Below are 230,686 nucleotides of genomic sequence, written 5' to 3'. Positions count from 1 at the left end.
GCCTACCTGCCCATCGTCGAGCGCCGCAGGGACACGCCCTATGGCGAGCGCGAGCGGGAGTTCCAGCTCTATCGCCGTGGCCGCTACGTGGAGTTCAACCTGGTGTACGACCGCGGCACGCTGTTCGGCCTGCAATCGGGCGGGCGCACCGAGTCGATTCTGATGAGCCTGCCGCCGCGCGTGCGTTTCGAATATGCGTACCAGCCGGAGGCGGGCTCGGCCGAAGCGCGGCTTGCCGATTACCTCAAGCCGCGCGAATGGGTGTGATCGTGATCCGTCATCTCGGCTTGTGCCGGGGTGACGGATAAGTAGCGGCTACCCGTTATTCCGTCGGCACATCCCCGCTGAACTTCACCGGCGTGGCGCCCTTGACCGGGCCGATCTGCGCCGTGTCGCTCACCTGCAGTACCACCTCGCGGCGGAACTCCAGCGTGCCCTGCACCACCGCGTGCGGCCCGATCACCACATGCGGCAGGCGGCTGTTGCTGCTCCAGTTGAACCAGCCGCCCGGCTTGTCGACCAGGATGCCGCCTTCCACGCGGGAGTTGGGCCCCACGGTGATGTCACCGCTCACCGTGTGGATGCCGCCGCCCACGTGCGCGTTGTCCAGATTGATCGAACCGTTGACGCTGCCGACCTTGCCGGCCACATCGGCCTGGTTGCCCAGGCGGATGCCGCCGTTGGTGACATCGACGCCACCGGTGACGTGGCCGCCGGCGCCCAGGGTGACGCTGCCATTGACGGTGTCGATGGCGCTGGCCTGGGCGTGATCGCCCAGTTCCACCGAACCGTTCACGGTGCTGGCCTTCTGCACGACGGCGTTGTCGCCAATGTGTACGGCGCCATTGACGGTGCTCACGTTGCCGGCATGCTGGCCGGCCTCGACGCGCACGGCGCCGTTGACCTTGTCGATGTCGTTGTCCGCCGCCAGCGCGGTCAGGGGCAGGGCCAGGGCGAAGGCGAGGACTAGCAAGTTACGGTGCATGACGAAACTCCGTGTAGGTATTGACCCGCTTAGGATGCTCCCGTGCGGCATGGGGTTTAGCATGACCTTCGACAGGGGCACGGCCCGATTTGACGTGCCCGGGGCCGGGCCTCAACATTTCAGGTTTCCCGCCGCGAATCCCTGCCATGCACAAGCTCGTCCTCATCCGTCACGGCCAGTCCCAGTGGAACCTCGACAACCGCTTCAGCGGCTGGGCCGACGTGGATCTCACCGAACAGGGCCGGGCCGAGGCCGCCGAGGCGGGCCGCCTGCTCAAGGCCGAGGGTTATACCTTCGACGTGGCCCATACCTCCGTGCTCAAGCGTGCCGTGCGCACGCTGTGGGGCGTGCTCGACGCGATGGACCTGATGTGGCTGCCGGTGATCACCGATTGGCGCCTCAACGAACGCCACTACGGCGCGCTCACCGGCCTCAACAAAGCCGAGACGGCGGCCAAGTACGGCGAGGACCAGGTCAAGATCTGGCGCCGCAGCTACGACATCCCGCCGCCGGCGCTCGACCGCGCCGCCAACGAGTCGGTGAACGACCCGCGCTACGCCGGGCTCGACGGCTCGATGATTCCCGACACCGAATGCCTGAAGGACACCGTGGACCGCGTGGTGCCCTACTGGCACGACGTGCTGGCGCCGGCCGTGCAGTCGGGCCAGCGCGTCGTGGTGGCCGCGCATGGCAACTCGCTGCGTGCGCTGGTGAAGTACCTGGACAACATCGCCGACGACGAGATCGTCGAGCTCAACATCCCCAATGGCGTGCCGCTGGTGTACGAGTTCGACGCCAACCTCAAGCCGATCCGTCATTACTACCTGGGCGACGCCGAGGCCATCGCCGCCAAGATGGCCGCCGTGGCCAACCAGGGCAAGGCCAAGTAGGCGCCTGGTCGTCGCGGGTGACGGATGTCACCCATCATGGCGGTATCGCGTCAGTCGTCAGCGCTCCGGCGGGTCGCTAAGCTGTCCCAGGCTTCCTTCACGAGTGACGAGCATGGCTCCGCATATGACGCTGGCGATCATCATCCCGGTAATGGCGTTCGCGGTCTGGCGCCGCGTGCGTCGCAGCTTTGGGCGACAGCCGATCCGGCGCAAGCAGATGATCGCCCGCATCGCCATCTTCAGCGTGATCGGCGTGGCGCTCGCCAGCAGCGGCCTGGCCAACCTGCGCTTGCTGGAAGGTCTGCTGGGCGGGGCCGTGGGCGGCGTTGCGCTGGGACTGCTCGGTTTGCGCCTGACCCGTTTCGAGCGCGATGCGAGCGGGGCCGATGCCTACTATCCCAACGCGTGGATTGGCGGCCTGCTGACCGTATTGCTGGTCGCCCGCCTGGCCTGGCGCTTCCTGGTGGCGATGCCGCAGTTGCAGGATCCGGCCACGGCTTATGCCGGGCCGGCCATGGGCAACAGCCCGCTGACGCTCGTCGTATTCGGGTTGATGATCGGCTACTACATCGCCTACTACGCCGGCCTGCTGGTACATCACCGTCGTTTCGAGCGCGCCCAGGCAGCCGCTACGCCCACAGCGTAGGCGCGCTCAGAGCGCGTCGTTGTCCAGCTCGCCGGTGCGGATGCGGATGACCTGCTCCAGCGAGCTGACGAAGATCTTGCCGTCGCCGATCTTGCCGGTGCGGGCCGACTGCTGGATGGCCTCCACCACGCGATCGAGCTGATCGTCGGCCACGGCCACTTCCAGCTTGATCTTGGGCAGGAAATCGACCACGTACTCGGCGCCGCGGTATAGCTCGGTATGGCCCTTCTGTCGGCCAAAGCCCTTCACCTCGGTCACGGTGATGCCTTGCACGCCCACTTCCGCCAGCGCCTCGCGCACATCATCCAGTTTGAACGGCTTGATGACCGCAACCACCAGCTTCATGGGTATTCCTCATATTCGGGGTGTTCCGGCACCAGGTGCCGCCAAGGTGACCATTTTGCCTGTCCGGCGGGCGAACTGTCGCGTGCTTCCTGAGCGTGTAGGACAATGCCTACAACTTGTAACGGAACCAGCTGATGGTGGCATTTATGGACATGAACCTACACTTCTCCACGACGAGCTCGGGGTGCTGTCCATGATGGATAGGCAGGATATCGATCAACTTGCCCAGCGTCTTGTTTCGTTGGTTCCATCAGGATTGGCTCAGGCGCATCAGGATTTGCGCACCAACTTCAGCGATGTCCTGGCGCAAGGATTGCGCCGCCTCGACCTGGTCACCCGCGAAGAGTTTGAAGTCCAGAGCCAGCTTCTGGCGCGCACCCGCGCCAAGGTGGATGCCCTGGAGAAACGAATCGCAGATCTTGAGGCCGGTGCTGCCACCTGACAGGGCGTAGCGCGGGTCCACGTCCCGGGAGCCGCCCCCGATCTGTCACCCTCACCCCGAGAAACGATCGGGGGCGGCTGTTTTTACCGTAGGCCGCTTGAGGGAGTCGCTCCGTGTTTCAACCTGGCAGCCGCTCCCTGGCCCATCGCTTCGCGTTGGCTCCATGAGTCTTGCGGTTACGCTCAGCCGTGCCCAGGAAGGTGTGGCGGCGCCCCAGGTGATGGTTGAAGTCCATCTTTCCGGCGGCCTGCCGGGCACCAATATCGTGGGGCTGCCGGAGGCTGCGGTGCGTGAAGCCCGCGACCGTGTACGGGTGGCCATCCAGAACACCTCGTTCGAGTACCCCAACCGCAAGGTGACGGTAAACCTTGCACCGGCCGAACTGCCCAAGGATGGCGGGCGCTTCGACCTGGCCATCGCGCTGGGCATTCTCGCCGCTGGCGGGCAAGTGCCGCGAGAAAAACTGGACGACTGCGAATTTCTCGGCGAGCTGGCGCTTTCCGGGGCGTTGCGCGGCGTTTCCGGCGTACTGCCGGCACTGCTGCGTGCCCGTGCGCGGGGCCGCCGCGTGGTGGTGCCGCGGGCCAATGCCGCCGAGGCTGCCCTGGTTTCCGATGCCGACGTACTGGTGGCCGACACGCTGGCCGAGGTGTGTGGCTGGTTGCGTGGGGCGCAGGACCTGGCCCTGCCCACCGAAGCCCCGGGTACCAGCGCGGAACCGGGAGGCCCTGATCTGGCCGATGTGCGTGGCCAGTTGCAGGCCCGGCGTGCGCTGGAAATCGCCGCCACCGGCGGCCACCACCTGTTGTTGACGGGGCCCCCGGGCACCGGCAAGACCATGCTGGCCGAGCGCTTGCCCGGCATCCTGCCGCCCATGACCGAGTCGGAGGCGCTGGAAACCTGTGCCGTGCTGTCGGTAGCGGGGCAGGCGGTGGACCTGGCGCACTGGCGTCGACGCCCGTTCCGCGCGCCGCATCACACCAGTTCGGCCATCGCACTGGTCGGCGGTGGTTCGGTGCCCCGTCCGGGCGAGATTTCGCTGGCCCACAACGGCGTGCTGTTCCTGGACGAGCTGCCCGAATTCGGCCGGCACGTGCTCGATGTGCTGCGCGAGCCGATGGAGTCCGGGCATATCGTGATCTCCCGGGCGGCACGCCAGTCCACCTTTCCCGCCCAATTCCAGTTGGTGGCGGCGATGAACCCCTGCCCTTGCGGTTATGCCGGCGATCCCCGCCAGCGTTGCCAGTGCACGCCGGATCGGATCCAGCGCTACCGCTCGCGTATTTCCGGGCCGCTGCTGGATCGTATCGACCTTGGCGTGGAAGTGCCCCGCATGCCGCTGGGCGAGCTGGGTGCGCCGCGCGGCAGCCATGACGAGGATTCGGCCACGGTCCGTGCCCGCGTGGTCAGGGCGCGCCACCACGCCCTGATGCGGGCCGGCCGGCCCAACGCGGAGATCAGCACCCGCGAGCTGGAGCGCGATTGCGCGCTGGGGCCGGCCGAGCGGCGCTGGTTCGACGCGGCGCTGGAGCGGCTGGGCCTGTCGGCCCGTGCCTATCACCGTACCTTGCGCGTGGCGCGCACCATCGCCGACCTCGACGGTGGCGCCGCCCTGCTGGACCGGGTCCACCTGGCCGAGGCGCTGACGTATCGGCGCTTTTAAGGCGAGCCCGGGAACGGCAATTTTTGAACCGACGGGTATTGACTTGTCCAGGCCGCGGCGTATTATCTGTACCCGCTAGTTCTCTAATGAACTCAGCCCGCCACCCCGGTATCGGTACTCCCTCCCCCTCCCCCCGTCCGATACCGGGGCTTGGCCTCTCTCCTCTTCGGTTTCTGTGCCGATTCACCGGGGCGGTAGACGTCGCGGCTGCGTGCGTGCTCCGATAGCGAAGTCGCGGACGCTCGAAGGATCGTGCATGTCGCTTGATCTCGGAATGCTGCTGGTGCTCGTGCTGGGCATCGGTTTCCTTGCCCAGTGGCTGGCATGGCGGGTGAAGTTGCCCGCGATCCTGTTCCTGTTGCTGGCAGGCATCCTGCTGGGTCCGGTCGCAGGCGTGGTGCAGCCGGACAAGCTGCTGGGCCCGCTGCTGTTTCCGATGGTTTCGCTGGCGGTGGCGCTGATCCTGTTCGAGGGCAGCCTGACCCTGCGTTTCAGCGAGCTGCCGGGCATCGGTGGCGTGGTGCGCGGGCTGGTCACTTATGGGGCGGTGGTCGCCGTGCTGCTATTGGCGGTGGCGGCCCACTACCTGGGTGGATTGAGCTGGGAAGTGTCCCTGCTGTTCGGCGCCCTCACCTGCGTGACCGGGCCCACCGTGATCGCGCCCATCTTGCGCACGGTGCGGCCCAATGCCCGCATCGCCAACACGCTGCGCTGGGAAGGCATCGTGATCGATCCGCTCGGCGCGCTGTTCGCCGTGCTGGTGTACGAGGCGATCGTCTCGCACCAGGAGGGCCACACGATCGGGGTGTTTCTCACCGTGATCGCGTGCGGCACGATCATCGGCCTGCTCGCCGCGTGGTTGCTGGCAATGTTCTTGCGCCGCCAATTGATTCCCGAGTACCTGCAGAATTTCGGCGCGCTGGTGGCGGTGTTGCTCGCGTTTTCGCTGTCCAACGCGCTCAGCCATGAATCGGGCCTGCTCGCGGTGACGGTGATGGGCATCGCGCTGGGCAATATGCGCGATGTGCATATCGACGACATTCTCGACTTCAAGGAAAACCTCACCACCTTGCTGGTGTCGGTGCTGTTCATCCTGCTGGCGGCGCGCCTGCAGTGGCCGCTGCCTCCTGGCGTGCTGTGGGCGGGCGTGGCGATCTTCATCGCCGCGCAGCTGGTGGTGCGGCCGGTCACGGTGATCATCGCCAGCGCGGGCAGCACGCTGAGCTGGCGCGAGCGGGCACTGATCGCCTGGGTGGCGCCGCGTGGCATCGTAGCGGCCGCCGTCTCCGCATTGTTCGCATTGCGACTGGATGCGCTGGGCACGCCGGGTGCCGAGGAACTGGTGCCGCTGGTCTTCATCCTCATCATCGGCACGGTGGTTCTGCAGAGTGCGACGGCCCGGCCGTTGGCGCGCTGGCTGAAGGTGGCCGAGCCGGATCCCAATGGCGTATTGATTTATGGCTCCGACCAGGTGGCGCGCCTGTTGGCGCGTGCGTTGGCGGATGCGGGTTTCCGCGTGATCGTGGCCGACGAACACTGGGAGGGCATCCGCCTGGCGCGGATGGATGGCCTGACCACGTTCTTCGGTCACCCCGCCACGGCTTATGCGGAACGCCATCTGGATCTCACCGGCATCGGTCGCCTGCTGGCGATGTCGCCCAATCGGGAGCGCAACGCGCTCGCCTGCGTGTACTACCGCCAGGAGTTCGGGCGCGCACGCATCTACCGGCTGAAGAACGAGGCACCGCAGGATGCCAGTGATCGCGGGCAGCTCGGTGGCCACCTGCTGGCGCCGGCGCTGTTTGGCGAAGACCTGACCCATGAACGCTTTGCCGAGCGGCTGGCCGAGGGCTGGCGCATCAAGTCGACGCGACTCACGCAGGCATTCGACTGGCCTCATTTCATCGAACAATACGGCTCGCCTACCGTGCTGTTGTTCGGTGTGGAGGAAAAGGGGGCGTTGCGCGTGGCCTCGGTGAAGCGCGAACTGGAACCGCGCCCGGGCTGGCTGGTGATTGCCCTGGTGCCACCGGAAGCGGCCGCGCCGGCGCAGGCATGAAGCAATAGTCCCTGCGTGGCGTGCGCGAAGAGGCAGGACAGGGCCGCCCTCTCCGCGCACGCGCCGGCGTCCTTGCCGGCTCACGCACGTCTAGTGTGCGTCAGGCCGCGCTAGCCTGGCGTGAGGCATGGAACTGCGCCTCTTCGGTGGAACCCTTCAGCGCGGTGGTGGACGACTGGCCCTGCTGGATGGCCTGCGTCACCGCATCGAAGTAGCCGGTACCCACTTCGCGCTGATGCTTCACCGCGGTGAAGCCACGCTCGGCGGCGGCGAATTCCTTTTCCTGCAACTCCACGAACGCGCTCATCTGGCGACGGGCGTAGCCGTAGGCGAGATCGAACATGCCGTAGTTGAGGCTGTGGAAACCGGCCAGCGTGATGAACTGGAACTTGTAGCCCATCGCGCCCAGTTCCTTCTGGAATTTTGCGATGGTGGCGTCGTCGAGGTTCTTCTTCCAGTTGAAGCTGGGCGAACAGTTGTAGGCCAGCAGCTTGCCCGGATACTTCGCGTGGATCGCCTCGGCGAACTTGCGCGCCTCTTCCAGGTTCGGCTTGCTGGTTTCGCACCACACCAGGTCGGCATACGGCGCATAGGCGAGGCCGCGGCTGATCGCCTGCTCCAGGCCGGGACGCACGCGGAAGAAGCCTTCCACGGTGCGTTCGCCGGTGATGAAGGGCTGGTCGTTGGCGTCGATGTCGGAGGTCAGCAGGTCGGCGGCGTCTGCATCGGTGCGGGCCACGATCAGCGTGGGCACGCCCAGCACATCGGCAGCGAGGCGCGCGGCGTTGAGCTTGTCCACCGCCTCGCGCGTCGGCACCAGCACCTTGCCGCCCATGTGGCCGCATTTCTTCACCGAGGCGAGCTGGTCTTCGAAATGCACGCCGGCGGCGCCGGCCTCGATCATCGCCTTCATCAGCTCGAACGCGTTGAGCACGCCGCCGAAGCCGGCTTCCGCATCGGCCACGATCGGCACCATCCAGTCGATGTCGTTCTGGCCTTCGGCGTGATGCAGCTGGTCGGCGCGCAGCAGGGTGTTGTTGATGCGCTTGACCACCTGCGGCACCGAATTGGCCGGGTACAGCGACTGGTCGGGATACATCTCGCCGGCGAGGTTGGCGTCGGCCGCCACCTGCCAGCCGCTGAGGTAGATGGCCTGCAGGCCGGCCTTCACCTGCTGCATGGCCTGGTTGCCGGTGAGGGCGCCCAGGGCGTTGACGAACTCTTCCTTGTGCAGCGACTTCCACAGGCGCTCGGCGCCGCGGCGGGCGAGCGAGTGTTCCACCGCCACGGTGCCGCGCAGGCGCGCTACGTCTTCGGCGCTGTAGTTGCGCTGGATACCGTTCCAGCGGGGGTTGTTGGTCCAATCGAGAGCGATCTGTTCGGCGCTGGGCAGCGTGTTCTTCATGAGGTTTTCTCCTGCGTATCCGTGATGCGTTGATGCAACGAGTGAAGGTCTACAGCTGCGCGTAGGCGGCCAGGGTGAGGAAGTCGCCGAGCTGGTCGGCGTGGGTGAGTCGGCTGAGCAGCGCCGCCGCTTCGTCGGCGCGCGCGGCATAGGGCGCGTTGCTGGCGCGCAGGCGATGCGTGTGCGTCGCCAGGGCGTGATCGAACAGGGCGAAGTCGATCGGCGCGTGGTCGGTGAATTCGAGCGGGCCGTGATGCAGCCACTGCCACAGCTGCGCGCGAGCGATCTCGGCGGTGGCGGCGTCCTCCATCAGATGATGGATCGGCACGCAGCCCTGGCCATCGAGCCACGAGGCGGTGTAGCGCAGCGCCACCTCGACGTTGTTGTCGAAGCCGGCTCGGCTGATCGAACCGCTGCACGGTGCGATCAGGTCATTGCGGGTGACCTGGACGTCCGCACGCACCACGCTGAGCTGGTTGGGCGAGGGCATGTACTTGTCGAACACTTCCTGCGCCACCGGCACCAGCGCCGGATGGGCCACCCAGGTGCCGTCGTGGCCGGCCTGCACCTCGCGCAGCTTGTCGGCGCGCACCTTGGCCAGCGCGGCCTCGTTGGCGGCTTCGTCGCCCTTGATCGGAATCTGCGCCGCCATGCCGCCCATGGCGAAGGCGCCGCGGCGATGGCAGGTCTGGATCAGCAGCTCCGAATAGGCCTTCAGGAACGGCACCGTCATCAGCACCTGGCTGCGATCGGGCAGCAGGCGGTCGCCATGGGCGCGGAAGGTCTTGAGGTAGGAAAAGATGTAATCCCAGCGGCCGCAGTTGAGGCCGACCACGCGGCCACGCAGCGCATGCAGGATCTCGTGCATCTGGAACGCCGCCGGCAGCGTCTCGATCAGCACGGTGGCCTTCATGCAGTCCGGCGGCAGGTCCAGCTCGGTTTCGGCGAAGGACATCACCTCGTTCCACAGCGCTGCTTCTTCCATCGCCTCCAGCTTGGGCAGGTAGAAGTACGGGCCGCGGTCGCGCGCCTGCAGCGCGCGGGCGTTGTGGAACACGAACAGGCCGAAGTCGACCAGCGCGCCGGCGATCGGCTCGCCATCCACCGTGAGGTGGCGCTCGGGCAGGTGCCAGCCGCGCGGGCGCACCACCAGCACGGCGGGATTGGCGTTGACGCGGTAGTGCTTGCCTTCGGGCGAGGTGTACTCGATCGAGCCGTTCACCGCGTCGCGCAGGTTGATCTGGCCATCGATCTGGTTGGCGAAGGTGGGGGCCGAGGAGTCCTCGAAGTCGGCCATGAACACCTTCGCGCCGGAATTGAGCGCGTTGATGATCATCTTGCGTTCGACCGGGCCGGTAATTTCCACGCGGCGGTCGCGCAAGGCGGCCGGAATCGGGGCGACGGTCCAGTTGCCCTCGCGGATGGAGACCGTATCGGCACGGAAATCGGGCAGTTCGCGGGCGTCGTAGCGCGCCTGGCGGTCCTTGCGGGCCGCCAGCAGTTCCAGGCGGCGCGCGTCGAAGCGGCGATGCAGGTCAGCCAGGAACGTCAGGGCGTCTGGGGTGAGTATGGCGTCATGCTCCGGGCCGGTGGCGCCGTGAACCTGGGCAGGGGAGGCGAGGACGCGTTCCTTGGGGACAGCCATGGGAATCTCCGTGATGACGATGGGATGACACTAGGTCACGGAGAATTGCTTTGACAAAGCAAATGTTTCAATTTTTGGTATTGTTAATCTCAATGTTGTGCGTAACTACTTGAGTGATATGCCATGAAAATCGCTGGCAAGGCGCCGAAAAAACCCAAAAAAGCGCGTCGCGTGCCCGCCCGGCGGCGGAAAGGCGATGAAAGCGCGGCCAGTGAATCGGGACGGTTCTATTACAAGGGCAACCGCCAGAAGCAGATGCGGGCCTTCGTGTACACCGTGAAGCTCGGCACGCTGACCCGTGCGGCCGAGGCCCTGTTCCTGTCTCAGCCAACGGTGAGCCTGCAGTTGCAGGCGCTGGAACGGGAGCTGGGGGTCAGCCTGCTTGAGCGGCGGCGCCGGCGTATCAACCTCACCGACGCGGGCGAGGCACTCTACGAGCTGGCGCGTCCTCTGGTGGAGGGCTGGGAAAACCTGGACCGCGACTTCCAGTCCAAGGTGAAGGGCATGCAGGGTGGCCGCCTGACCATTGCGGCGGGCAGCTCCACCATCCAGTACTTGCTGCCGGATCTGGTGCGCCGCTATCGCGAGCGCTTTCCCTCCGTGCAGCTGCAGCTCGCCAACGTGACCGGCAAGGACGGGCTGGCGCTGTTGCGGGCGGATGAGGCGGACTTCGCGGTGGGCTCCATGCTCGACGTGCCCAACGACATCGCCTGGGCGCCGGTGCATCACTACGACCCGATGCTGATCACCCCGCTGGATCATCCGCTGGCTTCAAAAGCCAGCGTGGCGCTGGAGGACCTGTCGCCCTACGGCCTGATCCTGCCGCCCCAGCGCCTGTCGACCTACCGGCTGGTGGACCTGGTGTTCCAGCAGCGCCAGGTGCCCTATAGCGTCGCCATCGAAGTCGGTGGCTGGGACGTGATCAAGGAGTACGTGGCGATGGGGCTGGGCATCTCCATCGTCACCGGCATCTGCATCACCGAGGCCGACCGTTCGCGTCTGGCCGTCCGCAACATGAAGCAGTATTTCCCGCAACGCAGCTACGGCGTGGTGATGCGCAAGGGCAAGTTTCTCAGTGCCGAAGCGCGCGCGTTCGTGGACCTGGTGCGGCCGGGGTTGCTGACACATCGAGACTACGACGAGTCCGGTCATTCGGAACGTTGAGTCGCGTTGCCTACTCATGACTGGGGAAAACGTGCCGACCGGCGCGCGCGAAAAAACTCACCATTCCGTGTGCGGCAACCAAGTTCCACTTGATGGCGAATGATTCCAACCGTGGGGTAGGCATCAGCCAAATGAAAAGAATTTCCCGGGTTGGCGCTTGGAAATAAATTCGAGGACTAGTCGGGCTTCTGCTGAAAATAAGCCAGGCCTTGAAGATCCCGGAGCCAGATGTTGCGATAAATCCGATGCAGGCCCCACCAGATGCTCATGGGAAGTAGCAGTGAGACGCCAGCGAGAAACAGTGCTGTAACCAAAAGCAATTCAAGTGACCAGCCGTCAATGACCGATATCGCCACGATATAAGCCGCATAGCCAAGCCATGCTGCGCATGTCAGTAGAAACAACGGTCGCCGATGCAGGCGCGGGAAGGTTTCATTTTTCTTTATCGATGCAATGCCATCAGCGACGGTAAACAGTGAAAGAAGGGAAAGTGGTACGGGCACAAGGACACTGGCCAGGCGAGATTGGCCGAGTAGGTCCGGAGACCATTTCAATAAAAGGAAGAGCGAGAGGGCAATGATGAATAAGAAAAGCTGCCCTTCCCGGTTCACGCTATCTATCTTGAGCAGCCCAAGTTCAGCAGCCACCTCGACGACAACCTGATTGGTCGCGCGCATGGCGGGTTTAGGGTCGAGCAGCAATTTGCCGCGACCAGCTCGTTGCCGGAATATCGGCACGCCATCAAGCAGGATCTCATTGTCGTGCAGATCGATTTGCTGATGCTTGGCATCGATTCCGCGAGCTTGGAGCGAATTCAACAAAAGCTCCCAGGTTCCGTTGTCCAGTGGTGCTCGTGAAAAAACAATCGGCGCCATGAGAAGCCCTGCCCGGAATGTGGATTGACCGGGCGCATTCTGTGATCGGGTACATGACGGAAATATAGGAGCAATCCGAAAGATGAGCATCGCGTCGTGAGGTCGCCCCGATGAGACCGCTAACTTGGTATGTCGGCATGACCATGCATCACTGCCACGCAGCTTAAGTTGCTGGGGACCGTGAACGCGGAATTCTCAAAACTAGCTTCGTCGTTGACAGTGGATGCTCAGTGCTGACGTTGCAAGGCTAGCTTGATGCCAAAGCCAAGCAGTACCGTGCCGCATACGCGATCCATCCACTGTCCCAGGCGCGGACGCGTCATCAATAGCTGGTGGATGTGGCCACCCGTCAGCGCCAGCACCATCGACCAGGTGGTGCCCGTGCCGATAAAACTCAGGCCCAGCACCAGCAGGCCAAGTTGCGGGTGTACTGCCTGCATCGAGACGAACTGCGGCAGGAAGGCGAGAAAGAACAATGCCACCTTGGGGTTCAGCACATTGGTCAGCATGCCCTGGCGGAATGCTGCCGCCAGCCCCTTGCCGCGCGTCACCGTGGGCTGGCGTGTGCTGCCGCGCGTGAGCAGCATGCGCAGGCCGATCCACACCAAATACGCCGCGCCGAGATACTTCAGCACGCTGAAAGCGATGGCCGACGTCATCAGGATGGCCGAGATGCCCAGCACCGCCGCCAGCGTGTGCACGATGCAGCCCGCATTGATGCCCAGTGCCGCCGCCACGCCCACGGCGCGTCCTTCGCGGCCGCTGCGGGTGAGGATGTAGAACGTGTCCAGGCCCGGCGTCATGTTCAACGCGATGCAGGCGAGCAGGAAGGCGTCGAAATGCTGGATGCCGAGCGAGGCCATGCGTGCTTATCCGTTGGCGTTGCGGTGCTTGCCGCGATAGGGCGTGAACAGCTCGCGGATCCTGACCATGTCCGCCTCATGGTCGTCGGTGGCGTGCACTACCGGGCCGAGCGTGAAGGTCTTGGTGGGATAGTCCAGGAAAATGGTCTGGATAGGCACGTCGGCTTCGTGCGCGATGCGCAGGAAACCGGACTTCCAATGCGTCACCTTCTTGCGCGTGCCTTCGGGCGTGATGCCCAGCCACATGCGCGGGCGCTCGTTGAAGCGCTGCACCATCTGGCCCACCACGTTGAGGGCCGCGCTGCGGTTGATGGCGATCATGCCGATCGGGCGCAGGATGATGCCCAACGGGCCCTCCAGCACTTCGCGCTTGATCATGATGTTGATGTCCACGCCCAGGCCGATCTTCATCAGCAGGCCGTAGTAGCCGTCCCAATAGGACGAGTGCGGCGCGCCGATCAGGATCAGCTTGGGCACGTTCGGCAGCTCGCCGATCAGCTTCCAGCCGGAAAGGCGCAGCAACACGCGGGCCAGCCAGGGCCAGAAGCGGCTGTTGAGTTTGGGGGCTTCGGATGGTGCGGGGGGGAGCATCGGAATGCTCATTCACGACTCCAGTCACGCGAACGCGTTTGCTTGATCTTGCCCCGCTGCTGCTTGCCGGCGAGGCGGCGCTCTTTCGAGCCGCGGGTGGGTTGGGTGGCGACGCGCGCCTTGGGCACGACCAGTGCGCCGCGGATGACTTCCACCAGCCGCTCGCGCGCGTCCTCGCGGTTGCGGGACTGGTCGCGGAAGCGACGCGCCTGGATCACCAGCACGCCGTCGTCGGTGAGGCGGCGGTCGCGGCGGGCCAGCAGGCGTTCGCGCACCGGATCGGGCAGCGACGGTGAATGCGTCACGTCGAAGCGCAGTTCCACCGCGCTTTCGGTGCGATTGACGTGCTGGCCACCGGGACCGTCGGCACGCAGGAAGCGCTCGGTCAGCTCGGTCTCGGGCAGGACGATGGATCGGCTGATGGTCAGCATGGGCTACTCGGAATGACGGGGAATTCTAGCAACCCATGATGGAAGTAAGGCCGCCAAGCGATTTTCCGGCGTAAATGCTACGGGCACCCTGCGGCGTGGCGCCTCAGTCGGTCGCTGGCCCGTGCTGCGTTGCGTCATCGCCACGGGCTGGGCTCGGCGGTACGGGAAAAGCCCGCAGGCGTTGCCGATGGTTGGAGCCTATCTGAGGTTTTGCGCCACGTATTGGGCCACGGCAAGGCGGCGTTGGCGCCACCGCGCCAGTGCTTTCGTCAGGGTCGCGGCATGGACCAGCAACAGCAGCAGCGAAAGCATGCCCAGCGCCCATGGCCCGAAGATGGCGAACATCGTGGGCGGCTCGGGGCGGGCCTGGATAGACATCAGCGGCGTACCACGCGAGCTTTTGTCGATCGACGACAGCTCACCTTCGATCCGGAAGGGGGTATTGAGCAGCGCGGTGGTGGCCTCCAGCAATGGGTCCGAGGGATCAGTCGCCGATGCCATGCCGTCGGCGGCATTCGGAGCTGCGGGTTGCCGCGCCGTTACCAGGCCATCCTGGTCGTAGACCGATAGCTCAAGCGGTGCGCGGTACGCCTGGCGCGCCTGCGTCAGGGCCGTCTTGAGCGCTTGCTCGCGGGTGGCCAGCAAGGCCTTGTGGAGGAGGTCGCTCAAGGTGTCGGCATAGTCGCTATTGAGTTTGCAGGTGTCCTCCAGCGTGCCGGCCTTGGCAGCCGCCAGGGTGGCATCCCAGTCCTCGTCATGCCTAGTCAGTACGGCGAAAGCGGTGCGCAATCGGACACAATCGGTGTCCTCGCGTTGCTCGCACAGGCGACTTGCCTGAAGCACGCGCGTGTTGACCTGTTGCAGTGGGTAGTCGCCGCGTGCCTCCCGGATGAGCGTCAGGCGCGAGTCCGGGTAGGCATAGCCATTGGCCATAGCCCGGGATAGGGATTCCCGCCCCAGCTCAAGGGTGAGAGCGCCCAGCGCCAGCGCATCCGCGGAAGGTTCAGGAGCCGCCAGCGGCACCGGCCGCGCGTTCCAGCCCAGCACGTTGCAGTCCGGGATAAGGTCCATTTTGATCGAGTCGAAAGCCATGTCTTGGCCGGCCTCGTTGTCTTGACTCTGCAGGCACTGGGCCGAGCCATCGAGCGTCAACCAGTCGCCGGGCCGGGGCTGTTGTTCCAGCAGTTCGGCCGGCGAACGGGCGGTGAGATGGCGCGTGCCTTGGATCGCGTTCGATGCCCTGGCCATGGCCTGCTCCAGTGGCCAGGCGACTGCCAGCGAGATGATCAAGGCGACTCCGGCGCCGACCAGCATGGCCATGTGCCATCCCCAGCGAACGACGGGGTAGCGGCCAAGTTCTTCGTAAAGCGACAGCCGTTCGTGGCGAACCACGCGGTGTTTCAGGTCCACGTCGATGTCGCGGACGCCGCTGCCGGCCCTGACGACAGCGGCCAGCCAGTGTGGCGGATAGTGAATCGTCAGGTCGCCCATGCGCGTCCGCACCAGTGGAACAACGATGTTGCCGTGGACATCGACGGCCTCGTTGAAGGCGAGTGTGCCGCGCAGGCTGCAGATCGACCCGGGAACCCGCCTGGGCCGCTCGCCCAGGCTGCGCCGGAGGCAAAAACCGGCGGCCGCGATGAGGATGAGCGCAACCGAGCCCAGCACCCATTGACTGTTTCGGTTCAGCGCAGTGGCCAACACCAGCAGCGACAGGCCGGCGCACACCCCTAGTGCCCAGCCGCTGCCGCGTGCGGCGGTGACGGCGCGCAAGGAGGCTTCGGCGGCCGTCTCCTTGCGGCTGGCGCGCAACACCAGTGGCGTGTCTGGCGAGGCTGCCCCGATGGTCTTTTGGACCGATGCCTCGATGGCGCCCTGGCGTAACTGTTCTTCCACGCTGGCGGCACGTGCCTGCTGCGCCAGGGCCTCGCCCAGGGATACTCCATTGAAGCGCACCGGCAAGGCTATGTCCTTGGGGCCCCGCAGCACTTCGGCCGATGCGGCGTCGGCCAGCAGCGTGTCCCAGCCGGGGAACGGCGCGATCTCGATCTCGCCGATCAGGTAATGCCACGTTGAGTTGCCGTGGGACTCCAGGCCATGGCGCTCGAGCGGCCCATCGATCAGATAGACCGACGGTGATATCGCGCGCTTCCGATAGGCGGCATAGGCCTGCTCAAGTTCGACGTCCGAGGCCTGCCGTATCGGGTCCGTTTGCTGGGTGAAATCCCGTAGCGCCTGCTTTGAGTCCGACCGCCGTGCCTGGTAGATGAAAAGACTGATTGCCGACCAGCCCAGTAGAACGACGCATAGGAGCAGGCGAAAACCATCCATGTCGAGCGGAAGTCCATAAGAAAAGGAGTTCGCTCAGGTTGCGTCAGGTTTCCAGTCAAAGCGATCCAGCAAAGCCTGAAATTCCGCATCCAGTGGGGCCTGAATAAGAACCGGGCTCTGGCTTACAGGGTGTAGGAAACGCAGCCGCCATGCGTGCAGCAGCATGCGATGGCAGCTGAAATACTGCTTGTACAGGCGGTTGTGGTCGCCGCGCCCGTGCTGGCAGTCGCCGATGATGGGGTGGTGGATGTGCGCCATGTGCTTGCGGATCTGGCGAAAGCGGCCGGTTTCCGGTTCGGCCAGCACCAGGGCGTAGCGCTGCTGCGGGTAGCGGCCCAGTGCGATGGGTACTTCCACCGTGGCAAGGCGCTGGTAGCGGGTACGCGCATCGCGCCGCGGGCCGGTCTCGCGCGAGCCCGGCAGCGGATAGTCGATCAGCGCCGTTTCCGGCTCCGGCCAGCCGCGTACCACGGCGAGGTACTGCTTGTGCACGTCGCGGCCCATGAACTGCTCGCCCAGTGCCGCGGCAATTTCGGCGGAGCGGGCGACCAGCAGCACGCCGCTGGTGGCGCGATCGAGGCGATGCGCCAGGTAGGTGGTGCCGCCAACCTGTTCGCGCAGCAGGTCGATCAGGAACTCCTCCGCGTTGCCCACCATCTTCGAACGATGCACGGCAAGGCCCGCAGGTTTGTTCACTGCGATGAGGGCGTCGTCCTGGTAGAGGATGTCAAGCATTCGAGGGACTCGCGGATGCGGATTTACCGCACTCTTCAACAGAATCGTCATTCCCGCCTTCGCGGGATGACGTGAGGCTGCGTTTAGCGGCGCGGCCAGCCAACAAAGAAAGCGAGCAGGCCGGCTGCTGTGGCAACGGCGGATGGCCAAGCGCCATGCGCTGATACTTGCGTCCACAGCACCGCGCCGCCTACCAGCAAACTGCTGCCCAGCAGTCCAAACGCCAGCGTGCGCTGGCTGCGCCGCGCCTCATCGCGTTGCTGCGCGAGTTCGCGTGGATCGGCGGTGAACTGGCGCTCGCCCCTGGCCGCCTGCCGCAGCGCATCGCGCACCAGCTCGGGGAACTGCGGTGCGGCATGCAACCATTCGGGCAGGCGCTTGCGTACCTCACGCAGCGTGCGGCGCGGGCTGTAGCGCTCGCGCAGGATGCGTTTCAGCACCGGGTGCGCCACCGCCCAGATATCGATCTGCGGATCGAGCATGCGGCCCACGCCTTCGATATTGAGCAGGGTCTTCTGCAGCAGGATCAGCTGCGGCTGCAGGGTCAGCTCGTAGCGGCGCGCGGTCTGGAACAGCTTGATCACCAGCTCGGCCAGCGAAATCTGCGAGAGCGGCCGGGTGAAATACGGCTCGCACACCGTGCGCACGGCGGCGGTGAGTTCGTCCAGGCGTACCGTGGAGGGCATCCAGCCCGCGTCGACATGCAGTTGCGCGATGCGCGCGTAGTCGCGCTCGAACAGCGCGATGAAGTTCTGCGCCAGCCAGTACTGGTCCTCTTCCGGCAGCGAACCCATGATGCCGAAATCCAGTGCGATGAAGCGCGGCTCGCTGGGCCGCGTCGTATCCACCCAGATGTTGCCGGGGTGCGCATCGGCATGGAAAAAGTTGTCGCGGAACACCTGCTCGTAGAACAGCCGCACGCCCTTCACCGCGAGCGCCTTGCGGTCGACGCCGGCGGCATCGAGGGCGGCGATGTCGTCGCAGCTCACGCCATAGACGCGTTCGAGCGTGAGCACGCGCGCTGAGGTGAGGTCCCAGTGCACGGCGGGCACGTACATGTCCACGCCGCTTTCGAAATTGCGGCGCAACAGGCTGGCGCTGGCGCCTTCGCGCTGCAGGTCCAGCTCGTTTTCCAGCATCTTCTCGACTTCGGCGACCACGTCGAGCGGACGGATCTTGTCGGCGTTGGGATGCCAGCGCTGCGCCAGCTCGCCGAGCGAGCGCAGCAGTTTCACGTCGCGCTCGATCTGCTTGTCGATGCCGGGGCGCAGCACTTTCACCACCACCGCGCTGCCGTCATGCAGGGTGGCGGCATGCACCTGCGCAATCGATGCCGAAGCCAGCGGCGTCTCGTCGAAACCGGCATACAGCTGGCTGACCGGCGCCTTCAATTCCTGCTCGACGATGGCGCGTGCCTCGCCGCCAGGGAAGGGCGGCACCTGGTCCTGCAATTGCGCCAGCTCGTCGGCGATGTCGGCCGGCACCAGGTCGCGGCGCGTGGACAGCACCTGGCCGGCCTTGACGAAGATCGGCCCCAGCTCGGTCAGCGCGAGCCGCAGGCGGGCGCCACGCGACAGGCCGCGTATATCGGTGCGCGGCCGCGCCACGAACGGACGCACCAGCTTGAGCGGGCGGAACAAGTGGGCCGCATCGACCAGTTCGTCGAGCCGATAGGCAAGCAGCACCGAGGCGACACGCATCACGCGCGGCACCACCTTCAAGGGCATCGTCACGCGGCGGGTCCTTTCCTGAGGCGCTGTTCGAGGCGGGCCAGGCGGGCTTCCAGGCGCTCGCTGCGTTCGCGCAGCTGGTCCACGCCATCGAGGAAGCCTTCCACTTCGCTAGGCGCGGCGGCGACACGCACTTCGTCACGCAGCCAGTCGGCGGTGTCGGTGGTGAGATGGCTGGCCGTTTCCTTGGCGTGGGCCAGGCCCCGGCGCACGGCCTTGGCCAGCGGCACGCCGAGCACATCGCCGAAGGTGCGGGCGAACGCTTCCTCGAAATCGGGGGCGAACTTGCTGGCGAGTTTTTCCAGGCGCCGCGCCAGTTCGGCGTCGCCGGCAATCTCCACCTTGCCCGGCGCCACGCCATCGTCGTCGCGCTTGAGCAACATGGCGAGCAGGCTGCCGGGCGTGGCGGCAACGCGCAGATGGTTGTCGTCCTGCGGCGGGCCGACCTTCAAGCGGTCGCCTGCCACCGTCACCGACAGGGCCAATTCCGGGCCACGCAGATGCAACTGCACGCTGCGGCCATCAAGCGCGGCCAGGCGCGTGACCGTTTCCGGATCGAGCGACAGCGTGTGGTTGAGCGCGGTTTCCAACGCGCGCCCCGCGAGGGCGCGAAGCGGACGTGGCAGCAGGGATCGGGAGACGGCATCAGTCATGGGCGGCATTGTAACGGTTGCCCACGGGATGCCGAGCGGCGCGCGTCTCCCTCCCCGTTATGCCGCGCCGGCAAATCCCAACTGCCGCCAGGCCTCGTACACGGCCACGGCGACCGTGTTGGAAAGGTTGAGGCTGCGGCTGTCGGCGCGCATGGGCAGGCGCAGGCGTTGGGCTTCGGGAATCGCATCGAGCACGTCGCCGGGCAGGCCGGCGGTTTCGCAGCCGAACAGCAGGGCGTCGCCGTCGGCGAACTTCGCATCCACATGGGCGACGCGGCCGCGTGTCGAGAAGGCAAACAGGCGTGGCTGGCCGATGAGCTGCAGGCAGCTGGCGAGATCGTCATGCACGGCCAGCTGCGCGTACTCGTGATAGTCCAGGCCGGCGCGTCGCAGGCGCGCGTCGTCGAGTTCGAAACCCAAGGGGCGGATCAGGTGCAGCGTGGCGCCGGTGTTGGCGCACAACCGGATCACATTGCCGGTGTTGGGCGGTATTTCGGGACGGAAGAGGATGACATGCAGCATCCCGTCATTATCGGGTCATCACGCCGACCCGCGAAACGGTGAGCGTCCTTGCTCAACCGTTGGAGCGCGGGCAGACCACGCCGTCGGGCGGCAGCGCGCAGGCCACCGGGGTGGCGATGAGCTGGCCGGCGCTGCCGGCGGCAGCGAGACGAATGGCGTCCGGCGAGGCGTTCACCATGGCGCCCAGCACGAGTCCACAGACCAGCAGGCAGGCAACGAACAGGCCGCGCAGCATCAAGGCTTCGAATTTCATGATCATGTCTCCGATGAATGGTGGGATAGTCCTGCACGGTTTCTATGGCAAGGCCCGTGCCAAACCCGAATTCACACGCAAGTGACTGTCATCGTTGGAAATTCGTGATGCGCGGTGGCGCGTGGAGATTGTCCGCGGACAGCGGCCGGCCGCGGCCGGACAGCCCGGCGGACAGTCCGCCGGGCACTAAACCGCCGTGCCATTGGTCACTACCCAAGCCCCGGAGGCGTGGTTAGCCTCTGGGCGTTCCGCGACTGAAACAAAAGGAGTGTCGTGATGGCAAGAAAGCCCCTCGCCCTGCTCGTTGCAGGGTTGCTCAGCATGTCGGCAGGCATCCCCGCGATCGCGGTGCCCCAGGCGGCGGCCGCCGAGGCCAGCCAGGCCGTGCCGGATATCGCCTTTACCCGCTTCACCCTGCCCAATGGCCTGACCGTGGTGGTGCATGAGGACCACAAGGCGCCGGTGGTGGCGGTGAGCATCTGGTATCACGTGGGTTCGGCCGACGAGCCCAAGGGCAAGACCGGCTTCGCGCACCTGTTCGAGCATTTGATGTTCTCCGGCTCGGAGAACCACAAGGGCACCTACTTCCAGCCGTTCGAGCTGGCCGGCGCTACCGACATGAACGGCACCACCTGGTTCGATCGCACCAATTACTTCGAAACCGTGCCCACCACCGCGCTGGACATGGCGCTGTGGATGGAGTCCGACCGCATGGGCCACCTGCTCGGCGCGATCGGCCAGAAGGAGCTCGATACCCAGCGCGGCGTGGTGCAGAACGAGAAGCGCCAGGGCGAAAACCGCCCCTATGGCCGCGTGGACCAGAACATCCTGTCCAACACCTATCCCGGCAACCATCCCTACCAGCACGACACCATCGGCTCGATGGCCGACCTCAATGCGGCCTCGCTGGGTGACGTGAAGCAGTGGTTCCACGACTACTACGGCGCCGCCAACACCACCCTGGTGCTGGCCGGCGACATCACCGTGGCCGAAGCCAAGGCCAAGGCCGGGAAATACTTCGGCGATATCCCGGCGGGTCCACCGGTGCCGCGGCAGCAGGCGTGGATCACCCCGCTGTCCAAGTCCACCCGTGGCATACAGCACGACCATGTGGCGCAGCCGCGCATCTATCGCACCTGGGTGGTGCCGCAGCTGGGCTCGGACGATGCCATCCAGCTCGATCTCGCCTCCACCGTGCTTGGCGGTGGCAAGACCTCGCGCCTGTACCAGCGGCTGGTCTATCAGGACAAGCTGGTCGACAACGTGTCCGCCAGCATCTCGCCGTTCGCGCTGGCCAGCCAGTTCCAGATCCAGGCCGACGTGAAGGATGGCGTGGACCCGGCCAAGGTCGAGGCGGTGATCGATGAGGAGTTGAAGAAGTTCCTCGCCGACGGCCCCACGCCCGACGAACTGGACCGCGCCAAGATCGGCAACCGCGCCAGCTTCGTGCGTGGCCTGGAAAAGGTCGGCGGCTTTGGCGGCAAGGCGGTGATCCTGGCCGAGGGTCAGGTCTATCGCGGCGATCCGGGCGCCTACAAGAAGGATCTGGCGCGTGCGGACGCGGCTACCCAGGCCAGCGTCAAGGCCGCGTCGGACAAGTGGCTCAGCAAGGGCGACTACCTGCTGACCGTGCTGCCTGCCGGCAACGACTTCAATCCGGATGCCGAGGACGCCAAGGTCGTTGCGCTCGGCCCGGCCGAAGGTCGTCCCGCCGCCAAGCTGCCGGCGGCGCAGGCCTATACCGTGGCCAAGAGCGAAGTGGATCGCAGCAAGGGCGTGCCCCAGGTGGCGCAGTTCCCGGACCTGAGCTTCCCCACGCTCGAACGCGGCAAGCTCAAGAACGGCATCGAAGTGGTGCTGGCCCAGCGCCACACCATTCCGGTGACGCACGTGCAGCTGATGTTCGACGCCGGCTACGCCGCCGACCAGGGCCACAAGCTCGGCACCGCCAGCTTCACCACCACGCTGATGAACGAGAGCACCAAGGATCTGGACTCGGTGGAAGTGGCCAAGCGCAAGCAGCGCCTGGGCGCGATCACCCGCGTCGGTTGCGGGCTGGACGCCTGCTCAGCCTCGCTCAACGCGTTGAACGACCAGTTGCAGCCGTCGCTGGAACTGTTTGCCGACATCGTGCGCAACCCGGCCTTCAAGGCCGAGGACATCGAGCGCGTGCGTGGCCAGTGGCTGGCCGGCATCGCCCAGGAAAAGACCCAGCCCACCGCACTGGCCCTGCGCACGCTGCCGCCGCTGCTCTACGGCGCGCACCATGCCTACGGCATTCCGTTCACCGGCAGCGGTACGGAAGAGGCCATCAAGGCCATGCAGGCGTCGGACCTGACGGCGTTCCAGCGCGACTGGCTGCGTCCGGACAACGTGAAGATCCTGGTGGCTGGCGACACCACGCTGCAGCAGATCATTCCACAGCTCGATGCCGCGTTCGGCGACTGGAAGGCACCGTCCAGCGCCGTGCCGAAGAAGGACATCACCGCGGTGGCGGCGCAGTCCAAGCCGCGCGTGTTCCTGATCGACAAGCCGGATGCACCGCAGTCGCTGATCCTTGCCGGCCTGCTGGCGCCTTCCAGCAAGGCGCCCAACGAGCTGGCCATCGATGTGGGCAACGGCGCCTTCGGCGGCAGCTTCACCTCGCGCCTGAATATGAACCTGCGCGAGGACAAGCGCTGGGCGTACGGGGCCTTCAGCTTCATGCGCGATGCGATCGGCCAGCGTCCGTTCCTGATGTACGCCCCGGTGCAGACCGACAAGACGGCCGAGTCCGCGCACGAGGTGCTCAAGGAAGCCACCGAGGTGGTCGGCACGCGTCCGCTCACGGCGCAGGAAGTGGACAAGATCAAGGACTCCAACATCCGCGGCCTGCCCGGCAGCTTCGAGACCGCCACCGAAGTGCTCAGCGCGATGAGCGAAATCGTGCAGTACGACCGCCCGGACAACTATGTGCAGACGCTCAAGGCACGTACCGAGGCCGTCAGCCAGCCGGATGCGGAGGCCGCCTTGAAGGAGATCATCAAGCCGGGCGCGCTGACCTGGGTGATCGTGGGTGACCTGAAGAAGATCGAGCAGCCGGTGCGCGCGCTCAATCTGGGCGAGGTCGAGGTGATCGACGGCAACGGCCATCCGCTACCGTCGAAGTAAGTTCCCGTGGGGATGTATTCATTTCCCCGGGTTAGGATGGCGGCCGGGCGGGCAACCGCCTGGCCTCTTCATATACATGTTGCGGAGTTACCCATGCGCAAGACCCTGCTGTTGCTCGTTCCCGTTGCGCTGCTTGGCGCCTGCACCTACGGCATCACGCTCGACGATGCCGCGAAGAACGTGCGCACGGCGTGGAGTGGCGATGTGTCGTCATGCCATGAACTGGGCAAGGTCACCGTATCGGTGATGGACCATGTCGGCCCGGTCAATCGCAACGACATCACCGTGCGCGACGAACTGGAAGTGATGGCCCGCAACGAGGCCGCCAAGATGCATGCCGACACCATCAAGCCGCTGGGCGATCCCACCGACGGCTCGCAGCCCTGGGGGGCCTACCAGTGCGGTACCGCGCAACTGGCGCCGGCCGGCGGCCCCGCTGCCAGCCCGGCCCGGCCGTCGTCGGCGCCGGGCGCGGTGGAAACCTTCCCGGTCAAGGGCGGCTGAGCCGCCCGGCACGCTCCCGAAAAAGGCGCCCTCGTGGCGCCTTTTTCACATCGACAGGCTGACGCTCTTGCAGGGACGCCGCGCGAAGCATAAAATTCACATGTATATATTACATATATGTACTATTTAGGCCGTGCGCCATGAGTAGCTTCCTCCCCACCGAACAGCGGCTGGCGATCACCTGCCAGCGTCATCCTGCGTTCCCGCGGGATCCGGCGGTATTGGTGCGGCTGGTCAAGCACATCCACAAGCGCGTCAACGATGACGCCAACGCCATGTTGCGGCCCTACGGCATCAATCATCCGGAATACAACCTGCTGATGATGCTGTACGGCACCGAGGGCTATACGCTGCATCCCACCGAGCTGGCCGATGCCACGGGCGAGAAATCGGCCAACATCACGCGGCTCACCAACGAGCTGTGCGACAAGGGGCTGATCGCGCGTGACGCCAGCGACGAGGATCGCCGCAAGGTGACGCTCACGCTGACCGACAAGGGCGTGGCGATGATCGAGAGCTTCCTGCCGGACGTGTGCGCGCTGCTGGAGCGCCAGGTCGGCGACCTGCAGCCGCGGGAGATGGCCCAGCTCGAACGCCTGCTGAAGAAGTTCCTCGTGCAGCTGGAGCGGGAATAGGCGCATGTCCGCGGCTTCTTCCGACCTGCCGGCAAAGCGTCCATGGCCCTGGCTCGCCGAGTTTTTCAACGGCGAACGTCAGGCCTGGATCTTCGTCTTCAAGTGTCTGCTGGCGTTCTACATCACCGCCTGGCTGGCCATGCTGTTCCAGCTGGAACAACCGTCGACGGCGATGATCACGGTGTCGATCGTGATGCATCCGCACAGCGGCATGGTGCTGGCCAAGAGTTTCTATCGCGCCATCGGCACCTGCGCCGGCAGCCTGTGCGGCCTGCTGCTGATGGCGGCGTTCCCGCAGCAGCGCGAGCTGTTCCTGCTCAGCCTGTCGCTGTGGGTAGGGCTGTGCGCGGGTGGCGCGGTGCTGTACCGCAACTTCATGTCCTATGGCTTTGTGCTGGCGGGCTATACGGCGGCCATCGTGGCGCTGCCGGCGATCAACAATCCCTACACGGTGTTCGATTCGGCGGTGATGCGCGTCAGCGAGGTGATGCTGGGCATCATCGTGGCCGGCCTGGTCAGCGACGTGGTGCTGCCGGAGCGCCTGCGCGACGTGCTACGCCGCAGCGTGCGCGAGCACTATGGCCACTTCATCGAGTTCGCGCGCGGCAGCCTGGGGGGCGCGATTCCGCGCGGACAGATGGAGCAGGCCCATCTGCACTTCGTGCGCGCCGCTGTGCAACTGGAAGACCTGCGTTCCTCGGTGATCTTCGAGGACTCGGAGGCGCGTGCACGCAGCAGTCGGATGCAGCTGCTCAACCTGCGCTACATGGCTGCGGCCACCAGCTTCCAGTCGTTGCATCACCTGATCAACCGCTTGCAGCGCAATAATCACCCGCGCACCGCCGCCGCGTTGATCAAGCTCTATGCGCCGGTGGGCGAAGCCTTGTCGCCACCGCACTCCGAGCATCCGGTGCCACGCTTGCTGGCAAGACGGCTGGAAGCCTGCGAACCGAGGTTGCCGGTACTGGCGGCCGAATTGCGCGAAGAGCTGCGGCAGGATCCCGAGCTGTTGCTCGAATTCGACAGCGGCGCCATGTTGCTGCGCCGCTTCGTCAGCGAGCTGCGCGACTTCACCGCACTGGAAGCGACGTTGCGGGAAACCCAGGGCGTGCCCGGCGGCAATCTCGAGCGCGTCGACTTCAAGCGCGCCAACGACTATGCCGCGCCGGCCATCGCGGTGATCCGCACCTTCCTCACCATGATCACCCTGAGCGTGTTCTGGTTGTGGTCGGCGTGGCCATTCGGTCCCAACGCCATGTTGTTGGCCACCATCTTCAGCGGCCTGCTGGCCACCTCGCCCACGCCGCTGGCGGCCACCGCCAATACCTGGATCGGCTACGCGCTGGGCATGGTCGCCGCGTATGTCGTGGTGTTCTGGCTGATGCCGGGCAGCGATGGCTTCATGATGCTGTTCCTGGTCACCGCGCCGTTGCTGGCGATCGGGCCTTACCTCACCACGCGCAACGCCACGTTGCCGGGCATCGGTGCGGGGTACACGCTGGGTTTCGTGTATATCCTCGCCCTGAAGAATCCGATGGTGTACAGCCCGGAGCACTTCCTCAACGACGCCATCGCCTCGTTGTTCGGCCTGATGATGAGCGGTGCGGCGTTCATGGTGATTCCCACCGTGCTCGGCACGCAGTGGCTGCGCCGGCGCCAGTTGCAGCAATTGCGCCGGCAGGTGGCATTTGCGGCGACGGCACCGCTGGCGGGGCTGGTCTACCAGTTCGAGAGCGCCAACCGCGACCTGTTCCACCAGGTGGTGCAGTTCACCCAGCCCGGCAGTGAAGAGTCGCGTAGCCTGCTGTCCTGGGGCCTGGCCGTGCACGACTGCGGTCGCGCGGTGATCGAGCTGCGCCAGGACATGCAGCACGCGGATCTGCCGCCTGTCGCGCTGGAAGCCATGCAGCAGGCCGTGCAGGCGCTGGCGCAGTTGTACGACGAGCCCAGTTCCGCGCGCTGGCGACAGGCCGACGCGGCGGTGGATCACGCCATCACCCTGACCACGCAGATGCTGCCGCAGGCGCGCGCCAGCTGCCAGCCGGCGCTGGCTCATCTGCTGCAGCTACGCACCGCGCTGCGCGATGACGAATCCGCTCTCGCTCCCTATATCGTCAAGGCTCCGGAGACGTCCCATGCCTCGTGAAATCGCCCTGGCCGACGCGCTGGTGCCCGGTATCCTGCTGGTCTACCTCGGCTGCCTGCTGGTGCTGTGGGTGATCGACACCATCGTCGGTCGCTATGGCCTGTACCGCTATGTCTGGCATCCCTCTTTGTTCCGCGTCGCCGTGTTCTTCTGCCTGTTCGGCGCCGCCGGTCTGCTGTTGTATCCCTGAGCCTTGATATGAAGATTTCGCCCCAGTCCCTGCTCCGCTTCGCCATCACCGCCTTCGTCGTCATCCTGGCGCTGCTGCTCGGCCGCGCCCTGTGGGATCACTACATGTATTCGCCATGGACGCGCGATGGCCGCGTGCGTGCGGAGGTGGTGCGCATCGCGCCGGATGTCTCGGGCCTGGTCACCCGCGTTGCGGTAGTCGACAACCAGGAGGTGAAGAAGGGCGACGTGTTGTTCGAGGTCGATCCCGAGCGCTTCCATATCGCCCTGCAACAGGCCGAGGCCAACCTCGCCGCCGCCAAGGCCAGCGCCCGTGCCGCCGGCGCCAATATCGACGCCGTGCTGGCCAGCGCCGCCGCGCGCAAGGCCGAGTACGACATGCGCCAGGAACAGGCCAAGCGCCGCCAGGAGCTGGCGGACGTGGTGCCGAAGGAAGAGCGCACCGATGCCAAGTCCGTCGCCGATACGGCGATGGCCGCGTGGCAGCAGGCGCAGGCGAGTGGTCACCAGGCCAATGCCGCACGCGAGCAGGCCGAGGCGGCCGTGGTGCAGGCGCAGGTGGTGGTGGATCGCGCCCGGCTCGACCTGGAACGCACCGAAGTGCGCGCGCCGGTCGACGGCTATGTCACCAACCTCGATGTCCGCGTGGGCGACTACGCCGCCACCGGCAGCCCGCGTCTGGCGCTGATCGATCGCCATAGCTACTACATCTACGGCTACTTCGAGGAAACCAAGCTGCCGCAGGTGCGCGTGGGCGACCCGGTGGACATCCGCCTGATGAGCGGCGGCATCCATCTGAAGGGACATATCATCGGCATCGCGCGCGGCATCACCGATCGCGACAACCCCACCGGCAGGGATCTGCTGGCCGACGTGAACCCGACCTTCAACTGGGTGCGTCTGGCGCAGCGCGTGCCGGTGCGTGTCGCCATCGACGAGGCCAGCGTGCCCAAGGATGTGGTGCTGGCTGCGGGCATGACCGCGAGCATCGACGTGCAGCCACGCCGCGTGCTCGACAAAGACAAGCAAGGCGCGCAGCCCTGAGCCGATCGCAGGCTGTTCCCGCGGTAGCCGAGGGGCAGCCTGCGATGTTTTCTGCGCGCCCACATTCGGCTTTCCCCGCCATGCTTGATTACCATGGCGCCCATGAGTCGACCTTTGCCTTCACCGCGCCGTCTTGCCCGCCGTCTGCTGTCGCTGGGCCGCCAGCGTGCGCTGGACCTGTCCGCCTACCCCCGCCTTGCGGTGCCCGCCGCCGCGATCAGCACGCTCGATGGTCCCGCGGCCTTTCGCCAAACCCTGCTGGCGATGATCGGCCAGGCGCGCCGGCGCATCGTGCTGGTGGCGCTTTACCTGCAGGACGATGAGGCCGGTCGCGAAGTGCTCGACGCTCTCTACGCTGCCCACGCGGCGAGACCCGGGCTGGGCATCGAGGTGTATGTCGACTGGCATCGCGCGCGGCGCGGCCTGATCGGCAAGGGCAGCAGCGAAGGCAACGCCGCGATGTACCGCGAGTATGCGCAGCGCCATGGCGATGGCGTGGTGATCCGTGGCGTGCCGGTGCAGAACCGCGAGTTGTTCGGCGTGCTGCACCTGAAGGGCTTCATCATCGACGACAGCGTGCTCTACAGCGGCGCCAGCCTCAACGATGTCTATCTGGCGCGGCACGGGCGCTACCGGCTGGACCGCTATCACCTCATCCGCCACCGGGCGCTGGCCGACAGCATGGCCGGCTACGTTCACGCGCAGTTTCGCGACAGTGACGCGGCGCCGCGCTTCGATCGCCTGCCGTTGCCGCGATCGCGCGAGCTGCAGGAGCCGATCCGGCGCTTGCGCCAGTCGCTGCAGCGGGCGCAGTACGCCGGTGCGCAGGAGGCGCCAGGCGACGGCGAGGTCGCGGTGACTCCGCTGGCAGGCTTTGGCCGCAGCGACAATGCGCTCAACGAGGTGCTGCTGGGGCTGTTGCGCGGCGCGCGGCAGCGGGTGATCGTGCTGACGCCCTACTTCAACCTGCCGCGACCGGTGCGTGTCGTGATCGGCCAGCTGCTACGCCGGGGCTGTCGCCTGGACATCATGGTGGGCGACAAGGTGGCCAACGATTTCTACATACCGCCAGGACAGCCGTTCAACCGCATCGGCCTGCTGCCCTATTTGTACGAGAGCAACCTGCGTCGCTTCGCACGTTCGCACCAGTCGGCCATCGACAGTGGCCAGTTGAACCTGTGGTTGTGGCGCGACGGCGACAACAGCTATCACCTCAAGGGCCTGTTCGTGGACGAGGATGTCGCCGTGCTCACCGGCAATAATCTCAATCCGCGAGCGTGGGCGCTGGACCTGGAAAATGGCCTGGTCTTGCGTGATCCTGCCGGGCTGCTGGTGGCGCAACACGAGGCCGAGTGGCAGACGCTGCGCAAGCACGCCACGCGGCTGGGGCATTACCGCGAGCTGCAGGGTACGCGCAGCTATCCGCCGGAAGTGCGGCGGTTGTTCAAGCGGCTGCGGCGCGTGCGGCTCGATCGCCTGATCGGCCGCCTGCTCTGACTGTATGGGTCAACCGGCGAGTCGTTGCAGCCGGAGCGCCAGCCAACGCGATATATCCGGCCATTCGCTGTCGATCACGCTGAAGCACACGGTGTGGCGCAGGCTGCCGTCGGGGCGACGCTTGTGGTTGCGCAGCACGCCTTCGCGCTGGGCGCCGAGGCGCTCGATGGCGCGTTGCGAGTCGAGGTTGCGATGGTCGGTATGCAGCTCCACCGCCACGCAGCCCAGCGTTTCGAAGGCGTGCTTGAATAGCAGGCGCTTGCAGGCCGTGTTGACGTGACTCTTCTGCCAGCGCTTCGCATACCAGGTGTAGCCGATGGCGACGCGCGGCGGCTCCGATACGAAATCGTAGAAGCGGGTGGTGCCGATGATCTCGCCGGTGCGTTTTTCGCGCACCGCGAACGGCAACATCTGGCCCGCGGCCTGGCCGTCGAGCGCCTTGGCGATATAGGCCGCCGTTTCTCCCGGCGCCGGCGCGCTGGTGAACCACAGTTTCCACAGCTCGCCGTCGGCGGCGGCGCTTTCCAGCGCCGGGGCATGCCCGGGCGACAGCGGTTCGAGCGCGACGTAGTCGTCTTCCAGGCGAAACGGGGCGAGCGAGGGCATGCAGGGCTCCGGCGAACGAGCTGGCGCCTTCAAGGGCAAACGCCCGAGGGCGGCGCAAACCGCGATTTAAGCAGGCCATCGGCGTGGGAACAACGCTTAAGGGGGCGCGCGGCTGATGCTGTTGAAAGGCTCAACTTTCAGAGATGTCTGATAGGGGCGCGCTCGATGCCTTTCTAATCTTCAGCCCGTGACGCGGTGATTGATGGATCGGGCTGATGCCACTGCCAGGACGGCATTCGACCCTAGGGGGCTCAGTCAACCGCGCCACACTTCCTCGCCGGGACAGCAGGTTCCGCCGTCCCGCGCTCTTGGGTTCAGGCATCCAGGTCGGGGATCAGCTTGCTTTCGAGGCGGGCGATATGGTCCTTCAGCAGCAGCTTGCGTTTCTTCAGCCGGGTGAGCTGCAGCTCGTCGCGGCTCATGGACGCGGCCAGGTGCTCGATGGCGACATCGAGATCACGATGCTCGACCCGCAATTCGGCCAGCAGATGGGCGATCTCGGCTTGATCCTGAACCTGCATGAGGGCAATGGGCGGTAGCAAATTGGCCTTCAGTGTACCGCCGCCGGACCTCCGGCGGTCAGGCCGCTACAATGGGGGGCCGACCTGCCCGATCCCGCCCATGTCCGCCCAGCCCGACATCCCCCGCAAGCAGCACTACGAGGCCGCCAAGCTGGCCAAGCGCCTGCGTCACCAGGTGGGCCAGGCGATTGCCGATTTCAACATGATCGAGGACGGCGACAAGGTGATGGTATGCCTGTCCGGCGGCAAGGATTCCTACACGCTGCTGGACATCCTGCTGTCGCTGCAGGCCAAGGCGCCGGTGCGCTTCGAGCTGGTCGCGGTGAACCTGGACCAGAAGCAGCCGGGCTTCCCGGAGCACGTGCTGCCCGAATACCTCACGGCGCGCGGCGTGCCGTTCCACATCATCGAGCAGGACACCTACAGCACCGTCACCCGGGTGATCCCCGAGGGCAAGACCATGTGCAGCCTGTGCTCGCGCCTGCGGCGCGGCGCGCTGTACCAGTGGGCCGCGACCAACGGGGTGACCAAGATCGCACTGGGCCACCACCGCGACGATATCCTCGGCACCTTCTTCCTCAACCTGTTCTACCAAGCGCAGCTCAAGGCCATGCCGCCCAAGCTGCGTTCGGACGACGGTCGCCACGTGGTGATCCGCCCGCTGGCGTACTGCAAGGAAAGCGATATCGCCGAGTATGCTGGGCAGCGGCAGTTCCCCATCATCCCGTGCAATCTGTGCGGCTCGCAGGAAAACCTGCAGCGCAAGGCGGTTCGGCGCATGATGGAGGACTGGGAAAAGCAGTACCCCGGGCGCAGCGAGACTATTTTCCGCGCGCTGGGCAGCGTGCAGCCCTCCCAGCTCACCGATCGCAACCTGTTTGACTTCGCCGCGCTGGGCGCGCGCGAAGGTGTGGCCCGCGCCGATGCGCACCAGTGGCTTGCCGGCAACGCCGGCGAGTCGTGAATCCCCCTAACCCACCAGTCGAGTAACGCCGTGTCTCTCTTTGCATCCGTTGAAATGACCCCGGGCGATCCGATCCTGGGACTCACCGAGGCCTATCTGGCCGATACCCGCCCGGGCAAGGTCAACCTGGGCGTGGGCATCTATTACGACGAGCAGGGCCGCATCCCGCTGCTGCGCGCCGTGCGCGAGGTGGAGCAGGCGCTGGCGCTGGAGGCCAAGCCGCGCGGCTACCTGCCCATCGACGGCCTGCCGACCTACAACATCGCCACCCAGAAACTGGTGTTCGGTGAGGATTCGCCGCTGCTGGCCGCTGGCCGCGTGGCTACCTCGCAGACCATCGGCGGCAGCGGCGCGCTGCGCATCGGCGCCGACCTGCTGAAGAAGGTGCTGCCCAACGCCAAGGTCGCCATCAGCAACCCCAGCTGGGAAAACCACCGCGTGGTGTTCACCGCGGCGGGCTTCGAGGTGGTGGACTACGCCTATTACGACGCCGCCACCCACGGCCTGGATTTCGCCGGCATGCTGGCCGACCTCGGCAAGCTGGAACCGGGCACCGTGGTGCTGCTGCATGCGTGCTGCCACAACCCCACCGGCGTGGACCTCAACGCCGGGCAGTGGCAGCAGGTGGTGGAGCTGGTGAAGGAGCGCAAGCTGATGCCCTTCATCGACATGGCCTACCAGGGCTTCGACGAAGGCATCGATGCCGACGCCCTCGCCGTGCGCCTGTTTGCCGCGTCGGGCCTCGAATCGTTCGTGGTGGCCAACTCGTACTCCAAGTCGTTCTCGCTGTACGGCGAGCGCGTGGGTGCGTTGTCCGTGGTGGGCAAGGATCGCGAGGAAGCGCTGCGCGTGCAGTCGCTGGTCAAGCGCACCATCCGCTCCAACTACTCCAGCCCCGCCACGCACGGCGGCGCGCTGGTGTCGGGCGTGCTCAACAGCGCCGAGCTGAAGGCCATCTGGGAACAGGAATTGGGCGAGATGCGCGAGCGCATCCACGCGATGCGCGCCGGCATGGTCGAGAAGCTGGCCGCGGCGGGTGCGCCGCAGTACGCCTTCATCCAGGAGCAGGCCGGCATGTTCTCCTACTCGGGCCTGAGCAAGGCCCAGGTGGACCGCCTGCGCGAGGAGTACGCCATCTACGCCATCGGCACCGGCCGCATCTGCGTGGCGGCGTTGAACCGCGCCAACCTGGACACCGTGGTGAACGCGGTCGCCGCCGTTAGCCGCTGAGCCGCCTGACCCTCACCGTCATCCCCGCGCAAGCGGGGATCCAGTGCCTTCGGGCGCCAAAAAAGTCGCTGGATCCTGGCTTTCGCCGGGATGACGGCCAAGAAACGAATCCGGATACCGAATGTTTTTCCGCAATCTCACGCTGTTCCGCTTTTCCCCCGCCGTTGCCGAAGACCTGAACCGCCTGGACGAGGCGCTGGCCGAGCATCGCCTGCGCCCCTGCGGCCCGATGGAAATGGGCACCAAGGGTTTCGTGCCGCCGGTGGGCCGGGGCGAGGAAGCGCCGCTCACCCACGTGGTCAACGCCTGCACCATGGTCACCGTGGGCGGTGAGGACAAGCTGCTGCCCGGCGTCGTGGTGAACGACGAACTTCACCGCCGTGTGCAGAAGATCGCCGAAGAAGAAGGCCGCAAGGTCGGCGGTCGCGAGCGCAAGCGCCTCAAGGAGGACGTGCTCAACGAACTGTTGCCGCGCGCCTTCATCCGCAGCTCGCGGCTGAAGGCCTATGTGGACAAGAAGCACGGCTGGCTGGTGCTGGATACCTCCAGTCGCAAGTCCGCCGAGAACGCGCTCACCCAGATGCGCGAGGCCCTGGGCAGCTTCCCCGCGGTGCCGCTGGCGCCGGAGGAAGGTCCCCGCGTGCTGATGACCGACTGGCTGTCCACCGGCAACCTGCCGGCCGGCCTGACCCTGGGCGACGAGGTGGAGCTGCGCGACCCGGCCAGCGCCACCGGCGCCATCGCCAAGTGCCGCCGCCAGGACCTGGACAGCGAGGAGGTGAAGGAGCACCTGCGCAACGGCAAGCAGGTGTTCCAGCTGGGTCTCATTTTCGATGAGCGCATGAGCTTCGTGCTGGGCGAGGACCTGATCGTGCGCAAGCTGAAGTTCCTCGACGTGGTCCTGGACGAGCTGGGCGACAGCCACCCGGACGCCGCCGCCGAGGCCGATGCCAGCTTCGCCCTGTTGACCCTGGAGCTGGAGCGCCTGCTGGGCAAGCTGGAGGAGTGGTTCGGGCTGCCGCGCCCGGCCGAGGGCTGAGGCCTTGACCCCTCCCCAATCCCTCCCCTGCGAGCAGGGGAGGGGCGACAGGCCCCCCGGTCACAGGCTCGTCTTGCGAAGCCTGCATGCTCCCCCCACATAGGCTGAGGGACACTTTCCGGCCTGGACGCCACGCAGTAGCAGGGCGGGGACATGACGCAGCACCTTGAAGGCGATTGGCTGGAACTGGCCACGACAAGCGGCAGCACGATCCGCGTGCTGAAATCCGCGCACCCGCGTGCGCGCCGCCTGCGCCTTACCGTGACGCCCAAGGGTGCGCGGGTGTCCTATCCGCATGGCACGCATCCAGCGCAGGTCAGCGCGTTCCTGCGTCATCACGCCGACTGGCTGGAGCGCAAGCTCGACGAATTGCATCTCATCGTCAAACCGTTGCCGGCGCTGCGCGTGGGCACGCCCACCGAATTTCCCCTGCGTGGCGAAACCGTGCGGCTGGATTGGGCAGAAGGTCCGTATCCGCGCGTGGAGGCGGGCGAGGGCACGTTGACCCTGGTCATTCCCCGTCCGCATACGCGGGCGTTGCCGGTGGCGCGTGGCCTGCTGGCCTCGTTCTTCGAAGCGCAGATGCGCCGCGACGTGTCGCGCTGGCTGGCCGGCTATGTGCCGATGCTGGGGTTGGCGCCCACCGCCTTGCGCGTACGCCCGATGAAGAGCCTGTGGGGCAGCCTCGATACGCGTGATCGCATCAATCTCGACCTCGCGCTGGCGCTCGCGCCGCCAGCGGCGTTGCGCTATGTGCTGGCGCACGAGCTATGTCATCTGAAGGTGCGCAGTCACGCGCCGCGCTTCTGGGCGCAGGTGGAAGGCCTGTTTCCCGACTGGCGCGAGCAGCGCGACTGGCTGCGCCTCAATGGCGCGTGGTTGAAGACCGAGCTGGATCGCCTGATCGCCGACGTGGCGGACTAAAACGTCGGCATCAATGCGATAGCGAGAATGCGGTCAGGATGCGCGCGGTTTCTTCCGGCTTTTCCATGATCGGCATGTGATTGCAGCCGGTCAGCATGCTGGTGCTGATGGCGCTGGCGTTCTTCAGCCCGTTGCGCAGGCTGTCCAGCGCCGAGATGTCGATGATCTTGTCGTCATGGCACCACAGGCCCAGTACCGGCATGGCCAGTTGGTCGAGCCGGTTCTGCACGGACAGGTATTGCGACGGCTCGCGCAGCTCGTTGAAGGTGCGTTCGATAAAGGGACGGTCGACCTGGTTGCGCTTGATCAGCACATCCTGGAAGCGGCCCGGCAACGACAGCGGCTTGGCGAAGGCCCAGGCGGTGGCCTTGGCGAATTGCTCACGGTTGTCGTACTCGAACGGATTGTTGCCGGCCATCACCAGGCGTGAGAAGTCGTTCTCGTTGGCCTTGAGGCCGAACGCATCGAGCAGGGCCAGCTCGGCGACGTGTTCCGGATGCTCGGCCGCGTAGACGCCGGCGATCGCGCCGCCCATCGAGTGGCCGATCAACACGAAGCGCGGCAGGTGCAGCGCTTCGACGAAGCCCTGCAGGCGCGCCACCTGGGTGTCGATGTTGTAGCTGGCGCCGTCCACGCGGGTGGACTCGCCCCAGCCCGGCAGGTCGGGCGCGATGATGTGGAAGTGCGGGGTCAGCAATTCGGCCTGCTTGAGCCACACGTTCTTGTCGGCGGCGAAGCCATGCAGCAGTACCAGCGTGGGGCCTTCGCCACCTTCGTAGTACACCCAGTTGGTGTCGCCGACCTGCACCGAATGCTTGTCCAGGTGGGCGGACATCGCCTCGCGCTTGATCTCGGCCTGCATCAGCCACTGCGGCGCGAATGCATACGAGCCGCCCAGCACCACGGCCAGCAACACCGCCACGAACGCGAGGAACTTGAGTCGGCGCAAGGCCAGTCGCTGCCACAGCGGACGCGTGGAAACGGGGGCCTTGGTCGAAGGGGAGGTGGGCTTCATGGGTGACTCTGCACGTAAAGGGACGCGACCATCGATGGCGGCGCGCTCCTCCCTTTGCAAGGAGGAGCGCGGGCGACTTACTTGCTGTTCTTGTTCGCCTTGGCGAATACGGCTTGCACCGCTTCCTGCGTCATCGGGTGATAACCGGCCTTGGCCTTGGCGTACACCTGCTCGGCATAGGCCAGGCCTTCGGGCGTCTTGGCGAAGGCCTTGTACAGCGGCATGGTCAGGTACAGGCGGCCGATGCGGGTCATGTGCTCCGCCGCGGCGGGCCATACGTCCTTGTCGCCGGCGGCGATGGCGTGGCTGTACCAGCGCATGCCGATCTCGGCGTTGGGCGTGCCGGTGAGGTGCCAGGCGGCATCGATCTGCTTGACCTTGTCCAGCGGGGTCACGTCCGGCAGGCCATCGAGGAAGTACATCCACTCCTGCGTGTTCCAGCCCTTCGCATCGAGCTTGTCGGCGGCCAGCGAGCCGCCGAGGAACGCGGCACGCTGCTTGTCGATCGCGTCGAAGCGCGGCGAGTCGGGCAGCGGCGCATCCTTCGGGATGCCCGGCTGGTACACCCAGGCCTGCACTTCGTCCCAGCTCATCTTGCCCGGGTACTTGTCGATCAGATTGGCCTTGAGATAGTCCAGCATCTGCTCGGTATGGATGCTCTGGAAAGCGAAGTGCGCGAAATAGCCCTTCAGGTAGGTGTCGAAGGTGTCGCGGCCGAAGCGCTGTTCCAGCGTGCGCAGGAACCACGAGCCCTTGTCGTAGGGCACTTCGGAAATCGAATCGTCCGCGCCAATGCCGGGCTTCGGCGCCAGGCGCTGGGCGTTCTCCGGCATGTCCTTGATGGTCTTCTGCAGCCCTCGTGCGGAGATCAGCGCTTCCTCGTCGGCCAGCGTCTTGCCGTAGACCGCCTCGGTGATGCGGCCTTGCACGTAGGTGGTGAAGCCTTCGTTGAGCCAGATGTCGCGCCATGCGGCACTGGTCACCAGGTTGCCCGACCACGAATGGGCCAGCTCGTGCGAAATCACCGAGACCAGGCTCTTGTCGCCCACCAGCAGGGTCGGCGTGGCGAAGGTCATGTTGGGGTTTTCCATGCCGCCGAACGGGAATGACGGCGGCAGCACCAGCAGGTCGTAACGGCCCCATGCGTAGGGGCCGTAGAGCTTCTCGGCGGTCTCGATCAGCTTCTCGGTGTCCTCGAATTCCTTGGCTGCCTTGCCGACCACGCTGGGCTCGGCATAGACGGCCGAACGCGGGCCGGTTTCCTTCGCCGCGATATCGCCCGCGCCGATGGCCAGCAGGTAGGAGGGAATCGGATGCGGCTGGTTGAAGCTGTAATCGCCATTGAGCGGATGCTTGGCGTCGTTGATCGCGCTCATCACCACGCGCACGTCCTTGGGAGCGGTGACGTGGGCGGTGTAGGTGAAGCGAACCGCCGGCGAATCCTGCAGCGGCACCCACGAGCGCGCGTGGATGGATTCGGACTGCGAGAACATGAAGGGCAGTTTCTTGTCCGCCGTCTGTTCCGGGTCAAGCCACTGCAGGCCCGAGGCGGCGGGCACGGTGGTGTAGACGATGCGCACCTGCGCCGGATGCTGCGGCGTGGCGATGGTGAGCTTGCTGCCCAGTTCCTTGTCGCGCGGCGCCAGTACGTACTTCAGCGCGCTGGCCTTGCCGGCCGCGTCGATGCCTTCGATGCTGGCGATCTTCAGGTCGCGCGTGTCGAGCACCAGCGACGGCGCCTTGGCGTCCTTCCAGTCCAGCTGCAGCGTGGCCTGGCCATCGAGCTGCTTGTGCGGGAAGTCGATCTTCAGGTCCAGGTCCAGGTGGGTGACGCGCACCTGGTCGGGCTGGGCGTAGGAATGCGGGTCGGCGGCGAAGGCACTCAGCGGCAGCACCAGGGCGCCGAAGGCGAGGACGTGGAACGGGCGCATCGGGGAAACTCCACAGACAGAAGCGCCGAGTATGCCATCGACGGCCCAGCCGCCGCCGCTACCGAAGGTCATCCCTCAGGGCATGACCTTCGCAAGCACCTCAATGGGTCGAGCTGGCCTCGGCCGGGGCCGGCTTCTGCAGCGAGCGGACATAGTCCGCCACATCCCGCTTGGAGACCACGCCGCGATGGGTCTTGTCGATCTCGTCGAAGTGCGCGCGGATGAAGGGCACGGGGCCTTTCTCTGCTTCTTCCCTGGTCAGCAGGCCGTCGTGGTTCTTGTCGGCGATGTCGAAATTCTTGATGGCATTGTTCGCGGTGTTGGCGATGCTGCCCAGCCCGTTTTGGGCGTGGATTGCGGCGGCGGTGGCCAGCGCGACCAGCGTGGCGAGGATCAGGCGGGTGTGACGCATGGTGGTTTCTCTCCCTGAGCGAAGGCCCTCAGTATGTCACCGGATGTGTGAGGGCTCCGTTCGCTGCTCCCCCTGCCAGGGCAGGGGGAGGGCGTCAGGCGAATACCAAGGCGTTGGTGAGGTCCCCCGGCGGCGGACCACCGGCGGCGACCATGGCCTGCTCGCGCAGGGCCAGCCCCGGCAGTTTCTCCAGGCCAAAGCGGCGCGTGAGAAAACGCGCGATGGAGCCGGTGTCGTAGATGGTGTGATCCACATGGCCCTTCTTGGCGAACGGCGACACGACGATGGCGGGGATGCGCGTGCCCGGTCCCCAGCGGTCGCCCTTGGGCGGGGCCACGTGATCCCACCAGCCGCCGTTCTCGTCGACGGTGATGACCAGCAGCAGGTTTTTCCACAGCGGCGATTTCTGCAGCGCATCGACCACGCGCATGATGTGGCGATCGCCCGCATCCACATCCGAATAGCCGGCATGCATGTTCAAATCGCCCTGCGGCTTGTAGAAGCTCACCGCGGGCAGGCGGCCCGCCTCGATGTCGGCGATGAAGTGGTTGGTCCGTGCCGTATCGTCGATACCTGCGTCGCGCAGGTGTTTCGCACGCGCCTCGGTGCCGGGCGCGAAGCTCTTGAAGTAGTTGAACGGCTGGTGATGGATCTGGAAGTTCGGGCGCTGCGGAAAAGCGTGCTGGTCGCCGTCGCCCTTGCCCTCCAGCGCCAGCTGCCAGCCGCCCGCGTACCAGGCCCAATCCACGCCCGCGGCGGAAAGCACGTCGCCAATGGTCTTGTGCGTTTGTGGCGGCAGTGTGTTGGGGCTGTCCGGATCGGCCAGCGCGGGATTGCTGCCCGACTCGGTGGCACTGGGCGCATAGGGCGGCATCATCGTGTTGACGGCCCAGAAATCCGGCGACAGCGCGGTGCGCGAGGCGAACTTCGGCTTGCCATCCATGGCGCTGGCCGGTGAGTCGTCCGCCATCTTCAGGCGATGGTCGGTGGGCTCGCCGCTTTCGGTCACGGCGATGTTGAAGCGCGCGGGGCTCTGGTCGGCGTGCGGGTAATACGGCGGTTGCGCCGCCACCAGGTACTGGTGGTTGAGGAATGAGCAGCCGAACGCGCCCATGAAGAAGTTGTCGCACAGCGTGTATTGCCGCGCCAGCTGCCACAGCCGCAGGTTCGCGGCGCTGTCGTCGTAGTGGCCCATCACCATCGCGCCGGTATCGCCCCAGGCGACGAAGCCGTCGTTCCTGCCGCCGTTGATCTGCAGCTGGTTGTTGTAGAAGTTGTGCACCAGGTCGCGCGTGACCACGCCATGCGGCAGCGGCTCGCCGTTGCCGGTGCGCAACGCCCATGGCGCATTCGGCAGGCCGAGCAGGTCTTCCTGCTTCACCAGGTAGTTGCGGTGATTGACGGTTTGCGCATGCGGGGCGAGGCCATGCCAGATCGGCGGCAGCGTCTCGAACACCGAGCCATCGCGATCGCGCTGCAGGTAGTCCTCCGGCTTGAGCGCGCTTAGCGGCCGCTCCACGCCGGGGAAGTTGGCGAACAGGTTGTTGAAGCTGCGGTTTTCGCCGTAGATCACCACCACGTGCTGGATGTGCTCGCGTAGCGCCGCATCGATTGCGGTGGCCGTGCGGCCGGCCGGGGCTGGCGGCGTGCCGGCCACGGCCTGGTGGCCACCCACGGCGAGCGCGGCGCCGGTGACGGCGAGGCCGCCCAGCAGGCGGCGGCGCGAGGGATCGATCGGCTCGTCGGTGGAGGTGTCGTCGGGTGGGGAAGGGGGAAGCTGGGTCACGGTGCAGCGTCGTCGTAGTAGCGGGAAAGGTCGGCCTTGGCCTGTTCCAGCGACTGCTGGTCGAGATAGATCATGTGCCCCGAAGGGTAGAAGCCGAACGAGATGTTCTTGCGTTGGGCCGGTTCCAGGCCCAGGTGGGTAAGGTCGTATTCGGTGGCGTAGAACGGCGTGGCCAGGTCGTAGTAGCCGTTGGCGGAAAACACCTTAAGGTGCGGGTTGCGGCGCATGGCGTCGCCAAGGTCGTCACCGACATAGGTGGCCTGCAGCCAGCCGCCGGTCTTCTTGCGCTTCCAGTCCCAGTCCTTGTTGATGACGCCGTAGTTGTTGGGCAGGTAGGGACGGTCGGCGGTGTACTTCAGCTCGTTCGCCACGTACTGGTTGAACATGGCGACATAGGCGCCGGTGACCGCGTCGCTGGCGGTGTCCCCATCGGGCGTTTCGCCGGCGGCATCCGGATCGATGCCTTCGAAACGGCCGTCCAGACGTCCCACCGTCAGGCGCTGGTCGCGCAACAGTTCCTTGCGGAAGCGGCTGGGTCGTACGCGCAGGTTGGCCTCCTTGATGTACTGCGGCGACAGGCCCAGGTAATGGCTCATCTGGTTGGCGATGCGGTCGGCCTCGGCCGGATCGATGGCGTCGCCCTTGGCCAGCGCCAGGGTGTAGTCGCCGGAGGCGAAGCGGCGCACTTCGGCCAGGAAGGCCCTGATGTCGGCGGGTTTGTTGGGCACCTTGTCGTGGTACCAGGCGATGGCCGCCTCGGTCGGCAGGTTGACGATATAGCCGTGGTCGATGCCGGGCGCGGCCACCGAGAAGTCGAGAATCGAGGACATCAGCACCACGCCGTTGAACTCCATGCCCTTGTCCTGCAGCGACTTCACCAGCACGGCCGAGCGCGTGGTGCCGTAGCTTTCGCCGAACAGGAACTTGGGCGAGTTCCAGCGGTTGTTGGCGCTCACGTAGCGGGTGATGAAGCGGGTAAACGCATCGGCGTCCTGGTCCACGCCGTAGACATCCTTGCCCTCGGCCTTGCCCACCAGCTGCGAATAGCCAGTGCCGGGCGCATCGATGAAGACCAGGTCGCTCTTGTCGAGCAGGCTGAACTCGTTGGGTACCGTGTGATACGGCGCGGGCGGAATCGGCTTGTCGCCATCGTTGGCCACGCGCACCGGGCCGAACGAGCCCATGTGCAGCCACATGGACGAGGAACCCGGTCCGCCGTTGTAGAAGAACGTCACCGGGCGCTTGCTGTTCTTGCCGCCATCCGCCGTGTAGGCGACGTAGAAAAAGCTCACCGTGGGCTTGCCCTTGTCGTCGCGGATCAGCAGCGTGCCAGTGGTGGCCTGATAGTTCACCGTGCGTCCGCCGATGCGCACGCTGTGCTTGGTGACCACCGAGCGCTCGGGCGGAATGGGCAGCTCATCGGTGGCGTTCTTGTCGTTCTTGTCCTTGTCGCCTTTGTCGGCCTGCGCCTTGGGCGCGTCCTTGGTGTCGTCGGCGGCGTGCAGCGGCAGGCTGCCCAGCGCCAGCAGGGTGGCGAAGGCGAGCGAAGCGAAGGGCATAGGGCGCATGGGGAAAGCGTCTCCGGTACGGCTCAGGAGTGGGTGGTGTCGTCGTAGTAGCGGGCCAGGTCGCCCTTGAGCTGCTGCAGCGCTTCGGTATTCAGATAAATCATGTGTCCCGAGGGGTAGTACACGAAGTGCACGTGGTCGCGCAGCGATGGCTCGAGGTTCATGTGCGACAGGTCGTACTCGGTGATGAAGAACGGCGTGGCGAAGTCGTAGTAGCCGTTCACCGACAGCACCTGCAGATGGGGATTGGTGCGCATGGCGTGCGCCAGGTCGCCGGCGACATAAGCGGTGGGCAGCGGGCGCTTGATGCCGGCGGCCTGGTGCTTCCAGTCCCAGTCCTTGCCGATGTCGCCAAAGGTCGGGCGATATTCCAGCTCGCTGTGATAGTTCAGCTGGCTGACGACGTAGTCGTTGAACGCGGTGACAAAGGCGCCGCTGATGCCGGTGTCGGAGGCGTCGTAGCCGGGTACTTCGCCGGCCGCGTCTTCATCCACGCCTTCGAAGCGTGCATCGTAACGACCGATGGTGCGGCGCTCGTTGCGCAACAGCTCCTTGCGGAAGCGCGACGGATCGATGCGCAGGTTCGCCTCCTTGATGTAGTCCACCGGCAACCCGGTATAGCCGGCGAGCTGGCGGGCTACCGCATCGGCCTCGGCTGGCGGCACATCCTGGCCCTTGGCCAGTGCGGTGGCATAGGGGCCGCGCGCAAAGGCACGCACCTGGTCCAGGTAGGCCTTGAGGTCGGCGGGCTTGTTGGCCAGCTTGTTGTGATACCAGGCCGCGGCCGCATAGCTGGGCACGTAGCCGATATACATCTCGTCGTAGCCCGGCATGCGCACGCCGTAGTTGAGGATGGAGGACATCAGGATCACGCCGTTGAACGACATGCCCTTGTCCTGCAGCGCATCCACCAGTGCGGCCGAGCGCGTGGTGCCGTAGCTTTCGCCGTAGAGGAACTTGGGCGAGTTCCAGCGATGGTTGAGCGTCACGTAGCGCTGGATGGCGCGGCTGAAGGCGGAGATATCCTGGTCCACGCCCCAGAAGTCCTTGCCCTCGGCCTTGCCTACCGGGCGCGAGTAACCGGTGCCCACCGCGTCGATGAAGACGAGGTCGGTCTTGTCGAGCAGGCTGTCGTTGTTGGGCACCAGCTTGTACGGCGCGGGCGCGGTGGCGGCGGGGCTGGCCGTTTCGATGCGCACCGGCGCGAACGAGCCCATGTGCAGCCACATGCTGGAAGAGCCCGGGCCACCGTTGTAGAGGAAGGTGACCGGCCGCTTCTCCGGCTTGCCGTTGTCCACCGTATAGGCCACGTAGAACACGCTGGCCTGCGGCTGTCCCTTGTCGTCGCGAATGATCAGCGTGCCGGCGGTGGCCGTATAGGCGACCGAGCGGCCGCCGATGCTCACGCTGTGTTTGGTGCGCACGGCTGTTTCGGTGGTGGGGGCCTGGACGTCTTCGTCCTTGCTGGCGGCGGATTTTTCGGCGGGCGCGTCCTTGGCCAGCAGGGTGGCGCCGGGTGACAGCGCAACGCCGGCACCCAGCAGCAAGTACAACAGACGACGCATGCAAACTCCCCGTGTCATTGGATCGATGTCATCAGGGTCGAGTATGCGCATCGCGGCCGGGGGGCGACCGTGACAAAAGTACTGGTTGACCCCCGCCGGACCGTGCGCCGCGGACGGCCATTCGTGTGGGCGCCCGGCTGCGGCAGTCCACCAAACCGTGATGAAGCCCCGGCTAGCCTGAGGGCGTTCAAGTGCTACATTCCGGAGGCGCCTGAAGGCGTCATCACCACACAGAGAGGGGAATGACCATGTCGAAGACACATCTGCGCCGTGCGGCGCTCGCAGGGCTCCTGCTGACGGGTCTGTCGGGTGCAGCCTTGGCTGCCCCGCCGGCTACCGGCCTCGGGCAATCCTGGCCGAATGCCACCGACGTGAGCGCCAGCCCGAACTGGCACGCCTATGTGTTTGTTCTCGGTGGTATCGAGTACGTCCAGGTCAACGACCAGAACGGCAACGTCATCGGCGCCGTCGGCACCGCCAATGGCCAGTTCATCACCTTGCCGATCGGCGCCTTCGCGCAGCTGGTGACCACCCCGCAGCAGCCTGCTGCCGTGACCACGACCGCGCAGCCGGCAGCGGCGCCGACCACGGTGTATCAGGACGCTGCCGTGCAGGTGACCGCCACGCCGAAGACAGATGGCACGGTGCAGCTTATGGCTACGTCGACCTGTGATCCCATCCAGTGCAACAACCGCAACCAGTGAAGATGTGGCGGGATCAACCCTGGCGGCGCTCGACGCTGCCAGGGTATTCCGGGTCATAGAGGATCACGCTGATGCAGCGTCCGCCCGATATCAGATGCTCGCGAGCCCTGCCTTCGAACGTGGCGGCGCGGTCTTCGATGGCTGGCCAGCCGAGTCCCGTCGCGGTGCGCAGCACGCGTGGCAGCAGCTCGTCCCACCGGACTCCGGCCAGGCGCTCGGGCTCAGACCGCAAATTGACACGAACCACGCTCCAGCGGCGATCGCCACGCCGGCCACAGCGAACCTGTACGCGAATATTGCTGATATCCCTGCGCGCGCAACCATCGGCAACGGCCTCGCAGACAAGGCGATAGATAGCCAGATGAATGGTGGACGAGAGCATGCTCACCGGGCCGCGCAAGTCGCACCAGTAGGCCACGCCGGTTTCTTGGAGCACGCGAGCGATAGGTCCCTCGCGCAGCACGCCCGGTAGTCCGCGTTCGCTGGTTACGGGGCACAGGCTGTCTGCCAGGCGATACAGCTGGTCCTGCGCTACCAGGGCCTGCCGGCGGTAAGTGCGGTCATCGAAGACGGGAGCCATGTGCTTCAGGCGCCCAAGCATCACGTTGTAGACCGCATGCACGGTTTCGCGAACCTGCTCCAGCGACTGCGAGGTCATGCGCAGCTGCACTTCGCCATGCTGCATGTTGCGTTGTGCCAAGGCCAACGCCATGCGCATGTCGGTGCGCTCCCGTTGCGCCTGGTGATTCAGTGCACCGATGCGGGCGCCCATGATCAGCATGGTCGAGATGATGAACGCGATGAATACCTGGGCATTCAGCGTATCGGCGTCGAACATCTTCGGCATCAGCACGATCACGGCGAGACTTGCCAGCGTGCCGCCCACGGCCGCACCCTGCCAGCCGTAACGGAGCGTAAGCCATACCACGGGGAGGAACATTGCCAGCTGGGCGAGCTGTCGCGTATGTGCAGTGGAGGATGCACTCAGGCCAAGACCCACCAGGAAGGCCAGCGTGGGCACCAGCAGGAATAGGCATTCCATCGCCAGCCGGCTCTTAAGGAATGTCGTGCCGAGCGCACGCCAGGAAGTCCCCTGAAGCACCTGATGAATCACCAGCACGATTGGAACAATCGTCAGGGCGCCCATGTAATTGCCAAGTGCCCACTGGCTGGCCAGGAACTCATAGTTGATGGAAGGGTAGCCTTCAGGGAGCTTGGTTATCGCCAGCATGCCGAGGCTGTTTGCTGTCCTCAGCATCGCCACCAGTAAGATGCACGCGAGCAGTGGGGCCATGTTGACGGCCGTGCGATTAGGAAGGACACGCCAACGTTCCCGAAAGAAATAGACCACGGGCATGGTGAAAGCGAGCGTTGGCACGGCATTGCACAGCGCCCAGGTCATGCCAAATTGGTCAAGGCACGTGATGCTCAGATAGCTTAGCGACGCCGTCTCGCCCACCAGCAGTGCCGGCCAATAGCGATAAGGCATCAGCAGCAGCACGGAAATATGCAGCCCGCACAGGAGCAGCCAATGCGATATCGACAGTTCGCGGAAGAGCGACACGATAACGGCGTAGCCTACGGCCACGGCTATTTGGCGAAGCCAGAACGACACCCCTGTTCCCTTCTGCATATCCACCCCTTGCTGGACGGAATCCCCTTTTCCTGCCGACCGCCTGGTCTGACCGGGCGGTTCACTGGGGCCCCAAGATGTCTCGCACGCCCCGCACCACCAAGCATGCTAACCCAATCGGATCGCGCTGACCTTCGTAAGCGATTGCGCCTCCGGATCCATGAGGCGCGCCGTTGGTACCCTGCTCATCCCCGCGCATTTTGGCGCTGGGTAAAGCGTGTCACGTGCCGTTGATCTCAGCCGCAACAAATGCATTGCCGACGTTCTGCTCATTCGCAAATATGTGATGCGCATCACATTTGGTGAGAGGGCAACGCCCCTGCGGATCGGGTACCGAAGGCGAGCGCCACGTAGCGTCGCCGATCACACCGTCAAGATGATGTGTAGGACCCCGAAACCGCGCCAGCGGGCCGCCCACCCGGTTCGAAAGAGCTTGCGCAGGTTACTAGTCCTGCATCAGGGCTCGCCCCGCATTCCACATCGTGCGTGTCAGCGGGCGATTCTCGTGCGGTGTCTGCAGCACCACCAGGGTGGTGGTGCTGATGCTGGCGTGGATCTTCAGCAGGCGGTCCAGCACCGCTTCCAGATGCGATATGGACATCGCCACCACGCGCAACAGGGCCGAGTCTTCGCCGGCCAGGCGGCGACAGTCGAGCACCTCGGGAATGTCGGCCACCAGCGAGCCCACGCGGGCGCAGATGCCGCCGTCGCAGCGCAACCGGATCATGGCGTCGATCTCGTAGCCCAGCTTGCGCGGGTTGACCACCGCGCGATAGCCGGCGATCACGCCCGCTTCCTCCAGCCGCTTCACGCGCTCGGCCACGGCCGGGGCGGACAGGCGCACCTTGCGTCCCAGCTCCGCGTAGCCCAGGCGCGCGTCCTGCTGCAGGGCCTCCAGCAGCTGCCAATCCGTAGCGTCCCAAACTGGTTTCGATTCAAAGGTGGCGGCGTTCATTGGACATTTCGATCGTTGGCGAAACATCACCATCGTACGCTGATTCATCATTCAAGCGCACGCCGGCCCGACTTACGATGCGCACGTTTCCCTCCACCCGGAATCCACCCCATGCAGACCCCGGAACGCCTGGACGGGCGTGCCCTCAGCTATATCGGCATCGCCCTGCTTACCTGGTCGTCGGCTTATGCCGCGATCGCCTATGCGCTGGCTTCGTTCACGCCTGGCGAGGTGGCACTGGCGCGCCTGGCCATCGGCTCGCTGTGCTTTGCCGTGTTGCTGGCGGTGAAGCGGGTGCCGTTGCCGGCGCGGCGTGACTGGTTGCCGCTGGCTGCGCTTGGCGTGATTGGCCTCACCACCTATCACCTCTGCCTCAACACTGCCGAAACCCGTGTGGCCAGTGGCACCGCCGCCATCCTCATCTCGCTGGTCCCCGCCGCCACCGCTGCGCTGTCGGCGATCTGGCTGCGTGAGCGCCTGTCGCCCCGCACCCTGACCGGGCTGGCCGTCGCGCTGGTCGGCGTGGTGGTGGTGGTGCTGACCAGCGGCAAGCAGGTGAAAGTGGAGCCGATGGCAGCGCTGGTGCTGGTGAGCGTGCTGTCGTCGGCGATCTTCTTCGTGGGGCAGAAGCCATTCTTCGTGCGCAACAGCATGCTGGGCGTCACCGCGTTCACCTTTTTTGCCGGCACGCTGGGCACCTTGCCGTTCGGGCTGGGTTTGCCGCATGCGCTGGCGGTGGCACCTGCCACGCATATCTACGCGTTGCTATGGCTGGGTATCGCGCCTACCTTCATCGGCTATGTGGCGTGGAACGCCGCGCTGCATCGCGCCTCCGCCTCGCAGGTGAGCAGCTTCATCTACTTCTCGCCACCGATCGCGGTGCTGATCGGCTGGGTATGGCTGGGCGAGCGCCCGACCCTGTTGACCCTGGTCGGCGGCGTCATCACCGTGGGCGGCGTGGTGCTGGCCAATGCAAGGCGCCGCGCGTCTGCGCCGATCGCACCTGCCGCTACCGTGGCGCAAGCCAAATCGCACTGAGGAAGGCTACCCATGCTCTCGCTGTATATCGCCAACAAGAACTACTCCTCGTGGTCGTTGCGCCCGTGGGTGCTGCTCAGCGAGCTGGCCATTCCGTTCGAGGAAAAGATCGTGCCGTTTGGGCAGGGTTCCAATTGGCACACATTTCGCGCCTTCTCGCCCAACGGTCGTGTGCCCTGCCTGCGCGACGGCGCCACGGTGGTGTGGGATTCGCTGGCCATCACCGAGTATCTCGCCGAAAGCCATCCGGCCGTCTGGCCGTCCGATCGTGAAGCGCGGGTTTGGGCGCGCTGTGCCTCGGCGGAAATGCACTCCGGCTTTGCCACGCTGCGCGATCAGTGCGGCATGAACTGCGGCATCCGCGTGCGTCTGCGTGAGATCGGTCCGGCGTTGAAGGCCGACCTCGCGCGCATCAACGAGCTCTGGTGCGAGGGGCTGCAGCGCTTTGGCGGACCGTATCTGGCCGGCAAGGCCTTTACGGCGGTGGATGCGTTCTTCGCGCCGGTGGCCTTCCGCGTGCAGACCTATGGCCTTGAGCTCGATGCCCCGGCGGCCGACTATGCCCAGCGGCTACTGGCGTTGCCGTCCATGCGCCGCTGGTACGCCGCCGCCCTTGCCGAAAGCTGGCGCGACCAGGCACACGAGGAAGAAACCCGTCACTACGGCTCGGTGCTGGAAGACCTGCGCACGGCCTGAATCGGCGCAAAGCGCGCTGCATAGGCCTCGCGGCGCGCCTGCCAATGCCCCAGCGCCACCAGCACGAGCGCGACGGCGATAAAGGCCAGCATGACGAAAACAGCATCCACCAGCACCTGCCCATAACCCAGCGTGCGCACATCGAGGAACGGGTACGGATACCAGCCGTCCACGGCGCCGCGCAGCAGCACGTAGACGAAATAAGCCGCCGGATAACTTTGCCACACCAGCACCTGCGGCCAGCGCAGCCCGCGCTTGGGCACCGCCAGCCACCAGTACAGCAGGTACAGCGGCGGCATGATGTCGTGCGCGATCGCATCGGCCACCAATTGCCAGCCTTCGGGATGCCACAGCTGGCGCAACATCGGGTTGTAGATCAGGCCGACGATGGCAATGCTCATCGCCAGCGCCGTCTGCACGCCGGGACGCAACAGGAAGCGCGTGATCGCCCCTTGCGGCCCCCGCGCCGCGGCAGTCAATGCCATCGCCACGAGCAGGTTGGTGAGAATGGTGTAGAAGGCCAGGAACAACCACACGCCGGCCAGCGCGCCCTGGCCCTGCGCCTCGGTCAGCTGGATCGACAGCCAGAACTGCAGCACCAGCCCGAACCAGCCGAGCAGGGCGCCGAAGGTCGCCAGCGGGCGATAGGGTTGAGTCATGGCAATTGTCGGCCTTGGGGCGGAGGGTCGGGCCACTATGCCACTTGATCCTGCTTTCCGGCGCATCACGTCCGATCGCTCAAGACCAGAGTGGTGGCTTGGCGACCATCAGCCAGAAAATCACCATCACGGCGAGAAATGCCGGCCATCCCAGGGCGAACCACCAGCGCATCAGGCGGGTGCAATCGCCAGGTAGCGACTGGCCGGCGCCCAGGGCGGCAACGGCCATATGGCGCACGCGCATCTGCAAGACCACCACGGGCAGCCAGCAGGCGCCGGTGAACAGGTAGAGCGCGATGGCGGCCTGCAACCATGGACTGCTCCACGCAAAGCCCATGAGTCGAACGAGTGCGATGCCGGTGAGTGGCTGGATGAGTACAGCCGGTGTGGTGAAGCACCAGTCGGCCAGTACGGTGAGCCTTGAGGCAGTGGCAATTGCCTGCAGGTTGCCGCTGCGCCAGGTGAACCACATGAAGAACGCGGTGCCGAGCCCGGTACCGAACAACAGGGTGGACGAGAGGATGTGTAACAGCTTCAGCAGCGCATAGGCAGTCATCGCCTCTCCTCGGTGGCCAACAGGACGGCGACGGCGGCCATCAGGGGCAGGTTCTTCAGCAGGCCGCCCAGCGGATCAAGCCAATGCGCTGGCCAAAGCGTGCCTATGCCGAGCGTATAGCCGACCAGCATCAACAGCATGCCCGTCAGCACCCAGCGTGGTCGCCAGCGCAGCAGGCAGAGCACGCCAAGCAGCAGATCGAGGCTTGCTGTGGCGCGAGCGAGGATGAGCGCTGCGCCTGCAGGCAAAGGCCCGGCTTGCGTCGCCGCCGTCACCACATCGGCCGGCAGCCACCAGCCCATGGCGCCCGAGGCCAGCCACAGCAAGGCCAGACTCGCACGCAGCACCGGTAGCGCGAGATAGAGGCGAGCATGCCAACGATCCTGCACGTGGCTGGGCGTTTCGGCTAATGCGCGTTCCAATGAGCGCGGCGAAAGGTCCAGGCTCGACCGCATCCGTTCCAGCGCGTGTGGCTGGCCCAGGTTGCCGTGCTCAAGCATGCGTTGCATGGTTTCGCCCAATGGACCTTGACCGAGCCACTCACCGAGCCGGCAAGCCCATCGCACCCCGATGGTAGGCACGGCCCAGATCCTCGCGGCGGGCAGCCCAAGCCAGCGGCGCCAGCCTTGCAGATAGTCGGCCAGGCCCATGGCGTGCGGTCCCACCAGTTCAAGCATCTCGGTGCCGCGCCCGGGACGCGCCAGCGCGGCGACCACGGCTTGCGCCACATCTTCGGCGGCGATGGGCTGCACGCAGGGAGCCATCGCGGCGCGAGGTACGGCGATCCAGCCCGGGAGCGCCGCCATGGCTCGCAACAGGGAGGTGCCGCCATAAGAGCCGCGGACGCTATAGACCAGCGACGGGCGAAGGATGGTGGCGTCAAGCGGCAGGGCCATGAGCTTCTCGTCGCCGCGGTGTTTGCTCGCGATGAATTCCCCATCGTCGGCGCGGCCCAGCGCCGAAACCTGTACCACCTGGCGCACACCCGCCGCTACGCAGGCCTGGTACAGTGCGACGGGCGCCTGCACGTGCACGGTGTCGAAGCGGCTGCCGCGTCGTTCACGCAGGATGCCTGCGCAGTTCACCACCGCGTCGACTGCTTGAAGCCGTGGAAGCCAGGCATTGACGGTGACATCGCGCGCCATGTCGCAGGCGATGGCCTGCAGTCCAGGGAAACGCGTATCGACGCGGCCGTCGCGCACGGCACAGACGACTTCATGCCCCGCAGCGACAAGCGCCGCGACGATATGCGAGCCAATGAAGCCGTAGGCCCCGGTGACCAGCACTCGCATGAGGGCTTAGAACTTGTACCCGCGATGGATCGCCACGATGCCGTTGCTCAGGTTGCGCACGTCCACGCGGCCGAAGCCGGCGCGCTCCATCATGCTCTTGAGCGTTTCCTGGTCCGGATGCTTGCGGATCGATTCGGCCAGGTACTGGTAGCTGTCGGCGTCGCCGGCGAACAGCTGGCCCAGCTTGGGCAGCACCTTGAACGAATGGAAGTCGTAGAGCTTGCTGAAGAGTTCGCTCTGCACGCGCGAGAACTCCAGCACCAGCGCGCGACCACCGGGCTTGAGCACGCGGCAGATATCGGCCAGTGCCTTGTCCTTGTCGGTGACGTTGCGCAGGCCGAAGGCCATGGTCACCGCATCGAAGCTATGGTCGGGGAACGGCAGCGCCTCGGCGTTGAGCTGGGCCCAGCGCAAGCCGGAGACCAGGCCGCGATCGGTCATGCGGTCACGGCCCACGCCGAGCATGGCGGCGTTGATGTCGCCCACCACGATCTCGCCCTCGGCGCCTACCACGGGGCGCAGCAACGCGGCGATGTCGCCGGTGCCGCCGGCCAGGTCCAGCACGCGATCGCCCCGGCGCACCCCGCTCACCGCCACGAAATGGCGCTTCCACAGGCGATGGATGCCGAACGACATCAGGTCGTTCATCAGGTCGTAGCTGCGCGCGACGGAGGTGAACACCTGGCCGACCAGCTTCTGCTTGTCGGCGACAGGGACGTCGCGGAAACCGAAATGGGTGGTGTTGGGGTGCTGGTCGCTCATGCGCGTAATGCTACAGGAACGCCCCCGGGACTTCCCCGTAGGAGCGGGGTTAGTCGACGAGGGGCTTGCCGTCCTGCTTGTAGACCACGCCGTCCTTCATCACGAAGCTCACCTTCTGCATCAGGGTGATGTCATCCAATGGGTTGCCCGGCACGGCGATCACGTCGGCGTGGCGGCCCACGGCGATCTGGCCCAGCTCGTCCTGCTTGTGCAGCAGCTCGGCGGCGTGGGTGGTGGCGGCCTGCAGCGCGAACATCGGCGGCATGCCGGCCTGCACCATGTATTGGAATTCCTTGGCGTTCTGGCCGTGCGGGTACACCGCGGCGTCGGTGCCGAAGGCGATCTTCACGCCGGCCTTGTAGGCCTTGCCAGCAGTGGCCTGGATGACCGGGCCTACCTGCAGCGCCTTGGCCGCCACCTGCGGCGGGTAATAGCCCGGCTTGGCGGCCATTTCCTGTACGTACTTGCCGGCGATGATGGTGGGCACGTACCAGGTGCCGTGCTCCTTCATCAGCTTCATGTCTTCGTCGTTCATGAAGGTGCCGTGCTCGATCGAGTCCACGCCGCCGAGCACAGCGCGACGGATCGCCTCGGCGCCGTGCGCATGGGCGGCCACGGTGAAGCCGTAGTCGTGCGCGGCGGCCACCACGGCCTTGATCTCCTCGATGGTCATCTGCGCGTTGTCGGCGCTGCTGCTTTCGTCGAGCACGCCGCCGGAGGGCATGATCTTGATGACGTCCACGCCGTCCTTGTAGTGCTGGCGTATCGCCTTGTACGCGTCCTCGGGGCTGTTGATGATGCCGTCCTTCGCGCTCGGGTCGCCCTGCAAGTCCATGCGGTAGCCGTCGGTGGGGTCGGCGTGGCCGCCGGTGGTGCCGATCGGCTTGCCGGCGGTGAAGATGCGCGGGCCCGGCACGATGCCGGCATTGATCGCGTTGCGCAGGGCGATGGATTCGTTGTCGTTGTCACCCACGTTGCGCACGCTGGTAAAACCGGCCAGCAGGGTACGGCGCGCATACACGGTCGAGCGGATGGCGTAGTCGGCGGTATTCCAGCGGAACTGGTCGGTGTAGCCGGTGGGGCTGGTTTCGGAAGTGAGGTGGGTGTGCGAATCGATCAGGCCGGGCAGGCAGGTGGCATCGGCGAGGTTCACCAGCGCGTAGTGCGCGCCGGCCGCACTGGCGGCATCGCGGTAGGGCTTGTCGTCGGCATGGCCGCTCTTGATCTCCGTGACCCGGCTGCCTTCGATCACCAGCGTGGTTTCGCCCAGCAGCTTGCCTGCGGCGGGGTCGACCAGGCGCGCGCAGTGCAGCACGGTGACATCGTGGTTGGGCGGGGCCGCTTCGGCCACGAGCGCGGTGGGCAGCGAAAGGGCGGCAGCAATGGCGAAGGCGACGCGTGCGGTCATGGTGAGCTCCCCTGGGTACGGGGTCATCATACGGTCACCCCCGCGCCATGGAGCCATGACGAACCGCCTAGGGCCGTCATCCCGGTCCGCGCCGGAATGACGGCTGGGGCTTAGTCCTTGAACAAGTCCTTGGTGCCTTGAGTTTCCGCCACCGGCTTGGTTTCCTCCGGCGCATGCGCGTGATGCTCGGCCGCCACATGGCGCTCGTGCAGCGCTTCGCTGGAGGCATCGGCGGGGATCGGCTTGGCGGGCTCCAGCTGCACCTCGCGATCGCCATCGCCACCCGGGGTGATCTTGAGGATGGAGTGACGCACCTCGCGCGCCAGGATCACGCGCGCGTCGCGCACCATGTCTTCCAGCGCGCGGTCGTAGTCGAGCTTGCCGGCCTCGTCGGTCCACACAATGTGGCTTTCGCGCAGCTTCTGGATGAAGCCGCGGAACAGCGCCTTGTCGAAGAACTCCGGCGCGGACAGCTCGTTGAGCAGGCTCAGGCGCTGGGCGGTGAGCGTGCAGGCGTTTTCCAGCTCGGCGGCGGTCAGCGTATGCGGGCCGTTCTTCACCAGCGCGGCGATGGTGATGTAGTAGCGCTCGAAGGCCTGGATCAGGCTGCGCGCGATGATCTTGAGCTGGTAGGCCGCATCGTCCTGGCCGGGGCCGCGCTCCAGCACGCGGCCGTCGCCGGTGGCCTCGAGCAGGCCGCGGCGCACGAAGAAGTCGATGGTCGCCTGCAACTGTTTGCAGAAGCCGTCCTTGTCCCACGGCAGGAACAGTTCGCCCTGGATGAACGGGTAGATGATGCGGCCCAGGCGCAGCACCGAGGCGCGCGACATGCGACGGTTGTTGAGAAAGCAGCAGGCCACCCACGCGGCGGTGGCCATCAGGTGCAATACGTTGTTGCGGAAGTAGCTGAGCAGCACGGCCTGCTCGTCCTCGGTCACCAGCACGTCACCCAGCGGGTGGCGCACGCGGCGGATCCAGCCCATCTGCTCGCCGTAGGCGATGATGCCGGCCGGGTCCATCGAGGTGAGCGTGACGCGGTCCGAATAGGGCAGCTCTTCCAGCAGCGCCTTCATCAGCTCCAGCTGGGCGAGCAGGTCGTTCTCCGCCATCGCGTGCTTGGGCGTGGCCAGCAAGGCCAGTGCCAGCAGGTTGATGGGGTTCACGTCGGCGGCGCGGTTGATATTGATCTGGATGCGTTCGGCCAGGTCATCCACCACCCGGCCCAGCCATTCGGGCTTGGCGTCCGGATGGGCGGTGGACTGACGCCAGTCGCTGGCGGCCGCGTCGAGCAGCGGGTTCAGCTCGATCGGCTCGCCGAAGCTCAGCGCCACGTGGCCGTAGCGCTGGCGCAGCACCTTGAGGCCGCGCAGCAGGCCGAGCAGGGATTCCTTCTCCTTCGGCTTGCCGGAGAGCTCGCCGATATAACTCTTGCCTTCCATCAGCTTCTCGTAACCGATGTACACCGGCTGGAACAGCACCGGCCGGCGCGGCGCGCGCAGGAACGCGCGCACGGTCATCACCAGCATGCCCGCGCGTGGCGCCAGCAGGCGCCCGGTGCGCGAGCGGCCGCCTTCGATGAAGTACTCCATCGGCACGCCGCGATCGATCAGCTGGGCGACGTACTCGTTGAACACCACCGAATACAACGCGTTGCCCTTGAAGCTGCGGCGCAGGAAGAACGCGCCGCCGCGACGCAGGATCGGGCCGATCACCGGCAGGTTGAGGTTCACGCCCGCGGCGATGTGCGGCACCACCACGCCCGACACGTGCAGCTGATAGGACATCAGCAGGTAGTCGGTGTGGCTGCGGTGGCAAGGCACGTACACCACTTCATGGCCCGGCGCGGCGGCGCGGGCCTTGTCGAAGTGGTGCATGGCGATGCCGTCGTACAGCTTGTTCCAGAAGTTGGACAGCAGGAACGACGCCGAGCGCACCACCGGATGCGAATAGTCGGCGGCGATCTCCATCACCAGGTCGTGCGCCTTGCGCCAGGCCTTGGCCTGGCTGATGTTTTCTTTGGCGGCGGTGGCGTTGATGGCCGCGCGCACCGGCTCGGCATTGAGCACCGCGTCGACCACGGTGCGACGGTGCGACAGGTCGGGGCCGATCACCGCCGCGCGGATGCGGCGGAAATGTGTGCGCAGCACGCGGGCAATCTTGCGCGTGAGGCGTTCCGGGCGGATCTCGCCGGACTCGCTCATCACCGCGCGCAGCGATACCGGGGTGGAGAAGTGCACCACCGTGTCGCGGCCGTTGAGCAACAGCGCCAGCATGCGGCGGAAGCGGCCCACCATCACCCAGTTTTCGGAGAACAGCACGCTGAACCAGCCCGACTCGCGGGTGGGCGCGCGACCGACATAGATGGAGACGGGCACGATCTGGATGTCGCGCTCGGGGTCGCCCTCGAGCGAGCGCACCAGCTGGCCCAGCGGCTCGTTCGGCGAGCGCTTGCGGTTGCGCCCGAACAGCCAGCCATCGCGGCGGGCCAGGGCGAACACCGAGCGCCGGCGGCGCGTGCCCGCCAGCGGCTGCATGGGGCTGGGCAGTCCGGCCTCGCGGCAGGCGCGCTCGAGGATCAGCGCATCGGAGAACCCGTCGCGCTCGATGACGTAGCACACCGGCGCACCGGCCTGCAGCAAGGCAGCCGGTTCGGCGGGGTCGCGGCGGATGCGCACCCAAGGCTCGAGCAGTTGCCCGGCCAGGTTGAACCACCAGGGCGCGCGGCTACGGGCGGGAGTGTCCGTGGTCGTATTCAGCATTGGCGGATTGTAACCGGAGCGTCGAAGAAACCTGTTTCGACGATCAGTGCCTGGATGCGGTGGAGGTCGCGGCGGGTGGCGGCGTCACCACTTCCACCGGCGTGCTGGTGCTCGACGATGCGGGCACCCCGGTGCTGCCGGCGGGCGCGGGCGGGTTGAGCAGGCGGTCATGGGCATCGCGCACGTTCTGCAGCACGTCGGCGCTGTACCAGCGGCCATCCTGCTGCACCAGCTCCGATTCGAGCGACAGCGGCTTGCCGAGCAAGGTGTAGTCGATGCGCACGCGCGCATGCCCATTGCGGTTTTCCAGCGGGGTGACCCTCACCGAATCGAGGGTGTCGTCGATCGACAGGCCATAAATGCCCAGCACCTGCTTGATACCGAGGAAACCCGCGCTGTACTTCTGCATCGCGGTGTCGAAATCCATGGCGCGCATGGCCTCGGGCGTCTTCAGGTCGATCTTGCGGGCCGTGGCCACCGCCACGGCAATGGCCTGCCTGGCCCGCGCCTGGTCGAACCAGGGCGCCTGCTGGGCCCAGGGGGCGAGCACATTGATGACTTCGGTGGCCTGCTGCTTCTGCAGGTTGGTCAGCTGCTTGCTCTGGGCGACCCCGGTGGCGGCGATGGCCTGGGCCACGCCGATCATCACCGGCACCTGGTCGTGGTACTGCTGTTCCAGCTGGGTGAGCTTGGGCTTGGCCAGGGCGTAGAGCTTGGTCTCCGCATCCGGCGCGGTCAGCTGCTGCATGTTCTGGATGAAATCGGTCCGGTCCTCGGGGCTGATGGGCTGCGCTTCCGGGCGCGGGCGCGTCCAGTCGGCGCGCAGGGTGTCGTAGTCCGCCGGCGGCAGCGCGTGCTTCCAGAAGTTGGCGAAATCGCCGGCCTTGAGCAGCGCCACCGACTGCTGCACCGAGGCCTCCGGCGTTTCGCCGCCCGCGACCACGGGCACCGGCCCGGGCTTGTGCGAATGCATGAGCAGGACCGATCCCGCAGCCAGCAGCACCAGCGCGACGAATGCCCCAATGGCGAAATAAATGGATGAGCGACGCATGGAATCTCGAAAGGTAGCGCCCGGCGAACTCATGGGTACGGGGCGGTCGGCGGAGCGTAAGGGGGGCGGCTCCGTACGGACAAGAGCCGGGCGACGGGGCGCCCAAAAAGAAAACCCCGCGGGCGATGGGCCTCACGGGGTAATCCGGCAGAGCCGGAAGGGAAATGGCCTTGCCTGCGGAATTATCAAGGTCAGCAGGTGTTGGCGGGGAAGATCTTACTTCCCCGTTAAACCTAAAGCAATACTTTAGATTTGGTTGCGTAACTTATTGATTTTTATATTTGTACTTTAGTCGAAACGCAACGACTGGATCTTCTGTCGGCGGCGCTCGTCGCGCGGGGCCGTCCAGTCATTATTAAACAATGCGGGCTCCCATGCGCCATAGGTCGGGTTGGGCAGCACGAACCAGCGGGTGCCGATCCAGTCCATATACGGCGCCATGGCCTTCTCGCGCCCCTCGGTGGTGTTGGCCAGCACGCTCACAAAATCGCCGATCTGGTCGCCAAATTGCATTAAAACGCGATATTTGTGGCTGATCAGCTGGCGGCGGCAACCTTTCTCGGTGCCCACTTGCTCGCAGTCCTCGACGAAGGTGCCCAGGCCCAGGAAGGCGTCCGGGCCGGAGACGGGTAGGCCGACCTTGCGCAGATTGGCCAGGGTAACCTGATCCAGATCCTTGGCGCGGTTGGAAATGTAGATCACCGCCACGCCGTGCTTGGCCGCGAACTGGGTGAACTCCACCACGCCAGGCAGCGCGCGGGCGCGCTGCTCGTTGCACCAGGCGGCCCAGTCGGCCTCGTTGTATTCGCCGCCGCTCTTCACCAAGCGGGCCTGGTAGGGCGAGTTGTCCAGCACGGTTTCGTCGATATCGAGCACCACCGCCGGCGGCAGGCCCGTGGCCGGTGCGGCGCGGTCGCCCTTGGGCAGCGCGTCCCATTGCTTGTCGGCCAGCGCCGCCAGCAGGCGGGACTCGGCGTCGCGATAGGTCTGCATATAGATCAGGTCATGCTCGATCGCAGTCTGGCTCCAGGCGACGGCATTGAGGTTGTCGTCGGCCGGCGTGGTGGCCGGCGCCGTGACAGGCGTCGGGGTGGCGACGACGGGGGTCTTGGTAGGTGCGGCGGAACAACCGGCAAGCAGGATCAGGGCGGCAAGGGCCGCCGGCAAACGAACAGACATGAAGGATTCCCGTGGAAACTTGGCTATCAGGATCGGAGAAGTTTACGACACGGCGATGTCTGGCCCGGCTTTCCGTGGCGGATGACAGCAGGGTCCGGCGGATAGCCCAGGCATTCGAAGGGCTGGCGGCCATGCCTGCCTGCTGACAGACTCACCGGGCCCCCCATCGTATGAAGTTGCATGGAACCTGCCCTGTCCGTCCCGCGTTCGCCCTCGTTCGCCATCCGCGTGACCAGCTACGTGCTCGCGGGCGCGGCGTTGCTGCTGGTGCTGGGCTTGCGTCTGCTGCCGGCGCTGTTCGCGGGGCTGCTGGTGTACGAGCTGGTGCAGTCCACCGCGCCATTGCTGGGCAAGCGCGTGCCCAGCGACCGCGCACGGGTGCTGGTGGTGGCCCTGCTGGGCACCATCGTGGTGGGCCTGCTGGTGCTGCTGATCCTCAGCGCGGTGAGTTTCCTGCGCAATGAAATCGGCAATCCCGAGGTGATGTGGCAGCAGCAGCTGATGCCGCTGGTGGAAAAGGCGAGGGAGCAATTGCCGGCGTCCGTGGTGGGTTGGCTGCCGGACAGCGTGGACGACCTGCGGCTGATGGCGATGGAACTGACGCGCAAGCATTCGGTGAGCCTGCAGCTGGTGGGCAAGGAGGCGGCGCGGGTGTTCGTGCACATCCTGATCGGCATGGTGCTGGGCGCCATCGTGGCGCTGAGCCGGGCGCGGCCGGCCCATCAGGTGGGCCCGCTGGCGGCGGCACTCGGCCTGCGTGCGCAGCGACTGGCGGAAGCGTTCCACAACATCGTGTTCGCGCAGATCAAGATCTCGCTGCTCAATACCGTGTTCACCGCGATTTTCCTGCTTGGCGTGCTGCCGCTGCTGGATATCCATGTTCCGCTGGCCAAGACCCTGGTGGTGATCACCTTCATCGTCGGCCTGCTGCCGGTGATCGGCAACCTGATTTCCAACACCGCCATCACCATTGCCGGCCTGTCGATATCGCTGGGCGTGGGCATCGCCGCGCTGGGCTTCCTCATCCTCATCCACAAGCTCGAATACTTCCTCAACGCGCGCATCGTCGGCGGACAGATCCGCGCCCGCGCGTGGGAGTTGCTGGTGGCCATGCTGCTGATGGAAGCGGCCTTCGGCTTGCCCGGCCTGATTGCGGGGCCGATCTACTACGCCTATCTCAAGAGCGAATTGGAAGCCGAGCGGTTGATTTGAGCACCGCCCGCGACGGGCTCAGCTCGATGGCTCGGTGCCGAGCACGGCATCCAGCAGCGGCGCGTTGTCCAGCGGCTCACGCCAGCGATTGCCGTGCAGCAGGCTCTCCAGCGGCAGGCGTGAGCGCCAGCCGGCGGTTTCCAGCTCGGGGCGCGCGAGAAATTCGCTGACATAGCCCAGGCACAGATAGGCCACCGGCACCACGTGGTCGGGCAGGCCCAGCAGGGTGGCCAGCTCGGCGGGGTCGACAATGCTCACCCAGCCCACGCCGATGCCTTCGGCGCGTGCCGCCAGCCACAGGTTCTGCACCGCCAGGCAGGTGCTGAACAGGTCGGCATCCAGCATGGTGTTGCGACCCAGGACATGCGGGCCGCCGCGAGTGCGATCGCAGGTGATGCACAGGTTGATGGGGCTGTCGACGATGCCTTCCAGCTTCAGCCGCCGGTACAACGCCGCGCGTTCGCCCTCGAAACGGCCGGCGGCATCGGCGTTGGCACGTTCGTACAACGCTTTCATGGCCTGCTTGGTGGCCGCGCTGTCGATGACGATGAAATCCCACGGCTGCATGAAGCCCACCGACGGCGCGTGGTGGGCGGCGCGCAGCAGGCGGGCCAGTACGTCGGGAGCGATCGGGTCGGGCCGGAATTGCGAGCGGACGTCGCGCCGTTCGTGAATGGCGCGATAGAGCCCAGCGCGTTGTTCCTCGGGAAAGGCGTGCTCGCTCACCGTGCTCAACCTGCCAGCATCGCGGCGATCTTGGCCATGTGCGACTCGGCCGTTTCGCGCACGACTTCCTTGTCCGCTTCCGGGTCCTTGCCCTGCCAGTGCAGGTCGTCCTGCGGCAGTTCGTGCAGGAAGCGGCTGGGCTGGTTGCTGTGCACTTCACCGTAGCGCTTGGTCTTGGCCGACCACGACAGGGTGAGCATCTCCTTGGCACGGGTGATGCCCACGTACATCAGGCGACGTTCCTCATCGATGCGCCCCTCGTCGATGGCGCCATCGTGCGGCAGCGTGCCTTCCTCGCAACCCACGATGAAGACGAAGCGGAATTCCAGGCCCTTGGCCGCGTGCAGCGTCATCATGCGCACGGCGTTGCCGGGCTCGTCGCGGTCGGCGTGGCTGAGCAGGGCCAGCTGCGCGGCCAGGTCGCCCGCACTGTTGTTGCCGCGCTGCATGGCGCGGAACCAGTCGGCCAGTTCGCGCAGGTTGCCCAGGCGGCGCTCGCGCAATGCGGCGTCGGTGGTGGTGGCGGCGATCTGCGCGGCGTAGCCGGTGCGTTCGAGCACGGTTTCCACCAGGTCGGCCGCGCTCTGGTGCAGCGAGGCGCTGCGCAGTTCGTCCATCAGGGTGGTGAACGAGGCCAGTGCGGCGGCGGGGCGCGGGGTGAGCTGGCGCAGCACGGCGTCGCTGCGCGCGGCGTCGAGCAGGGGCGCGTGGCGGGTCTGCGCGATCTGGCCGAGCTTCTCCAGCGTGGTCGAGCCGATCTCGCGCTTGGGTACGTTGACCACGCGCAGGAAGGCGGCGTCATCGCTGGGGTTGGTCAGCAGGCGCAGGTAGCACAGCACGTCCTTCACTTCGGCGCGATCGAGAAAGCTCAGCGCGCCGGTGAGGTGATACGGCACGCGTGCCAGGCGCAGCGCCTTCTCCAGCGGGCGCGCCTGGAAGTTGCCGCGATAGAGGATGGCGATGTCGTGCCAGCGCGCCTTGTGCTTCTCCGCCAGGGTGACGGCGATGGCCGCGACGCGCTCGGCCTCGTGTTCGTTTTCCTTGCACTCCAGCACGCGGATCTGCGGCCCTTCCGGGTGTTCGCTCCACAGTTTCTTTTCGTGCAGGTGGGGGTTGTTGGCGATCAGCTTGTTGGCCGCGCGCAGGATGCGCTTGCCGCAGCGGTAGTTCTGCTCCAGCTTGATCACGCGCAGGCTCGGCCAGTCCTTGCCGAGCTGGTCGATGTTCTCGGGGTTGGCGCCGCGCCAGGCGTAGATGGACTGGTCGTCGTCGCCCACGCAGGTAAAGCTGCCACGTTCGCCGGCCAGCGCCTTGAGCAGGCGGTACTGCGCGTCGTTGGTGTCCTGGTATTCGTCCACCAGCAGGTAGCGCAGGCGCTCGCGCCAGGCGGCGCGACACTCGTCATCGGCCTCCAGGATGCGCAGCGGCAGGCGGATCAGGTCGTCGAAATCCACCGCGTTGAACGCGGCCAGGCGCTGCTGGTACAGCTGGTAGATCATCGCCGCGTCCAGCTCGCGCGGGCTGCGCGCGGCGGCCGAGGCCTCCTCCGGCGACAGGCCGGCATTCTTGGCGCGGCTGACCAGGTTGCGGATGCCGAACAGCACATCCGGCTTCACGCCCTTGGGCGAAAGCTCCTTGATGATGCCTTCGCTGTCGTCCGCGTCGAGCACCGAGAAACCCTTGCGCAGCCCGGCGCGCGCGTGCTCCATCTGCAGGAACTTCAGGCCCAGCGCGTGGAAGGTGCTGACGGTCAGCGCCGCCGCGTCTTCGGTGCTGATCAGCTTGGCCACGCGCTCGCGCATTTCCTTCGCCGCCTTGTTGGTGAAGGTGATCGCGGCGATCCGGGACGGTGCGAGCTTCTTGCGGGCGATGAGGTACGCGATCTTCTGCGTGATCACGCTGGTCTTGCCCGAGCCGGCGCCCGCCAGCACCAGCAGCGGGCCGTCGCAATGCTCGACGGCGGCCAATTGTTGCGGGTTCAGCATAAGGCGTGGGGGTCTGGAACGCGCTTGGCGTGGCGCGTGATGGTAGCAAATCGGCAGGCGGCGCAGGTGCCGCCATGCCCGCCCGCACGTTACCATGCAGTGTCCCAATCGCCGGCAAGTCCATGGCCAAGCTGTACTTCTATTACTCGGCAATGAATGCCGGCAAGACCACCACGCTGCTGCAGAGCGCCTACAACTATCACGAGCGCGGCATGCGCACGCTGATTCTTACGCCCGCGCTGGACAACCGCTTCGGCGAGGGCGTGGTGGCCTCGCGCATCGGCCTGAAGGCGAATGCGCGGCGCTTCGGTGCCGACGAGAATCTGCTGACCCTGGTGCAGGCCGACCTGGCCGCGCGCGGCGCCCTGCATTGCGTGTTCGTCGACGAGGCGCAGTTCCTCAGCAAGGTCCAGGTATGGCAGCTCAGCGATGTGGTGGACAAGCTGGACGTGCCGGTGCTGGCCTATGGCCTGCGCACCGACTTTCGCGGCGAGTTGTTCGAAGGCAGCCGTTACCTGCTGGCCTGGGCCGACAAGCTGGAAGAAATCAAGACCATCTGCCATACCGGCCGCAAGGCCACCATGGTGGTGCGCGTGGATGAACATGGACGCGCGGTCACCGACGGCCCGCAGGTTGAGATTGGCGGCAATGACCGCTATGTCTCGGTAAGCCGTGCCGAGTTCAAGAACATCACCGAAGGGCATGGCCGGATCGAACTGCAGCAGCCGGTGTTGCCGTTGGGCGAAGGGCATTGAGCCCTGCGCCATCACCCATAAGGAAAGGTATGTCCAAGGTCACCATCCCCGCCTGGCAGCGGCCCCACTGGCAGCCCAGCGACGAAGAAGCCCTGCTGCAGTTCTACGTGTTCGGCAAGTTCGAGCCGGTGCGTGCGCCCACCACCGATTACGGCAGCGAGGGCCTGCCCCAGGGCATGGAGCTGACCAGCCACCACCACAACGCGCTGCGCCAGTGGGAGGGTTATCCGCTCAAGGGCAGCGTCGGCCGCATGTTCAAGGACGATGCTCCTGAAGCTTACAAACTGGCGCTGGATGCACCCGAGGTACTGGTCGTGCGCGGCCGCCTGCCGGACAGCCCGGATACCGGCTATCTGCGCGACACGCTGGGCGTGCTGGCGGCCCTGCTGGACGTGGGCGGCACCGCCATCCTCGATCCGCAGACGCTCAGCCTGTACGACGCCGAGGGCTGGCGCCGGCAATACCTGGTGCGCGACGGCGCGCCCATCCGCCATCACCTGTTGATCCTGCGTGACGCGGAAGAACAGAAGGGCCGCTATTGGATCCACACGCGCGGCATGCGCAAGTTTGGCCGTCCGGATATCAGCCTCCGCAACGTTCCCGAAAGCGAGAGCGATCGCGCGGGTTTGTTGTGCGAGCGACTGGTGGAGTTGGAGGCGCTGGGTGCGCACTTTGCCGATGGGCAGCCGCTGGAGGCAGAGGGGCTGCCGGGGAACCTGGTGGCGCGGTTGGGTGGCGGATTCGAGGATCCGGAGTTCAACAATACGTTTGTTGAGTTTCGTTGGCCGGATTGATTTGGGTTTGGTTCCTTCTTCCCTATGGGGGCTCGCGGGAACGCGGTTTTGATCGTCATCCCCGCGAAAGAGGGGATCCCGTGACTTTCGCTTTTTCTCGGGCGGCATCCTGGCGATGGCGCCCGAAGTCGCAAAAACCCAAGCGAAAGACCTAACGCTGACAGCGCGGACACCAAAACGTCGATCGCTGCCCCAACACCACCTGTCGAATCGGCGTGCCACAAACCCGGCAAGGCTCACCTTCGCGCCCATACACCTGCAACTCGCGAAAGAAATACCCAGGCGCCCCATCCGGGTTGATGAAGTCGCGCAAGGTGGTGCCACCGCGCTCGATCGCCCACGCCAGGATGCGCTTCACTTCTGCCGCCAGCCTTGCATAGCGTGCACGCGACACGGAACCCGCCGGCTTGCGCGGATCGATGCCCGCCGCGAATAGCGCCTCGCTCGCGTAGATATTGCCCACGCCCACCACGATGGCGTTGTCCATCAGGAACAGCTTCACCGCCGCCTTGCGCCTTCGGGAAAGCTGCCACAACAGCTCGCCGTCGAAGTCGTCCGTGAGCGGCTCGGGGCCGAGCGATGCGAGCAATTCATGGATCTCGCCGGGCGCCTGCCACAGCAGGCAGCCGAAGCGGCGGGCGTCGGTGAAGCGAAGAATGCGCGGGCCTTCCGTAGCAGTCGGTTCCAGCGCAATGTCCACATGATCGTGCTTGCCCACCAGCGCGTCGGGCGGCAGCACGCGCAGCACGCCGGTCATGCCCAGGTGCAGCAATGGGCTGCCGGCCTGGGTGTGCAGTAGCAGGTATTTCGCACGCCGCTCGACCGATTCGATGCGCTGGCCAGGCAGCAGTTCGGTGATTTGCGCGGGAATCGGCCAGCGCAAATCCGGGCGACGTAGCGTCACGCCAGTGACGCGTCGACCGATCAGATGAGGGGCGATGCCGCGACGGGTGGTTTCAACTTCGGGCAACTCGGGCATCGACTACGACCAATCCGCGTGGAAGCTGCCTGGCTTGTCGACACGCTCGAACGTGTGTGCGCCAAAGTAATCGCGCTGTGCCTGCAGCAGGTTGGCGGGCAGTTGTTCGGCGCGATAGCCGTCGTAGTAGGCGATGGCCGAGGAGAAACACGGTACCGGTACGCCCGCATTCACCGCAGCGGACACCACCTCGCGCAGCGCACCCTGGTATTGCGCGGCAATGTCGCGGAAATACGGGTCCAGCAGCAGGTTTTTCAGTTGCGCGTCGCGTGCATAGGCATCGGTGATCTTCTGCAGGAAGCGCGCGCGGATGATGCAGCCGGCGCGGAAGATGCGCGCGATGGTGCCGTAGGGCAGGTCCCACTGGTATTCGTCCGACGCGGCACGCAGCTGCGCGAAGCCTTGGGCGTAGGAGACGATCTTGCTGAAGTAGAGCGCGCGCCGCACCGCCTCGATGAAGGCGGCGCGGTCGCCGCCGAACTTGCCGGGAGCCGGGCCGGGAAGGATATGGCTGGCGGCCACGCGCTCGTCCTTCAGCGCCGAAAGCAGTCGCGCGAACACCGATTCGGTGATCAGCGGCAGCGGCACGCCCAGATCCAGCGCACTCTGGCTGGTCCACTTGCCGGTACCCTTCTGCGCGGCGCGGTCGAGGATCACGTCGACCAGCGCCTTGCCTGTCTCCGGGTCTTTCTTGGTGAAGATGTCGGCGGTGATGCTGATCAGGTAGCTGTCCAGCTCGCCCTTGTTCCAGTCCGCGTAGACCGCGGCCAGTTCGTCATTGGACAGGCCGAGCACATGGCGCAACACCGAGTAGCTTTCGGCGATCAACTGCATGTCGCCGTATTCGATGCCGTTGTGCACCATCTTCACGTAGTGGCCGGCGCCGTTCGGACCCATGTAGGCCACGCAGGGCTCGCCATCGGGCGCGCGCGCGGCGATTTCGGTGAGGATGGGCGCGACCAGGTCGTAGGCTTCGCGCGGGCCGCCCGGCATGATCGAGGGGCCATGCAGCGCGCCTTCCTCGCCGCCCGATACGCCGGTGCCGATGAAATGCAGGCCCGCCGCCTGCATCTCGCTTTCGCGGCGGATGGTGTCCTTGAAGAAGGTGTTGCCGCCGTCGATCACGATGTCGCCCTTGTCCAGCAGGGGCTTGAGGTCGGCCAGGGTGGCATCGGTGGGCTCGCCGGCCTTCACCATCAGCAGGATGCGGCGGGGCTTTTCCAGCGAGTCGACGAATTCCTGCAGCGTATAGGTGGGTACCAGCCGCTTGCCCGGGTTCTGGGCGATGACCTCGTCGGTGCGTTCGCGGTGTCGGTTGTAGACGGATACCGCATGGCCGCGGCTTTCGATGTTGAGGGCCAGGTTGCTGCCCATCACCGCCATGCCGACTACGCCGATCGCCTGCTGACTCATGTCATCGCTCCTGCCTGGGGATCACCTTCATATGGGGAGGTGTGGCCGGGGTGCAAGTGGCCTGCGGAAGCTAGCGCGCCTTCAACGCCTCGTTGGTGGCTTGGCGCGGCATATAGCGGATGGAAATCAACGCCACCCGGTCGCCCACGCGCACATAGCGCTGTGGGCCGGTGACCGAGGTTTCCCCGAACTCGATCCGCTGGCCATCCAGGCTGAGCACGGCCAGCGGAGGCGCCAGCCCGATCTTGGCGGGCACGAAGTCGCTCAAGGGGCGCCAGCTGAGCACGGCGGCCGCGGCGGTGTCGGCCAGCTCGCCCAGGCGGCCGTCATCGGCACGGGCCGGCGTGCCATCGATACGCCACCAGTGGCCGTCGCGTCTGGCGTAATGCTCCTCCGGGCCATTGCCGACGGCCAGCGCCACCTCGGTGATGGCCTCGGGGGCGAGTTGGAGCAGGGTACCGGGCGCGGCATCGTGGTCGCGCCGCCACTGCCAGCCGGCCACGGCGGCCAGCACGAGCGCACCGCCGATCAGCCACAAGCGCTGGCGCGTCGCCCGCTTCATGCGCGCCGGCGCCGCCAGGCGATCCAGCCGCCGATGGCCAGCAGCAGCAGCGGCAAGACCACCAGGAAACCCAGGGTGACGGCGCTGAGCTGCGCCTGCGACATCTGCAGCACGCGATCGGGCGCGCCGCGCGGCGGCAGATTTACCAGTGCGTCGTCGCCCAGCAGCCAGTCGAAGATGCGCTCGCCCAGCGCGCGGTTGCCGCCATTGCCCAGGAAGGTGTTGGAGAGGAAGTCGCCGTCGCCGATCACCACCACGCGCTGTTCGGCCTTGTCCGGGCTCGGCGACAGCCGGCTCATGGCGAAGCCGAAGTCGAGCGGGCCCTTCAGCTCACCCGCGTTGGCGTCGTACTGGATGGTGGAGCTCTGCGCGTTGTCGATCGGCTTGAACTCGGTCCAGCTCTGCGCGCTGGAGCGCAGGAACGCGCCGACCTTCCAGTCCGTGCGCGCGGCCAGCGCCAGCGCGGAAACCTGCGGGAACAGCGTGGTCAGCGTGAAGCCCCGGGTGATCGCGTGCGGCGGGTAATCACCCAGTGCGATCATGCGCGGATCCTTCAGGCCCAGCGCCGCGCCTTGTCCGTCGACCAGCACGCCCGGCAGCATGCGGATGCCCAGCGCGTCGGCCAGCGGCTGCAGGTGCAGGTCGTCGTTGGACGGCTCGCTGAGCCACAGCAGATTGCCGCCGTTGGCCACGTAGTCGGTGAGCGCCTTCACCGCACCTTCGGGCAGCGCCATCTCGGGGCTGGCGAGCACCACCAGGTCGGTATGCTGGGGTACCGCGGTCACCTGGGCGAAGTTCAGCGGCACGGCGCGCATGCCGCGGCCTTCCAGCTGCGCCATGAAGGTGCCCAGGTCCGCGTTGCCCTTGTCGTCGGGGCGCCGCTCGCCGTCGCCGGAAACGAAGGCCACGATGCGCTCGCCGCCGCGCGCGAGGCGTTCCAGCGCATTGGTGAGGCTGCGTTCGGACAGTTCGTCCAGGCGCTGCTCGCGGCCCTGGTAGTGGATGATCAGCGCGCCATCGACGGTGATGCCCAGCTCGCGCATCGCTGCCGGGTCCTGCTGCGGGTCGACGAAGCGCAGCGTGAGATCACGCTTCGCCTGCTGGTAGCGCTGCACGAAGCCGGCGATGGTGTGGCGCAGGTCGCCTTGCGGATTGGCGTAGCTGACGATGTCCACCGGACCGTGCAAGGCATCGAGCACGGCGCGGCTCTCGGGGGAAAGGCTGGCGCGGCCGCCATAGGTCCAGTCGGCCACGTGGTCGTAGCGGTTGGTGAGGTAGCCGATGGCGCCCGCGCCCAGCAGCAGCGCCAGCGCAAACAGCCATCCATTCACATGCCGGAACAGGCGCTTCATCAGCCGCGCTCCCGTTCGGCGGCGAGGCGTTGCGTGGCCAGCGCCAGCGCCACCACGATCACCAGCACGAACCAGGCGATGTCCGCCGTGGAGACCAGCCCGCGCAGCAGGGTTTCCAGGTGCCCGCTCAGCGCCAGCCAGTTGAACACGCCGCTGGTGGCGCCGGCTTTCTGCGCGGCGATGTTCACGCCGGCCAGCGCAAGGCCGATGGTGAGCGCGATGCTGGCGGCAATCGACGCGTGCGAGGCATAGGCCGAGCAGGCCACGCCGATGGCGGCGAGCGCGGCCAGGGTCAGCAGCAGCCCCAGCGAGGCGGCGGCCAATTTGCCCCAGTCCAGCGTGACGCCGTGGGCAAGGCTCAACGGCATCGCCAGCGCCAGCGCCAGCCACAGCACCAGCCACAGCATCAGCGCGAGGTACTTGCCCAGCACGATGCGCGAGGCGGGCAGGCCGGCCGCGAACCACAACGGCAGCGTGCCGTTGCTGCGTTCCCCGGCCAGCGTGGACATGGTCAGCAGCGGCACGATCACCAGCGCCAGCTCGGCCACGCCGAACGGCAGGATGCCGCCGGTAAGGATGCTGCTGAGCATCGGCACGCCGACCAGGTCGGTATAACCCGGCCCGCCGGGCAGCGCCGCCAGCTTGATCTGTCCGGCCAGAAAGCCGCCCAGCAGCAGCACGAAACGCCAGGCCAGCTGCGCCAGCGTGAGCGCGGCCAGCACCCAGGCCAGCGGGCGGGCAAACAAACGGCGCAGCTCCAGCCGCGTCACGGCGAGCACGCTCATGCGGCCTGCATCCTGTCGCCCGGGCCATCGCCGCGCATGGCGATATCGAAGAAGGTCTGTTCCAGCATCTTGTGGTCGTCGCCGTGGATCGGGCTGTCGTAGCGCAGCCGGCCTTCGTGCAGGATCGCCACCCGATCACACGCTGCCGTTACCTCGGCCAGCAGATGGGTGGAAAGAATGATGGCCGTGCCGGCCGCGGCCTGTTCGCGGATGACCGACCGCAGCGCCGCCACCTGCACCGGATCGAGCGCATTGGCCGGCTCGTCCAGCACCAGCAGGGACGGACCATGCAGCAACGCGCAGGCCAGCCCGAGGCGCTGGCGCTGGCCCTGCGACAGCACGCCGGCCAGGCGACGCGCCAGCGGCCCCAGTTCCAGCCGTTCGACGATGCGCTGGCGGGCCTGGGCCAGCGCCGTGCCGTGCAGGCCGCGCAGGCGACCGTGGGCGTCCAGGTGTTCGCTGACGGTCAGTTCCGGCCACAGCGGGGCACGTTCCGGCAGCCAGCCGATGGCGCGGCTGGCCAGCTCCGGGTGCTCGATGAAGTCCTTGCCGTTCAGCTGGATGGACCCGCTGTCGGGCACCAGCGCACCGGCAATCATGGCCAGGGTGGTGGACTTGCCCGCTCCGTTGACCCCCAGCAAACCCAGTACCTGACCGGCGTCCAGCCGCAGGCTGAGATCGGCCACCGCAGGGCGTCCGGCCCGATGGCGGGTGATGTGATCCAGTTGCAATACGGCAGTAGGCGCGTTCATTGCATGATTGTCACGGCGCCCCCAACTTCACACAACAGGGTGAGGGCGCTTGTGCGCGGCACAGCACATTAACCTCGTCACGCCAAAGAGGTGCGACAATATTTTGCGCTGTCCATGCTGGCGGGTACGGAAACCCCTCGCTTAGACTGAAAATCCATACCCCTGGGTGTTTCCCCGATGCTCGACGCAGTCCTCAATTTCCTGTCCAACGGCATCACGCATGCCGGTTGGGTCAGCATGCTTGTCTATATGCTGGTCATGACGCAGCTCACCATCTTCACGGTGACGCTGTACCTGCACCGCTGCCAGACCCATCGCGGCGTGGACCTGCACCCGGTGGTGGCGAATTTCTTCCGCTTCTGGGGCTGGCTCACCACGGGCATGGTCACCAAGGAGTGGGTGGCGGTGCATCGCAAGCACCACGCCAAGGTCGAGACCGAGGAAGATCCGCATAGCCCGCAGATCTACGGCATCAAGAAGGTGTTCTGGGACGGCGTGTCGCTGTACCGCGACGCCAGCGAAGTGAAGGAAGATCTCGAGAAGTACGGCCGCGGCACCCCGGACGACTGGATCGAGCGCAGGCTCTACAGCGCGCATCCGTATTGGGGGCCGGCGCTGATGCTGATCATCGACCTCGCCCTGTTCGGCGTGATCGGTGCCGCCCTGTGGGCCGTGCAGATGATCTGGATCCCGTTCTGGGCCGCCGGCTTCGTCAACGGCATCGGCCACTGGTGGGGCTACCGCAACTTTGAGAGCGCCGACACCGCCACCAACCTCATCCCATGGGGTTTCTGGATCGGCGGCGAAGAGCTGCACAACAACCACCACGCTTTCCCGAGCTCGGCCAAGTTCGCCCTGCGCAAGTGGGAGTTCGACATCGGCTGGGCCGCCATCTGCGCCCTGCGCGCGGTCGGCTTGGCCAAGGTGCTGCGTGTGGCGCCCGCGCTCGACGTGCGCCCCAACGTGCACCTGCCGGATGCCGAGACGCTCAAGGGCGTACTCACCCACCGCTTCGCGGCGATGACCGACTACTACCGCAACGTGATCATGCCGACCCTGCGCGACGAAGCGCAGCATGCCGGCGAGAACATCAAGTCGGTACCGCGTCGCCTGCGCCGCGCGCTGGCCGATGGCGGCCGCTGGTTGGACAACGAAGGTCGCGAGCGCATGCAGTCCGTGCTGGCCAAGCGTCCGAACCTCAACACCGTGTGCGATTTCCGCAACCGCCTGGCGGCCCTGATGGAGCAGCGCGGTGCCGACCAGGCCTTGAAGGGCCTGCAGCAGTGGATCGCCGAAGCCGAGCAGAGCGGCATCCGCGCCCTGCAGGAGTTCGCCGCCCGCCTGAAGGGCTACTCGGTGGCCAACGCCTGACCGGTTCGGTCAAGTCACATGAAGAGCCCGCCGCAAGGCGGGCTTTTTTATTGGGCGACTTGGGGTAGTTAGGGCAACAAAAAACCCGCCTTGCGGCGGGCTTTTCGTGAAGGCGGCTGGCTCCCTGCTTTCGCAGGGATGACCAAATGGCTAGCCACGCGCTGCGCGCGTGGGCCATTGGGTCACTTGATCTTGCCTTCCTTGTAGATCACGTGCTTGCGAACGACCGGATCGTACTTCTTGAACTCGAACTTTTCCGGAGTGTTCTTCTTGTTCTTCTGCGTGGTGTAGAAGTGGCCGGTGCCGGCCGAAGAGATCAGGCGGATCTTGTCTTGCTTGCTGTTAGCCATGGCTCAATCCTCAGATCTTTTCGCCGCGGGCGCGCAGGTCGGCGAGCACGGCTTCGATGCCGTTCTTGTCGATCGTGCGCAGGGCGTGGTTGGAAACGCGCAGCTTCACCCAGCGGTTCTCGCTCGGGACCCAGAAACGGCGCTCATGCAGGTTCGGCAACCAGCGGCGACGGGTTTTGTTGTTGGCATGCGAGACGTTGTTACCGGTCTGCACACCCTTTCCGGTGACTTGGCAAATACGGGCCATGATGACCTCCTATAGGGCGCCCTGGGGCGCGTTTGCCACCCGTTAGCCAGGGCGGCATCGGCCCAGCGGCGACTGGCGCCACGCGATGCTGGTGGATGGTGCTTTTGGGGCCGCCGTGAGGTTCGCATCGCGTCGCGAACGTGCCCGATGGGTCGGGTCGGCAGGGTCCAGCCGGTTATTCTCCCAGAAAAACAGGGCGGTGCGCAATCTTTGCCCACGTGTAGGGCATTGCCGCATGGCAGGCCGCAGGGATGTATGGAACAATCCAGCTCTTTGCGTATTCACGCACCGCACACGAACGAGGGTTACCCCAATGGCAGATATCGCCGCCAACGGCCAGGCTGGCCAGCCGCAGCTGGTGCTGCAGAAGATCTACATCAAGGACGTCTCCTACGAGGCGCCCAACGCCCCGCAGATCTTCCAGGAAGTCGGTGAGACCGAGCATCAACCGCAGGTCCAGCTGAACCTGGGCCAGAAGTCCATGGACATGGGCAACGACCTGTATGAAGTGGTGCTGAGCCTTACCCTGACCTGTTCCCTGGGCGAGCGCACCGCTTACCTGGCCGAAGTGCAGCAGGCTGGCGTGTTCGGCATCGCCGGTTTCAGCGAGGAAGACCGGGCCGGCATCCTCAACAGCTACTGCCCGAACCTGCTGTTCCCGTACGCGCGCCAGATGCTCTCCGCGCTCGTGCTGGAAGGTGGCTTCCCGCCGTTCCTGCTGCAGCCGATCAATTTCGATGCCCTGTACGCCGAGCAGCAGCGCCGCGTGCTGACCGGCAGCGCCGCCCCGACGCTCAACAGCTAAGCCAGCCTTATGGTCGAGCGTCCGACCCTGGCCGTCCTGGGTGCCGGTTCCTGGGGCACCGCACTGGCGGCCCTCGCCGCGCGCAACCAGGTACCGACCCGGCTGTGGGGGCGCGATGCCTCCGCGCTGGCGGCGATGGCCGAAACCCATCGCAACCAGCGTTACCTGCCGGATGTCGAGCTGCCCCCCGAACTGGCCTATGAGCCCGACCTGGCCGCCGCCCTGCGCGGCGCCCAGGTGGTGCTGATCGTGGTGCCCAGCCATGCGTTCGCCTCCATGCTGGAGGACATCGAGCCGTGGCTGGAACCCGGTGCCCGCATTGCCTGGGCCACCAAGGGCTTCGAGCCCGGCACCGGCCGTTTCCTGCATGAGCTGGTGGATGAGCGCTTCCCGGGTCGCCCGGCGGCCGTGGTCACCGGGCCGTCATTCGCCAAGGAAGTGGCTGCCGGCATGCCCAGCGCCGTCACCGTGCATTCCGATGACGAAGCCTTTGCGCACGAGCTGGCGCTGCTGCTGCATGCGCCGAATTTCCGCGCGTATTCCGGCAGCGACGTGCTGGGTGCTGAGCTGGGTGGCGCCATGAAGAACGTGCTGGCGGTGGCCACCGGTGTCGCCGACGGCATGGCGCTGGGGCTGAACGCCCGCGCCGGCCTCATTACCCGTGGCATGAACGAGATGCTGCGCCTGGGCGTGGCGCTCGGCGCGCGTCCGGAAACCCTGATGGGCCTGGCGGGCCTGGGCGACCTGGTGCTGACCTGCACCGGCGACCTCTCGCGCAACCGCCGCCTGGGCCTGGCGCTGGGTCGCGGGCAGGCCATCGACGGGGCCGTCCGCGAGATCGGCCAGGTGGTGGAAAGCGTGCTCACCGCCGACGAGGTGGCGCGCCTGGCCACCAAGCACGGCCTGGACCTGCCCATCAGCAGCGGTGTACGCGCCGTGCTGCACGGTGAGGTCACCCCGGTCGAGGGGCTGAAGGCGCTGATGGCGCGCCAGCAGAAGCCCGAGTACCCGAAAGGCCTGTTCGAGCCGGTCTGAACGATGACATCCCGTGTCTTGGCGTCCGGTGTGAAAAACCGGGCGCTGAGACGCGCACGCATGCGACACCCTTGCTAAGCTGAATCTTTTGGTCGCCCTAGCGAACCGAATGCGCATGCAGTCACCGGACGATAAACAGCACGGCGGTCTGACCACGCAACGCAGCGACAGCGGCGACGAGCCCCTGTTGCCCGGTGTCTGGCGCAAGCTGCTGGCGTCGCCTCCGCCAGGGGTCACCCACGAGCGCGGGGTGCTTGGCTTTTTCCTTGAGGTGATGTTGGAGGAAGGGCTGGCCTATGCGCACCTGGACGTGGCGCCGGTGCTGCTGACCGTGGCCGAGCAGGGCCGTTTCGTGCGCCCGGCGCCGCTGGACAGCAAGCATCTTGCGCAGCATCCGCTGGAGCCGCACGAACAACGGCTGGCCGCCACCGTGCTGGGTCTGCCGCAGAGCCTGCGCAAGAGCCGCAGCTACGCGCGGCTGTCCGGCCATGTGGGCGACGCGTTGCTGGCGGAAATCCTCGATACCTCGCCGTGCTTCCTTGGCGGCCTGGCCGGCCTGCGCGTCTCTCGCGGCAAGTCGCACCAGCTCAACTGGCAATGGCTCATGGAACAGGACGGCAGCCAGCGGCTGGTGCCCTCGTTGCCGGCCAACCATCGCCTGCTGCGCATCGATGGCCTGTGGTATCTCGACGCCGAGCGCGCCGAGCTGGGCCATCTGGAGGCGCCGCCGGAAGAAGCGCAGTGGCTGGACCTGCCGCCGCTGAAGCACGAATACAGCCAGCGCCTGCGCGATGCCCTGCCGCACAGCCGCCTGTCGCACCGCCTGCCGTTGCCCCAGGTGCTGGGCGAGCTGCGTCGCGCCGAGCTGGCGCCCAAGCCGGTGCTGACCCTGCACGCGCTCACCCGCCATGCGCGGCTGGCGGCCGGCACGCCGCCGCTGGCATATGCGCGCCTGGCCTTCGACTACGCCGGCGAGCGCCTGCCGGGCCGTGGCGGCGAGCCGCTGGTGCGCCGCGTGCGCAACGGCCACCTGGTGGAAATCACCCGCCGTCGCGCGGAAGAACTCTCCGCGATGGAGCAGCTCGAACGCGCCGGCCTCACCCCGGGCGTGGATACCGAAGGCCTGCCCTGGGATCTGGCCGATACGCTGCCCGACGATGCATGGCTGTTCCCCGGCAAGGGTTACGCCGGTGCACTGGAAGTGAACACGCCCGCGCGCTGGCTGGCGCTGCGTCCCAAGCTGGAGGCGGAAGGCTTCCTGCTCGACTACGCGCCCAGCTTCCCGTTCGAAGTGCTGGAAGGCCCAGTGCGCTGGTACGGCAACGCGGTGGAAGACACCGATGACCATGCCTTCGACCTGGAAATCGGCATCGAGGTGGAAGGCAAGCGCCACAACCTGCTGCCCGCCGTGGCGCAGGCGCTGGCCGAGCATCAGTTGAACCTGAGCCCCGCCCCGAATGAGCCCGAAGACGCCGTGTGGTACGCGCCGGTGGACGAACGCCGCCGCGTGCCGGTGCGCCTGAAGGAATTGCGCGGCCTGCTGGCGCCGCTGGCCGAATACCTCGAACGCCCGCGCAAGAAACTCCACCTGCCGCGCGTGCAGGCCGGCCGCCTGGAAGAACTGGTCGAGGCGCTGCCCAGCGGTGGCGCCCTGGAAGCACCCGACGCATTGCGCGGCTTTACCGCGCGCCTGCGCGACGCGGCCGAGCGCGCCAGCGATGCGGTGCCCGAAGGGCTTACCGTCGAACTGCGCCCGTACCAGCGCGAGGGCCTGCGCTGGCTCAACGCGCTGGCCGAGGCCGGGGTGGGCGGCGTGCTGGCCGATGACATGGGCCTGGGCAAGACCCTGCAGCTGATCACCCACCTGCTGGCGCTGAAGGAGCGCGGCGCGCTGACCCAGCCGGCGTTGGTGGTGGTGCCCACCAGCCTGATTCCGAACTGGCAGGCGGAAGTGGCGCGCTTCGCGCCGGCCTTGCGCGTGCTGGCGCTGCATGGGCCGCAGCGCGGCGGCGACTTCTCGCAGCTGGGCGCGCAGGACATCGTGCTGACCAGCTATGCGCTGCTGCCGCGCGATGTGGTGACGCTGCGCAAGCAGCCGTTCGCGCTGATCGTGCTGGACGAGGCGCAGCAGGTGAAGAACCCGCGCACGCAGGCGCGCCGCGCCGTGCTGAGCCTGCGCGCGCCGCGCTGCATCTGCCTCACCGGCACGCCGCTGGAGAATCACCTGGGCGAGCTATGGTCGCAGGTGGATCTGGCCGTGCCCGGCCTGCTCGGCGACGAGGGCGCGTTCCGTCGCCACTACCGGGTGCCGATCGAGCGTCACCGCGATATCGATTGCCAGGATCGCCTCAATCGCCGCCTCGCGCCGTTCATCCTGCGCCGGACCAAGTCGCAGGTGGCCTCCGAGCTGCCGCCCAAGACCGAGATCACCCGGCGCGTGGTGCTGGAGGGCCGCCAGCGCGAGCTGTACGAAAGCCTGCGCCTGTCGCTGGCGGAAGAGCTGCGCGAGGTGATCGCGCAGCGTGGCATCTCGCACAGCGGCATCGTGGTGCTCGATGCGCTGCTCAAGCTGCGCCAGGTCTGCTGCGATCCGCGGCTGGTGAAGCTGGAAGCGGCGCGCGGCGTGCGCGACTCGGCCAAGTTCGAGCTGCTGATGGACATGCTGCCCGCCTTGCTGGCGGAAGGCCGCAAGGTGCTGCTGTTCTCGCAGTTCACCGAAATGCTCAAGCTGATCGCGCACGAACTGGATCGCCAGCGCATCCGCTATGTCACGCTCACTGGTGAAACGCGCGATCGCGCCGAGCCGGTGCGCCAGTTCCAGGAAGGCGAAGTGCCGCTGTTCCTGCTGTCACTGAAGGCCGGCGGCGTGGGCCTCAACCTCACCGCGGCCGATACGGTGATCCACTACGACCCGTGGTGGAATCCCGCCGCCGAGGCGCAGGCCTCCGATCGCGCGCATCGCATCGGCCAGGACAAGCCGGTGTTCGTGTTCCGCCTGATCACCGGCGGCACGGTGGAGGAGCGCATCGAGGAGTTGAAGGCGCGCAAGGCCGAGCTGGCCGAGGCGGTGCTGGAAGGTGGCGGTACGCGCGAGAAGCTCAGTTTCGACCAGTCCGATCTGGATGCGCTGCTGGCGCCGGGTTGAACGCCCTCCCCTGCTTGCAGGGGAGGGCGCATCAAAGCGCCGGCCGGGTCCGCAACAACGCATCCACCGCCTGCTGCCACTGCGGCGAGCCCATCGGTGACTGCGGCGCCTCTTGCCCCAGCTTGTGCTGCACGGCGCGGTTCCACTCGTCCGAACCTTGGTCGGGCCCGTGGCCGTCGTCGCTGATATGCAGTCGGCCATCGACCCACGCATACCAGCCGGGTGAGCCGAGCACGGCGTTGTCCGGGGTGGCCTGTGGCTTGGGCGGCTTCTGGTCCGGCGGCGGCGCCGCCGGCGAGCATGCGGCGAGCAGTGCGAACGGGAGCATGGCGAGACAGCGGCGCATGGCGTCCTCCGATCAACGAGTCCGTTTCCGAGACTAACGGCAGCGGTGGCTCAGGCGATGAATCGCGCCTGACATCAGCGCCGCGCGGCGACTTCGTCGATGTGCTTGAGCAGGTCGGCGGGGTCTTCATAGACGCGGAAGGCGCCGGCGTCTTCCAGCTCTTCCTCGCCGTAGCCGCCCGAGAGCAGGCCCACGCCCAGGGCACGTGCGCGCTGCGCGGCCAACATGTCCCAGATGCTGTCGCCGACCACCAGGCTGTGGTGGATATCCACGCCCAGTCGTGCGGCGGCGGTGATGAACAGGTCGGGATCGGGCTTGGCGTAGCGCACCTGGTCGCGCGTCACCACCGGCACCTTCGACGGGTCGACGCCGAGCGCTTCGAGATTGTGTGCGGCGGTGGTCATGCGTCCGCTGGTGGCGATGGCCCAGGGAATGCCTTCCTCGGTAAGGAAGGCCAGCAGTTCGCGTGCGCCCGGCAGCGGCCGCACCGCGCCCTGCGTGGCTTGCCGGTTATATGCCTCGGCATGCCAGGTGCGCAGGCGGGCCAGGCGTTCCTCGGTGATTTCCAGCCCGGTTTCGCGCAACAGCATGTTGGCGAACAGGCCGCCGCTCATGCCGATCTTGCGGTGGATGCGCCACACCGACAGCTCCACGCCTTCGCGATCCAGCGCTTCCTTCCATGCCAGCACGTGCTGGTAGACGCTGTCGACCAGCGTGCCGTCGAGGTCGAACAGGAAGGACGTATCAGCGCGGGGCATGGGGTGTCTCCATCACTCACAGATCGCTAGTGTGACCGATCAACGACGGACGGCCAAACCCGTTGCGGTTACTGCCCTGGCACCAGCGGCCTGCCCGCATCCAGCACGGCCAGCGCGGCCGCGCCGAGCAGGCCCGGCTCCGGATGCATCATGGCTACGGTGGGCACCTGTTCCATCGTTTCGCGGAAGCGGCCCTTGGCTTCGAAGCGCTCGCGGAAGCCGCCATGCTTGAGCCAGGGCAGCAGGATCGGCAGCACGCCGCCGGTGAGGTAGACGCCATCCCAGCCGCCCAGGCTCAGCACGACGTCGCCCGCCACGCTGCCGAAGATGCCGGCCAGCGTTTCCACCGTGCGCACGCACAGCGGATCGGAGCCTGCCTCCGCGCGCGCGGTGATGTCCTCGGGCGTGTATTCCTCCGCCGGCTGGCCGGCGATGTCGGCCAGGGCGAGGTAGAGATTCACCAGGCCGTTGCCGCAGATCATGCGCTCGTTGGAGACGCGGCCGAAGCGCTCGTTGAGGCGATGCAGGATTTCCACGTCTTCGGCCGTGTGCGCCGCGAAACCGGCGTGGCCGCCTTCGGTTTCCAGCACGATCCAGTGGCCTTCGCGGCGCAGCAGGCCAGCGACGCCCAGGCCGGTGCCGGGGCCCATCACCACGAAGGTCTGCGGCTCGCGCTGGCCCAGCGTGGGCATTGCCTGCGTGCCGACCGAGGACAACTGTGCGTGCGTGTGCAGCGGCACCGCCATCGCCTGCGCGGCGAAGTCGTTGACCAGGTGCACCGCCTCCATGCCCAGCTCCGCCTGCAACGCATGCGCGGCGACCAGCCACGGATTGTTGGTGACCTTGACCGTTTCGCCTTCGCTGACGCGGCCGGCGGCGGCGATCACGGCGCGCGACGCGGTGTGGCCGGTGTCGGTGAAATACTGGCGGATCGCCTCGGCCAGCGATGCGTAATCCTTCACGCGGTAGCGCTTGACGCTGTCTTCCATCAACGGCGCCGCGCGTCCCGTATCAGCCAGGGCGAATCGCACATTGGTGCCGCCGAGGTCAGCAAGCAAAGTCGGGGCGGCACGGTTTGGCGTTCTCATGGACGATCCTGGCTTGGGGAGACAGTAAGCGTGACGCCCCCGGGCTTTTTCGTCCAGTACTGGGCCGCTTCGCGGGTGCATGGAGAGACACCTTTCCCTCCATACACCCGCGTGTGGAACGGCTCGCCGGCGGTCAGGCCGCGCCGAGATAGAACGAAGGCGTGGCGCCGAAGCCGGCCTTCACCTGGCGCGAGGTGTCGTCGGCCAGCACTTCGAGCTGGCCCTGCGCGATGCCGTCGATGACACGCTGCGCAATATCGTGCGGGTTCGACTTGGGGGCGTCGACATGCGCGGTCATGTCGGTGTCGATGTAGCCGGCATGCACCGCGACCACCTGGGTGCCCTGGCCGCGAAGCTCGTTGCGCAAGCCGTTGGTAAGCGCCCAGGCCGCCGCCTTGGAGACGGAATATGCGCCGCTGTTGTCGAGGCTGGTCCAGCTCAGTGCGGACAGCATGTTGACCAGGGCACCGCCGCCGTTGGCCTTCAGCACGGGAGCGAAGGCGCGGCTCACTGCGTGCACGCCGTGCAGGTTTGTTTCGAGCAGCTCGCGCAAGGACTGGACCCCGCCCTCGGCGTCCAGCAGCGGCGCGCCATGGGCGATACCGGCATTGTTGATGACGATGTCGACGTCGCTCAGCGCCTGGGCCGCCGCCGCGATGTCGTGATCATGGGTGACATCGAGCTTGACCGGGATGACGCCGGGTAGCGTGACCGTGGCCGGATCGCGGGCACCGGCGTAGACCTTGGCAGCACCGGCGGCGAGCAGCGCCTTGGCGAAGGCGAGGCCGAGGCCGCGATTGGCGCCGGTGACGAGAGCGGTGGAACCCTGGATTTTCATGGTTTGGGACGTCCTGATGGCAATGGAGCGGGCTGAAAGAGGTGTCGATCATAATATGATGACAATCATCTTATGTGGCTGGTGCGGGGAAGTTCAATGCCTGTCGAGCGGCGCGGCGTTGACGCCGCCGTCACCAAAAGTCGCTTGCATGACGCTAGTTTCTATTTATATGATGCTCATAATATAAAGATTGACGTGGTCCTTGCCCATGCAGCGCAAGCGTTTTGAAGACATGACGTGCCCGATCGCCCGCAGCCTGGAGCGGGTTGGCGAATGGTGGAGCATGCTCATCCTGCGGGATGCCTTCTATGGCCTGACCCGCTTCGATGAATTCCAGTCCAGCCTGGGCATCGCTCCCAACATGCTCAGCCGGCGCCTGGGCGCGCTGGTCGAGGCCGGCCTGCTCGAACGTCGCCGCTACAGCGAACGTCCCGTGCGCTACGAGTACGTGCTGACGCCGCGCGGGCTGGATTTTCGCCCCGTGCTGCTCTCGTTGATGGCATGGGGCAGCCGCCACTTCGCGCCCGAGGGCATCAGCCTGTTCCTCGAAGACGATCGCACCGGTCGCGCGGCAGAGCCCGTGCTGGTCGACGCCCATACCGGGGCACCGATCACGCGCGAGCGCCACCTCGTTCGCGCCGGCCCGGCCGCGAATGAGCGCATGCGGGCACGCATCGAATCGGCGCACCGCCGACGCGCACCAGACCGACACCAAACCCTTTCTTCTCATTGATTCCGGAGCTATCCCATGAGCAGCATCACCGTCGCCGAGCGCGTGGACGCGCCGCCCGAAGTCGAACCCGTACCCCGCAACCGTCGCAAGCACTTGCTCAGGGCCGCCATTGGCATCGCCCTGGTGGCCGGCGTCATCTATGGCGGACACTGGTGGAGCGTCGGTCGCTTTATCGAAAGCACGGACGACGCCTATGTCGGTGGCGATGTCACCGTCATCGGCCCCAAGGTAGCCGGCTACATCGCCGAGCTGGCGGTGACGGACAACCAGCGCGTGCATGCCGGCGACCTGCTGGTGAAGATCGACGACCGCGATTATCTCGCCGCCCTGGCCAAGGCCGAGGGCGCGGTGGCGGCGCAAGAGGCGTTGCTGGCCAATCTCGATGCCACGGAGCAGTTGCAACTGGCCGTGATCAACCAGGCCAAGGCCGGCGTTGCCGCCGCCGATGCCGAAATGGTGCGTTCGCGCGACGATGAGGCGCGTTATCGCGATCTCTCCAGTCGCTCGGCGGTATCCATCGAAAGCGCGCAGCGCGCCGACGCCACCTTCAAGACCGCGCAGGCCGGTATCGAAAAAGCCCAGGCGTCACTGCTTGCCTCGCAACGCCAGCTGGATGTGATCGCCTCGCAGAAACTGCAGGCGCGCGCCGCGCTGGCGCAGGCCAAGGCCGAGCGCGACATCGCGCGGCTCAATGAGGGCTATACGCAATTGCGCGCACCGATCGACGGCGTGATCGGCAACCGCCGCGCGCAGGTCGGTGCATTCGCCCCCGCGGGTACGCAGCTGCTGTCGGTGGTGCCGGCGCGCGGCCTGTGGGTGGATGCCAATTTCAAGGAAGACCAACTCGCGCGCATGCACGAGGGGCAGGCAGTGTCGATCCGCGCCGACGTGTTGCCCGGCAAGGTATTCCACGGCCATCTGGCCAGCCTGGCGCCGGCCACGGGGGCGCAGTTCAGCGTGTTGCCGCCGGAAAACGCCACCGGCAACTTTACCAAGGTCGTGCAGCGTGTACCCGTGCGCGTGGTGCTGGAGAGCAAGGACGATACGCTGGGCGTGCTGCGCCCGGGCCTGTCGGTGGTCGCCGAGGTGGATACGCGCGATGCCGGCCGCGCAGGCACGCCATGAACGCCGCTGCCAGCACGGCCCGCTTCGCCTCGCCGATCGATCCGGCCGCACTGAGCATGGCGCAGAAGGTGTTCGCGTTCGCCAGCATGTGCGTGGGCATGTTTATCGCATTGCTGGATATCCAGATCGTTTCCGCGTCGCTGCGCGATATCGGCGGCGGCCTTTCCGCCGGCACCGATGAAACGGCCTGGGTGCAGACCAGTTACCTGATCGCCGAGATCGTGGTGATCCCGCTGTCGGGCTGGTTGTCGCGGGTGTTCTCCACGCGCTGGCTGTTCGCCGCCTCGGCGGCGGGGTTCACCATCACCAGCATGCTGTGCGGCGCAGCCTGGGACATCCAGAGCATGATCGTGTTCCGCGCGCTGCAGGGCTTCCTCGGCGGCTCGATGATCCCAATGGTCTTCACCACCGCCTTCGTGTTCTTCGGCGGCAAGCAGCGCGTGGTCGCCGCGGCCACCATCGGCGCGCTGGCGTCACTGGCGCCCACGCTTGGGCCCACCCTGGGCGGCTGGATCACCGACAACGCGTCGTGGCACTGGCTGTTCTTCATCAACCTGGTGCCGGGCGTCTTCGTCACCGTGGCAGTGCCGTTGCTGGTCAACATCGACGCGCCGGACCTGTCGCTGCTGCGTCGCGCCGACTACCTGGGCATGGTCTTGCTGGCGGCCTTTCTCGGCTGCCTGGAATACACGCTGGAAGAGGGGCCCCGCTGGAACTGGTTCAGCGACAGCACCATCCTCACCACGGCGTGGATCTCGGGGCTGGGCGGCGTGGGCTTTGTCGTGCGCAGCCTTACCTACGATCATCCGGTGGTGGATCTGCGCGCGCTGCGCGATCGCAACTTTGCCCTGGGCTGCTTCTTCTCCTTCATTACCGGCATCGGCCTGTTCGCCACCATTTACCTGACCCCGCTGTTTCTCGGCCGCGTGCGCGGCTACAGCGCGCTGGAGATTGGCGAGGCGGTGTTTTCCACCGGCGTGTTCCAGATCCTGAGCATTCCGATCTACGCGATGCTGGCGCAACGCTTCGACCTGCGCTGGATCCTGATGGCGGGCCTGGTGCTGTTTGCCATCTCCATGTGGGAGTTCACGCCCATCACTCACGACTGGGGTGCGCAACAATTGCTGCTGCCGCAGGCGTTGCGCGGCATGGGGCAGCAGCTCGCCATTCCGCCCACGGTGACGCTGACGCTGGGTGGACTCGCCCCGGCGCGGCTGAAGCTGGCCTCCGGCCTGTTCAATCTCATGCGCAACCTGGGCGGTGCGATCGGCATCGCGGTGTGCGCCACCATCCTCAACGATCGCACCAACCTGCATTTCTATCGCATGGCCGAGCGGCTCACTACCAGCAACGAGGCAATGAACCAGTGGCTGGCGCAGGCGGCCCAACATCTTGCCGCGCTGGGGCAGACCGTGGACGAAGCCGCCAGCGGTTCACTGGCCCAGCTATGGCAACTGACCTATCGCGAGGCGCAGACGCTGTCCTACGCCGATGCGTTCCTCGCCATCATGGCCTGCTTCGTGGTCGCCGCCGTGATGGTGCCGCTGATGCGCAAGGTGGTGCCGCCGGCGGCGCCCTCGGCGGACGCGCACTGAGTTCGCCGCCATGTCCTACTCATTTCCCGACTCCCCGCGGAGTACCCCGATGTCTCTTTCCCCGAAACAACTTGGGCGCGCCATCGTTTCGGTGGCGCTGGCGGTATCCCTGTCGGCCTGCATGGCTGGCCCCAACTACACGCGTCCCGACCTGAAGACCGGCGCCGACTACGCACAGCAATCGCAGCTGAGCGAACGTGCCCCGGCCGCACCCGCGCCTGCGCTCGACAGTTGGTGGACCGGCTTCGATGATCCGGAGCTCACCCGCATCATCCAGCGCGTACTGCTGCAGAACCTCGACCTTGCGGCGGCGATGGCGCGCGTGGACCAGGCGCGTGCCGCCGCGCGCGAGGCCGGTGCGCAACTGGCGCCGCAGGGCAGCCTGGATGGCCAGGTGGTACAGGAGCGCCAGTCGGTGAAAAGCCCGCTGGGTGAAATCGGCAGCGCGCTGCCAGGCTATACACGCAACCAGACTCTGGAAGACGTTGGCGTGGGCGCGAGCTGGGAGCTCGATCTGGCCGGTGGTCTGCATCGTGGCGCCGAGGCGGCCGATGCCGAAGCGCAAGCCGCCGAGGCGAGCCAGGATGGCGTGCGCGTCTCGGTAGCCGCCGAGGCCGCCGATGCCTACTTCCAGGTGCGCGGCGCGCAGGAGCGCATCCGCCTCGCCCAGCAGCAGGTCGATACCGAAGCGCAGCTGCTGGAACTGGTGCGCGTGCGCCTGGCCGGTGGCCTGGCCACCGCGCGCGAGTTGGCGCAGGCCCAGGCGCTGGTGCTGCAGGCGCAGGCCACCTTGCCACCCTTGCGTATCACGCTGGCACAGCAATTGAATCGCCTCGATGTGCTGATGGGTGCGGCGCCAGGTACGTACGCCGCCGAGCTGCAGGACAGCACCAAGCCCTTCAGCGTGCCGACCATCGGCACCGAAGGCGGTCCGGCCATGTTGCTGCGGCGACGCCCGGACGTGATTGCCGCCGAGCGCCGGCTCGCCGCCTCGAACGCCCGTATCGGCGTGGCCGTGGCCGAGTACTACCCGAAGGTATCGCTGGGCGGGTTGCTGGGCTTTGAAAGCCTGCATACCGGTTCGCTGTTCTCGGCCGCGGCCTTCCAGCCGCAAGCCGTATTGGGCCTGCATTGGCGATTGTTCGATTTCGGCCGGGTGGATGCCGAGGTGGCGCAGGCCAAGGGCGCCAACGCGGAGGCGCTGGCGCAATATCGCCAGTCGATGCTGCGCGCGACCGAGGACGTGGAGAATGCCATCGTCGAGCTGGCCCAGCTGGAAGTGCAGCATCGCGATCTATTGCAGGAAGTGAGTGCGCATGAACAGGCGCGCAGCGCCGCACAGGATGCCTACAAGGGCGGCGCCATCAGCCTGATCGAAGTGCTGGATGAAGATCGCCAGCTGCTCGCCGCGCGTGACCAGCTTGCTCGCATGCACGCGGACGATGCGCGTGCGGCCGTGGCGACTTTCCGCGCGCTGGGCGGTGGTTGGCCCGGCGCGGTAGCGGAGCCCGCCGTGGCGGAGCGTTGAAGCAAGTCGCCTTGCCTGGAGGCGATGAGTCGCGCCAAATCCCGATCATGAAATAATTTCTCTCTCGCCGCTGCTCGGCGCGGTGTGCGTGCCCCGAGCGATCGAGTCGAGAGCGCCCTTAAATGCTTGCGCGGCGCAAGGATGCAAAGCGTGAAGGCGAAGTGCATGCCCTTGGCGGGTCGGTGAGCGCGGGTACCCGCTTGCAACCTTCACGGTGCGTCGACCCGTGTCGCGGCGACAATCGAAAGGACAAGGTTGCCGTCGGCGCCTCACGGTGATCGATGTTTTCGCGTCGTGGTGAAGGTAATGCGCGAAGGATTCGCATCGTGCCGATATGCCTGCGGGTGCGGGCGACGTAGTGGTTAGTCGTGACAGGGAGCGTGCCATGCGATGGTCCACCGCCATGCCCGGACATCTGCGCCGATGACTGTTGCAGCGCCGCTCCCTTCTCTGCTGCTGCGTGCGGACGCCGCCGCGGCAGCTCGCCTGCATGCGCGATCCGGCTTGATCGCGGCGCGCATCGATGATCGATCCTTCCTTTCCCTGGAGCCCCATCATGGCAGATGAGAAGCGCAAGATCGGCGTCGTTGCGGCGACGTTCCTGGTGGCCGGCAACATGATGGGTTCGGGCGTGTTCCTGCTGCCCGGCAGCCTGGCCAAGATCGGCAGCGTGTCGATGTGGGGGTGGGTGGTCACCACCATCGGTTCGCTGTTGCTGGCATTCGTGTTCGCCAAGCTGGGGCGGCTGGCGCCCAAGGCGGGCGGACCTTATGCGTATGCGCGCGATGCGTTCGGCCCATACATGGGCTTCCAGACCAACACCATCTACTGGTTCGCCAACTGGATCGGCAACGTGGCGTTGCCGGTGGCGGCGGTGGGTTATTTCAGCTATTTCATTCCCGCGCTGGCGCAGCCGATGGTACGCACCATCGTGGTGTTGGTACTGATCTGGCTGTTTACCTTTGCCAACATCCTGGGTGCGCGAGTGGTGACGCGCATCCAGTCGATCACCACCTCGTTTGCGCTGATACCGCTGTTCGGCATCGCCATCTTCGGCTGGTTCTTCTTCAAGTCCGACCTGTTCTCCGCCGCGTACAACGTGTCCGGCAAGGGGGATTTCCAGGCGATCTCGGGCGCGGCCTCGTTGACGCTGTGGGCCTTCATCGGGGTGGAGTCGGCATCGGTGTCGGCGGCGGTGGTGAAGGACCCCGAGAAGAACGTGGCCATCGCCACCATTGCCGGCGTGGCGCTGGCGGCGGTGGTGTACATCTCCAGCTCGGCGGTGATCATGGGCATGATCCCCAACGAGCAACTGCAGGTGGCCGACGCGCCGTTCGCGCTGGCCGCGCAACTGGCGATCGGCCATATCGGCGGTGGCGTGGTGAGCCTTTGCGCGGCCTTGGGCGCCGGTGGCTCGCTGGGTGGCTGGATCCTGCTGACCGCGTTGAGCGCCAAGGCGGCCGGCGACGATGGCCTGTTCCCCCGGATCTTCAGCAAGGCCAACAAGGACGACACGCCGGTGCAGGGCCTGTTGATCGTGGGCGTGCTGATGTCGCTGATCGTGCTGGTCACCGCTGCGTCGCCCACCGCCTCGGAACAGTTCGAAGTGATTACCCAGGCGGCGGTGGTGCTGACCCTGTTGCCGTACATCTATTCCTGCGTGGCTTGCTACTTCGCGGTGGAGGTCAGTCACACCACCGCGCATACCGGGGTGTACTGGGTGCTTACCAGCATCACTGTGGTGTATTGCCTGTGGGCCATCTTCGGCACCAGCGGCGACCTGGTGACCTACGCCTTCCTGTTCATGCTGTTCATCTCGGTGTTCTATCCGTTCTTCAGTGAACAGCGCCGGCGCGAGCGCGAGCTCAAGGCCGCCGCAACGCCGGCCCCGCGCCCCTGAACCTTCTTCCCCCGTCCCCGCGATTGATGGAGCCCGGTCATGTATTTCAATTCCCTCGACTACCCCGTCGTCATCATCGACGAAGACTACGACTCGCCCCGCATCAACGGCATCCTGGTGCGCGCGCTGGCCGACGAGATCCGTGGCTACGGCCACCGCGTGCTGAGCGGCCTCACCATGAGCGATGCCGAGGCGGGCGCGCGCACCTACAACGCGGCCTCGGCCGTGCTGATCTCCATCGACGGCGCGGAAGAGGGGCCGCACCAGTTCGACCGATTGTTCCAGTTCCTCGACACGCAGCTGGCGTATCGCGAGAACCTGCCGGTGTTCCTTTATGGCGAACGCCGCACGGTGGAGCAGGTACCTACCAAGCTGCTGGGCATCACCCATGGCTTCATCTTCCTGTATGAGGACACCAAGAGTTTTATCGCCAAGCAGGTGATGCGCGCGGCCGACGAGTACATGAACAACCTGCTGCCGCCGTTCTTCAGGGCGCTGGTTCACCATGCCGCCGAATCGAACTATTCGTGGCATACGCCCGGCCATGGCGGTGGCGTGGCCTTTACCAAGTCGGCCGCGGGTCGCGCGTTCCACCAGTTCTTCGGCGAGAACACGTTCCGCAGCGACTTGTCGGTATCGGTGCCCGAACTCGGCTCGTTGCTCGATCACACCGGGCCAGTGAAGGCGGCGGAGGTGGAGGCGGCGCGCAATTTCGGTTCCGACTACACCTTCTTCGTCACCAACGGCACCTCCACCGCCAACAAGATCGTGTGGCACGGCACGGTGGCGCGCGGCGATGTGGTGTTCGTGGACCGCAATTGCCACAAGTCGCTGCTGCATGCGCTGGTGATGACGGGCGCGGTGCCGGTGTACTTCACCCCGAGCCGCAACGCGCACGGCATCATTGGCCCGATCAGCCTGGACCAGTTCCAGCCCAAGGCGATGGCCAAGCGCATCGCCGAACATCCGCTGGCCAGCAAGGTGGCCAAGGCCAAGGGCAAGGATTTCAGGCCGAAGATCGCGGTGGTGACCAATTCCACCTACGACGGCCTTTGCTACAACGTGGAGAAGATCGCCAAGGACATCGGCGGCGCGGTGGACTACCTGCATTTCGACGAGGCCTGGTACGCCTACGCGGCGTTCCACGAGATGTACGACAACCACTACGCCATGGCCAAGGGCAAGCCGCGCGATCAGGACCCGATCATCTTCGCCACCCAGTCCACCCACAAGCTGCTGGCGGCGTTTTCGCAGGCGTCGATGATCCACGCGCGCAACAGCCGTACCAGGAAGCTCGACGCGGATCGCTTCAACGAAGCGTTCATGATGCACACGTCCACCTCGCCGCATTACGGCATCATCGCCTCGTGCGACATTTCCTCGCGCATGATGGAAGGCCGCTCCGGCCGCAGCCTGATCGAGCAGATGCACAAGGAGGCCATCGCCTTCCGCCGCGCCGTGCTGCACGTGGGCGACGACCTGAAGAAGGGCGATTGGTGGTTCAGCGTATGGCAGCCCAACGAACTGCGTGACCGGCTCGACGAAGGCGAGCGCGCCGCCCAGCCGGTGAGCACCAAGCAGGCCGACTGGAAGCTGGTGCCCAAGGCGGCGTGGCACGGCTTTGGCGAGCTGGCGCGCGACTATGTGCTGATCGATCCGATCAAGGTCACGCTGGTGACGCCCGGCCTCACCATGGACGGCAAGATCGAGAAACTCGGCATTCCCGCCGCCGTGGTCAGCCGCTTCCTGTGGGGGCGCGGCATCACGGTGGAAAAGACCAACCTGTATTCGTTCCTGATCCTGTTCTCGATGGGCATCACCAAGGGCAAGTGGAGCACGCTCACCACCGAGTTGCTGGCGTTCAAGGAGCTGTACGACGCCAACGCCCCGCTGGACAAGGCGCTGCCCTCGCTCGCTGCCGAGCATCCCGAGGCCTACGCCAACCAGGGCCTGCGCGACCTGTGCGATGCCCTGCACGCGTTCAACACCAGGCACAAGCTGGCGCAGGTGATGCGCGAGATGTACGTCGACCTGCCCGAGCCGGTGATGATTCCGGCCGAAGCCTATGACCGCCTGGTGAAAGGCGAGGTGGAGCGGGTGGATATCGACAAGCTGCATGGGCGCATCGCCGCGACCATGCTGGTGCCGTATCCGCCGGGTATTCCAGTGATCATGCCGGGCGAGAGGTTTGGCGGGCAGGATTCGGCCATTCTCGAATCGCTGCGCATCGCCCGCGAGCAGAACGAACAGTTCCCGGGATTCGAGTCCGACATCCATGGCCTGATCACCGAGCCGGGCCCGAAGGGGCCGCGCTATGTGGTGGAGGTGCTCAAGCGCTAGGACGCCGCAAAGCGATCCATGACGGCGCTCATCCGCAGGGGTGAGCGCCGTTGTCGTATGGGTTGGGCGACACTATGGACATAGGCTCCCTCCCCTGCGAGCAGGGGGCGGCGTAGAGAAGGCAGCATGGACACCACCCGCGAACAACACCAGCTCCGTCTCTCCATCGGCGTGACCTTGCTGGTCGGCGCCGCGTGCGTGGCGGTGGGTCTGGCGATGCGCTCGCAGGCCATCGCCTTCGATGGTTTCTATTCGCTGGTGGACGTGGTACTCACCGGCGGCTCGCTGCTGGTATCGCGCCTGGTGTCCAGCGAAGGCAGTCGCCGGTTCCAGTTCGGCTACTGGCACCTGGAGCCGCTGCTGGTGGTGTTCAACGCCAGCGTGCTTGCCGCCATCTGCAGCTACGCCGCCTTTGCCGCGCTGCATGACCTGCTCACCGGCGGCCATGAGCTGGCCTTCGGCTTCGGCGCGGCCTGGGCCGCGATCATGGGCGTGGCCAGCATGGGCATGGCGGTGCTCATGCGACGCCGGGCGACGGCGCTCGGCTCGGTATTGCTGCAGCTGGACGCACGCGGCTGGCTGATCGGCGGCTGCATCAGCATCGCGGTGCTGGTGGGCTTCGTGCTGGCAGCCGTCATTGAAGGCGGTCCGCTCGATCACTGGACGCGCTATATCGATTCATCGATCCTGCTGGCGCTCACCCTCGCGTTACTGCCCTTGCCGCTGGGCAGCCTGTGGCAGGCCTTGCGCGAGGTGTTGCAACTGGCGCCGGACGAACTCGACCAGCGCGTGCGCACGGTGATGGATGCGCTGGTGCGCGAACACGGCTATCTCGACTTCGCCAGCTACGTGGCCAAGATCGGCCGCATGCGCTTCATCGACATCCATATCCTGCTCGAACCCACTCATTCGCTTGGCACCATGGGCGACGTGGACAAGGTGCGCAGCGAGATCGCGCGCCGGCTGGGCAGCGACATCCGGGTGGAATGGCTCACCATCACCTTCACCGGCAAGCGTGAATGGATGTAGTTGCGCGCGGATCAGGCGCGCTTCTGCAGCCAGTCCCCCAGCTGCTTGAGCACCTGCGTGCGCGACGGCTCCGCCTCGTTGAACAGCTCGTGGTACAGCGAGTCGAAATAGCGCGTGGTCAGGCGCTGCGTGGCCCAGGCGCCGGCCGCGAAATCGCGGCTGCCCGAGGGGTCCACCAGCTTGTCCGCACCGGCCACCAGCAGCAGGGTAGGGACGTTCAGTTGCGCGGCGTCGCGAATGGTGGATTCGCCCGCGCGGAAGATGAAATCGGCCAGGCGGGGCGTCACCCAGCCGTGGCGCAGGCGGTCGCCGCGATAGGCCGGCTCCACTTGCGGATCGTGCGAGAGTTTGTCGAACGGCAAGCCGTTGGGCAGCGGCAGGCTGGGCGTGATGCGGCTGAGTACGGCGGCCAGGCGACGCAGGAAGGCCGACTCCCAGCTGCGTAGCGCCGGCGAGGACAGCACCATGGCCGGCGGCTGGATGCGCCGGTCGAGCACGCAGCGCGCGGCCACCAGGCCGCCCATGCTGTGGCCCAGCAGCAGCGGCGGCTTGGGCCGGCCGGCGGCGTAATCGGTGTACACCGTGGCCAGGTCTTCGAGCAGGTCATCGCCATGGCGCAACCCGCCGCGCATGCCGGGCGTCTGCCCATGGCCGCGCTGGTCGTAGCTGCGCACGGCATAACCGCGCGCATGGAACCATTGCGCCAACCGCTGATAGCGGCCGCTGTGTTCGCCCAGGCCATGCACGATCAGCACGGCGTCGTGGGCGCGCGCATGCGGCCAGTCGCGCACGAACAACGTACGCCCGTCCATCATGGGCATATACCGCGTCGTCTCGCTGTCCTGGTTGCGCGCAAGGGTCACGTCGGGCTCTCTGTCGGAAAACCCCGATTCTGCAACAAACCGTGGTGGTTCGGAGGGCTTGCCGGCGTGGTGGCGCGAGTGGCGCCCGATCGGCCTCGTCCTCCGGGGGCCAAACCCCGCATCCACTGGCAGCGGAGGCGGGGCGGGCCGTTCACGCGGCTTACTTTCGCGGCGCCGAAATGGCGTCGATCAGGTCCGGGCTACCGGGGGCGCGAACCAGGTGCGGATACTTGAGCCCATCGTGGTAGTCGAGGTCGATGGTGTTGAAGTATTCGTTGTTCTGAACCAGCAGCTTGATGGGGGAGTGGGTGTTCTTGGCGGCGGAAATCGCGTCTTTCAGCACTTGGATAGTGAATTGCTGGTCGTTGACGGCCACCAGTTTCAGGCCCGGCACCAAGCCGGCGGCGAATGCCGCGCTGCCCCACCGAACATCGCCGATCCTGCCGCTGCCGCCCACGTTGAAGCCCGCGCCATACATCAGGTCGCCGCCGCCGGCCTTGCCCGCCCAGACCTTGTCCACCTCGGACCGGGTATCGTCGAACACCAGTTTCCAGCCGCCCCGCTCGATGCCGTGCTCGGGCAACTGGTCGCCGGTGTAGTCGAGCCGCTCGCGCAGGAAGCGGGCCCAGTCGTAGGGCTGCACCTGGTTGAGCGTGTCGACCAGGTCGCCGAAACCATACGTGCGCACGGCATAGCTGCCGCTGTCCATGCCGAAGAAGGCGCGGGCGAAATCGTCCAGCGAGCGCTTGCCCTGGCTCAGGTCGCGTATCTGGGTGTCCACATCCAGCCAGAGCAGCGCGCCTTCGGGGTAGTAGTCGCTGCCTCGCTGCCAATTGTCCCACCTGGCACTGACCTGGGCGTACATCGGGGTGGCGTCGGCGGTGTCCTGCAAGGTGCGCCATTGCCTGCCGCTGCGGAAGCTCACGTCAGCCGCGGCGCGCGCAAGCACGTCGCGGTATTGCGACGCGCTCCAGATGCCCGAACGGGCCGCCAGCACCTTGCCGTAGTACTCGGTCAATCCTTCGTAGACCCACAGCAGGTCGTCCTGCATCGGCACGTTCAGATCGGGCGTCCACAGGTCGGCGGGCCGGCGGAATTTTCCGTTCCACGAATGCACGTATTCGTGCGGCAGCAGGTCGCCGAAGATCACCGCGTTGCCCTCGTCCAGGCCGTCGCCGGGCAGATGGTTGTCGCTCGACTGGTGGTGCTCCCGGCCGGAGGCCCCGACGTGCTCGGACAGGGTCAGCAGGAAGTCGTAGTGCGCGTAGTGGTGGGAAGCGAACAACTTTTCGGCCTGGCTTACCAGCGCGCCGTACTGCGCAATCTGCTTGTCGGTGAGGGTCAGCTTGCCCGGTTCGTCGGCCGCCATGTCCAGGTGTACCGGCACCGTTGCGTGGGGAGCCAGGTCCACCTGCTTGAAATACGCGCCGGCGATCAGCGGCGAATCCACCAGGGTGGTGAGGTTGACCGGCTTGAACGCGACGGTATGGCCCGTCCGTTGACTGACTTCGAGCGCACTGGCGAATTGCCAGCCATCCGGCAGGGTGACGCTGGGTTGGATCGGAATCTGCTGCGTGTAGTAGCCGGCGGGATAGAACAGCACCTGGTTGAATTCCAGGTCGGCGAGCTTGGGTGTGGCCGCCATGAAGCCATGGCTGTCCGAGGACACCAGCAACTGGAAGGACAGTTCCAGCGTGCTCACGCCGGCGGGTACGTCCACCCGGATCAGGTACATGTCGCGCAGGTCGCGGTGCCAGGGCACCTGCTTGCCCTGGGCGGTGATGACCAGGCCGGAGAGATCCTGGATCGGATTGCTTGGCATGTGGTTGCCAGGCACCCAGCGCGGGTAATACAGCGCAAGCGTACCCGGCTGGACCGGGATGGTTTCCTTGACCTGGTAGATGTCGAGGGGCGCGCGGCTGAGGTCGACCGTGAGGCTGAGCGCGCCGCCGGGATACGGCACGTCACGCGGCGTCACGTTCTGGGCATGCGCCATGGGGGCGCCCAGCGCCAGCAGCGCCGAAAGCAGGGATAGGCGAAGGGGGGAATTCATGGGTAGGGCCTTGGGCGACCGTGGTACGCCAATTATTGATATGGAAGGTACAGATATTAGGCCTCGTCATGCCCGCCCGCCTTGGCCGGAAGTCACCCTCGTGGCGCCCTTGATAATCGGGAGTCCAGCCACCCGCCCAGGGTCGTCACTGGCCAGGGCAAGGGGCACCCGGATAGATTGGCAAATCCATGGCGCGCCCCCATCTCCTAGGGCACCCTTCCCCTTGCCGGGGCAGATCCAAGTCTATGCCACTGCACGATTTTCATCCCGCCGTCGCGGCCTGGTTCCAGGCGGCCTTTGCTGCGCCCACGGCGCCGCAAAAAGCCGCCTGGCCGTCCATACGGTCGGGCCGGCATACGCTGGTGGCGGCCCCGACCGGCTCGGGCAAGACCCTCACGGCGTTCCTCTCCGCCATCGATGCCCTGGTGCGCGAGGGCGTGGCCAATGGCGGCGTGCTGCCGGACGCCACCACGGTGGTCTACGTCTCGCCACTGAAGGCGCTGTCCAACGACATCCGCATCAACCTGGAAGCACCGCTGGAGGGCATCCGCGCCGAACTGGCTCGCCTGGGCTTGCCCGACGTCGACATCCGCACCGCGGTGCGCACCGGCGATACCCCGCAGGCCGAGCGCATGCTGATGCGCAAGCAGGCGCCGCATATCCTGGTCACCACGCCCGAATCGCTGTACATCTTGCTGGGTTCCGACTCCGGCCGTCGCATGCTGGCCGATACACGTACGGTGATCGTCGATGAGATCCACGCCATCGCTTCCAGCAAGCGTGGCGCGCATCTGGCGCTGTCGCTGGAGCGGCTGGAGTCGCTATGCCAACGGCGCTTGCTGCGCATCGGGCTTTCGGCCACGCAGAAGCCGATCGAGGAGGTGGCCAAATTCCTTGTCGGCACGCCGGCTTTGCTCCCTGGCGAGGGAGGCGAGGAAGACGTCTGCATCATCGACGTGGGCCACACGCGCCCGCGCGACCTCGCCATCGAAGTGCCGCCGGTACCGCTGGAAGCGGTGATGTCCAACGACTGCTGGGAGCTGATCTATAACCGCCTCACCCAGCTCAGCGAAACACATCGCACCACGCTGGTATTCGTCAACACGCGACGCATGGCCGAGCGCGTGGCGCGACACCTGTCCGAGCGGCTGGGCAGGGAAGCGGTGGCCGCGCATCACGGCAGCTTGGCCAAGGAACAGCGGCTCGATGCCGAGCAGCGGCTCAAGCGTGGCGATCTTTCCGTGCTGGTCGCCACCGCTTCGCTGGAACTGGGCATCGACATCGGCGACGTGGACCTGGTGTGCCAGCTGGGCTCGCCGCGCTCCATCGCCGCGTTTCTGCAGCGTGCCGGCCGCTCGGGCCATGCGGTGGATGGCACGCCCAAGGCGCGCCTGTTCCCGACCACGCGCGACGATCTGGTCGAATGCACCGCGTTGCTGGACTGCGTGCGCCGTGGCGAACTCGACACGTTGATCCAGCCGCCGCAACCGCTGGACGTGCTGGCCCAGCAGATCGTGGCCGAAGTGGCCTGCCAGGAGTGGAGCGAAGACGCGCTGTACGAGCTGATGCGTCGCGCCTATCCCTATCGCGACCTCAGCCGCGCACAGTTCGACGCCACCGTGCGCATGCTGGCCGAGGGCTTCACCACCCGGCGTGGCGCTCGCGCCGCCTATATCCATCGCGATGCGGTGCATGGCCAGCTGCGTGCGCGACGTGGCGCGCGCCTCACTGCCGTTACCTCCGGCGGCGCCATCCCCGATACCGCCGACTACCTGGTGGTGCTGGAGCCGCAGGCCACCATCATCGGCACGGTGAACGAGGACTTCGCGGTGGAAAGCCTCGCCGGCGATGTGTTCCAGCTGGGCAACACCAGCTATCGCATCCTGCGCGTGGAGCGCGATCGCCTGCGCGTGGAAGACGCGCAGGGCGTGCCGCCCAGCATTCCGTTCTGGCTTGGCGAGGCGCCGGGCCGCAGCAACGAGCTGTCGCATGGCGTATCGCGCCTGCGCGAAGATATCGCCACGCGCCTGGACGAGGGCGGCGTGCCTGCCGTGTTGCACTGGCTGATGCATACGCTGGGGCTGGGTGAGTCCGCCGCGCAGCAACTGGCCGACTATCTGGCCAAGGCCAAGGCCGCACTCGGCGTATTGCCCACCCAGCACACCCTGGTGTTCGAGCGCTTCTTCGACGAATCGGGCGGCACCCAGCTCATCATCCATACGCCCTGGGGCAGCCGCATCAACCGCGCGTGGGGGCTGGCGCTGCGCAAGCGCTTCTGTCGCCAGTTCAATTTCGAATTGCAGGCGGCGGCCACCGAAGACGCCATCGTGCTGTCGCTCTCCACCAGCCACAGCTTTCCGCTGGAGGAAGTGGCGCGCTACCTGCATTCCAGTTCCGCCGAGCATGTGCTGATACAGGCCTTGCTGGACGCACCGCTGTTCCCCGCGCGCTGGCGCTGGAACGCCACCACCGCGCTGGCGTTGCCGCGCTTCCAGGGCGGGCGCAAGGTGCCGCCGCAGCTACAGCGCATGAAAAGCGAGGACCTGCTCGCCACCGTGTTCCCCGACCAGGTGGCCTGTCTCGAAAACATCGTCGGCGAACGGGAAATTCCCGATCACCCCTTGGTCAACCAGACCCTGCACGACTGCCTGCGCGACGCGATGGATGTCGACGGCCTGCTGCATATCCTGCGCGGCCTGGAAGCGGGCACCATCAATGTGGTCGCCCGCGACCTGGCCGCCCCCAGCCCGCTGGCCGGCGAAGTGCTGACCGCGGCACCGTACGCCTATCTCGACGATGCGCCGCTGGAAGAGCGCCGCACGCAGGCCGTGCAATCGCGCCGTTGGACCGATGCCGACAACGCGGATGATCTGGGCCGTCTCGATCCCGAAGCCATTGCCGCCGTGCGCGAGGAAGCGTGGCCGCAAGTGCGTAGCGCGGACGAGATGCACGAGGCACTCGGCGTGCTGGGTGGCGTGACGCAGCAAGAAGCGGACGACCACCACGGCTGGGCCGATTGGTTGAAGGCCCTGGCCAAAAACCATCGTGCGACTCGCCTTTCCCCCTCTGCCCAATCCATCTGGGTGACCGCCGAAAAGCTTCCCGCATGGCAAGCCGTTCACCCGGACGCCACCCTGCACCCGCCCATCGCCGCTCCCGCCGAATTCGCCAGTCCATCCTGGAATCGCGAAGACGCCCTGCTCGAACTCGTCCGTGGCCGCCTCACCGGTCTGGGGCCCGTGACGGTGACGCAACTTGCTAGGGCACTGCAGGTGGCGTCGAGCGACATCGACCTCGTACTGCTGCGCCTTCAATCCGAAGGCTATGTGATGCAAGGCCGCTTCACCCCGAATGCCAGCGAAACCGAATGGTGCGAACGCCACCTGCTCGCACGCATTCATCGCTACACCATCGGCCGCCTGCGCCGCGAAATCGAGCCGGTAAGCCGGCGCGACCTGATGCGCTTCCTGTTTGAATGGCAACATGCTGCACCCGGCGCGCGTCTCAGCGGCCCCGATGCCTTGCCCGCCGTGCTCACCCAACTGGAAGGCTTCGAGGCCGCCGCCGGCGCCTGGGAGACCGAACTGCTGCCCGCGCGCATCGACGACTATGCCATCAGCTGGCTGGACGACCTGTGCCGTGCCGGCCGCGTGAGCTGGAGCCGCCTGCGCACCGGCAGCGGTGGTGGTGGCGGCCCGGTGCGCGCCACGCCCATCGTGTTGCTGCCTCGGCGCAGCCTGCCTGTCTGGACCCACATGGCGTCCGGCGACGGTCATGTCCAAGATGTACTGGTTTCCTCCCGTGCCCAGGCCGTGCTCGATGCGCTACGCCACGAAGGCGCACTGTTCTTCGACGAGCTGATGGCTGCCACGCACCTGCTGCGCACCGAGCTGGAAGACGCCCTGGGCGAGCTCGTCGCCGCCGGTCGCGTCACCGCCGACAGCTTCGCCGGCCTGCGCGCCCTGCTGGTGCCTGCCGCCAAACGCGACGCCCATCGCCATCGCCGCCTGCGCCGCCACATGCTCACCGGCATCGAGGACGCCGGCCGTTGGTCCCTGGTGCGTACACCCAGTTCCTTCTCCCCTGCGGGGAGACGGTGGCCCGAAGGGACGGATGAGGGGCGGGCGCTCGCGACAGAGCCCCAAAGTGCGAAGTCAAACGACATCGACCCCATCGAACACATCGCCCGCACCCTGCTGCGCCGCTACGGCGTCGTCTTCTGGAAACTGCTCGAACGCGAAGCCCCGTGGCTCCCCAGCTGGCGCGAACTGCTGCGCGTCTACCACCGCCTGGAGGCCCGCGGTGAAATCCGCGGCGGCCGCTTCGTGGAGGGCCTGGTCGGCGAACAATTCGCCCTGCCCGAAGCCATTGGCCGCCTGCGCGCCGTGCGTCAGCGCGAGCATGAAGGCGAGCTGGTCTGCCTCAGCGGCAGCGACCCGCTCAACCTTGTGGGTACCGTACTGGCCGGCAACAAGTTGCCGGCCGTAGTCGGCACGCGCGTGCTCTATGAAGACGGCGTGCCCGTCGCCGCGCTGGTGGCCAACAAGCCGCAATGGCTGGTCGATGCCACGCCCGAGCAACAACAACGCTGGCGCAATGCGCTACTGCGCCGCGCCGAAGGACACGATTCCCTCAGCGCCGATGCCCACGCTGCCGGTTACTCGCTGTAATCGGCGATATACACCAGCAACCCATCGCGCTGGCGAAACTGGCTGCGCCCATTCATGGTGATCGACTGCCCCGCGCGCACGCCATTGGGCAGGTCCACCGCAAACGTGCCGTCGAACAGAATCTGCGCCGTGGCCGTACCGTCGACTTCCTGATACGCCAGGATCAATTGGCGCCGCGCGGAAAACAGATAGCGCGAACTCTCCGCCAGGTGACGCAGCTCATCCACGCCCAGCGTACGCACGCTCAGCACGCCCGCCGTGTAGTTCTCGAACATCACCTCTCGATGCATCGTGGCCAGCGTGCCGTCGACATCCATGCGGTTGTACGCGCCCAGGTAACGTTCGATCAATTCGCGCATGGCGCCTTCCCATCCAAGCGCCAACCACCGGGCGCGACGGTGCGAAGTCTACGTCACCCAAGCCCCGAAGCCGACCGCAAGCCCCGATCCACAAGCCTTTGGCGCCTCGAACCCCACCACCCGGTCGACTCCCGCGCCCCAACGCAGCTAACATGTCCGGCCTCCCAAGCCCGGCCCCGCGCCGGCGCTCGCAATGGGCCTATAGCTCAACGGTTAGAGCAGGGGACTCATAATCCCTTGGTTGTAGGTTCGAATCCTACTGGGCCCACCATCTGCTGCATGAGCAAGCTTATTATGCACTTACCCATAATTTGTCCGCTTCATGTAGTAGCTAAGGTCCGCTCCCGACTGCGGTTTCAGCCGGTCATTGCAACACTCCCGCTGCTCGCGCAGTCTTTAGCGTGTTGCAATGACCGGCTGAAACCGGAACCCAAAGCGCACATTTGTCGCACGAGACTATATGCAAGGGAGCCATTGCCGACCTCGAAGTCTCATGATTGAAGAATGTTTGCCTTTAGCATGGCGACGGTGATCGTAGACCTACTGGGAGCACTGGATGCTGAGGACCCTGGCCGTTGCCAACTATCGTTCCATTCGCTCGATTGTCATTTCGCTCGGGTGCTTGAACCTGATCACGGGCGAAAATGGGAGCGGGAAGTCGAACCTCTATCGAGCATTGCGATTGCTCGCCGATACGGCCGATGGTGGGGGCGTAGGTGCGTTGGCGCGAGAAGGCGGCCTGCCTTCGGCGCTCTGGGCGGGACCGGAGCGCATATCCGAGCGAATGCGAAGGGGAGAGGTGGCGATTCAAGGGGGCTCTCGGCAGGAGGCTGTAGGTCTGAGACTGGGCTTCGCCAGCGACGATTTTGGCTACGCGATGGATCTTGGGTTTCCACCGCCATCCAAAGCACCGACCGCTTTTGCACTCGATCCGGAATTCAAGCGTGAGGCAATTTGGAGCGGGCCATTCCTGCGTTCATCCAATCTCCTCATAGATCGGCGAGGGCCGTTGGCACGTGTTCGAGAGGGCCGCACCTGGCGAGTGGCGTCCGACCGCCTCAACGCGTTCGAGAGCTTGTTTGCTCAAATAGCAGACCCGGATCGCGCGCCGGAAGCGATTCGCGTGCGAGAGACCATCCGCGCATGGCGCTTCTACGATCACTTCCGCTCTGATCGCGACGCTCCGGCACGGCAAGCCCAATTGGGATCGCGAACGACTGTGCTCGGCCACGATGGTGCCGACCTGGCTGCGGCGTGGCAAACAATACGGGAGGTTGGCGATTCAGACGCGCTTGATGCCGCGGTCGAGGATGCGTTTCCCGGGGCACAGGTCAGCATCGCCGTTAATGATGGACGATTCACGCTCATGTTCTCGCAGCATGGCCTTTTGCGGCCACTCTCCGCGGCTGAGCTATCAGATGGAACGCTGCGATATCTGCTCTGGATCGCGGCACTTCACACGCCCAGGCCACCGCCGTTGATGGTATTGAACGAGCCGGAGACGAGTCTTCATCCCGATCTACTCCCTGCTTTGGCGCGCCTCATCGCCCATGCTTCGTCGCGTAGCCAAGTATGGGTTGTATCTCACGCAGCGCGATTGATTGCGGCGCTGGAGACCGGCGCTGATTGCCAGACACTTCGGGTGGAGAAAGATTTCAGCCAGACACGCATCGCTGGTTTGCGGGAGCTGGATGAGCCTGCATGGTATTGGCCGGAACGATAGAGGCTTGTGGAGACTGGAGTGATAGCAGGCTCGCGGTGATTCAGCGGGAAACGTAAGGTCCGCTCCCGACCCCGAGCGGACCTTGCGAACCCGCTAAGCGCCATGCCTGCGAGTTGGCAATATCTGAATGGCGACTCCCGACGGGATGTTGGCAGTAGTCCTCTTGTACAAAACCTCCTTGCGATTCCTACCGAGATCGAAAAAGAGAGGTTCCATGAAGTTCGCATCCACCCGGCTAATCGCCCGGGACATTCAGGCCGTCGTCGGTTTCTACGAGAAGTGGACGCGACACCTGCCGCGCTATATCGGCATCGGATAACCTCACAGGCGCCGCGCTTCGCAAGGTCGTGGCACTTCCACGTTATTCCTGGGTTGCTCTCAATGGCGCCTTTCGGTGATTTAGCAATCCACGTCGATTTCGACACCTAGCCATTTTCGTTGCGAAGTCCACTTTCGGCCCATAGCCGATATGGGCATACCCTGTTGAGCTGCCAAGGAAGCCCAGGCATTGATCCTGCCAAAAGCGCTCCGCCAATCGTGTGAATACGATTGCTCCAGGCCTGGGAACAAGAGAAAGTGGCGTTGAGCGCGCGGCGCACGACCGTGTTGCGCTACGACGCGTCGCTTTGTCATTAAGTATGGATGGATCACACGATGAGCCAAGATATCCTCAAGCAGATCGGTCGCACGCCATTGGTACGTCTCGGGCGGATCGGAAACGACTTGCCCCGCGAGATCTGGGTGAAGTGCGAGCATCTGAACCCGGGCGGTTCGATCAAGGATCGTATTGCGCTGGCCATTGTCGATGATGCCGAAGCGCGCGGGATATTGCGGCCAGGCATGACGCTGATCGAAGCCACGGCCGGCAACACCGGCGTTGGTCTCGCATTGGTGGCTGCGGCCCGGGGCTACGGGCTTGTTTGCGTGATGCCTGAAAAAATGTCCTTCGACAAACGCAGCGCGCTGGCAACTCTCGGCGCAAAAGTAATCATCACGCCAAATGCGCCTCCATCGAGCAACGACAATTTTCGGAATGTCGCCCAGCGCCTTTCGCGCGAAAATGGCTGGTTTCTCGCAGACCAGTTCCGCAATCCCGCCAACGTTCGTATTCACGAAGAAACGACCGCGGAGGAAATCATCGATCAGACTGGCGGAAGCATCGGTGCCTTCGTCGCCGGCGCGGGTACAGGCGGCACGATTTCTGGCGTGGGCAGGCGACTCAAGGCCTACCGCAAGGACATTACGGTGATTCTGGCTGATCCTGTGGGTTCGGCTTTGGCAGATTGGATCGAAACGGGCACGCCAGGACCCGATGGATCGTACGCCGTGGAAGGAATCGGTGCGGCGGAGCCGCCTGCAAACTTGCATCGCGATGTCATCGATGGCGTCGAACGCATTTCCGATGACGAGAGTTTCGAAATGGCGCGACGCCTGATTCGTGAAGAGGGCCTTCTTGCGGGCGGATCTTCTGGAACAAATGTGGCAGCGGCGATACGCGTTGCGGCCCGCGGCCAGGTAGATGGCCCCATTGTCACCATCCTTCCGGACGGTTGGGACAGGTATCGATCGAGGCCCTGGCTGCAGGTTTAAAGGTCTAGCCCGCAAGGCTGATCATGCATTCCTGCCGCATGGTTGGAGGCTCCGGCTTGGGCACGTCAATCACGTCCAAGCCGATGCCTTCAACATTGCCGCGTGCCTTTTGGTTTACGTGGCGAGCTCGCCAAGTGTTTCCTTGTTCGCGGCCATCCATGCCGCTTCGTCGCCCGGGCGAGGCATGATGAGGCCCGCTTCCATGATGGTCTCCGCGTCCGCCTCCTCGACTCTGATGACCAGTTTGCGCTGCGGCTGTCCGGTTAGGTTCGACCAAGCGGCCGAGAGTGCTTTCAATAGCGCCTGGCGGGTTTCCAGCGATCGCCCGGCCCGCACGATTGCGTTAATAAGCGTCCCGTTTTCGCGAACGGCGCCACCGAGGTAGTGCGAGCCGTACGGCAGGTCCAGGAAGACGATATTGACGAAGGGCTCCGGTGCGCCAGTGAATTCGCGATGGATGCGGGTAAATTCTTTGGCAATCGCACTTTTGAGTTCGCTACTCAACGCCAGGGGGGTAGAGCATGAATAGACAGGCATGGGACTCTCCTTTGGCTGGACTTCCGAGCTTGCTCTCGGTAAGTTGACAGTGACAACTTATATACGCCAGTAAAGTTGACACTGTCAACTCTTTTCTTGGAGATTTTCGTGGCCAAATCTGTCCGCCGCTCCACTCCCCGCCCCTACCATCACGGCAATCTTGCGTCCGCGCTCGTCGATGCCGCGTTGCTGCTGCTTGATGAGACGCAGGACTGGAACTTCTCGCTACGTGAAGTCGCGCGGCGTGCCAGCGTCAGTCACAACGCGCCGTACAAGCACTTCCCGGAAAAGCGTGATCTTTTGGCTGCTGTCGCCGCGCGTGGCTTCGAGGCGCTCGCCGAGAGCACGCTTTCCTCGCTCGAAGGGCTGACAGACGCGCGTGAGCGACTCCTCGCTTGCGGCCGGACGTTCGTCGCACGTGGCATTGCCAATCCGGCCCTCTACCGTCTGATGTTCAGCGCGGTGCTGACCAGCCCCGAAGCCGGACGCCCGGCAATCGAGAAAGTGGCGGCGGCCAAGGCACGGGCAATCATGGATAAGGCGTTCGCCGACGCTACCCAATCGGGAGTGTTTCCTCCAAGCCTGGCAAGCCCAGGCGAGGGCGCCGCGGCGACCCTGGCGATGTGGTCCATCCTGCACGGTCTCACCATGCTGGCGATCGACGATTTCGTCGGGCCGCCCAAAGACATCGAGGCGCTGGTCGATCCGATCCTGGGCGCGCTCCTCAACGGAATTTCGTCACAACCACCAGCGCTTCCCGCGCACATCTGGATCGCGCCGCGGCTATGACACTGCGACTATCTCTATGGATGCGGCGGAAACTCAACGCCAGTCAGGCGGCTGGATGTCCGCGGCAGATGCACTCGATCGGCTCGATGCCGGCCGTTTTATCTACGAAGACTTTTCGGCCGCTGGAATTTCATCCCGGCGGCCGGTTGATGCATCGTTTACCCGCGGATTACAGCGCCGGGGTCAGCACCCAGCCCCGGGCGCCGCTGGGGTTGTCGCTAGCCACCATCAATCCTCCGCCGTGTTCCTCCGGATTTCCAGACAACCGGTAGTCGGGTTGCTCGAGCGTATAGAGCTCGATTGCGTTGAACTCGTTCTTGACCGGCACCCACAGTTGATTGGTTGGGTACGCGTCGTCCTTGCATGGATACTGGATCACTCTGCCACCAGGGGCGCCGTGTTCCAGGTCCATGCACAAACCGCTGTGGACGTTGACGACTTTGAACGTACCGGTATTTTCATGCTCGATCAGTTCCCATTTTTGGCTCGCACTGCCATTAGCCATGGCCTGGCCCAGCTGGACATGCGGGGCCGTGCTTTGTTCCGGGACGTCGATCAACTTGCCGGTGGTCACCGATTGAATCACGAAGGGTGGAGCCTCGCGGGACTTTTCCACACGCCCATCGGCATACACATAGGCATAGGAGCGTCCGTCACGTTGGGTAACGATGTTGGAGACTGCGCCGCGTCCCGGGCCACCGCCCGTCGATCCCAGGAACGTGGCAGCTCCAAAACTGTGCACCCCGCCATCGGAGCCTGCCAGCCAATAGCCGTTGACCTGGCCGAGAATGTCGTAGCTCAGCGCGATCCCCACCAGATCATGACCGCCCGGCCGGTTTCCGCCGGTTGAGCCAAACAGCACCGCATCGCCACGGCCATGCACGCCACCATCATTCATGACGATGTAATAGCCACGGCCCGACGGTGTTGCCGCGATGCCGGTTGGCGTCTGGTTGCTGTCGTGCATGACGTCGCCGTAGGAGACGACGTTGCCTGCCGTCCATACGGCCCCTTCATTGTCCACGGCCCATAGACCGTCCCCATTCGGGGAGGCCGCGGCAGCAACAATATGCCGCTCGTTACTGCGGAAGCCGGAGCAGCTGGAGAGGTACCCGCCACAAAGGTAGGGTGCGCCTCCACGGTCAAAAATCCTTCCTCGCATGGTCACCACCCAGTACTTGTCCGTGCCGGGTATGGCCGCAATGCTTCCAGGCTCGTTGACGGTGTCGTACTGCGGCGCGCCATCGACGGTGAGAGTCCCGAACTCAACCACGACGGTGGGCGTCATCCGCTGTACCCAGAACCCGCCGTTGGCAGCGGCTGCGACGCTGGTGTAGTTGCCTCTCGGAGGCAGGTTGGGTTGTGAAGCATTGGAAAGTGGCAACAGCCCGATCATCAAGAACAGGCCGGGTAGGGCAAACCGCATCGCGGCAATAAGCGGGGAAGTGGAAATGCGCGACATAATATTCTCCCTACCTTGGCCTACTGATATTGCACGTGTACAACACCATGTCCGAAGAGGGCGCATAACCTCGTGAGGAGATAGTAAATCCGCGGTAAAGCCTGCTTCTGCTTGATCGTGGTGGCTTCGCCAATGACCATGGGCCGAACACGTCGAAGCTTGGAAGAATAAGGCTTGAGGCGCTGGAAGCCTGCTCGCGTCAAGTACCTGAACCGGTAGTAAGCGGTCACTCGAAGTCCCGCCAGTCCGATTCATAAGCGACATGCAGGCTTATTCAGTTTGCCCCTGGCAGGCGCGCGATAGCGCCGGCATTCCGGCTCATTCCGTTGAGTCTCGATGCCGCCATGCGGCGGAAGCCATGGCCGGTCATTTGCGATCCTTCTTCAAGCGGCTGACAAACGCTTGAGCGACCGCGTCTTGCCTTGATCTTCTGGACAGGCATGATCTTCTTCACGCGATGCTTGCCACGCCTCTCGCCGGTTTCACGCCGGTCGCCTAAAAGGCGTCGCGCACCGCAGACGCTGGCGTCGCAGAAGTCACGAATCAGGTTCGGCAGGCGTCGATCTTGGATCTTGCGATCGAACTCGGGTTTGTCCGGCCGCTGATGGAAGCCACTGCGCGTCAACTCAAGCACCCGATGCATCGAGACTACGCGAAACACACGGCGATGGTCACAGATGAAGCGGCACTTCATTCGGATCATTCGACGAAGTACCGCGCGGCCCTTTTTATGTCGCACTTCTCTTCGAGGCGACGCGGCCGATCCCGCAGACGAAGAATCTCGCTCTTCGCGTGATTTGGCGCCGTGGCCGGTTGCTCGGTCTTGCGCATCATCGGTTTCCTAACAGGCCGTCGAGAAACCTCCGCGCGTCGCCGCTGTCATAGGCACCCTCAATCACTGACCACTTGGCCCGATGCGCAGCCCCGACGTCGTCCAGCAGCTTGGCATGTTCTCCTATGCTTCCGTCGATCAGCGCGTGCCGCCGGACCACCCGTTCCGCAAGTTACGGATTGTGGTGGACGCGATTCTGGGCGAGCTCGATGGTGTGCTGGCCGAGCGCGATGTTCAAGGCGGCCGCGCGAGCGGTTGCTGATGGAGCAGCTCAACCACAACCTGCTGTTCTGCTGGTTCGTCGGCCTGAACGTCGACGATCCGGTGTGGGATTACTCGACGTTCTCATTCAACCGCCAACGGCTGTTCGACGAAGCCATCGCTCAGCACTTCTTCGAGCACACCGTACTGCTCGCACGGATGCGCGAGCTGGTCAGCGATGAGCACTTCTCGGTGGACGGCACGTTGCTGGAGTGGTGGTAACCATCGCCGACGTGAGTGATGACGGGAGACGTGCGTCCGCAGGGCTGAAAATCGCGCCGTGCAACTCACGCTCAACCGCCGATACATAGATCAAAGCTATCAAGATCGCTGCGAAACCGTGCTTCTCAACAGCCTGCTAGTCAGCTCAGCATGGCCTTTGCAACGAGCAGCGGATCGTCAATCTGAGGCCAGTGACCGCCAGGAACAAGCGTAAGAGTCGCCTGCCGGAAATAGGACTGGAATTCCTTTGCGAAATCGACGTTGAGATAAGGATCGCTCCGACCCCAAATGAGTTTGACCGGGATATCGAGTGTTTTCAGAAGGGGAATTCGCGCGGTGTTGCGCTTTTGCTCGGCAAGCAGTTGCGACGTCATCTGCGCAAAGGCCAGTCCCGCTCCTTGCTGAGTGAAGTTTGCATTGATGATTGGCCTTAGGAACGAATCATATCGCTCCCAGTACTGTTCGCTCAGGCTATTTCGGAATTGTTCGCCCTGAAAACCAGCGATCCACTGGAACTGCTCGGGGGTCTGCAGAGCCTTTAGGGCCAGTTTTCGCAGTGCAGGGGTCGCAAAGAACGCGACCAGCTCGGGCAACGTTGCAACTGCCGAATCCGCGAAAACAGCATTGAGAACGACCAGCGAAGCAGTTTTCTCCGGATGATCGATCGCAAAATTCAATGCAGCTGGACCTGCGGCATCGTGCGCAACGGGGATAATCTTGTCTAGCCCCAAATGATTCACGACCGCCTTTAGGTCGTCGAGCTGCTGATGGAAGCTATAGCTGCCATCGCTCGCCTTGCCGGATTGACCGAATCCCAAGAAGTCAAACGTCACAGTACGACGACCGGCCTCAACAAGGGGAGGGGCTAGAAGATCGTAGATTCTCAGATTGTCGGGAAACCCGTGCATTAGCACGAAGGCCGGGCCATCACCTTGGTAGTCACGCACATATAGGTCGCCCTTGGGTGTGGGTACCCGGAGCTCGGTAAAGGGGAAGCGACCGGTGCTATCCCCGACGGCGAGTGTCGTTATGGAATCGTGAGTCATTGTCCGTGCCTCGATTTTTGGTTTGTATATACAACAATATGAGCAAAATGCGTCCTGATCTAAAGAGCGGTGATGATGCTATTGGCGATGTCCGTGACCACCTCCGCGCCATCTTTTCCCAAGACAGCCTTAGACTTGGCCTGAGCCGTTCGCCACGCTGGCGCCGCCTTCATTAAAAGCTCCTTCCCGGCCATTGTCAGCACTATCGGCCTCTTTCTAGCGCTGGCCTCGTCTGGTACTTCCTCAGCCCAGCCCTCCGAAAGGACGAGCTTCAAATTGCGCGTCAGGGTAGATCGATCCTGACGATGATGTCGACCGATATCCGTCCGGGTGGCAGGTTGAAGCTTGTAGATAACCAGTAGCAAAACGAACTGAGCCGAACCGATGCCGAATGGCCGTAACGCGTCATCATGAATGGCAGTGATGACGCGTGCGATCAAGCGGGTACGCATGAGTACGCAGGCGTCGCCCATTTCACCAATGACTTCTTCTCCCCGGATTCGGGTCCTCGACCTGCTCATGCTCGTCTTCTGTGTTCCGTCGAATGGCCACAATATTGTATATACAATATTGTTTCAAGATCACCTTAAGCGCGTGGCAGCGGTGAAACGGGGCGATGCGCCGCGCCTTGAACGGTTAAGGCCTAGAGGGTGAAATCCTTCATCCGTATGGCGGGCCTAGCCGGCTGTCGAGAAACCTCCGCGCGTCGCCGCTGTCATAGGATCCTCAATCACTGACCACTTGGCTCGGTGCGCAGTCCCGACGTCCAGTAGCTTGGCATGTTCCCCTATGCTTCCGTCGATCAGCGCGTGCCGCTGGACCACCCGATCCGCAAGTTACGGATTGTGGTGGACGCGATTCTGGGCGAGCTCGATGATGTGCTGGCCGAGCGCTATGCTCAAGGCGGCCGCCCATCGATTCCACCCGAGCGCATCCTGCGCGCCTCGCTGCTGCAGGTGATCTACAGCGTGCGCAGCGAGCGGTTGCTGATGGAGAAGTTCGACTACAACCTGCTGTTCCGCTGGTTCAGCGGTCCGAATGTCGACGATCCGGTGTGGGATCACTCGACGTTCTCATTCAACCGCCAGCGGCTGTTCGACGAAGCCATCGCTCGGCACTTCTGCGAGCACACCGTACTGCTGGCACGGATGCGCGAGCTGGTCAGCGATGAGCACTGCTCGGTGGACGGCACGTTGCTGGAGGCGTGGGCCTCGCACAAGAGCTTCCGTCCGAAGGACGATGACGAGCGCGGCGATGCTTCTCAATAGCCCGCTAGAGGCTAGTTTGCCGGGATAGCCTGGGCCACGGGTGAAATCTGTTTGCGGGGGCTCGACATGAAGACCGGCACGGCCGCGCAGCGCCGTGTTTCCGAGGAAACATCTTCCTCGAACCAACGCCACCAGCCCGACGTCGCCTTGCCAACCACGATAAGGTCCGCGTCGATGTCGAGGGCGATGTCGGCGATTGCCTTGCCGATCGTGAAGTCGCCGGCCGCCAGGGTCATCATTTTGGCGCTTCCGCGGCAACCTGCCTTTTCCAGCAGGGCAGCGACCTGGTCGACGATCTCACGCCCCTGCTTTTCCAGGTGGTCGAGCATGATGCCGAAATCGGCTATGTCCGCCGTGACATAGCGCGGTATCCAGTCGACGATATGCAGCGCCGTGATCTGCGCGTCGTGTTTGCGCGCCAGGGCCATGGCCTCGCGAAGAGCCGCGCAGTCCGCGTTGTGGCTGACCGCAACAAGAATGTGCTTGAACATGCCGATACCCTCGATGGAAAGCAAACAAGGCAGATAAATGGCGGGGCTTGCGCCCTGACTGTGGGGGAATCATCGGCGCGCAGAATTAGGACAAAATGAGCGCCACGGCGGCGGACGTTCCGGCGCGGGCGCCATGACTTTCGGCTGGGTATCGATAGCTACTCTTCTATCGGCGGATAGGCAGGTATCGTTCATGAAGCACGCTTCTTTGACTCGTGCGTGGGCTGCAACGGCGTTCGTCTTCGCCGGCCTGTTTGGCTGGCACACCGGCCAAGCCTTTTCGGACAGCCCGGTCACTTATCGCCAGGACATGCTGTGCGGGGCCGCCGCACCCCGCCCCGACCGTGACGCCGCGCTGCTGGAACAGGTGTTGCGTACCCCGGCCGGATCCATCGGCTATTACCGGTTCGGCCATGGCAGCCCGATCGTGTTGATCACCGGCTATCGCGCGAGCATGGCCGAATGGAACGCCTATTTCCTTGGCGAACTGGCCAAGAATCACGAAGTGATCATCTTCGACAACCGCGGCGTAGGCCGTTCGCAGATCCGCGGCACAAATTACGGCATCGAAGATCTGGCGAGGGATACCGCCACCCTCATCAAGGGCCTTCGCCTGAAGGACGCGACCGTATTGGGATGGTCGATGGGCGGCGCCATTGCGCAGCAACTCGCCATCGACGAACCGGCGCTGGTGAAGCGGCTGGTGCTGATGTCGTCGGCCCCGCTGGGGCAGCCAGGTGCCGCAGTATCCGCGAGTGCCAGTCGGGCCCTGTCAGGCAGCGGCCAAGGGCACTTTCAGCGCGTCATGGACATCCTGTTTCCGCCCGCGGCGCAACAGCAGGCGATGCGATGCTTCGTCGGCGATATGTTCAGGCCCGCCGGATACGCCGCTCCCATTTCGAACGAGGTCACGATTGCGCAAGGGAAAATCCTGCAGGAGTGGACACAGGACGGCACGGCGCTGCGGCAATTGAATCACCTCGCGCTGCCGGTGCTGGTGCTGGCAGGCGTGGACGACGAAGTGGTGGCGCCGAGCAATGCCCAGGCCTTCGGCCGCATCTTTCCCCATGTCGTGCTGGTGGACGTCGCCGCAGGCGGCCACGCGATGATGTACCAATATCCGCGCCCGCTTGCGGAGCGCATCGGCGACTTCATCGCCCAACAACCTTGAGCAGCCGTCGAAACTCCGCTCGCCCCGCATCTCATCCGTCGAAGCGCGGGCGCCGTGCATCGCATATCCGACTTTGGACGGCCACCACGATGAAGCCGTTCAAGCGAATCCGCTCGACTCGCGGTTCCTAATTTTCACCTCATTGTCGTTTTCTAGGATGGGCATCGTGAAAGCGATGACACGCATTGCTTCATATCCGACGTCCCGGGCGGCGCCACTCGACCGTGCGCCGCCACGCGCAACCATCATGCATGGCTGACAGGGATGCCTTCCAGCTCGATCGTGGAGTCCCCATATGTACAACCATATTCTGGTAGCAATCGGCGCGTATCCCAATCTCCATGCGGTTGCCCTGGCGGTCGGCATGGCAATCAAGCACGGGGCACGCATGTCGGTGCTTCACGTCGCCGATTCCGTGCCCTATGCCATCGCATCGGCCGGAAACAAGCCCCGCGTCGTGATCGATGTGCTGCAGCCCGGCGGGTATGCCGTCATCGATGAGGTGGCGGATGTCCTGGACACGGCCATTCCGCATATGGACGTGGAATTCATCGCGCTGCCGTCGTCCGGCCGGCCGATCGGCCAGACCATTGCGACATACGCCTCCAGCATCCGTGCCGATCTGATCGTGCTGGGTCGACGCAAATCGGGCTGGTGGCGTTGCTTCGAGGAGGACGTCTGCTCGCGTGTTCAGCAACACGCCGACGCACAGCAGATCCTGATCGCCGCCGAACTGCCGAAGAAGCGCCCGGCACCGCCGGCAGTCGCGATCCAGCACGCGTTGCAGTCGCGCGAAGATGGTTGAGGACGCGACACGCCGGCGCCGCCAGGGAAGCCGGTCGCGGCGCCCGTCTAGGTTTTCGACGAATCGTTGAGGCTGACCGTCCAGCCCAATCCGCGCACGTTGCGAATCACTGACGCACCGAACTTCTTTCGTACCGAATGGATCAGCACGTCGACGGCGTTGCTCTCCACCTCTTTGCCCCAGCTGTACAATTTGTCTTCGAGCTGCTCGCGCGAAAGAATCGTGCCCGGGCGCTCGAGCAACGCCAGCATCAAGGCGAATTCGCGGGCCGAGAGCACGGATGAGACGCCATTGCAGTTCAAGGTGCGGGTGTCGATATTCAAATTGAGCGTTTCATTGCCGAGACACGAAACCGCATAGCCCGCCTTGCGTCGAAGCACTGCGCGGATGCGCGCCAGCAATTCCGGCACCTGGAACGGCTTGAGCATGTAGTCGTCCGCACCGAGGTCGAGTCCCTCCACCCGTGTATCGAGATCCTCGCGCGCAGTCAGGATCAATACCGGTACCGGATTGCCATTTGTACGGATCATTCTCAATAGTTCGATGCCGCTCATCTTGGGAAGCCCCAGATCCAGCAGGGCGACGGTGTACTCGGCGGAACTGATGGCGCGCCATCCCGAAGCGCCATCGCGCACCCAGTCCACGCTGTAATCGGCATCCTGCAGCGCGTGCAGCAGACTTGGGCCGATCTGCAGGTCGTCTTCAACCAGTAGCACTCGCATGATGTCCCCCCGACAAATACCCGATGTTCAAGCACCGGCCAACGGCCCTATCGCCAAGGGCCGGCCATCATCCGACAACCGTGGCCGGCGGCACCACTTTCGGTGTGGCCCGGGTGCCAGGCAAGACGATGGTCGCTTGCAGGCCGCTGGCGACATCCGTGCGGTTTTCCAGCGAGATGGTGCCGCGATACTTCGCCACGACCGACTTGACGATCGAAAGCCCCAGTCCGCTGCCTTCGACGCTGCTCGTCTGCAACCGATAGAAGCGATCGAAGACACGCTCGATCGACGCCTCGGGGATGCCTGGTCCGGTATCGGCGACACGCACGACGACAAAGCCGTCTTCCTCGAAGACGTCGATGTCGACGTTGCCACCCGAGGGCGTATAGTGCAGCGCGTTTTCGATCAGGTTGCGCACGGCCATGCGCAGCTCGCCCTCGCGCGCCTTCATGTGCGCCGGCTCGAAGCGCCGTACGCCCAGGTCGATCGAGCGCGTGTCGGCGACGGGCAGCAGATCCGCCACCAGGTTCTGGATGACCTGCTGCACATCGACCGGTTCGGTCGCCGCCGGATCGAGCTGGGCGTCGGCGCGGGCCAGCGCAAGCATCTGACGGATCATGGTCGAGCTGCGTGTGATGGCTTCGCGCAGCTCGCGCTCGCGCTCTTTGCGAACAAGCGGATCGGTCGCATACGCCAGGTTGTCCACGCGTAACTGCAAGACCGCCATGGGCGTGCGCAATTCATGCGCCGCGTCCGCGATAAAGCGCTTTTCCGCGTCGATGCCGGCCTGCAAGCGGGCAATCATCCGGTTGATCGAATCGAGAAACGGCCGCACTTCCAGCGGTACGTGCGATACATCGAGCGGCTCCAAGTGGCCAATGCCGACCTTCTCCGCTTGCTGGCTTGCGCGCGCCATCGAACCAAAAGCGGTATTGACCACCAACGGAATCGCCAGCCAGAGCAGGGGCATCAGCACCAGGGTCGGCAGCATGTTCTGCAGTGCCGCATGCTTTGCGGTTTGTTCGCGGAATGCCACGGGCTGGCCGACCTGGTAGACGAGGTCGCTGTTATCCCTGCGCAAGGTGAAGATGCGGTAAGGCTGTCCGCCGATGTTCTCGACGGAAAAGCCGCTCTTGGCATGGCGATCGAATAATATTTCCGAGTCGGTATTGTCCGTGGGCTCGGTCTTGTCGCGCTCCCAGATCTGCCCGACGAAGCCGTCGATCGAATGCTGCGGTGGCCCGTGCGAGCCGATCGAGCCCACCTTGCCGGCCGCCATCCAGACTGCCGCCCCCTCCAGGTGCGTATCGAGCAGATCGCTGATGCGCTTGCTGGTATCCCAATAGGAAGCAGCGCCGCGGACCAGGCCGCCCACCACCCACAATACAGTCAGTGCGACGATAATCCGGGTTTTCAGTGATTTCATGCCGCCTGACCCTGGCTTGCTGGCCTGGCGGCCAGATTTCCGCCGTCCTGTCGCCGAAGCGCAAAACGGTCCCGATGTCGGCGAAGCTGGCGTTGCGGCCAGGCGATCGCCCGTGGCTTATCCATCTGCTTCTTCGATGACGCCATCGCCGCCGTCGAATCGACCTTCCGCCTCCGCATCGATGAAGCGGCGAAAAACGACAACGGTGTCGATTATCACGCTCGCGGCGGTGTTGTTGTACTACCGCGAGGCATCGGCCATCCAGCCGACCGCGTTCACATCCGTGTAACGACTGGCCGTGGTAATGACGGCGATATTCGCATCCCCAGCTACCCCGTCAGCACCTGCGGCGATCCGCGCAATGCCAGCGCCGCTTCCCGCCATGGCGGCCCCAAGAGCGAGCGCTATGCCTATAAAGTGAACGCGGCACATGAACGCCGCAAGTACCTCCCGGCGGTGCTCGCCCCCTGCCGGCCGGACGCGATAGGCGTCCAGCTCGCAGGCTTTGCAGAACCGTCAATTCCCGCGCTCCGTTTAGCGGATTCAGGGGTGTCGTCAAGGACATGTCTCAGCCTTGGTCGCGCGCCAGGATGGCGGGGCAGTTGCTGGGTGCAGGGACCCTGTCGAAGCGGTCGGCGATCCAGGCAACCGCTTGCGGTGCGCTGTGGTGCCCGATGAAACCATGTCGTACCCCCGGCAGTTCCAGGTAGTCGACGCGGCTGCCCGCCGCGCAGAGCCGGCGCACGTAGGCACGCGTGATTTGCGGCAACACTAGTCGATCCGTCCCGCCCTGCGTCACCAGCACGGGAAGGTCGGCCGGCAAGGTGCCCGGGATATTTTCCGCGAGCAGTCCACGCCACGGCATCAGCGCGGTCACATTGGGGACGGCAAGGAACTGATCCTGTAGCGGACGCTGCGTGTAGTGCCGTCGCAACATGTCGTACGGTGACTGGATGCATTCCTGCGCGAGCGCGTCGACGGCCGGCATGGCTGCGGGTGCGATCACCTGGTCGATGGGGGCGCCATAGACGCGATGCCAGGACCATAACGTCATCGCCGTCACATTGCGGCCGCCGTCGGTGAGGGCATCTTCGTTGAGCAGGCTCTTGAGATCGGTAGGCGGCGCGGCGGCGGCTACACCGACCAGCCGCAGCTCGGGCGCATAGCTGCCGGCGATGATGCCGGTGAACAAGGCCGCCTGGCCGCCCTGCGAATGTCCCCATACGGCGTAGCGATTGCTTGCATCGGCGCCGGCGAGTTGGCGCGCGGCCCGTACCGCGTCGATCACCGCGCGGGCTTCACTGCGGCCAACCAGATAAGGATGAGGGCCTTCCGTACCCAGTCCCGGGTAATCGGTGGCCACCACGATGTAGCCATGCCGGACGAGTTCGCGCAGCCCCATCATGGTCTGAAACACGAAGCGGGTTGCTGACGGCGCGCAACGGGAAACGATGCCCGTGGTGGGATGCGCCCACGCCACGATGTCGCGTCCACCGGCCGGCGCACGGCCGGCGGGAACGATCAATACACCGGAGACGGCGATGCTTTCTCCATGCACGCCTATCGAACGGTACAGCACGCGGTAAGCATGCGCATTGAGCGGCGCACCGGCCATCGGTTCCATGCGAATGATCGAACCCGGCGGACCGTCGGCCAGCGCCGGTTCGTAGTCGTAAAACGCAGCACCGGCTTGTGCGTTGCTTGCGCCCGGCCCGCCATGGCCCTGGCTCAGGGCGGCGAGGCCGAAGACGAGCAGCGCCGACAACAACGCTTTAAGAAAGCCGCGGCGAGATGATGGGTGTGACACGGCATGCTCCGGAAGATCGCGATCGCCCACCCGCCTGCGCATGCCAACAGCGCCCGTCACGCATCGTGACGGGCGCTGCTTTGCCGGCAGGCGTCAACTCAGCCGTCTTCCTTCGGTTGGAGGGAAATGGCCATGGCTTCGGCATAGGTAACGCGCACCAGGTCGCCCACCTTGAGCTTGCTCAGCTTGTTGCGATCCTCCAGCTTGCGGACATCGATGGTCCGCGAATGGCCGTCCGCGGCCGTCAGGGTCAGCGTCTCATGGTCCAGGCTGATGGCGGACAAGGTGGTGGTCAGCGTCTCGGTGTAAGAGGAATGAATGGTCGGATCATTCGCACTGTTCGAGGCGGCCATGCTCCCCGAATACTCGATGCCGGGCTGATCGTAGCCATCGGCGGGCAGAATCTGCAGAGCGACGTCGCGCTGATAGTGCGTATCCACCTGGTCGCCGACCTTGAGGTCTTTCAGGCTGCCAGCGTTGGATCCCACCTCGACGGTTTCTTCATGGCCGCCCGGTCCCTTCAGGGTGATCGTCCTCTTGGCTGGATCCACCTGCGTGATCGTCGTGTGAAGTGAAGCCTGATGCTGTTCGAGGCTGAACGCGTTCACCTCCACGGCCGGTAGTGTGACCACGGCGTCATTGGGAGCGGCCCACGTCGTGCCGATTGAAAAGAGCGTGGTACATGCAAGAGCGATAAGACTACGTTTCATGACTTCTTCCTCGGATGAGTGAACTATGTGTCGATGGATGGCACTGGGTGTGCATGCCGTCGCGAAAATCCAGCCATATGTAAAGACTTTGCTATCGCCGGCCACGCGTAACGCGTTGCTGATGCGCGGCGAGGTGTTTTCCCAGCGGGGAATTCACCGATTCATTCGGAAAGGCGTCGATCTCCATAGCGCTTGGCGCCTCCTTCCGTCACGACCTGCAGGAGGCCGTTGATCTGGCCTTGGAGAGAAAGTATGGGAGACAAGAATTAGGGAAGAATGAGGGCGACGAAAGTCACGAAGTCGCCTTTTTGCCGCGGCGAGCGCCTAGCAGGCTGTCGAGAAGCTCATCTCTTACCGTTTGGCAATGAAGCGTTTCTATCGCCGAGCGTATCGATCCTGGATGCGCAGCTGCCGGCTTCCCCAGGCGGGGCGGTTTTTCGTGGACCAATACAGCGGCACCCAGTGGCGCGCGCTACTTCCCCTTGTTCGCCAGCGTGCGATCCCGACGAAAGGATTGCGGGGTCTGTCCCGTCCAGCGCTTGAAGGCGTGGGTAAAACTCGCCGACTCCGAGTAGCCAAGGCGCTCGGCTATCTGTTCGATGGGGAGCCTTGGCATGGCCAACATCTGTTCTGCCATGGCCTGTCGAACCTCGTTGCACAGGCCGATATAAGTCACACCCTCATCCTGCAGGCGCCGACGCAGCGTTCGCACGGAAACACAAAGCGTCGATGCGATTTCACCCATCTCAGGCATTTCGCGCGGCGTTCTTGCTATGACGTCGCGCACCCGGCCTGCGAGGCCATGTCTGGCTTTCCAGCTGGCGAGGTACTGTCGGCACTGGTCCTCCGCCAGGCGAAGAGCCAGTGGATTGCGGCGTGCCAGTGACTCGTCCACATCGGCCCTTTTAAGGACCAGCAAGTTTTTCATCGCACCGAATGTTGGGCTGATACCCGTAAGCGATCGATAAACGCGCGCGCTTGCAGGCTGCGGCAAGCGAAATTGAATGGATCGCGGTAAAACTTCGCGTTCGAGTAGTTCGCGAGCTATGGCTATGGCCACGCCCATCGTACGTTCGACTGCAAAGTGTCGTATGTCCTCAGGTAGCCGCTCTTCCAGGAATCCGATGCGAAGGTCGCCCCCTTCATCTTCAGTTTCGAGGATGACTTGGATAAGGGATGCATTGAGGTCGGCGTAGCGAAGCATGATGTCGAACGCGCTGCGGAAGTTCGGACTGCTGACCAACGCAAACCCTACCGGGGCGATCGATGTGAATCGATAGCGGCAACCGATGGCCATGCCGATGCCCACAGGCGCCTGGCATCGCCCGAGCAGGTTTCTGATCAGCCGGAACTCCTGTTCGAACGTAATGGTGGATTGCGGGTCATCGAGATCCTCGCGCTTGATCCCGGTTCCCGCAAGAAAAACACGCAGCGGTACACCGCGCTCAATGGCCACCTTGGCCATGATCGCCGCGCCGTTGATGTTGCGGCGCAAATTCGTCAATGACATATCTTCGTACTTGATCCCCTTGTCCCTCTCTACTTATAAGCAAATCGAAACCCGTTCCATAGCGCGCTGGCCGACCCGATCAACTATTTGGCCTGCTCGATCATTTCACGTTTGGCCTGTTGCATCGAGACTCCTCACTCAGGAGCGCTCCCTCCTAAGAAGGGCTCGCCCAGGGGAGGGAGGTCGGCCGGGCCTAACGTGGCCGGGATCTGTGAAAACAGGGGTGCATCGCGGGGATGTGGCATGTCTCTTGGTAGGCATGCGAACGAGCTCTGTCGATGGCCTTGTCATAAGCGTGGGAAAGCACTGAGCAGAGATCCCGCCGTTGAATGGCGGGTCTTTGACTTGCCTGTTACGAAACTTCTCGAACACGAATGCCGACAGCAATCGCGCCTGCTTATCAGTGGGCCGATCGACTGTGCGCCAAAAGCGCAGCGCGGTCTTCATCGTCGAAGAGAAGTGTGGCCTAGCGGCGAGCCGAATCATGGTCGCCAAACAATCGGAGTCAACATGATCGTCAATTTGCTTCAGAAGAAAGCGTACGACACCGTCAGCGCGTCCCTTCCGTTCACGCTCGACGATTCAAAGATCCATATCCAGCACGGTCACTCATACGCGCGTAGCGCCATCAAGGTTCACGACTACGCAGCCGGCGTGATGGCTGCCTACGGATCGGTAGTTGAGCACCTGGGAACCATGCGAGGCCTTCCCTCGCAGACCATGAGCCTGAACCGCCGTCGTTGTGGCTTGCTTTTGAACGCGCCCCAGCTGCAGTTTCTCAATGGATACGCCACGCTGATGGACACGTGGCCGGTTGGACCGGATAACGGTACCTACCGGGCCAAGGATGGTCGATACGTCACCATCATCGGTTTGCACCCGCATCTTCGTGACGGGCTGCTCAACTATTTCCAGTCCGCCAATACAGCGTCGGCCATTCAAGCATCAGTGGCCAGGAAAACATCCCAGCAGATTGAGGACGAGCTGGCGGCGCTTCGTCTACCTGCCGGCATCGTCCGTTCACCGGAAGAATGGTTGGCGCATCCCCAGGGTTCGGCTGTCGCCGGTCGTCCGCTCATTGAAATCGAAACACATCGTGGCGCTTCGGCACGTCGGCTTGGTCCCGCCAGGCAGCGTCCCCTGGAAGGGGTGCGCGTGCTTGAGCTCACTCACCTGGTTGCCGGTCCCACGATGGGCCGCTTGCTTGCCGAGCAAGGGGCGGACGTCATCAAAGTGCAGCCCCCCATGGGTGACTGGGTACTTCCGCTGTGGCTCGACGTCAATTGGGGCAAGAAGAGCATGCTGCTCGATGTGAAGGGGAGCTTCGGCAAAGGCCGTTTCATCGAGTTGCTGGCGAATGCCGACGTACTGGTGAACAGCAACTCGCCCGGGACGCTGGAGCGTCTTGGGTTGGATGAGGAAACCCTGCGCCAAATCAATCCAGGCCTCGTGGTGGCTCATGCCTCGTATGCTCCGCCGAATACGCCGTGGGCGTCACGGCGTGGCTTCGAGCAAATCGGCCAGGCGGTTTCGGGCATGATGCATGCGCATTCCACCGATCTGCCCGATCCCACGGTTGTATCGGTGCTGATCAACGACTATCTGACGGGTAATCTCGGTGCCATCGGCATCATTGCCGCTCTCGCTGAGCGGGAGGATCGCGGCGGTTTCTGGCAAGTCCATGTGTCGTTGCAGCGCTGCGCCACCATGGCGACGACGCTGCTCGAGCAGCGCGATGCGGAGCCGTACCTGCCGGTGACGATACAGGACCTTGTCGATCACGGGGTCGACCAGGTTACCCCGTCGGGCATCTTTACTCGCCTGGCATCCGCAGTGGAATTCAGTCACACACCGTCGTGGGTGCGCCAGGCGCCAAGCATTCCCGGCGTGGATCCCGATACGACCGATTGGGACGATCCGGCATCGTTCAAGACCGAACCCCCCGAGCTTCCGCATTACCCGTCCCGCATCGCGCGCGATGGCGGTATCCGCAACCTGGTGAGCTCCTATGGCATTGAGGATCGCGGCGATGGCGGTGGTGGCATGAGCCTGGCATCGAAGGCGCTTTATGAGGCGGCCGCCGCCTTGCGTGCGGGGGAGCACCGGGCATGACGCGCATCACCTCAATGGAAATGGAAGACGGGATCAACGCGGCATCGCGGTCGCGGCGCAAAAGAGCACCATGTCGTGCCATTTCGTCACTGCTGCTGGCGTTGCTTTACGTTGGATCAGTTTGCGCGAACACCGAAAATGCCAGCGCGGATCAAGCCGTCGAGTCGGCGCCCACCAATATCAGCGCCACGCTTGACCCGCGTTGGCTGCCTGCGGATACGGACAAGATCTCGATCATGGATCACGCGCCCGGGCTGCTTCCCTATTTCAACAATGCCCCTGTCTTCGGCGTGCCAGGCACAGTCACTGGCGACTTCTGGAACAGGACGCAGCTGACCGGTGATTGGGGTGGGACACGTACGGATTGGGCGCGGCACGGTGTGTTTATCGATGTCTACACCACCAGTGCCTACCAGGACGTTACCTCGGGCGGGCTGAAGACGGGCGATGCATTCATACAGAACGTGCAGACGTCCCTGAACATCGACTCCGGACGTGCGGGATTGTGGAGCGGAGGCGTCTTTCATCTGACCTTGCAGTCCCGTTATGGCGCCTCGCCGGAAGACACTTTTACCGGTGGCGCGAGCGTACCGCAGTACATTGGCCTGGTTCATCCGGGACCGACCCTGTCTCACAACACCGATGCCACCGAATACTATCTTGCGCAAGCGCTCAGCCAACACTTGAGCCTGGTGGTCGGCAAGATCAGTGACATCTTCATTCCCGATGAAACCATGATCGGGGACAGCTACAAGTACTACTTCGCGAATTTCAATTTCAACAAGAACCCGATGACGGTGAATTTCTACAACCCCAGCGCCCTTGCGGCGCTGGCGGCGTGGACTCCCAGCGACAAGTTCGCCCTGGCCGGCGGTGTGCTTGACCCCAATTCGCAGGCAGACAATTTCGCGAGACATGCCTTCGACAAGGTGAATCTCTATGTGATGTCATTGGTGTCCTACCGGATTGGCGACCTGCCGGGGCAGTTTGCACCGGCCTATAACTGGTCGAACCAAAGACACGTTGATCTCAGCTCGCCTTACCAAACGCTCGCTCCGGCAGAGATTCCGGAGGCGGTAGGCGGACTTATCGGCGGTTCGCGCGATGGTCTTCCGCTTAACTACCGCGACAGAAGCTCCTTCGTCATTGCGAACTTCACCCAGTACGTGTATCTGAGTGATGATTCGTCCGATGTTGCCCGGCAAATGCGTGCGGGCCAGGTTCCGCGTGGCATCGCCGTCTTTGGCCGCGCGGGTTATGCCCCGGAGCGAACAAATCCGGTCACGCGGGACGCAAGCCTGAATGTCATTGCGCATGGCCTCCTTGACGCAAGGCCATATGACAGCTTTGGCGTCGGGTATTACTTCAACCAGATCAGTGACGACCTGAAGCAATCGGTGGTGCGCTTGACTGCCGGAACGGAAAACGTCAAGAACGAGAAGGGCACCGAACTCTTCTACGACTTTGCCATTACGCCGGCCATCCGGTTCATCACCAGCTACCAGCACATAGTCGATCCGTTGACGGCGCGCATTGCCGCGCACCAGGACGAGGCAAACGTACTGCTGCTTCGGATGACCATCGCCTGGTGATCCAGGGCACGGCAGTCGACCGCCGGATTGTCCCAGGCGTTCCGCGCCATCTGGTGCGGCGCCTGAGTGAGCCTTCTCAAGGGGCGTGCAGCCGAAGGGTCGGGAGGCAACGCTTTCGCATTGCCTCCCAACGGTCTCATCAGGATCTCGATTTGCCACCAAAGTGGTAGTCGAACTCAATCCACCACTGCCGTCCATAAATGTCATAGGTGCTGGACGGGTAGTTGGGCCAGCCTTCCGTCCGGTCGACCGGGAAGCGATTGGCAATGTTGTTGACGATCAGGGAGACGGAGGCCTGCTTGGTGATCTGATAGCCGATGCTGGTGTTGAACAAGGTATACGGTGCGCGATAGCTCAGCTGGTCGAGGTACGGAATGCGTCCATAGCGTATGCCACTGAGCGTGGCCGACCACGCATTCTTCTGCCAGCTCAGGGCGGCGTTGGCCTTGCTGCGCCACTCGTTCTGGTAGGAAATGCTGAGGTCGTCCTGCACCGCGTCGCCAGCGTATTGCTGGTACTTGTGGCTGAACACCGTGGTGTAGTCGAGCTTGAGGCCGAACTGGCCGAAACGATCACTACCCCACCGGATATTCGCACTCGCGTCGAGGCCGCTGGTGTGCTCGTTGGCGGCGTTGATGGGGTTGATATCCACCATCGTCACGTAGTTCGGGTTCACCAAGGCGTTGGCCGGGTTGCGATGTACGCGTGAAATGGCATCGCGGCATAGCGAGGACTGGGGGTCCACTGGCGTGCCGCCCAGCGTCTGGCCCGCCAGGCAGTCCGCATCCGTAAGCAGCAGCTGGTCGACGCTGAGATCCGTCACTTCGTTGGTGATGGCGATATGGTAGTAGTCGACGGAGAAGTCGAGATCCTTGCTGGGCGACCACACCACGCCATAGGTGAACGACTGCGCTTCCTCCGGCTTGAGTTGCCGGTTGCCGCTCTGGCTATAGTTGATGTCGAAGTTCTGGTCGCAGCTGCCGTACGGCTGATGGCCGAGCCGGCACAGGTAGTAATCGGTCTGGCCGGGGTTATAGCCAAGCGTCTCGTTCGAGAAGATGTAGTTCATGTCCGGCGCGCGGAAACTGGTGGCGTAGTTGCCGCGGATCAGCAGGCTCTCGATGGGGCGATATTCCAGCCCCAGGTTGAAGGTGGGTTTGCTGATCGCATTCCCGCCGAAGTGGAAGGTGTCGTAGCGGGCCGCGCCGGACAAGGTGACGGACGTTAGGATCGGCGCATTGAACTCCACGCCCACGGCCTGATTGCGACGCGTGCCGCCGGAAGCGGCGGCGACGCTGGTGCCCCAGAAGTAGCCTTGGTTGATCCGCGGATCGGGATGATCGTGGTAACCCTGGTCACCCAGCTCGGTCACAGCCGCCACCCCGAGATCGCCGCCGGGCAACTCGAACAGCGTGCCATTCACGACAAGGCTGGCGGTTTGCGTCCACGACGTGTTCTTGCTGGTGCTCGGCGCCGCCAGGCTTTGATACTGCGCCGCCGATAGCGGGCTGTAGAGCCTGGATGGGTTCGGCGCGTACGCGGGGAACGGCGTGCCATCGACCACCTGGGTTCCCACTTGCGGGCCGAGGAAAAACGCATCCACGCCGCTCAGGAAGCGATAACTGGTCTGGTCGCTGCTGTAGTTGGAGATCGAGTAGTTGGCGTCGTAGTGCCAAGCGCTGTCGCCGAATTGCCCGCGTGCACCGACCGATGCGCTCCAGGAGCGTTCCAGGTAAGTGTGGTCGTAGGCATCCTGGCCGATGCCTTCATCGGGCGCGATGGTGCGCTGCCAATTCTCCAGTTGCTGGGTGTTGGTGTTCCAGAACGGACCCACGACGGTCGAGCTAGACCAGCGCGGCGGACTGATCAGGTGGCTGATGACCTGGGTGTCGTCAGCCAGGAAGTCGCCATACAACGCGGTGTGGTCATTGAGCTTGTATTGCAGGCTGGCAAAGCCGGAGGCCTGCTTCTTGCCCGCGCCGATGGTGCCGTCGTTGTAGTACCGATCGCTGCCGCAATAGTTGCCCGGCTGGTTGGGGTCATGGCTGGAAACCAGGCCGACACTGCCGCCCATCAAACTGGACAGCGGGCGGCATGCACCATCAGGTGGCGAAATATAGCTGCCGGAAATCGGGTCGCGGATGGTCGCCACGCCGGGCGCCGAGGTCGTCGGGTCCAGCGCATCGCGCGTGTAGGAGGAACTCAAATGGCGGTCCCCAAACTCCAGGGGCTGCGCATGATTGAGCTCCAGCCCGACCACGCCGCTCAACTTGCCGGCGTCGATGCCTTGCGTCAGCTGCAGTCGCTGGTTGGCGCCACCGCCGCCCTGGGTTCCCCCGGTGCGGACATTGATGTCGGTACCGTCGTAGTGCTGCTTGAGAATGATGTTGACGACACCCGCAATGGCATCCGAGCCGTAGATGGCCGAGGCGCCCGCGTCGGTGATCTCAATGCGCTCAATGGACTCCGAGGGTATGTTCGCCAGGTTCACCGCATTGACTTCGCCATTGTAGGCAATGGGGTATTCCGCCAATCGGTGTCCATTGACCAGCACAAGCGTGTGATTGGGGCCGAGATTGCGCAGATTCAGGAAATTTCCGGCTGGCGTGAACGTACTGCCGAAATCCTGCCCGGTCGTGATGCCCGTGTTTTGCGTGAGCTGCGATAACGCGTCATAGGCGCTGCGGTAACCACGGGCGTCGATATCGGCAGCGGTGATGACGGTAACCGGCGTCGCGCCCTCGATCTCCGTGCGTGGGATGCGCGAACCGGTCACGGTGACTTCCTGCAGCTGCTTGACCGGCTTGTTGCTTTTCCGCTCATCGGCAGTGGGGGCTGACGGGCTTGGGGTGTCGTTGGACGTCTGGGGAGCCGTCCCCACGTTCGTTTGTGCCCATGCGGGAAAAGCCAGCGCGACGCCCAGCGCGATGACGGTTCGCCGGGCCCACGTTGCTTGGGCACGGTAAGGCAAGCTTGGATTGAGCATGGAATGGCGGATCCTGGGTGCAGCACGCCGGCCCGGCTTGATGCCGGGCAACGGGTGCATGGTTATCGACAGCATGAGCTGTCTGTGGGGAAGGTCGGGGATGACTTCAGGGAGCGGGCCGTGGGGACGGCCTTACAACAGGACGACTTTCAACAACGGCAACACACGCCGCCATGGCGGTGGAAATTCATGGTCTTGCGGTGATGTGCGTAGTTCATGGCGGTGATGAAACCCTGGATATCCATGGCGTGATGCATTCCACTGCGGGCGAATCGTCACGCTTGTTTTGGATGTATAGACGTCCATTTGTTCCATATGAAACCATGGATGTCAATCGCTCGCTGGGCTGGTTGCGCCGAAAAAGGTCGTTCGCATGCCACGCAAGGACGCCGCGCAGGCCGGATGCGCCAAGGGGCGTGATCCGGCGTGCGCGATGGATTTTCCCGCCACTGCATGGTCTTAACAGTGGCTATACGCCTACGGAATATTGAGGAATGGCTTGGCAATGGCGACCGGCTACATGGCTTGTGGCGTCTAAGCACATGAAGAATGGTCATAAGGAAAAAATCGCCCGGGCCGCATAATCCGCCGCCAACATGAAAACCCTGGCCGACGTATGACTTTCTCCGCGATGGTGCCACCTGCCGCGATGACCGATGCGCAATGGCGCTCCGCCATACGCTTCGACAGCACGGACGTGGGCTGGGTGATGATGAACATAGGCATGGCGATCGGCGCCGGCATCGTGTTTCTGCCGGTGCAGGTCGGCATCATGGGGCTATGGGTCTTCCTGTTGTCCGCCGTGATCGGTTATCCCGGCATGTATTTGTTCCAGCGCCTTTTCATCAATACGCTGGCGGAGGCACGCGAAAGCCAGACCTATCCCGACATGATCGCCAGCTATCTGGGGCGAGGCTGGGGTGTGGCACTGGGCCTGCTGTATTTCGTGATGCTGACGATGTGGATGTTCGTCTACGCCATCGCCATCACGCGCGATAGCGCGTCCTACCTGCACAGCTTTGGCGTTACCCGGGAACTGTGGTCAGATCATGCCTGGTATGGCCTGTTGCTTATCGTGGTGCTCGTTGCCTTGGCATCGCGTGGTGAACGAGCCCTGTTTCGGCTCTCTTCGCTGCTGGTGCTTACCAAGCTGCTGATCGTGGCCGCGCTTGGATTTTTCATGATTCCGCGCTGGAACCCGGCCAATTTGGGCGCGGCGCCGCCAACGGCCGACCTGATCAAGAACGCGGTAATTACGCTTCCCTTCACCCTGACCTCGATCCTTTTCATCCAGACGCTGAGTCCGATGGTGATTTCCTACCGGGCCCGCGAACACTCTGTCGCGGTGGCTCGCCATAAGGCGTTGCGGGCCATGAATATCGCGTTTGGCATCTTGTTCGCCACGGTCTTCTTCTATGCCGTGTCGTTCACGCTTGCCATGAGCCATGGCGAGGCGGTGTCTGCCTATCGGCAGAACATTTCGGCGTTGGCCATCACGGCGCAGATCTTTCCCGGCAGCTGGGCCAGCATCGTTGGCGTGGTGCTGAACCTGTTTGCGGTCATGACGGCATTCTTTGGGGTGTACCTGGGTTTCCGCGAAGCAGCTCAAGGCCTGCTCGTTGCATTCCTCAGTCGCTGGGTGGCACCGCAACGTATCCGGCGCGACTGGATCGCCCGGGGCATTATGGTTCTTGCGATCCTGCTTGCCTGGGCCGCGATCGAAGGCAACCTTCCGGTGCTGTTGTTCACGTCGCTCAGCAGCCCGATCTTCGGTCTGCTCGGCTGCCTGATTCCCGCATGGCTGGTGTGGAAGGTGCCGGCGCTGAGCCGGTATCGCGGCGTGGGCCTGGCGTTCATCGTGCTGGTGGGGCTGTTGCTGTGCATCTCGCCATTGCTGGCGTGGCTATGACGGCAAAAAACTGATGCCGGTGGCCATGGCGTGCCGGCGAGGATCGGTTTTGCCGTACAGCTATAGGTTGTGAAACGCGGCGCAAGAGCACGCCGTCAAGGCTTGGCCGCAGGTCCCGGCGCATGCCAATGGGCCAGCTTAGACGTTCTGCCAACGCCAGGGTTGAACGCGTTGCAAGGGTCTATGGCGCGGTAGAACTTCTCCATGTCGGGCTTGGCGTTGTAGAGGTGCCCGACATTGTGCTCGGCGGGATATTCGGCGCCACGCTGGTCGAGAATCTTCCACATGTCGTGCTCCACATCCATGACGTCGTATCCCTGCTTGATGATGTAGTCCTGGTGGAAGACGTGGCAAAGGAAGTGACCGTAATACAGCTTGATCAAGATCCTGTCGTTCAGGCTCTGCGGCAGGTGTTCGAACCAGGCACGCTCATTGCGCTTCAAGGCGATGTCCAGCGCCACCAGGCCGGATGTCTTCTTCTCATGGATGGCCCGATAACGCACCGCTGCCCCCGCGACGGCAAACCGATGCAGGAACGCCTTTTTTCCTTCTTCTTTGCTGCATTCAAAATAGGCGCCGTTGGCGCTGGGAAACATGGCATCCAGGAGATTTCGAGTTTCCTCCCGTAGCGCGGAGGAGACCTTGAGTATCAAGTGATGCTCGTACCTGTCCCTGAACTCGATCATTCGCTTCGGCAAATGCCGTGGGAACAGCTTGCTGGCGACCTGCATGACCCGGTCGGTCAGGTGCCGTGGCAAGAATCCGATGCGATCAAACAGCACGTCGAAGAACGCCTTTGCGGCAAACAACTTCGGAAGATGTCGCGTTCCCAGATAGTTGATCGCCAGGAAGGTGTCTTTGCCATAGGTCTCGCCGATGTCGAAGGCATCCCTATGGATGTATTCGCCGGAAATGGGCAGGCCGGATAACCCGGTCAGGAGGTCCCTGCGAAGCCTGGTAAGTTCCTGGGTGTCGTTGGTGCCGACATAAAAATCGGCCGCGCCCACTTCTGCCGGAAACGTATCCAGGCGCACCGCGAAGACAATGAGTTTTCCCGCGCAGCCGGCTGCTTCATGCAGGCGCTTGGTATCGGCGTTGAATCGGGCGGGCGTGGGTGCATCGACCTCGCGCACATGCTGGGCGTAGCCGTCGTCGTGACCCTTGCCCGCCGCCGCATGGATGTCTTTGGCGCCGTACGATTGGCGATCAAGGCGATCGAGCATGGTCTCGGCATCATCACCAAGGTCAATGCCCAGGTGATTCACCAGATGAAGCTCGCCGGTCGCGTCGACCTGTGCGTACAGCGACATTTCCGTATAGGCGGGTCCGCGTTGCACGAGCGCGCCGCCGGAATTGTTGCAAACGCCGCCGAATACCGAGGCGCCGATGCAGGAAGAGCCGATCACCGAATGCGGCTCCCGCCCCATGGGTTCAAGCGTGCGCTCGAGCAGGTCCAGCGTCGCTCCGGGAAAACAAACCACCTGCCTGCCGTCATTGATGACGTGGATTCGGTTCATCCGCAGGGTGCTGACGATGACAATGTCCCGATCGTAGTCATCGCCATCGGGCGTCGATCCTCCCGTCAAGCCGGTATTGGCGGCCTGCATGATGATGATCGTGCCGGCGGCCACGCACGCATTCACCACGCGCCATAACTCGACCAGGCGCGACGGCCGGACGACGGCGAGCGCTTTGCCGACGCCAAAGCGAAATCCGGTTCGATAGCGCCGTGTGCTTCCTTCCCCGGTGAGCACGTACTTGGCGCCGACGATCGAACGGAGTTGATCGAGCAGGGCGGTGGCGTCGGTCGCGCTGCTGGTTCCAAGGCGAGTGATCGCTGACGACATGTCCGATCCTCCAGGGGTGAAACGTGGTGGCTAATGACGACTTTACGCGCGGTTAGGGGCGAAGCGGCCCGGCGGCCTCACAATTCCTGGCGGCAGGCGCTGCTGAAATCCCTTTGAGGATTCATGGCCTTGTCATCCAGTATCCCTGCGCGGGGTCGACGGTTCAGTTAGGCGCTGCTCCCAGGCTTCCACAGGCCAGCGCCAGCGTTGCCGCGGCCGAGAGCGCGGCGCTATGCGCATCCACCGAAGCATCGCGTGCTTCCAGCAACTGGCGCTCGGCCACCAACATGTCGGTCGACGAGCCGACGCCATGGCGGAAGGCCGCCAGGGAGGCGTCATAGGTGACCTGCGAGGCATCGAGCAGTGCGCGTGCGGCGGCAGCGGCGGCGAGGCTGGTGCGCAATCGGGCGTTGGTCATCACCACGTCCTGGGCGGCGCCGAGCTTGACGCGTTCCAGCGTCTCGGCGGCAGAGTCCGCCCGGTTGCGGGCTTGCGCCAAGGCCGCATTGCGTACACCGCCGCTATAAATGGGAACGGTCACGCCGACCAGCACGGTGGCGCCCCAGTGATGGTTCGAGAGATTCACCGTGGGCGCCTGCTCACCGACCGCCGGCACGGCCGAAAGGTCGATATTGCCGCTGGCATGCGAGCCCGAGGCGGAAACGAACACCTTGGGCATGAAATCGGCCTTGGCGGCGCGCACACCGGCCTCGGCCGCCTTCTGGGCAGCCATGGCGGCCAGCACATCGGGGCGCCGCTGCAGCGCACCGGCCAGCGCGCGATCGATCGGCTGGTCGAGGTCCGCCGGCAGCGGCCGTCGGGAGGCATCGGCAATCTGCATGTGCGTAAGCGGCGATACGCCAATGGCCGAGAGCAGGGCGAAATACGCATCGGACTTGCCGCCGTCGGCGCCGACCTTGGCCAGCTCGGCCTGAGCGGTCAGTTGGCGCGCCTGTGCTACCTCGATGACCGTGCCCACGCCATGCTTTTTACGGCTTTCAGCGGCGAGCTGGATGTCCTGCGCGTCCTTGAGCGAAGCCGCCGCGCTTTCCGCGCGGGCATACGCCGCCGTATAGGCGTAGAACGCCAGGCTGACGGCGTGGATCAACTTCTGGTGCGCGCTGGTGAAGGCGATATTGGCGATCACCACGCCTTGATTGGCGGCGTCCACCAGCGCGTCCCGCTGGCCGAAGTCGAACAGCAGCCACTCCAGGGAAAGCACCGACACCGTGCCGGTGAATGAGTTGTTCTGATTGGCGGAGACGCCCAACGCCGAACTGCCGCCGCTATCGGTCTGCCTTCCGCCCAGCGCGGTGGCGCTGATGCGTGGCAGGTAGGCGCTTCGCGCGATGCCGGCGGTGAGCGCGGCGTTGCGGGCATCATTCCATGCGATGCGCGTCTCGGGATTGATGCTCTCGGCCAGATCGATAAGATCGGCCAGGTTGTAGACGCGCTGCGAATCGATCGTTGTCGCCGGCAAGGAGCCCGCCGCTGGATTGGGCGGCAATACATAGCCTTGCGATGGCACGGTGGTTCCCGCTTTGCTTGAAGAGGTCAACGCGCCCGAAGCATCGACGGGCGCAGACCACGGGCGATCGGGTGCCGCCGGTGCCATCTGCAGTGCCGACGTAGCGCACCCGCACAGCATCAATGCCAACAGCGGGGCGACGTTAATGCGCAAGGTTCTGCTCCAGTCGGTGAGGGTCGTCGGCGGGTGGTGCAGGGAACGCAGCCGGCTCGCCGCTGTCGACCGCGTTGGCCATCTGGTCAAGCCGGGCAGCCATGGCATCGAGATCGGCGCGCTGGCTGGAATACAGCAAGGTGTATTCCAGCGATGGAATGCTGCCGAGCAAGGCTTGCCGGCGCTGGAACCAGTCCATTGGTGGGCGCAGCGAGGAAGGCTCGTAATAGGCGATCGCCAGGTCGGTGTCGATGGTCGAGATGGCGCTATGGACCTTGGGCAACGCATTCAGTCGTTCGGTATGCGGCACAAGCCGTGCGATGCGTCCGAGTTGGCGAAGCAGGGCAGCTATCGCCGGATCAATGCGGCGCGTAATGCTGACCGGCCAGACGGAAACAAAGATCAGGTACACCACCGCATTGCCGAGCAGGATGCCGATGATGCGATCGCGTGCGACGGTCAAGTCAAATGCTGGCGTCGAGCCCTGGATCACGCAAAGGAAAATGGCGAATGTCAGCTGGAAACCCGCGTAGGCGATGCGTGGACTGCCGGCCGCGATCCAGCCGCCGGCCAACCCGCCGGCAAAGACCAGGGCCAGCAGGCCACCGATGCGGTCGATGGATGGCGTCAACCAGACGATGGCGGCAAGGCCGAGCGCCGCGCCTGCCAGGGCGCCGGCAATGCGCAGCGATAGTTTCTCGATCGTTTCGCCGGTCGTGTCGAGCGCGACGATGTAGCAGGTAATCAGGCAGGTATGGATGCCTTGCCAGTCGGTCAGCGAATAGAACAGATAACAGCTCATCGCCGCCATCGTCACCTTGACGGCATACCGGACATGCCCGGGATCGGTAAACGCATCCGGCACGAAGAAACCCGCCTTCGCCTTGGCGGGTGCCTCAACGGAGGGCGCCGGTACCGGGGCAAACGCCGCCAGCACCGCATTGAAATCGGCAACCAGCGAAGAAGTCGTGCCGGTCGGCCATGCGTTCGTCAGGCAGACGGGTTCGATATCCACCGGGTAGAGATGGCGGTCGAGAATCGCCGCCATGCCGCCCAGCGTTGCCGCGGCGGCCTGCCGCCAGGCATCGGGCAGATCGCGTGCCCGGTCGATTGCCTCGGCCAGCATCAGCAGTACGTCGGTGGAACGGGCGGCCTGCTGAAGGGCAAGCAGATCCGCGCGCGGCGCGGTCTTTTCCAGCAAGGCCAGCCGGAGCAGGCCTTGCACGGCGGCGCCTCCCTGTTGGCGCAGGGTGGCGACACGTCGGCGTGCGGTGGCATCCGGCGCCGTCAAGAGCGCTTGTGCCGCGCGCAGCCGCAGCCCGATGGCGCGCTCGGCCAGTTGCCGGGGCGCGGGTCCCATCAGCAGGTTGACCATGATCGACACTCCGGCGGGAATGCCGACCAGCAGCCAGACATAAAGCAAGGCGCGCGTGGCCAGCTCGCCATCCGGTATCTTGCCCAGCAGATCCAGCGCGTAGATGAGGATCAGCGCGATCGTCGAGGCCAATGGCTTGAGCTTGCTGGCCGAGGCGAGGAACAGCAGCAACAGCGATAGCGCGGCCATGATCGTCACGCGCAGCGGCGGCAGATCCTGCGCTACGCCCGCGATCAGTATGAGCAAGCCGATCAGGACGCTGATCAACATGGTAAAGACCACGCTCGTGAGGATGCTGCTGGTGCGGTCCGGCTTGTTCATGAAGAACACGACGTAGGCCGATAGCGCTATGTCCGGTATGTCGTAGGCCTGCGCTATCCATGTCGTCAGCACGCAGATCAACGCCAGGCGCAGCGCAAATTCGGCGCGCCCGGGCGTGCGCGCTACCAGCTCCGACCAGCGGACGCGAAACGTACCGGCAGCGTGTTCACCGGCAAGCGACGCCATGGTCGACCTCGATGATGGCACTGGCGCCCAGCCGCACCAGATCCGGCGGTGGCTGTTCCAGCTTCACGCGGACGGGAAAGCGCTGCGATACGCGAACCCAGTTGAGCGAGCGTTCGACATAGGGCACGCCGCGGGGCAGGTTGACGTGTTCAGTGTCCAGCACGCCCGATCCGATGCCCGTGACAACGCCGCGCATCGGCCGGGAGCGGTCGATCAGCGAATACACCGTGGCGCAATCGCCCACCTTGACGTGCCTGAGCACGGTTTCACGGAAATTGCCCACCGAGAACCATTCGTCCGACGCGATCAGCGTGAACAGCGATTGCGATGGTGCGATCACCTCGCCGCTGGTGACGTTGAGCCCGACGACGCGGCCATCATGAGGGGCCAGTACGGTGGTCTGGCGCAAGGCCCGCTGCGCAATGGCCAGCGCCGCGCGCCTGGCCTGCACCGTGGCTTCGCCACCGGCGGTGGTGTCGACCGCAGTGCTTGCGGCGGCCTGTTGCTCCCGTGCCTGGTTGAGTGACTTGGCGGCGTCGCGCGCGGCCACTTCGGCCTGGTCGAGTTGTTGTTCCGGAATGTAGCCGGCCTCGGCCAGCGGGCGCAGGCGCTCGACGGTGCGCTGCGTCAGCGCGGCATTCTCGGCGGCCTTGCGCGTTTGTTCCGCGGCGATGGTGGCATTGGAACTCTGCGTTGAAACCACGCGGCGCTGCGTATCGAGCGCGGCTTCGGCCATGGCCAGGTCGGCGCGCGTTTGCGCCACGGCATCGCGATACGGCTCGGGATCGATCTGAAACAGCAGGTCGCCTTGCTTCACCGTGTCGTTCTCGGCGACACCAAGCTTGATGATGCGCCCCCCGACTTCGGCGGCGACGTGAACCACATCCGCATCGATGGACGCGGCGTCGGTCGAAGGGGCCTGCGCCGCGCGCAAGAGCATGACGCCAAGCATCACGAGCGCGGCGGCGATCAGCAGCAGCGCCAGCGGCTTTGCCAGGCGAGAAGGGTGATGTTCTCCCGCCGCCCGCATCAGCGATCCAGCCACAAGAGGTCGATCGCACCGGCGACAAGAATGCCGATGGCGAGACAAGTGAACAGCGGAAACGGGACGGCTTGCGCCAGGCCGGCGAGGCCAAAAACGATGCGCGCGGCGATGGCGACTACCACCGCCAAGATCGCGAAGACCAGCCAATCCGGGAAATAGGCGCCAAACAGAACGAGTGCCGGTGCCGAACGGGCCGAACACCCGGCCAGCACACCCACGGCGGGCCCCAGCAGCCCAAAGCGACCCATGCCAGGCATGCTGCGCCGCAGTACTGCGGTTATCGTGCCGATCATTGCCCTTGTCCCCTTGGTGCAACGTTCTCTGACCCGTGCAGGAAGATTATCCGGCTGGCGAGAGGAAGACCAGATCAGGGACAAGGCCGAGGCAACAGCCGCCGTCATCTACCTAAGGCTGGTGCGCCATAGCCAAGTGGCCACGGTCGATCCGAGATAGGGCTGCTGGCGCATGCTCGGTGTGGCGGCCGACTCATGGACAAGCGCAACGGGGGGCGGCTGAAACCATCATGCCGTTGGGAAATGCCGGGAACCCTAGCTGGATTGCACCCACGTCATCTCGATATCTTCCTTGACGGCCTCATCGACCTCTCCCGTGGGAACGCCCAGCAGCTCGTTGATACGTCCGTGGCGCATGCCGAAGAACACGCCGCTTCGCCGATACGTCGCAGTCCATGTGACGCGATCGGAGTTTGCCTGCTCGTAATCGGCCTCATAGGTGAAGCCGTTGGTGGTCTTGCCTGAAATACTGGTCATGATGCTGCCTTATGGTGGCTGGCTACGTGGGGGACACATCAGCGTTCGCTGGTTTCAATCCTGGAGTGCCCGCCATCATCGTCAACGCTGCGACCGGTGCCCGTATCCGGCTGGTGGATGTCGGCCTTCGATGGGGTGGCCCTGGCTACGGACGGGCTGGCGGGGCGCAGGGGCCGGACCCGTGACAGCACCACAGACGCGTCGCTCCCGGGAAACCAGCGATTGCGCTTCTCGCTGTCCGCGGCCTTTTGGAGGGCCGTGAAGGTGATCTTGTGCGGGAAGAAGTACAGCGAGTTCGTTTGGTTGATGGTGTACATGGGAGCGGCCTTTGAGTGTTGACCTGCATTGTGCAGGTCATAAGCGGGCATCAACCCGCGGCTTCGACGGTGTCGAAGGAAACTCAGTGGCGTTGGAAAGCAAACCGTAGGCTGAGACGATCGAAGCGGATCACGAGAGCTTCGGCGCCCATCCAACATGCGCCCTGCGCTGTTACGTGCCTGTGAGGTGTTTACGGGTGGTGGTCCCGGGCCACTGCTCAAGTGCCTGGCACATCACTTTCACCTAACAACGACGGGCGCATGGTGCAACGGCGCCAGGAATGAAAGTCTCCTCCTTGGCAGGCGTCTCAGCCACGCGGTCTTGTCCCTAACGCCATCTGAGCACTTCTCCGATCTGCATCGGAGTCGCGGCTTCGTCCGCTCAGGATCCGCCCTGCGGGTCACCACTCAAATAGGCATGCCATGTCCCATCATGACGCCAGTACCGCCCGCGCCTCGGCCCAGAACCAGATCGAGACCGCAGCCGCCAAAGCCTCCTTCCATACGCTGGGCAAGGTGCTCGACGCGGCGGAACTGACCGGTGTCCTCAAGGGCACTGGCCCCTACACCGTATTTGCGCCGACGGATGCGGCGTTCGAAAAGCTTCCCAACGGCACCTTGGAGAGCTGGCTGAAGCCAGAGAACAAGACGGAGTTGATCTCCGTGCTGAAGTACCACGCGTTGCCCGGCCGTTCTTCGGCGGCCGATGTCGGGAAACTGGCCGCGCCGAAGATGATGCAGGGTCAAACCGCTCCCATCAGGAAGGAAGGCAACAAGCTCAGCATCGCCGGTGCCAACATCACGGAGCGGGATATCACATCGAGCAACGGCATCATCCATGTCATCGATGCGGTGATCGTGTCCACCAGGCACTAGTCGACACGGTCTGGCGGTGAGCCATGCGCACCGCCAGACCGTGGATGTGGGTGCGGAAGTACTCGTGCAACTAGTGACCGCCCTGTGAACCCAGGGCACCACTTCCCTTCGAGGCGCGGATGGCACGTGCCACATCGATCGGCAGGCCTGTCACTTGCTCGGGCCACATCGATGGATTCTCCACCGGTGCCTCCATATCCAGCATGTCTATCGACGTTGCGCCAGCCAGCTCCAAGACATGACGAACATCGTCGGCGGCCATTTCATCACCCGGATCCACCGCGAGCACGGCGTGGCCCATGGTCGCCGGTGCGGGAAGGTGGCTTGGCGACCGAAGCTCCGATGGCTGCTTTTTCTCCCCCTGGCCGGGCTTGCCAACGCGGGAGATGATCGACGTGGGCACGCTTGAGCTTGCGGCGGAATTACCTACGCTTTCGTTTATGTAGCTCACGACATGCGAGCGCTGCATGCCCCGTGATAGCAGCTTGTCCGAAGCCGAGGCGGCTGCGAATTGATTGTCAAACCTGGCGACAATGATGCTGGACATGCCCGCGGCTCCTTCGATGGCGTCGACGACGGTATGCTAGGTCGTCGAGCGGAAGCGCTACGTGAGTATTTCCTTATGGATGGCATGCCAGGACGCGCCTTCGATGCCTGTGTCGCCCAACGTCATTGCCCGGTCGTGATGCATCATGGTGCCGTTGGCAGGCGCCGGGGCGGAGATACGAGCGCCGGAGTGCGCGAGGCTGTTGATCCCGTTTTGCCGTGTTTGCGTGGTCGCGGCCTCTACACAACGAGAGTGTGATAATCGGCCACGGGAGCCGTCACGTACGGTGGCCACTACAACTCTGTCGGAGGAAAGGGCGATGGAGCAGTGCAATCAGGTCCAGGCATTCGTGGATGGTATCGAGGCGAGCGTGGCGATTGTCGGTCGTGACGAAACCGGTCAATTGATCGTTCCCGCTTGCAATGACCACTTCCTGCGGATGACGGGAGGTCGGCGTCCCGGTATTCGCATGTTCCCGGTGCTGCTCGATACGGTGATTCCGAACTATGCGCGTCGCGACTTGCGCGAGAAGCTTGCCGAGTGCTTCAGCACCGGCATCCCGCAGGAGCTTGAGCAGGCTTACGACTTGCGCGATGGCACCCTTTGGTGGCGGTTGTCATTGAAGCCGTTCCGCCACTTGGACGATGGGCGGGAAGCCACCGAGATTCTCATCACGGGGCTGGATATCACGGCGAAGATGTTGCTGACGCACGAGTTGGAGGTGTCGACGTCACGCTTCAGGTCGGTGGTGGATGCTGCCTACGATGCGATCATCACCATGGATCAGCAAAACCATATCACCTTGTTCAACAGGGCTGCGGAGAACCTGTTTGGCTATTCGTCCGAAGAGGTGTTGGGGCAGCCCATCGAGCAGTTGTTGCCGGAAAAATTCCGTGCAAGTCATCATAAGTACGTGCAGCAATTTGCCCGATCCCCTGTGTTGTCACGACAGATGGATGAGCGCAATCGTGTATATGGATTGCATCGCGACGGCACGTTGCTGCCTATCGAAATTGCGATATCCAAGATCAACGTCACCGGCCTGATTGAATTCACCGCCATCATTCGTGACATCGCCGACCGCGTGCGACTGATGGACTTGCTGCAAAAGCAGGCCGTGACCGATGAGCTGACGGGGCTGCCGAATCGCCGCGAATTTCTGGAGGTGGTCGGCAACGTGCTGGAGACGGATGCCGAGCTTTCGGTATTCATGCTCGATATCGACTATTTCAAGAAGGTCAACGACAGCCATGGCCATGATGTCGGCGACGAAGTGCTACGCCTCTTGTCCAAGGTCGCCATGACCTCCAGCCGCGCCGAGGACATCTTCGCCCGCTGGGGGGGCGAAGAGTTTGTCGCCGCACTGCCGGGCGTTGGCATCCAGCAGGCGAAAGCCCTGGCGGAGGAACTTCGGGCACGGGTTGAGCAGCAGGATTTTCAGCATCGCTGGCGAACCGGCAAGCCCGTGCCGTTCACGGTAAGCATCGGCGTCGCCCAGCGCTTGCCCGGTGAGCGGGATGTCAACGAGCTGATCAAGCGCGCGGACCTGGCGCTCTATAAGGCCAAGCAGACGGGCCGTAACCGGGTGGAAGCGGGGTAGGCCCATGCAGCGATTATCGCGGCGCCGGCCATCCATTGAATGGACGGGGCGTGGCTCGCCCTCCCGGCGTTTCGCTGCCTCATGGACGACAAGCTATCGGGTCGTGCCCCGGACGCGCCGCTGCCCGTGCCGGTAGAACAGCAGCCCGATCGCGATCAGCAGCGCCGAACCACCCACCACCTTGAGCAGGAACAGCGCGGGGTTGCTGCTGTCGCTGGGCGGAATCATCGAGGTGATGATCGCCAGCGAGATCATCGCAAAGCCGGTCAGCCCCGCCAGCCAACAACCGACGCTGCTCACTGGCGACAGGTCGATGCCCTGGTTCTGGCCGGCGGCCCGGCGGCGCAACAGCGGGAAGGCCAGCAGGATGTACAGCAAGGGCAGCAGCGACATGATGGCGGTCATGTCGATCAGGATGATGTAGGCCTCATGGATGCTGGCGCCCGACAGCGCGGCGATCAACACCAGCGACGTCAGCACGCCCTGGATCAGCAGGGCGACATGAGGCGTGCCGTACCTGGGATGAAGGCGCCCCAGCGCGGCAGGCAGGTAGCGATCGAGGCCCACCACGAAGGGCAGGCGTGCGGTGCCGGTGATCCAGGCCGCGATGGAACCCACCGTGCCGATCGCCACCAGCGCGGCAGTGAGCTGGCCAAACAACGGCAGGCCGATGCGTTCGCCGATGGCGGTGAGCGCTTGCGGAATGCCGCCGATCACATCGATGGTGGCAGTGGGCAAGGCCACCAGCAGGGAGGCCGTACCGGCGATATAGATGGCCGCGATGACCACGCAGGAAATGATGGTGGCGCGCGGAATCTGCCGGCGCGGGTCCCTGATCTCGCCGCCCATGATTGGTCCCAGTTCCAGGCCCTGGTAGGCCAGCGCGATGGTCGCCAGGGTGGAAAAGGTGGTGATCTTGCCGAAGTCGGGCAGCAGATGCGCCGCGCTCATCGTGGTGGCCGAACCGAATCGATACGCCGCATAGGCACCTGCGACCAGGATTAACGTCGCCGCCGACCAGGTGGCGATGCCGCCGATGTTCTGCAGCCACTTGGCGCGTTCGAGGCCCAGGATGCCCAGCCCGGAGGCGACCCACAGCACGCTCAGGCAGTAGACGAGGTTGTAGCGGCTATCGCCCGCGTGGGCCAGCCAGCGGTCACCGCCGACATGCAGGAAGATGCCGGCGCTGAACAGCAGCGCCGAAGGAAAGTACGCGAGGTTGGAGATCCAGTAGGTCCAGCCGGCGATAAAGCCATGCATATCGCCGAACGCCGCCTTCGACCACAGGTACAGGCCACCTTCGCCCGGCACGCGTGAACTCAGTTCCAGCACCGCCAGCGCCAGGGGAACGAAGAAGCCGACCAGTCCCAGCAGCCACAGGGTAAGGCTGGAAGGCCCGACCTGGGCGGCCATCGAAAGCCAGCGCAGCGCCACCATCGCGGCGATATTGAACAGCACCAGATCCCAGGTCCCGAGTACGCGACGCAGGCCCGGTTCCCCGCTGGCCATCGATGCTGTAGTCATGGTTCGCGTTTCCTGGAAAGTGGCGGCGGTTCCAACGACGAGGCGCAGGGGCTGAAGGCAGTGCGCGGATTTCCATGCCAAACCAGCATGGCCCTGCGATCAGGAGATGGCGCTTTCCCTTGACACCTTTTTCGTGTTGAAGCCAGCACCTGCGGCGACCGGCGATGCCTGCTTGCCGATCTCGCGCAGCGGCAGGCCGGACATCAGGTTGCGCTCGATCTGTTCCAGCGTGACGCCCTTGGTTTCCGGAATCAGCCAGAACGTAAGCACGATGAACACCAGGTTGAGTCCGCCGTACAGCCAGAACGTGGCGGCGTTGCCGATGCCGTTGAGCAGGGAGAGGAAGGTGGCGCCAACGATCATGTTGGCGATCCAGTTGGTGAAGGTGGAGCAGCCGATGCCGAAGTCACGGCCCTTCAGCGGCTGCACTTCCGAACACAGCGTCCAGATCAGAGGGCCGGCCGACATGGCGAAGCCGACGATGAAGATCAGCAGCATGGCGACGGTGAACAACTGCTGGGCATGCGTGGCGATGCCCAGGTGCATCATGCTGCCGACGATGCCCAGCCCCACCGCCATCACCGCAAAGCCGATATAGAGAATGGGCTTGCGGCCCAGCTTGTCGACCAGCCCGATCGCGATGAAGGTGGCCAGCACATTGGTCAGCCCCACGATGGCGGTAAACCACAGCTGCGCGTGGATGTCATAGCCCAGGTTCTGGAAGATGCGTGGCGCGTAGTACATCACCACGTTCATGCCGGTGAACTGCTGCATCAGCTGCAACAGCACGCCCAGGCCCACTGAGCGACGAAAGTTCACGTTCTGCTGGAACAGGTGCCAGCCGCGCTGGGGCGTCTTGAGCTGCTCGGCGATGTCGGCCATCTCGCGCGTCACCAGGGCGCGGTCGCCGCGCAGGCGATGCAGCACGTCCTCGGCCTGCCGGGTGCGCCCGCGCATCATCAGCCAGCGCGGGCTGTCCGGCAGCAGGAACAGGCTAAGCAGGAACAGCGCGCCGGGAATCGCGATGATGCCCAGCATCCAGCGCCAGTTGCCGCTGTAGCTGAAGGCGGTGTCGGACAGAAAGGCCACCAGGATGCCGATGGTGATCATCAACTGGTACAGCGAGATCATGGCGCCGCGGATTTTCTCGGGAGCGACCTCCGCCAGGTACAGCGGTGCGGTGAAGGTAGCGATGCCGATCGCCAGCCCCAGGACGAAGCGCGCCACGATCAGCGTCTGCGGCGACCATGCGCCGCCACACAGCAGGGATCCGGCCACGAACAGCGTGGCCCCGAGAATCAGCGAACGCTTGCGTCCGAGCCGGGCCGACATCCACGACGCACCCAGCGCGCCCACGGCCGCGCCGAGCATCATGGCGCTGACGATCCACTCGATCACGTGATCGGAAACCTGGAAATCCTTCTGGATGAACTGGCTGGCGCCGGAGATCACGCCGATATCCAGGCCAAACATCAGCCCCGCCAGGGCGGCGAGGATGCAGGTGAATACTGCAGCGGTGCGAGATGGACGGAACGAGGATGTCGCAACAGCATTCATCAAGGAAATCCTATGGGCAATGGATGACGATGGACGATGGATCAAGACAAAGGCTTATGCCGGCGCACCGGCGAAGCGGGGCTCGGGGACGCCGCGCACGCCTATCCGAGAGTGGAACAGTGCGCCGGCATGAGGGTCGGTGGCCAGTTGCGCGGCAGACAGTCCGTCGCGCGCGCTGGTGACATAGAGGGTGTCGAGCCGGGGGCCGCCAAAGGCCGGTCGGGTCGGCTGGCGCGCCGGCAGCGGCAGCAGCTGCTGCACGGCACCGTCGGCACCGTAGCGGACCACGCGACCCAGCCCCCACTGCGCATTCCACAGCGAACCCTCGGCATCGACGCACGAGCCATCCGGCTCGCCATCGACGGCGCCGAGGTCCACGAAAAGTTGCGGCGCGCCCAGCGTGTCGCCGTAGGCGCAGCGCTGGATACGGCGGGACAGCGAATCGCAGTAATACATCGTGCGGCCGTCCGGACTGAAGGCGATACTGTTGCTGATGGCGACGTGCGGTAGCGGCAATGGTTCCAGACAGAGGTCTGCATGGAGCCGCCAGAAACGGCCGAGCGGTTGCTTGCTGCCCTCGGCGGGCTCGTGCAGGGTGCCGAACACGAAGCGGCCCTGGCGGTCGCAGGCGCCATCGTTGCAGCGCGTGGGCAAACCCGGTTCCACCTCGTGCAAGGTCTGCAGATGGCCATCGGCAAGGCGGAAAAACGCCAGCCGCGACGCCAGCGCCAGCAACAGCCAGCCATCGGCCTCGCATAGCGCGAACGAAGCAAGTCGTTCGGGCAGCGGCCATTGGTCCAAGGTGCCATTGCCCGGCTGCAGACGGAACAGCGTGGCGCGCTGGATATCGGTCCAGTAGAGCGCCTGCGTGCGTTCGCACCAGACGATGCCTTCGCCCAGGGTGTTGCCGGCGTCCAATGCAATTTCCATGGCCGCCAGTCGCTGGGGAACGCTCATACCCAGCCGCCGTCGACGATGAAATCCTGCCCCGTGCACATGCGGCTGTCGTCCGCGGCAAGGAACAGCGCCGCGCGCGCAAGGTCGTCCGCCATTAGCAGACCGGGCATGCATTGGCCACGCGCGATATCCGCGCGGCCCGCCTCGTCCAGCCACAGACGCGCCTGCTTTTCGGTGATGACCCAGCCCGGCACCAGGCTGTTGATGCGGATATGTTGCTGGCCCAGTTCGCGTGCCATGCCGTTGACGAAACCGTGCACTGCCGCCTTGGCCATGGCGTAGAGCGGATAGCCGCCGTTCTTCTTCATCCAGCCGGTGGAGCCCAGGCAGATGATCGAGCCGCCGCCGAGCTGGCGCATGTCGGGAACCACCGCCTGGGTGGCGAACACCTGATGCCGCAGGTTCACCGCCATGCTGCGCTCGAACGCCACTGCATCGATGTCGGCGAGCGCGTGACGCACATCGTTGGCGGCGTTGTTGACCAGCACGGCAATCGGGCCGATCAACGCGCGCGCGGCAATGATGGCCGCCTGCAATGCGGCCAGATCGGTGAGGTCGCAGTGCAGGTAATGGGGTGGATGGCGCGCGTCGGCGAGCGACTGGCACAGCGAGGCGGCGCCGGCATCGTCCACGTCGAGAAAGGCCACCTTCGCACCCTGGCGAGCGAAGTGCTCGACGAAAGCCGCGCCGATGCCGCTGGCACCGCCGGTGATCAGTACGCTGCGGTCGATCAGGCTGGGATAGCTGGCGAAGGAGGGCATCAACAGGCTCCGCGATATCGGGACGGCAGGAAGGCGCGGGTTACCATTCGGCGACGCTGCCGTCGTTATGGCGCCACAGTGGATTGCGCCAGCGGTGACCCACCTCGGCGCGTTCCTTCACATAGGCCTCATTGATCTCGATGCCCAGGCCCGGGCCGCCGGGAATCGCCACGTAGCCTTCCTCGTAGGCGAACACGCTGCGGTCGGCGACGTAGTCGAGCAGGTCGTTGGCGGCGTTGTAATGGATGCCAAGCCCCTGTTCCTGGATGAAGGCGTTGTGGCATACCGCATCGAGCTGCAGGTTGGCGGCCAGCGCGATCGGGCCGAGCGGGCAGTGCAGTGCAAGCGCCACGTCGTAGGCTTCCGCCATCGCAGCGATCTTGCGCGTTTCGGTGATGCCGCCAGCATGCGAGGGGTCGGGCTGGATGATGTCGACGCCGCCGGTTTGCAGCACGCGCTTGAAGTCGTAGCGTGTATACAGGCGTTCGCCCAGCGCGATCGGCGCGGGGGCGATGCTGGCCAGCTCCGGAATCGCTTCGAGGTGCTCCGACAGCACCGGCTCCTCAATGAACATCAACTTGTACGGTGCCAGTTCGCGCATCAGCACCTTGGCCATCGGCTTGTGCACGCGGCCGTGGAAATCCACGCCCAGGCCGATATGTGGGCCCACCGCTGCGCGCACGGCCTGCACGTTTTCCAATACGCGATCGACCTTGGCGTGACTGTCGACGAAGTGCATTTCCTCGGTGCCATTCATCTTGACCGCGGTGAAGCCGCGTTCCACCGCCGCTGCCGCTGCCTTGGCCGTATCCGCCGGGCGGTCACCGCCGATCCACGAGTACACGCGGATGCGTTGGCGCACCGGGCCACCCAGCAGCTCATGCACCGGTACGCCCAGCTGCTTGCCCTTGATGTCCCACAGGGCCTGGTCGATGCCGGCAATGGCGCTCATCAGAATCGGGCCGCCGCGATAGAAGCCGCCGCGGTACATCACGTTCCACAGATCCTCGACGTGGCGGGGGTCCTTGCCGACCAGGTAATCGGCAAGCTCATCGACGGCGGCGGCCACGGTATGCGCGCGACCTTCCACCACCGGCTCGCCCCAGCCGCAAATGCCTGCATCGGTATCGATGCGCAGGAACAACCAGCGCGGCGGCACCAGGAAAGTGGTGAGTCGGGTGATTTTCATGCACGGTGTTCCTTGGACTTTGGAGAGACGGCGCGCCAGGCCTGCGCGAAGGCCTGCGCGCGACGGGCAACTTCACCGGCATCGATGCCGGGCGCATACAGCGCAGAACCGATACCGAACCCTTGCGCGCCGGCGCCCACCCATGGCGCCATGGTGTCGGGCGAGATGCCGCCGACGGGTAACACGGGCACGTGGGTGGGCAGGATCGCGCGCCAGGCCTTGAGGCCTTCGGGCGACACCTGGCCGGCGGGAAACAGCTTCAGGCCATCGGCACCGGCGGCCAATGCCGCCAGCGCCTCGGTGGGCGTGGCCACGCCGGGCACGCAGAGCACGCCTGCGTCCTTGGCCGCACGGATCACCGCCGTGTCGGCATGCGGCATCACGATCAGGCGACCGCCGGCGGCGACGACCTGCTGGACCTGCGCTGGCGTCATCACGGTGCCGGCACCGACGAGATAGTCGTCGCCCAGCGCCTGGCTGAGACGTCGGATGCTTGCGAACGGCTCGGGCGAATTGAGCGGCACCTCCAGCACGCGGAAGCCGGCATGGGCCAGCGCATGGCCGATGGCTTCGGCTTCATCGGGATGGATGCCGCGCAGGATCGCAACGAGGGGCAGTTGATCGAGCCAGTGACTCAGCATGACGGAATTTCCTTGGCCGTCCTGATCGAAGCGGCTTGGATGAGGCCGATCTGGCCGGCGATCTGCCACAGCCCATGGGCGGCGGCATCGGTGACGGACTCGGCCAGTTCGATATCGAAGTGGGCGGCGGCCAGGCGATAGCGCGCGCATAGCGCGTCGTCGCCAATCAGCTGGATGGGTGCGCCAAGGCTGAAGCGTTCGGTGGCGAGGCGGCAGCGGAATTCCTCGCCTATCAGCAGGCCGGAGAGGTAGCCGGGTACCGCAGAGTTGCCCAGTGCGCCATCCAGCACCAGCGCACGCGCGCTGAACAAGCGGCTGAAAGCACCGGCCGCACAGCTGTCGCGCGCCACGATGACGCCACGCACGAAGGCATCCTCATCGAGGGTGGCATCACTCGTGCCGATGCCAAGGATCGAATGCTGGCGCAACAGCGCAAACAGTTCGCCAGTCATCAGCGTGCTGAAGTCGACCACCGCGCCGTCGCACACGCTGGCCCACTTGCTGTGCGTGCCAGGAAGGATCCAGGTGGAGTGGGCGGCCAGCGCCGGTTGTCTAGCGAGGGCGCCGAACAGCTGGATTTCCTCGCCGCGCATTACGTCGGGGCCTTGCGGGTTGCGCAGGCCGGGAACCACGTGGACGTCCCCGCCGTCGCTGGCATGCAGGCGTCGTACATTGCGTGCCAACATCTGGAGGTCGGCGGGCAGGTCGATATACGGCACTTCCAGCCACCCTTGCCGGCTGCCGACCATGCCGCTGGCGAGGCGGGGCAGTGCGGGCCAGTCGCGGGTGATATCCGCCAGCGCGGCGTCGAAGCCGCCCTCCGGCAGCTGGCGCACGCCCCATGGGCGTGCGCGCACCTCGCGGATGGCGCCAGCCTCATCGAGCCAGTACGCGCGCAGGCTGGTGGTGCCCCAGTCGAGTCCGATCAGGCCGCCCATGGCTGGAGGCCCCCTCTTGCTCGCGTTGCTTGGCTTCGCCGCATCACGGTGACGTGTCCTTCCACACCAATGCCTGTGCCGGGGCCAGCGGCGCTTGGCCGTGCACGATGGTGGCGCCTGCCGGCAGTGTCGGCGAGAACGGTTGCGGGTTGTAATTGACCATGAAGTCAAAGCCGCCCCGCCATTCGTGATACACGCCGGTGGGCAGGTCTTCGATCGCAACGCCCGCGCGCTGGTAGACGCTGCGCACGACCTCGCGTTCCAGCGCACCGTCATCGGTGGAGACACCGATCATGGTGACAGTGCCGCGGCCCAGCTTGCGCGTGGTGGCGGCCGCCTTGCCGGCGTAGTAGTGGTCGGCATAGGTGGCGAGCACCTGCGTGCCCGGTCGCGGCGTGAGGATGTCGGCCCAGCGGTGCCAGTCGTGCGTCTTGCCATCCAGGGTCACCTGCCCCTGGGCGCTCGGGGGCAGCGTGTCGAAGCCTTCGACATCGTCGCCGATCAAGTCGAGGATGGGGGCAACCCACGGCCCTTCGTGGAAATGGCCAAGCGCATTCTTCTGGCCGGTGCGGCTGGTCAGGATCAGGTGGCCGCCCTGTTCGACATACTGTCGCCATTTCCTGGCCAGTGCCTCGCTCACCATCTGGTAGGCGGGCGCGATCACGAATGGATAACGGCTGAAGTCATCGTCCTCTGCGATGAAATCCATGGGCGCGCCGGTGCTCTTCACCGCTTCGGTATAGGTATTGCGATAGGCCCAGGTGTGCCACAACGTGGTCTGCGGCTGGATCTCCAGATCCCAGAACACCTCCTGGCTCCACAGGTAGCCGGTCGAACGCGCGGCCATGGCGGCGGGCAGCGTGGCCTTGGCGTCGAACTTCGCTTCGAGCGCCTTGATGTCATGCAAGGTGTCGACAAATTCCTTGCCCGTGCGCGACAGCGTCACGCCGTCGGTGCCCATGATGCCTTCGTGGTACATCTCGCTGCCGCGCAGCGGATGGCGGTAACGATAGGTGCTGAGCAGCGAGGCACCGGAGGCGAACGCGTGCCACATCCACATGCTGATGGCGCCGGGCATCGGCTGCGGATTGATCTCGCCCCAGTTCACCTGGCCCGGTTGCAGTTCCATCACGCCGAACGTGCCGGTCATCGGGCGAAAGTACGCGGCCGCCTCCATCAGGTTCGCCGGCTTGCCGATGGCATAGCTGTCGCCGCCCAGCGCGTCGGTGCCAGCGACGGGGTAGAGCGTGAAGGTGGGAAAATTCTGCCCATGGCTGCGGCGCGGATCGGTGGCGGTGGTGACATTGGTGTAATTGGTGGTCACCCATTGCTCGGGCGCCGCGTACTTCCTGATGGTCGCCGCCTGCTCATCGAGGAAGCGGGCCGTGGCGTCGGCCTGGTAACGGGCGAAGTCGAGCAAGGCGTGCGGACTCAGTTTGTCCTCCGCCGCCAGCGTGGCGTTGGGCAGGTGGACCTGTTTGAAGCTGGTATAGCGGCTGCTCCAGAACGAGCCGCCCCAGGCCGCGTTCATCGCATCGATGCTGCCGTATTTCTGTTGCAGCCAGCGTTGGAAGGCGATGCGGGCGCTGTCGCTGTAGTCGGCGAAGGTGCCGGGCTCGTTGTCGATCTGCCAACCCCACACGCGGCGGTCGTGGCCGTAGTGCTGCGCCATGGCCGCGACCAGCCGCGCCACGAAGGCCTGGTACTTCGGATTGGCCAGCGATACCTCGGCGCGGATGCCGTGCTCATGGCGCTGGCCGTGTTCGTCCACCCGATAGACCTCGGGGTAGCGTTCATCCATCCAGCTTGGCGGTGCGGCCGAGGGCGTGCCGAGAATGACGCGCAACCCGGCCTTGTCGGCCAGATCGATGGCGTGGTCGAGCCAGGCGAAATCGAAGTGGCCTTCTTCCGGCTCCAGATAAGTCCAGCTGAATTCGGCCATGTGCGTGAAGTCGAAGCCGAGTTTGGCGATGCCGTTGAGGTCACGCTGCCATTGCTCGCGCGGCCACTGCTCCGGGTAATAGAACACGCCAAAGCTCATCGGCTCGCGCTGGTGCAGCAAGGCCGCGCCCTGGGCCGCCGGGCGCGGCCCACTGGCGTCGCCCGGGTTGGCATAAGCGGTGGTGGTCATCACGGCAGCGGCCATCAGCGCCGCGATCAAGGGCCGAAACATGTGGGCATGCCTTTAAGCTGAATTCAAATGTCAACTTATACTACTATTATGCCTCCCGCAATATTCGGGCAAGACCCAGCCTATGGACGTTCTGACCCCAGATGCAGCCTTGGTACTGGCCGAACGCCATTGGCGTATCCATGGCGACATCAGCCCATTGCCATCCTATGCCGATCAGAATTTCCGCATCCGCAGTGATCGTGGCGAGTATGTGCTCAAGGTGGCGCATCCGTCCTGGTCGCGGTTGGACCTGGAGCTGGAGAACCAAGCCATGATGACGCTGGCCGAGCGCGAACCGACGCTGCAGTGGCCCCGGGTGCAGCTGGCGCTGAATGGCGAGCACCTGCTGACCCTGCCCATTGCAGGCCAGCCTTGCCAGGTGCGCCTGTTGAGCTTCGTACCCGGCATGACCTATGCGGATGCCATCGACGCCCTGTCGCCGGCGCAGCGCGAGGCGCTGCACGAAAGCCTGGGCGCCGCCGTGGGCCGCCTGACGCGGGGCCTGCAGGATTTTCATCATCCGGCCGCTGATCGCCAGCACGACTGGAACCTGATGTGCTTGCCGTCCCTGCGCGGCGAAACCGCCCATATCAAGGATGCTGCGCTGCGCGCTATCGTGGCGACACACGTCGACACGTTCTGCGCCCAGCTGCCGGCCTGGCGGGCGCGGTTGCCGATCAGGGTGCTGCATAACGATGCCAACGATCTCAATGTGATCGTGGCGGACAGGGGCGATGGGTTGCAGGTTCGCGCCGTGATCGATTTCGGCGACATGTGCACCAGCTTCCGCCTGGCCGACCTGGCGATTGCATGCACCTATGCGATGCAGCACGAAACGGATCCGGTGGCGTGCGCACGTACCATCATTCGTGGCTATCTGGCGCAGTGCCCGTTGTTGCGCATCGAGCTCGAACACCTACCAAGCTTCATCCTTGCGCGCCTTTGCCATAGCGTCCTGATGGCGACGCGCGCGCATCGGGAACATCCCGACAACCCCTTCGTCCTGGTGTCGCAGCAAGGTGTACGCGCGTTGTTGCGCCAGCTTGCCGAGGTCGATCAGGATGCCATCGCCAGCCCCTTCCTGGAGCTCAGTCATGATTGATCGAACCGCCTCTGGTCCGGTGCCCCACGGCGTGCCGCAGCGGAGCAATGAGGAGATCCTGCGCCTGCGCAGGCAGTTCCTGAATCCGACGCTCAGCGTGGCCTACCAGGAACCGCTCAAGATCGTACGCGGTGAAGGCGTCTGGTTGTACGACCAGCACGGTCAGGCTTATCTGGACATGGTCAACAACGTCTGCCATGTCGGGCATTGCCATCCACGCGTGGTGGGGGCTGGGCAGGCGCAGATGGCGCAACTCAACACCAATACCCGCTATCTGCACGACAACATCGTCGAGTATGCGCTGCGCCTTAAGGCCACGTTGCCGGACCCGCTGTCGGTTGTGTTCCTCACCAACTCGGGCACCGAAGCGAATGACCTCGCACTTCGACTAGTGCGGGCGCATACCCGCGCGCAGGGTGTGGTGGTGGTGGATCACGCCTATCACGGCCATTCGCCGTCGATGATCGAGTTGAGTCCGTACAAGTTCAACGGCAAGGGCGGGGCGGGACAGAGCGCGCAGGTGGGCGTGGTTGCCATGCCCGATACCTATCGCGGCATCATCGCCGACACGCCCGATGCCGGCCGGCAGTACGGCAGGATGCTGGCCCCGGCGATCGAGAATCTCGCTCAGCGAGACGTGGCCACGGCGGCGTTCTATTGCGAATCGCTATTGGGTTGCGGTGGCCAGATCGTGCTGCCGGATGGTTACCTGCCGGAGGCCTATGCCGCGGTGCGCGCAGCCGGTGCTCTGTGCGTCGCCGATGAGGTGCAGGTTGGTTTCGGCCGGGCCGGCGATCATTTCTGGGCGTTCGAGTGCCAGGGCGTGGTACCCGACATCGTCACCATGGGCAAGCCAATCGGCAACGGTCATCCGATGGGCGCGGTGGTGACGACGCCCGAGGTGGCTGCCAGCTTCGTCAGCGGCATGGAGTATTTCAATACCTTCGCCGGCAACCCGGTGTCGTGCGCGATCGCCCTGGCGGTACTGGATGTGATCGCCGACGAGCAGTTGCAGGATAACGCGCGCCGCGTGGGTGAGTTCCTGCTGGCGGGCTTGCGCGAACTGCAGCAGCGACACGATGCGATCGGCGACGTGCGCGGACGCGGCCTGTTCATTGGCGCCGAGCTGGTGAGCGATCGCGAGGCGCGGACACCTGACCGAAGCCGGGCCAGGGCCGTGGTGGAAGCGATGAAGGCGCAGCACGTGCTGCTTTCCACCGAGGGGCCGGACGACAACGTGCTGAAGATCAAGCCGCCGATCGTCTTCAGTCGCGCCAACGCCGAGGAATTTCTCGACAAGCTCGACCGCGCGCTGGGCCAGCGCTAGGCCGGTGGTACTTGCTCAGGGAGCGCTCTTGGCCTTGGCCTTGCGCTTCTTGTGCAGGTTGGCCTTGGAGTCGGCCACCATGCCATGCATCGCCTTGCGGGCGACCTCGGGCTGGTTGCGCCGGATGGCCTCGAGCACTTTCTGATGATGCGGCAGCGAATACTTGAAGTCGCCCGCCGTTTTCGCCGACAGCACGAAGAACATGCCCAGCGCACTTTCGATCACGGAGAAAAGCGAAATCAGCAGCTCATTGCCGGTGGCTTGAAGCACGGCATCGTGAAAGCTGAGGTCGGCCACGGCCCATTCGTCAGGGTCCCTGGCCGCTTCCATCTTGCGGTAGGCATGATCGATCTTGGTCAGCTGCGCCGTGGTGCGTCGCTTCGCTGCTGCCGCCGCTGCCGCCGGCTCGATGATCTCGCGCATTTCAACCAGCTTCTCGATGAAGTCGTCGGTCGGCATCGAGGCGCAGCGCCAGGAGAGCACGTCGGCATCGAGCTGATTCCATGCATCCTTGGGGCGCACGCGGGTGCCGGTCTTGGGGCGTGCTTCGATCAGGCCTTTGGCCGATAGCACCTTCAACGCTTCGCGCAGGGCCGTGCGGCTCACCTCCATGCTTTCGGCCAGCACTTCCTCGCGCGGCAGCACATCGCCGGGCTGTAGATCGCCAACGACGATCCGCCGGCCCAGCTCACGAACCACATGGCCGTGCAAACTGCGCGTATCCGTAGCCTTCATGATCAACGTCTCTCTGCAGTGTGAGCGCCGGCCGGTTGATCATGCGCGCGATGCGTGCAAGCTGGCCTGCCGTCGGGTCGAGCATCGCTGCATGTTGCACTGCAGCGACTCAGGGAATTTATCATACAAACGTACCATGTGAAGTTTGAGCGACTGCGTGGATAACCGCGTTGCGTCAGACCCCATCGTCATTGCCAGGGCATCTCGTTGCTGGCCTTGTTGGCCATTGGCACAGGGCCATACCGCCGCTTCGCTTCCGCACTGCACAACGCGTCATGCCATAGCGAAAAAGCCGGACGCCGCCAGGTACAAGCCGCGGCGACGAGGCCGTGTGGCCGCGATACATGCCGGTAGTCATGCAGCAAATCGACTTCCCGTTTCGACTTTTCCGGCGTATGTTACTATTGTAGGACAAATAGAAATTTTGAGCTAGGATGCAATCCCGCCGATGTGAGGCGCCGCGGCCTGCTGGTTTGTAAGGGCTCGCGGCGTCAAGCAAGAGATGGGACTAGCCGGCGTCGTTCGCTGACACAACAGCTCCTAGAAAAATCATTCATTCGTCTCGGGGAGGGGATTCATCATGAGAAATTGCAAGCAGATCAATCGTCGGTTGCTGGCGGCAGCCATTGGCGCCGTGCTGATGGCCGGCGTGGTTCATGCCCAGGATGCATCGACCCAGGCCAAGCCGATCGCCGATGACGGCAAGCAGAAGCCGGCGGCGCCCAAGTCCACGCAGACGCTCGACCAGGTCGTCGTCACCGGCAACTCGACCGCTGGCGGCATCCGGCGCATCGATGCGAGCTACTCGATCACCACCGCGACGCTCGACCAGATCAAGCAGTTCAATCCGGTCAGTGTGGCCGATCTCCTGAAGATCTCGCCAGGCGTGTATCCGGAGTCGTCCGGTGGCCAGACCGGCGCGAACATCGAAGTGGCCGGCTTTCCTTCCGATAGCGGCGCGCCGTTCGTCACGTTGCAGATGAATGGTTCGCCGCTGTTTCCAAAGTGGGACTACTTCACCGATGCCATGTTCCGTCTCGATGACACCATCGATCGCGTCGAAGCTCTGCAGGGCGGTCCATCGGTGCTGTACGGCAACGGCCAGCCGGGACTGATCGCCAACTTCATTTTGCGCGAAGGTTCATCAACACCGAAGGGCGATATCGGCGTCACCTACGGCTCGGAAGGCATGACGCGGCTCGATGGTTTCTATGGTTTCCCCATCGGTGGTCCGAACAGCGGCTGGTATGGCAGCATCGGTGGCTTCTGGCGCAAATCCGATGGCGTGCGCGATCCCCAATTCGCCGCCGACAAGGGCGGCCAGCTCACCGCGACGCTCAGTCATGATCTTGAGCACGGCTCGATCATGTTTTATGCGCGTGACCTGAAGGACAAGAACCAGTGGGTTACCGATACGCCGATTCTCAACCCGGCGCCCGGCAAGTTCTCGGATTATCCCGGTTTCAGTCCGCTGACCGGCACGTTCGGCAGCAACGCCGACCGCAACCAGTTCCTGCAGACCACGCCGTGCTTCACCGCCGGCTGCACGCCGACCGGCCAGAACATCGACATGGCCAACGGTCAGGGCGGCGACGTCCACATGCTGGGCGCCAACCTGGATCTGGATTTCGACAATGGCTGGGGCATTTCCGACAAGTTCCTGTTTGTCGCCGGCAACATGGATACGACGGCGTTCTACAGCACCGGTGACAATCCCACCACGCTGTCGAGCTACATCGCGGGCGCGGTATCCGATTACGGACTGCCTGCCGGCCTGACCGCCACTGCCAGGTACACCAATGGCCAGGCCGCTGACATGAACCAGAATGTCACCGTGCAGAACCCCGAGTACATCCACAAGAAGATCCAGTCGGCCAGCAACGAATTCCACCTGAGCAAGGAGCTGTTCGAGGGCAACACGCTGACCTTCGGCAACTACACGGCGGTGTACTCGGAAAGCCATACCGAAGCCGATGGCCTCAACATGCTGTTGCAGGCCAAGAACAACCCCGACCCCATCGTGGTCAGCCTCAGCGACGGTACCCACACGTACCAGCTGACGGACCAGCAAGGCCTGTTCTGGAACAACCAGCCGCAGTCGTGGATGGCGTTCGCCGAACGCTGGCACGCCACCACCACGGCGTTCTTCCTCGCCGACGAGTGGAACATCGGCAAGTGGCGCTTCGATGGCGGCATGCGCATCCAGCATGACGACATCGGTGGCTGGTTCCAGAACACCACCTCGGGTGACCTCGATGCCAACCCGTATACCGTCTACAACAACAACGCCGAGTACCTGGCCGATAGCTACCAGCATCCGTCCGGTTCGCGCAGCGCGCCGTCGTGGACGCTCGGCGCCAATTACGCGCTGACCAACAACATGAGCTTCTACGCGCGCGTCAACGACGGCGTGTTCCTGCCCAGTTTTGACGATATGGTGAATCTGCCGGATACGCCGATCGAGAAGATCCACAACATGGAAGTGGGCTTCAAGTACCAGGCGCCCTGGATCTCCGCCGATATCGGCGCCTATCGCCGACTGTTCCATGGCGTGCCGTACTCGATCCAGCTGGAGAGCGGGCAGGTCAACCTGGTATACGGCTCGGTGACCAAGGGCCTCAATGCGCAGGTGGCGGTCACGCCATTCGATCATTTCTCCGTTGCGCTCAGCGGCAACTACATGGATGGCCATTATTCCGGCTACAACAGCTGCGTGCCCTATGTAGCGCAGGACGGCAGCAACCAATGCGCCAGCATCGACGGCATGGACATCGATCGTCAGCCGCGCGTGCAGTACCGCGTGACCCCGTCCTACGTGATACCCACCACTTGGGGAAGCATGAAGTTCTGGGTGACCTACGAGCACATGGGCAATCGTTATGGCGACCAGCTCGAGCAGCAGCCGCTGGGCAGCTATTACGACCTAGCCATTGGTGCCATCGCCAATATCGGCCAGAACTGGGTGTTGACCCTGCGCGGCACCAACGTGACCAACCAGATCGGCATCACCGAAGGCAATGCGCGCTTGTTCGGTTTTGCCAGTGGCGGTGGCGTGATCCTTGCTCGTTCGATCGAGGGGCGTGAGGTCAATTTCCAGGTCAAGTACCAGTTCTGACGAAGTGCGGCCCGCCCGGCTCATCGCCGGGTAGGGCACGACGGCAGTCAAGCTGATGTCGTGCCTCGGTCTGTTCAATGCACCCCTAGGTATGGTCTGAATGATCGTGTATTCGTCATTCCCGCGCAGGCGGGAATCCAGCGACTTCAAACCGTTGCAAAGGCACTGGATCCCCGCCTGCAGCAAGGAATGATATGTCATGCGCCCCATCATCCAGCCGTTGATCGTCGCCATGGCATGGGCACTCGCCGTTGCGGGCGGCGTGCATGCCCAGCCAACGGATCTGGCCAGCGACGACGCTCGTTATCTGGACGTGCTCGATCTGCATGGCTCGCCAAAAACTCCCACCGATCGCAGCTTCAACATCTTCTTCGACGCCGGGTCGTGGCATGGCTATAGCCTGCCGCCTGCCAACGATGCGGGGACCGGGTTTACCGGCCCCTTCGTGCATAGCCTCGGCGATGGCCAGTGGGTGGGCGCGCGCTTCGCGCAGTTGGCGCTGAAGGATGTCGCGAGCGAGCAGGCGATGGCCCTGGCGCCGGTCGATGGCCATGCCGCCCCGGGTTATCTGGTGCGCCGCTTTTCGGCGCCGGGCCTATCGGTGCGACAGACCTTGTTTTTCGCCAATTCCTGGCACGCAATGGTACGCATCGAACTCACCTCGACCCGTGCGCAAGACATCGAGTTGGCTGTGCAGGGGCGCGTGATGCCCTTGCCTCAGGCGCGGCTCGCACAAGACGGCGACGTGGTGACGCAGAGCTTCGCCAACTCGAACTCCAGGCTGAGCACTCGCGTTCATGCCGATGGCATCAATGCCAGCCATATCACCTTGTCGGGCACGGACTATCGCATCGCGCTGGGCCAGCCCCTGCATCTGAAACCGAACCAGACGGTAACGGTGTTGGTCGACCAGACCCTGGTCTACGACGTCCATAGCGATGCCCCGGCGCCGGTCGATGAGGCTACCGCCTGGACGCAGAATCGGGAACGCTGGGGAGGCTATCTGGCGTCCCTCACGTCCAGCCACCTGCAGGGCCTGCCCGATGAGGTGGCGCAACGGGTGTCGCTGAAGGCCAGGCTGACCTTGCTGGGAAACTGGCGGGCCGCGCGCGGCGACCTGCATCACGATGGCGTGATTCCCTCCTATTCCAATCCCGATTTCAACGGATTCTGGGCGTGGGATTCGTGGAAACATGCCGCTGCGCTGGCGCATTTCGCGCCCGCGCTTGCGCGTGACCAGATGCGCGCGATGTTCGACTATCAGGCCGCCGATGGCATGATTCCCGACTGCATTTATCTGCTCAAGGCGAACGACAACTGGCGCGATACCAAGCCTCCGCTGGCCGTGTGGGCAACGCTGGAAATCTATCGCGCCACCGGCGACAAGGCGTTCGTAGCCGAGATGTACGACAAGCTGGCGCGGTATCACCGCTGGTGGTCCACGGCGCGCGATCATGATCACAACAGCCTGGCCGAATATGGTTCCACCGATGGAACCCGCATCGCGGCCGCCTGGGAAAGCGGCATGGACAATGCCGTCCGCTTCGACGGTGCGGTCATGCTCAAGAACGGCGAGGGCGCCTGGTCGCTGGACCAGGAGTCGGTCGATCTCAATGCCTATCTCTACAAGGAGAAGCTGGACCTGGCCGAGCTCGCCGGCATCCTCGGCAAAACTCAGGATCAGCAGACCTGGCTGAAGGAAGCCGAGGCGCTGAAGGTAGCCATCAATGGGCGTATGTTCGACAAGAGCCGTGGCTACTTTTTCGACGCCAGACTCGGTCGCGACGATCTCGTGCAGGTGTATGGCCCGGAGGGCTGGATGCCACTGTGGGCCGGGGTGGCCACGCCCGAGCAGGCCAGCGCTGTCAGCCGGGTGATGCTCGATCCCGACAAGTTCGCCACCTTCATGCCGTTTCCCACGCTAGCCAGGGACGACCCGCGCTTTTCGCCGATCAAGGGCTACTGGCGCGGTCCCGTCTGGCTCGACCAGGCCTACTTCGGCGTGGAGGCGCTACGGCGCTATGGCTACGCCCAGCAGGCCGACGAGATGGCGCGCCGGCTGGTGCTCAGCGCCCATGGCCTCACGCAGGACGCGCCGATGTATGAAAACTACGATCCGCTGAGCGGGCATGGCTATCAATCGCCCAACTTCAGCTGGTCGGCGGCCAGCTATCTGCTGCTGTTGGACCCTGCGGCGAAGTAACGGCGAGCGTCGCCGTCGCGGCTAGTCCTTGGCGGGCAGCACCATGAACTCCGCGGCCTGCAGTGCGGAGTTCTGCCAATGGCCTTCGCCCGCGCTGCGCCACCAGGGCTCCACGGTTTCCACCCGGGCCGGTTCGATCGGCTCGCCGAGCCGTGGCATCACCAGCCCTTCCGGTGCCTTCGCCAGCAGCACTTCGGCGGGTTCGGCCCAGGGATGCATGGCCAGGTTGAAGGTGCCCCAGTGCACCGGAAGGAAACGCCCGCTGCCCAGTTGTCGCCAGGCGAGCAGGGCGTTGTCCGGCCCCAGATGCACGCTGCCCCAGGACGGATGGAAGGCGCCGACCTCGATCAGCACCAGGTCGAACGGGCCAAGCCGCTGGCCGATTTCGCTGAATAGCAGCGACAGGCCGGTATCGCCGCTGAAGAACACCGCATGGCGTTCGCCGCGCAGCGCGAACGACGACCACAGCGTGGCGTTGCGGTCGTGCAGGCTGCGCCCGGAGAAGTGGTGTGAAGGGGCTGCCGTGATGGTGAGCCCGCCCGGCAGCGCGGTGTGTTCCCACCAATCCAGCTCGATGATGCGTTCGGTGGGCACGCCCCAGGCTTCCAGGTGCATGCCGACGCCAAGCGAGGTGATGAACGGCACGCGCAAGGCGGCCAGCGCGCGGATGCTCGGGTAATCCAGGTGATCGTAGTGGTCGTGCGAAATCAACACCGCATCCAGCGGAGGCAGCGCCGCGATATCGACCGGCACCGGCTGGAAGCGCTTCGGCCCCATGAAGGAGAACGGCGATGCGCGTTGGCCCCACACCGGATCGGTCAGCACCCGCACCCCGTCGATTTCCAGCAGCACGGTGGAATGCCCGAGCCAGGTGGCGCGCAAGCCGGTGTCGATCGGCCGGGTCCAACCCGGGCGGGGATCGAGCGAAGGCAGCGGGTGGGCCGGCGTGCGACCCTCGCCACGAAATATGAAGTCGGTCAGCGACGGGCGGCTCTCGGGCCGGAGCACGGCGCTGGACGGATAAGTGTTCACAAACCCCCCGCCCGAGTACTGGCGGGATGCCTGCATGCGCTCGAGCCTTAGCCCTTGGGCGTGTCGGGTAAACAGTGCCATGTGCTACCTCGGCGAACGCGCTGGAGGTGGCGCGCTCGATTCGCGTTGAATGGAAGGTGTGACGCCGTCCAGGCCAGTTACACGGGAAAGCTGGGGGCAGGTTGTACGCGACACAACCGGTGGTGTGCTCTATGAGTTCAAGGGCACGTTTGCATGGCACGGGGTGCCTATCATCAGGTCGGTTGCGTTCCTGCCGATGCCGGCCCGGATTGGCCAAAGCCGCGTCCGGTTCCAGGTCAACAAAAGCGGCATCTTGTGCATGGCGTTATCTGGACGCCTGCAAGAACGCCAGGGATGAGGTTCGCGCTTCGCTTTGCCGATCGGTGGGACGCAGATGCTGCCGAGGATGGCGTGCCGCGTGTTAGGGCGATGTGGCGGGCGGTTGTTGTGGGGCAGGAGCCGCCGGCGGTGTGGCAGGTGCGGGCGTGGGCAGTACAAGGCTGGGATTGGCCCACATGGCTTCCAGCGCACGGATCTGTTGCTTGACGGCGTCGAGCTGACTGGTCGTGCTGTGCAGGTCGGCGGTGAGCGCGGCCGCCTGTTGGCGGGCCTGCTCCTGCTGCTCGGCTACCTGGCGCGCTTCCTGCTGCTGGTGGCTGGCGTCCTGCTGCAGGGCCTGCAGGCGTTGCTGGTTGAGTGCAATCATTCGCTCGGCGTACTTTTTGCCGGCGTCCAGCCGCATCGTGTCGATGTCCACCTCGGCCAGGGTCTGGGTCTGCGTGGCGAAGGTGCGATACAGGCTCTCGGCATCCTCGAACGAATCGGTCTGCATCACGCGCCAGAATTCCTTGCCGTGGAACAACGCCACGTAATAGGTGAGCGTCTCCGGCTGGAACAGCAGGCTGGCGCCGTAGGTGCTGTTGTAGGTGGTACGTACTTCGGTCAGCTGGTGGCTATCGATCAGCTGGCGGAGTCGATCCACGGTGCTGGCCGGCACCTTGTCCGCGACCGGCGCGGTGGTTGCGGCTGGCGCGCGAACATCACCACACGACAGGTTGCCCGGCGCAGGTGGATTTCCTGGGCGGGCCGGGGCCCATCGTGCTGGCGCATATGGCACGCACTAACCCCGGCCACGCGGGCCGCCCCGGTCCCGCGTGGTGCGGTCTGCGCGGTGCCCGGTCGCGAATGCCGGATGCCGTGCTTTGAGCCTCTCGTCGACGGATTCAACGGCCCCTCGCGGGGCCGCTTTTGTGTTGGTGCGCAAGCTCAGGAAGACGTGCTGTTGAGATAGTCCAGCGTGGCCTGCAGCATGGACTCCATGCCGATCTTCAACGCGCCTTCATCCAGGAAGAACTTGGGCGAATGGTTGGCGGGTGCCTTCAGCGTATCCTGCCCGAGCGGGGTGGAGCCGACGAAGAAGTACACGCTGGGCACTTCCCTGGCGAAGTAGGCGAAGTCTTCCGAGGCCATCCACGGCTTGGCTTCGATCACATGCTCGCTGCCGATCGCCGTGCCGATGCTGGCGCGTACGCGCGCGGTGAGGGCGGGGTCGTTGACCAGCACCGGATTGCTGTCGCCCACCGGAATCTGCGTGTCCACGGTGGCGCCGTTCGCCGCGGCGATGTGTTCGGCGATGCCCTTGAGATTGTCGATCGCCAGCTGGCGCATGGCCGGATCGAAGGTGCGCAGCGTGCCCTGCAGTTCTACCTGGTCGGGCACGATGTTGTAGCGCGAGCCGCCTTCGATGATGCCGAAGCTGAGCACGGCGGGCAGGTCGCCGATGTTGAGCTTGCGGCTGACGATGGTCTGCGCCGCACTGATGATCTCCGCCGAAGTGACGATGGGGTCGACGCCGTTCCACGGCATCGCGCCATGCGTCTGGCGTCCATGCACCACCATCTTGAACCAGTCGGAGCCGGCCATGGTCGGGCCGGGTCGCACCGCCACGGTGCCGACGTTGAGCGAGCTGACCACATGCATGCCGAACATCGCATCGGGCTTGAAGTCGCGGAACAGGCCGTCCTTGAGCATCAGCGAGGCACCGCCTTCCTCGCCGGCGGGCGCACCTTCCTCGGCGGGCTGGAACACGAACATCACCTCGCCGGGCAGATCCTTCTTCATGCCCGCCAGCACCGTGGCCAGGCCCAGCAGCATGGCGGTGTGCGCATCGTGGCCGCAGGCGTGCATCACCCCGGTGGGCTTGCCGCGGTATTCGCCCGTGGCCTTGGAGGCGAATGGCAGGTCCACTTCCTCGGTGACGGGCAGGGCGTCCATATCGGCGCGGATGGCCAGCTTCGGGCCGGGCTTGCCGCCCTTGAGGATGCCGACCACGCCGGTGTGGGCCATGCCGGTGTGTACTTCCAGCCCCAGCTTTTTCAGCTGCACGGCAACCAGCGCGGCGGTGCGCGTTTCGCGGTTGCTGAGTTCCGGGTGCTGGTGGATGTCCCGTCGCCATGCGGTGACCTGCGGAAGTTCGTCCTGTACCCGCTGGGTGGTATCGGTGGCATGGGCGGAGCCGGCCAGGGCGGTGACGAGAGCCAGGGCAAACGCAGTGCGACGCATCGGGAATCTCCGTGAGAGGTAGCTCGATCCTAGCGCGTCCCCGCCGCTTGTAGGAGCGCAGCCTGTGCGTCGTGCCGTTACCGCTCCGTTGGCCTGTCGCGCACAGGGTGCGCTCCTACAAAAGTCTAAGGGCGGGGTTGCCTGCGGGGGCCAATGTTATGCTCGATTGTCGATGAACAGAGGACGATGCAATGCGTGCGGCGAGTTATGTCCATGGCGTGAGTTCACAGCCGTTGCTTGGCGATACGGTGGGCTCGCTGCTGGATCGCATCGCGGCGGCGCATCCCGAACGGCCGGCCTTGGTGGTGCGTGCGCAGGACGTGCGCCTGAACTATCGGCAGTTCCACGCGGAAGTGGAACGCGTGGCCGCTGGACTGCTGGCGCTGGGGCTGCAACGTGGTGATCGCATCGGCATCTGGGCGCCCAATCGCGCCGAATGGGTGATCCTGCAGTTCGCCGCGCCGAAGGCGGGGCTGATCCTGGTCAACATCAATCCGGCGTATCGATTGCATGAGCTGGAGTACGCGCTCAACAAGGTGCGTTGCCGTGCCCTGGTGTTGCCGCGGCGATTCAAGACCTCGCACTACCTCGACATGCTGACCGAGTTGGCACCCGAGCTGGCCGGCTGCGCGCCGGGGCACCTGCTGGCCGAGCGCCTGCCGGCGTTGCGCGATGTCATCTTGCTCGACGATGAGGCCGCGCCGGGCACGCTGCCGTGGCGCGAACTGGCGGCGCGCGGCGACGCGGCAGCCTTGCGGCAGCTGCGCGCGGTGGAGGGCGAGCTGGGCTTCGATGATCCGGTGAATATCCAGTTCACCTCGGGCACCACCGGTGCGCCCAAGGGCGCCACGCTGACCCATCACAACATCATCAACAACGGCTATTTCATCGGCGAGGCGATGCGCCTCACCGAACAGGACCGCTTGTGCATTCCGGTGCCGTTCTACCACTGCTTCGGCATGGTGCTGGGCAATCTCGCCTGCGTTACCCATGGCGCCTGCATGGTGATCCCGGGCGAGGGCTTCGAGGTGCTCGCTACGCTGGAGACAGTGCAGGAGGAGCGCTGCACCGGCCTGCATGGCGTGCCGACGATGTTCATCGCCGAGCTTGAGCATCCCGAGTTCCATCGCTTCGACCTCAGTTCGCTGCGCACCGGCATCATGGCTGGCTCGCCGTGCCCCATCGAGGTGATGCGCCGGGTGGTGAGCGAGATGCACATGACTGAGGTGACCATTGCCTACGGCATGACCGAGACCAGCCCGGTGAGTTTCCAGTCCACCACCGACGATCCGCTGGCGCGGCGCGTGAACAGCGTGGGGCGCATCCATCCCCACGTCGAGGTAAAGCTGGTGGACGAACGCGGCCAGGTGGTGCCGCGCGGCGAACCGGGCGAGCTGTGCACGCGCGGCTATTCGGTGATGCTGGGCTACTGGGAGGACGAGGCCCGCACGCGCGAAGCCATCGACGAGGCGCGCTGGATGCATACCGGCGACCTGGCGGTGATCGACGACGACGGCTACTGCACCATCGTCGGCCGCCTGAAGGACATGATCATCCGCGGTGGCGAGAACGTGTATCCGCGGGAGATCGAGGAATTCCTCTATACCCATCCCAAGGTACAGGACGTGCAGGTATTCGGCGTGCCCGACCCCAAGTTCGGCGAGCAGGTCTGCGCGTGGATACAGCTACGCGAGGGCTGCGAATCCAGCGAGGCGGAGATCCAGAGCTACTGCCGCCATCACCTGGCCTATTTCAAGGTGCCCCACTACGTGCGGTTCGTCGATGCCTTCCCGATGACGGTCACCGGCAAGGTGCAGAAATACCTGATGCGCGAAGCGATGGCCGAAGAGCTTGGCCTGGGTACGGTATCGGCGACACCCTAGTCGCCGACGCTCATACCGCCTGCCGGGTCGGCAGGTCGTGGTGCGCAGCCAGCCATGCCGGCACCTTGGCCGACGGCAGCGGGCGCGAAATATGGAAGCCTTGCGCTTCATCGCAGGCCATGCCCAGCACGCTCTCGTAGAGGCGGTCGGTTTCCACGCCTTCCACTACCACGCGATAGCCCAGGTTGCGTGCCAGCTCGGCGACCGAGCGCACGATGGCCTCGTCATATCGATTGGTGCCCATGTCGCGCACGAACGACTGGTCGATTTTCAGGCTGGTGGCCGGCATCTGCCGCAGCGCGGCGAGGTTGCTGTAGCCGGTGCCGAAATCATCGATGGCGATGCCGGTGCCCAATTGCCGGATGGCGGTGAGATGACGGCGCGTGGTGGCGGTGTGTTCCATCAGCGTGCTTTCGGTGAACTCCAGCTCGAGCGCGTCCAGGCTCACCTTGTGCTGTTCGGCCACCTGCCGCAGGCGTCCCACCAGGTTGGCGTCCAGGTCGGTACTGGACACGTTGAGCGACAGCTTGATGTCGTGGCCATCGCGACGCCAGGCGGCGAGTTGCGCCATGCCATGCTCGAGCACCCATTGCGTCAACGAGCGCATCAGTCCCGCACGCTCGGCCAGGCCGATGAAGCGATTGGGCGAGATCAAGCCCAGGGTGGGGTGATGCCAGCGCGCCAGCGCCTCGACGCCTACGCAGCGCCCGCTATCGAGATCCACGCGCGGCTGGTAGTGCAGGTCCAGCTCGGTGCGGTCGGTGAGTGCCGCCGCCAGTTCGGTGACCAGGAAGAATTCCTGCCGGTGGTGCTCGTCCTGGGCGCGGTCATACAACGCCCATCCGCGCACGTGCTGCTGGGCCGCGTGGGAGGCGTTCATCACCAGTCGCAGCGGGTCGCCACCGCGCAGTTCGCTTTCGTTGATCTGCAGCAGCCCCACGCCGGGCTGGATGGTGAGCGGGATGCCCAGGCAGTCGAACGGCCGTCGCAGTTGCTCGACCAGCGCATCCATGCGGGTCACGTCGGACAGCACATGGCGATTGGGCAGCACGGCGGCGAAGCGCGTGGCGCCCACCTGGTAAAGGCGCGTATGCGGTGGCAGCCAGGCCTGCGTGCGGTTGGCCACGGCCCGCATCAGCTCGTCCGCGTAGGCGTGGCCCATGGCACGGATAAAGGCGTTGAACCGATGCACCGGCGCCACGTCGACGGCGATCACCCAGGCGTGCGGCGCATCCTCGCGCAGGTGGGCGCGCAGGTCGTCGAAAAACGCATAGCGATGGGGTAGTTGGGTGGTCGGATCGGTGCGGCCCAGATAGCTGCGCAACACCACGCCGGCGCCCACCAGCGATGCCGCATCGCGCAGGCAGGTGCGCTCGCTTTCGGAAAGGGCCGCGCGTGGTGCCCGATCCATCACGCAGAGCGCGCCGATCTGCTGGCCGGTCAGGGTGAACACCGGCTCGCTGGCAAAGAAGCGGATCGGGCCGGGCGTGGCCGCCAGGTTCAGCGCCGCATCGCGGAAGCGCTCATCGAGCTGCGTGTCGAGCACCACATGCGCGCTGACGTTGCGGGCGGCTTCCAGATAGAGCGGATGCAGCGTGCCCGGATCGTGCGGGGGCAGTTCGTTGCCGTCGGCGTACGAATAGGCGCTGCCGCCGTGGAGTACCAGCGATACCCAGGGCACGCCGAGCGACCGCGAGACGAGGCGCACGACAGCGTCAAAGCCTGGTACTGCAAAGCCTTCGTCGGACCCCTGTACGGCCGCGGGCAATACATCCTTATGCCCGGCCGCATGCTGCCCCGGGTCGTATCCCGTGGTCGTGCGCATCGCGAGTTCACCCCTGTCAGGGACAGCTTCCCCTCGACGCCGAGGCTACTGCAGCCATGTAGCTTGCCGCAATGCATCAAAGGGACGGCTATCCGTGCCGCTCGATGGCGTAAGGTCCTGCAATACGCATCGGCCAGATGGCCTATGGCTTGATGCTGAAGTCGATCTCGATCGGATAAGGCGCGGGCTTGGCGGGTGGCGCCGGCAAGGTCCAGCTGGCGAACTGGCCGGCCATGCACTTGGCGACTGCCGTCTCCGGATGCACCGCGATGTGGCCGAGCCGTCCGTCGGCAAGCACGTCGGCGACCAGGGTGAAGGGTGCCTTGTCGGTCGGCGTGTTGCTGGCCAGGCAGGACTTGTAGGCATCGGTGGTGGGATTGCCGATGCGATCCCACATCTGCTTCTGGTAAGCCGGACCGCTGGCGGCACGCTCGGCGAGCTTGGCCTGGCTGACGCGCGCCAGGAAATCGGCGCCGGCGGTGGGGCTCAACTGCAGGGCGACGGCAAGCAGGATGGACATGACAGCTCCGAGGCGGGATGGCCCACGTTACCAGCGCGTTGCGTGTTTGCACATGTTGGCGCGGGCTTACGGCAGATGCTCGCTGGCCAGGTAGGCCTCGCTCTGCATTTCGATCAGGCGCGATTCGGTGCGGCCGAATTCCGCGCGCAGGCGTTCGCCATCGTAAAGCTCGGTGATCGGTGCGCAGGCGGACAGGATCAGCTTCACCTTGCGGTCGTAGAACTCGTCCACCAGCAGCACGAAGCGGCGCGCGGCATCATCGGTGTAGACGGTGAACTGCGGCACGTTGGAGACGATCACCGCCGGGCCCGCCTTGGCCAGCTCGATGTAGTCGGAGACGGCGCGCGGCCCCTCGCACAGGGCGTCGAATTCGAACCACAGGATATTGTCGGCACGCTTGCGCACCGGGATCGGGCGGTCATTGAGAATGATCGCGCCGCCGTCCACCACCTCGCCCTGCGCCTGGGTCGAGAAAATGCGGGCCAGCGAGCGCTCGGCTTCGGCGCCGGGCGGGGTGAGATACACCGGCGCCTGCGACAGCGCGCGCAGGCGCCAGTCATGCGACGAGATCATCTGCACCACGTGGCAATGCTTTTCGATCAGCGCGATGGCGGGCAGGAAGCGCGCGCGCTGCAGGCCGTCCTTGTACAGGTTGGCGGGGGCGGTGTTGGAGGTGGTCACCAGCGTCACGCCACGCTCGAACAGCGATTGCAGCAAGGTGCCCAGGATCATCGCATCGCCGATGTCGTTGACCAGGAACTCGTCCAGGCACAGCACGCGGCAGCGCGAGGCGATGTGGGCGGCCACTTCGACCAGCGGATCCTGCCGCTCGCCCAGGTTGCGCAACTGTTCCTGCACTTCGCCCATGAAGCGATGGTAGTGGCGACGCAGCACCAGGCCGTGCGGCAGGCTGGCCACGAACAGGTCCATCAGGAAGGTCTTGCCGCGGCCGACGCTGCCCCACAGGTAGAGGCCTGGCACGCCTTCGCGGGTGTCGTTGCCGAGCAGCGATTTGAGACGGCCGAACAGGCCGCCGCCGTTATCGGCCGACGCGGCGATGAGCGCCGCATGCATGCGGTCGAATTCCGGCAGCAGTGCCTGCTGGGCCGGATCGCTCTCCCAGCGATGCGCGGCGACGCCTTCTTGGTAACGCGCGCTGGGCGCGAGCAGGGGGGTATCACTCATGGGTACGGCAAACTCTCGGGGCGGGGCGCTTAACCAGGCGGAAAAATCAAGCCTGCCGCAGCGGCGGCAGCCACGGGTGGATGGCGTGCTTGATGGCGCCGCGCAGATCCATCAGGCGGCGGTGGAAAAAGTGGCTGGTGTCGGGCATGCGCACCAGTTCGGGCGGCTTGTCCATGCCGTCGATCCAGTCGAACACCGCCTGCGGATCGACCACTTCGTCCGCTTCGCCCTGCACCACCAGCCACGGGCAGCTGGGCAATGGGAAGCCTTCGAACGGCCAGCGGCCGGCCGGCGGTGCGATGCTGATCAAGGCATCGGCATGCAGGCGCGCGGCATTGCGGATCGAGACATAGCTGCCGAACGAGAAGCCGGCCAGCCACAGCGCGTCGTCCGGGCGCAGGCTACGCACCCAGGCCACCACGGCGGCGAGGTCGTCGCCCTCGCCGTTGCCGTGGTCGTAGCTGCCTTCCGATTCACCGGTGCCGCGGAAGTTGAAGCGCACCGTATCCAGCCCCGATTCGCGCAGCGAGCGCTCCACCATCGTCACCACCTTGTTGTGCATGGTGCCGCCCTGCAGCGGGTGCGGATGGCAGATCACGGCGGTGCCGCGGCGGGCTTCCTCGGGCAGCGCCACGTCGCTGATGGATTCGAGCTTGCCGGCCGGGCCGTTGAGGGCGAAGCTGGCTTCCTGCTCGGGAAAATGGTCGGGTTGGGTGGGTAACATGACGGGATTCATAGCCATGATGATAACCGCCACGTGTGTCCGCCGGTCGTGCGGGGCAGGGCGGCGCGGGTGAATTACCTGGCGCATACGCTGCTGGCGGGCGATGACGAGCTGCTGCGGCTGGGCGGCTTGATGGGCGATTTCGTGCATGGCCGGCCCGACCCGTCGCTGCCGCAAGGGCTGGTCGCCGGCATCCGCCTGCATCGCGCCATCGATGTCTACACGGACAGCCATGCGGAGGTGGCTGCCGCCCGGGCGCTGCTTCCGCCGCCTTATCGCCGCTATGCCGGCATTTTGCTCGACATGTGGTTCGACCACCTGCTGGCGCGCGATTTCGAACGCTGGAGCGGGCAGGGGCTGGAGGATTATTCCGTGGGCGTGCGCGATCTGCTGCGCCGGCATGAGCGGTGCTTGCCGCCCGAGCTGCAGCGCTTTCGCCGCTATATGGAAGCGCACGCGTTGCCGGCCGGCTACGCCCGGGCCGAGGAGATGGCTGCCGCGCTCGATGGCATCTCGCATCGCTTGCGCCGGGCCAATCCGGTGGGAGAGGCGTTGCCGGTGCTTACCCGGCTGGATGGGCCGCTGCGGATGCGCTTCGAGGCGTTTTTCCCGCAGCTGCAGGCGTTTGCGCGGGAGTGGATCGACGCGAATGGCTCCCTCTCCTGATTTCTTTCCCCCACAGGGGCAGGGGCAAACGAAAAACGCCGCCCCAAGGGCGGCGTTTTGCTTTGACCCGAAGGAGGCGGGGTCTATTTGGCCTGGTCCACGATCCAGTGCACGGCGGCCTTCACCTGGTCATCGGTCAGCGCCGGGTTGCCGCCCTTGGCCGGCATCATGTTGCCGTCCGGGCCCTTGTAGCCTTCGGTCGCGTGCTTGACCAGGGTGTCGATGCCCTGCGCGATGCGCGGACCCCAGTTGGCCTTGTCGCCCAGCTTCGGCGCGCCGGCCACACCAGCGGTGTGGCAGCTGTGGCACAGGTTGTCGTAAATGGTCTTGCCGTCGGTGGTGCCGCCGTAGGCGACCTGCGAGGCGGCGGCCTTGGCGGCGGCTTCCTGGGCGGCGGCCATGGCGGCGCGGCCGGTGTCGCCAGCGTAGACGGCGCCCGCCGGCGCGATGCGCTCGGCCACCTGCTTGGTCGTCTCCGGGTTGGTTTCCTTGGGCTCGCGGTTATAGATCAACCAGGCACCGCCGATCAGCAGGAGAGTCAACACACTAAGGCCGGCGATCAGCAACGAGAAGCTGCGCATGAAGCTCTGGTCGGACTTGGTCAGGGAACCGCTCACGCAATTACTCCATGTCTAATGGACGGCCTTGCAGCCGGGTTGGGCATAGGTTCAGACAGCAAGTGCCGGAGTATAGACGAAGCCCGCGCCAAGTTTCAGTCGGCCCGGACAAGCCCTTGCCACCGCGCCAAGGCTCCTGTTTTCATGCGGGTTTCGCCAATTTGAAGCGATGGGCTGGTAAAACCCTGCCATCGGTCATAGGGCACCCATGTCAACTGGCATTGTCCAACACCGTTGAACTGACCCTATTCTTTCATCCGACGTACAAGTCAGGCGCGCAAGGCGCGCCGGTGGGGTCGGGTGGCCCGCCGTCTACTCTGGGAGTTTTTCATGTCGCGTTTTTGGAAGATCGCGCTGATCGTTGTGGCTGTGATCGTGGTGGGGGCCGTCGGCTTCCGTTTGCTGCACAAGCCCGCCGCCGAGGAAGGTGCACAGGGGCAGCATCGCGGTCAGCACAGGGGGCAGGGACAGCAGCAGGGCCAAGCTCAGGGCCAGGGACAAGGTGCGCAGGGCGACAACACGCCGGTGCCGGTCACGGTCGAGCCGGTGGTCAAGCAGGACGTGCCGGTCTACCTCACCGCGCTGGGCACCGTGCAGGCGCTCAACACCGTGACGGTGAACCCGCAGGTGAGCGGCCAGATGCTCACCATCAACTTCAAGGAAGGCCAGGAAGTGAAGAAGGGCGACCTGCTGGCGCAGATCGACCCGCGCCCGTTCCAGGCCGCCTATGACCAGGCCACCGCCAAGCAGCAGCAGGACGAGGCCCAGCTCGCCACCGCGCAGAGCACGCTCACGCGCAACAACGCGCTGGTCGCCAAGGGCTACGTCGCGCAGCTGGACATGGACACCTACCGCAACAACGTGACCAACCTGATTGCCACGGTGGCTGCCGACAAGGCGGCGGTGCGTGCGGCCAAGGTCAACCTGGACTACACCCGCATCATCTCGCCGATCGATGGCGTGGCGGGCATCCGCAACGTCGACCCGGGCAACGTGGTGGTCACCACCACCGCGGTGGTCACGCTGACCCAGATCCATCCGATCTACGTGATGTTCAGCCTGCCCGAGCAGAACCTGGAAATGGTGCGCAAGGAAGCCGGCGGCAACGATCCGCTGGAAGTGCTGGCGCTTGACCGCGCCGACCAGCACACCATTGCCGACGACGGCCAGCTCAATGTGATCGACAACCAGATCGACACCACCACCGGCACGTTCAAGCTGCGCTCGATCTTCAAGAACGCCAGCGGCGACCTGTGGCCGGGCCAGTTCGTCAACGTGCGCCTGAAGGTGCGCACGGTGAACGGCGGTCTGGTGATTCCGGCGCAGGCGGTGCAGCGTGGTCCCGATGGCGACTACGTGTACCTGGTGCAGCAGGACCAGACGGTAAAGATGCAGGCGGTGAAGGTGACCGGCGAAGTCGGCGACAGCCACGTGATGATCGGTTCGGGCCTGGCCCTGAACGACCTGGTCGTCACCGAAGGCCAGTTCCGTCTCAAGCCGGGCAGCAAGGTCAAGGCGCTCAAGCCGGGCGAAGTGCCGACGGCGCCCTCGGCCTCGGACGTGGACAAGGCGAAGAAGCGGGCCCAGCAGAGCGGCGGCGGTCGCCGCGGCGGCTGAGCCCGGGCGTGGGGATGGGCAGCGCAAACGCATGCTTGCGCTGCCCGGAGACAGGCGACTGACGTCTCCATGAGAGACGACATTTGGCGCCCCACCGCCCATCCCCATCACCGGACAGCTTGCACAAGCTGACAGCCACTCATCGACGGCATATCTATGGGATTCTCCACACTCTTCATCCGCCGACCGATCGCGACCTCGCTGCTGATGGTGGCGGTGCTGTTGCTCGGCATCCTGGGTTATCGCGAGCTGCCTGTTTCGGCCCTGCCCGAAATCGACGCGCCGAGCCTGGTGGTCACCACCCAGTATCCGGGTGCCAGCGCCTCCACCATGGCTTCGCTGGTCACCACGCCGCTAGAGCGCAACCTGGGCCAGATCTCCGGCCTGAGCATGATGACCTCCGACTCGTCGGCGGGCCTGTCCACCATCGTGCTGCAGTTCGCGATGGATCGCGACATCGACATCGCGGCGCAGGACGTGCAGGCGGCCATCAACCAGGCGCGCGGCACGCTGCCTCAGACGCTGCCGTATCCGCCGGTGTACAACCGCGTGAATCCGGCCGACGCGCCGATCATGACGCTCAAGCTCACCTCCGACAGCCTGCCGCTGCGCGACGTGAACAACTACGCCGATTCGATCCTGGCGCAGAAGCTGTCGCAGGTGCAGGGCGTGGGCCTGGTGTCGATCGCCGGCAACGTGCGTCCGGCCGTGCGCGTGCAGGTGAACCCGTCGCAGCTGGCCAACCTCGGCCTCACCATGGAGGACGTGCGCAGCGCGCTCACCGAGGCCAACGTGAATGCGCCCAAGGGTACGCTCAACGGCGCCACCCAGTCCTACAGCATCGGCACCAACGACCAGCTGGCCGATGCGGCCGAATACAAGAGCACCATCATCGCGTACAAGAACAACGCGCCGGTGCGGCTGTCCGACGTGGCCGGCGTGGTCGACGGCGTGGAGAACGACCAGCTGGCCGCCTGGGCCAACGGCAAACCGGCCGTGCTGCTGGACATTCGCCGCCAGCCGGGCGCCAACATCGTCCAGACCGTCGAGCAGATCCGCAACATCCTGCCGCAGCTGCGCGCGGTGTTGCCGGCCGACGTGCATCTCGAAGTGTTCGCCGACCGCACCATCACCATCCGCGCCTCGGTGGAGGACGTGCAGTTCACCTTGATCCTCACCATCTGCCTGGTGGTGGCGGTGATCTTCGTGTTCCTGCGCCGCCTGTGGGCCACGGTGATTCCGTCGGTGGCGGTGCCGCTGTCGCTGATGGGTACGTTTGGCGTGATGGCCTTCACCGGCATGTCGCTGGACAACCTCTCGTTGATGGCGCTGACCGTGGCCACCGGCTTCGTGGTGGACGATGCGATCGTGATGATCGAAAACATCGTGCGCTACATCGAGCAGGGCAAGGACGGCAAGGAAGCGGCCGAGATCGGCGCCAAGGAAATCGGCTTCACCGTGCTGTCGCTGACCGTGTCGCTGATCGCGGTGTTCCTGCCGCTGCTGCTGATGCCTGGCGTCACCGGTCGCCTGTTCCACGAGTTCGCATGGGTGCTGACCATCGCGGTGGCCATCTCGATGCTGGTGTCGCTGACGCTGACGCCGATGATGTGCGCCTACCTGCTCAAGCCCGATGCGCTGCCCGAGGGCGACGATGCGCACGAGCGCCATGCGGCCGCGGGCAAACGCACCTGGTGGTCGCGCCTGGTGAATGCGTACGAGAATTCGCTCGACTGGGTGCTCGCCCACCAGCGCTTCACCATGCTGGTGGCCGGCGCCACCGTGGTGGTGACGATCTTCCTGTACATCGTCATTCCCAAGGGCCTGCTGCCCGAGCAGGACACCGGCCTGGTGACCGGCGTGGTGGCGGCCGACCAGAACGTGGCCTTCCCGCAGATGGAGCAGCGCACCAAGCTGGTGGCCGACGCCCTGCGCCGCGACAAGGCAGTGACCGGCGTGGCGGCCTTCATCGGCGCCGGCTCGATCAACCCCACCTTGAACCAGGGCCAGCTCAGCATCGTGCTGAAGGACCGCGGCGATCGCGACAGCCTCGACGAGGTGCTGGCGCGACTGCAGAAGGAAGCGGCCGATATTCCGGGCGTGGCGCTGTACCTCAAGCCCGTGCAGGACGTGACCCTGGACAGCCGCGTGTCGGCCACCGAGTACCAGTACTCGATGTCGGACGTGAACGCGACCGAGCTGTCCAGCTACGCCAACCAGATGACCCAGGCGCTGCGCGAACGCCCGGAGCTGTCCGACGTGGACAACAACCTGGCCGACCAGGGCACCTCGCTGAAGCTCACCATCGATCGTGAGAAAGCCAGCCGCCTGGGCGTGCCGGTGCAGACCATCGACGACACGCTGTACGACTCGTTCGGCCAGCGCCAGATCTCCACCATCTTCACCCAGCTCAACCAGTACCGCGTGGTGCTGGAGGTAGCGCCGCAGTTCCGCACCAGCACGGCCCTGCTCAACCAGCTCACCGTCAAGAGCAACGGCAGCGGCGCGCTGACCGGCAGCAACGCGACCAGCTTCGGCCAGGTGGCATCGAGCAACTCGTCGACCAGCACGGGCGTGGGCGTGGCCAACACCGGCGTGATCATCGGCGCGGGCGGCACCATTCCGCTCGCCTCGCTGGCCACCGCCGAGGTCACCACGGCGCCGCTGGTGGTCAGCCACCAGCAGCAGCTGCCGGCGGTCACCATTTCGTTCAACCTGGCGCCGGGCTATTCGCTGTCCGAGGCGGTCAAGGCGATCGGCGAAGTGGAGCAGAAGTTGAACCTGCCGCCGCAGGTGCGCGGGCAGTTCATCGGCAAGGCGGCGGAGTTCTCCACCTCGCTGACCAACGAAGTGCTGCTGCTGATCGCCTCCATCGTGGTGATCTACATCGTGCTGGGCGTGCTGTACGAAAGCTACATCCACCCGCTGACCATCATCTCCACGCTGCCGCCGGCCGGCGTCGGTGCCTTGCTGGCGCTGATCCTGTGCGGCATGAGCCTGTCGGTGGATGGCATCGTGGGCATCGTGTTGCTGATCGGCATCGTGAAGAAGAACGCGATCATGATGATCGACTTCGCCATCGAGGCGCAGCGCGAGGGCATGAAGCCGCACGAGGCGATCCGTCGCGCGTGCCTGCTGCGCTTCCGTCCGATCATGATGACCACCGCCGCGGCCATGCTTGGCGCCTTGCCGCTGGCGCTGGGCAACGGCATCGGCGCGGAGCTGCGTCGCCCGCTGGGCGTGTCCATCGTGGGCGGCCTGCTGTTGTCGCAGCTGGTGACGCTGTACACCACGCCGGTGATCTACCTGTACATGGAGCGTTTCTCCGATTGGCTGCGGGCGCGGCGCGAGCAGCGTGAGCTGGCCCGTGCGCAGACGCGGGGAGCGATGTGAGGCGACCACGACGGCCCGGGATCGATCGGGCCGCCGGTAAAACCCGGAAAGGGGCGCGGCCGACAGGGCGCGCCCCTTTCGGCGTTTCCCGTCATGGCGCTGCTGTGCACGTGTCGCCGCATCAACCGAATCGGCCGTCATGCGTTCAGCAGACGATGTGCGGTATATACATTTTTTCGTGCGTGCGCCTGGGCATGGCGCGCGGCTTTTCTGAATACCCGCGCGCGAGACGTCCCTGCGTACGGCGCGCGGCTCCTGGTTTCCTCACGGCATGAATATTTCCGGTCCTTTCATCCGCCGCCCCATCGGCACCTCGCTGCTGGCGATCGGTGTCTTCGCGGTCGGCCTGATCTGCTACATGTTGCTGGGCGTGGCCGCGTTGCCCAACATGCAGTTTCCGGTGATCTTCGTGCAGGCCAGCCAGGCCGGCGCCAGCGCCGACACCATGGCCAGCACGGTGGCCGCGCCGCTGGAGCGCCACCTCGGCCAGGTGCCGGGCATCGACACCCTGCGTTCGACCAGTTCGCTGGGCAGCACCCAGGTGTTCATGATGTTCGACGCCGGGCGCAACCTGGATGCCGCCGCGCGCGACGTGCAGGCCGCCATCAATGCGGCGCAGTCGGACTTGCCCAGCGGCCTCAATGCGCCGCCGAGCTATCAGAAGGCCAACCCCAACGACGACCCGATCATCGCCTTTGCGCTGACCTCCGACACGCAGTCGGCGCGCGATCTCTACGATGTGGCCGACTCCCTGCTGGCACAGCGCCTGCGCCAGCTCGATGGCGTGTCCGAGGTGGATATCCTGGGCGCGGCCACGCCGGCCATCCGCGTCGATGTGAACCTGCGCCAGCTCAATGCGCTGGGCCTGTCGCCCGATCAGCTGCGCAATGCGCTGACCGCCGCCAACGTGACTTCGCCGGTCGGCTTCCTGTCCGACGGCAAGACCACCATGGCGGTGACCGCCAACGATTCGCTGCACAACGCGGCGGATTTCGCCAACCTGGTGATCGCTTCCAACAAGGGCGTGCCGGTGCGCCTGTCGGACGTGGCCAAGGTCTATGACGGCCTGCAGGATGCATATCAGGCGGCCTGGTTCCAGGGCAAGCCGGCGATCCTGATGTACGTGTACCGGCAGTCCAACGCCAACATCATCGGTACGGTCGATCGCGTGAAGGCGGCGGTGCCGCTGCTGCGCAACTACCTGCAGCCGGGTACCACGCTCACCCCTTATTTCGACGGCACGCCCACCATCCGCGCCTCGCTGCACGAGGTGCAGGCCACGCTGCTGATCAGCCTGCTGATGGTGATGCTGACCATGGCGATCTTCCTGCGTCGCCTCGCGCCCACCTTGATCGCCACCGCCGCCGTGCCGCTGTCGCTGGCCGGCGCGGCGATGGTGATGTACATCCTCGGCTTCACCCTCAACAACCTCACCTTGCTGGCGCTGGTAATCGCGATCGGCTTCGTGGTGGACGATGCGATCGTGGTGATCGAGAACATCGTGCGGCATATCGACCAGGGCATGACGCGCATGGAGGCGGCGCTGGCGGGCGCCAAGGAGATCGGCTTCACCATCGTGTCGATCACCGCCTCGCTGGTCGCCGTGTTCCTGCCGCTGTTGTTCATGGGCGGCATCACCGGCCTGTTCTTCAAGGAATTCACCATCACGCTGGTGGCGGCGATCATGGTCTCGGCGCTGGTATCGCTGACGCTGACCACCTCGCTGTGCGGGCAGTTCCTCAGCAGTCATGACGAGGACAAGCCGACCACGCGCATCGGCATCGCGCTGGAGAAATTCCAGGCGAGCATGCTGGCGGTGTATGCCAAGGCACTGAAGTTCTCGATCAAGCACGCGCTGTCGTTCGCGCTGACGCCGCTGGCGCTGATCGTGATCACCATAGTTCTGTTCGGCGTGGTCAAGACCGGCCTGTTCCCGCCGCAGGACACCGGCCTGATCCGTGGCCGTGCCACCTCGGGCGCCACCGTATCGTTCCAGGATGCGGTGGAGCGCCAGCAGCGACTGATCGACATGCTGCTCAAGGACCATGACGTGCTGCGCGTGGGCTCGCGCCTGGGCAGCAGTCGCCAGGGCGCCTCCGGTACCTTCGACATCGAGCTGAAGACGCATGCCGAGGGCCGCAAGGACGATACCTTCGCCGTGCTGGCGCGATTGAGCGCCAAGGCTTCGCGCTATCCCGATCTCAACGTGCGCCTGCGACCCATCCAGGACCTGCCCAGCTTCGGCGGTGGCGGCACCAGCCAGGGTGCGCAATACCAGGTGTCGCTGCAGGGCGATGATCCGGCCGAGCTGCAGGAATGGCTGCCCAAGCTGGTGGCCGAGCTGAAGAAGAACCCCAAGCTGAAGGACGTCGGCAGCGACCTGGATGACGCCGGCCTGCAGCAGAACATCGTGATCGACCGCGACAAGGCGGCGCGCCTCAACGTCGGCATCGGCACCATCGATGGCGCGCTGTACAACGCCTTCGGCCAGCGCCAGATCAGCACGATCTATTCCGACCTCAACCAGTACAAAGTGGTGGTGAACGCGCTGCCGAACCAGACCGCGACCCCCGCCGCCATCGATGCGATCTACGTGTCCAGCGGCAGCGGCGCGATGGTGCCGCTCACGGCGTTCGCGCATCAGGAGGCGGGCCTGGCGCCCACCCAGATCACGCACGAAAACCAGTACACGGTGATGAGCATGAGCTTCAACCTCGCGCCGGGCGTGAGCATGGGCGAGGCCTTGCAGATCATCCAGCAGACCGGTTCGCAGATGCGCCTGCCAGGCAACATCCGCATCAACATCGGTGGCGATTTCCGGCGCTTCCAGCAGTCGCAGAGCGGCATGGTGTGGCTGCTGCTCGGCGCCGTCGTCACGGTCTACATCGTGCTGGGCATGCTGTACGAAAGCCTGATCCATCCGGTCACCATCCTCTCCACCCTGCCGGCGGCCGGCGTGGGCGCGCTGATGGCGCTGTGGATCACCGACACCGAGTTGTCGGTGATTGCCCAGATCGCGCTGGTGTTGTTGATCGGCATCGTGAAGAAGAACGCGATCATGATGATCGACTTCGCCCTGGTATCGCGTCGCGAGCGCGGGCTCAGTCCGGCCGAGGCCGCGTACGAGGCGAGCATGGTGCGCTTCCGCCCGATCATGATGACCACCATGGTGGCCATCCTGGCCGCGGTGCCGATTGCCATCGGCCTGGGCGAAGGCTCCGACTTGCGCCGTCCGCTGGGTATCGCGCTGATCGGCGGCCTGATCATTTCGCAGAGCCTGACCTTGCTCAGCACGCCGGCGCTGTATGTGATTTTCTCGTGCCTGGCTGATCGCTTCAGTGCCTGGCGGGTGCGTGGGCGACAGCCTAAGCGGTTGCCTGCAAGCGAGACTGCATAGGTTTGGTGTGATCGCCAGATTGCCGCCCGCCGCGCAGGCGGCAATCTGGCGATAACGCGACGTAGCCCATCAGGGGCCAGTCCCATATATAAAAAAACCAACACCACCATACCCTTGCGCATCGTCTGCGCCCCCGCGCTTTCGCCCCCCGGCTGAAATCGTGACAATGAGGGGCTTTCGTCCGTGGACTATGCCCCCATGTCGGGTGGCTCCGGACGATTCGTACGTCCCGTACGCTCCCCTATTGGTAACGCCGCAGCCAGCGAGGTCACAGCAGACAATGTCGAACACGCCCAAGATCATCTACACGCTCACGGACGAAGCGCCGTACCTCGCCACGCAGTCGCTGCTGCCGATCGTGAAGGCGTTTACCGGCACCGCCGGCGTCCAGGTGGAAACCCGCGACATCTCGCTGGCTGGCCGCATCATTGCGCAGTTCCCGGACATTCTCCCGGACAATCAAAAGATCGCCGACGACCTTGCCGAGCTGGGCCAACTGGCCACCACGCCGGAAGCCAACATCATCAAGCTGCCCAACATCAGTGCCTCGGTGCCGCAGCTGAAGGCTGCGATCAAGGAGCTGCAGGGCCAGGGCTACGCGTTGCCGGATTATCCGGAAGAGCCCAAGGACGTGGCCGACTGGAACGTCAAGGCGCGCTATGACCGCGTCAAGGGCAGCGCCGTCAACCCCGTGCTGCGCGAAGGCAATTCCGATCGCCGCGCGCCGCTCTCGGTGAAGAACTACGCGCGCAAGCACCCGCACAAGATGGGCGCGTGGAGCAAGGATTCGAAGACCCATGTGGCGCACATGGATGGCGGCGACTTCTACGGCAGCGAGAAGTCCGCCGTGATCGGCAAGGCCGGCAACGTGAAGATCGAGTGGTTCGGCAAGGACGGCAGCCACACCGTGCTGAAGGAAAAGACCGCGCTGAAGGACGGCGAGATCATCGACGCCTCGGTGATGAGCAAGAAGGCGCTGGCTGCCTTCGTCGACGCGCAGATCGAAGATGCGAAGCGCCAGGGCGTGCTGTTCTCGCTGCATTTGAAGGCGACCATGATGAAGGTGTCCGACCCCATCATGTTCGGCGTGGTGGTGACCGAGTTCTACAAAGACGTGCTGGCCAAGCACACCGATACGCTCAAGGGCATCGGCTTCGATCCGAACAACGGCATCGGCGACCTGTACGCGCGCATCGGCGCGCTGCCCAAGGACAAGCAGGACGAGATCCTGGCCGACATCCAGGCCGAATACGCCAAGCGCCCGGCGCTGGCCATGGTCAATTCCGACAAGGGCATCACCAACCTGCATGTGCCCAGCGACGTGATCGTCGATGCGTCGATGCCGGCGATGATCCGCGACTCCGGCAAGATGTGGAACGCCGAAGGCAAGCTGCAGGACACCAAGGCGATCATTCCCGACCGCAGCTATGCCGGCGTGTACCAGGTGGTGATCGAGGACTGCAAGGCGCATGGCGCGTTCGATCCGGCCACCATGGGCAGCGTGCCCAACGTGGGCCTGATGGCGCAGGCGGCCGAGGAATACGGTTCGCACGACAAGACCTTCCGCATCGCCGGCGACGGCGTGGTCAAGGTCATCGACGAAGCCGGCAACGTGCTGCTTGAGCATGCCGTGGAAACCGGCGACATCTGGCGCATGTGCCAGACCAAGGACGCGCCGGTGCAGGACTGGGTGAAGCTGGCCGTGACGCGCGCCCGCCTGAGCAACACGCCCGCCGTGTTCTGGCTCGATTCCAAGCGCGCGCACGATGCGCAGATCATCACGAAGGTCGAGCGTTACCTGAAGGATCACGACCTCACCGGCCTGGATATCCGCATCCTGCCGCCGGAAGAGGCCACCCGCTTCTCGCTGGAACGCATCCGCAAGGGCCAGGACACCATCTCGGTCACCGGCAACGTGCTGCGCGACTACCTCACCGACCTGTTCCCGATCATGGAGCTGGGCACCAGCGCCAAGATGCTGTCGATCGTGCCGCTGATGGCCGGCGGCGGCCTGTTCGAAACCGGCGCAGGTGGTTCGGCGCCCAAGCACGTGCAGCAGTTCCTGGAAGAGGATTACCTGCGCTGGGATTCGCTGGGCGAATTCCTCGCGCTGGCTGCCTCGCTGGAGCATCTGGCCAACCGCTACCGCAACGCCGACGTGGCCGTGCTGGCCAAGACGCTGGACCAGGCCAACGGCAAGATCCTCGACAACAACAAGTCGCCGGCGCGCAAGGTCGGTGAGCTCGACAACCGTGGCAGCCACTTCTACCTGGCCCTGTACTGGGCGCAGGCCCTGGCCGATCAGAACGACGACGCCAAGCTCAAGGCGAAGTTCGCCCCGCTGGCCAAGCTGTTGAGCGAGAACGAGGCCAAGATCATCGGCGAACTCAACGGTGCGCAGGGCAAGCCGGTGAACATCCAGGGCTACTACCACCCGAACCTGGAGCTGGTGAGCAAGGCGATGCGTCCAAGCCAGACCTTCAACGACGCGCTGGCCACGCTGGCCGGTTGATTGGCATCAAGCAGCATCATGGACCGAGGGCGCCGCAAGGCGCCCTTGGTCTTGCTGGCCACCGGATCGGTCAAGCGCCTGCCGCCGGGAAGGCGCAAGATGCGCTTTCAGCACGGAACCTCATGGGAGTGGTCTCATGGACAGGGTCACGCTACCAGTCAGATCGATAACGCTCGTTGCCTTGTTGACATGGGCAACCGCGACAATCGCGGGCGCATTTCCCGGCATTCCCGATGGGCCATACAACCTGTGGCTGGTGGAGCAGCCGGTGCCCACCATCCCGTTGTATCGCGCGCGCATGGCGGGCCTTGCCAGCTACCGCAGCTATCAGGGCAACGCGACGATGGCGTTCAGTTGTCGTCGCGACACCCCCGGCGTCGTGGTGGAACTGGTCTTCGATCCCAAGCCGCTGGCTTTCGATGCGGACCCTTATGAAGGCCCCGATGCGAAGGCGCATGGCCCCATCGTCATCACCAGCGGCAATGCGCCGGCCAGCCGTCAGCGCGTCAGTGGGCGGTATGGCGGCGATGGTGGCCCGTTCAACACCGGCACGCCGTTTATCTTCGGCTTTCCGTCCAACGCGGCGCAGCTGCAATCGTGGACGGCGGCGCGTGGGCAGCCCTTGCGCATCGAGGTGCCCGCACCTGCCGGCGGTGCGCCATTGATCCTGCAGTTCCGCTGGCCGGACGATAATGCGGCGTTCCTGCGCGTGGTGTCGCCCTGTCTTGGCAAGCCGGTGGAAGACCATTGATCGGCAGATTCAGCGCTGGTGACAGGCCATGCAGGCCGCGTCGCTGCCGATCATCATGGGCGTGGCGCTCTTGCCGCCTGGAGCGGGTGCCGCGTTGAAAACGCTGACGTTTGCCTCGGCATCGCGAATGCGCTGCTCGAGTACCTCGCGATACGGCCACTGTGCGTAGTTGGGCGACTGCTTCGCCGCTGCATACACTTTGCGTGCGGTTTGCCAGTCGCCGGATTTGGTGAGCATGTCACCCATGTTGAGGAAAAAGCCTTCCTCGTTATGTGGCGCCTTGTCCGAGTTGAGGCAGGCGCGCGCATCGCGGCTGTTGGCGGTGGCCTGGGTGACGCCTTGCGCGAAGCGATCCAGATTGCCGCCATGGCGATCAAGCGTCATGTGCCCGCACACCTCAAGATTCTGCCATTGCTGTTCCAGTGCCAGCTTGAAGCCGTCGCTGGACGCCGGCAGGCGGCTCATCACATAGCCTGAAGTGAACAGGTTGAAGGCCGGCCAGTCCGCGACGGCCTGCTGCATGATGTCCGCGCCTTGTTGGCGCAGCGATGCATCCTGGTCGATCTGCGCCTCGGCCAGTATGGCACTGGCCAGGAAGCCGCGGTAACGCGCATCGTCCGGCGCCAATGCCGCGGCCTTCTGGAAATACTTGCGGGCCAGCACGATGTCGTCGGTGATGCTTGCCGGCCGATGATCGAGCCGGCTGCTTTCGGCTACGCGCCACATATGCAGCCAGCCCACGTGAGCGGTACTCACCGCGTCGTTGGGATCGCGCAGGTAGGCGGCGGTGGATGCTTCCAGGCTGGCCTGGATGTGCTCATAGTCGCCGCCGTGGAAGGTCTGCCAGAACAGCTGATCGGCCCGCAGCGCAGCGGGCTGGCGGGTCGGTGGCGTGCTGGTGGATTGCGCCATGGCGATGCCTGCGACAAGGCAACCCAGCGTCGCCGCCATCGCCGCGACGATCGGCAGGCGGGCGTGCTGCAGGCGGTCGAGTAGGGACGGCTTCTTCATGGCATGGCTTCCTTGGCGATGGTTGGCTGGCATGGGAAGCAAGCTTGCCGGCGATGGTCAGGCGTCGGCAGCGCGGCTTATCAGGTATCGGGTTTGACAGCTGTCATCTTGGGTCTGGCTAAGTGCACGTTCGTGCGGCACCTAAGGCGCGCATGAATGCGTGGTCGGGCGGGGCGGCCGTGGCCGGACGGGCTGGCGGATAATCCAGCGTCGACCTTTCGGTTCTGGAGCATGTGCATGCGCGTAACGCGGTTTGTCTGTCTGCTGGCTCTGGCGGGTGCCGCGCCGGTGTTCGCGCAATCGGCCAACGCGCCGGTACCCGCGCCGCCGTCGACCAGCGCGGTCACCAATCTCGAAGCGGTCACCGTCAGCGGCGTGCAGCCGGGGCCGGGGCTGTGGAAGGTGAGCAAGGGCGATCACGTCATGTGGGTGCTGGGCACGCTGTCGCCGCTGCCGGATCGCATGCAGTGGAAGACCGATGAAGTGGAGCAGGCCATCGCCGCATCGCAGGAAGTGCTGGGCCCGCCGTCGGTCGCGCTGAAACCCAAGACGAATTTCTTCGGCAAGCTGTTCCTGCTGCCCTCGCTGGTCGGCGCGCGCAAGAACCCGGACGGCCAGACCCTGCAGCAGGTGGTGCCGGCACCGGACTATGTGCGCTGGCAGGTGCTCAAGCAGCAGTACATCGGCAGTGATCGCAGCGTGGAAGGCTGGCGGCCGATCTTTGCCGCGGTGGAGCTGTACGACAAGGCGATCAAGCGCCAGGGCCTTACTGGCTCCGGCGGGGTGAAGGACACCGTGCGCGACCTGGCCAAGAAGCATGGCGTGAAGTTCATCACCACGCGCTACACCGTGATGGTGGACGAGCCGCGCGCGGCGGTGAAAACCTTCAAGTCATCGCCGATGGATGACCGCGAGTGCTTCGGCCGCACGCTCGATACCGTGGAACGCGACCTGGGCCGCATCACCGAGCGCGCCAATGCATGGGCTACCGGCGACATCGAAACCTTGCGCGGCCTGCCGATGAACGACCAGCGCGAAGCGTGCATCTCGGCCATTACCGAGGCGGGCTTCGCCAAGCAACTGGGTTTCAACGACGTCCAGCAGAAAGCGCAGACGATGTGGATCGACGCCGCCGAGCAGTCGCTCAACGCCAATGCGCAGACCTTCGCCATGCTGCCGATGGACGAAGTCCTCTCGCCCCAGGGCCTGATCGCCCGGCTCAAGGCCAAGGGCTACCAGGTGGAGGCGCCCGATGGGGGCGACGATGCCAGCGCCGTGGCCCAGCCTGCCCAGCTCTAGGGCGCACCGGTCGGGTCGCACCGGCGGAGGAAAACTCAAGCCGCCGCGGGTGCGGGTCGATAGCCTAAGGTATGGACGCATGGGCTAATTCCTCGGATCTGCCAGTCATCTACACCATCCGGGCCGGATTTGGTGCAATCTCATGGCCATGATCCGCCTGCCGATCAAGCTCACCCACCCTGCCGGGGAGGCCCGCATGGCGTGGCTTGCCCGTCTTTTGGATGCCACCGCTCCGCGTGACGTCGGCAGGCTGCTGGTGGAAGCGGTCGAGGTACCGGGGCGCATCAGCCACGCGGTCGTGCTCTGGCTGGATGCCGCGGGGGATGTCTCAAGCAGCACCGCCGCCGAACCGCCTGCCGGGCCGGCACTGAGCTTGGCCCGCGCCGCCCTGGCGTCCGGCGGCAGCGAGCAATCGGCCGACGGGCGCCAGCTCGCCCTGTGCCTGCTGCAGCACGAGCGGGTCGTGCTGCTGTGGACGGCCGCCAAGGTCACGCCTGCCGCCGCCGCCCAGGTCGGCGGCGATCCCTACGTGCAGCTGGCCGTGTCACAGCTGCGCAATGCGATGCGCCTGGCCGATCTGCAGCATTCGCACAACCAGCTGAAATATTCGGAAAACCTGCAGAGCGCGCTGTTTGAGATTTCCGACCTGGCCGGCTCCGACCTGGACATGCCGGACATGCTGGGCGGCTTCCACCGGATCGTCAGCCGGCTGATGTATGCGGAGAACTTCTACATCGTCCGGTACGCGCGCGATCGGGGCACCGTGCGCTTCCTCTACTACGCCGACACACTGGACGAGCATGGTCCGTACACCAGTCGCGATACCCCGCTGGAGGAGCGGCGCCATACCCTGACCTGGTATCTGCTGACCGAGGGCAAGCCGCTCATGGGCAGTGGCGAGCAGTTGCTCGCCCAGGTGAGTGGCCCATTGATCCTGTCCGGGCCCGACAGCAATGACTGGCTGGGCGTGCCCATGCAGCGCGATGGCGAGGTATACGGCGCGCTGGTGGTGCAGAGCTATATCGACGGCATCGGCTATTCGCGCGACGACATGTCGCTGCTCGAGTTCGTCGGCAGCCATATCCTCACCGCGCTGGAGCGCAGGGAGAGCAAGGAACAACTGGAGCGGCGCGTGCACCAGCGCACGCAGGAACTGGCCGAGGTGAACCGGGGCCTGCAGCAGGAGGTGCTCGAACGCCAACGCGCCGAGCATCTGCAGGAAGCCCTGTTCAAGCTGGCGCAGCTGGCCACGGCCGACATCGACGAGAACACCTTCTACGAACGCGTGCACGAGGTGGTCGACCAGCTGATCGATGCGGAGAATTTCTTCATCGCCTTGCTCAGCGGCGATGGCGAGCAACTGGAGTTTCCCTACTACTTCGATGGCGGCGTCCGCCTGGCCATGACCCGACCGCTGGGGCGGGGCCTGAGTGAATACGTGATGCGCAACGGGGAGCCGTGGCTGGGCGCGCGCGAAGACATCGAGGCGCTGTACGCATCCGGGCAGGTGGTGCCGCTCAATATCGGCAGGCCCGCCGCGTGCTGGCTCGGCGTGCCGCTGCGGGTGGACGAGGCCGTGATCGGCCTGGTGGTCGTGCAAAGCTATGGCGGCAACGCCGGCTATGGGCCTGCCGAGCGTGAGCTGCTCGGCTTCGCCGCCTTGCAGATCGCCAACAGCATCTATCGCCGCCGCTCGGCCGCCGCCCTGCATCAGGCCAACCTGCGGCTGGAGCATCGGGTGGAGGAGCGCACGCGCGAGCTGCGCGCCGAGATCGCCCGGCGCGAGCAGGTGCAACAGCAGCTGCATCACCAGGTCATGCACGATCCGCTGACCGGGCTGCCCAATCGCGGCTACCTGCGCGACCGGCTGGATCGAACGCTGGCGCTGATCCAGCGTGAACCCGGGCGACGTTGCGCGCTGCTTTACCTGGACGTCGATCGCTTCAAGGTGATCAACGACAGCCTGGGCCATCTCGCGGGCGATGAATTCCTGCGCGTCATTGCCGCGCGCCTGCGCGACCATGTGAGCGAGCCGGCCATCGCGGCCCGCTTGTCCGGCGACGAATTTGCGATCTTGCTGGAAAGCATCGATACGCCATCGGCGGCCACGCATATGGCCAACCGCATGCTGCAGATCTTTGCCGCTCCCTTGCGCATCGCCGGCAAGGAGCTGGAGCCCTCGGTCAGCGTCGGCATCGCCATCGGCGACGCCAGCTACTTCGATGCGGATGAGTTGTTGCGCGATGCGGATGTCGCGCTGTACCAGGCCAAGCAGCTCGGTCGCAAACGCTTCGCCGTCTTCGACGAGACCCTGGCGCGCGACGCCATCGACGTGCTGGCGCTGGAAACCGATTTGCGCAAGGGGCTGCAGCGCGGCGAGTTCGAGCCTTATTTCCAGCCTATCCTGCGCTTGCGCGACAACGCCGTGGTCGGTTACGAGGCGCTGATCCGCTGGAATCATCCCCTGCGCGGGGTGCTCAAGCCGGTGGACTTCCTCAAGGTGGCCGAGGACAGCGGGCTGATCGAGGCGATCGACTGGTACCTGTTCGAGGCCGCCTGCGACGCGCTGGCCCATCACGGCGACGATACGCCGTTCATGACGATGAATGTCTCGGCGCGGCACCTTCGTCACGCCGATTTCGATGTGCGCGTGGTGAACATGCTGCGGCGCTGCGGCCTGGAAGCCTCGCGATTGGTCACGGAAGTGACGGAAGGCGCCCTGCTCGACAATCCCGAATCCGTGCGCGCCATCCTGGAACGGCTGCGCGCGGTTGGCGTGGGCGCGGCACTCGACGATTTCGGCACCGGCTATTCGTCACTGAGCTATGTGCACTCGCTGCCTTTGCGCCTGCTCAAGATCGATCGCTCGTTCGTGCAGGAACTGGACAAGGCCAACAGCAACAGCACCACCATCGTCGAGGCCATTCTCGCGCTGGCGCATGCCTTGAACATCCAGGTGATCGCCGAGGGCATCGAGACGCCCGCCCAGCGCAGCGCCCTGCTGCGCATGGGTTGCGAGATGGGGCAGGGTTACCTGCTCGGCCAACCCGCGCCGATCAGCTATTGGCTGAAGGCGCGGGTGGAGCCGAAGGACGCCTGATGGCGTCGGCGATCAGGCGCTGACCTGGTCCAGCATCGCGATGTCGTCGCGACTGAGTTGCAGGCTGACCGCGCCAAACAATTCCTTGAGCTGGGGGATGCTGGTGGCGCTGGCGATCGGCGCGGTGATGCTGGGGCGCGCGATCAGCCATGCCAGTGCTACCTGCGCCGGCGTGGCACCGTGCGCGCCGGCCACCTTGTCGAGCGCGGCCAGCACGCCCAGTCCATGCGTGCTCAGGTACTTCTGCACAGTGCCGCCGCGGGCCGCACTCTTGGCCAGGTCGGCCTCGCTGCGGTACTTGCCGCTGAGAAAGCCGCTGGCCAGCGCGTAGTAATTGATGACGCCGATGTTCTCGGCGACCACCAGCGGCTCCAGCTCTTTCTCGTAGGCGCCGCGATTGACCAGGTTGTATTCCGGCTGCAGCGTTTCATAGCGCGGCAGGCCATGGCTGGCCGACACCGCCAGCGCTTCGCCAAAGCGGTCGGCGCCGTAGTTGGAGGCGCCGATCACGCGCACCTTGCCCTGTTCGATCAGCTTGCCGAACGCGCCCAGCGTGTCGTGCAGCGGCACCGTGGCATCGTCCTCGTGCGCCTGGTACAGGTCGATGTAGTCGGTCTGCAGGCGCTTGAGCGAGCCTTCCACGGCCTGGTTGATGTTCATCGGCGACAGGCCCGGATGCTCGGCCCACTTGGCCACCTTGGTGGCGATCACCACCTTGTCGCGCTTGCCGCTGCGCTTGAGCCACTTGCCGATGATGGTTTCCGATTCGCCGCCGCGGTTGCCCGGCACCCATGCCGAATAGACGTCCGCGGTGTCGATGAGGTTGAAGCCGGCGTCGACGAAGGCGTCGAGCAGTTCGAACGAGCGCTGTTCGTCCGCGCTCCAGCCAAATACGTTGCCACCGAAGGCGAGCGGCGCGACAGCGAGGGAAGACCGACCAAGAGGACGCAACTGCATGGGGATGCTCCGTGTTCGATGTGGGGAGGGTGAGCTTCGTGCATACTCAAAGAATCGAGACACGCGAGTATACGCGCCGGCGCCGTGATGCCGAGGCGGACGCGTTTGCAACGCCAACACCCGGGAGGTCGTCGGATGAAGGGCAAGGCAGTGGCGGCATTGCGCCGTGCGATCGTGATGGGTTTGTGTACATGGTTGGGCACGGCGGCGGCTCAGGCGCCGGCGGCACGGCCGTGGAGCGATGCGGCGTTGTCGCCCGATGCGCGTGCGAAGCTGCTGCTCGCGCAGCTCACCCAGGACGAGAAATTCCAGCTGATCCGCAGCTACTACGCCGGTCCCGACCGGCCGCCCAACAAGCCGTTCCCGCAGGGGGCGATCGAGTCGGCCGGCTACGTGCCCGCCATTGCCCGGCTTGGCATTCCCGCGCTTGAGGAAAGCGATGCTGGCCTGGGCGTGGCCAGCTCCGATCGCATGCGCCCCGGCGACCACGCCACGCCGCTGCCGGCCGGCCCGGTGACTGCGGCGAGCTGGGATCCGCAGGTGGCCTATCGGGGGGGCGCGATGATCGGTGGTGAAGCACACCACAAGGGCTTCAACGTGTTGCTGGCCGGTGGCATCAACCTGATGCGCGAGCCGCGCAACGGCCGCAATTTCGAGTACGCGGGCGAAGACCCCCTGCTGGCCGGCAGCATCGTCGGCGAAGCCATCCGTGGCGTGCAGAGCGCCCATGTGATTTCCACCATCAAGCACTTCGCGCTCAACGACCAGGAAACCGCCCGCGACACCATCAGTGCGCAGATCGGCGAGCAGGCCGTGCGCGAGTCGGATCTGCTCGCCTTCGAACTGGCTATCGAGCGCGGCCAGCCCGGCGCGGTGATGTGCTCGTACAACAAGGTCAACGGCGACTGGGCCTGCGAGAACGACTACCTGATGAACCAGGTGCTCAAGCGCGACTGGGGCTATCCCGGTTTCGTCATGTCCGATTGGGGTGGCGTGCACAGCGCGGCCAAGGCGGTGAACGCGGGGCTGGACCAGGAATCGGCCGGCGAGATTTTCGACAAGGAAGTGTATTTCGACGCACCGCTGCGCGAGGCGCTGGCCACGGGCGAAGTGAAGCAGTCGCGCATCGACGACATGGTGCAGCGCATCCTGCGCAGCATGTTCGCGGCCGGCGTGTTCGAGCATCCCGCGCGGCCGGCGCCGATCGACGAGGCGGCCAACCTTGCGGTGGCGCGCGAAACGCTGGAAGCGGGCGCGGTGCTGCTGCGCAACGAGCACGAGCTGCTGCCGCTGGACGTCGACAAGCTCGCTTCCCTCGCGGTAATTGGCGCGCATGCCGACAAGGGTGTGCTGGCCGGCGGCGGTTCCTCGCTGGTAACCGCCAAGGGCGGCAACGCGGTACCGGGACTGGCGCCCACCGGCTGGCCGGGCCCGGTGATGTACCACCCGTATGCGCCGCTCAAGGCGCTCCGCGCCATGGCCCCCAAGGCGGACGTGCAGTTTGCCGAGGGCAACGATATCGCCGCTGCTGCCGCGCTCGCGGCCAGGTCGCAGGTGGCGGTGGTGTTCGTGCAGAAGTGGGCGGCCGAATCGGTCGATGCGCCGGACCTCAGCCTGCCCGACAACCAGGACGCGCTGGTCGCCGCCGTGGCCAGGGCCAACCCCCGCACCATCGTGGTGCTGGAGAACGGCGGCCCGGTCGCCATGCCCTGGCTCGACCAGGTGGGGGCCGTGCTGGAAACCTGGTACCCGGGTGGCGATGCGGGCACGGCAATGGCCCATCTCCTCTCGGGCCAGGTGAATCCGTCGGGTCGCCTGCCCCTGAGCTGGCCGCGTGATCTCTCGCAACTGCCGCGCAAGGCGCTTCCCGGTGCTGGCGGTGGCACCCCGCCGGCCAGCGTCGACTACACCATCGAAGGTGCCGATGTCGGCTACCGCTGGTATCAGTCGCGCGGCCTCCAGCCGCTGTTCCCGTTCGGCTACGGCCTGTCCTACACCCGCTTCCAGCACGGCCCGCTCACGCTGGCCACGCATGGCGGGCGGTTGCAGGCCACGGTGGAGGTGAGCAACACCGGCTCGCGTGCCGGCGCCGATGTGGCGCAGGTGTACGTGCAGGTGCCTGGCGCCAAGGCGAGGCGGCTTGCCGGTTACGCCAAGGTGTTCCTGAAGCCGGGCGAGCACCGGGTGCTCACCATTCCCTTGGAGCGCCGCCTGCTGGCCGACTTCGACGTCGCCCGGCATGGCTGGGTGGTGCGGGGCGGTCAGTACAGCGTCTTCGAGGGGCGGTCGTCGGAACAGCTGGGTACGCCGGTCCAGGTGCAGCTACCTGCCAGCACCCTCTAAAACCCGCAGCCCCAACCTGCTCAGGTGGTAAGGCAGCCGCCCTGATTCACCAACGCCGGCGACGGATCACCCTTGCGCGCCGGTACGGCCTTGGGTGTTCGCCGGCGCTTCCCTTGGGGCCGTTCCGAGGGCCCTTGGGTGTCGGCCAATCGGCGCGCCAGCTCCAGGTCGGCGATATGCCCATGCATGAACAGCAGATTCGTCCAGATCGAGCTCATGAGATCCTCCCGTCGCACTGCCATAGCTGCTGATGCGCTCAACATAGGCCGCTCGCATACCGCCAAAAAGCGATATATTCGCAAGCCAGCCTTGAGGAATTTTCAAATGGCACGCATCTCGCTGGATCTCCTCCAACAGTTCGTGCAGGTGGCCCGGCTGGGTAATCTCTCGCGTGCCGCCGAGCAGGCCAACCTCACCGTCAGCGCGTTGAGCCATCAGGTCCGCCAGCTGGAACAGCGGCTGGAACGCAAGCTGTTCGACCGTGGTCCGCGCGGCGTGCAGCTCACCGCGGATGGACGCCGCTTGATGGAGGCGCTGGGGCATCACTTCGATGGCATCGATCGCGCCATGGCCGGCTACCGCTGCCGTCGCGAAGAGGCGCTGACCTTGAGCGCCATCCCCGGCGTGATGTCGAGCTGGCTGGTGCCGCGCCTGGCGCGCCTGGTGGCGGCACATCCGGAGCTGGAGCTCAACCTGCAGTCGAGCGTGCAGCTGGTCAACTTCGAGCGCGATCCGGTGGATGCCGCCGTGCGCTATGGCCGTGGCCCCTGGCCGGGTCTGGTCACCGAGTGGCTGTTCGGTGAATGGATCGCGCCGGTGGTGGCGCCAGCCTTGCTGGAGCGCATGGGCGATGCCGACCCCACCGACCTCGGCCAATGGCCGCTGCTGGGCGACCCGGGCGATCGCTGGCGCGATTGGTTCGCCGCTGCCGGCGGTCAGCCGCCACGTCGCTATGTGGCGCAATTCGACAACACCGATGCGCTGCAGCGTGGCGCCCTTGAAGGCATGGGCGTGGCGCTCGGGCGCATGGTGATGGCGCGGCCGTTGATCGAAGCCGGCCTGCTGAAGGTGCTGGGCGACCGTTATCAGCAGATTCCCGAAGCCTATTTCCTGGTGTATCCGGAGCATGCACGGGATCACGCGGGGCTACGCATCTTCCGCGACTGGCTGCTGTGCGAGGCGGGAAAATACGCCGAGGCGATGTCACTGACCGCGGGCACCTATGTCTCCCTGTAGGAGCGCACCCTGTGCGCGACCGCGACGTTACGGTGTCGCCATGGCGCCGGTTTGTCGCGCACAGGATGCGCTCCTACAAAAATCATCGCCCGCAGGTCATCATTGCCGGCCGCACCAATCCGTTGTCAGGAGTCCATCATGAAGTCGCGCGCCGCCGTCGCCTGGGAAGCAGGCAAACCCCTCTCCATCGAACAGGTCGACGTGGCCGCACCCAAGGCAGGCGAAGTGCTGGTGCGCATCGTAGCCACGGGCGTGTGCCATACCGATGCCTTCACGCTGTCGGGTGCCGATCCGGAAGGCCTGTTCCCGGTGATCCTGGGCCATGAAGGCGGCGGCGTGGTGGAGGAAGTGGGCGAGGGCGTCACCTCGCTGAAGGTCGGCGACCACGTGATTCCGCTGTACACGCCCGAATGCGGCGAGTGCAAGTTCTGTCTCTCCGGCAAGACCAACCTGTGCCAGAAGATCCGCGTGACCCAGGGCAAGGGCCTGATGCCCGACGGCACCTCGCGCTTCTCGTTCAACGGCAAGCCGCTGCTGCACTACATGGGCACCAGCACGTTCAGCGAGTACACCGTGCTGCCGGAAATCTCGCTGGCCAAGATCAACAAGGCCGCGCCGCTGGAAAAGGTGTGCCTGCTCGGCTGCGGCATCACCACCGGCATCGGCGCGGTGCTCAACACCGCCAAGGTGGAGCCGGGCGCCAGCGTGGCGGTGTTCGGCCTGGGCGGCATCGGTTTGTCCGTGGTGCAGGGCGCGGTGATGGCCAAGGCCGGCCGCATCGTGGTGGTGGACACCAACCCCGACAAGTTCGAGATGGCCAAGGCGCTGGGCGCCACCGACTTCGTCAATCCCAGGGATTATCCGGGTACGCCGGTCCAGCAGGTCATCGTCGACCTTACCGATGGCGGCGTGGATTACTCGTTCGAATGCATCGGCAACGTGCAGGTGATGCGCTCGGCGCTGGAGTGCTGCCACAAGGGCTGGGGCGAATCGATCATCATCGGCGTGGCCGGCGCGGGGCAGGAAATCAGCACGCGTCCGTTCCAGCTGGTGACCGGGCGCGTGTGGCGCGGCTCGGCCTTCGGCGGCGTCAAGGGCCGCTCGCAGCTGCCCGGCTACGTGGATCGCTATATGGCCGGCGAGATCAAGATCGACGAGATGATCACCGAGGTGCTGCCGCTGGAGCGCATCAACGAAGCCTTCGAGCTGATGCACGAGGGCAAGGTGATCCGTTCGGTGATCCACTACTGAGCGTGCCTGCGGCCGAACAGCCTGGCGACAGCCGGGTGGACTATCTTCTCTGGCCGACTGGTATTTGCCAGGCCGTGCCGTCCACCATCCGTATACGGGGTGGACGGCAAGCTGCCCGCCAGCGGCCGTGGGTTGCCGTTTTGTTTGTTTCCATAAGGGGTTGTCGATGAAAAGCCGTGTGATCCTGGGGCTGGCAGCCGTGCTGCTGGCGGCCTGTAGCGGGACCTCGGGCCAGGCCAACGCGCAGGCGCAGGATCAGCCTGCGGGCGAACTGGTGCCACCCACCAGCGCCAGCGACTTCACCGCCTCCCAGCTCGACCAGGTGCTGGCGGGCAGCTGGCGCTCGCCGCAGAACCAGGCGCGCGACGTTTACCGCCATCCCAAGGCGACCCTGCAGTTCTTCGGTATCCGGCCGGACCTCACGGTGATCGAAATCACCCCCGGCGGCGGCTGGTACAGCGAGATCCTCGCGCCGCTGCTGCGCGACAACGGCCATTACGTCGCCGCCGTGGTCAAGCCCTCCGGCGATGGCGAGGCCAGCCGCGAGCTTTCCGGCCTGCGCACGAAGTTCGCGGCGGATGCCGAGCATTACGGCAAGGCGCAGATCCTGGAATTCGACCCGAAGGCACCCGTGTTCGGCGCGCCCGGCTCGGCCGACCTGGTGCTGACCTTCCGCAACGTGCACAACTGGGTGATGGCCGATACCGCGCCGGCGATGTTCAAGGCGTTCTATGCCGCGTTGCGTCCCGGTGGCGTGCTTGGCGTGGTGGATCATCGCGCCGCCGACAGCGCCAGCCTCGATGCGATCAAGAGCAGCGGCTACCTGCCTACCGGCTATGTGGTGAAGCTGGCCACCGATGCCGGTTTCAAGCTCGAGGAAAAGAGCGAGATCAACGCCAACCCGAAGGACACCAAGGATTACCCCAAGGGTGTCTGGACGCTGCCACCGACGCTGACGCTGGGCGACCAGGACAAGGCCAAGTACCTGGCCATCGGCGAATCCGATCGCATGACGCTGCGCTTCGTGAAGCCGGCCACGCCGTAAGCCAGGGCGATCGCGCGCCGTGGTGGCGCGCGATCCTAACGCGATGCTGATTGCCCTCAACAAGCCCTACGGCGTGCTCTGCCAGTTCAGTGGCGACGATGGTCGTCCGACGCTGGCGGCCTTCGTCAAACAGAAAGACGTCTATCCGGCCGGCCGACTCGATCACGACAGCGAAGGCCTGCTGCTGCTCACCGATGACGGCCGCCTCGCGCACAAGCTCACCGACCCGCAGCACAAGCAACCCAAGACCTATCTGGTGCAGGTTGACGGCCAGGTCACCGACGACGCCATCGCGGCGCTGCGTCGCGGCGTGACGCTCAACGATGGTCCGACGCTGCCGGCCGGCGCGGAACACGCCGCCGAACCCGAATGGCTGTGGCCGCGCGACCCACCCGTGCGTTTTCGCAAGCTCATTCCCACCAGCTGGCTGCGCATCACGCTGCGCGAGGGCCGTAACCGGCAAGTGCGACGCATGACGGCGGCGGTGGGGTTCCCCACGCTACGCCTGATCCGCGAGCGGATCGGTCCGTATGCGTTGGATGGGCTGGCGCCCGGCCAGACGCGAGTGCTTACTCTCTAGACGCAGCGCGCAGTGCTCCCCCCCCTGCCTGCAGGGGAGGGCTGGGATGGGGCTAGCCACCCAGCGCCGGCAACCCGAAGAACGCTTCCGCCGTCGCCGTGCTATGGGTCGCCGTCACTTCCGCCGGCTCGCCGCGATCACGCGCGATTTCCTCGCAGATATGCCGCAGGTACATCGGCTCATTGCGCCGGTGCGCCGGTTGCGGGCGCACGGTGCGCGGCAGCAGGTAGGGCGCATCGGTTTCGATCATCAGGCGATTGGCGGGAATCTCCTTCACCAGTTCGCGCAGGTGCGTGCCGCGCCGCTCGTCGCAGATCCAGCCGGTGATGCCGATATGGCAATCCAGCGCAAGGTAATCGCGCAGCGCCTCGCCGGTGTCGGTAAAGCAGTGCACCACCGCACCAGGAATCTTGTCGCGATAACGGCGCAGCAGCACGACGAAATCGTGATGCGCATCGCGCTGGTGCAGGAACAGCGGCTTCTGCACGTCCACCGCGATCTGCAGCTGGCGCTCGAACACGGCCAGCTGCACCTCGCGCGGTGAGTAGTTGCGGTTGTAGTCCAGCCCCGTCTCGCCCACGGCGCGCACTTCCGGATGCGTGGCCAGTTCGCGCAACAGCGCATCGGTGGCATCGTCGTAATCGATCGCGTGGTGCGGATGCACGCCCGCGGTCGCGTAGAGCACACCGGGATGGGCTTGCGCCAGCGCAAGGGCATGCGTGCTGCCCTCGCGCGAGGCGCCGGTGACCATCAGCCGCACCACGCCATGATCCTTCGCCCGCTGCAATACGGCATCGAAGTCATGGTGGAACGACTCGTGGGTGAGGTTGGCGCCGATATCGAACAGCTGCATGGGCATGACGGGCAGTGAGGGTCACTCATTGTCCCAGACCCGTGGGGCACGGCAATACCTTACGCAGAGGGTGACGATGCGTGACACAACACCGAGAAAATCCGTAGGTCAAAGACATTGGTGGTCGCAGAAACTTGCTGGTAGCGTCTGTGGCCTGCCATGGCTTGGCGTAGTTGCTTGATGTTGTGACGAAGGCAGCGTCACGACGCAATGGGGAATGCGGACACCAATAGTTTCAGCGGCTGATGCACCGCTTGCTCAAGCTTTCCAGCATCGCCTGGCGCCTTCCTGAGCTGCACGCCGGGACGGCGCACGAACACTTCATTCGCCGGATCACACCCACCAGGCCGCCCGCCGGGCAGATCTGCGCTGCGTGCTGCCGGTCCACGTTGTCGCGAGGGAGGAGGAATGACATGCAGACACAACGAACGATAAGGATCTTGGGCCTGGGCTTCGCGGGACTGCTGTTCGCAGGAGGCGGTGGCGGGCTGGTTGCTGCGCAGACGGTATCGGGTGGTGCCGTGGCCACGGCGAATTTCAATGCGAGTTCATTGAAGGCGGACGGCAGCTATGACCGCTTTATCGTGCGCTATCGCGACGGCACCGCCGAACAGTCCAACGCAGCGGTCGCGGCGCAGAACATCAGCGCAGCCGTGGCACGTTCTGGCATGCTGTCCATCAAGACGCCCAGCGTGAGCTACAAGCGCAAGCTGGCGACCGGCTCGCACCTGTTCACCACCTCGCGCAAATTGAGCCAGGCGGAGGCGATTGACTTCATGCAGTCAATCGCCGCCGATCCGGCGGTGGCCTATGTGGCGCCCGATGTGATGCGCCAGGCGGTGCGCGACATCCAGGCGGCCTTGCCGGCCGCGTTCGTACCGAACGACCCCAACTACGCGAAGTATCAAACCGATTACCTGCCCGCCGATGGCACGCTCACGCCCGCCAATGGCGTGGCCAACTGGGGCGGCGCCAATATCAGCGGCGCCTGGAGCCTAGCCGATGGCACAGGCGTGGTCATCGCGGTACTGGATACCGGCATCGTCAAGCATGCCGACATCAATACTTCGCTGGGCGATGCGGGTTATGACTTCATCAGCGATGCACTGGTCTCCGGCCGAAGCACCGACGATCGTGCGACGGGTGGTTGGGACCTGGGTGACTGGACCACCGGCAACGCTTATTTGGTTTCGAAGGGCGGCTGTGTGGATAGCAGCCATCCGGCGCAGGCCAGCTCCTGGCACGGTACGCATGTGGCCAGTGCCAGTGGTGCCGAATTGACCAACAACGGCATGGGCATGGCAGGCATGGCCTATGGCGCCAAAATACTGCCGGTGCGTGTACTGGGCCACTGCGGCGGCTACGACAGCGACATCAACGATGCCATTGTGTGGGCGGCCGGCGGCCATGTGGACGGGGTACCGGACAATCCGAATCCTGCCAAGGTGATCAACCTCAGCCTGGGTGGCGGCGGTGCATGCCCGGCCACGGACGATGCCGCGCTGGCGATCGCCAAGGCGAATGCCCTGGGTGCGGCGGTAGTGGTAGCGGCGGGCAATTCGAGCGACAACGTGGCCAATTATTCGCCGGCCAGTTGCCCGGGCGCCATCACGGTGGCGTCCCTGGGCATAAGCAGCAAACTTGCGTTCTATTCAAACTACAACGCATCCGGCGGAAACATCATTGCCTTGGGTGCCTTCGGTGGCGGCGTCTATGTGAATGACGCGTCGTCCGGCACGCGGTTGAATCCGGAAGGCTACGCCTGGCAGGCCATCAACACCGGTACCACGACGCCGGTTGCCAGCCCGGGCGGCGATACCTACGGAGGTTTTCCGGGCACTTCGCAAGCCACGCCGCATGTCACCGCGGCAGTCGCCTTGATGCAGTCGGCGCGTCTCGCGGCTCAGTTGCCTCTGCTGACCCCAGCTCAGGCAAAGAACATCCTGCAAAGCACGGCCCGCGTGCCGCATGTCGCGCCGGTGGCAACCGCGACCTTTGGTGCAGGTGTGCTCGATGCGGGCGCGGCGGTGGCTGCGGCTGTGGCCAGCGAGCCGTCGCCCCCGCCGGTGGATACCAGCATTCCGCTCAGCAACGGCGTGCAGCTGACGGGCCAGTCGGGTGCCACGGGTGCCAGCACGGTCTACAAGTTGAACGTACCGGCCGGAGCGCTTGCTCTGACCCTGCGTACGTTGGGCGGCACGGGCAATGTGTCGCTTTACGTCAAGGTGGGGTCACCGGGCAGTGCCACGAATTACGACTATAAGTCGGTGAATCCCGGTAATGCCGAATCGGTAGCCATCGCGCGTCCGGTAGCGGCGACCTACTACATCACCGTCGTGGGTGAGGCGGGCTATAGCGGCGTCACCGTGTTGGGCAACTACACCGTGCCGAAATCATAGAAGCCGTATGGCAAGGGGGCGCCGCCTTGATCAAGCGGCGTCCGTTGGAATAACGCCATTCGCATGGCGTAGCGGATCACAAGAGGGATGAAGTCGTTGCGGCCGCTGCGCCGCGATGCGGGTTCGTGCGTGCCATTCGCCACGTTTTTTGCCGGAGCGGGCAACGGCGTGTGGCCACGCGATGCACGCGCGAACAGAAGTACGCCGGATGACCGGCGCCATCCACGTTATTCGGCGCATGCACCAGCCATGGCGTATGCGCCGGGACAAGCATATTGGGGAGTGTCCTGAGCCATGAACAAGATCTATAGCAAAGTGTGGAACAAGTCGCTGGGCCAGCTCGTCATCGCTTCCGAACTGGCGAGGATGGCCGGCAAGGCAGGTGCGTCGCGCTGCGTGCGCATCGCCGTGATATCCGCTGGCGCCTTGATGGCAACGAGCGGCATGTCTGCCATGGCGGCGGATGTCGCGGTCGAAAAGCAGGCGCTGGCGGAAGCTCCGGCACGTGTTGTTCATCGACTCGATAGGCAGGGAAGCGGCATCGCTGCACCAAGCGATGCCGCAATGGCCAGTCACCTGTTCGCCGCTGCCGGCCAGACGGACGGCAGCGAAGATGCGTTGGCGCTGGGCCAGCATTCGGTAGCGGCGGGCGCCAACAGCTTTGCGGTGGGTGACAACAGTGCGGCCTATGGCGCGGGTTCGTACGCGTCCGGCATCGGCAGTGTAGCCATGGGCGCGGGCAGTGGGGCTTGGGGCCAAGGCTCGATGGCATTGGGGCAAGGCACCAACGCGCTGGGGCTGTATGGCTTGGCGCTGGGTTACGGCAGCGTGGCCAATAGCGACAACAGCGTGGCGCTGGGTGCGGGATCGGTTGCCGATCGGGCCAATGCGGTCTCGGTGGGCGCCGCCGGCAGCGAGCGGCAGATCACCAACGTGGCGGCCGGCAACGTCAACAGCACCAGCACCGATGCGGTGAACGGCGCGCAGCTGGACAGCACGAACCAGCAACTGGCGCAGTTGGGCAACAGCACCGCGGTCGCCAGCCATCTGTTTGCCGCCGACGGCCGGACAGACGGTAGCGAGGACGCGTTGGCCTTGGGCGAACACGCGGTGGCGGCGGGTGCGAACAGTTTTGCGATAGGCGCCAACAGTGCGGCCTATGGCGCGGGCGCGGATGCGGAAGGCGCCAATAGCGTGGCGCTGGGCGCGGGCAGCTTTGCGCTGGGCCAGGGCTCGGCAGCGCTGGGCCAAGGCGCCAGCGCGCTGGGAGAGTACGGCACCGCCAGCGGCTATAGTTCCCTCGCCGTGGGCGATGACGCCTCGGCCTACGGCCACAACGCCAATGCCGCGAGTGTGGCCTCCACTGCGGTGGGTGCCTTCAGTCAAGCTTTGGGTGCGAGCACCTCGAGCTTCGGCGCGGGGGCACGAGCCATCGGCGCTTATGGCGTCGCGCTTGGCTACAACTCGCGAGCTCAAGGCAACGATAGTTTGGCCGTCGGCCATGGCAGCATGGCTTTGGGCAGCAACAGCGTCGCCGTCGGCGCCGCACTGCCGCTGGGCGGCATCTTTTTTTCCTCCACCTCGGCGACCGGCGATTACGCCACGGCGCTGGGCGGCGCTGCTCAGGCAATCGGTGATTACAGCACCGCACTGGGCCATTTCGCCCAGGTCTGGAGCGCCAACAGCGTGGCGCTCGGCGCGGCCTCGGTCGCCGATCGCGACAACAGCGTTTCCGTCGGCGACGTCGGCAGCGAACGGCAGATCACCAACGTGGCGGCGGGCACGGCGTCTACCGATGCCGTGAACAAGGCGCAGCTGGATGCGGTTGTTCAGGGCGCCGCAGACGCTACGCACTACCTCGCGGCGGATGGCGCAAGGGATGGCAGCGACGACGCGCTGGCCTTGGGCGAACACTCAGTGGCGGCGGGTGCCAACAGTTTCGCGGTAGGCGCCAACAGTGCGGCCTATGGCGCGGGCGCGGATGCGGAAGGCGCCAATAGCGTGGCGCTGGGCGCGGGCAGCTTTGCGCTGGGTCAGGGTTCGGCGGCGCTGGGCCATGGCGCCTATGCGGGGGGACAGTATGGCGTGGCACTGGGCTATGGCAGCCTTGCCGGCAGCGACAACAGCGTGGCGCTGGGTGCGAACAGCCAGGCCTATAACGGGGGTATTGCCCTTGGTTACAACAGCATCAACAACGCCGCCGCCGGCGTCGCCATCGGCAATGGTAGCCAGGCCAACGGCGCGTACAGCGTGGTGATGGGGCCAGGCAGCGAGTCCAACGGTATCTTCGGCACCGCCGTAGGCGCTTTCTCGGCCGCCGATGCCTGGCAAGCGAGCGCGTTCGGTGCGGGCAGCTACGCCTCTTCGTGGGCAAGCACGGCACTGGGTTCGGGCGCCACGGCCAATGGCGTTTATGCCACCACGGTGGGTACGGGTAGTTATGCCGAGGATGCTGGCACGGCGGTAGGCGCCAATACCAACGCTTCGATGGCCGGCACGGCGGTCGGTGAAAGCGCCGGCGCCATGGGCGTCAATAGCGCCGCTTTCGGCCAGCATGCCCTGGCTGGCCAGGACGCCAACTCCATTACCCGTGGCGACTACACCACCGCGATCGGTTCGGAAGCATGGGCGACCGAGGATGGAGCCACCGTGGTGGGCTACAACAGCTACGCGCAGGCGGTGAACGCCAGCGTGCTGGGCAGCAATGCCTGGACCACCAAGGACGCCACCAACAGCGTGGCGCTCGGTGCCGGCTCGCTGGCCGATCGTGCCAATACGGTATCGGTGGGCGCGGCGGCTGCTTGGACGGACGCCGCGGGCGAAGTGCATCCGGCCATCAACCGACAGATCACCAACGTGGCGGCCGGCACCGAAGCCACCGATGCGGTGAACGTGCAGCAGTTGCAGGCGGCGCTCGGTGGCGTCAACACCGCCCTGGATGGTGCGGTGATGTATGACACCGCCGACAAGCAGCGCATCACCCTGGCCGGCAACGGCGGCACCATCATCAGCCATGTCGCCACCAGCGGCGTCACCACCGATGCGGCCAACGTCGGCCAGCTGCAGGGGATACTGAGCCTGCTGGGCGGCGGCACGGCGATGACCAGCGGTGGAGATATCACGGGCCCTTCGTTCTGGACGCAGGGCGCCAGCTACTACAACGTGGGCGATGCGCTGGGCGCGCTGGATGGTGCCCTGCGCAACGCCTTCGCGGGCCTTGCCGTGGTGCAGCAGCAGGTGAATGCACTGAATGGCGCGTGGAACTCCAACGGCCTGGGCGATCGCGCGGTCGCCGACGGTACCGCCGCAGCCTCGGTGGTCAGCGGTAGCAAAGGCGTGGCCGTGGGTCATGGCGCGTCAGCCGGTGGCAGCTATGGCACGGCGATCGGCGGTGATGCCTATGCGGCTGGCGCCAACGACACGGCCATCGGCGGCAACGCCCAGGTGCATGCGGACGGCAGCGTCGCGGTGGGCGCTAACACCAGCATCGGGGCGGCGGGTACCAATGCGGTGGCGGTGGGCGAGAGTGCATCGGTAACCGCCGCCTCGGGCACTGCGCTGGGCCAGGGCGCGCAGGTAACGGCCGCGAACGCCGTGGCGCTGGGCCAGGGCTCGGTGGCCGATCGCGCCAACACGGTATCGGTGGGGACGGCCGCCGCGCCGCGCCAGATCACCAACGTGGCGGCGGGCACCCAGGTATCGGACGCGGCGAACTTCGGCCAGGTGCAGGAAGCGCTCGCTACGGCCAAAACCTATGCTGATGCCGGCGACCAGCGCACTTTGCAGCAAGCTAACGCGTACACCGACGGCAAGCTGGGTAGTTTCGCCAGCAGCAGTGACCTCAACGCCCTGCGTGACCAGGTCAACGATCAATTCAACACCGTGAACCGCCGGGTCAATCGTGTCGGTGCGATGGGAGCGGCGATGGCGCAGATGTCCTTCAGTACGCAAGGCATCAATACCGCCAACCGGCTCGGCGTGGGCGTGGGTGGCTACCGCGACCAGCAGGCCCTTTCAGTGGGCTATGCGCGTCAGGTGGGTACCAACACCAATGTGACGTTCGGCGCGGCGATCAGCGGCGGGGAGAGCTCCGGTGGCGTGGGTGTGGGCGTGGGTTGGTAAACCCTCCCCCGCGTTGGGTGGAGAACCGGCGCCTGCGGGCGCCGGTTCTATTTCAGACGGCGACTTCTTGCGAATGCATGTCGCCCTGGTGAAACCGGGCACGGCAAGCTAACCGTCATTCTGCATGGCTACCCTCCAGGGCGGGCTGAACCTGGCGATTTGTCCGTGGTCCACACTAGTGAGCCAACGTGAGAAACCGTGCTCGCGCAGCAGCCAACGGGTGTGTTAACAATGCACCTTCATGCCGTTGGGGGACGGCATGCGCATAGCCATGAGAACCAGGAAGCGGGGTGAATGCATGTCGGCAGTCGCTAGGCCGGCGGCCAACGAGGAGGGACGGGCGATGGACAGCCAGGAAACGGCGGTCTGTGCGCTGCTGGTCTCCCGTGGGCGGCTGAAGGACACGGATTTCGCGCGCGCGCGCAGGCTCCACGAGGAATCCCCGGACGGCACGCTGACCGCGCTGATGGCGCGGCTCGGGCTGGTTTCCGAGCGCGACCTGGCCGAAGCCTGGGCCGAGTTGCTGCAAACGCCGCTGTTGTCGGCCCGCGATGCCCCCGAGCTGCCGCCGGCCGAGCTGGATGTGTCCAGCCGCTTCCTCAAGCAGCAGCACGTGGTGCCGGTGCGGGTGGGCGAGGACGGGCTGGCGTTGGTGGTGGCCGATCCGGCGGATACCTATCCGCAGCAGGCGATTCAGCTGGCCGCCGGGCGCCCGGTGGCGCTGCGCATCGGCCTGCGCTCGGAAATCGACGACCTGATCGAACGTTATTACGGCAGCGGCCGTTCCGCGATGGGCACCATCGTGGAGAACCTCGACGGCAGCGCCGCGGTGGAAGACGACGTGGAGCACCTGCGCGACCTCGCCTCCGAGGCGCCGGTGATCCGCCTGGTCAACCTGATCCTGCAGCGCGCGGTGGAACAGCGCGCGTCCGACGTGCATATCGAGCCGTTCGAGAACCGCCTGAAGGTGCGCTATCGCATCGATGGCGTGCTGCACGAAGTGGAAGCGCCGCCGTCCAGTTCCACCGCGGCGGTGATCTCGCGCGTGAAGATCATGGCCAAGCTCAATATCGCCGAGCGCCGCCTGCCGCAGGACGGGCGCATTCAGCTGCGGGTGCAGGGCAAGGAGCTGGACCTGCGCGTGTCCACCGTGCCCACCAGCTTCGGCGAATCGGTGGTGATGCGTATCCTCGACCGCGAGTCGGTGGTGTTCGATTTCGCCTCGCTGGGCTTCACCGACAACTTCCAGCAGCGCTTCATCGACGTGCTGGAACGGCCGCACGGCATTCTGCTGGTCACCGGCCCGACGGGTTCGGGCAAAACCACCACGCTGTACACGGCGCTGTCGAAGATCAACACGCCGGACGTGAAGATCATCACCGTCGAAGACCCGGTCGAGTACCAGATCGAAGGCATCAACCAGATCCAGGTGAAGCCGCAGATCGGCCTGGATTTCGCCGGCGCGCTGCGTTCCATCGTGCGCCAGGATCCGGACGTGATCATGATCGGCGAAATGCGCGACCTGGAAACCTGCCGCATCGCCATCCAGTCCGCGCTCACCGGCCATCTGGTGCTGTCCACGCTGCATACCAACAGCGCGGCCGGCGGCATCACGCGCCTGCTCGACATGGGCGTGGAGGATTACCTGCTCGGCTCCACCGTCAACGGCATCCTGGCGCAGCGACTGGTGCGGCGGCTCGATCCGGAAACGGCGACGCCCTACGAGGCGCTGCCGGAAGTGATCGAGCAGTTCGAGCTGCACAAGTACACCGACGAGCGCCCCATCCGCTTGTGGAAACCCGGCAGCAGCGCCGCCAATCCCACCGGTTATCGGGGCCGCCGCGCCATCATGGAATTCCTGGTGATGACCGATCCCCTGCGCCGCCTGGTGATGCAGCGCGCCGATGCCGGCGAGATCGAGCGGCTGGCGCGCAGCGAGGGCATGCGCACGATGTACGAGGATGGTATCGCCAAGGCGGTGGCGGGCATTACCACCCTTGAGGAGGTCCTGCGCGTAACGCAGGAGGGCTGATGTCGCAGTTCCGCTACCGCGCCGTCAGCGCTGCCGGCGAAATACTGCAGGGTCAGATGGAAGCCGCCAGCGTCGAGGAGGTGGTCAGCCGCCTGCAGGACCAGGGCCATACGCCGCTCGATGCACAGGCCGCCGGCGCCGAGGGCGGCGGCAGTGGCCTGGCCGCGTGGTTCCGTCGTGGCCCGTTTACCGGTGACCAGCTCGCGCAGTTCACCCACCAGTTGGCGACGCTGCTGGGCGCGGGCCAGCCGCTGGATCGCGCGCTGGGCATCCTGATGGACCTGCCCGAAGGCCTCACCGCGAAGAAACTGATCGAGCGCGTGCGTGATCGCGTGCGCGGCGGCACGCCGTTGTCGCAGGCGCTGGACGACGAGCACGGCATCTTTCCCAAGCTCTACGTCAGCCTGGTGCGCGCGGGCGAGGCGGGCGGTTCGCTGGAAGACACCTTGCGTCGCCTGGCCGAATATCTCGAACGCTCGCAACAACTGCGCGGCAGCATCGTCAATGCGCTGATCTATCCGGCGTTCCTGATGGTGGGCGTGCTCGGTTCGCTGTTGCTGCTGCTGGCTTACGTGGTGCCGCAATTCGTGCCCATCTTCGAAGACATGCAGGTACCCATCCCGTGGATCACCCAGGCCGTGCTGGCGGTGGGTGGCACGCTGCAGGCGTGGTGGTGGTTGCTGCTGATCTTGCTGGTGATGGGCGTGGTGATCGCGCGTTCGCGCTTGCGCGACCCGGCCACGCAACTGGCCTGGCATGCGCGGCTGCTGACCATGCGCGTGGTCGGCCCGTTGCTGCTGAAGGTGCAGACCGCGCGCATCGCGCGCACGTTGGGCACGCTGCTGAAGAATGGCGTGCCGTTGTTGTCCTCATTGAGCATCGCGCGCCAGGTCACCGCCAATCGCGCGCTCGACCAGGCGCTGGAGCAGGCCACCGAACAAGTCAAAGGCGGTGCCGGGCTCAGCCTCGCGCTGGCGCAGTCGCAACGTTTTCCGCGGCTGGCCCTGCAGATGGTGCAGGTGGGCGAAGAGGCCGGCCAGCTCGACACCATGCTGCTCAAGGTGGCCGACACCTTCGAGCTGGAGAGCCGTCGCGCCATCGATCGCCTGCTGGCCGCACTGGTGCCGGCGCTCACCATCGTGATGACCGTGCTGGTGGCGATCATCATGGCGGCGATCCTGCTGCCCCTGCTCAGTCTTACCAGCAATATCCAATAACCGCCGCCCTTATCGAATGATCACGAGGCTCCCCATGCGACAAAGCAACATCCGCCGTCTCCGCTCCAACCGTGGTTTCACCTTGCTGGAAATGCTGGCGGTGATCGTACTGATCGGCATCATCGGCGCGGTGGTGGTGACGCAGGTCGGCAAGAACGTCGACAAGGGCAAGTACGGTGCCGGCAAGGCCCAGCTCACCACGCTCAGCCAGAAGATCGAGAACTACGCGCTGGACAACGGCACGCCGCCGCAGCAACTGCAGGACCTGCTGGTGAAACCAGCCAACGCGCGCAACTGGCAGGGCCCGTATGCGAAAGAGTCCGAACTGCACGATCCGTGGGGCCACGACTTTGGCTACAAGTACCCCGGTGATCACGGTAACTTCGACCTGATCTTCTATGGCCAGGACGGCAAGCCCGGCGGCGATGGCTATAGCGCCGACGTGGGCAACTGGCAGTAGTCCAGCGATGTTGCCTACGCCGCTACGCGTGCCCCCTGAACTCCTCCCCCTGCAAGCAGGGGGAGGTTGGGAGGGGGTGTGGGCGAGCGGCAAAGAGCGCCCCCTCCCCAACCCTCCCCTGCAGGCAGGGGAGGGGAGAAAGGCGCAGCGGGGCTTTACCCTGCTGGAAATGCTGGCGGTGATCCTGCTGATCGGCGTTGCCGCCGCCGCCGTGGCCGTATCGGTGACACAAGGCCTGGCCAGCGCGCGCGTGGCTGCCGCCAGCGGTGAGCTGGCCGCGGCCCTGCGCGCCACGCGTACCCAGGCCATCGTGCACGGCAACGAACACACCTTCGAGGTGGACACGCGCGGCAACACCTATCGGGCCGATGGTGGTGCGCCGGTGCGGCTGCCCTCGGGCATGCGCATCGGCATCACCAGCGCCAAGGAAGACCAGGTCGACGCGACCACTGGGCGCATCCGCTTTTTCCCGGACGGCAGTTCCACCGGGGGACATATCACGCTGCAGCGCGAGCGCCGGCAGTGGCAGGTCAATGTGTCGTGGCTGACGGGCGCGGTCAGCGTGGTTGAAGTGGGTGAGCATCGATGACCTCACGGCAGCGCGGTTTCAGCTTGCTGGAAGTCATTGCGGCGATGCTGCTGCTGGCCATTGCCTTTGCCGCGCTGATGAAAGTGGCCGGTGGCTCGATCGCACTTACCCGCAATGCCGACGATCACAGCCAGGCGGCGCTGTGGGCGCGCAGCCTGCTCGATACGGTGGATATCACCACGCCACTGCATTCCGGCAGCAGCGAGGGGCGCTTCGACGATCGCTACCGCTGGCACCTGGTGGTGACGCCGTGGAGTCCGGGTCAAGCCGACGCGAATGCGCCCATCCAAATGGTGAAGCTGGATCTGGATGTGTTCTGGGGCAGTCGCCTGCGCGAGCATTCCGCGCACTTCAGCACACTGCGCATGCTGAGGACGCCAGGGGCGCAGGGTTCATGAGGCCTTCGCGCAGCCATGGCTTTACCCTGCTCGAAGTGCTGGGCGCACTCGCGCTGCTGGCCTTGTTGCTGGTGGGGGTCTATTCGGGCGTGCGCACGGCTATCCACGCGGTGCGTTCGGGCGAGGCCGCCATCGGACGCATGGACGAAGTGCGTTCGGCGCAGCAATTCTTGCGCACCGAACTGGCGCAGGCCCGGGCGGTGCCGATGTCGCGTACCGACAAGGGCGATCCGATCTATTTCACCGGCGATGCGCACGAGATGCGCTTCGTGGCGCCGTTGCCCGGCTATCTGGGCAAGCTGGGACCCCAGCTGCAGCAATTGAAGCTGGTATCCAACGGCAAGGGCACCTCGCGGCTGGAGGCCAGCTTTGCGCTGATGCCGCCCGATGGCAGCGCACCGCACGCCTTGGGCGACCCGGAGGTGCTGGTCGATGGCATTCGCGATGGCAGCTTCAGCTATCGCGCGCCGGACACGCAGGAGAAACCCGGCGACTGGAGCGACAAGTGGGATGCCACCCGCGTGATGCCGCGCATCGTGCGCATCGCACTGACGCTCGACGGCAACAGCGCATGGCCGCAACTGGATGCGCCGCTGCGGGTGGACCCCTCCGCCATGCAGGGCCAGGCGACGGACCTGCTGCAGGGCCTGCAGCGCAGGAACACGCCATGAGCCGGTTCCGCCCCCATGGCCAACGTGGCGTCGCCTTGCTGGTGGTGCTGTGGGCCTGCACGTTGCTGGCGATTCTGCTGGGTGGCTACGCCATGCTGGCGCGCACCGAAGGCCTGCAGGCGCGTTACCAGTTTGCCCAGACGCAGGCGCATTACGCGGCCGAGGCCGGGGTGATGCGGGCGATCTACGGCCTGCAGGATCCGCAGCCGCCGCAACGCTGGCTGCCCGATGGGCGGGTGTATCCGTTCGCTTTCGATGGCGCCAAGGTCAACGTGAGCATCATCGACGAAAGCGGCAAGGTGGATCTCAACGCGGCCTCGCCGGATGTGTTGCAGAATCTTTTCCGTGCCGCCGGCATGCCCGACGCCAAGGCGCAGGATCTGGCGAAGAACGTAGTGGACTGGCGCAATTTCGCCATCGCGCCCCCCGGCACCGTGCCCAATGCGGCGTATGCGCAGGCCGGGCTCGACTACGGTCCCAGGCATGGCCCGTTTGCGTCGGTCGAAGAGTTGCAGATGGTGCTGGGCATGGACCCGGCGGTGTATCGCGCGGTGGCGTCGCAAGTCACGCTGTGGTCGGGTCGGCAAAGCCCCAACCCCGCCACCGCGCCGCCGTTGGCGCTGGCCGCGGTTCCCGGCATGACGCCGCAACAGGCGCAGGCGGTGGTCGCCGCGCGGCAGGCCGGTCAGCCGCAGCCGGGCCTAGCCGTGCCCCAGGGAGTAACGCATAGTATTCGTTCGGAGGCTACGCTGGCCGACGGCACGCGCGCGATCCTGCGCGCGACGGTGCGCCTGCAGGGACTCCGTCCCGGCGCACCGCCGTTTGCCGTATTGCGTTGGCAGGAGGGTGACGGGGAATGAGTTCCGCAACGCAGCCGCTGCGGCCGCAGCTCGATCGTGCACGCCGTGCCTGGCGCGGTTCGCCGTTGCCGCGCTTCCTGGCGTGGTGGGGTGGCGAACTGGCCGCGCTGCTGCCGACGCGCTGGCGCACGATGTTTGCCGGTGGCCTGGCCTGGCATCTGCTGGAGCGTTCCGGCGACGACTGGCAGGTACGCCGCGCGGGCCACGCCGAAGTGCTGGCGCGCTGGAGCAGCCAGCTCGATCCGACGGCGCAGCAGGTGGCGCTGACCGATGCGCTGCGCGGCGTCGACAGCGAGGATCTGCGCGTGGCGTTGTGTCTCGATCCGGCCGATGTGCTGCGCCCGCGCCTGAGCCTGCCGCTGGCGGCACGCGACAACCTGCAGCAGATCGGTGCCTTCGAGATGGATCGGCAGACACCCTTCCGCGTCGAGCAGGTGCGCTACGACGTGCGTGAATTGCGTGCGCCGGCCCCGGCGGGCCGTTTCGCCGCGGAGCTGGTGGTGGTGCCGCGCGCCACGCTCGATCCATTGCTGGCCAGGCTGGCCGCGTCCGGCCTGCAGGTGGATGCGGTGGACGTGGCCGCCGGTGCCGATCGCGTGGGTGCCAACCTGCTGCCGGCCGAACTGGCGCCGCGCCGCCCGCATCCGCGCCAGCGTCTCAACCTGATATTGGGCGCGGTGGCCATCGTGCTGATCGTGCTGGCGCTGCTGCAGTTCCTGCACAACCGCGAAAGCGCGCTGGAACAGATGCGCAGCGAGGTGGAGGGCATGCGCACCGAAGCGCAGCAGGTATCGGGCCTGCGCCAGCAGTTGCAGGACAACGCCGGTGCCGCCGGTTTCCTGGCGGAGCGCAAGGCGCGCACGGTATCCGCGCTGGCCGTGCTGCAGGACATCAGCCAGCGCCTGCCCACCAGCGCGTGGCTGGAGCGCCTGAGCATCGACAACAGCGGCCAGGTGGGTTTCCAGGGACAGAGCCCACAGGCGGCACGCCTGGTCGATGCCTTGAAGGGTTCGCCGGTCATCACCGACGCCAACTTCCAGGGCACCATCCAGGCCGATCCATCGACCGGCAAGGAACGTTTCTACATGGTCGCCCAGCTGCGCAAGCCCGCCGAGAGCAAGCCCAAGGCACCGCCGCCGGCCGGCAACGGAGGCACGCCATGAAGCTGGCTGCCCTCAAGCCGCGCGAGAGCCGCATCGCCGCCATCCTGTTGCTGCTGGTGGTCATCGTGATCGGTTATTTCGTGCTGCTGCACTGGTGGTTCGTGGCGCCGCTGCAGGCCATCCGCGCCGAGATGGATGACCTGCGCGACACACACGCGCGCTTCGCCGCCGCCATCGCGGAAAAACCGCAGCTGCAGCAGCGCATCGCTGCGATGGGTGCGGGGCAGGCGGCCAGCCATGCGTTCCTGCCCGAGGACGATCCCAATGCCGCCGCCGCCGGCCTGATGCAGCGCGTGGTCGATACCGTGGCGGCGCATCCCCAGGGCGGCGCCTGCGATGTGACGCAGAAGATGCCGGTGACCAACCCGCCCGCTGCGCCCGATGAGCCTTACCGCAAGGTGGCCGTGAGCATCAGCCTGCGCTGCGATGTGCAGCCGCTGGCCGAGACCCTGCACGATCTGGAACAGGGCGTGCCGTATCTGTTCGTGGACGACCTGAGCATTTATCGCAACCCGGTGGCGGCGCTGCAGCAGGTCGCCGCGCCACTGGAAGTGCAGCTCACCTTGTCCGGTTATGTGCACCAGCCGCGTGGCGACGCACAGGGAGGTGCGCCATGAACGCCGCCGCGCAGCGACGCCTGACACCGGTGCTCGGTGGCGTGGCCGCCGTGGCCGGCCTGGTGCTGTTGCTGCTGTTCGCCGGCGTGGGGCGCGGCGTGCAATGGGGCGCACCGCGCCCGGTGCCGCCGCTGCCCGAAGCGCACGCCCAGGGCATGCCTCAGCCGGTGCCGCTGGCGCAGTTCGCGGCGGTGTGGCAGCAACCGCTGTTCAACCCCGATCGCAAGCCGAGCCTGCGTGCCGCCAGCGGTGGCGCCAGCCTTGGCGACATGCAGCTCACCGGCATCATCCTCACGCCCGCGCTGCACATGGCGTTGCTGCACGACAAGGGCGGCGATCGCGAAGTGCGCGTGCGCGAGGGCGACGCCTTGCCCGATGGCAGCTGGCGGCTGGCCGAACTCAAGCCGCGGGCGGCGGTGTTCGAGTCCGCCGGTGGCCGCACCCAGCTGGAGCTGCCCGCCGGCGCGCCCATCGACATGCCCAAGGCGGCAACCAACGGCACCGCGCAGGTATCCACGCCGGTGCCTACGCCGGTACCCGCCGCCTTGCCGCCGGGCGCCATGCAGGTCACCAACACCACGGCACTGCCCGCGCCAGCCACGGGCGCCGTCGAGCCGCAGTCCGATCGTATCCGCCAATTGAAAGAAGCCATCCAGAAGCGTCGCGCCCAGCAATCGGCCGCGCCCTCCGAAGGAGCACACTGATTTATGTCCACCCAGCGCACCTCGCGGGTCCACCGCATCGGCACGCTTACCCTGGCTCTGTGGCTGGCGGGATGCCAGACGTTGCCCACACCGCACGATGACGGCGCACTGCAGCGCGAAGCCATGGCCGGTACCGAAAAACCGGTGCCGGCGCCGTTGCCGCTCAATACCGGCAACAGCGCGGACCAGAACACCGCCGTGCATCCCGAGTTGAGCACCGGCAGCGGCCAGTTCGTGCATGCCACCGGGCTGGCGCAACCGCGCAACGCGGCCGCGGGCGATGGTGCCGTCACCTTCAATTTCGAAAACCAGCCGGTGCAGGCGGTGGTCAAGGCGATCCTTGGCGACCTGCTCAAGCAGAACTACACCATCGTGCCGGGCGTGCAGGGCAACGTGTCGTTCTCCACCTCCGAACCGGTGGACAGCAGCCAGGCGATTCCGATTCTCGAAACGCTGCTGTCGTGGACCAACAACGCGCTGGTGCAGCACGATGGCCGCTACGTGGTGATGCCGGCCAAGGATGCGGTGGCCGGCAACCTGGTGCCCAGCCTCAACGCGGTGGCGCCGCAGGCGGGCCTGCAGGCGCGGCTGTTTCCGCTGCGCTACATCTCGGCCAACGAGATGCAGAAGCTGATCAAGCCGTTCGCGCGCGCCGATTCGGTGCTGCTGGTGGATCCTTCGCGCAACCTCATCGTGCTGTCCGGTACGCCGTCGGAACTGGACAACTATCAGCGCACCGTACACACCTTCGACGTGGACTGGCTGCGCGGCATGTCGGTGGGTGTGTTCAGCATGCAACACGCCAACGTCAGCGAGTTGATGCCGCAGCTCGACCAGATGTTCGGCGCCAAGGGCGACACGCCGCTGGCGGGCATGCTGCGTTTCATCCCCATCGAGCGCACCAATGCGCTGGTGGTGATCAGCACGCAGCCGAACTACCTGCAGGAAGTGGGCGACTGGATCACCAAGATCGATCGCGGCGGCGGCAACGAGCCGGAGCTGTTCGTCTACGACGTGCGCAACATCAAGGCCTCCGACCTGGCCCAGTACCTGGCGCAGATCTACGCCAATGGCGCCAACGGCAACAATGGCGGCAAGGTCGGCCCCGGCCTCACCTCCGGCACGCTGGGAGCCAGCGACAACGCCAATGGTTCGGCCAGCGGCATGGGCAGCACCGCCGGCAGCTTCGGCAGCAGCACGACGGGCGGCCTCAATGGCAGCATCACCGGCACCGGCGGCGGTTTCGGCAGTGCCGGTGGCCTCAACACCAGCACCGGCACCAGCCAGAGCGGTACGGGCGGCGCGTTTGGCGGCACTGGTGGCGCATCCACCAGCGGCTCCGCCTTCGGCACCGGCAACGCGGGCGGCAGCAACAGCGGTGCGGGGCAGCAGTACAGCTCCCAGGACGGCAGCATCCGCATCAGTTCGGTCGATTCCAACAATCAGTTGATGGTGCGTGCGCGTCCGTCGCAATGGCAGGAGATCCAGCAGGCCATCAAGCAGCTCGACAATGTGCCGCTGCAGGTGCAGATCGAGATGCGCATCCTGGAAGTGGATCTCACTGGCGATCTGCAGTTTGGTGTGCAGTGGTACTTGCAAGGCTTGGCCAACAGCACGCCGAACGCCAATGGCATCGCCACCAGCATCTACCCCGGCGCGCACCGCCAGATCGCTCTCGGTTCGGGCGGTAACCAATATGGCGGCGAGCCGTTCTTCTATTCGTTCCTGAGCAGCAACGGCAAGTTCCAGGTGGCCATCCGCGCACTGGAAACCAACGGCAATACCAAGACCTTGTCGGCACCGTCGCTGGTGGTGCTCAACAACCAGGTGGCGCATATCCAGGTGGGCGACCAGATACCGGTCAACCAGACCTCGATCGTTACCGGCCTGGGGACGACCACCACGGCGGGGACGGCGAGCAGCGTGACCTACCTGCCGACCGGCGTGATTCTCGATGTGCAGCCGCGCGTGAATCCCGGTGGACTGGTCTACCTCAACGTGCAGCAGCAGGTAAGCAACACATCGGGCAACCCCAACTCGCAGGGCAACTACACCATCCAGCAACGCGCGGTGGGTACGCAGATCGCGGTGCAAAGCGGCCAGACCGTGTTGCTGGGTGGCCTGATCCAGCAGAACGAACAGAACAACGATACCGGCATTCCCGGGCTCAATCGCATACCGATCTTGGGTCGCCTGTTTGGCACGATGGATCACAGCCGCAGCCGTACCGAGCTGATCGTGCTGATCACCCCGCGCGTGATCACCAGCAGCGAGGAGGCCAAGCAGGTCACCGACGAATACCAGCGCAAGTTCGAATCGCTGGCGCCGCTGCGCGCAAGCAGCGGGGCCACGACCACGCCCGCGCATCCCTGATGCCTTGCTCCCTCTCCCTCCGGGGAGAGGGATATGGTGCCTACAGGGTGCACGCACGCCGCGGCTATCATCTGCATGATGAGTACCCCGCTGTCCTTCCCCATCACGCCCCTGCTGCCCGAGATCTGCGCCTCGCTGGCAGTCCGCCCGCGCCTGGTGCTGGAAGCGCCGCCCGGCGCCGGCAAAACCACCCAGGTGCCGCTGGCCTTGCTCGGCCAGCCATGGCTCGGCGGCGGCAAGGTGCTGATGCTGGAACCACGCCGCATCGCCGCCCGCGCCGCCGCGCAGTTCATGGCCCGGCAGCTGGGCGAGGAGGTGGGGCAGACCGTCGGCTACCGCATCCGCTTCGAGTCGAAGGTGGGCGCCGCCACGCGCATCGAAGTGGTGACCGAGGGCATCCTTACGCGGCTGATCCAGGACGACCCCGAGCTCAGCGGCATCGGCGTCATCCTGTTCGACGAATTCCACGAGCGGCATCTCGCCGGTGATCTCGGCGCCGCGTTGGCGCTGGACGTGCAGGGCACTTTGCGGCCGGAGCTTCGCCTGTTGGTGATGTCGGCCACGCTCGACGGCGAGCGCATCGCGCAATGGCTGGACGCGCCGCGCATCAGCAGCCCGGGGCGCAGTTTTCCGGTGCGCGTGGAGTATCCGCCGGCTCGCGTGCAGGAGAGCGTGGAGCATCACCTCGCACGCATCGCCCGCCAGGCGCTGCAGGAAAATGAGGGCGATGTGCTGGCGTTCCTGCCGGGGCGCCGCGAGATTGCGCGGGTGCAGGCGGTGCTGGAAGAAAGCTTCTCCCAGCTGGCGAGGGGAGACGTCGAGGTCGTGGCGTTGCATGGCGAACTGTCGCTGGCCGAACAGCAAGCCGCGTTGAGTCCCGCCGAACCCGGCATGCGTCGCATCGTACTGGCCACCAACGTGGCCGAATCGAGCGTGACCCTGCCGGGCATCCGCGCCGTGGTCGACAGCGGCCTGGCGCGCGAGCCGCGCTTCGATCCCAACTCCGGCTTCACCCGGCTGGAAACGGTCAACATTTCCCAGGCCTCGGCCGACCAGCGCGCCGGCCGCGCCGGTCGCGTCGCCGAAGGCACCGCTTATCGGCTGTGGCCGCAAAGCAAGCGGCTCGACGCCTCGCGCACTGCGGAAATCGCGCAGGCCGAACTGTCCGGCCTCGCGCTGGAACTGGCGGCGTGGGGCATCACCGCGCACAGCGGCCATGACCTGCCATGGCTGGATGCCCCGCCGTCCGGCGCGCTGGCGCAAGCGCGCGAACTGCTGGCGCAACTCGGTGCACTGGGTGCCGATGGGCGCATCACCGCGCTTGGTCGCGACATGCTCGAACTCGGCGCCACGCCACGCCTCGGCGCCGCCGCGCTGCGTGCGGCGCCGGAGTGGCGCGCCCTGGTGGCCGACCTGCTGGCGCTGATGGAGGCACGCTCGCCATTGCGCGGCGAACAGGCGCGCAGCGATGACTTCCGTGCGCGCGTCCATGCCTTGCATGCATGGCGCGATCGCCGCACCGCGGGTGCGCGTGGCGGTGCCGATACGGGCGCCTTGGCGGCCATCGAGCAGGCCAGCAAGGGCTGGCGCCGCCGCCTCGATGTACGCAGCGCCGCCAGTGGCGTGCCCGACAGCCACGCCGTGGGCGATCTGCTGCTGCATGCGTTTCCCGATCGCGTGGCACGTCGCGACGACCATAATCCGCTGCGCTACACGCTCGCCAACGGCCGTGGCGCGCGCTTGCACGAGAACACGGCCTTGCACGGCGAGCCCTGGCTGGTCGCGCTCGATCTGCGCTTCGAAGCCCGCGACAGCCTGATCCTTGCCGCCGCGCCACTCGATCCGCGTGTGCTGGAACATGATTATCCCGCCCAGTTCCGGCGTGAGCGCGTGCTGCGCTGGAACGACGAGCGCAACGCCGTCGAAGCGTTCGAGGAACATCGCTTCGCCGCGATCGTGCTCGATCGCCGCAGCGTACCGGTGAACGCCGAGGACGCCTTGCCGGCCTTGCTCGCCGCCGTGCGCGCCAAGGGCATCGACGCGTTGCCGTGGAGCGACAACGCCCGTCGCCTGCGCGCGCGCATGCAGGCGCTGCGCGCGTGGATGCCCGAGCTGGGCCTGCCCGATGTTTCCGACGCGGCGCTGCTCGACACGCTGGAGGACTGGCTGGCGCCGTATCTCAACGGCAAGCGTCGCCTGGATGCACTGAGCGCGGAAGAACTCTCGCAGGCACTCGGCACGCTGTTCGACTACGAGCAACGCCGCCAGCTCGACGCCCAGGTGCCCGAAAGCCTCACCGTGCCCAGCGGCATGAGTCGCCGCCTCGAATACGCCCGGGACGAGCCGCCCGTGCTTGCGGTAAAGCTGCAGGAACTGTTCGGCCTGGCCGACACCCCCCGCGTCGCCAACGGCCGCATTCCCGTCACCCTGCACCTGCTCTCGCCCGCCGGCCGCCCCATCCAGGTCACCCAGGATCTGAAAGGTTTCTGGGAACGCACCTATCCGGAAGTGAAGAAGGAACTCAAGGGCCGCTACCCGCGCCACCCATGGCCCGACGATCCGTGGACCGCGGTACCCACGCATCGGGCCAAGCCGCGCGGTACCTGATTGCGTCGAGGCCTCCGGCACCGCACTGGAAACCCGAACCAACGCGTGTAGACTCCCCCGGGACCACTAGCGTCACCCGCCATGCCGCGCATGGATCGATCGATCCGGCGCACGACTGCCAGCAGAGCGTTCCCTCCACTGACGAGGTACCTCCATGTTGATGCGTTGCGTAGCTTTTGTTGGCCTGCTTGCCCTGTCGATGCCGACGCTGGCGTTCAAGGAGCCGCCCGGCGCCGCCGCCGTCACGGTCAAGGCCGATACGCCAAGGGTGACGTCGACGGGCACCCAGTTCACGGTGCCTGCCGACTGGTCGATTCGGGTCAGTGGTCCCAAGGTGACGCTCGATCCTCCGGAGGCCGGCTCGCAGGTGGTGTTGGCCGATGTGAAAGCGGCCGATGCGGATGCCGCCGTCGCGCAGGCGTGGAAGCTGTACGCGCCCGCCAAGAGCTGGCCCCTGCAGGTGGCTACCGATAGCGCACCGCGTGACAACTGGGACCAGATCCGCGTCTACAACTACGAAACGTCGGCCAACGACAAGCGCGACGTTTCCGCCGTGGCCTTCCGGCACGGCAACCAGTTCACCGTGCTCATCTACGACGTCACCAACGCAGTGGGCGAAAAGCGCGGCTCGCAGTTGCGCGCCATCTCCGACCGCCTGCTGCCCAAGGGTTACAAGCGCGAGAGCTTCGCCGGCAAGAAAGCGCATGCTCTCGATGCCCAGCGCATCGAACAGCTCAAGAGCTTTGTCGATGACGCACGCAAGGCCTACGACGTGCCCGGCGTGGCCATTGGCCTGATCGATCACGGCAAGGTGGTGTTTGCCGGTGGCCTTGGCGTGAAAGAGATCGGCAAGCCCGAGCCGATCGATGCCGATACGCTGTTCATGATCGCGTCCAACACCAAGGCGCTCACCACGCTGATGCTTGCGCGCCTGGTCGACCAGGGAAAGTTTGGCTGGGACACGCCAGTCGTCGAGGTGATGCCTTCGTTCAAGCTCGGTGATGCCGAGACCACCCGCGAGGTGAAGATCCGTCACCTCATCTGCGCCTGCACCGGCATGCCGCGGCAGGACTTGGAGTGGCTGCTCAACAGCCGCGATGCCACGCCCGAAAGCGTGCTGAAGGCCCTGGGCGGCATGCAGCCCACCAGCAAGTTCGGCGAGCTGTTCCAATACTCCAACCTGATGGCGGCAGCTGCCGGTTACATCGGCGCGCACGTGCTCTATCCGAACATGGAACTTGGCGCCGCCTACGACCTGGCCATGCAGAAGCAGGTATTCGACCCGCTTGGCATGCATCTGACCACCTTCGATTACGACCGCGCGCTGCTCGCCGACCATGCCACGCCCCACGGGCTGGATGTGGATGGGCATACTGCGGTAGCCGGCATGGGCATCAACGATTCCATTCGTGCCGCGCGTCCGGCCGGCGCGGCATGGAGTGCCGTGAGCGACATGCTGCGCTATGTGCAGATGGAACTGGCCAACGGCCTGCTGCCCGATGGCCAGCGTTATCTGTCGAAGGACGCCCTGCTGGAGCGGCGCAAGCCCAATGTGGCCATCGGCACCACCGCCACCTATGGCATGGGCCTGATGGTCGACAAGACCTGGGGCGTGCCGGTGGTTCACCATGGCGGCGACCTGGCCGGGTTCCATTCGGACATGATGTGGTTGCCGGAGCAGGGCGTGGGGGCGGTGATTCTTACCAACGCGGATGCCGGCGTGTTTATCCGTGGACCGTTCCAGCGACGCCTGCTGGAAGTGTTGTTCGACGGCAAGCCGCTGGCGCAGGGCGAGATCGATACCGGCGTGGCGCGTTTCAAGGCGGAGGTCGCGGCCGAGCGCAAGCGGCTGACGGTACCGGCCGATCCCGCCATGGTGGCCAGGCTCGCGGACAACTATCGCAACGCCGCACTTGGCACCATCCAGGTGGACCATGACGGCAAGGCCACCGTGTTCAACTTCGGCGCGTGGCGAAGCGATGTCGCCTCGCGCAAGAACGGGGATGGCTCCATCTCCTTCGTCACCATTTCGCCCGGAGCCGATGGTTTAGAGTTCGTGGTGGCCGGCACTGCCGACAAGCGCAAGCTGGTGTTGCGTGATGGCCAGCACGAGTATGTCTACGACGCGGTGGAATAGGCCGCGGTCATGTCGAGGATGAACCGATGAAAGCCTTCAGTCGTGTTCTGCCGGGTATCGCGGCCCTGCTGGTCGCCGTGCCGGCGGAGGCGGGCAGCTTGCAGGTGCCACAGATCGAGACCAGTACGCCCATCACGCACACCTACCAGTGCGAGGGCGGCAAGTCGCTACAGGTCACCTATTGGAATGGCAGCAACGGCCAGAGCTTTGCCCTGGTGCCGGTGGAGGGCAAGCCGCTGCTGTTCGTTGATACGTTGGCAGCCTCTGGCGTCAAATACGATGCCGGCCGCTACACCTGGTGGACCAAGGGCAATCATGGCGACTTGTACGACATGATGGCGGGCCCGAATGCGCCGCCGATCATCGCCGGTTGCGCGAGCACCCCATCGACGTAGGCGGCGCCGTTTGCCTGCACGCCGCGGGGGTTCTTTCATTCATTCCTGGAGCACGACGAATCATGCGCTTTCGAGTTCTCGCCAGTGGCCTGTTGTTGGCCGCCCTGCCTGTGCTGGCCGCCGAGCCTGCGTCGGCGCCTGTCGGGCCCCAGGCCATCGCCGTGCTGGTCGATGGCAAGGCAACCACCACGCTCGATCACGCGGCCCTCGCGGCCATGCCGCGCGCCAGCGTCACCGCGGCCACCCACGACGAGAAGCCGGGTGAATGGCAGGGTGTCGCGCTGGAGGAGATCGTGCATCGGGCCGGTGTGCCGGAAGGCACCGCCATGCGCGGACGCGCCATGGCGCGCCTGGTCCGCATCACGGCGTCCGACGGTTACCAGGTGGTGTTCAGTGCGGGCGAACTGGATCCGGCTTTCGGCAACACGCAGGTGATCCTGGCCGAACAGAAGGACGGCCAACCGCTGTCCAAGAACGGTCCCTATCGACTGGTGGTGCCGGGTGACAAACGCGCCGCTCGCTGGGTGCGCAATGTCGCCACCATCGAGGTGGTGGATGCTTCCACCCGCCCGCCGGGTTGAGTCGCCGTCAGCGAGCGGAACAGCCATGCGTCAAATCCATTACTACGAGCCGCGCCATGGTCATGGCCTGCCACACGATCCGCTCAACGCCATCGTCGGCCCGCGCCCGATCGGCTGGATCTCCACGCAATCGCCGACGGGGCAGGTGAACCTGGCGCCCTACAGTTTCTTCAACGCGTTCAACTACACGCCTCCGATCATCGGCTTTGCCAGCACCGGCTGGAAGGACAGCGTAAGCAACATCGAGGCGACCGGCGAATTCGCCTGGAACCTCGCGACTCGCCCGCTGGCCGAGGCAGTGAACGCCACCTCGGCGCCCGTGGGTCCAGGCGTGGACGAGTTCGAGCTCGCGGGCCTTACGCATGCGCCCTCGCGCCTCATTGCGCCACCGCGCGTGCTGGAAAGTCCGGTGTCTTTCGAGTGCAAGCTGACCCAGCTCATCCAACTGCACGACCTGGCGGGCAACGCCATCACGACCTGGCTGGTGCTCGGCGAAGTCGTCGCCGTGCATATCGACCAGGCTTTGCTGAAGGATGGCATCTACGACACCGCCGCTGCCGAGCCCATTCTGCGCGGCGGCGGACCGGCGGATTACTTCACCATCGGGCCCGACCAGCGCTTCCGGATGTATCGGCCGCGCGCTTGAACACGATTGCCTGCTCGCGGGTTCAATGCGCGTGGCGCCGACTATGTCAATGTGATGATCGCCTTGCCCGGACCGTGCCCGGTCTTGCTTCGCTCGATGACCGCGCCGGCCTCCGCGAGATCGGCGATCTCTGAAACTTGCACGGATAGATCGCCGCGTGCCGCCAGCGCTGCCAGCTCCCCGAGTTTTGCGGCATCGGGGCGCATTTGAAACCACACGCCACGCTTGCCGCTGGGGGTGTTGGCGGTGATCTCCGGCGCGGCGGTGCTGACGATCCTGCCGCGCTCGCCAAGCACCTGCCAGGAGTGTTCGAGCGTGGCACCGCCCACCAGGTCTATCACCAGGTCGACAGGACCGGTCGATGTCCAGAAAGACTGGGTTCGATAGTCGATCACCTCGTGTGCACCCAGTGCATGCAGGTAGCCGGCGTTGACACTTTGCGCCGTGCATACGACACGCGCGCCGGCACGTCGTGCGAATTGCACCGCAAAGCTGCCGACGCCGCCGGCGGCACCATGAATCAGCACGGTTTGCCCGCGTTGCAATTCGCCGGCGTCGAACAAGGCCTGCCACGCGGTGAGCGAGGCGACCGGCATGGCGGCAGCACGCACATCATCCAGCTCCGCCGGTGTTCGCGTGAGCATGCTGGCGGCAACGGCGACATGATCGGCATAGGCCCCCAGTCCTGGGAGGGGGCCCATCACGCGATCGCCGGGTGAGAAGGCGGTGACGCCGGCACCGATGGTGCTCACCTCGCCGGCAAGCTCAATGCCCAGCGCGGCGGGTAGCGCCAATGGGAAGGCATCGCGCATCAACCCGTCGCGGATCTTCCAGTCCAGCGGATTGACGCCCGCCGCCCGCACGCGCACCACCACCTCGCTCGGCGCGGCTGGCGGCACGAGTACCTGATCGAGCTGCACCACCTCGGCGCCGCCATAGCCATGAATGCGGAGTGCGCGGTTCATACGGCGGCCTCCAGCGTGGGATAGTCGATGTAGCCATGCGGACCGGGCGTGTAGAAGGTGTCGCGGTCCGGGGCGTTGAGGGTTGCATTGGCGCGGAACCGCTGCACCAGATCCGGATTGGCCAGATACAGGCTGCCGAACACTACGGCATCGGCCTGACCCTGCTCGACAAGTGCCGCCGCCGACTCCCTGGTCAAGCCGCCACCCTGAAGATATGGGCCATGGAATAGTGGGCGGAGCCATGCGCGATAATCGAACTCGCTCTTGGTACGGGCCACGTGCAGGTAGGCCAGCTTGAGCGTAGCGAGTTGTTCCACGAGGTAGCGATAGGTTTCCTGCGGCGTGGCGTCGCTGATGTCGTTGAAGCCCATTTCCGGCGCGATCTTGATACCTACGCGATCGCTGCCGGCTTCGGCGGTCATGGCCTCGAGCACGTCCAGAATGAAGCGCGCACGGTTGGCCCGCGAACCGCCATAACGGTCAGTACGTTGATTGGTGCTGGAAGAAAGGAACTGCTCGGGCAGATAACCCGACGCCGCATGCAACTCGACACCGTCGAAGCCTGCCTTCAGCGCGTTGTGGGTGGCGAGCCGGTACTCATTCACCACGTCGCTCACTTCATCGGTGGTGAGTGCGCGAGGCATCACGAAATCCTGCGGGCCGGTCGCGGTATACACCTTGCCTGCCGGCTGCACCGCAGAGGGAGCCACCGGGATGGCGCCATCGGGCTGCAAGCTCGGGTGGGAGATGCGCCCGGTATGCATCAGCTGAAGAAAGATGCGTCCGCCTTCCGCATGCACGGCGTTGGTGATGGTCCGCCAGCCCTCGATCTGCGCCTGGGAATGAATGCCCGGGGTACGTACATATCCCTTGCCGGTGGGCGAGGGGTAGGTACCTTCGGTAATGATCAGGCCCGCATTCGCACACTGGCGGTAATAAGTCGCTGCCAAGGCGGATGGCACGCCGGTGGCGTCATCGGCACGCGAGCGGGTCATCGGCGCCATCACGAGGCGATTGCGCAGGGTGTAGCGGCCGATGGGGATGGTGCTGAAGAGCGTGTCCACGTTGAAATCCTGATAGAGGATGGGGAGCCGTCATGCTGCATTGTTCCGCCAAGGGGATAAATGGCTATATTTGAAAACACTGATCCACTGACGGGGCAATGGCGATGGAGCTGCTTAGCTATATGCGGCTGTTTGTGGAGGTCGCGCGAACCAAGAGCTTTCGCAGGGCGGCCGATGCCCTGGATATGCCCAATTCGACTCTGTCCCGGCACATTGCGGAGCTGGAGAAAACGATAGGCCTGCGGTTACTGCATCGGTCCACCCGCAAGGTGGAGCTCACCGAGGCCGGTGAGGTGTACTTCAAGCGTTGCCAGAGCATTGTGGAAGAGGCGCGTATGGCGCATGAGTCACTGCTCGATGTGGTAGAGCGGCCAAGCGGCACCCTGCGCGTGTCGATGCCGGTGGATTTGGCCACTGGTTATCTCGCACCGATCCTGAGGGATTTTGCGGCGACCTACCCGCTGATCAGTTTTGAATTCGACCTGACGCCGCGCCGCGTCGACCTGCAGGCCGAGCCGTTCGATCTGGCCATTCGCATGGGGCCGCCGCCGACGGCACCATCGATGCTAGTCGCGCGGCAGATCGCGCTGGTGCCGCGGCACCTGTACGCCGCTCCTGGCTATCTGAAACAGGCACCGCCGCTGAAGCATCCCAGCGATCTAGTCCATCACGTGTTGTGCGTGGCGCAGGGGGCCATGAAGCAACATGGCGTATCGAGAACGTTTCATCGCGGCGAAGAGCAAGTCGAGGTGACGGTTGATACGCGCTTTGCCATAAACAGCGTGGGCCTGAGTCGCTCGCTGGCGCTACTCGGCGTAGGCATCGCCGCGCTCGACGGCGAATTGACCCGCGAGGACATGGCCATGGGTCGATTGCGTCGTGTGCTGCCTGATTGGAGCCTCTCGCCCGTACCGGTGCACGCCATCACCGAGACGCGCCTGCTGCCCGCCAGAACCCGCTTGTTTATCGATTTCCTCAAGGCGCATATGGAGGCGCGGTTTGTGGATACCGGCAAGGCCGGTGGACCCAAGCGCCGCAGGTAAACCATCAGCGACGATCGGCAGCGATCACGTCGGCGACCAGTCGCTCAAGGCCGGCGATGTCGAAATCCGGCGGATCGATGGTGGCGCCGAAACGCACGATGACCAGGTGCCGGGAAGGCATGACGACCACGCGCTGCCCATACAGACCCGAGGCATAGAACGTGTCGGCCGGCATGCCGCTGCTGACCCGTCCCAAGGCATTGGGAGCGTGGCCGGCGTTCACCCAGAAGCCTGCGCCATAATCACTGTTGAGCGTGGGCGTGGTCGAGTAGCGCACCCAGCCTTCCGGCAGCAGGTGCTTGCCATGGACGACGCCATCATCCAGATAGAGCTGGCCGAAGCGCGCCCAGTCCCTCGCGCTGGCCAGCACGCGCGTCGAACCTACCGGCGTACCGGCACCATCGAGCTCGATGGTGGCGTGCTGCATGCCCAGCGGTCCAAAGAGTTCGTCATGGGCAAAGCGCTGCACGTCCGCGGCACGACCGCCAACGGCGTCCCGCACGATCGCCGAGACAATCAGCGTGTTGCCGCTGGTGTACTCCCACTCGTTGCCGGGCTTGGCCTTGAGCGCGGCCTGCTCGGCGTAGGCCGCCATGTCGTCGCTGTGCTGGAACAGCATTTTCGATACCGGATCGAAGCCGCTATCACCTTCGGTGAGGTCGAGGCCGCTGGTCATGCGCAGCAGCTGATCGAGCGTAATGCCGTGGCGTGGATCGGCGGGATCGTTCCATGACCTCACCGGAGCCGGGGCATCCGTCCGCAGCTTTCCTTCACGCACCAGGATGCCGACCAATGCATTGATCACCGATTTGCTGGCCGAATAGCCCAACAGCGGGGTATCCGGGGAAAGTCCCTGCGCATATCGTTCGGCGATGATCTTTCCTTCGCGCATCACGACAATGGCGCGCACGCGACGGTAAGGTGGCCTAGGCGGTTCGGCGAATGCACGATCCAGCGCCTTGTCCAGGTCCGCGTTGGCGACGCCGTCCGGTATGGCCGCAAGCGGGGCATTGGAGGCTGTTGATGGTTGGGATTCGTTGCCGATGCCTTTCACGGTGGCACTGGCGACATTGCTGGCAGGGGCAAGGCAACCATAGCCTTCGCGGTAACGTGCCACGCTGGCGAAATGTCCCGCCCAGGTAGTGACGACCTGCTGTCGCTCGTCATCGACGGCGTAGCGAAGGCGCTTGAGCAAGGGGCGCAAACCGGGGCGTGGTAGCACTTCCTCATCGAATACCCGCTGCGGATCGAGTCCCGCGATAAAGACTTCCTCGCACAACACCTGGCTCACCGATGCGGTGCCCACTTCGATGGCATGGTCCGGTCGATAGATCACGCTCCACAACAGTGCGCCTGCCAGTAGCAGCGCCGGCAGCATGAAAGCAAGTCGTCGGACCCAACTCCTCGGTGCGCGCATCGCGCCTATCCTCTCCGGTAGATCACCAAACGGTAGTCTGCGCCCGTGACGAACATCAGTGACGACTGTCATGCCCATAGCATATGGATGGTCTGCGTATATGCCTGCCTTCAACCGAAGCAGGTGTCATGCAAGGATATGGGCTGGGCCGAGGCCGGCCCGCCAACCTCACGTCGTCCGACAGCTTGGGAGAAGAGAAAGTGGCAGCGAGTGCTTTCCTGCGCAAGATCGGTATATCCGGGGTTGTCGCCTTGTTCGGGTCATTCGCGCAAGCATCGGCCCAGATATTGCCGCCACAAAGCTTCCAGTCGACCGTCGAGGGCGACTCGATCGCACACGCTGCCCGAGGCGTTTGGGGCCTGCCGAGCTACGGCATGCTGTTCGACTTTAGTGGTCGTGCCATCGGTGTCTATCACCAGGCTGGCGGCTTGTGTTGGCATGATCCGGAGGTGGGGGACGCGGCATCGGTGAACGATCTGGTTCCCTATTACGCGGTTGGAGCGCCGCCATCCACGGCCGTTTTCGCCACGGCGCCCGATGGCACCCAATATCGCACCGAGTCGCTCTCGGCATTGCCCGTGGCCTGTACGAAGGAGCTTGATCGCAAAGCGCCAGGATTCATCTTCGAAGCCATCGCCGCGTCACTAATTGAGCTCTATCCATTTCAACGTGAGCATGACGTTGATTGGGCGGCGCGAGCGAAAGCACTGCGTCCTCGCCTCGCCACAATGAAAACCGATCGTGAGCTGCAGGCACTTCTGGCCGAGTTGTTTCGAAACGTTGCGGATCCACACACCAGCATCAGCGGCACGCTGGATGGGAGGCCGTTCAGGATACGAGCCTTTCGTGGCCAAGATTTCCAGCGACTGTGGCAACTGTTCGAGCATCAAAGCCAGTACAACAATTTCCTGGACTGGGTAAAAAAATCGTGGATGCCAAACGAATTCAACCAGGCTTACGCACTGCTTGATCCAGCGACACGACAGAGAGCCTTGGACGGTGGATTGATCTGGGGACGCTTGGGTGGGAATGTTGGATTTCTATCCATCAATGCCATGGCTGGATTCAGGGATGACGCCGATCTGGCAGCCGATCGTGCCTTGCTCAAGCCAGTGCTGGATCGCGCCATGCATGATCTGGAAGATACCCGCGCGCTAGTGATCGATGTATCCCACAATCTCGGTGGCGAGGATGAAGTAGCCGCAGATATAGCGGCGCGTTTCACCGACAAGTTGCGTGAGGCCTATAGCAAGCGTGCCTATCGGGGTGGTGTGGACCAGCCGTTTGAGATGTCGCCGTACGCGGGGACGCGTTACCTGAAGCCGGTCTACTTGCTGACGAGCGAGCTCACTTCCAGCGCCGCAGAAGTTTTCACGCTGCGCATGCGCAACTTGCCTCAGGTCACCCAGGTGGGTGAGTCTACCCAGGGCATATTCTCCGACTCAACGGACAAGGGTTTGCCCAATGGATGGACCCTGTCGCTGTCCACCGAGATCTATCGGGATCCCCGTGGAAACAACTATGAGGGTGTCGGCTTGTCGCCGACGATACCCTTGGATGTGTTTGGAGGACGCTCCATGTCAGAGGGATATCGCGGCGCGATCCTGCGAGCTGCGGAGTTTGCCAAGCGGCGCTGATGCCTACTAAGCAGTTCATTTCATGCGAAGCAACCGTAATCGCACGTTCCTTGGACGCCCTGATTGTTACGAACCTCGCCGCATGGCGGACTGTGTCAATTGCAATGGTATTTTTCAGCAATCTGCCCGACCTGCTCGGGTGACAAGTGGCGATCCACCAGTTCCTGTTTGGACAAGGTTCGCCACGAGTCGACATCCACGCAATGATGATCGGGGATGCCGAAGTAATGCTGAAGCGTTCGAACGACATGCTTCACACCCTGTTTTTCGGGATCGACAAAGTGGACGTCCTGGGCAATCACGCGATCCGATCCGGGCAGGTTGGGACGACGCATGTTTTCCGGTGGCTGGCCGCCAAGAAGAGTGCCTCCCGATATATAGCCCACGCCATGAGTGATGTCTGGCGCCTGTTCTTCGGTTGTTGACGTAGGTTCTACTGGGACGGCAGGCGTCGGTTTGACGGGGGGCGTGCTTTGCGCTGCCGGGCGCGGATGTGAGTAAGAACGCGATGCCCTGCGCGCCTGGTTGAGGGGTTGCGATGGAGGGCGGATCGCGCTAACGGCATGGGGTGCCTTCATCGCGATAAGTCGAACGCGGAGGGCATCACGAGCGTGTCCACTTTCCTGAATGGATCGCTGCCTGGGCGGGTCGGGTACGCGGAGCAGGATCATCAGCAGGCCGAGATGAAAACAGATCAGCACCACGTGGATCGCCACCCGGCGACCTGATGCCCGTTGGATCGATACTCCAAACATGTTCCTCACGCTGGCGTGTCCTTGCCATGTCCCGTGGATCGACTGCGAATCGTCCTTACAAGTTCCGTCACACGCCGCCAGCGGGTGGTCGGTGCCACCTACCTTGGCTGGCCATATATCCACACGCTACGCCTGCTCGGGCAGGCGCGGTCAAGAACCTGGCAGCGCTCTTCTGGAGCTGACCGGGGAAACCGTCATCGAGCGCGCTTGCACCCATGCGTTTCTGGAGACATTCGATTTCCAGGCATTGCCTTTCTATCGGCAGCACGGCTATGCGATCTTCAGTGAGTTGAAGGGATTCCCGCCGGGCGGCTCCTGGTTCTCCCCGGCGAAGGTTCCGCGCCTGGCTGATCGCATCCAGCCATGATGCAATCACTCGCCAGTTGGTGGCGCATCCGGCGTCGCCTAAAGCGCGAGATGAAAGAACTGGTTGAAGGGGCTTGGCGCGTAACCGGCGAATGCCTCGCCCTGGACAAAGCCACGCTTGCGATAGAGCGCCAGGGCGGCCTCGAAAGCCGGGCCGCTTCCCGTCTCCAGGCTCAGTCGATGCATGCCGCGTGATCTGGCCACCGCGATGAGATGATCGAGCATGGCGGACGCGGCACCCTGGCGCAGGTGATCGGGATGGGTGCGCATCGACTTCAGCTCGCCGGTGGCATCGCCCAGATCCTTGAGTGCGCCGACCGCGACGATGCGGGTTCCCTGCCATGCGGTCCAGACCGATACCTGCGGAGCCTGCAGGCCGGATAGATCGAGCGCGAACACGCTGCCCGCCGGCGAATGGGCGTGCATCTGCTGCAGATGGAATGCCAGCAACGACCGCGTCGCTTCACCGGACAAATCGTCCTCGCGTATCGTGAAGGGCGCAACGGGTTGCCTGGTATGGCTATCGCCTAGGGTCATGGGTGGGATGGTTTCCCAAGTACGGGATGCACGCAAGCGGGAGCCACGCCGGAGAAACCGCCGCTCCCGTCACCGGGGGCGCCCGCCGATAGAGGCGCCGTGTTGGCAGCGAGGTGGCCGAGGATGCCGCCGAGGCTGCGCAGATCCTGGCTGTTGTGGTGCGCCACGCGATGCAGCGGAGTTGCGGAGCCGCCGCGCAGGTAGCCGAGCCAGGCGGCGGGCGCCTCGGAGCCGGGCAGGTCGTCTTCGCGCACGACGCGCAGCAGCTGGTGCTCGACGGTGGCCAGGCGACAGTTTTCCCATACGCCACGCCAGCGGCGGCGAACGGGATGCAGCAGGTCCAGATGGGTCAGGCCACCCAGCGGGCAGGCGCGGTGATGCAGGCGAAAGCGCGTCTTGAGCAGCGGCGCGTCGTAGGACTTGCCGTTGTAGCTCACGAGCACGCTATCGGGTCGCAGCCACGACGCAAAGCAATCGAGCATGGCCGCTTCGGCGGCCAGGGTGGAGATAAGCAGCTGCCGCTCGCGAAACTGCCCTTCGTGCCAGTCGGCCACGCCGATCATGAAGGCGCGGGTGCCGGTGCCGCCGGCCAGTCCCGTGGTTTCGGTATCGAACAACAGCAGGCGATCGCTGGCGATCATTTCGTCGATGCGCGCGAAGCCGGCATGAAAGTCCGTCGGCGCGGGTGGCCAGATGCCGGTGGTTTCGATGAGCTGCAGGCCCGGCGCGATGGTGCGTCCGGGGAGCGCGCCTGGTTCCGTCGTGCGCCGCGGTATTCCCGACACTCGCTGGCGGACGCCCAGCAACTGGCTGAGATTGCCGGCGAGTGGCTCGGGGCGTCGCGCTGGCGCCGGCATCACGCCAGCCTGGCGGCGCAGTCCGCGCAATTTGTCGGCCAGCGCGTTCACAGGGCTACGATCAGGTCGAGCACGCGCGTGGCGAGTGCCTTCAGCGGTGTTTCGCTGTGTTCGTCGGCGGCGAGCACCGGGCCCACGCAGGCGGGGCAGCCGGCGCGGCAATCGCAGCGATGCACGAGGTCGCGCGCCAGGCGCACCAGGTCTTCGCGACGTTCGTACAGCGGCGCGCTCAGGCCCACGCCACCGGGGAACGCATCGTAGAGATACAGCGTGGGTATGAAGGGGCCCTGCGTGACCAGTGCTGCTTCACCGAAGCTGGAACGCAGCTGTGCGCGGCCGTTGGCATCGGGCGTGGCGAACCACGCGCCATCGCCACTGCCCACGGCCTTCTGCAAGTCGCGCGCTTCGGCCATCACCGCCACCGTGGCCACGATATGCAGCGCATGGGCTGCCGCGAGAAAACCGTCGAGCGCCTGCTGGCGGTGATCGAACGCCTGCTCCAGCGCGCGTTGCGGCAGTTGCCACCAGACCGCCGTGGTATGCAGCTCCAGGTCGGGCAGGTTGACCGGGCCGTAGCCGATGTTTTCGTGCGTGTAGTAGCGAATCTTCTTGTAACCGGCCACGCGCCGGGCGACATGCACTTCGCCGTGGTGCGCACTGCCGGCGCCGGCCGGCGAGCCATCGAAGGCTTCGAGCACCTTGAGCCTGGTGTAGTCGATGGCGTCGGTGTAGTAGTCGACGTGGGTGCGCGTGACATAGGCCTTGCGTCCGCTCCAGTCCAGCCGTTCCACCTGATAGGGCACGGACTGGATCATGTGGATGGCGCCTTCGTACAGCGTGAGCGCGGCGGCGCTGAAATCCACCTCGGCCACGATGGTCTGCCGCCCGTGGGTGCGATCCACCACCACGAAATTGCCATCGGCCACCGAACGCAGCGACACCGCATTGGCCGGATAGCTGTCGGCGATCCATTCGAAGCGTTCGCCCTCCTGGTGCAGCACGCCTTCCTCGGCCAGCACTTGCAGCCACGGGGTAGCGTCCTGCGCGCCGAACAGTTCGCCGTGCTTGAACGGCAGCTCGAAGGCGGCGCAGCGGATATGGTCGAGCAGGATCAGCGGCTGGTCCTGCGCAATGCGCGCATGTTCCGGCGGCGCGCCCTGGAAGAATTCGGGATGGCGCACCAGGTACTGGTCGAGCGGATCGCTGCTGGCCACCAGCACGCCGAGCGACGCCTGTTGCCGCCGGCCGGCGCGGCCGAAGCGCTGCCAGGTGGCGGCGACGCTGCCGGGATAGCCGTTGAGCACCACCACGTCGAGCGCGCCGATATCCACGCCCAGTTCGAGCGCCGACGTGCTGACGATGCCGTCGACCTGGCCCGCGCGCATCTCGCGTTCGGCGGCGCGGCGTTCGGTGGGCAGGTAGCCGCCGCGATAGGCGCGGATGCGCGGCGGTTTGCGCGGGTCGCTGTCGAACACGTCCTTGAGGTATTTCGTCAGCACTTCCACCATCAGCCGCGACTGCGCGAACACCAGCGTCTTCAGGCCGGCGCGTATGGCGGTGCGCGCGATGCGGTTGGACTGCGAACGGGCCGAGGCGCGCAGGCCCAGGTCAGGGTTTACTACTGGCGGGTTCCACAGCAGCACATGCTTCTCGCCCACCGGCGCGCCGCTTTCGGTAATGGCGGTGACGGGTTGCTCGATCAAGGCGCTGGCATGCTCGGCCGGGTTGCCGATGGTGGCCGAGCACAGGATGAATTGCGGCGACACGCCATAGAACGCGCAGATGCGCTGCAGCCGCCGCAGCACGTTGGCCACGTGCGAGCCGAACACGCCGCGATAAGTGTGTACCTCGTCGATCACCACGTAGCGCAGGTTCTCGAAGAACTGCGCCCACTTGGTGTGATGCGGCAGGATGGCCTGGTGCAGCATGTCCGGGTTGCTCACCACGATGTCGCCATGCAGGCGGATGGCCTGGCGTGCATCGCCGGGCGTGTCGCCATCGAAGGTGAAGGCCTTCACGCCCAGTGCGCCGGCGTTGTTCAACTCCAGCAACTCGGCCACCTGGTCCTGCGCCAGGGCCTTGGTGGGAAACAGGAACAGTGCCTTGGCCTGCTGGCGAATGGCCGCGCTGATCACCGGCAGCGTGTAGCACAGCGATTTGCCCGATGCGGTGGGCGTGGCGATGACCACGTGCTCGCCGGCGGCCGTGGCATTCCAGGCCTGCGCCTGGTGGGCGTAAAGCTGCGTAATGCCGCGCGCGCGTAGCGCCTGTGCCAGTGCGGGAGCCATGTCGCCGGGCAGCGGGGCGAACTGGCCTTCCCTGCCGGGCAGCACGAAGCTGCCGGTGATGCGGTCGCCATAGCGTTTGGCGAGCCGCCGGGCCAACTGGTCGCCGCCGCTGACGGGCGCCGCGAGCGAGCCGTCCTGCCGCACCGCGCGCTGGGCCAGGGGATTGGGCAAGGCATTCATCGGCGTGCTCCGTCCGGGGGACGGGCATTGCAGCGGGGGCTTGTCTCAGGTGTTGAGACTGGGGCGGGGTGGCAGGACGCCGGCGCGTGCGATTTAAGTGTTTCATAAGCCACGTGACCGATAATCCCCGCACTATCGCCCCTGCCAGGGCAACGGGAGCCTGCGGTTCGTGCATATCCTTCTGGTCGAAGACGACGCCCAGCTCGGTGCCGCCATCCAGCGCGCGCTGGAGCGCCTGAGCTATACGGTGTCGTGGCTGCGCGACGGCCGCTCGGCGCTCAATGCGATCCGCGATCGCACGGCCGATCTCATCCTGCTCGACCTGGGCCTGCCCGGTCGCGACGGCATCGAGGTGCTGGTGGAGGCGCGTCGTGCGCATGTGGAAACGCCGGTACTGGTGATGACGGCGCGCGACGGCCTTGCTGCCCGCGTCGATGGGCTCGATGCCGGTGCGGACGACTACCTGGTCAAGCCCTTCCACGTGGAAGAGCTGGCCGCGCGCATCCGCTCGCTTGGCCGCCGCATGCGCGGACTGACGGTCAATCGCATCGACGTGGGCGCGCTCAGCCTGGACCTGGGCACGTCCGAAGTGAGCTTTCGCGGCCAACCGGTGGAGCTGACGCGGCGCGAGTTCGCGCTGCTGCAGGCGCTGATGGAAAACGCCGGTCGCCTGGTGCGTCGCGAGAGCCTGGAGAACTCGCTCTATGGCCTGGACCATATCGTGGGCAACAACGCGCTCGAAGTGCTGGTGCATGCGTTGCGCCGCAAGCTGAGCTTCGAGACGATCCGCAATGTGCGCGGCTTCGGCTACATGATCCCGCGGGACCCGAAGTGAGCGCCGCCAGCCTGCGGGGGCGCTTGCGCTGGCTGATCCTTGGCGTGATCGCACTGGTGCTGCTGCCGTTGGGCATCTACAGCTTCCGGCGCACCCTCAATGAGGTGGGCGAGCTGTCCGATGGCCGGCTTGCGCAATCGGCGCGCACCATCCAGGCGCTGATGGAAAACATCGGCCTGCCCGCGCTGCGGGGACATAGCGCCGTCGTGGTGGTGCCGATTGTCGCCAGGTCGACGCAGAAGCTGGTGCTGCATGGGCATACCTATGAATCCGAAGTGGGCTTCCAGGTATTCGACCGTGACGGGCACGCGTTGCTGGCCACCGGCAACCTGCAGCAACTGCCGCCGCCGCTGCCGCAGCACGTAGGCTACGAAGACCTGCGCCTGGGGGACTATCGCTGGCGCCTGTTCACCCTGCCGCCCACGCCGGATGGCCTCGTGGTGCGCGCCGCCGAGCGCTACGACAGTCGCAGCGATATCACGCAGGCCCTGTGGCTGGAGCACGCCCTGCCGCCCTTGATCGCGCTTCCCGTGCTGGCGTTGCTGGTCGGCTGGGCGGTGCGGCGCGGACTCAAGCCGCTGGACGCGCTGGCGGCCAGGTTGGCCGCGCGCAAGCCGGGCACGCATGACGCGCTGGTGCTCGACCACGCGCCGCGCGAACTGGAGCCGGTGCTTGCCGCGCTCAACGACCAGTTCAACCAGCTGGAAGACGCGCTGGAGCGCGAACGCCGCTTCAGTGCCGACGTGGCGCACGAGCTGCGCACGCCGCTGGCTTCCACCATGATCAATCTTGAGAACGCCGAAGCCAGCCGCGACACCCACGAAGCCGATGTGGCGCTGGCCGGCGCGCGCGAAAGCCTGGCCGCGCTGGCGCGACGGGTGGAACAGCTGCTGTCGCTGGCCCGACTGGAGACCAGCTCACGCGCAGGGCAGCGCACCGACATCGACCTGCTGGCGGTGGCCCGCACGGTGATCGAAGAACTGTCGCCGTTGATCGCCGACAGCAATGTGGAGCTGGACGTCGAGCTACCGCCGGGGCAGCTGCGGGTGCGCGGCCACGAGGTAGCGCTGGCCGCGTTGCTGCGCAATCTGCTGGAGAACGCGCTGCGCCACGTACCCGACGGCGGACTGGTGCAGCTGTCGATACAGCAGGGGCAAGATCATGCGCTGGTCGACGTTATCGACAACGGCGAGGGCATACCGCCGGAGCGTCGCGCCGCCGTATTTGCGCGCTTTCACCGTGAGGCGGGTAGTCGCGGCGAAGGCTATGGGCTTGGCCTTTCCATCGTGCAGCGCGCTGCGCAATTGCACGACGCAAGCGTCGAGCTGCTCGACTCGCCGCATGGGCAGGGCCTGCGCGTGCGGGTGGGTATTCCCTTGCTGCGGAACACAAACGGCTAGCAGCCATACAGGTACCCCTCATCCCCGCTTTCGCAGGGATGACGAGGTTGACGGTGGCGACTTGGTTAGGCGCACCTCGATCACCCAAGCGTGCAAAGCCGTCCGCCACAAAGTCAACGCTAAGCCAGCCCGGTTAGGGTGTTGGTTCCCCATCGTTTAGGGATCGCCGGTGCGACTGTCGTCTTTGCCCATCCAGAAGGTATCCGCGTGGACGGGGCGGGTTGCCATCGTCCTGATCGGCGCTTGCCTTGCCGGCTGCGCCAGCTATCGGGCCAAGCCGCTGCCCGTACAGGCGTCGTCGGCGTCGTCGCTATCGCAGCTGCGCGGCTACACGGCAGGCGGACAGCCGCTGGACAGCCAGGCGGTGCAGCGGTTGGTGCTGCTCAACAACCCCGACCTGCGCAGCGTGCAGGCGCGCCACGATGCCGCGCAAGCCCAGCGCCGCCAGGACAGCGTAATGCCCAATCCGGTGCTCGGCGGCAGCGCCGGTTACCTGCTGTCGGGCGTGGGGGATGCCACCGCATGGACGGCGTCGATCAGCGAGGACGTCACCGCGCTCATCACTCTCAGGCCCCGTCGCGAGGCCGCCAGGGCCAGCGCCGACGCGGTGGATGCGAGCCTGCTGTGGGAGCAGTGGCAGACGCTGGGCAAGGCCCGGTTGCTGGTGATCGACCTGGTCGAAGGCGATCGCCTGATCCAGCTGCAGCAACAGGCACTGGATGCGCTGGCGCAGCGCGAGTCGCGCATCATCCATGCCGTGGATGCGGGCAACATGGAACGGGTGGCCACCGCGTCCGATCTCGCCGCGGCGGCCGATGCGCGCGCCACGCTGGATGACCTGCAGCGCCGTCGCCTCGATCAGCAACAGCAACTGGCGGCCCTGCTTGGGCTCAGGCCCGAGGTGGTCGTGCCGCTGGCTTCGCCGCTGCCTCCGGCCAACGTGGACGTCGCATCGATTCGCGAGCAGGCCGACAGCATCAGCCATCGGCGTCCCGACCTGGTGGCACTGCAGCTGGGTTATCGGGCGCAGGAAGCCACGCTGCGCGCCGCCGTGCTCGCGCAGTTTCCGCCGCTGTCGTTCGGTTATGCCGCCTCGCAGGACAACAGCCGCGTGCGCAATGGCGGGCCCGCGGTGACGTTTGCGCTGCCGGTGTTCGATCAAAACCAGGGCAATGTCGCCATCGCCCGCGCCACGCGCGAGCAGCTGCATGTCGAATACACCACGCGCCTGGCCACGTCGCGCGACGAAGTCGATGCACTGCTGGCGCAGTACGCGCAATGCCACGAGCAATGGCTGGCGTTGCTGCCGGCCGCCCATGACGCCGCGCAGGCGGCGGCCCAGGCCGATCAGGCCTCGCGCTCGGGCCTGCTCGACCTGCGCAATCAGGTCGACCTCAAGGTCGCCGCGATCAATCGCCAGATGGCCGTGATCGCCACCGAGCAAGCCTTGCTGGAACAGCAGGCCGCGCTGGAGCTGCTGGTTGGCAGCGGCATGCCCACTTCACTGCAACAGGATCCGACCGCCCCATGATGTCCCTACTGCGATGCTTGTTTGCGGCGAGCGCCGTGCTGGCCCTGGCCGCATGTTCCGGCGAAGAGGCGGCGGACGATGGTGCCGTCAGCGCGGCCGTGTCCACCGTGCCGCTGCAACAGGGCAGCCTGCCCGAACGGGTCACCGCGTACGGCACCGCCGAACCCGCCGCAGATGCCGCGCAGGTCATCAGCGTGCAGGCCGCGGGGCAGGTGGCGCGCTGGTTGGTGACGGCGGGTGCGCCGGTGAAGCGCGGACAGCCCTTGCTTACCTTCGCGCTGGCGCCTTCCGCGGTGGCGGCGTACCAGCAGGGCGTGAGCGCGCTGCAGCTGGCGCAGGCGCAACGCATCCACACCGGGCAATTGCTGGCCCAGCAACTGGCCACGCGCGACCAGTGGGAACAGGCCGACAAGGCCCTGCGGGACGCGCAAGCCAGTCTCGATGCGCTGGTGCGGCAGCAGGGCCGCGGCGCGACGATGGAGCTGACGGTGCCCTTCGATGGCACCGTGGCCAGCATCGTGGCCGCGCAGGGTGATGTGTTGCCGCCCGGCGCCCCGTTGCTTTCCGTGCAGCGTGGCGATGGGCTGGTGGTGACGGTGGGCATCGAGCGCGCGGCGGTGGATCGCGTGCAGGTGGGGGACAAGGTCGAGCTCGCGCCGCTGGATGCCGCCACGCCGCTGCATGGCACGGTCCGTCGCGTGGCCCACGCCCTGAATCCGCGCACGCACCAGCTCGACGTGGAAGTGGTGCCTGATGGCCCGCTGTTGGCGGGCGAGGGTTTCCGTGCCGAGATCGTGGTGGGCCAGTGGCAGGGCTGGCTGTTGCCGCGCGACGCGGTGCAGGGCGACGAGGGCGATCGCTATGTGTTCCAGGTGGCCGACAACAAGGCCATGCGGGTGCCGGTTCGCATCCTGGGTGAAAGCGACAGCGTGAGCGTGGCCACCGGCGCGCTGGATGCGAAGCGTCCGCTGGTGACGGTAGGCGCCACCCAGCTCGACGACGGCATGGCGGTGCGCAGCATGGCAGCGGACAAGCATCCATGAGTGCGCCGGTGTTTCTCGCCAGGCACGCGCGTGCCATCGTGATCGTGGCGTTTGCGCTGGCCCTGGCCGGGTTGGCCAGCGCGTTGACGCTGCCGGTGGGGCTGTTTCCGCAAGTGTCCTTCCCGCGCGTGGTGGTCGACCTGGATGCGGGCGATCGTCCCGCCGATCAGACTTCGCTGCTGCTCACCCGGCCGGTGGAAGAAGCCATCCGCATCGTTCCCGGCGTGGAAGGCCTGCGTTCGGAAACCACCCGGGGTTCCGCGCAGATCTCCATCGACTTCGGCTGGGGCCGCGACATGATCGCGTCGACCCTGCAGGTGGACTCGGCCATCGCCCGCGTGCTGCCCAGCTTGCCGCCGGGCGCCACCTATAACGTGCGGCGCATGGACCCCACGGTCTATCCGATCATCTCCTATGCGTTGCAGTCGGACACGTTGTCGCCCGTGGCGCTGCGTGACCTGGCGCAATACCAGATCGTGCCGTTGCTGGCATCGGTGCAGGGCCTGGCGCGCGTCGACGTGCAGGGCGGCGAAACGGCGGAGCTGCAGGTGGAAGCCGATCCACGCAGGCTCGCCCAGTACGGCCTCAGCCTGGACGACCTGTCCACCGCATTGGCGGGTGCCAACCAGTTGCAGGCCGTTGGCCGCCTGCAGGATCGCAACCAGCTCTATCTGGTCGTGGCGGATCACTCGTTGAGCCGCATCGACGCCATCCGGCAGATCGTGGTGAAGAACGATGCGCACGGTTGGGTGCGCCTGTCCGACGTCGCCACGGTGCACGATGGCTATGTGCCGCAATGGATCAAGGTGAGCGAAGACGGCCGCCCCGCCGTGCTGTTCAACGTCTACGAACAACCCGATGGCAATGCGGTGCAGATCGCCAGCCAGGTGCGCGAAAAGCTCGCCGGCTTCCGTCTGCCGGCCGGGGTCAAGCTCAAGCCCTGGTATGACCAGAGCGAGCTGGTGGTGGAGTCCGCCCACAGCGTGCGCGATGCCGTGGTGATCGGCCTGCTGCTGGCGGCGGCGGTGCTGCTGCTGTTTCTGCGCAACCTGCGCGTGACGCTGATCGCCCTGCTGGTAGTGCCGATCACGCTGGCGGTCACTGTGCTGCTGCTGCAAGTCCTCGGCATGAGCTTCAACATCATGACCCTCGGCGGCATCGCGGCGGCGGTGGGCCTGGTGATCGATGATGTGATCGTGATGGTCGAGCACGTGGCGCGTCGTGCCGGCGCGCCCGTTACCGGTGGGCCGGATGCGGTATTGCCGGCCGCGCGCGAATTTCTGCCGCCGCTCACCGGTTCGAGCCTGGCCACGCTGATCGTCTTTATTCCACTGGGCTTGCTCAGTGGTGTCACCGGTGCGTTCTCCAAGGCGCTGTCGGTCACCATGGCCTGCGCGCTCACCGTGTCGTGGCTGGTCACCGCGTGGGTCGTGCCGCCGCTGTTGCGGCGCCTGGTGGATTTCACGCGTTGGCATGACCCTGGCCTGGACCATGAAAGCTGGCTCGCACGCCTGCATGCG

Annotated in this window: 190 protein-coding genes, 1 tRNA gene and 1 pseudogene (2 of these 192 only partly in view); 95 read left to right on the top strand and 97 right to left on the bottom strand. The window is 65.3% G+C overall.

Going from position 1 to position 230,686, the window contains the following annotated elements:
* On the top strand, positions 1 to 267 hold the 3' end of the coding sequence (gene hemF, locus MJ606_RS05085) for an oxygen-dependent coproporphyrinogen oxidase (RefSeq protein WP_243048306.1). Its footprint begins 636 nt before the window's first position; the window shows 267 of its 903 coding nt (coding positions 637-903); the start codon falls outside the window, past its left edge; it ends in the stop codon at positions 265 to 267.
* Between the two features lie 55 nt (positions 268 to 322).
* On the opposite strand, the gene MJ606_RS05080 is transcribed toward hemF, so the two are convergent.
* The gene (locus tag MJ606_RS05080) at positions 323 to 985 is read right to left on the bottom strand and encodes a hypothetical protein (RefSeq protein WP_243048305.1); all 663 of its coding nucleotides are present in this window, start codon (positions 983 to 985) and stop codon (positions 323 to 325) included.
* Positions 986 to 1,131: 146 nt separating this feature from the next.
* Between MJ606_RS05080 and gpmA the strand changes: the two genes are divergently transcribed.
* Both gpmA and MJ606_RS05070 read left to right on the top strand, forming a co-directional pair.
* The gene (gene gpmA / locus MJ606_RS05075; RefSeq protein WP_243048304.1) at positions 1,132 to 1,875 is read left to right on the top strand and encodes a 2,3-diphosphoglycerate-dependent phosphoglycerate mutase; all 744 of its coding nucleotides are present in this window, start codon (positions 1,132 to 1,134) and stop codon (positions 1,873 to 1,875) included.
* A gap of 112 nt (positions 1,876 to 1,987) precedes the next feature.
* Complete coding sequence (locus MJ606_RS05070; protein WP_243048303.1) at positions 1,988 to 2,521, top strand: DUF1453 domain-containing protein; 534 nt, start codon at positions 1,988 to 1,990, stop codon at positions 2,519 to 2,521.
* 6 nt (positions 2,522 to 2,527) lie between these two features.
* Here MJ606_RS05070 and glnK read toward each other — a convergent pair whose 3' ends face one another.
* Positions 2,528 to 2,866: a P-II family nitrogen regulator gene (gene glnK / locus MJ606_RS05065; protein ID WP_243048302.1), complete on the bottom strand. Its 339-nt coding sequence runs from the start codon at positions 2,864 to 2,866 to the stop codon at positions 2,528 to 2,530.
* 193 nt (positions 2,867 to 3,059) lie between these two features.
* Here glnK and MJ606_RS05060 point away from each other — a divergent pair, with 193 nt between their 5' ends.
* The 3 genes from MJ606_RS05060 to MJ606_RS05050 all read left to right on the top strand — a co-directional run bounded on the left by MJ606_RS05060 (position 3,060) and on the right by MJ606_RS05050 (position 7,030).
* Positions 3,060 to 3,308: an accessory factor UbiK family protein gene (locus MJ606_RS05060; RefSeq protein WP_243048593.1), complete on the top strand. Its 249-nt coding sequence runs from the start codon at positions 3,060 to 3,062 to the stop codon at positions 3,306 to 3,308.
* Positions 3,309 to 3,471: 163 nt separating this feature from the next.
* Positions 3,472 to 4,971, top strand: coding sequence for a YifB family Mg chelatase-like AAA ATPase (locus MJ606_RS05055; RefSeq protein WP_243048301.1), 1,500 nt, complete (start codon positions 3,472 to 3,474; stop codon positions 4,969 to 4,971).
* Between the two features lie 256 nt (positions 4,972 to 5,227).
* Positions 5,228 to 7,030 (top strand): sodium:proton antiporter, encoded by a 1,803-nt coding sequence (locus MJ606_RS05050; protein WP_243048300.1) that lies wholly within the window; start codon positions 5,228 to 5,230, stop codon positions 7,028 to 7,030.
* A gap of 100 nt (positions 7,031 to 7,130) precedes the next feature.
* Here MJ606_RS05050 and aceA read toward each other — a convergent pair whose 3' ends face one another.
* Together aceA and aceB are read right to left on the bottom strand one after the other, a co-directional pair.
* Positions 7,131 to 8,435 (bottom strand): isocitrate lyase, encoded by a 1,305-nt coding sequence (gene aceA / locus MJ606_RS05045; protein WP_243048299.1) that lies wholly within the window; start codon positions 8,433 to 8,435, stop codon positions 7,131 to 7,133.
* 49 nt (positions 8,436 to 8,484) lie between these two features.
* Positions 8,485 to 10,080, bottom strand: a complete 1,596-nt coding sequence (aceB, locus tag MJ606_RS05040) for a malate synthase A (RefSeq protein ID WP_243048298.1) — start codon at positions 10,078 to 10,080, stop codon at positions 8,485 to 8,487.
* A gap of 255 nt (positions 10,081 to 10,335) precedes the next feature.
* Between aceB and MJ606_RS05035 the strand changes: the two genes are divergently transcribed.
* Positions 10,336 to 11,244: a LysR family transcriptional regulator gene (locus MJ606_RS05035; RefSeq protein ID WP_243048592.1), complete on the top strand. Its 909-nt coding sequence runs from the start codon at positions 10,336 to 10,338 to the stop codon at positions 11,242 to 11,244.
* 176 nt (positions 11,245 to 11,420) lie between these two features.
* On the opposite strand, the gene MJ606_RS05030 is transcribed toward MJ606_RS05035, so the two are convergent.
* The 10 genes from MJ606_RS05030 to MJ606_RS04985 all read right to left on the bottom strand — a co-directional run bounded on the left by MJ606_RS05030 (position 11,421) and on the right by MJ606_RS04985 (position 20,228).
* Positions 11,421 to 12,119, bottom strand: a complete 699-nt coding sequence (locus tag MJ606_RS05030) for a hypothetical protein (protein WP_243048297.1) — start codon at positions 12,117 to 12,119, stop codon at positions 11,421 to 11,423.
* A 227-nt stretch (positions 12,120 to 12,346) separates the two neighbouring features.
* A complete protein-coding gene (locus MJ606_RS05025; RefSeq protein ID WP_243048296.1) occupies positions 12,347 to 12,982 on the bottom strand; it encodes a LysE family translocator in 636 nt (211 codons plus the stop codon).
* A gap of 6 nt (positions 12,983 to 12,988) precedes the next feature.
* On the bottom strand, positions 12,989 to 13,585 hold the full coding sequence (locus MJ606_RS05020) for a 1-acyl-sn-glycerol-3-phosphate acyltransferase (RefSeq protein WP_243048295.1): 597 nt from the start codon (positions 13,583 to 13,585) through the stop codon (positions 12,989 to 12,991).
* Positions 13,582 to 14,004 (bottom strand): alternative ribosome rescue aminoacyl-tRNA hydrolase ArfB, encoded by a 423-nt coding sequence (arfB, locus tag MJ606_RS05015; RefSeq protein WP_243048294.1) that lies wholly within the window; start codon positions 14,002 to 14,004, stop codon positions 13,582 to 13,584. Before arfB ends, MJ606_RS05020 begins: the two co-directional genes overlap by 4 nt.
* A 198-nt stretch (positions 14,005 to 14,202) precedes the next feature.
* A complete protein-coding gene (locus tag MJ606_RS05010) occupies positions 14,203 to 16,335 on the bottom strand; it encodes an IgaA/UmoB family intracellular growth attenuator (RefSeq protein WP_243048293.1) in 2,133 nt (710 codons plus the stop codon).
* 33 nt (positions 16,336 to 16,368) lie between these two features.
* The gene (locus tag MJ606_RS05005; RefSeq protein WP_243048292.1) at positions 16,369 to 17,070 is read right to left on the bottom strand and encodes a pseudouridine synthase; all 702 of its coding nucleotides are present in this window, start codon (positions 17,068 to 17,070) and stop codon (positions 16,369 to 16,371) included.
* Positions 17,071 to 17,153: 83 nt separating this feature from the next.
* Positions 17,154 to 18,797, bottom strand: a complete 1,644-nt coding sequence (ubiB, locus tag MJ606_RS05000; RefSeq protein ID WP_243048591.1) for a ubiquinone biosynthesis regulatory protein kinase UbiB — start codon at positions 18,795 to 18,797, stop codon at positions 17,154 to 17,156.
* Between the two features lie 2 nt (positions 18,798 to 18,799).
* Positions 18,800 to 19,453: an SCP2 sterol-binding domain-containing protein gene (locus MJ606_RS04995; RefSeq protein WP_243048291.1), complete on the bottom strand. Its 654-nt coding sequence runs from the start codon at positions 19,451 to 19,453 to the stop codon at positions 18,800 to 18,802.
* A gap of 57 nt (positions 19,454 to 19,510) precedes the next feature.
* The gene (trmL, locus tag MJ606_RS04990; RefSeq protein WP_243048290.1) at positions 19,511 to 19,975 is read right to left on the bottom strand and encodes a tRNA (uridine(34)/cytosine(34)/5-carboxymethylaminomethyluridine(34)-2'-O)-methyltransferase TrmL; all 465 of its coding nucleotides are present in this window, start codon (positions 19,973 to 19,975) and stop codon (positions 19,511 to 19,513) included.
* A 52-nt stretch (positions 19,976 to 20,027) separates the two neighbouring features.
* Positions 20,028 to 20,228: a hypothetical protein gene (locus tag MJ606_RS04985; RefSeq protein ID WP_243048289.1), complete on the bottom strand. Its 201-nt coding sequence runs from the start codon at positions 20,226 to 20,228 to the stop codon at positions 20,028 to 20,030.
* A gap of 276 nt (positions 20,229 to 20,504) precedes the next feature.
* Between MJ606_RS04985 and MJ606_RS04980 the strand changes: the two genes are divergently transcribed.
* The 7 genes from MJ606_RS04980 (at position 20,505) to pssA (ending at position 29,393) form a co-directional block, all read left to right on the top strand.
* Positions 20,505 to 23,378: a pitrilysin family protein gene (locus MJ606_RS04980; RefSeq protein WP_243048288.1), complete on the top strand. Its 2,874-nt coding sequence runs from the start codon at positions 20,505 to 20,507 to the stop codon at positions 23,376 to 23,378.
* Positions 23,379 to 23,471: 93 nt separating this feature from the next.
* A complete protein-coding gene (locus tag MJ606_RS04975) occupies positions 23,472 to 23,882 on the top strand; it encodes a DUF4156 domain-containing protein (RefSeq protein WP_243048287.1) in 411 nt (136 codons plus the stop codon).
* A 140-nt stretch (positions 23,883 to 24,022) separates the two neighbouring features.
* Positions 24,023 to 24,517 (top strand): MarR family transcriptional regulator, encoded by a 495-nt coding sequence (locus tag MJ606_RS04970; RefSeq protein ID WP_243048286.1) that lies wholly within the window; start codon positions 24,023 to 24,025, stop codon positions 24,515 to 24,517.
* A gap of 4 nt (positions 24,518 to 24,521) precedes the next feature.
* A complete protein-coding gene (locus MJ606_RS04965; protein ID WP_243048285.1) occupies positions 24,522 to 26,663 on the top strand; it encodes an FUSC family protein in 2,142 nt (713 codons plus the stop codon).
* On the top strand, positions 26,653 to 26,853 hold the full coding sequence (locus MJ606_RS04960) for a DUF1656 domain-containing protein (RefSeq protein ID WP_243048284.1): 201 nt from the start codon (positions 26,653 to 26,655) through the stop codon (positions 26,851 to 26,853). The genes MJ606_RS04965 and MJ606_RS04960 overlap by 11 nt, the downstream gene beginning before the upstream one ends.
* 8 nt (positions 26,854 to 26,861) lie before the next feature.
* On the top strand, positions 26,862 to 27,896 hold the full coding sequence (locus tag MJ606_RS04955; RefSeq protein WP_243048283.1) for an HlyD family secretion protein: 1,035 nt from the start codon (positions 26,862 to 26,864) through the stop codon (positions 27,894 to 27,896).
* A 102-nt stretch (positions 27,897 to 27,998) separates the two neighbouring features.
* A complete protein-coding gene (pssA, locus tag MJ606_RS04950; RefSeq protein WP_243048282.1) occupies positions 27,999 to 29,393 on the top strand; it encodes a CDP-diacylglycerol--serine O-phosphatidyltransferase in 1,395 nt (464 codons plus the stop codon).
* Positions 29,394 to 29,402: 9 nt separating this feature from the next.
* On the opposite strand, the gene MJ606_RS04945 is transcribed toward pssA, so the two are convergent.
* Positions 29,403 to 29,999 (bottom strand): GNAT family N-acetyltransferase, encoded by a 597-nt coding sequence (locus MJ606_RS04945; protein ID WP_243048281.1) that lies wholly within the window; start codon positions 29,997 to 29,999, stop codon positions 29,403 to 29,405.
* Positions 30,000 to 30,313: 314 nt separating this feature from the next.
* Positions 30,314 to 30,520 carry a DUF465 domain-containing protein gene (locus MJ606_RS04940; RefSeq protein WP_243048280.1) on the bottom strand — a complete coding sequence of 69 codons (207 nt, stop codon included), beginning with the start codon at positions 30,518 to 30,520 and terminating at the stop codon, positions 30,314 to 30,316.
* Positions 30,521 to 30,620: 100 nt separating this feature from the next.
* Between MJ606_RS04940 and ttcA the strand changes: the two genes are divergently transcribed.
* From ttcA to MJ606_RS04920, 4 genes are all read left to right on the top strand, one after another.
* Positions 30,621 to 31,484: a tRNA 2-thiocytidine(32) synthetase TtcA gene (ttcA, locus tag MJ606_RS04935; RefSeq protein ID WP_243048279.1), complete on the top strand. Its 864-nt coding sequence runs from the start codon at positions 30,621 to 30,623 to the stop codon at positions 31,482 to 31,484.
* Between the two features lie 30 nt (positions 31,485 to 31,514).
* Positions 31,515 to 32,714, top strand: coding sequence for an amino acid aminotransferase (locus tag MJ606_RS04930; RefSeq protein ID WP_343214793.1), 1,200 nt, complete (start codon positions 31,515 to 31,517; stop codon positions 32,712 to 32,714).
* 121 nt (positions 32,715 to 32,835) lie between these two features.
* Complete coding sequence (locus tag MJ606_RS04925; RefSeq protein ID WP_243048278.1) at positions 32,836 to 33,753, top strand: recombination-associated protein RdgC; 918 nt, start codon at positions 32,836 to 32,838, stop codon at positions 33,751 to 33,753.
* A gap of 153 nt (positions 33,754 to 33,906) precedes the next feature.
* Positions 33,907 to 34,677, top strand: a complete 771-nt coding sequence (locus MJ606_RS04920; RefSeq protein ID WP_243048277.1) for a YgjP-like metallopeptidase domain-containing protein — start codon at positions 33,907 to 33,909, stop codon at positions 34,675 to 34,677.
* 10 nt (positions 34,678 to 34,687) lie between these two features.
* Here the strand turns inward: MJ606_RS04920 and MJ606_RS04915 are convergent, their stop codons facing one another.
* The 6 genes from MJ606_RS04915 to MJ606_RS04890 all read right to left on the bottom strand — a co-directional run bounded on the left by MJ606_RS04915 (position 34,688) and on the right by MJ606_RS04890 (position 42,954).
* The gene (locus MJ606_RS04915; protein WP_243048276.1) at positions 34,688 to 35,692 is read right to left on the bottom strand and encodes an alpha/beta fold hydrolase; all 1,005 of its coding nucleotides are present in this window, start codon (positions 35,690 to 35,692) and stop codon (positions 34,688 to 34,690) included.
* A gap of 77 nt (positions 35,693 to 35,769) precedes the next feature.
* A complete protein-coding gene (locus MJ606_RS04910) occupies positions 35,770 to 37,623 on the bottom strand; it encodes a M1 family metallopeptidase (RefSeq protein WP_243048275.1) in 1,854 nt (617 codons plus the stop codon).
* 100 nt (positions 37,624 to 37,723) lie between these two features.
* The gene (locus MJ606_RS04905) at positions 37,724 to 38,035 is read right to left on the bottom strand and encodes an EF-hand domain-containing protein (protein WP_243048274.1); all 312 of its coding nucleotides are present in this window, start codon (positions 38,033 to 38,035) and stop codon (positions 37,724 to 37,726) included.
* Between the two features lie 94 nt (positions 38,036 to 38,129).
* On the bottom strand, positions 38,130 to 39,821 hold the full coding sequence (gene acpA, locus MJ606_RS04900) for an acid phosphatase (RefSeq protein WP_243048273.1): 1,692 nt from the start codon (positions 39,819 to 39,821) through the stop codon (positions 38,130 to 38,132).
* Positions 39,818 to 41,389 carry a peptidase S10 gene (locus MJ606_RS04895; RefSeq protein WP_243048272.1) on the bottom strand — a complete coding sequence of 524 codons (1,572 nt, stop codon included), beginning with the start codon at positions 41,387 to 41,389 and terminating at the stop codon, positions 39,818 to 39,820. Before MJ606_RS04895 ends, acpA begins: the two co-directional genes overlap by 4 nt.
* Positions 41,390 to 41,412: 23 nt before the next feature.
* Positions 41,413 to 42,954, bottom strand: coding sequence for a peptidase S10 (locus MJ606_RS04890; protein ID WP_243048271.1), 1,542 nt, complete (start codon positions 42,952 to 42,954; stop codon positions 41,413 to 41,415).
* Positions 42,955 to 43,202: 248 nt separating this feature from the next.
* Here MJ606_RS04890 and MJ606_RS04885 point away from each other — a divergent pair, with 248 nt between their 5' ends.
* The gene (locus MJ606_RS04885) at positions 43,203 to 43,658 is read left to right on the top strand and encodes a hypothetical protein (RefSeq protein WP_243048270.1); all 456 of its coding nucleotides are present in this window, start codon (positions 43,203 to 43,205) and stop codon (positions 43,656 to 43,658) included.
* Between the two features lie 13 nt (positions 43,659 to 43,671).
* Here the strand turns inward: MJ606_RS04885 and MJ606_RS04880 are convergent, their stop codons facing one another.
* Both MJ606_RS04880 and MJ606_RS04875 read right to left on the bottom strand, forming a co-directional pair.
* Complete coding sequence (locus MJ606_RS04880; protein ID WP_243048269.1) at positions 43,672 to 45,291, bottom strand: MASE1 domain-containing protein; 1,620 nt, start codon at positions 45,289 to 45,291, stop codon at positions 43,672 to 43,674.
* Positions 45,292 to 45,736: 445 nt separating this feature from the next.
* Positions 45,737 to 46,246: an Lrp/AsnC family transcriptional regulator gene (locus MJ606_RS04875; RefSeq protein WP_243048268.1), complete on the bottom strand. Its 510-nt coding sequence runs from the start codon at positions 46,244 to 46,246 to the stop codon at positions 45,737 to 45,739.
* Positions 46,247 to 46,357: 111 nt separating this feature from the next.
* Between MJ606_RS04875 and MJ606_RS04870 the strand changes: the two genes are divergently transcribed.
* Together MJ606_RS04870 and MJ606_RS04865 are read left to right on the top strand one after the other, a co-directional pair.
* Positions 46,358 to 47,284 (top strand): DMT family transporter, encoded by a 927-nt coding sequence (locus MJ606_RS04870; RefSeq protein ID WP_243048267.1) that lies wholly within the window; start codon positions 46,358 to 46,360, stop codon positions 47,282 to 47,284.
* Between the two features lie 12 nt (positions 47,285 to 47,296).
* Entirely contained in the window at positions 47,297 to 47,980 is a 684-nt protein-coding gene (locus MJ606_RS04865; protein ID WP_243048266.1) for a glutathione S-transferase family protein, read from the top strand.
* On the opposite strand, the gene MJ606_RS04860 is transcribed toward MJ606_RS04865, so the two are convergent.
* From MJ606_RS04860 to MJ606_RS04825, 8 genes are all read right to left on the bottom strand, one after another.
* Positions 47,944 to 48,639 carry a Pr6Pr family membrane protein gene (locus MJ606_RS04860; RefSeq protein ID WP_243048265.1) on the bottom strand — a complete coding sequence of 232 codons (696 nt, stop codon included), beginning with the start codon at positions 48,637 to 48,639 and terminating at the stop codon, positions 47,944 to 47,946. The genes MJ606_RS04865 and MJ606_RS04860 overlap by 37 nt on opposite strands.
* Before the next feature lie 79 nt (positions 48,640 to 48,718).
* The gene (locus MJ606_RS04855) at positions 48,719 to 49,195 is read right to left on the bottom strand and encodes a DUF2269 domain-containing protein (RefSeq protein WP_243048264.1); all 477 of its coding nucleotides are present in this window, start codon (positions 49,193 to 49,195) and stop codon (positions 48,719 to 48,721) included.
* Positions 49,192 to 50,487 carry an SDR family oxidoreductase gene (locus tag MJ606_RS04850; protein WP_243048263.1) on the bottom strand — a complete coding sequence of 432 codons (1,296 nt, stop codon included), beginning with the start codon at positions 50,485 to 50,487 and terminating at the stop codon, positions 49,192 to 49,194. Before MJ606_RS04850 ends, MJ606_RS04855 begins: the two co-directional genes overlap by 4 nt.
* Positions 50,488 to 50,493: 6 nt before the next feature.
* The gene (ubiE, locus tag MJ606_RS04845; protein WP_243048262.1) at positions 50,494 to 51,249 is read right to left on the bottom strand and encodes a bifunctional demethylmenaquinone methyltransferase/2-methoxy-6-polyprenyl-1,4-benzoquinol methylase UbiE; all 756 of its coding nucleotides are present in this window, start codon (positions 51,247 to 51,249) and stop codon (positions 50,494 to 50,496) included.
* A gap of 49 nt (positions 51,250 to 51,298) precedes the next feature.
* A complete protein-coding gene (locus MJ606_RS04840; RefSeq protein ID WP_243048261.1) occupies positions 51,299 to 52,657 on the bottom strand; it encodes an amidohydrolase family protein in 1,359 nt (452 codons plus the stop codon).
* A 110-nt stretch (positions 52,658 to 52,767) separates the two neighbouring features.
* Positions 52,768 to 55,416, bottom strand: coding sequence for a glycerol-3-phosphate 1-O-acyltransferase PlsB (gene plsB / locus MJ606_RS04835; RefSeq protein WP_243048260.1), 2,649 nt, complete (start codon positions 55,414 to 55,416; stop codon positions 52,768 to 52,770).
* A gap of 43 nt (positions 55,417 to 55,459) precedes the next feature.
* Positions 55,460 to 56,467, bottom strand: a complete 1,008-nt coding sequence (locus tag MJ606_RS04830) for a hypothetical protein (protein ID WP_243048259.1) — start codon at positions 56,465 to 56,467, stop codon at positions 55,460 to 55,462.
* 288 nt (positions 56,468 to 56,755) lie between these two features.
* Positions 56,756 to 57,646 (bottom strand): HAD family acid phosphatase, encoded by an 891-nt coding sequence (locus MJ606_RS04825; RefSeq protein ID WP_243048258.1) that lies wholly within the window; start codon positions 57,644 to 57,646, stop codon positions 56,756 to 56,758.
* A gap of 180 nt (positions 57,647 to 57,826) precedes the next feature.
* On the opposite strand from MJ606_RS04825, the gene MJ606_RS04820 reads away from it, so the two are divergent.
* A complete protein-coding gene (locus MJ606_RS04820; RefSeq protein WP_243048257.1) occupies positions 57,827 to 58,858 on the top strand; it encodes an AI-2E family transporter in 1,032 nt (343 codons plus the stop codon).
* Between the two features lie 18 nt (positions 58,859 to 58,876).
* Here MJ606_RS04820 and bluB read toward each other — a convergent pair whose 3' ends face one another.
* The gene (gene bluB / locus MJ606_RS04815; protein ID WP_243048256.1) at positions 58,877 to 59,584 is read right to left on the bottom strand and encodes a 5,6-dimethylbenzimidazole synthase; all 708 of its coding nucleotides are present in this window, start codon (positions 59,582 to 59,584) and stop codon (positions 58,877 to 58,879) included.
* 5 nt (positions 59,585 to 59,589) lie between these two features.
* Entirely contained in the window at positions 59,590 to 61,569 is a 1,980-nt protein-coding gene (locus tag MJ606_RS04810) for a UvrD-helicase domain-containing protein (protein WP_243048255.1), read from the bottom strand.
* Positions 61,570 to 61,691: 122 nt separating this feature from the next.
* Here MJ606_RS04810 and MJ606_RS04805 point away from each other — a divergent pair, with 122 nt between their 5' ends.
* Together MJ606_RS04805 and MJ606_RS04800 are read left to right on the top strand one after the other, a co-directional pair.
* Positions 61,692 to 62,324, top strand: a complete 633-nt coding sequence (locus tag MJ606_RS04805; protein WP_243048254.1) for a thymidine kinase — start codon at positions 61,692 to 61,694, stop codon at positions 62,322 to 62,324.
* Positions 62,325 to 62,353: 29 nt separating this feature from the next.
* Entirely contained in the window at positions 62,354 to 63,118 is a 765-nt protein-coding gene (locus MJ606_RS04800; protein WP_243048253.1) for a hypothetical protein, read from the top strand.
* A gap of 151 nt (positions 63,119 to 63,269) precedes the next feature.
* Here the strand turns inward: MJ606_RS04800 and mutM are convergent, their stop codons facing one another.
* The 6 genes from mutM to MJ606_RS04770 all read right to left on the bottom strand — a co-directional run bounded on the left by mutM (position 63,270) and on the right by MJ606_RS04770 (position 68,961).
* The gene (mutM, locus tag MJ606_RS04795) at positions 63,270 to 64,097 is read right to left on the bottom strand and encodes a bifunctional DNA-formamidopyrimidine glycosylase/DNA-(apurinic or apyrimidinic site) lyase (RefSeq protein WP_243048252.1); all 828 of its coding nucleotides are present in this window, start codon (positions 64,095 to 64,097) and stop codon (positions 63,270 to 63,272) included.
* A gap of 3 nt (positions 64,098 to 64,100) precedes the next feature.
* Complete coding sequence (gndA, locus tag MJ606_RS04790) at positions 64,101 to 65,510, bottom strand: NADP-dependent phosphogluconate dehydrogenase (RefSeq protein WP_243048251.1); 1,410 nt, start codon at positions 65,508 to 65,510, stop codon at positions 64,101 to 64,103.
* A 70-nt stretch (positions 65,511 to 65,580) separates the two neighbouring features.
* Positions 65,581 to 66,072, bottom strand: a complete 492-nt coding sequence (locus tag MJ606_RS04785) for a DUF4340 domain-containing protein (protein ID WP_243048250.1) — start codon at positions 66,070 to 66,072, stop codon at positions 65,581 to 65,583.
* The gene (locus MJ606_RS04780) at positions 66,069 to 67,424 is read right to left on the bottom strand and encodes a DUF4350 domain-containing protein (protein ID WP_243048249.1); all 1,356 of its coding nucleotides are present in this window, start codon (positions 67,422 to 67,424) and stop codon (positions 66,069 to 66,071) included. Before MJ606_RS04780 ends, MJ606_RS04785 begins: the two co-directional genes overlap by 4 nt.
* On the bottom strand, positions 67,424 to 68,209 hold the full coding sequence (locus tag MJ606_RS04775) for an ABC transporter permease (RefSeq protein WP_243048248.1): 786 nt from the start codon (positions 68,207 to 68,209) through the stop codon (positions 67,424 to 67,426). Before MJ606_RS04775 ends, MJ606_RS04780 begins: the two co-directional genes overlap by 1 nt.
* Complete coding sequence (locus MJ606_RS04770; RefSeq protein ID WP_243048247.1) at positions 68,206 to 68,961, bottom strand: ABC transporter ATP-binding protein; 756 nt, start codon at positions 68,959 to 68,961, stop codon at positions 68,206 to 68,208. Before MJ606_RS04770 ends, MJ606_RS04775 begins: the two co-directional genes overlap by 4 nt.
* A 177-nt stretch (positions 68,962 to 69,138) precedes the next feature.
* Here MJ606_RS04770 and MJ606_RS04765 point away from each other — a divergent pair, with 177 nt between their 5' ends.
* On the top strand, positions 69,139 to 70,332 hold the full coding sequence (locus tag MJ606_RS04765; RefSeq protein ID WP_243048246.1) for a fatty acid desaturase: 1,194 nt from the start codon (positions 69,139 to 69,141) through the stop codon (positions 70,330 to 70,332).
* A 182-nt stretch (positions 70,333 to 70,514) separates the two neighbouring features.
* Here MJ606_RS04765 and rpmG read toward each other — a convergent pair whose 3' ends face one another.
* Entirely contained in the window at positions 70,515 to 70,682 is a 168-nt protein-coding gene (gene rpmG, locus MJ606_RS04760) for a 50S ribosomal protein L33 (protein WP_008211962.1), read from the bottom strand.
* 10 nt (positions 70,683 to 70,692) lie between these two features.
* A complete protein-coding gene (rpmB, locus tag MJ606_RS04755; RefSeq protein ID WP_102301867.1) occupies positions 70,693 to 70,929 on the bottom strand; it encodes a 50S ribosomal protein L28 in 237 nt (78 codons plus the stop codon).
* 313 nt (positions 70,930 to 71,242) lie between these two features.
* Here rpmB and secB point away from each other — a divergent pair, with 313 nt between their 5' ends.
* From secB to MJ606_RS04740, 3 genes are all read left to right on the top strand, one after another.
* Complete coding sequence (gene secB / locus MJ606_RS04750; protein ID WP_243048245.1) at positions 71,243 to 71,734, top strand: protein-export chaperone SecB; 492 nt, start codon at positions 71,243 to 71,245, stop codon at positions 71,732 to 71,734.
* Between the two features lie 9 nt (positions 71,735 to 71,743).
* The gene (locus tag MJ606_RS04745; RefSeq protein ID WP_243048244.1) at positions 71,744 to 72,769 is read left to right on the top strand and encodes an NAD(P)H-dependent glycerol-3-phosphate dehydrogenase; all 1,026 of its coding nucleotides are present in this window, start codon (positions 71,744 to 71,746) and stop codon (positions 72,767 to 72,769) included.
* 115 nt (positions 72,770 to 72,884) lie between these two features.
* The gene (locus MJ606_RS04740; protein WP_243048243.1) at positions 72,885 to 75,914 is read left to right on the top strand and encodes a DEAD/DEAH box helicase; all 3,030 of its coding nucleotides are present in this window, start codon (positions 72,885 to 72,887) and stop codon (positions 75,912 to 75,914) included.
* A 31-nt stretch (positions 75,915 to 75,945) separates the two neighbouring features.
* On the opposite strand, the gene MJ606_RS04735 is transcribed toward MJ606_RS04740, so the two are convergent.
* From MJ606_RS04735 to MJ606_RS04720, 4 genes are all read right to left on the bottom strand, one after another.
* A complete protein-coding gene (locus MJ606_RS04735; RefSeq protein ID WP_243048242.1) occupies positions 75,946 to 76,260 on the bottom strand; it encodes a hypothetical protein in 315 nt (104 codons plus the stop codon).
* A gap of 74 nt (positions 76,261 to 76,334) precedes the next feature.
* Positions 76,335 to 77,018, bottom strand: a complete 684-nt coding sequence (locus MJ606_RS04730; RefSeq protein WP_243048241.1) for an HAD family hydrolase — start codon at positions 77,016 to 77,018, stop codon at positions 76,335 to 76,337.
* A 68-nt stretch (positions 77,019 to 77,086) separates the two neighbouring features.
* On the bottom strand, positions 77,087 to 78,106 hold the full coding sequence (glk, locus tag MJ606_RS04725) for a glucokinase (protein WP_243048240.1): 1,020 nt from the start codon (positions 78,104 to 78,106) through the stop codon (positions 77,087 to 77,089).
* Positions 78,107 to 78,239: 133 nt separating this feature from the next.
* A complete protein-coding gene (locus tag MJ606_RS04720) occupies positions 78,240 to 78,944 on the bottom strand; it encodes an SDR family oxidoreductase (protein ID WP_243048239.1) in 705 nt (234 codons plus the stop codon).
* 208 nt (positions 78,945 to 79,152) lie between these two features.
* On the opposite strand from MJ606_RS04720, the gene MJ606_RS04715 reads away from it, so the two are divergent.
* From MJ606_RS04715 to MJ606_RS04685, 7 genes are all read left to right on the top strand, one after another.
* Positions 79,153 to 79,677 carry a helix-turn-helix domain-containing protein gene (locus tag MJ606_RS04715; RefSeq protein WP_243048238.1) on the top strand — a complete coding sequence of 175 codons (525 nt, stop codon included), beginning with the start codon at positions 79,153 to 79,155 and terminating at the stop codon, positions 79,675 to 79,677.
* A gap of 15 nt (positions 79,678 to 79,692) precedes the next feature.
* Entirely contained in the window at positions 79,693 to 80,802 is a 1,110-nt protein-coding gene (locus tag MJ606_RS04710) for an HlyD family secretion protein (RefSeq protein WP_243048237.1), read from the top strand.
* The gene (locus MJ606_RS04705) at positions 80,799 to 82,397 is read left to right on the top strand and encodes a DHA2 family efflux MFS transporter permease subunit (protein WP_243048236.1); all 1,599 of its coding nucleotides are present in this window, start codon (positions 80,799 to 80,801) and stop codon (positions 82,395 to 82,397) included. Before MJ606_RS04710 ends, MJ606_RS04705 begins: the two co-directional genes overlap by 4 nt.
* A 49-nt stretch (positions 82,398 to 82,446) precedes the next feature.
* On the top strand, positions 82,447 to 83,925 hold the full coding sequence (locus tag MJ606_RS04700) for an efflux transporter outer membrane subunit (RefSeq protein WP_243048235.1): 1,479 nt from the start codon (positions 82,447 to 82,449) through the stop codon (positions 83,923 to 83,925).
* 556 nt (positions 83,926 to 84,481) lie between these two features.
* Entirely contained in the window at positions 84,482 to 85,825 is a 1,344-nt protein-coding gene (adiC, locus tag MJ606_RS04695; RefSeq protein WP_243048234.1) for an arginine/agmatine antiporter, read from the top strand.
* A gap of 39 nt (positions 85,826 to 85,864) precedes the next feature.
* Complete coding sequence (locus MJ606_RS04690; protein ID WP_243048233.1) at positions 85,865 to 88,165, top strand: Orn/Lys/Arg decarboxylase N-terminal domain-containing protein; 2,301 nt, start codon at positions 85,865 to 85,867, stop codon at positions 88,163 to 88,165.
* A 126-nt stretch (positions 88,166 to 88,291) separates the two neighbouring features.
* Positions 88,292 to 89,194: a cation transporter gene (locus MJ606_RS04685; protein ID WP_243048232.1), complete on the top strand. Its 903-nt coding sequence runs from the start codon at positions 88,292 to 88,294 to the stop codon at positions 89,192 to 89,194.
* An 11-nt stretch (positions 89,195 to 89,205) separates the two neighbouring features.
* Here the strand turns inward: MJ606_RS04685 and MJ606_RS04680 are convergent, their stop codons facing one another.
* Both MJ606_RS04680 and MJ606_RS04675 read right to left on the bottom strand, forming a co-directional pair.
* A complete protein-coding gene (locus tag MJ606_RS04680) occupies positions 89,206 to 90,057 on the bottom strand; it encodes a lysophospholipase (protein ID WP_343214791.1) in 852 nt (283 codons plus the stop codon).
* A 160-nt stretch (positions 90,058 to 90,217) separates the two neighbouring features.
* Positions 90,218 to 92,110 (bottom strand): M61 family peptidase, encoded by a 1,893-nt coding sequence (locus MJ606_RS04675; RefSeq protein WP_243048231.1) that lies wholly within the window; start codon positions 92,108 to 92,110, stop codon positions 90,218 to 90,220.
* A 245-nt stretch (positions 92,111 to 92,355) separates the two neighbouring features.
* On the opposite strand from MJ606_RS04675, the gene MJ606_RS04670 reads away from it, so the two are divergent.
* Positions 92,356 to 96,780 carry a DEAD/DEAH box helicase gene (locus tag MJ606_RS04670; protein ID WP_243048230.1) on the top strand — a complete coding sequence of 1,475 codons (4,425 nt, stop codon included), beginning with the start codon at positions 92,356 to 92,358 and terminating at the stop codon, positions 96,778 to 96,780.
* Here MJ606_RS04670 and MJ606_RS04665 read toward each other — a convergent pair.
* Positions 96,768 to 97,139 (bottom strand): nuclear transport factor 2 family protein, encoded by a 372-nt coding sequence (locus MJ606_RS04665; RefSeq protein ID WP_243048229.1) that lies wholly within the window; start codon positions 97,137 to 97,139, stop codon positions 96,768 to 96,770. The genes MJ606_RS04670 and MJ606_RS04665 overlap by 13 nt on opposite strands.
* 195 nt (positions 97,140 to 97,334) lie before the next feature.
* Between MJ606_RS04665 and MJ606_RS04660 the strand changes: the two genes are divergently transcribed.
* From MJ606_RS04660 to MJ606_RS04650, 3 genes are all read left to right on the top strand, one after another.
* Positions 97,335 to 97,410, top strand: a tRNA-Ile gene (locus MJ606_RS04660).
* A 285-nt stretch (positions 97,411 to 97,695) separates the two neighbouring features.
* Positions 97,696 to 98,862, top strand: coding sequence for an AAA family ATPase (locus tag MJ606_RS04655; protein ID WP_243048228.1), 1,167 nt, complete (start codon positions 97,696 to 97,698; stop codon positions 98,860 to 98,862).
* A 654-nt stretch (positions 98,863 to 99,516) separates the two neighbouring features.
* Positions 99,517 to 100,452, top strand: coding sequence for a cysteine synthase family protein (locus MJ606_RS04650; RefSeq protein WP_243048227.1), 936 nt, complete (start codon positions 99,517 to 99,519; stop codon positions 100,450 to 100,452).
* A gap of 114 nt (positions 100,453 to 100,566) precedes the next feature.
* Here the strand turns inward: MJ606_RS04650 and MJ606_RS04645 are convergent, their stop codons facing one another.
* On the bottom strand, positions 100,567 to 100,989 hold the full coding sequence (locus MJ606_RS04645) for a tautomerase family protein (RefSeq protein WP_243048226.1): 423 nt from the start codon (positions 100,987 to 100,989) through the stop codon (positions 100,567 to 100,569).
* A 108-nt stretch (positions 100,990 to 101,097) separates the two neighbouring features.
* Between MJ606_RS04645 and MJ606_RS04640 the strand changes: the two genes are divergently transcribed.
* The gene (locus MJ606_RS04640) at positions 101,098 to 101,778 is read left to right on the top strand and encodes a TetR/AcrR family transcriptional regulator (RefSeq protein ID WP_243048225.1); all 681 of its coding nucleotides are present in this window, start codon (positions 101,098 to 101,100) and stop codon (positions 101,776 to 101,778) included.
* Between the two features lie 169 nt (positions 101,779 to 101,947).
* On the opposite strand, the gene MJ606_RS04635 is transcribed toward MJ606_RS04640, so the two are convergent.
* Positions 101,948 to 103,240, bottom strand: a complete 1,293-nt coding sequence (locus tag MJ606_RS04635) for an RICIN domain-containing protein (RefSeq protein WP_243048224.1) — start codon at positions 103,238 to 103,240, stop codon at positions 101,948 to 101,950.
* A 274-nt stretch (positions 103,241 to 103,514) separates the two neighbouring features.
* Positions 103,515 to 103,934: a hypothetical protein gene (locus tag MJ606_RS04630; RefSeq protein WP_243048223.1), complete on the bottom strand. Its 420-nt coding sequence runs from the start codon at positions 103,932 to 103,934 to the stop codon at positions 103,515 to 103,517.
* Positions 103,935 to 104,154: 220 nt separating this feature from the next.
* Here MJ606_RS04630 and MJ606_RS04625 point away from each other — a divergent pair, with 220 nt between their 5' ends.
* Entirely contained in the window at positions 104,155 to 104,334 is a 180-nt protein-coding gene (locus tag MJ606_RS04625; RefSeq protein ID WP_243048222.1) for a hypothetical protein, read from the top strand.
* On the top strand, positions 104,334 to 104,555 hold the full coding sequence (locus tag MJ606_RS04620) for a transposase (protein WP_243048221.1): 222 nt from the start codon (positions 104,334 to 104,336) through the stop codon (positions 104,553 to 104,555). Before MJ606_RS04625 ends, MJ606_RS04620 begins: the two co-directional genes overlap by 1 nt.
* A gap of 140 nt (positions 104,556 to 104,695) precedes the next feature.
* Here the strand turns inward: MJ606_RS04620 and MJ606_RS04615 are convergent, their stop codons facing one another.
* The gene (locus MJ606_RS04615; RefSeq protein WP_243048220.1) at positions 104,696 to 105,601 is read right to left on the bottom strand and encodes an alpha/beta hydrolase; all 906 of its coding nucleotides are present in this window, start codon (positions 105,599 to 105,601) and stop codon (positions 104,696 to 104,698) included.
* Between the two features lie 59 nt (positions 105,602 to 105,660).
* Positions 105,661 to 106,122 carry a MarR family winged helix-turn-helix transcriptional regulator gene (locus MJ606_RS04610; RefSeq protein ID WP_243048219.1) on the bottom strand — a complete coding sequence of 154 codons (462 nt, stop codon included), beginning with the start codon at positions 106,120 to 106,122 and terminating at the stop codon, positions 105,661 to 105,663.
* Positions 106,123 to 106,380: 258 nt separating this feature from the next.
* On the opposite strand from MJ606_RS04610, the pseudogene MJ606_RS04605 reads away from it, so the two are divergent.
* Positions 106,381 to 106,845: pseudogene (locus tag MJ606_RS04605) on the top strand (transposase); the annotation flags it as partial.
* A gap of 35 nt (positions 106,846 to 106,880) precedes the next feature.
* Here the strand turns inward: MJ606_RS04605 and MJ606_RS04600 are convergent.
* Entirely contained in the window at positions 106,881 to 107,360 is a 480-nt protein-coding gene (locus MJ606_RS04600) for a universal stress protein (RefSeq protein ID WP_243048218.1), read from the bottom strand.
* A 133-nt stretch (positions 107,361 to 107,493) separates the two neighbouring features.
* Between MJ606_RS04600 and MJ606_RS04595 the strand changes: the two genes are divergently transcribed.
* Both MJ606_RS04595 and MJ606_RS04590 read left to right on the top strand, forming a co-directional pair.
* Entirely contained in the window at positions 107,494 to 108,531 is a 1,038-nt protein-coding gene (locus tag MJ606_RS04595; protein WP_243048217.1) for an alpha/beta hydrolase, read from the top strand.
* Positions 108,532 to 108,826: 295 nt separating this feature from the next.
* Entirely contained in the window at positions 108,827 to 109,336 is a 510-nt protein-coding gene (locus MJ606_RS04590; RefSeq protein WP_243048216.1) for a universal stress protein, read from the top strand.
* 47 nt (positions 109,337 to 109,383) lie between these two features.
* Here the strand turns inward: MJ606_RS04590 and MJ606_RS04585 are convergent, their stop codons facing one another.
* Together MJ606_RS04585 and MJ606_RS04580 are read right to left on the bottom strand one after the other, a co-directional pair.
* Entirely contained in the window at positions 109,384 to 110,058 is a 675-nt protein-coding gene (locus MJ606_RS04585; protein ID WP_243048215.1) for a response regulator transcription factor, read from the bottom strand.
* 67 nt (positions 110,059 to 110,125) lie between these two features.
* Positions 110,126 to 111,484 carry an ATP-binding protein gene (locus MJ606_RS04580; protein ID WP_243048214.1) on the bottom strand — a complete coding sequence of 453 codons (1,359 nt, stop codon included), beginning with the start codon at positions 111,482 to 111,484 and terminating at the stop codon, positions 110,126 to 110,128.
* On the opposite strand from MJ606_RS04580, the gene MJ606_RS04575 reads away from it, so the two are divergent.
* Entirely contained in the window at positions 111,483 to 111,773 is a 291-nt protein-coding gene (locus MJ606_RS04575; RefSeq protein ID WP_243048213.1) for a hypothetical protein, read from the top strand. The genes MJ606_RS04580 and MJ606_RS04575 overlap by 2 nt on opposite strands.
* 279 nt (positions 111,774 to 112,052) lie before the next feature.
* Here the strand turns inward: MJ606_RS04575 and MJ606_RS04570 are convergent, their stop codons facing one another.
* From MJ606_RS04570 to MJ606_RS04560, 3 genes are all read right to left on the bottom strand, one after another.
* Entirely contained in the window at positions 112,053 to 113,291 is a 1,239-nt protein-coding gene (locus MJ606_RS04570; protein ID WP_243048212.1) for an alpha/beta fold hydrolase, read from the bottom strand.
* Positions 113,292 to 113,389: 98 nt separating this feature from the next.
* A complete protein-coding gene (locus tag MJ606_RS04565) occupies positions 113,390 to 114,001 on the bottom strand; it encodes a copper-binding protein (RefSeq protein WP_243048211.1) in 612 nt (203 codons plus the stop codon).
* Positions 114,002 to 114,473: 472 nt separating this feature from the next.
* The gene (locus MJ606_RS04560) at positions 114,474 to 115,511 is read right to left on the bottom strand and encodes an AraC family transcriptional regulator (RefSeq protein WP_243048210.1); all 1,038 of its coding nucleotides are present in this window, start codon (positions 115,509 to 115,511) and stop codon (positions 114,474 to 114,476) included.
* Positions 115,512 to 116,021: 510 nt separating this feature from the next.
* Between MJ606_RS04560 and MJ606_RS04555 the strand changes: the two genes are divergently transcribed.
* Positions 116,022 to 117,623 (top strand): CoA transferase, encoded by a 1,602-nt coding sequence (locus MJ606_RS04555; protein ID WP_243048209.1) that lies wholly within the window; start codon positions 116,022 to 116,024, stop codon positions 117,621 to 117,623.
* Entirely contained in the window at positions 117,620 to 119,215 is a 1,596-nt protein-coding gene (locus tag MJ606_RS04550; RefSeq protein ID WP_243048208.1) for a carbohydrate porin, read from the top strand. Before MJ606_RS04555 ends, MJ606_RS04550 begins: the two co-directional genes overlap by 4 nt.
* Before the next feature lie 139 nt (positions 119,216 to 119,354).
* On the opposite strand, the gene MJ606_RS04545 is transcribed toward MJ606_RS04550, so the two are convergent.
* A complete protein-coding gene (locus tag MJ606_RS04545; RefSeq protein ID WP_243048207.1) occupies positions 119,355 to 121,991 on the bottom strand; it encodes a TonB-dependent receptor in 2,637 nt (878 codons plus the stop codon).
* Positions 121,992 to 122,817: 826 nt separating this feature from the next.
* Between MJ606_RS04545 and MJ606_RS04540 the strand changes: the two genes are divergently transcribed.
* A complete protein-coding gene (locus MJ606_RS04540; RefSeq protein WP_243048206.1) occupies positions 122,818 to 124,110 on the top strand; it encodes an amino acid permease in 1,293 nt (430 codons plus the stop codon).
* Between the two features lie 95 nt (positions 124,111 to 124,205).
* Here the strand turns inward: MJ606_RS04540 and dld are convergent, their stop codons facing one another.
* From dld to MJ606_RS04505, 7 genes are all read right to left on the bottom strand, one after another.
* Entirely contained in the window at positions 124,206 to 125,957 is a 1,752-nt protein-coding gene (gene dld / locus MJ606_RS04535) for a D-lactate dehydrogenase (protein ID WP_243048205.1), read from the bottom strand.
* A gap of 163 nt (positions 125,958 to 126,120) precedes the next feature.
* Complete coding sequence (locus MJ606_RS04530; protein WP_243048204.1) at positions 126,121 to 127,485, bottom strand: TolC family protein; 1,365 nt, start codon at positions 127,483 to 127,485, stop codon at positions 126,121 to 126,123.
* A gap of 142 nt (positions 127,486 to 127,627) precedes the next feature.
* Positions 127,628 to 129,520: an FUSC family protein gene (locus tag MJ606_RS04525; protein WP_243048203.1), complete on the bottom strand. Its 1,893-nt coding sequence runs from the start codon at positions 129,518 to 129,520 to the stop codon at positions 127,628 to 127,630.
* Positions 129,501 to 130,550, bottom strand: coding sequence for a multidrug transporter subunit MdtN (gene mdtN / locus MJ606_RS04520; RefSeq protein WP_243048202.1), 1,050 nt, complete (start codon positions 130,548 to 130,550; stop codon positions 129,501 to 129,503). Before mdtN ends, MJ606_RS04525 begins: the two co-directional genes overlap by 20 nt.
* On the bottom strand, positions 130,550 to 130,783 hold the full coding sequence (locus MJ606_RS04515; protein WP_243048201.1) for a hypothetical protein: 234 nt from the start codon (positions 130,781 to 130,783) through the stop codon (positions 130,550 to 130,552). The genes mdtN and MJ606_RS04515 overlap by 1 nt, the downstream gene beginning before the upstream one ends.
* 330 nt (positions 130,784 to 131,113) lie before the next feature.
* Positions 131,114 to 131,335: a TonB-dependent receptor gene (locus MJ606_RS04510; protein ID WP_243048200.1), complete on the bottom strand. Its 222-nt coding sequence runs from the start codon at positions 131,333 to 131,335 to the stop codon at positions 131,114 to 131,116.
* Between the two features lie 38 nt (positions 131,336 to 131,373).
* Positions 131,374 to 131,652, bottom strand: a complete 279-nt coding sequence (locus tag MJ606_RS04505) for a hypothetical protein (protein ID WP_243048199.1) — start codon at positions 131,650 to 131,652, stop codon at positions 131,374 to 131,376.
* A 423-nt stretch (positions 131,653 to 132,075) separates the two neighbouring features.
* On the opposite strand from MJ606_RS04505, the gene MJ606_RS04500 reads away from it, so the two are divergent.
* Positions 132,076 to 132,528 carry a fasciclin domain-containing protein gene (locus MJ606_RS04500; RefSeq protein ID WP_243048198.1) on the top strand — a complete coding sequence of 151 codons (453 nt, stop codon included), beginning with the start codon at positions 132,076 to 132,078 and terminating at the stop codon, positions 132,526 to 132,528.
* Positions 132,529 to 132,598: 70 nt separating this feature from the next.
* On the opposite strand, the gene MJ606_RS04495 is transcribed toward MJ606_RS04500, so the two are convergent.
* On the bottom strand, positions 132,599 to 133,075 hold the full coding sequence (locus MJ606_RS04495) for a hypothetical protein (RefSeq protein WP_243048197.1): 477 nt from the start codon (positions 133,073 to 133,075) through the stop codon (positions 132,599 to 132,601).
* Between the two features lie 319 nt (positions 133,076 to 133,394).
* Between MJ606_RS04495 and MJ606_RS04490 the strand changes: the two genes are divergently transcribed.
* Positions 133,395 to 134,675 (top strand): sensor domain-containing diguanylate cyclase, encoded by a 1,281-nt coding sequence (locus tag MJ606_RS04490; protein ID WP_243048196.1) that lies wholly within the window; start codon positions 133,395 to 133,397, stop codon positions 134,673 to 134,675.
* A 93-nt stretch (positions 134,676 to 134,768) separates the two neighbouring features.
* Here the strand turns inward: MJ606_RS04490 and MJ606_RS04485 are convergent, their stop codons facing one another.
* The 8 genes from MJ606_RS04485 to MJ606_RS04450 all read right to left on the bottom strand — a co-directional run bounded on the left by MJ606_RS04485 (position 134,769) and on the right by MJ606_RS04450 (position 144,415).
* Positions 134,769 to 136,199, bottom strand: coding sequence for an APC family permease (locus tag MJ606_RS04485; protein ID WP_243048195.1), 1,431 nt, complete (start codon positions 136,197 to 136,199; stop codon positions 134,769 to 134,771).
* A gap of 99 nt (positions 136,200 to 136,298) precedes the next feature.
* A complete protein-coding gene (locus tag MJ606_RS04480; RefSeq protein ID WP_279236617.1) occupies positions 136,299 to 137,756 on the bottom strand; it encodes a sugar porter family MFS transporter in 1,458 nt (485 codons plus the stop codon).
* Between the two features lie 54 nt (positions 137,757 to 137,810).
* Entirely contained in the window at positions 137,811 to 138,713 is a 903-nt protein-coding gene (locus MJ606_RS04475) for an SMP-30/gluconolactonase/LRE family protein (protein WP_243048194.1), read from the bottom strand.
* A complete protein-coding gene (locus tag MJ606_RS04470) occupies positions 138,710 to 139,474 on the bottom strand; it encodes an SDR family oxidoreductase (protein WP_243048193.1) in 765 nt (254 codons plus the stop codon). Before MJ606_RS04470 ends, MJ606_RS04475 begins: the two co-directional genes overlap by 4 nt.
* A 40-nt stretch (positions 139,475 to 139,514) precedes the next feature.
* The gene (dgoD, locus tag MJ606_RS04465) at positions 139,515 to 140,663 is read right to left on the bottom strand and encodes a galactonate dehydratase (protein WP_243048192.1); all 1,149 of its coding nucleotides are present in this window, start codon (positions 140,661 to 140,663) and stop codon (positions 139,515 to 139,517) included.
* On the bottom strand, positions 140,660 to 141,304 hold the full coding sequence (locus MJ606_RS04460; protein WP_243048191.1) for a 2-dehydro-3-deoxy-6-phosphogalactonate aldolase: 645 nt from the start codon (positions 141,302 to 141,304) through the stop codon (positions 140,660 to 140,662). The genes dgoD and MJ606_RS04460 overlap by 4 nt, the downstream gene beginning before the upstream one ends.
* Entirely contained in the window at positions 141,298 to 142,242 is a 945-nt protein-coding gene (locus MJ606_RS04455) for a 2-dehydro-3-deoxygalactonokinase (RefSeq protein WP_243048190.1), read from the bottom strand. Before MJ606_RS04455 ends, MJ606_RS04460 begins: the two co-directional genes overlap by 7 nt.
* A gap of 43 nt (positions 142,243 to 142,285) precedes the next feature.
* Positions 142,286 to 144,415, bottom strand: a complete 2,130-nt coding sequence (locus tag MJ606_RS04450) for a beta-galactosidase (protein WP_243048189.1) — start codon at positions 144,413 to 144,415, stop codon at positions 142,286 to 142,288.
* Positions 144,416 to 144,497: 82 nt separating this feature from the next.
* On the opposite strand from MJ606_RS04450, the gene MJ606_RS04445 reads away from it, so the two are divergent.
* Positions 144,498 to 145,517: a phosphotransferase gene (locus MJ606_RS04445; protein ID WP_243048188.1), complete on the top strand. Its 1,020-nt coding sequence runs from the start codon at positions 144,498 to 144,500 to the stop codon at positions 145,515 to 145,517.
* Positions 145,510 to 146,844: an aminotransferase class III-fold pyridoxal phosphate-dependent enzyme gene (locus MJ606_RS04440; RefSeq protein WP_243048187.1), complete on the top strand. Its 1,335-nt coding sequence runs from the start codon at positions 145,510 to 145,512 to the stop codon at positions 146,842 to 146,844. The genes MJ606_RS04445 and MJ606_RS04440 overlap by 8 nt, the downstream gene beginning before the upstream one ends.
* 15 nt (positions 146,845 to 146,859) lie before the next feature.
* On the opposite strand, the gene MJ606_RS04435 is transcribed toward MJ606_RS04440, so the two are convergent.
* Positions 146,860 to 147,579, bottom strand: a complete 720-nt coding sequence (locus MJ606_RS04435; protein ID WP_243048186.1) for a FadR/GntR family transcriptional regulator — start codon at positions 147,577 to 147,579, stop codon at positions 146,860 to 146,862.
* Positions 147,580 to 148,159: 580 nt separating this feature from the next.
* On the opposite strand from MJ606_RS04435, the gene MJ606_RS04430 reads away from it, so the two are divergent.
* A complete protein-coding gene (locus MJ606_RS04430; RefSeq protein ID WP_243048185.1) occupies positions 148,160 to 150,694 on the top strand; it encodes a TonB-dependent receptor in 2,535 nt (844 codons plus the stop codon).
* 199 nt (positions 150,695 to 150,893) lie between these two features.
* Positions 150,894 to 152,897 (top strand): trehalase family glycosidase, encoded by a 2,004-nt coding sequence (locus MJ606_RS04425; RefSeq protein ID WP_243048184.1) that lies wholly within the window; start codon positions 150,894 to 150,896, stop codon positions 152,895 to 152,897.
* Between the two features lie 21 nt (positions 152,898 to 152,918).
* Here the strand turns inward: MJ606_RS04425 and MJ606_RS04420 are convergent, their stop codons facing one another.
* The 3 genes from MJ606_RS04420 to MJ606_RS04410 all read right to left on the bottom strand — a co-directional run bounded on the left by MJ606_RS04420 (position 152,919) and on the right by MJ606_RS04410 (position 156,512).
* Positions 152,919 to 153,965 (bottom strand): MBL fold metallo-hydrolase, encoded by a 1,047-nt coding sequence (locus MJ606_RS04420; protein ID WP_243048183.1) that lies wholly within the window; start codon positions 153,963 to 153,965, stop codon positions 152,919 to 152,921.
* Positions 153,966 to 154,371: 406 nt separating this feature from the next.
* Positions 154,372 to 154,932, bottom strand: a complete 561-nt coding sequence (locus tag MJ606_RS04415; protein WP_243048182.1) for a DUF2968 domain-containing protein — start codon at positions 154,930 to 154,932, stop codon at positions 154,372 to 154,374.
* 284 nt (positions 154,933 to 155,216) lie between these two features.
* On the bottom strand, positions 155,217 to 156,512 hold the full coding sequence (locus tag MJ606_RS04410; protein ID WP_243048181.1) for an amidohydrolase: 1,296 nt from the start codon (positions 156,510 to 156,512) through the stop codon (positions 155,217 to 155,219).
* A gap of 191 nt (positions 156,513 to 156,703) precedes the next feature.
* Between MJ606_RS04410 and MJ606_RS04405 the strand changes: the two genes are divergently transcribed.
* A complete protein-coding gene (locus MJ606_RS04405; RefSeq protein WP_243048180.1) occupies positions 156,704 to 158,395 on the top strand; it encodes an AMP-binding protein in 1,692 nt (563 codons plus the stop codon).
* 10 nt (positions 158,396 to 158,405) lie between these two features.
* Here the strand turns inward: MJ606_RS04405 and MJ606_RS04400 are convergent, their stop codons facing one another.
* The 4 genes from MJ606_RS04400 to MJ606_RS04385 all read right to left on the bottom strand — a co-directional run bounded on the left by MJ606_RS04400 (position 158,406) and on the right by MJ606_RS04385 (position 162,649).
* Positions 158,406 to 160,103, bottom strand: coding sequence for a sensor domain-containing phosphodiesterase (locus tag MJ606_RS04400; protein WP_243048179.1), 1,698 nt, complete (start codon positions 160,101 to 160,103; stop codon positions 158,406 to 158,408).
* A 259-nt stretch (positions 160,104 to 160,362) separates the two neighbouring features.
* Complete coding sequence (locus MJ606_RS04395) at positions 160,363 to 160,740, bottom strand: peptidase C13 (protein ID WP_243048178.1); 378 nt, start codon at positions 160,738 to 160,740, stop codon at positions 160,363 to 160,365.
* A 66-nt stretch (positions 160,741 to 160,806) separates the two neighbouring features.
* On the bottom strand, positions 160,807 to 161,925 hold the full coding sequence (gene zapE / locus MJ606_RS04390) for a cell division protein ZapE (protein ID WP_243048177.1): 1,119 nt from the start codon (positions 161,923 to 161,925) through the stop codon (positions 160,807 to 160,809).
* A 46-nt stretch (positions 161,926 to 161,971) separates the two neighbouring features.
* Positions 161,972 to 162,649, bottom strand: coding sequence for an alpha/beta fold hydrolase (locus MJ606_RS04385; protein ID WP_243048176.1), 678 nt, complete (start codon positions 162,647 to 162,649; stop codon positions 161,972 to 161,974).
* 69 nt (positions 162,650 to 162,718) lie between these two features.
* Here MJ606_RS04385 and MJ606_RS04380 point away from each other — a divergent pair, with 69 nt between their 5' ends.
* On the top strand, positions 162,719 to 163,315 hold the full coding sequence (locus tag MJ606_RS04380; RefSeq protein ID WP_243048588.1) for an ACP phosphodiesterase: 597 nt from the start codon (positions 162,719 to 162,721) through the stop codon (positions 163,313 to 163,315).
* A gap of 83 nt (positions 163,316 to 163,398) precedes the next feature.
* Here the strand turns inward: MJ606_RS04380 and MJ606_RS04375 are convergent, their stop codons facing one another.
* Positions 163,399 to 163,896: a c-type cytochrome gene (locus MJ606_RS04375; RefSeq protein ID WP_243048587.1), complete on the bottom strand. Its 498-nt coding sequence runs from the start codon at positions 163,894 to 163,896 to the stop codon at positions 163,399 to 163,401.
* Positions 163,897 to 164,262: 366 nt separating this feature from the next.
* Between MJ606_RS04375 and MJ606_RS04370 the strand changes: the two genes are divergently transcribed.
* From MJ606_RS04370 to MJ606_RS04350, 5 genes are all read left to right on the top strand, one after another.
* Positions 164,263 to 165,549, top strand: a complete 1,287-nt coding sequence (locus MJ606_RS04370; RefSeq protein ID WP_243048175.1) for an efflux RND transporter periplasmic adaptor subunit — start codon at positions 164,263 to 164,265, stop codon at positions 165,547 to 165,549.
* 156 nt (positions 165,550 to 165,705) lie between these two features.
* Positions 165,706 to 168,942 carry an efflux RND transporter permease subunit gene (locus MJ606_RS04365; protein WP_243048174.1) on the top strand — a complete coding sequence of 1,079 codons (3,237 nt, stop codon included), beginning with the start codon at positions 165,706 to 165,708 and terminating at the stop codon, positions 168,940 to 168,942.
* Positions 168,943 to 169,213: 271 nt separating this feature from the next.
* Entirely contained in the window at positions 169,214 to 172,339 is a 3,126-nt protein-coding gene (locus MJ606_RS04360) for an efflux RND transporter permease subunit (RefSeq protein WP_243048173.1), read from the top strand.
* A 280-nt stretch (positions 172,340 to 172,619) separates the two neighbouring features.
* Positions 172,620 to 174,851, top strand: a complete 2,232-nt coding sequence (locus MJ606_RS04355; RefSeq protein WP_243048172.1) for an NADP-dependent isocitrate dehydrogenase — start codon at positions 172,620 to 172,622, stop codon at positions 174,849 to 174,851.
* 181 nt (positions 174,852 to 175,032) lie between these two features.
* Positions 175,033 to 175,602 carry a hypothetical protein gene (locus MJ606_RS04350; protein ID WP_243048171.1) on the top strand — a complete coding sequence of 190 codons (570 nt, stop codon included), beginning with the start codon at positions 175,033 to 175,035 and terminating at the stop codon, positions 175,600 to 175,602.
* A gap of 9 nt (positions 175,603 to 175,611) precedes the next feature.
* Here MJ606_RS04350 and MJ606_RS04345 read toward each other — a convergent pair whose 3' ends face one another.
* Positions 175,612 to 176,613, bottom strand: a complete 1,002-nt coding sequence (locus MJ606_RS04345) for a hypothetical protein (RefSeq protein ID WP_243048170.1) — start codon at positions 176,611 to 176,613, stop codon at positions 175,612 to 175,614.
* Positions 176,614 to 176,850: 237 nt separating this feature from the next.
* Between MJ606_RS04345 and MJ606_RS04340 the strand changes: the two genes are divergently transcribed.
* Both MJ606_RS04340 and MJ606_RS04335 read left to right on the top strand, forming a co-directional pair.
* On the top strand, positions 176,851 to 177,912 hold the full coding sequence (locus MJ606_RS04340; RefSeq protein WP_243048169.1) for a TraB/GumN family protein: 1,062 nt from the start codon (positions 176,851 to 176,853) through the stop codon (positions 177,910 to 177,912).
* A gap of 142 nt (positions 177,913 to 178,054) precedes the next feature.
* Complete coding sequence (locus MJ606_RS04335; RefSeq protein WP_243048168.1) at positions 178,055 to 181,012, top strand: EAL domain-containing protein; 2,958 nt, start codon at positions 178,055 to 178,057, stop codon at positions 181,010 to 181,012.
* 12 nt (positions 181,013 to 181,024) lie between these two features.
* Here the strand turns inward: MJ606_RS04335 and MJ606_RS04330 are convergent, their stop codons facing one another.
* A complete protein-coding gene (locus MJ606_RS04330; RefSeq protein WP_243048167.1) occupies positions 181,025 to 181,969 on the bottom strand; it encodes an aldo/keto reductase in 945 nt (314 codons plus the stop codon).
* A gap of 135 nt (positions 181,970 to 182,104) precedes the next feature.
* Here MJ606_RS04330 and MJ606_RS04325 point away from each other — a divergent pair, with 135 nt between their 5' ends.
* Positions 182,105 to 184,312: a glycoside hydrolase family 3 C-terminal domain-containing protein gene (locus MJ606_RS04325; protein ID WP_243048166.1), complete on the top strand. Its 2,208-nt coding sequence runs from the start codon at positions 182,105 to 182,107 to the stop codon at positions 184,310 to 184,312.
* Between the two features lie 20 nt (positions 184,313 to 184,332).
* Here the strand turns inward: MJ606_RS04325 and MJ606_RS04320 are convergent, their stop codons facing one another.
* A complete protein-coding gene (locus MJ606_RS04320; protein WP_243048165.1) occupies positions 184,333 to 184,530 on the bottom strand; it encodes a hypothetical protein in 198 nt (65 codons plus the stop codon).
* Positions 184,531 to 184,636: 106 nt separating this feature from the next.
* Here MJ606_RS04320 and MJ606_RS04315 point away from each other — a divergent pair, with 106 nt between their 5' ends.
* The 4 genes from MJ606_RS04315 to MJ606_RS04300 all read left to right on the top strand — a co-directional run bounded on the left by MJ606_RS04315 (position 184,637) and on the right by MJ606_RS04300 (position 188,424).
* Positions 184,637 to 185,548 (top strand): LysR substrate-binding domain-containing protein, encoded by a 912-nt coding sequence (locus MJ606_RS04315; protein WP_243048164.1) that lies wholly within the window; start codon positions 184,637 to 184,639, stop codon positions 185,546 to 185,548.
* A 138-nt stretch (positions 185,549 to 185,686) separates the two neighbouring features.
* Positions 185,687 to 186,799 carry an S-(hydroxymethyl)glutathione dehydrogenase/class III alcohol dehydrogenase gene (locus MJ606_RS04310; RefSeq protein WP_243048163.1) on the top strand — a complete coding sequence of 371 codons (1,113 nt, stop codon included), beginning with the start codon at positions 185,687 to 185,689 and terminating at the stop codon, positions 186,797 to 186,799.
* Between the two features lie 166 nt (positions 186,800 to 186,965).
* Positions 186,966 to 187,844, top strand: coding sequence for a methyltransferase (locus MJ606_RS04305; protein ID WP_243048162.1), 879 nt, complete (start codon positions 186,966 to 186,968; stop codon positions 187,842 to 187,844).
* A 43-nt stretch (positions 187,845 to 187,887) separates the two neighbouring features.
* Positions 187,888 to 188,424 (top strand): pseudouridine synthase, encoded by a 537-nt coding sequence (locus MJ606_RS04300; RefSeq protein WP_243048161.1) that lies wholly within the window; start codon positions 187,888 to 187,890, stop codon positions 188,422 to 188,424.
* 52 nt (positions 188,425 to 188,476) lie between these two features.
* On the opposite strand, the gene MJ606_RS04295 is transcribed toward MJ606_RS04300, so the two are convergent.
* The gene (locus tag MJ606_RS04295) at positions 188,477 to 189,277 is read right to left on the bottom strand and encodes a TatD family hydrolase (RefSeq protein ID WP_243048160.1); all 801 of its coding nucleotides are present in this window, start codon (positions 189,275 to 189,277) and stop codon (positions 188,477 to 188,479) included.
* Positions 189,278 to 189,690: 413 nt separating this feature from the next.
* On the opposite strand from MJ606_RS04295, the gene MJ606_RS04290 reads away from it, so the two are divergent.
* The 18 genes from MJ606_RS04290 (at position 189,691) to MJ606_RS04205 (ending at position 213,248) form a co-directional block, all read left to right on the top strand.
* Complete coding sequence (locus MJ606_RS04290) at positions 189,691 to 191,676, top strand: S8 family serine peptidase (RefSeq protein WP_243048159.1); 1,986 nt, start codon at positions 189,691 to 189,693, stop codon at positions 191,674 to 191,676.
* A gap of 294 nt (positions 191,677 to 191,970) precedes the next feature.
* The gene (locus MJ606_RS04285) at positions 191,971 to 195,798 is read left to right on the top strand and encodes an ESPR-type extended signal peptide-containing protein (protein ID WP_243048158.1); all 3,828 of its coding nucleotides are present in this window, start codon (positions 191,971 to 191,973) and stop codon (positions 195,796 to 195,798) included.
* Between the two features lie 298 nt (positions 195,799 to 196,096).
* Positions 196,097 to 197,830, top strand: coding sequence for a type II secretion system ATPase GspE (gene gspE / locus MJ606_RS04280; protein WP_243048157.1), 1,734 nt, complete (start codon positions 196,097 to 196,099; stop codon positions 197,828 to 197,830).
* Positions 197,830 to 199,047, top strand: coding sequence for a type II secretion system inner membrane protein GspF (gene gspF, locus MJ606_RS04275; protein WP_243048156.1), 1,218 nt, complete (start codon positions 197,830 to 197,832; stop codon positions 199,045 to 199,047). The genes gspE and gspF overlap by 1 nt, the downstream gene beginning before the upstream one ends.
* A gap of 34 nt (positions 199,048 to 199,081) precedes the next feature.
* Positions 199,082 to 199,507 (top strand): type II secretion system major pseudopilin GspG, encoded by a 426-nt coding sequence (gspG, locus tag MJ606_RS04270; protein WP_279236615.1) that lies wholly within the window; start codon positions 199,082 to 199,084, stop codon positions 199,505 to 199,507.
* Between the two features lie 169 nt (positions 199,508 to 199,676).
* Entirely contained in the window at positions 199,677 to 200,096 is a 420-nt protein-coding gene (locus MJ606_RS04265) for a GspH/FimT family pseudopilin (RefSeq protein WP_243048155.1), read from the top strand.
* Entirely contained in the window at positions 200,093 to 200,494 is a 402-nt protein-coding gene (locus MJ606_RS04260; protein ID WP_243048154.1) for a prepilin-type N-terminal cleavage/methylation domain-containing protein, read from the top strand. Before MJ606_RS04265 ends, MJ606_RS04260 begins: the two co-directional genes overlap by 4 nt.
* Positions 200,491 to 201,165 carry a prepilin-type N-terminal cleavage/methylation domain-containing protein gene (locus tag MJ606_RS04255; protein WP_243048153.1) on the top strand — a complete coding sequence of 225 codons (675 nt, stop codon included), beginning with the start codon at positions 200,491 to 200,493 and terminating at the stop codon, positions 201,163 to 201,165. The genes MJ606_RS04260 and MJ606_RS04255 overlap by 4 nt, the downstream gene beginning before the upstream one ends.
* The gene (locus MJ606_RS04250) at positions 201,162 to 202,025 is read left to right on the top strand and encodes a type II secretion system protein GspK (RefSeq protein ID WP_243048152.1); all 864 of its coding nucleotides are present in this window, start codon (positions 201,162 to 201,164) and stop codon (positions 202,023 to 202,025) included. The genes MJ606_RS04255 and MJ606_RS04250 overlap by 4 nt, the downstream gene beginning before the upstream one ends.
* Positions 202,022 to 203,188 carry a PilN domain-containing protein gene (locus tag MJ606_RS04245; RefSeq protein WP_243048151.1) on the top strand — a complete coding sequence of 389 codons (1,167 nt, stop codon included), beginning with the start codon at positions 202,022 to 202,024 and terminating at the stop codon, positions 203,186 to 203,188. Before MJ606_RS04250 ends, MJ606_RS04245 begins: the two co-directional genes overlap by 4 nt.
* Positions 203,185 to 203,805: a type II secretion system protein GspM gene (gspM, locus tag MJ606_RS04240; protein WP_243048150.1), complete on the top strand. Its 621-nt coding sequence runs from the start codon at positions 203,185 to 203,187 to the stop codon at positions 203,803 to 203,805. Before MJ606_RS04245 ends, gspM begins: the two co-directional genes overlap by 4 nt.
* Positions 203,802 to 204,509 carry a general secretion pathway protein GspN gene (locus MJ606_RS04235; protein WP_243048149.1) on the top strand — a complete coding sequence of 236 codons (708 nt, stop codon included), beginning with the start codon at positions 203,802 to 203,804 and terminating at the stop codon, positions 204,507 to 204,509. Before gspM ends, MJ606_RS04235 begins: the two co-directional genes overlap by 4 nt.
* Positions 204,510 to 204,512: 3 nt before the next feature.
* A complete protein-coding gene (gspD, locus tag MJ606_RS04230) occupies positions 204,513 to 206,882 on the top strand; it encodes a type II secretion system secretin GspD (RefSeq protein WP_243048148.1) in 2,370 nt (789 codons plus the stop codon).
* Positions 206,883 to 206,960: 78 nt separating this feature from the next.
* Complete coding sequence (gene hrpB, locus MJ606_RS04225) at positions 206,961 to 209,489, top strand: ATP-dependent helicase HrpB (RefSeq protein ID WP_243048585.1); 2,529 nt, start codon at positions 206,961 to 206,963, stop codon at positions 209,487 to 209,489.
* Between the two features lie 154 nt (positions 209,490 to 209,643).
* On the top strand, positions 209,644 to 211,626 hold the full coding sequence (locus tag MJ606_RS04220; RefSeq protein WP_243048147.1) for a serine hydrolase domain-containing protein: 1,983 nt from the start codon (positions 209,644 to 209,646) through the stop codon (positions 211,624 to 211,626).
* A 26-nt stretch (positions 211,627 to 211,652) separates the two neighbouring features.
* Positions 211,653 to 212,021 carry an MliC family protein gene (locus tag MJ606_RS04215; protein ID WP_243048146.1) on the top strand — a complete coding sequence of 123 codons (369 nt, stop codon included), beginning with the start codon at positions 211,653 to 211,655 and terminating at the stop codon, positions 212,019 to 212,021.
* Positions 212,022 to 212,083: 62 nt separating this feature from the next.
* Positions 212,084 to 212,602, top strand: coding sequence for a molybdopterin-dependent oxidoreductase (locus MJ606_RS04210; RefSeq protein WP_243048145.1), 519 nt, complete (start codon positions 212,084 to 212,086; stop codon positions 212,600 to 212,602).
* A 25-nt stretch (positions 212,603 to 212,627) separates the two neighbouring features.
* Positions 212,628 to 213,248 (top strand): flavin reductase family protein, encoded by a 621-nt coding sequence (locus MJ606_RS04205; RefSeq protein ID WP_243048144.1) that lies wholly within the window; start codon positions 212,628 to 212,630, stop codon positions 213,246 to 213,248.
* A gap of 41 nt (positions 213,249 to 213,289) precedes the next feature.
* On the opposite strand, the gene MJ606_RS04200 is transcribed toward MJ606_RS04205, so the two are convergent.
* A complete protein-coding gene (locus MJ606_RS04200; RefSeq protein WP_243048143.1) occupies positions 213,290 to 214,213 on the bottom strand; it encodes an NADP-dependent oxidoreductase in 924 nt (307 codons plus the stop codon).
* The gene (locus tag MJ606_RS04195; RefSeq protein WP_243048142.1) at positions 214,210 to 215,277 is read right to left on the bottom strand and encodes an alkene reductase; all 1,068 of its coding nucleotides are present in this window, start codon (positions 215,275 to 215,277) and stop codon (positions 214,210 to 214,212) included. Before MJ606_RS04195 ends, MJ606_RS04200 begins: the two co-directional genes overlap by 4 nt.
* Before the next feature lie 104 nt (positions 215,278 to 215,381).
* On the opposite strand from MJ606_RS04195, the gene MJ606_RS04190 reads away from it, so the two are divergent.
* Positions 215,382 to 216,320, top strand: coding sequence for a LysR family transcriptional regulator (locus tag MJ606_RS04190; protein WP_243048141.1), 939 nt, complete (start codon positions 215,382 to 215,384; stop codon positions 216,318 to 216,320).
* A gap of 4 nt (positions 216,321 to 216,324) precedes the next feature.
* On the opposite strand, the gene MJ606_RS04185 is transcribed toward MJ606_RS04190, so the two are convergent.
* Positions 216,325 to 217,698 carry a serine hydrolase gene (locus tag MJ606_RS04185; protein ID WP_243048140.1) on the bottom strand — a complete coding sequence of 458 codons (1,374 nt, stop codon included), beginning with the start codon at positions 217,696 to 217,698 and terminating at the stop codon, positions 216,325 to 216,327.
* Positions 217,699 to 217,820: 122 nt separating this feature from the next.
* On the opposite strand from MJ606_RS04185, the gene MJ606_RS04180 reads away from it, so the two are divergent.
* Positions 217,821 to 219,374 carry a S41 family peptidase gene (locus tag MJ606_RS04180; protein WP_243048139.1) on the top strand — a complete coding sequence of 518 codons (1,554 nt, stop codon included), beginning with the start codon at positions 217,821 to 217,823 and terminating at the stop codon, positions 219,372 to 219,374.
* Between the two features lie 95 nt (positions 219,375 to 219,469).
* Here MJ606_RS04180 and MJ606_RS04175 read toward each other — a convergent pair whose 3' ends face one another.
* Positions 219,470 to 220,129, bottom strand: coding sequence for a hypothetical protein (locus MJ606_RS04175; protein WP_243048138.1), 660 nt, complete (start codon positions 220,127 to 220,129; stop codon positions 219,470 to 219,472).
* Between MJ606_RS04175 and MJ606_RS04170 the strand changes: the two genes are divergently transcribed.
* Positions 220,128 to 220,496: a hypothetical protein gene (locus tag MJ606_RS04170; RefSeq protein WP_243048137.1), complete on the top strand. Its 369-nt coding sequence runs from the start codon at positions 220,128 to 220,130 to the stop codon at positions 220,494 to 220,496. The two genes, MJ606_RS04175 and MJ606_RS04170, sit on opposite strands and share 2 nt — an antisense overlap.
* A 38-nt stretch (positions 220,497 to 220,534) precedes the next feature.
* On the opposite strand, the gene MJ606_RS04165 is transcribed toward MJ606_RS04170, so the two are convergent.
* From MJ606_RS04165 to MJ606_RS04155, 3 genes are read right to left on the bottom strand one after another with little or no spacing between them, the layout of a single operon-like run.
* Complete coding sequence (locus MJ606_RS04165; protein WP_243048136.1) at positions 220,535 to 221,032, bottom strand: GNAT family N-acetyltransferase; 498 nt, start codon at positions 221,030 to 221,032, stop codon at positions 220,535 to 220,537.
* On the bottom strand, positions 221,029 to 221,940 hold the full coding sequence (locus MJ606_RS04160) for a ribonuclease H-like domain-containing protein (protein ID WP_243048135.1): 912 nt from the start codon (positions 221,938 to 221,940) through the stop codon (positions 221,029 to 221,031). The genes MJ606_RS04165 and MJ606_RS04160 overlap by 4 nt, the downstream gene beginning before the upstream one ends.
* The gene (locus MJ606_RS04155; protein WP_243048134.1) at positions 221,937 to 224,357 is read right to left on the bottom strand and encodes a DEAD/DEAH box helicase; all 2,421 of its coding nucleotides are present in this window, start codon (positions 224,355 to 224,357) and stop codon (positions 221,937 to 221,939) included. The genes MJ606_RS04160 and MJ606_RS04155 overlap by 4 nt, the downstream gene beginning before the upstream one ends.
* A 169-nt stretch (positions 224,358 to 224,526) precedes the next feature.
* Here MJ606_RS04155 and MJ606_RS04150 point away from each other — a divergent pair, with 169 nt between their 5' ends.
* The 5 genes from MJ606_RS04150 to MJ606_RS04130 all read left to right on the top strand — a co-directional run.
* Positions 224,527 to 225,192 carry a response regulator gene (locus MJ606_RS04150; RefSeq protein ID WP_243048133.1) on the top strand — a complete coding sequence of 222 codons (666 nt, stop codon included), beginning with the start codon at positions 224,527 to 224,529 and terminating at the stop codon, positions 225,190 to 225,192.
* A complete protein-coding gene (locus MJ606_RS04145) occupies positions 225,189 to 226,592 on the top strand; it encodes an ATP-binding protein (protein ID WP_243048132.1) in 1,404 nt (467 codons plus the stop codon). The genes MJ606_RS04150 and MJ606_RS04145 overlap by 4 nt, the downstream gene beginning before the upstream one ends.
* A gap of 169 nt (positions 226,593 to 226,761) precedes the next feature.
* A complete protein-coding gene (locus MJ606_RS04140) occupies positions 226,762 to 228,123 on the top strand; it encodes a TolC family protein (RefSeq protein WP_243048131.1) in 1,362 nt (453 codons plus the stop codon).
* Positions 228,120 to 229,166, top strand: a complete 1,047-nt coding sequence (locus MJ606_RS04135; RefSeq protein WP_243048130.1) for an efflux RND transporter periplasmic adaptor subunit — start codon at positions 228,120 to 228,122, stop codon at positions 229,164 to 229,166. The genes MJ606_RS04140 and MJ606_RS04135 overlap by 4 nt, the downstream gene beginning before the upstream one ends.
* On the top strand, positions 229,163 to 230,686 hold the 5' portion of the coding sequence (locus tag MJ606_RS04130; protein ID WP_243048129.1) for an efflux RND transporter permease subunit. It continues 1,521 nt past the right edge of the window; only the first 1,524 of its 3,045 coding nucleotides appear in the window; its start codon is at positions 229,163 to 229,165; its stop codon lies off the right edge, out of view. The genes MJ606_RS04135 and MJ606_RS04130 overlap by 4 nt, the downstream gene beginning before the upstream one ends.

The organism is Dyella sp. RRB7, from assembly GCF_022761115.1.
GTDB lineage: Bacteria > Pseudomonadota > Gammaproteobacteria > Xanthomonadales > Rhodanobacteraceae > Dyella.
This window is presented reverse-complemented; position numbering and strand designations above follow the sequence as displayed.

Bases quoted from the DNA above. Each gene is read 5' to 3' on its own strand.
- MJ606_RS05080 (WP_243048305.1), bottom strand. From the start codon at position 985: ATGCACCGTAACTTGCTAGTCCTCGCCTTCGCCCTGGCCCTGCCCCTG.
- gpmA (WP_243048304.1), top strand. From the start codon at position 1,132: ATGCACAAGCTCGTCCTCATCCGTCACGGCCAGTCCCAGTGGAACCTC.
- MJ606_RS05070 (WP_243048303.1), top strand. From the start codon at position 1,988: ATGGCTCCGCATATGACGCTGGCGATCATCATCCCGGTAATGGCGTTC.
- glnK (WP_243048302.1), bottom strand. From the start codon at position 2,866: ATGAAGCTGGTGGTTGCGGTCATCAAGCCGTTCAAACTGGATGATGTG.
- MJ606_RS05060 (WP_243048593.1), top strand. From the start codon at position 3,060: ATGATGGATAGGCAGGATATCGATCAACTTGCCCAGCGTCTTGTTTCG.
- MJ606_RS05055 (WP_243048301.1), top strand. From the start codon at position 3,472: ATGAGTCTTGCGGTTACGCTCAGCCGTGCCCAGGAAGGTGTGGCGGCG.
- MJ606_RS05050 (WP_243048300.1), top strand. From the start codon at position 5,228: ATGTCGCTTGATCTCGGAATGCTGCTGGTGCTCGTGCTGGGCATCGGT.
- aceA (WP_243048299.1), bottom strand. From the start codon at position 8,435: ATGAAGAACACGCTGCCCAGCGCCGAACAGATCGCTCTCGATTGGACC.
- aceB (WP_243048298.1), bottom strand. From the start codon at position 10,080: ATGGCTGTCCCCAAGGAACGCGTCCTCGCCTCCCCTGCCCAGGTTCAC.
- MJ606_RS05035 (WP_243048592.1), top strand. From the start codon at position 10,336: ATGCGGGCCTTCGTGTACACCGTGAAGCTCGGCACGCTGACCCGTGCG.
- MJ606_RS05030 (WP_243048297.1), bottom strand. From the start codon at position 12,119: ATGGCGCCGATTGTTTTTTCACGAGCACCACTGGACAACGGAACCTGG.
- MJ606_RS05025 (WP_243048296.1), bottom strand. From the start codon at position 12,982: ATGGCCTCGCTCGGCATCCAGCATTTCGACGCCTTCCTGCTCGCCTGC.
- MJ606_RS05020 (WP_243048295.1), bottom strand. From the start codon at position 13,585: ATGAGCATTCCGATGCTCCCCCCCGCACCATCCGAAGCCCCCAAACTC.
- arfB (WP_243048294.1), bottom strand. From the start codon at position 14,004: ATGCTGACCATCAGCCGATCCATCGTCCTGCCCGAGACCGAGCTGACC.
- MJ606_RS05010 (WP_243048293.1), bottom strand. From the start codon at position 16,335: ATGGATGGTTTTCGCCTGCTCCTATGCGTCGTTCTACTGGGCTGGTCG.
- MJ606_RS05005 (WP_243048292.1), bottom strand. From the start codon at position 17,070: ATGCTTGACATCCTCTACCAGGACGACGCCCTCATCGCAGTGAACAAA.
- ubiB (WP_243048591.1), bottom strand. From the start codon at position 18,797: ATGCCCTTGAAGGTGGTGCCGCGCGTGATGCGTGTCGCCTCGGTGCTG.
- MJ606_RS04995 (WP_243048291.1), bottom strand. From the start codon at position 19,453: ATGACTGATGCCGTCTCCCGATCCCTGCTGCCACGTCCGCTTCGCGCC.
- trmL (WP_243048290.1), bottom strand. From the start codon at position 19,975: ATGCTGCATGTCATCCTCTTCCGTCCCGAAATACCGCCCAACACCGGC.
- MJ606_RS04985 (WP_243048289.1), bottom strand. From the start codon at position 20,228: ATGAAATTCGAAGCCTTGATGCTGCGCGGCCTGTTCGTTGCCTGCCTG.
- MJ606_RS04980 (WP_243048288.1), top strand. From the start codon at position 20,505: ATGGCAAGAAAGCCCCTCGCCCTGCTCGTTGCAGGGTTGCTCAGCATG.
- MJ606_RS04975 (WP_243048287.1), top strand. From the start codon at position 23,472: ATGCGCAAGACCCTGCTGTTGCTCGTTCCCGTTGCGCTGCTTGGCGCC.
- MJ606_RS04970 (WP_243048286.1), top strand. From the start codon at position 24,023: ATGAGTAGCTTCCTCCCCACCGAACAGCGGCTGGCGATCACCTGCCAG.
- MJ606_RS04965 (WP_243048285.1), top strand. From the start codon at position 24,522: ATGTCCGCGGCTTCTTCCGACCTGCCGGCAAAGCGTCCATGGCCCTGG.
- MJ606_RS04960 (WP_243048284.1), top strand. From the start codon at position 26,653: ATGCCTCGTGAAATCGCCCTGGCCGACGCGCTGGTGCCCGGTATCCTG.
- MJ606_RS04955 (WP_243048283.1), top strand. From the start codon at position 26,862: ATGAAGATTTCGCCCCAGTCCCTGCTCCGCTTCGCCATCACCGCCTTC.
- pssA (WP_243048282.1), top strand. From the start codon at position 27,999: ATGAGTCGACCTTTGCCTTCACCGCGCCGTCTTGCCCGCCGTCTGCTG.
- MJ606_RS04945 (WP_243048281.1), bottom strand. From the start codon at position 29,999: ATGCCCTCGCTCGCCCCGTTTCGCCTGGAAGACGACTACGTCGCGCTC.
- MJ606_RS04940 (WP_243048280.1), bottom strand. From the start codon at position 30,520: ATGCAGGTTCAGGATCAAGCCGAGATCGCCCATCTGCTGGCCGAATTG.
- ttcA (WP_243048279.1), top strand. From the start codon at position 30,621: ATGTCCGCCCAGCCCGACATCCCCCGCAAGCAGCACTACGAGGCCGCC.
- MJ606_RS04925 (WP_243048278.1), top strand. From the start codon at position 32,836: ATGTTTTTCCGCAATCTCACGCTGTTCCGCTTTTCCCCCGCCGTTGCC.
- MJ606_RS04920 (WP_243048277.1), top strand. From the start codon at position 33,907: ATGACGCAGCACCTTGAAGGCGATTGGCTGGAACTGGCCACGACAAGC.
- MJ606_RS04915 (WP_243048276.1), bottom strand. From the start codon at position 35,692: ATGAAGCCCACCTCCCCTTCGACCAAGGCCCCCGTTTCCACGCGTCCG.
- MJ606_RS04910 (WP_243048275.1), bottom strand. From the start codon at position 37,623: ATGCGCCCGTTCCACGTCCTCGCCTTCGGCGCCCTGGTGCTGCCGCTG.
- MJ606_RS04905 (WP_243048274.1), bottom strand. From the start codon at position 38,035: ATGCGTCACACCCGCCTGATCCTCGCCACGCTGGTCGCGCTGGCCACC.
- MJ606_RS04895 (WP_243048272.1), bottom strand. From the start codon at position 41,389: ATGCGCCCTATGCCCTTCGCTTCGCTCGCCTTCGCCACCCTGCTGGCG.
- MJ606_RS04890 (WP_243048271.1), bottom strand. From the start codon at position 42,954: ATGCGTCGTCTGTTGTACTTGCTGCTGGGTGCCGGCGTTGCGCTGTCA.
- MJ606_RS04885 (WP_243048270.1), top strand. From the start codon at position 43,203: ATGTCGAAGACACATCTGCGCCGTGCGGCGCTCGCAGGGCTCCTGCTG.
- MJ606_RS04880 (WP_243048269.1), bottom strand. From the start codon at position 45,291: ATGCAGAAGGGAACAGGGGTGTCGTTCTGGCTTCGCCAAATAGCCGTG.
- MJ606_RS04875 (WP_243048268.1), bottom strand. From the start codon at position 46,246: ATGAACGCCGCCACCTTTGAATCGAAACCAGTTTGGGACGCTACGGAT.
- MJ606_RS04870 (WP_243048267.1), top strand. From the start codon at position 46,358: ATGCAGACCCCGGAACGCCTGGACGGGCGTGCCCTCAGCTATATCGGC.
- MJ606_RS04865 (WP_243048266.1), top strand. From the start codon at position 47,297: ATGCTCTCGCTGTATATCGCCAACAAGAACTACTCCTCGTGGTCGTTG.
- MJ606_RS04860 (WP_243048265.1), bottom strand. From the start codon at position 48,639: ATGACTCAACCCTATCGCCCGCTGGCGACCTTCGGCGCCCTGCTCGGC.
- MJ606_RS04855 (WP_243048264.1), bottom strand. From the start codon at position 49,195: ATGACTGCCTATGCGCTGCTGAAGCTGTTACACATCCTCTCGTCCACC.
- MJ606_RS04850 (WP_243048263.1), bottom strand. From the start codon at position 50,487: ATGCGAGTGCTGGTCACCGGGGCCTACGGCTTCATTGGCTCGCATATC.
- ubiE (WP_243048262.1), bottom strand. From the start codon at position 51,249: ATGAGCGACCAGCACCCCAACACCACCCATTTCGGTTTCCGCGACGTC.
- MJ606_RS04840 (WP_243048261.1), bottom strand. From the start codon at position 52,657: ATGACCGCACGCGTCGCCTTCGCCATTGCTGCCGCCCTTTCGCTGCCC.
- plsB (WP_243048260.1), bottom strand. From the start codon at position 55,416: ATGCTGAATACGACCACGGACACTCCCGCCCGTAGCCGCGCGCCCTGG.
- MJ606_RS04830 (WP_243048259.1), bottom strand. From the start codon at position 56,467: ATGCGTCGCTCATCCATTTATTTCGCCATTGGGGCATTCGTCGCGCTG.
- MJ606_RS04825 (WP_243048258.1), bottom strand. From the start codon at position 57,646: ATGTCTGTTCGTTTGCCGGCGGCCCTTGCCGCCCTGATCCTGCTTGCC.
- MJ606_RS04820 (WP_243048257.1), top strand. From the start codon at position 57,827: ATGGAACCTGCCCTGTCCGTCCCGCGTTCGCCCTCGTTCGCCATCCGC.
- MJ606_RS04810 (WP_243048255.1), bottom strand. From the start codon at position 61,569: ATGCTGAACCCGCAACAATTGGCCGCCGTCGAGCATTGCGACGGCCCG.
- MJ606_RS04805 (WP_243048254.1), top strand. From the start codon at position 61,692: ATGGCCAAGCTGTACTTCTATTACTCGGCAATGAATGCCGGCAAGACC.
- MJ606_RS04800 (WP_243048253.1), top strand. From the start codon at position 62,354: ATGTCCAAGGTCACCATCCCCGCCTGGCAGCGGCCCCACTGGCAGCCC.
- mutM (WP_243048252.1), bottom strand. From the start codon at position 64,097: ATGCCCGAGTTGCCCGAAGTTGAAACCACCCGTCGCGGCATCGCCCCT.
- gndA (WP_243048251.1), bottom strand. From the start codon at position 65,510: ATGAGTCAGCAGGCGATCGGCGTAGTCGGCATGGCGGTGATGGGCAGC.
- MJ606_RS04785 (WP_243048250.1), bottom strand. From the start codon at position 66,072: ATGAAGCGGGCGACGCGCCAGCGCTTGTGGCTGATCGGCGGTGCGCTC.
- MJ606_RS04780 (WP_243048249.1), bottom strand. From the start codon at position 67,424: ATGAAGCGCCTGTTCCGGCATGTGAATGGATGGCTGTTTGCGCTGGCG.
- MJ606_RS04775 (WP_243048248.1), bottom strand. From the start codon at position 68,209: ATGAGCGTGCTCGCCGTGACGCGGCTGGAGCTGCGCCGTTTGTTTGCC.
- MJ606_RS04770 (WP_243048247.1), bottom strand. From the start codon at position 68,961: ATGAACGCGCCTACTGCCGTATTGCAACTGGATCACATCACCCGCCAT.
- MJ606_RS04765 (WP_243048246.1), top strand. From the start codon at position 69,139: ATGCTCGACGCAGTCCTCAATTTCCTGTCCAACGGCATCACGCATGCC.
- rpmG (WP_008211962.1), bottom strand. From the start codon at position 70,682: ATGGCTAACAGCAAGCAAGACAAGATCCGCCTGATCTCTTCGGCCGGC.
- rpmB (WP_102301867.1), bottom strand. From the start codon at position 70,929: ATGGCCCGTATTTGCCAAGTCACCGGAAAGGGTGTGCAGACCGGTAAC.
- secB (WP_243048245.1), top strand. From the start codon at position 71,243: ATGGCAGATATCGCCGCCAACGGCCAGGCTGGCCAGCCGCAGCTGGTG.
- MJ606_RS04745 (WP_243048244.1), top strand. From the start codon at position 71,744: ATGGTCGAGCGTCCGACCCTGGCCGTCCTGGGTGCCGGTTCCTGGGGC.
- MJ606_RS04740 (WP_243048243.1), top strand. From the start codon at position 72,885: ATGCAGTCACCGGACGATAAACAGCACGGCGGTCTGACCACGCAACGC.
- MJ606_RS04735 (WP_243048242.1), bottom strand. From the start codon at position 76,260: ATGCGCCGCTGTCTCGCCATGCTCCCGTTCGCACTGCTCGCCGCATGC.
- MJ606_RS04730 (WP_243048241.1), bottom strand. From the start codon at position 77,018: ATGCCCCGCGCTGATACGTCCTTCCTGTTCGACCTCGACGGCACGCTG.
- glk (WP_243048240.1), bottom strand. From the start codon at position 78,106: ATGAGAACGCCAAACCGTGCCGCCCCGACTTTGCTTGCTGACCTCGGC.
- MJ606_RS04720 (WP_243048239.1), bottom strand. From the start codon at position 78,944: ATGAAAATCCAGGGTTCCACCGCTCTCGTCACCGGCGCCAATCGCGGC.
- MJ606_RS04715 (WP_243048238.1), top strand. From the start codon at position 79,153: ATGCAGCGCAAGCGTTTTGAAGACATGACGTGCCCGATCGCCCGCAGC.
- MJ606_RS04710 (WP_243048237.1), top strand. From the start codon at position 79,693: ATGAGCAGCATCACCGTCGCCGAGCGCGTGGACGCGCCGCCCGAAGTC.
- MJ606_RS04705 (WP_243048236.1), top strand. From the start codon at position 80,799: ATGAACGCCGCTGCCAGCACGGCCCGCTTCGCCTCGCCGATCGATCCG.
- MJ606_RS04700 (WP_243048235.1), top strand. From the start codon at position 82,447: ATGTCTCTTTCCCCGAAACAACTTGGGCGCGCCATCGTTTCGGTGGCG.
- adiC (WP_243048234.1), top strand. From the start codon at position 84,482: ATGGCAGATGAGAAGCGCAAGATCGGCGTCGTTGCGGCGACGTTCCTG.
- MJ606_RS04690 (WP_243048233.1), top strand. From the start codon at position 85,865: ATGTATTTCAATTCCCTCGACTACCCCGTCGTCATCATCGACGAAGAC.
- MJ606_RS04685 (WP_243048232.1), top strand. From the start codon at position 88,292: ATGGACACCACCCGCGAACAACACCAGCTCCGTCTCTCCATCGGCGTG.
- MJ606_RS04675 (WP_243048231.1), bottom strand. From the start codon at position 92,110: ATGAATTCCCCCCTTCGCCTATCCCTGCTTTCGGCGCTGCTGGCGCTG.
- MJ606_RS04670 (WP_243048230.1), top strand. From the start codon at position 92,356: ATGCCACTGCACGATTTTCATCCCGCCGTCGCGGCCTGGTTCCAGGCG.
- MJ606_RS04665 (WP_243048229.1), bottom strand. From the start codon at position 97,139: ATGCGCGAATTGATCGAACGTTACCTGGGCGCGTACAACCGCATGGAT.
- MJ606_RS04655 (WP_243048228.1), top strand. From the start codon at position 97,696: ATGCTGAGGACCCTGGCCGTTGCCAACTATCGTTCCATTCGCTCGATT.
- MJ606_RS04650 (WP_243048227.1), top strand. From the start codon at position 99,517: ATGAGCCAAGATATCCTCAAGCAGATCGGTCGCACGCCATTGGTACGT.
- MJ606_RS04645 (WP_243048226.1), bottom strand. From the start codon at position 100,989: ATGCCTGTCTATTCATGCTCTACCCCCCTGGCGTTGAGTAGCGAACTC.
- MJ606_RS04635 (WP_243048224.1), bottom strand. From the start codon at position 103,240: ATGTCGCGCATTTCCACTTCCCCGCTTATTGCCGCGATGCGGTTTGCC.
- MJ606_RS04630 (WP_243048223.1), bottom strand. From the start codon at position 103,934: ATGAAGTGCCGCTTCATCTGTGACCATCGCCGTGTGTTTCGCGTAGTC.
- MJ606_RS04625 (WP_243048222.1), top strand. From the start codon at position 104,155: ATGCGCAGCCCCGACGTCGTCCAGCAGCTTGGCATGTTCTCCTATGCT.
- MJ606_RS04620 (WP_243048221.1), top strand. From the start codon at position 104,334: ATGGAGCAGCTCAACCACAACCTGCTGTTCTGCTGGTTCGTCGGCCTG.
- MJ606_RS04615 (WP_243048220.1), bottom strand. From the start codon at position 105,601: ATGACTCACGATTCCATAACGACACTCGCCGTCGGGGATAGCACCGGT.
- MJ606_RS04610 (WP_243048219.1), bottom strand. From the start codon at position 106,122: ATGAGCAGGTCGAGGACCCGAATCCGGGGAGAAGAAGTCATTGGTGAA.
- MJ606_RS04600 (WP_243048218.1), bottom strand. From the start codon at position 107,360: ATGTTCAAGCACATTCTTGTTGCGGTCAGCCACAACGCGGACTGCGCG.
- MJ606_RS04595 (WP_243048217.1), top strand. From the start codon at position 107,494: ATGACTTTCGGCTGGGTATCGATAGCTACTCTTCTATCGGCGGATAGG.
- MJ606_RS04590 (WP_243048216.1), top strand. From the start codon at position 108,827: ATGTACAACCATATTCTGGTAGCAATCGGCGCGTATCCCAATCTCCAT.
- MJ606_RS04585 (WP_243048215.1), bottom strand. From the start codon at position 110,058: ATGCGAGTGCTACTGGTTGAAGACGACCTGCAGATCGGCCCAAGTCTG.
- MJ606_RS04575 (WP_243048213.1), top strand. From the start codon at position 111,483: ATGCCGCCTGACCCTGGCTTGCTGGCCTGGCGGCCAGATTTCCGCCGT.
- MJ606_RS04580 (WP_243048214.1), bottom strand. From the start codon at position 111,484: ATGAAATCACTGAAAACCCGGATTATCGTCGCACTGACTGTATTGTGG.
- MJ606_RS04565 (WP_243048211.1), bottom strand. From the start codon at position 114,001: ATGAAACGTAGTCTTATCGCTCTTGCATGTACCACGCTCTTTTCAATC.
- MJ606_RS04560 (WP_243048210.1), bottom strand. From the start codon at position 115,511: ATGTCATTGACGAATTTGCGCCGCAACATCAACGGCGCGGCGATCATG.
- MJ606_RS04555 (WP_243048209.1), top strand. From the start codon at position 116,022: ATGATCGTCAATTTGCTTCAGAAGAAAGCGTACGACACCGTCAGCGCG.
- MJ606_RS04550 (WP_243048208.1), top strand. From the start codon at position 117,620: ATGACGCGCATCACCTCAATGGAAATGGAAGACGGGATCAACGCGGCA.
- MJ606_RS04540 (WP_243048206.1), top strand. From the start codon at position 122,818: ATGACTTTCTCCGCGATGGTGCCACCTGCCGCGATGACCGATGCGCAA.
- dld (WP_243048205.1), bottom strand. From the start codon at position 125,957: ATGTCGTCAGCGATCACTCGCCTTGGAACCAGCAGCGCGACCGACGCC.
- MJ606_RS04525 (WP_243048203.1), bottom strand. From the start codon at position 129,520: ATGGCGTCGCTTGCCGGTGAACACGCTGCCGGTACGTTTCGCGTCCGC.
- mdtN (WP_243048202.1), bottom strand. From the start codon at position 130,550: ATGCGGGCGGCGGGAGAACATCACCCTTCTCGCCTGGCAAAGCCGCTG.
- MJ606_RS04510 (WP_243048200.1), bottom strand. From the start codon at position 131,335: ATGACCAGTATTTCAGGCAAGACCACCAACGGCTTCACCTATGAGGCC.
- MJ606_RS04505 (WP_243048199.1), bottom strand. From the start codon at position 131,652: ATGTACACCATCAACCAAACGAACTCGCTGTACTTCTTCCCGCACAAG.
- MJ606_RS04500 (WP_243048198.1), top strand. From the start codon at position 132,076: ATGTCCCATCATGACGCCAGTACCGCCCGCGCCTCGGCCCAGAACCAG.
- MJ606_RS04495 (WP_243048197.1), bottom strand. From the start codon at position 133,075: ATGTCCAGCATCATTGTCGCCAGGTTTGACAATCAATTCGCAGCCGCC.
- MJ606_RS04490 (WP_243048196.1), top strand. From the start codon at position 133,395: ATGGAGCAGTGCAATCAGGTCCAGGCATTCGTGGATGGTATCGAGGCG.
- MJ606_RS04485 (WP_243048195.1), bottom strand. From the start codon at position 136,199: ATGACTACAGCATCGATGGCCAGCGGGGAACCGGGCCTGCGTCGCGTA.
- MJ606_RS04480 (WP_279236617.1), bottom strand. From the start codon at position 137,756: ATGAATGCTGTTGCGACATCCTCGTTCCGTCCATCTCGCACCGCTGCA.
- MJ606_RS04475 (WP_243048194.1), bottom strand. From the start codon at position 138,713: ATGAGCGTTCCCCAGCGACTGGCGGCCATGGAAATTGCATTGGACGCC.
- MJ606_RS04470 (WP_243048193.1), bottom strand. From the start codon at position 139,474: ATGCCCTCCTTCGCCAGCTATCCCAGCCTGATCGACCGCAGCGTACTG.
- dgoD (WP_243048192.1), bottom strand. From the start codon at position 140,663: ATGAAAATCACCCGACTCACCACTTTCCTGGTGCCGCCGCGCTGGTTG.
- MJ606_RS04460 (WP_243048191.1), bottom strand. From the start codon at position 141,304: ATGCTGAGTCACTGGCTCGATCAACTGCCCCTCGTTGCGATCCTGCGC.
- MJ606_RS04455 (WP_243048190.1), bottom strand. From the start codon at position 142,242: ATGGGCGGCCTGATCGGACTCGACTGGGGCACCACCAGCCTGCGCGCG.
- MJ606_RS04450 (WP_243048189.1), bottom strand. From the start codon at position 144,415: ATGTTTCGGCCCTTGATCGCGGCGCTGATGGCCGCTGCCGTGATGACC.
- MJ606_RS04445 (WP_243048188.1), top strand. From the start codon at position 144,498: ATGGACGTTCTGACCCCAGATGCAGCCTTGGTACTGGCCGAACGCCAT.
- MJ606_RS04440 (WP_243048187.1), top strand. From the start codon at position 145,510: ATGATTGATCGAACCGCCTCTGGTCCGGTGCCCCACGGCGTGCCGCAG.
- MJ606_RS04435 (WP_243048186.1), bottom strand. From the start codon at position 147,579: ATGAAGGCTACGGATACGCGCAGTTTGCACGGCCATGTGGTTCGTGAG.
- MJ606_RS04430 (WP_243048185.1), top strand. From the start codon at position 148,160: ATGAGAAATTGCAAGCAGATCAATCGTCGGTTGCTGGCGGCAGCCATT.
- MJ606_RS04425 (WP_243048184.1), top strand. From the start codon at position 150,894: ATGCGCCCCATCATCCAGCCGTTGATCGTCGCCATGGCATGGGCACTC.
- MJ606_RS04420 (WP_243048183.1), bottom strand. From the start codon at position 153,965: ATGCAGGCATCCCGCCAGTACTCGGGCGGGGGGTTTGTGAACACTTAT.
- MJ606_RS04410 (WP_243048181.1), bottom strand. From the start codon at position 156,512: ATGCGTCGCACTGCGTTTGCCCTGGCTCTCGTCACCGCCCTGGCCGGC.
- MJ606_RS04405 (WP_243048180.1), top strand. From the start codon at position 156,704: ATGCGTGCGGCGAGTTATGTCCATGGCGTGAGTTCACAGCCGTTGCTT.
- MJ606_RS04395 (WP_243048178.1), bottom strand. From the start codon at position 160,740: ATGTCCATCCTGCTTGCCGTCGCCCTGCAGTTGAGCCCCACCGCCGGC.
- zapE (WP_243048177.1), bottom strand. From the start codon at position 161,925: ATGAGTGATACCCCCCTGCTCGCGCCCAGCGCGCGTTACCAAGAAGGC.
- MJ606_RS04385 (WP_243048176.1), bottom strand. From the start codon at position 162,649: ATGTTACCCACCCAACCCGACCATTTTCCCGAGCAGGAAGCCAGCTTC.
- MJ606_RS04375 (WP_243048587.1), bottom strand. From the start codon at position 163,896: ATGCGCAGCTTCTCGTTGCTGATCGCCGGCCTTAGTGTGTTGACTCTC.
- MJ606_RS04370 (WP_243048175.1), top strand. From the start codon at position 164,263: ATGTCGCGTTTTTGGAAGATCGCGCTGATCGTTGTGGCTGTGATCGTG.
- MJ606_RS04365 (WP_243048174.1), top strand. From the start codon at position 165,706: ATGGGATTCTCCACACTCTTCATCCGCCGACCGATCGCGACCTCGCTG.
- MJ606_RS04360 (WP_243048173.1), top strand. From the start codon at position 169,214: ATGAATATTTCCGGTCCTTTCATCCGCCGCCCCATCGGCACCTCGCTG.
- MJ606_RS04355 (WP_243048172.1), top strand. From the start codon at position 172,620: ATGTCGAACACGCCCAAGATCATCTACACGCTCACGGACGAAGCGCCG.
- MJ606_RS04345 (WP_243048170.1), bottom strand. From the start codon at position 176,613: ATGAAGAAGCCGTCCCTACTCGACCGCCTGCAGCACGCCCGCCTGCCG.
- MJ606_RS04340 (WP_243048169.1), top strand. From the start codon at position 176,851: ATGCGCGTAACGCGGTTTGTCTGTCTGCTGGCTCTGGCGGGTGCCGCG.
- MJ606_RS04335 (WP_243048168.1), top strand. From the start codon at position 178,055: ATGGCCATGATCCGCCTGCCGATCAAGCTCACCCACCCTGCCGGGGAG.
- MJ606_RS04330 (WP_243048167.1), bottom strand. From the start codon at position 181,969: ATGCAGTTGCGTCCTCTTGGTCGGTCTTCCCTCGCTGTCGCGCCGCTC.
- MJ606_RS04325 (WP_243048166.1), top strand. From the start codon at position 182,105: ATGAAGGGCAAGGCAGTGGCGGCATTGCGCCGTGCGATCGTGATGGGT.
- MJ606_RS04320 (WP_243048165.1), bottom strand. From the start codon at position 184,530: ATGAGCTCGATCTGGACGAATCTGCTGTTCATGCATGGGCATATCGCC.
- MJ606_RS04315 (WP_243048164.1), top strand. From the start codon at position 184,637: ATGGCACGCATCTCGCTGGATCTCCTCCAACAGTTCGTGCAGGTGGCC.
- MJ606_RS04310 (WP_243048163.1), top strand. From the start codon at position 185,687: ATGAAGTCGCGCGCCGCCGTCGCCTGGGAAGCAGGCAAACCCCTCTCC.
- MJ606_RS04305 (WP_243048162.1), top strand. From the start codon at position 186,966: ATGAAAAGCCGTGTGATCCTGGGGCTGGCAGCCGTGCTGCTGGCGGCC.
- MJ606_RS04300 (WP_243048161.1), top strand. From the start codon at position 187,888: ATGCTGATTGCCCTCAACAAGCCCTACGGCGTGCTCTGCCAGTTCAGT.
- MJ606_RS04295 (WP_243048160.1), bottom strand. From the start codon at position 189,277: ATGCAGCTGTTCGATATCGGCGCCAACCTCACCCACGAGTCGTTCCAC.
- MJ606_RS04290 (WP_243048159.1), top strand. From the start codon at position 189,691: ATGCAGACACAACGAACGATAAGGATCTTGGGCCTGGGCTTCGCGGGA.
- MJ606_RS04285 (WP_243048158.1), top strand. From the start codon at position 191,971: ATGAACAAGATCTATAGCAAAGTGTGGAACAAGTCGCTGGGCCAGCTC.
- gspE (WP_243048157.1), top strand. From the start codon at position 196,097: ATGTCGGCAGTCGCTAGGCCGGCGGCCAACGAGGAGGGACGGGCGATG.
- gspF (WP_243048156.1), top strand. From the start codon at position 197,830: ATGTCGCAGTTCCGCTACCGCGCCGTCAGCGCTGCCGGCGAAATACTG.
- gspG (WP_279236615.1), top strand. From the start codon at position 199,082: ATGCGACAAAGCAACATCCGCCGTCTCCGCTCCAACCGTGGTTTCACC.
- MJ606_RS04265 (WP_243048155.1), top strand. From the start codon at position 199,677: ATGCTGGCGGTGATCCTGCTGATCGGCGTTGCCGCCGCCGCCGTGGCC.
- MJ606_RS04260 (WP_243048154.1), top strand. From the start codon at position 200,093: ATGACCTCACGGCAGCGCGGTTTCAGCTTGCTGGAAGTCATTGCGGCG.
- MJ606_RS04255 (WP_243048153.1), top strand. From the start codon at position 200,491: ATGAGGCCTTCGCGCAGCCATGGCTTTACCCTGCTCGAAGTGCTGGGC.
- MJ606_RS04250 (WP_243048152.1), top strand. From the start codon at position 201,162: ATGAGCCGGTTCCGCCCCCATGGCCAACGTGGCGTCGCCTTGCTGGTG.
- MJ606_RS04245 (WP_243048151.1), top strand. From the start codon at position 202,022: ATGAGTTCCGCAACGCAGCCGCTGCGGCCGCAGCTCGATCGTGCACGC.
- gspM (WP_243048150.1), top strand. From the start codon at position 203,185: ATGAAGCTGGCTGCCCTCAAGCCGCGCGAGAGCCGCATCGCCGCCATC.
- MJ606_RS04235 (WP_243048149.1), top strand. From the start codon at position 203,802: ATGAACGCCGCCGCGCAGCGACGCCTGACACCGGTGCTCGGTGGCGTG.
- gspD (WP_243048148.1), top strand. From the start codon at position 204,513: ATGTCCACCCAGCGCACCTCGCGGGTCCACCGCATCGGCACGCTTACC.
- hrpB (WP_243048585.1), top strand. From the start codon at position 206,961: ATGAGTACCCCGCTGTCCTTCCCCATCACGCCCCTGCTGCCCGAGATC.
- MJ606_RS04220 (WP_243048147.1), top strand. From the start codon at position 209,644: ATGTTGATGCGTTGCGTAGCTTTTGTTGGCCTGCTTGCCCTGTCGATG.
- MJ606_RS04215 (WP_243048146.1), top strand. From the start codon at position 211,653: ATGAAAGCCTTCAGTCGTGTTCTGCCGGGTATCGCGGCCCTGCTGGTC.
- MJ606_RS04210 (WP_243048145.1), top strand. From the start codon at position 212,084: ATGCGCTTTCGAGTTCTCGCCAGTGGCCTGTTGTTGGCCGCCCTGCCT.
- MJ606_RS04205 (WP_243048144.1), top strand. From the start codon at position 212,628: ATGCGTCAAATCCATTACTACGAGCCGCGCCATGGTCATGGCCTGCCA.
- MJ606_RS04200 (WP_243048143.1), bottom strand. From the start codon at position 214,213: ATGAACCGCGCACTCCGCATTCATGGCTATGGCGGCGCCGAGGTGGTG.
- MJ606_RS04190 (WP_243048141.1), top strand. From the start codon at position 215,382: ATGGAGCTGCTTAGCTATATGCGGCTGTTTGTGGAGGTCGCGCGAACC.
- MJ606_RS04185 (WP_243048140.1), bottom strand. From the start codon at position 217,698: ATGCTGCCGGCGCTGCTACTGGCAGGCGCACTGTTGTGGAGCGTGATC.
- MJ606_RS04180 (WP_243048139.1), top strand. From the start codon at position 217,821: ATGGATGGTCTGCGTATATGCCTGCCTTCAACCGAAGCAGGTGTCATG.
- MJ606_RS04170 (WP_243048137.1), top strand. From the start codon at position 220,128: ATGTTCCTCACGCTGGCGTGTCCTTGCCATGTCCCGTGGATCGACTGC.
- MJ606_RS04175 (WP_243048138.1), bottom strand. From the start codon at position 220,129: ATGTTTGGAGTATCGATCCAACGGGCATCAGGTCGCCGGGTGGCGATC.
- MJ606_RS04165 (WP_243048136.1), bottom strand. From the start codon at position 221,032: ATGACCCTAGGCGATAGCCATACCAGGCAACCCGTTGCGCCCTTCACG.
- MJ606_RS04155 (WP_243048134.1), bottom strand. From the start codon at position 224,357: ATGAATGCCTTGCCCAATCCCCTGGCCCAGCGCGCGGTGCGGCAGGAC.
- MJ606_RS04135 (WP_243048130.1), top strand. From the start codon at position 228,120: ATGATGTCCCTACTGCGATGCTTGTTTGCGGCGAGCGCCGTGCTGGCC.